This is a genomic window from Serratia sp. S4 (genome assembly GCF_000347995.1).
In the GTDB taxonomy this organism is placed as follows: domain Bacteria; phylum Pseudomonadota; class Gammaproteobacteria; order Enterobacterales; family Enterobacteriaceae; genus Serratia; species Serratia quinivorans.
Genome location: NZ_KB661120.1, coordinates 1,611,864 through 1,842,549, shown reverse-complemented (window position 1 = coordinate 1,842,549; position 230,686 = coordinate 1,611,864). Strand labels below are relative to the sequence as shown.

The following is a 230,686-nucleotide window of genomic DNA, read 5'->3' as shown; positions in this document are numbered from 1 at the left end:
TTGCATTTACTCATAAATCTGTCTTTTGCACAAGAGGTTTATTGTCCTGTTTTTACCATTTCGCCACATTTACTTTTATATCCATGATTGCTAATGAATTAATTTATCTTTTTTTACGTAAACCTCTTAGCGGCATTGCCTTCTGGATGGCCGTATTTTCCGTTATTCGCTGTTCAAATGAGAGCTAACGCATAAAAATCTAATATGCTTGGCCTGGCTATAACAAAACCTAATCGACCTAGCTAAACTTGAGGTGAAAACAAGGCGAATGGCCTCTCAACCAGCACGTTTGCCGCCAAGAATGATATTTTTCAGATAATACTGAATAAAGGAGCTATGCGCATGACCGCCCAGCAGTTCGTCTCACCGAATGAAATCCGCGCCAGATTCTCCCACGCCATGTCAGATATGTACCAGAAAGAGGTACCTCTGTATGGCGATTTGCTCGAACTGGTGGCGGAAACCAACCGACAGGTCCTGCGCGAAGATGCCGCATTGGCTCATCAATTACAAATTACCGGCGAAGTCGAACGACTGGCCATGGAGCGCCACGGGGCCATTCGGGTGGGCACCGCAGAGGAACTCTCCACTCTGCGACGGCTGTTTAACGTGATGGGTATGTCACCGGTAGGCTATTACGATCTGGCCGTGGCCGGGGTTCCGGTTCACTCTACCGCATTTCGGGCAGAACATGAGGATGCGCTGCAAATCAGTCCATTCCGAGTATTCACCTCTTTATTGCGGCTGGAACTGATTGAAAACCCTGAGCTGCGTGAGCTGGCGCAACGCCTGTTGGCTCGTCGCCACATCTTTACTGAGCGGGCACTTGAACTGATTGTACTGCAAGAAGCTCAGGGCGGACTGGACGACAGTCAGGCTGATGAATTTGTCGAACAGGCGCTGGAAACCTTCCGCTGGCACAGTCGGGCGACGGTTAGCGCAGCCGAATATCAGCAGTTGCACGATCAGCACCGTCTGATCGCCGACGTAGTGGCCTTTAAAGGCCCGCATATCAACCATCTGACGCCACGCACTCTCGATATCGACCGTGTCCAAAAGGCCATGCCCGGCCGGGGTATCACCCCCAAAGCCGTGATTGAAGGCCCGCCGCCACGCCGCCGCCCCATTCTGTTGCGCCAGACCAGTTTCAAGGCGCTGGAAGAAAACGTCGACTTTGTTGAGCATGACGGTAGCGCCGTTGCCGGGCACCACACTGCACGCTTCGGCGAAATTGAACAGCGCGGTGTCGCGCTGACAACCAAAGGCCGTGCACTGTACGATCGCCTGCTACAGGCTACCAACGACGCATTGCAGGCACCGCCGAGCGAAAAAAATGCTGAACGCTACAATCAGTTACTGGCGGAAAACTTCCAGGCGTTTCCAGATGACTATGCCACCCTGCGTGAGCAACAGCTGGCCTGGTTCCGCTATTTTCCGACCGAGTGTGGGCTGGCGGCTAAAGAAACCCTGGATCAACACAGCACGCTGGAACAGCTGATCGCCCAGGAATACATCCGCTTTCAGCCGCTGGTCTATGAGGATTTTCTGCCGGTCAGTGCCGCAGGCATTTTCCAATCGAATTTGGGCGACAGCGGTCACACGCAGTACAACGCTGCCTCAAGCAGGGCGGCATTTGAACTGGCGTTGGGGGCAGAAGTGATCGATGAATTGGCGTTGTATCAGCAAACGCAGCAGCGTTCGATAGACGCCTGCGCGCGAGCACTGGGGCTTCACGCGCTGGCAGTCTGAATTATTTTGTCAACAGCGCTTCAATATTGTGCAGCAACTGCTCAGCCTGATCGGGGGGAAGTACCGCATCAACGGGTAAATACCACCAGTTGGGCTGAGCAAAAGCGCGGCATTTAACCGCGTCTTTCTCGGTCATCAATAACGTTTGCTCTGAAGATACCAGCGCCGCCAATGGGCCATGCTGATATTCCTGATGGTCGGCAAACGCCACTTCCTTTTCGACCGCTACACCCAGTTTTTCCAATGTGGCGAAGAAGCGCGGGGGATGGCCTATTCCGGCCATTGCCACCACATGTGGCAGTTCAACTGCCGGCCGGCGCTCACCGCTGGCAACATTTACTGCGTCGCGCGCCTGCAACCGCATGGCGATTTCACCAGGCTGAGCCACACCCCCGTTGGCAATCAGGGCGTCAACGCTATTCAGCCGCGAAGCACGTTCGCGCATCGGCCCTGCCGGCAGCCACCAGCCATTGCCAAAGCGGCGAACGCCATCGATCACCACCAGTTCAAAATCACGCTGTAAAGCGTAATGCTGCAGGCCGTCATCGGTAATCACCACGTCAAGTGGCTGCTGCTTAAGCAGCGCTTGTACCGCTTCAGAACGCTTTGGTGAGATGGCCACTGGCGCAGCGGTACGCTGATAAATCAGCACCGGCTCATCACCTGCCTGCTGGGTGGTAGTGTCAGCGTTTAGTAACAGTGGATAAGCCTCTGCTTTACCACCATAACCGCGAGAAACCACGCCCACCCGGTATCCACGCTGCTGCAACTGTTCCACCAACCAGATCACCATCGGAGTTTTGCCGTTGCCGCCGGCAGTGAGGTTCCCCACCACCACGACCGGTACCGGTGCGCGCCAGCTTTTACGCAGGCCGCAACGGTAGCTGAGCCGAATCAGACCGCTGACCAGGCCATACAACCAGGACAGCGGCAACAACAGCAAATAAACCAGCGAACTGCCTGACCAGATGCGCTCGATCATTATTGACCAAACTGCATGCGATGAAGCTGGGCATAAGCCCCCTGCTTTTCGAGCAATGCAGCATGTTCGCCACGCTCAACGATACGACCATCCTCAACCACCAGGATTTCATCAGCCTTCTCAATGGTCGACAGACGGTGCGCAATCACCAGGGAAGTACGGTTTTTCTGTAATTCATCCAGCGCCGCCTGAATCGCACGTTCCGATTCGGTGTCCAGTGCCGAGGTGGCTTCATCGAGGATCAGTATCGGGCAGTCACGCAGCAAGGCGCGAGCAATAGCGATACGCTGGCGTTGACCACCGGACAGCATCACCCCGTTCTCACCGATCACCGTATCCAGGCCGTTCTCCATTTTTTCAATGAAGTCCATGGCATAGGCCATGCGCGCAGCCTTCTCTATCTCTTCGCGGCTATAGCGTTCTTCACGCGCGTAAGCGATGTTGTTGGCGATAGTGTCATTGAACAAATGCACGTTTTGTGAAACCAGGGCCACCTGATCACGCAGTGATGCCAGAGTGTATTCGCGCAGATCGTGACCATCCATCAGGATCTCGCCTTCCTGGACATCATAGAAACGGGTCAGCAGATTGGCGATGGTTGACTTGCCCGAGCCGGAACGGCCCACCAGCGCCACCGTTTTACCTTCTGAAATACTCAGATTGATATCACGCAGCGCAGGCGTTTCTTTCCCTGGGTAGTAGAAAGTGACGTTACGGAATTCGATATCGCCCTTGGCTCGTGCAACTTCACGGGTCCCGGTATCTTTTTCCTGCTCCATATCCAGGATCGAGAACAGAGTCTGGCACGCCGCCATCCCACGCTGGAACTGGGCATTAACGTTGGTCAGTGATTTCAGCGGACGCATCAGGGCGATCATCGAAGAGAACACCACGGTGATGGTACCGGCGGTGAGAGTAGCCATCACGCTTGGGAAACTGGCGGCATACAGCACGAAAGCCAGTGCCAGCGAAGCGATAAGCTGGATAATAGGGTCAGAGATCGAGGATGCGGAAACCAGTTTCATGCCCTGCTGGCGCATGCGGTTGCTGACTGAGTTGAAGCGATCGGTTTCAACCTGCTGGCCACCAAAAATCAGCACTTCCTTATGGCCTTTCAGCATCTGCTCTGCGCTGGTCGTCACCTGCCCCATGGTGTTCTGCATGTTTTTGCTGATATTACGGAAGCGTTTGGAAACGATGCGGATAGCAATAGAGACAATAGGTGCCAGAACGATCAGGATCACCGACAGTTGCCAGCTGTAGTAGAACATCATGGTGAACAGCGCGATTATCGACGCCCCTTCACGCACCACGGTCACCAGCGCGCTGGAAGACGATGACGCTACCTGTTCGGAATCATAGGTGATTCGCGACAGCAAGGTCCCGGTAGACTGCTGATCGAAGAACGATACCGGCATTCTCATCATATGGCCGAACAGCCGGCGACGCATATGCATCACCACCATGCCGGATACCCATGAAATGCAGTAGCTGGAGACAAAGCCAGTCGCGCCACGCACCACCATCAGGCCAATTACCGCCAATGGCATCCACAGCAGAATGCTGCTTTCCGTTTTCCCAAAACCGTCATCCAATAAAGGTTTAAGCAAAGACAACATAAAGGCGTCGCTGGCCGCGTTCAGTACCAACGCAATAGCCGCCACGATCAGCCCGGTCTTAAAAGGTGTGATCATCGGCCAGAGGCGACGGAAAGTCTGCCAGGTGGAGAGATCTTTATCATTCATCATGCAAATACCAGCATCGGAAGAAATAGCGGCCTATTTTACTCATTATCACCCTCTACGCCAAACCGCTGATGGTACCAACGGGGCATTAATTGTTCACGAAAGCCATTAATTTGCCAATCGTTGTCGAAAAAAAGTACAGATAACTGACCGGAACGCGAAGTATCGTGCCATAGGATGTCATTTTCCAGATATCTGGCGACCACTTTAACCGCAGGTAATCGCCATTTATTGTAACGTGATGCCGAAGCTATTGCCGCTTTCGGCGCTACCGCACGCAAAAAAGGCGGGGTAGACGAGGTTTTACTGCCATGATGCGGCACCTGTAACACAGTAGCGCTCAATGAAGGGCGTTGATATCTAACCAACTGTGCCTCCGTCCTTTTTTCTGCATCCCCCGTCAGCAACAAACTATATTTACCATCATCGATACGGATGACGCATGAATCATCATTCCCCGCCAATTTTACCGCCTTTGGTGGCCACAGCACTTGAAACTGAAGTGATTGCCATTGCCAACGCTCTCCCGCCACGCAGGGTAAGTGGCCGGCATTGAGACGTGGACTCCTTACCCTGGCTTGTGGGAATGCACGCTGTATCTCTTCAAGACCACCGATATGATCCAGATGATCGTGACTGAGAATAATTTCTTCCACAGGTAATCCTCGCCAGTTAAGAAATGGCAAAATATTCCGACCGGCAGCACTACCGGTACCCCAGCGTGGGCCGGTGTCATACAATATTGCCCGGCCGTTCTTTTCGATCACCATAGCCAGGCCATGCCCAACGTCCAGCATGTCTACACGCCAACGGTATTGGGCTTCTCTTTCACGCCACAGAACGCAACACAGTGCCAAAGTTGCCAGCGCCGTTGCATAACGCAGCCACCAGCGGAAACGCCAAAAAATCACCAGTAACCAACCGGCAAGACTGACAGCCAACGACGCGGCACCGAGAGCAACCCAACCTATTTGCAGATAATGTAATGGGGCAAAAACCCCTGCCAACGTAAAATCCGCCAACCGCCATAGTCCCGCACTCAACATTGGGAAAATACCAGCCACCACCGCCAGCAGGATTAACGGCACCGTTATCAGTGAAACCAGGGGTACCGCCCAAAGATTGGCCGGTATGGAGCCAAGTGTCAGGCCATGAAACAGTCCGGCCTGCATGGGCAGCAATAGCAGCGTAATGCCAAGCTGGATATGCAGCCAGCGCAATGGCGCCCAGTGCCATCCCGAACGAAAACGGGGATTTAACGGCACCCATTCAAACCAGAAAATCAGGCAGAATACTGCAGTGGCCGAGAGCCAGAAGCTGTCGGATAGTACCGCCAGGGGATCGCAAACCAGAATTAAGCCAACGCACCACAACCAGATTTGCCAGGAGGAGCAATGGATGCCGCGTATACGTAACAGCATCCACAATGTCAGCGCCAACCCCGTTCTTAGCGCCGGTGGATGAGCGCCAGCCAACCAAACGTACCCTAAGGCACCGAGCCAACTGACGATCAGCGGAAAGCGGTAGCCAATCAGCTTTGCCGGCAAAAAAAATTGCATAGCCCGCAGCACACCCCAAATCAAAATGGCCACCATCGCCACATGCAGCCCAGAAATAGCCATCAGGTGAGCAATACCGGTTTTCAACATCAAGGTTCTTAACGCCGGTTCCAGCGCGGCTCTCTCACCAAATGCCAACGCGAGCAGCACCGTTTTATATCGAAGAGTGCCAATATTGTTCTCGGCATGCGCGATCATCCTCTGCCGCCAACCACAGTTTTGTTCCAGGATTACAGCGCTCTTCACCTGCGCCGTTAGCGGTTGACGCTGCGACATGGCCCAACGCTGGCGGTCAAAACCCCCTTCATTAAGATTGCCGTGTATCGGCCTCAAGCGCAGTTGCAACTGCCAACGTTGCCCGGCACACAAGGAGCGATCTTTGGGCTTCCAGAGAGTCGAGAAAGCGATGGAAGGTACCAGCCATCGACCATTGAGCCGTTCGATACGCATAACCGTCTGCTTTCGTGTCGCGCCAGCCAGTGCAATACTGCTAACCTGAACCACGGCGCTCACCACCGGGCCCTGGCTCAGACGATTGATTTGATTCACCAGAGTCCCAGCAGAGAATACCGCCCAAAGAAAACCCAAAGCCCCCCATGCCATGAATCGGCCTGCGCAGCCCCTCCCCCACAGGCAGAGACAAACGGGTAAGGTCACCCACAGAGCGATGCGCACATCGGGTAAGTACGGCATGATGAGCAACGGGAAAATGCCGCAGATAACCGCACTTGCCGCCAAATCCAACGAGGTTTTGATAGGTGTTCTCCCGCTATAAGGCAGCAATCCAGGCTGCCAACTTAACGGGATTGTTTACGCATTGGCCAATACTCACCATCTGCAATCTGACAGTACGCGATCCTCTTCGCACAATAATAGCGGTCGTTACCGCGGCCAACCGCATGCTGCGGCGTAGCTCGCAAGAAGCGCCGAGACCGCGCCAGTAAATAACAGGCAAAAAAAACGGCGCCCTAAGGCACCGTTTTATATTTCTTTACAAGCAACAACTCTATGGGTAGTCAGTGACTAGCCATAGATATTGGCACGGTCACGCAGCTCTTTGCCTGGCTTGAAGTGAGGAACGTACTTGCCGTCCAACTCAACTTTATCACCAGTTTTCGGGTTGCGGCCCACACGCGGAGCACGGTAGTGAAGAGAAAAACTGCCGAATCCGCGGATCTCGATGCGTTCCCCATCGGCTAACGTAGCAGCCATATGTTCTAGCATCTCTTTCACTGCATCCTCAACGGCTTTCGCCGGTACATGAGATTGCTGGCCAGCAAGTCTTTCAATAAGTTCAGACTTGGTCATAGTTCCTCCAAGCTTTGCAGCTAAACTACCGTATCGGGGCGGTCAAAAACCGCCCCCCGTCATTACTCGCCTTTAGCCGCTTTGAAAGCTTCAGCCATTGCGTTAGAGAAGTTGCTTTCTTCTTGCTTGCTGCTGCTGTTAACAGTAGCGATTGCATCTTTCTCGTCAGCTTCGTCCTTAGCACGTACGGACAGGCTTACTACGCGGTTCTTACGGTCAACGCCGGTGAATTTAGCTTCAACGTCGTCACCCACATTCAGAACCAGAGTTGCATCTTCAATGCGGTCGCGAGAGGCTTCAGAAGCACGCAGGTAACCTTCTACGCCGCCTGCTAATTCAACTGTAGCACCTTTGGCGTCAACTGCAGTGACTTTACCAGTAACAATAGTACCTTTCTTGTTCATAGACAGGTAGTTATTGAACGGGTCTTCAGCCAGTTGCTTCACGCCCAGGGAGATACGCTCGCGCTCTGCGTCAACCTGCAGAACAACCGCTGCGATTTCGTCGCCTTTCTTGTATTCACGAACTGCTTCTTCGCCTGCAACGTTCCAGGAGATGTCAGACAGGTGAACCAGGCCGTCGATGCCGCCGTCCAGGCCGATGAAGATACCGAAGTCAGTGATAGACTTGATTTTACCTTCAACGCGGTCGCCCTTGTTGTGGGTTTCTGCAAACTGCTGCCATGGGTTGTTTTTGCACTGCTTCAGACCCAGGGAGATACGACGACGTTCTTCATCGATGTCCAGAACCATAACTTCCACTACATCGCCCACGTTAACAACTTTGGACGGATGGATGTTTTTGTTGGTCCAATCCATTTCAGAAACGTGTACCAGACCTTCAACGCCTTCTTCGATTTCCACGAAGCAGCCGTAATCAGTCAGGTTGGTTACACGACCAGTCAGCTTGGTGCCTTCTGGGTAACGTTTCGCGATAGCAACCCATGGATCTTCGCCCAGTTGCTTCAGGCCCAGGGAAACACGAGTACGCTCGCGGTCGAACTTCAGCACTTTAACAGTGATTTCGTCGCCAACGTTGACGATTTCGCTCGGATGCTTAACGCGTTTCCAAGCCATGTCAGTGATGTGCAGCAGGCCGTCTACGCCGCCCAGATCAACGAATGCACCGTAGTCAGTGAGGTTCTTAACGATACCTTTAACTTCCATGCCTTCCTGCAGGTTTTCCAGCAGTTGATCACGTTCTGCACTGTTCTCTGATTCGATAACCGCACGGCGAGAAACTACAACGTTGTTGCGTTTCTGGTCCAGCTTGATGACTTTGAACTCAAGCTCTTTGCCTTCCAGGTGCAGAGTGTCACGTACTGGACGCACGTCAACCAGGGAACCTGGCAGGAACGCACGAATACCATTCAGCTCTACAGTGAAGCCACCCTTAACTTTGCCGTTGATAACACCGACGACAGTTTCAGCTTCTTCGTAAGCTTTTTCCAGCGTGATCCAAGCTTCGTGACGCTTAGCTTTCTCACGGGACAGCAGAGTTTCACCGAAGCCATCTTCAACAGCGTCCAGCGCAACATCAACTTCGTCGCCTACCTGGATTTCCAGCTCGCCCTGTGCGTTTTTGAATTGCTCAGCCGGGATGGCAGACTCAGATTTCAGACCGGCGTCAACCAGTACTACGTCTTTGTCGATAGCAACTACAACGCCACGAACGATGGAACCCGGACGGGTTTCGATTGTTTTCAGGGATTCTTCAAAGAGTTGAGCGAAAGATTCAGTCATGTTTAATCTTCAGGGTTCTATAGTTTAACGTCCATTTAGCATCCCGCCGAATGGGGTTGTTTCACATACCCCGCCATTGGCTCCATGCCGACAGGGTTTAGGTTACAGGGGTAAAATTTTACCCGATATAGTTCGATACTACCATGACAAATATGACAAAAAGCCAATAACGCCGCCGCGCTTACTGCTGCGGCAACGCTAAAACTTCATGTGCATAAGTCAACGCACGCTGGATGACTTCGTCAATCGACATGCTGGTTGAATCCAGCACGAGGGCGTCAGAAGCAGGCACCAGTGGCGCGATAGGCCGATTACGGTCACGGTCATCCCGTTCCTTTATCTCGGCTAAAAGACGTTCAAAGTTAACATTAAAGCCCTTTTCCTGCAACTGTAGCATGCGGCGGTGCGCACGCTCCTCAGAACTGGCGTCCAGGAAAATCTTGACCGGCGCATCGGGGAACACCACAGTGCCCATGTCGCGGCCATCGGCAATCAGGCCAGGGGCCTCACGGAATGCCCGCTGGCGGCGCAACAGGGCTTCACGCACACGCGGGAAAGCCGCAGCCTGTGAAGCGGTATTGCCGACGGTTTCAGTGCGGATTTCATTGCTGACATCCTCACCTTCCAAAATAACCTGCAGTTTGCCATCCTGGGCAATAAAGCGAACATCGAGATGTGCGGCCAGTGGAACCAGCGCCTCCTCAGACGTGATATCAACCTGATGATGCAGCGCTGCCAACGCCAGTACGCGATAAATCGCGCCTGAGTCAAGCAAACGCCAACCAAGGGATTCGGCGAGCGCCTTGCACAAGGTACCTTTGCCTGCGCCACTTGGTCCATCAACGGTTATCACTGGGGCTGTAGCCGTCATTTCTCTCTCCTTCAGGTAGAAAACCTCACAGGGACATAACCTGCCGCCAGCACAATGCGAAAGCATAATTAAAACCGTCCCTGCCGCCCGCCCAATCGGGGCAGTCACGGTGGCGCATTATACGCTGCCAAACGACGAACTGTTACCCTGGAACTGTCTGGTTGTTGAAAATAAGCGTATGACCGCGCAAAAGTATAGCGGACGGATCCAGGCTACGGGCGTTAAAAACAATAAAGGCCCAATCAAGGGCCTTAAAAGAAAGTATCTGACTGCGGATCACGCCAATTGGCTGATGCGCGCCAACTGTTCGAAATAGTCCGGGAAGGTTTTCGCGGTACATTTAGGATCAAGAATGGTCACCGGCGTATCAGACAACGCCACCAGCGAGAAGCACATCGCCATACGGTGATCGTTGTAGGTGCCTATATCGGCAAACTTCAGCTTGGCCGGTGGGACTACGTGGATATAGTCCTCGCCTTCATCTACCTCAGCGCCCACTTTACGCAACTCTGTCGCCATCGCAGCCAGCCGATCGGTCTCTTTCACCCGCCAGTTATAAATGTTGCGAATGGTGGTTGGGCCTTCGGCAAACAGGGCCGCGGTCGCAATGGTCATCGCCGCATCAGGAATATGGTTCATATCCATGTCGATGCCGCGCAATTCACCGCGGCTGCATTCGATATAATCATCACCCCAGGTAATGCGCGCGCCCATTTTCTCCAGAACATCGGCGAACTTGGTATCGCCCTGAACACTTTTCTTGCCGATGCCGGTTACGCGTACGGTGCCGCCTTTAATCGCGGCTGCCGCCAGGAAGTAAGAGGCGGAAGAAGCATCGCCCTCGACCAGATAGTCACCCGGAGAACGGTAGGTCTGGCGACCATTAATGTGGAACACGCGGTAGTTGTCGTGGCTAACCTCGACGCCGAAAGTACGCATCAGGTGCAGCGTGATATCAATGTACGGCTTGGAAACCAGTTCGCCCTTGATATGGATATGGGTGTCCTGTTCTGCCAAAGGGGCCGTCATCAGCAATGCGGTCAGAAACTGGCTGGAAACGCTGCCATCGACGGTGACATCGCCGCCGCGGAAACCACCGCGCAGACGCAATGGCGGATAATCAGTCTGTTCCAGGTAATCAATCTGTGCGCCGCCCTGACGCAGAGCATCGACCAGATGACCGATCGGACGCTCTTTCATGCGCGGTTCGCCGGTCAGCACCACATCGTTGCTGCCCAGGCACAGAGCGGCTGCCAATGGGCGCATCGCGGTACCGGCATTGCCGAGGAACAGTTCAAGCGGCTTGCTGGCCACCAACGGGCCGCCCACACCGTCCACTTTACAGGTGGTGCGATCGTCTGACAGCTGATAGCTCACGCCCAGCGCCTGCAGCGCATTTAACATATGGCGCACATCGTCGCTGTCCAGCAGGTTAGTCAGCGTTGTCGTTCCCTCCGCCAGCGCAGCCAGCAACAGAGCACGGTTGGATACGCTCTTGGAGCCGGGTAAGTTGACGGTGCCATTGACCAGGGCAACCGGTTGTAACGTCAGGGAATCCACCATGTGAACAAAAATCTCCAAAATCTGATAAACGAAACGGCCCCGGGAAAATGCCGGAGCCGCTTTAATTCAAAAAGGACAACAGCGAAGGCGGCCCGCTCAAGGCAGGCTACCCGGCTTAACCGTGACGACGTTCGAAGTCGACCATAAAGTCGGTTAATGTCTTCACGCCAGCCAACGGCATGGCATTGTAAATAGAAGCGCGCATACCGCCAACCACTCGATGGCCTTTCAACGCCTGCAAGCCAATGGCTTCAGCTTCGCTGAGAAACACCTTGTCCAGCGCGGGATCCGCCAACTGGAAAGGCACGTTCATCCAGGAACGGTTGGCAAGCGCCACCCGGCTGCGGTAAAAATCAGACTTATCAATAGTCGCATACAGCAGTTCGGCCTTGGCCTGATTGCGTTTGTGCATCTCTACCAGACCACCCTGCTCTTTCAGCCATTTGAACACCAGCCCGGACAGATACCAGGCAAAGGTCGGCGGCGTGTTGAACATCGAGTCGTTTTCGGCCAGCACGGTGTAATCGAGGATCGACGGCACTTCGCGGCGCGCCTTACCCAGCAGATCTTCACGCACAATCACCAGCGTCAGGCCGGCCGGGCCAATGTTTTTCTGGGCGCCGGCATAAATCACGCCAAAACGACTGACGTCCAGCGGACCAGATAAAATGGTAGAAGAGTAATCGCCGATCACGACTTTATCGCCAAAATCAGGTAATTCATCGATAGCCACGCCGTCGATGGTTTCATTAGGGCAATAGTGCACGTAGGCCGCGTCGTCGCTCAACTGCCACTCTTTCATCGGTTTGATGCCGAGCAGGCCGTCGACGGAAGTTTTCACGTCGATGGCGTTTGGCGTGCAGTATTTTTGCGCTTCGGTGATAGCACTGTGCGCCCAATAACCGCCGTCGATATAGTCCGCGGTAGTTTTGTCACCCAGCAGGTTCAGCGGCAGCGCGGCAAACTGTGCGCGGGCACCGCCGTGGCAGAACAGGACTTTATAATTGGAGGGGATTTTCAGCAGATCGCGCAGGTCCTGTTCGGACTGCTGAGCAACTTCGATAAACTCTTTACTGCGATGGCTGATTTCCATCACCGAGGTGCCAAGACCGTGCCAGTTGCACAGCTCCTGTTCCGCACGACGCAAAACTTCAACCGGCAACATGGCCGGACCAGAGCTAAAATTATAAACCTGAGTCATTTCCCCTCACCACATTCACTATTCGCCAATGAAACTGGCCTACCGAAATACGCCCGAACTAACCCATCGGTTTTATCACTCGCGCCCCCTGCCTGCAATGGTTATTCGCCCGCCGCCGGGAAACGCGTTATCCCTGCAATAACAGGCTCTGCCAAATCACCGGTAATTTTTGCAATAAAACGCTGTGACAGCGGCCAATTCAGTGGGTTAACGCGGTTTTTTATGCTGTATTCAGCCGACATGGCTGGGGGCCGCGCAGGCCCCCGAATGAAGAAAAGGCACTCAGTATTGATTAAACATCTGCTGAATTTGTTTGGCGTCTTTGGTCTGCGTCAGCGCCAATTGCAGCAGGATCCGCGCTTTCTGCGGGTTTAACGTGCCTGCGGCAACAAAGCCAAATTTGGCGTCATCCACTTCGGCATCCTCGGTAGTCGCCCCGGTGGGCACTCTGGAAGAACGCACCACGGCGACGCCGTTATGGGCGGCCGTAGCCAGTGTGTCAAACACCGTTTTGTACAGGTTACCGTTTCCGACACCGGCACTGACGATGCCCTGATAACCTTCGGCAATCAATGCCTTGGCAGGCGCATCGGAGGCGTTGGCATAATTATAGATAATGCCGACTTTGGGCAACTCAGTCAGACCGGAGACGTCAAACGGCGTATCCGTGGTGTGCTTGCGCTGCGGTGAACGCTGATAGTCAACCTTGCCATTATGGATATAGCCAAGCGGGCCAAAGTTGGGCGACTGGAAAGTCTGTACCGATGTGGTGTTGGTTTTTGTCACATCACGCCCGTCCAGCACGCTGTCGTTCATCGCCACCAGCACCCCGCGTTTGGCCGATTGCGAATCTGCCGCCGTCACCACGGCGTTATACAGATTAAACGGACCGTCGGCGCTCATCGCCGTGGCCGGGCGCATGGCCCCGACAATCACCACCGGTTTGTCACATTTAACCGTCAGATCAAGAAAGTAGGCGGTTTCTTCCAGCGTGTCGGTGCCATGGGTGATAACAAAACCGTCGGTTTTAGCGCAGTCGGCGTTGATTTTCTTCGCCAGCTTCAGCCAAACCTCATCATTCATATCCTGCGAACCGATGTTTACCACCTGCTCACCCTGGATATTGGCGACGTTTTTCAGCTCCGGTACGGCATTCACCAGAGCATCAACGCCCAGTTTGCCCGCCGTATAGTTGGATTTTGTCGCCGACTCGCCGCCACCGGCAATGGTGCCGCCGGTCGCCAACAGGGTAATGGTGGGCAATGCCAACGCAGAACCGCTTGCCCCCGCCAGCAGTAACGCTACAACGCTGAGTTTCACTGATTTCATTAGGTTTCTCCATGATAGATAACCCGCTGAATTATGGCCCTTATCCTCAAAAAAACTGTGACTTTGCCACCGATTTAGGAATACGTGGAGCTTGGGCGTAAAACCCCGTATCATTGCGCGTTTTTAGTACGCTCAAAAAGTGAAGACAATGACGCAAACTTTTATCCCTGGCAAAGATGCCGCGCTGGAAGACTCTATCGCCCGTTTCCAACAGAAATTAAGCGATCTGGGTTTTAATATCGAAGAGGCCTCCTGGCTGAACCCGGTGCCGCACGTATGGTCGGTCCACATCCGCGATCGCGATTGCCCGCTGTGCTTCACCAACGGTAAAGGCGCCAGCAAGAAAGCTGCGCTGGCTTCCGCTTTGGGCGAATACTTCGAACGCCTTTCTACCAACTATTTCTTTGCCGACTTCTATCTGGGCAAGCAGATTGCCGAAGGCGATTTCGTGCATTACCCGAACGAGAAATGGTTCCCGATCCCGGCCGATGATTCGCTGCCGGCCGGTATTCTCGATGAACGTCTGCATGCATTCTACAATCCGGATCAGGATGTTAACGCCAGCGATCTGATCGATCTGCAGTCCGGTAATGGCGATCGTGGCATTTGCGCCCTGCCGTTTTCCCGTCAGTCAGACCAGCAGACGGTTTATATCCCGATGAACATCATCGGTAACCTTTATGTGTCCAATGGCATGTCTGCCGGCAACACCGCCAACGAAGCTCGCGTGCAGGGCTTGTCTGAGGTGTTCGAGCGCTATGTGAAAAACCGCATCATCGCCGAATCCATCAGCCTGCCGGAGATCCCGGCGGAAGTATTGAACCGCTATCCGGGCGTGGTGGAAGCCATCGCCAAGCTGGAAGAAGAAGGTTTCCCTATCCTGTCCTACGACGCCTCACTGGGCGGCAACTATCCGGTGATCTGCGTTGTGCTGTTCAACCCGGCTAACGGCACCTGTTTCGCCTCGTTTGGTGCCCACCCTGATTTTGGCGTGGCGCTTGAGCGTACCGTCACTGAACTGCTGCAGGGCCGCAGTCTGAAGGATCTGGACGTGTTCACCGCGCCAACCTTCGACGACGAAGAAGTGGCGGAACACACCAACCTGGAAACCCACTTTATCGATTCCAGCGGTTTGATCTCCTGGGATATGTTCAAGCAGGATGCGGATTACCCGTTTGTCGACTGGAGCTTCAGCGGCAGTACGCAGGAAGAGTTCGCCACGTTGATGAGCATCTTCGATAAAGAAGGCGCGGAAGTGTACATCGCCGACTACGAGCATCTGGACGTGTACGCCTGCCGTATCATAGTGCCGGGCATGTCAGACATCTATCCTGCAGAAGACCTGCTGCTGGCTAACAACAGCATGGGTGCACATCTGCGAGATCTTCTGCTGGCGCTGCCGGGCAGTGAGTGGGAGCCACAAGAATATCTGGCGCTGATTGAACGCTTTGACGACGAAGGCCTGGACGATTTCACCCGCGTGCGTGAGCTGTTGGGTATTGCCACCGGTAAAGACAACGCCTGGAATACCCTGCGCGTGGGCGAGCTGAAATCAATGCTGGCGCTGGCCGGCGGCGATATGGATCAGGCGCTGATCTGGGCCGAATGGACGCAGGACTTCAACGCTTCGGTGTTGAGCCCGGCACGCAGCAACTACTACCGTTGCCTGCAAACCCTGCTGTTGCTGACGCAAGAGCCAGAACGCGATCCGGCGCAGTACTACGCGGCCTTCGTGAAAATGTACGGTCAGGAAGCGGTGGATGCTGCCTCTGCGGCCATCAGCGGCGAAGAGCGCTTTAACGGCCTGTTCGCGGTCGATAGCAGTCTGAAAGCCTTGCCGGCTCATCAGGCTCTGTTAGCGGCCTACGAAAAACTGCAGAACGCCAAGCGCCGTTATTGGGCACAGGCATAATCTCAGTACCTTTTGCGCCGGTGGATCTCTGCCGGCGCTAAACCTCAAAGTCTCTGTTCAAAAATACCACCCTCTTATTTTGGCGGTTAAATAAGCGAGTTTTCTGTTTATTTTTTTCGACTCATTACGCACTTATCGGCAAACAAGACAAATAAAACGGCAATTGTTACTGACTGGTGAAATAATAATTAACCGATAATTAAACCCTACCACCTGAAAAGTGACAAAATGCGTTAAAATTTAACCTTATCGAGGCTGCCACAACCGTCTTTTCAAAATTATTTGCAAACATTAAAAAATAGTTTTATCATTAAATTCAATAACTTAACTCAATAAACCTTGCGATTTATCTGGTTTTTGGCTGCTTTAGTTTCTCGCCTTATGATCCAAATCAATTTTTACCCTATACTGCTTTGTTAGTATCTTATTGCGTTGTTTTAACCCTTAAAAGCGAGAGTTAGTGTGAAAGCTGACAACCCCTTCGATCTGATATTACCTGCAGCAACGGCGAAAATCGCTGAAGATGCAGGTGTGTATAAAGCCACCAAGCATCCGCTGAAAACGTTTTATTTGGCGATCACTGCCGGCGTCTTTATTTCAATCGCATTCGTGTTTTATATCACTGCGACTACCGGCACTGCCGGTGTGCCTTTCGGCCTGGCAAAACTGGTCGGCGGCATCTGTTTCTCTCTGGGGTTAATGCTGGTGGTAGTTTCGGGCGCCGACCTGTTCACCTCCACCGTGCTGATTGTCATTGCCAAGGCCAGCGGCCGCATCAGCTGGTGCCAACTGGGCGCCAACTGGCTGAATGTCTATATTGGCAACCTGATTGGCGCACTGTTCTTTGTGGCACTCATCTGGTTCTCTGGCGAGCACATGGTCGCCAACGGTCAGTGGGGCCTGAACGTCCTGCAAACCGCGGATCACAAGCTGCATCACACCTTTGTTGAGGCCGTCTGCCTCGGCATTTTGGCTAACCTGATGGTCTGCCTGGCGGTGTGGATGAGCTACTCCGGCCGCAGCCTGATGGACAAAATGTTCGCCATGATCCTGCCGGTCGGCATGTTTGTCGCCAGCGGTTTTGAACACAGCATCGCCAACATGTTTATGATCCCTATGGGTATCGTGGTTAAAAACTTCGCCACGCCAGAATTCTGGCAAGCCGTAGGGGCAACACCTGAGCAGTTTGCTCATCTGACCGTAAGCAACTTTATCATCGACAACCTGATCCCGGTCACCATTGGCAACATCATTGGTGGCGGCCTGCTGGTTGGGTTGACTTACTGGGTAATTTATCTGCGTGGTGGTGAACAACAGCACTAAGCTGTTAGTTACCGCGCGCCGAGTTAGAACTCCACAAATAAAGGTAGGTGTATAATGACCGAACTTAACGAGAAGTTAGCCAAAGCTTGGGAAGGTTTCAGTAAGGGTGACTGGCAGAATGAAGTCAACGTTCGTGACTTCATCCAGAAAAACTACACTCCTTACGAGGGTGACGAATCCTTCCTGGCCGGCGCAACTCAGGCCACTTCCACCCTGTGGGACAAGGTTATGGAAGGGATCAAACTGGAAAACCGCACCCATGCGCCAGTTGATTTCGACACCAACGTTGCAGCTACCATCACTTCGCACGACGCAGGCTACATTGCCAAAGAGCTGGAAACCATCGTTGGTTTGCAGACTGATGCACCACTGAAACGCGCGCTGATCCCATTCGGCGGCATCAAAATGGTGGAAGGTTCTTGTAAGGTCTATGGCCGCGAACTGGATCCACAGCTGAAAAAAGTGTTCACCGAATACCGCAAAACCCACAACCAGGGCGTATTCGATGTTTACACCAAAGACATTCTGAACTGCCGTAAATCCGGCGTGCTGACCGGTCTGCCAGATGCATACGGCCGTGGCCGCATCATCGGTGACTACCGTCGCGTAGCCCTGTACGGCATCGATTTCCTGATGGCCGACAAGCTGAACCAGTTCAAGTCACTGCAGACCAAGCTGGAAAACGGCGAAGATCTGGAAATGACCATCCAGCTGCGTGAAGAAATTGCTGAACAGCATCGCGCTCTGGGTCAAATCAAAGAAATGGCGGCCAAATACGGCTGCGATATCTCTGGCCCGGCTACCACCGCGCAAGAAGCCGTACAGTGGACCTACTTCGGCTACCTGGCTGCAGTGAAATCCCAGAACGGCGCAGCCATGTCCTTCGGCCGCGTGTCCACCTTCCTTGACGTGTTTATCCAACGCGACATCGAAGCGGGCAAACTGAACGAAGAACAGGCGCAGGAACTGATTGACCACCTGGTGATGAAACTGCGTATGGTTCGCTTCCTGCGTACCCCTGAGTATGATGAACTGTTCTCCGGTGACCCAATCTGGGCGACTGAGTCCCTGGCAGGTATGGGCGTTGACGGCCGTACCCTGGTCACCAAAAACAGCTTCCGTTTCCTGAACACCCTGTACACCATGGGGCCGTCTCCGGAACCGAACATGACCATCCTGTGGTCTGAAAAACTGCCGTTGAACTTCAAAAAATACGCTGCGAAAGTGTCTATCGACACCTCCTCCGTACAGTATGAAAACGACGATCTGATGCGTCCTGATTTCAACAACGATGACTATGCCATCGCCTGTTGCGTCAGTCCGATGATTGTCGGCAAACAAATGCAGTTCTTCGGTGCCCGTGCCAACCTGGCGAAAACCATGTTGTACGCCATCAACGGCGGCGTTGATGAAAAAATGAAAATCCAGGTTGGCCCGAAAGAAGCGCCAATGATGGATACCGTGCTGGACTATGACAAAGTCATGGAACGCATGGACCACTTTATGGATTGGCTGGCCAAGCAGTACGTGACCGCGCTGAACATCATTCACTACATGCACGACAAGTACAGCTATGAAGCTGCACTGATGGCGCTGCATGACCGTGACGTTTATCGCACCATGGCTTGCGGCATCGCCGGTCTGTCGGTGGCGGCTGACTCCCTGTCTGCTATCAAGTACGCTAAAGTGTCCACCATCCGTGACGAAGACGGCCTGGCCGTAGACTTCAAAATCGAAGGTGAATACCCGCAGTTCGGTAACAACGATGCTCGCGTAGATGACATCGCCTGCGACCTGGTAGAACGTTTCATGAAGAAAATTCAGAAACTGCGCACCTACCGTAATGCAGTAGCGACTCAGTCTGTACTGACCATCACCTCTAACGTGGTTTACGGCAAGAAAACCGGTAACACCCCAGATGGCCGCCGTGCAGGCGCTCCATTCGGTCCAGGTGCCAACCCAATGCACGGCCGTGACCAGAAAGGTGCCGTAGCGTCCCTGACCTCCGTAGCCAAACTGCCGTTTGCCTATGCGAAAGACGGGATCTCCTACACCTTCTCCATCGTGCCAAACGCGCTGGGTAAAGATGACGACGTGCGTAAAGCCAACCTGGCAGGTCTGATGGACGGTTACTTCCACCACGAAGCCTCTATCGAAGGTGGCCAGCACCTCAACGTTAACGTGATGAACCGTGAAATGCTGCTGGACGCGATGGAAAACCCTGAGAAATATCCTCAGCTGACCATCCGCGTATCCGGTTATGCCGTTCGCTTCAACTCGCTGACCAAAGAACAACAGCAAGACGTAATTACCCGTACTTTCACTCAGTCGATGTAAGTGCCCCATCCGGGCGGGGTTTCCCGCCCGGTGGTTAAGCTGAAACCCGGGGCCGGATCTTTCCGGCCTTTTTAATAAATGCACTCCCCTGACTCAGCGCGAGTCTGTTTTGCCAGATGGCTATACTCAATAGAATGGCTATCCGGCAAAACAGTTAACCGGCGTAATAACCGGCCAACAGGAATCGTTCCACCCCAGTCGCCGGGCCCTGCCCGCTTGCTGCATCGCTGATCCCTGTCTGGCGGTTACAAGCCTACTTTTAGACTGCGTTTGACAGTCAATATTGGAGAAAACCCCGCAATGTCAGTGAAAGGTCGCATCCACTCCTTCGAATCCTGTGGCACCGTAGACGGCCCAGGGATCCGCTTTATCGTTTTCTTCCAGGGCTGCCTGATGCGCTGCCTGTATTGCCACAACCGTGATACCTGGGATACCCACGGCGGGAAAGAAGTCACCGTGGAAGAGCTGATGAAAGACGCCGTCTCTTATCGCCACTTTATGAACGCTTCCGGCGGCGGCGTTACCGCTTCCGGCGGCGAAGCGATTCTGCAGGCCGAGTTCGTCCGCGACTGGTTCCGCGCCTGTCACGAAGAAGGTATCAACACCTGTCTGGACACCAACGGTTTTGTCCGCCGTTACGATCCGGTGATCGACGAACTGCTGGACGCCACCGATCTGGTCATGCTGGATCTCAAACAGATGAACGACGACATTCACCAAAATCTGGTCGGCGTTTCCAACCACCGCACGCTGGAGTTCGCTCGCTATTTGGCGAAACGCAATCAGCGCACCTGGATCCGTTACGTCGTGGTGCCGGGTTGGTCAGATGATGACAAGTCGACGCACCTGTTGGGCGAATTCACCAAGGATATGACCAACATCGAGAAAATCGAACTGCTGCCTTATCACGAACTGGGCAAGCATAAGTGGGTGGCGATGGGGGAAGAGTACAAGCTGGACGGCGTCCATCCGCCGAAAGCGGACACCATGGAACGCGTCAAAGGCATTCTGGAAAGCTACGGCCACAAAGTGATGTACTGAGGCCTTGGCTACAACAAAAAACCCGGCGCGCTATGGCCGGGTTTTTTATGCTCAGGCGGCAGCCAGCGGGGTGTGTTGCGGGTCCGGCTTTTTCAGCAGCATCATCAGATAGACCAGGGCTACTGCGGCGATCATCACAAACAGCGATTGGTCGGAATAATTTTGCATCAGCAGCGCCGTCATCGACGGGCCGAGCAAGCTGCCGATGGTGTAACTCATCAACAGTGCCTGATTCATCGCCACCAGCTCATGAGGCATCGCTTTCTCACAGGCCCAGGACATCGCAACCGGGTACAGGGTAAACCCGGCACAGCCGAGAATGAATAGCGCCGGTGCCATGGCAGAGTGACTGAGCATCGCCACGCTGGCGAGGATCACCACGAATACCTGAATACGCAACACCAGCAGGCGCCCATAGCGATCAGCCAGGCGCCCTACCGGCCACTGGCCGACAATGCCTGAACTGACCAGTAATGCCATCCAGTAACCGACGTTGGCATCGCTCATCCCCTGATGGGATAAATACAGCGGCATCAGGCCATACAACGAGCCGAGAACAATACCGGAGATAATACAGCCATTGATGCCCAACCGCGCACTGCGGCGTTTCAGCATCGGCCAAACCGCGGCGTGTTGAGGTTCATCGTGCTGGCTGTTAACCCGGGCAAACAACATCGGCAACATGGCGCTGATCACAATGGCCGTCACCCAGGGCACTACGTTCAACAGTTCGGTAGACACCATACTCAGCAACAGTTGGCCGACCACCGTTCCCAGGTAGTAAACCATCATATAGGCCGCCAGCAGTTGGCCACGGTTGGTAAGGTTTCCGCTGCGCAATAAGGCGCTCTCAACAATCACCCAAATCCAGGCGCAGCCGATACCGGCAAAGAAACGCCAGCCCATCCAACTCCAAAAATCGAGCGACAACGCCATACCGGCGGTCGCCACGGCGAACACCACGCAGGCAAGGTGATAACTGCGGGTAAACCCAATGCGCTGGATCAGTTTGCCCGCCATCAGCGTGCCAAACAGATTGCCGGTAAAGTAAGAGGAACTTACCATTCCCACCTGCCCGGTTGACAACTGAGCATGGGTTAACCAAAGAGGAACTAACGTATTCAATACGGCAATAGAAACCGTGAGCAACAACAGGCCACAGAGCAGCAGGAGCACTGGCCGGGAATATGCGGACATAGTGAGATTGAAACCGAACGCGCAATGAGAGTGCGCGCATCATGCCACTGGCGATAAAAAAGTCAATCAGCTCTTATCAGTGGATCGCACGATTTGTTTTTTGTCACCCTAGTGCAGGGTAACATCATCAGGAAAGTGCCCCCCAATGACCGCTTAAGGCATGCGCCAATCGGGTTCCGGCGTGCCCCCTTCCCTGAGGGCAACGCCGGCTTTTCTTAGCGCGACCGGTGATAAACCATAGCCAACTGACCCGCAATTTCGGCGGTGTTCACCAATACTGCCGCATTGGCCATGGCCGAACGCCCTTGGGTCGCCTGCTCAACCGCTTTCATAATGAATTTGGTTACCTGGCTGCCAGTTACGCCTTCGGCGGCCGCATTCTCGATGGCGGCCTGGATCGCTGCCTGAACGTCACGGCTGTCAATCGCATCCTCCGGTTTGGTCGGTGCTGCCACCACCATCGCCGCACTGCCCGGCAATGCGTGGTTAATATCAATCGCCTGGGCAATCTCCTCCAGGCTGTCCAGCCGTTGCGGACTGCGATAGCCGCTACTGCGACAATAGAAGGCCGGGAAATCGTCCGTCTGATAGGTCACCACGGGAACGCACTGGGTTTCCAGAAACTCCAGCGTACGCCCGATATCGAGGATATTTTTGGCTCCTGCGCACACCACCGTCACATTAGTGCGGGTAAATTGGATCAAATCGGAAGAGATATCCATGCTGTCTTCTCCCCCGCGATGCACACCACCAATGCCCGCAGAGGCAAAGAAACCAATACCGGCCAGTTCGGCCAACATCAGCGACGAAGCCACCGTAGTGGCCCCCATGCCTTTTTGCGCCAGCACAAAAGGCAAATTGTTGCTGGATACTTTCGCAATGCCAGGCGTGGTGGCGAAACGTTCGATCTGTTCGCGATGCATGCCCACCAAAATTTCGCCATCGCAGATACCAATGGTCGCAGGAACCGCGCCGCTGCGGCGGACTGCCGCCTCCACCGCCAGCGCAGTCTCCACATTGGCAGGATAGTTCAGCCCGTGGGTAATGACGTTTGATTCCAGCGCAACCACCGCGTGGCGACTTTCCAGGGCGGCTTTCACTTCAGGATGAATAACCAAAGGCAGTAAATTAGCTTGCATCATGACTCACTTATCACATTAACGGAAACAGAGGGAAACAGGGCCGCTTGCAGTTGCGCGACACCTTCAGGCAGCAGCAGTTGGTAATGGTCCACCGCCAGCGAGATCACCCGCGGCGGATTGGCCAGCAGGGCCGGTGAATTTTCAAGTTGGGAATAATGGTCACCGGCCGCTTTAATAACGGTCACCGGCGCCCGAACCTGGCGTTGCTGCAGTTCCTCGAAGTTATAGCCGAAGGCATAGGTTTGCTTGACGATCTCAATGATCCGCACCACCAGTTCCACCTGAAGCTGTGGGAAACAGCGGCAAATAAAACGCACAAAGTCCCCCTCTTCACGGCACTCTGCCAGACAGCGTTCAAGCAATGGCCCTTCCACCTGGCGGGCAAAAACGGAAAATAAAATCGCCACAAACACCGGATTGGTGAAGCTGACCTGCTGGTTACCCTCTTGCTCTCGGTCAAATTGCGTTTTCGGCGAACCGGGAGCAATCAGGTACAGCTCCTCCACCACCAGCCCTTCGGCCTCCAACTGGTAGGCAGCCTCGAAAGCCACGCGTGCGCCGAAGGAGTATCCCCACAACGTATAGGGCCCCTGGGGTTGCAAGCGTCGGATTTGCGCGATATCTGCCGCCGCCATCTGCTGAATGGACTCTAGTGGCAGCTCCCCTTCGTTAATGCCCAGCGCCTGCACGCCATAAAAGGCACGCGCCTGGCTCAGACTCTCTCCCAGCGCTTTCAGACTTAGCGGATAGCCTCCCAGACCTGGCCAGCAAAAAATCGCCGGTGCCTGCTGTCGATTAAAGGGCACCAAGCGCGACAGCTGTGGCGCGAGATAGGCATTGCGTTCTATCCAGTCGGCCAAAGCAACGATGTTCGGCGTTTGGAACAGGATCTGCATCGGCAATTTAATATCGAGTGCTTTGTTGACCTGGTTGATAAACATGACTGCGGTGAGTGAGTTACCCCCGCTCTCAAAGAAATCATCGTCCGCAGAGACCCTTTCCCACTTCATGACCCGGCACCAGATTTCGGCCAAACGCTGTTGTAATTCGCCCTCCGGCACCACAATTGGCTTTTCGGTATTCAGTTGGCAAGCATACATACGATTAAGCGTTTGTTGGTCGACCTTACCGTTGGCCATCAGCGGTAGCTTGTCCATGACCAGCACGCGGTTCGGGATCATGTATTGTGGTAACTGCGCGGCTAAATCGGCTTTCAGCATTTCAGTTGGCCCTTGCATATGCACCCGATCCTCATCCATGCCGTCATGACACAGCTGCGACTGGCTGAGCGGGCCGCCGATACAGAAATAACAGCTCTGCATCGGCAACCCGTGGCGGGTCAACAGCGTCCGCATCGCCTTTGCAGCAGGCAAGTCGTGCCCGCTTTTCGAGCTATAGCCGGCCGACATCATCCCCAGCCCCAGCGGATTGGCTTGCAGACGATGCAGCGCACGCCCCAGCATAATGTAATGCCCCTGAGCATCAGCATGGTTGTTCACCAGCATGATGCCAAAACCCGCACGCTGATAGACTTGCTGGTTGATAGCGATAACGTGATGACGTGCCAGGATCTCCTCATCCATAAAATGCAGCGAGCCCTGGCGATAGTGGTACAGCCCAGGTGACATATCGGCGACGCCCTGCGCATGAACCTGGACAAAAAACTCTGGGTGGTCGACAGCAGCCTCCATATTGGCGGGCTGAATGCGAAAGTCGCCAAAATAATAGTCAGTTGCGGCGCCGTCATACCACTGTGGCAACGCCCCCGGCTGGGCGCCGGAGGCTGCCTGCAGGCCATATTCTGGCAGCAGTTCATCGAACAGCCCCAACATATGACCGGCCTCCATCTCCAGAACCTCCTGAATATTGTTCTGATAAACCTGATCGATAGCCGCGCGTTTGCCGATAAAGTGGATTTCAAGGCTGCCCGTTGCCTGTTCAGGCAGTTCGCATACGCAATACAAACGGTGGTTTACAGGGTGGTAATAGTAGATCCCCGCCGGCCAGCCAAACATTCGGTGAAGCTCGAGATACATCTGAACCGAATACAGCGCCCCCGGCGATGCGTAGGCGTATTTGGGCAACAATCGTTTTTCACTGGCGAACTGGCCAAAGTTACGCAGCAGCGCGCCAAAATCCTCCACCGACAGCGCTTGCAGATCGCTCGCCAACATGGCACGCGGGCTGCGCCCCAGAATTGACAATAATTGCGCCTCGGTAACCCGCGTCGTCCCTTCAAAGAAACGGTAACTTTTGCGGCTGAAAGCCCGATAGTTTTGCTGCGCCGTAGCCTGTGCGCCGGCAAGCGCGATCGCGGGCAATGCCCGGCACTCGTCCTCGCTGCGGCACCCCGCATTGGACAGCTGCGCCTTGACCTGTTGCCTGCTGGCCTTCGACTGATGATGCTCGCCGTGGACTCCCTGATCCATCAGCGCCGCATGCTGTGAGTCCAACTCGACGCAGGCGATCAGGTTTTGATAATGCGTTCGCTCGTCTTCATTGACCATTACCGCCGCCCTTTTCACCCAGAGGTGACGCTCAATCGCCAGGCGAATTTCATCGAGCTCGATACGGTAACCGCGCAGTTTAATCTGGTTATCTGCCCGGCCGGCAAAGTGATAGCTGCCGAGGCTATCCCGGTAAACCACATCGCCAGTGCGATACATGCGCGCATGTTCCGCCGCAGAGTTAAATGGATTCGTCAGAAACCGTTCAGCCGTCAACTCGGGACGCAGCAAATAGCCATTGGCCACCTGCACACCGGAGATGTACAGCTCGCCTTTTTCACCCTCGGCCACCGGCTGACGGTGCGCATCAAGCACATAAAACGCGGTATCCTCCACCGGCCGCCCTATCGAAACGGCGTCCGGTGACTGTTCCAGACCCTCTTTCTCAACCTCATGCACCGACGCATTGATGGTACATTCCGTTGGGCCATACAGGTTGATCAGGCGAGCTTGCGGCAGGCACTGAAAGAATTGCTTTGCCAGATTGCGCGTCAATATTTCGCCACCGCAAAAGACCTGCGTTAACGCCTGGCAATCCTGCAACAGTGGCTGCTCGACCAGCGCTTGCAGCAGCGTCGGTACGCATTGCAGGCTGGTGATTTGATGACGCAGCAAGGTCGCCACCATCATATCCGGATCGCGGTAGCAATCCTTCGGTGCTATCACCAGCGAACATCCCATCGCCGGCGCCAGGATCTCCCACTGCGCCGCATCAAAGCTCATGGGCGTTTTCTGCAAAATCTTACTCTGTGCGCCAAAAGCAAAACGATGGGACAGGTAATGCATATGACGAGAAATATTAGGGTAACTGACCATTACGCCTTTCGGTTTGCCCGAACTGCCTGAGGTGTAAATCACATAAGCCAGTCGCGCGGCGTCGGAAGAATCAGCAATGTCAAAAACCGCTTTGGGCAAATCCGAAAGATAAGGGATATCATTGTCGGTAATAATCGTGACACCTGGCCCGATCAGCGTTTGCAATTTTTCTTTGAGATGATATTGGCAAAGAATAACTTTTACCTCTGAGTCGGCAATCATATAACGCAACCGCTCATCGGGATATTCTGGCGCCAACGGCAAATAAGCATAACCGCTGGCCAAAATACCCCAGGCACCGCTTACCAGAGTAGTAGAAGGCTCGCAGAATAAACCGATACAGACTCTGTCAGTGTTAATCCACTGCCGCAAACAGGAGGAAATACTAAAAACATGATGGCAGAAGTCGCGATAACTCAGTACGCTGTCCGCGTCTTGTACCGCAATGGCTTCGGGTTGCTGGCTGTAGTGTTGAGCCAACTGTTCAAATAGTCCCGCCGAAATATCCATTTTTACTCTATGAACGCCTCACATTTGCCAGGATCCCGGTAGGGTTGTAATGACGACGTGCTTTAGCAACACTCCCCATGCAGGGAAAATGCCGGCCTTATACAATTAGGGGATATCTGTCGTTGTCATTACTGTCGTTATCCATGCAGCTTTTCGGCATTCACCCTCTTTCAGAGTTAATAGTTGCCAGTTGGCAGATGACAACTGACGTCATTTTTTTCGCAGGCATGAGCCTGAGCGACTTTTGCCCATATCCTTTGGATCTATTTATTTGTCATGGCGCTAATGGCGTTATCGGCGTAAGCATGGCGATATTTATCGCCCGTAAACTTTCACCATTAAGAAATAGCGCTGTCTGCGGCCCTGAATAACCCGTATTTCTTTTGCTGTTGCTAGCCTGCTGCTGCGCGACTAACGTCTCTGTGACGGCACCAGTCAACCACGGCGGCAAAAGAGCTTACAATAATGCTGGGCTCGGCCGCGGCCAGTACCTGACGATTTTGAATACCATAATCCACCGCGATCACCTGACAGCCAACCTGATGAGCCATCAATATGTCGTGCGTAGTATCCCCCACCATCACCGCATCGATCGCCCTGACCTGATAGTGATCCAGGATTTTGTTGCCAGACTCCGGCGCCGGTTTTTTCTCCGTTACCTGGTCAGCGCAAACCACCACATCAAACAATGGGGCAATGCCCGCCGCCGCCAATAGCGAATTTGCACTGCGTGCGAACTTATTGGTGGTCACCGCCAGATGAAAACCCGCTCCTTTCAACTGTTGCAGGCCCGCAGCGACGCCAGGAAATAACAGCGATGCCGCCATGGGTAAAATCAGCGTCTGAAACTGCCGTTGATACTCCGCCACACAGTCGGTTACTGTCCGGCTATCGACCTCCTGAGACAGCAATTGGGCAAAGGCACGCTCCAACGGCAGGCCTATCGTTTCACGAATCAGCTCATCCTCGGCCGGCTGTGGTAATTGCAGTTGTTGAAAGGTGGCACGAAAGGCGGAGACTATCGCTCTCGCCGTATCAAACAGGGTGCCGTCAAGGTCAAACATAATGACTCTGAGTTCAGATTTCATAGATGTCACCTTCTTGAGGGTCAGTAATTAGGGACTTTAATTAAACAGTCTTTTTTATTTTCTATTTCCGGGCGATAAACCTGCGCCTGCCAGTCATCGGCAGATACCGGCTCTATTGCAATGGAGACGACGCCGGCATCGCACTGTAATGCTTGCGTAATAGCCCGCGTTATCTCCTCTGCCAGTGCATTCTTGGCAGTTTGGGAAAGTACCTGCGGAAAGTGCTGAATTTTCACGTGCGGCATGTCTTTTTCCTTTGTAGAGTTTAATTACCCGTGCCGGGTACCAAAATATCGGTCACCAAAGTCGCCGATCCCCGGTTTCATAAAGGCCTGATCCGAGAGTCCCTGTTCAATGGATGAGGTCACCAGTTGGATGTCAGGGAAACGGGCAAACAAACGTTCGACCCCCACCGGCGATGCCAATACATTAACAACATAGATATTTTCCAGCGGCACGCCTTGCTCCAACAGAGTTTCGATTGCCATGATCAGCGAACCGCCCGTGGCCAGCATAGGTTCAAATAACAACACGGCGCGTTCGGCAATATCGTCGGGGAAATGTGAGTAGAAGTATTTGGGTAGCTTGCTTTGCGGATTGCGTTGAATAAGTATTTTGCCTATCGGCTGGCCGCTAAACATTCTGCGATACTCGCCTTCAAAACTTTCCCCGGCACGGATAACCGAAACACCGCAAATACCACGGGCAAGTTTTAGCCCCGCATAGGTTTCGCCAATGGGCGTAATCACCTCATTTTTTTCATACGGCAGTAAGGCGGCAACCTGCACCAGCAGTTGTCGCAGCAGTTGATCGCTATAATATTCGAAGCAGGCGTGCTCCGCCTGCTTATTACGGATTTGGGTGTGCAAATAAGTAAGATAATGACTTGGGGCCAACAGATGAATATTAGAAAGTTTCATAACCTTGTTCTTTTAACAGAGTAATAGATGTATAAGCACCGCCCTTCACCGGGTTAGGTGAAAGGAAGGCTTATATCGATTAAAAATAAAAGTCAGTCTGTAACTTATCAATATCAACAGGGAATAATCAGTCGATAAGATGCCTTTCCTTTAACTCGCTCAATACTTTTACCGCCGCTTCGGAACAGAGATGGCAGTCCGCATGGGTCAACCAGGAAACTTCTTCTATTTCGGCACTGGCTTTGACTTCACCAATAAAGTCGGCAGTAAAACAATGTATTTTCACCATCACGTCAGCGGGTTTACCATCGGCCTGCCCATGGAATTCACCCAATGAAATAATACTGTCATTAATTAAATCAACGGAAAGTTCTTCTTTAATTTCTCGGGTAAGCGCCTCGCGATCGCTCTCTCCGATTTCCCGTTTGCCGCCAGGAATATAAAACGTCGTCTTGTTATACGAACGAGCCATCAGGACTTTTTTATCCTGAATATATACCCAGCCTAATTTATCAATAAATTTTGTAGCAGGACGGTTATTCACTCTGTTGACCTCTCACTCCAGGTTAGGTGCATGCTCAAACGACGGCGGCAATTGGGGAGTTGTGGTGAACTGGTGTGCAGTGGCGCGGTACAAGGTGCATTTGGTGCGCAACCATAGCAGTTTCATCACATAAACCAGTTTTGGGTTATGCTCCTCTTCCTCCTCCACGGCTCGCGCGGTGAGCTGCCGCCACTCGCGTTCCCATAGCGGATCGCGGATATCGTCATATTCATCGGCATAAAGATGCTGGAGAGATTGTAACTTATCGGGGTGAGCCAAACTATCGGTAGCAAACAACATGCACTGCATCCCGACCCAGTAGCTGCAAAGCACGTCGCGCGCCTCTTGCTCGGGTAAATGCCTGGCGATTTGTTCCATGGCCAACAAAGACGTCAACAGGTGCAGCAGCAGAAAATTCCCCGGTGTGGTCAGGTAGATTAATGTGACCGTCTGATAGAATTGCGCCCACACCTGCTCGAGGCTTTGTTGCATCAGCCACTCCGGCTGGCGATAAATCTCCTCATGGCCCTGTTCCAATACGCAGGCGATGCGATATTGCAGGCCGGAACGCTGTAATTCAGGATGGATACGCGCCTTGATTTCCTCAGCCGGCGTTTCAATAACCGCGCTCTGCCAGGCCAGCATCTCTTCCCGCCGTTGCTGCCAGCAGTTCGCCAAACGTAGCACAGAGTCAAAGACCCTTGACTCCCCAAGACGTGGGTCATATTGGGAGCGTCGATGATGGCAGGGTACGTACGAATAGGCCATATAGGCCAAGCCTTCGACGATCATCACCTCATGCTCGGCCAGCAACGCCCAACCCAGATGAATGGTGCCGTGCGTCAACGAGCCCACCCAACCGTCAATCAGTTCCGGCAGGTAGCTGGCAAGCACCTGTTCACGTCCCTGCTCACGTATCTGCTGCCGGAAAAAGTCGCAATAGGCGCTAAAGCTGCTTCGTTTGCCCCGCAGGCTACGCCAGTTCGCACTATCAATCTGGTACCTGGCTTTTCTTGGTGGCTCCAACCCCATGCCGTAAGGCGTCATGGCGGCATAGCGCCGGTAATACCAAGCGATACGCTCCTCAGGCACGCCCAACCCAGACAAGGCGATAACGGCATGTTTAACATGATTGGTGAGATGCCCGTTAAACTCTATGTCGTATCGCTGATCATCTAACAGTTCATTTATCATGATGATATTTCTCGAGTGTCGATAGGATGATCCCAATGGTGATCAATGCCACTCCCAATAGCTGAATGAGATGACTGCGTCCACCTTGATTAATCACATCAAACAGCACGGCCGAGAACATCTGACCGCCAATAATTAATACCGAAGTATTTAGCGCCCCCATTTTGGGGAACACGTAGCTGCTGGTTGCCACGAACAGTGCGCCACACCCGCCACCAACCCAGGCATAGGCCGGAACTTGAGCCCAATGGAACTGCCCTAGCTGTTGCCAGTAAAACGCCGCCACCAACAGGGTCAGAAATAAGAACCCCACCGAGTGATTCCATAAGGAGGTGCGAAATGCGCCAATAGAGGCACTCAGTTGGCCATTAATAACCCTGGCAGAGCTAATAATCATCCCGTTTAACAGGGCAATAAAAATAAGCGTATCCACGTCATCGCTCCCTAAAGGCTATAGATAATAAGAAAACAGCCGGAAATAATCAGAGCAGAGATATAAAGGCTACTGCGAGTCATTTTTCGTTTTTGTGAGCCGAATAAACCAAAGTGATCTGAGACAAACCCGAATAATAATTGCCCAACCAGGCCAAGAGAAATTGTGCTGGAAAGAGGAATGCCACCGTTAATTGCCATCGTAGCCAAAATGACGGTAAAGGCTCCGGGAATGCCGCCAAGATAGAGCCACCAGGATCGTTTCTGTGGTTTATTATTCGATTCCTGAGGATTTTTTTTAACAAATAATAGAATAAGCAGCAATGAACTCAACATGCCAATACCGTGAGCCACCCAAGAGGCGACGACAGAAGAGGTTTGTTCAGACAGAGCGCTGTTGGCTTGAAACATTAAGGTAAGAAAAAAACCGCTAAGTATAGCGATAAAAATATTTTTAAAATTGCCTATCATAATGTGTAACCTGCGCATTAAAAAACCACTAAGGTGATTTTACAATCCTTGTACAGCAAAGCCTAAGAACGATGCCAAGAAGCTTTTACTCATATAATCCGCAAAAAAAACTACACCCATCGATAAAGCATGTCAATGGAATGTTAAGATTGATTTAATAATTCATTAAACTTAAACATTCGGGGAATTGATGATGGAACAGAGGAGGTGAGGCACTGGCGATAACCAGCCCTTTTATGGCTCGACGTGGAGGGTAAACCAGGAACGGCCGCCAGCTTTGGCGGCCGTTCCTTTGTATCAGAAATGCAGTTCTAAAGATTCAACTTCAGCAGAGCATTCGGTAGCCCAGGCGCTCAGAGTGATCTGCGCCAATTGAGCCAGCCCCTGATAGAAAGGATGTTGCGCATTCGCCTGCAGCAATTCCAGATAGCGCGGTGCCCAAGGCAGCAAATGTTTGGTCAGCAATTGCTCCACCAACCCGCCCTGACGCTCTTCGGCCAACCATGCCACCATCATCAACAAAGTACCGATGTGATCTTCCGGCTCATTGCGATCGTGTTGCGCGTCGATACCATTGGAACGCAACCACCTGCGCAGACGCAAAGTGGAATTGCCAAACAGCACGTTCTCTTTGTCCAGATACACCGAACCCCATAACGGAGCCGGTAAGGTGTCAGGCCCGACAAACAGACGTTGGTAAGCCTCTGCCAACGACTCCTCTTGTTCATCTTCAATGCCGGTGGCAATCAGTGCTGCCGCCGTCTGCAACTGCTCGGCGTCGCCATACGGCCACTCTTTGACCCACTCAGATTCAGACAAGGTTGCCAACAATTGTTGACCGTCTTCACTTTCTGGCGGTGCATACAACAACACACCCAGCACCCGGCCCGTTAAAGCGATATTTTCAAGCGTCATAAATCAAGGATCCTATTAAGGGCACAGCGAACTGTGCCTGACTACAATATTAACCGGCTACCGCCATGCCAACGGTCATATGCAGGCCGTAGAACACACCACGGCCTACCAACTCACCGGCGATAACCAAAATCAAACCTAAAACCATCCCCATCACGCTCGCGTTACCCCGGCGCAACAGTGGGCAAATCCAACAGCCTAAACCTGACACCACCAACACCAGCCGCCCAACCATTAACTGGCCATATTGCGGGATCAGCATGGAGGCCTGCTGTACCGAGCTATTGATACTGGCCAACTCATAGCCTTGCATCATCACTGCACACAGGCTTGCCAACAGTGCCACCACGCTAAGAATAGCCAGTGAATAGCGGGCTGATACCGCTAATCCAGCCGCACGCAGCAATAAAACGCCCAGCAACGGCCCGCAGATCAGCGTCGTCAGGAAAAAGTTCAGCGTAGTGTAACCGTTATGCCAGGTTGGCACAGTATCGATTTGATACACCCGCGTCATGGCGTAAACAAAGACCACGCCCAGAACCATGGTCACCCACAGCCACACTTTACCCAACGCCGGTGGCATTCTGCCCAGTATCGCCAGCAGCCAATAAAAACCACCGACGGCAAAGAACAACGCGCCACTGGCAATTTCGTTGCTCAACGCCGAAGCGCCAACGCGGTTTAACGAGTTGAACGCGCGTAACGGTGACCCAAGGTGTAGCGTAGAAGCGACAAAAGCGATGCCCATCAGCAACCACAAACAGAACATTGAGCGATGAACTGCCCGGCCCTGCTGTTCGTTCAGATTGCCACCGATCACCGCCCCCGCCATGACCAAGGTCGCTCCCACCACTGATTGCCCCAATACGGTAAACAGCATCAGCGGCCATTCATGCCATCCCATGCCCATATTAAACCTCCTTCGGATTGGCCAAATAGCCCGTGGTATCGCCACATGGCCGGCTATTGGCATTGGGTTTCAGCACTATGCTCGGCCGGGTAAAATGCGCCGCCGGCAGCGGAGCCATCTGTGCCAGGGTGCCATGCTGCTGCCGTAATTGTTCGATTGGGCCAAAGTCCAGTGCCCGTAGCGGACAGGACTCCACGCAAATAGGCTTGTTGCCCTCCGCCACCCGTTCATGGCAACCATCGCACTTGGTCATGTGTCCTTTGGCTGCATTGTATTGTGGTGCGCCGTACGGGCAGGCCATATGGCAATAGCGGCATCCAATGCACACCTCTTCATTCACCACCACAAAACCGTCCTCCCGTTTGTGCATCGCACCGGTCGGGCACACTTTGGTGCAGGCAGGATCTTCACAATGGTTGCAGGCGATCGACAAGTAATAGGCAAACACGTTTTGTTGCCAGCCTTCGCCATCCTGTTGCCAATCACCTCCGGCATATTCATAGATGCGGCGGAAACTGACGTCAGGCGTCAGGTTTTTATAGTCTTTGCAGGCCAGTTCGCAGGTTTTGCAGCCGGTGCAACGACTTGAATCGATAAAGAATCCATATTGCTGAGTCATTGGCTACCCCTTATACCTTTTCGATTTGGATCAGATTGGTATGCTGCGGATTCCCCTTGGCCAACGGCGAAGGCCGGTGGGTGGTCAGGGTATTCATGCAGGCACCGTGGTCGACCCGATCGCCACTCATATTGGCCTGATGCCAGGCTCCCTGCCCCATAGCGACCACACCCGGCATGATGCGCGGCGTCACCTTGGCTTCGACACGGACCTCACCACGCCCATTGAATACCCGCACCTGGTCGCCGGCGATGATGCCCCGAGAGTGAGCATCCAATGGATTGATCCACACCTCCTGGCGGCAAGCCGCCTGCAGAACATCGATATTGCCGTACGAGGAATGGGTGCGGGCCTTGTAGTGGAAGCCAAACATTTGCAGCGGGTAGGTGTTACGCAGCGGATCGTCCCAACCTTCAAAGGTAGAGGCATAAACCGGTAACGGGCTTATGGTTTCGTCTTTCTCCAGTTGCCAGTCGTTGGCGATCTCGGCCAACCTGCTGGAATAGATCTCTATCTTGCCGGACGGTGTTTTTAATGGGTTCGCTTCGGGATCCTGACGGAAATTTTTGTAAGCCACGAAATGGTCATTGGGATCTTTACGCTTGTAGATCCCCATGCTGCGCAACGCTTCATAACCCGGCAGCAGCGGATCCCGCGCCTGCATTTTGGCGTATAAATGCTGCAGCCACTGCGCCTGGGTACGCCCTTCGGTGAATTTCTGATGTACTTCTGGCCCTAAACGGCGCGCCACTTCACTCAGCACTTCATAAATGCCCTTACGTTCAAATTTGGCGGCGGTGGCAGGTTGAATAAAGATCAGATACCCCATGTTGCCGGCATAGTCGTTGGGAATGATATCTTCCTGTTCAACCGTCATCAGGTCCGGCAGCAGAATATCGGCATATTTCGCCGACGAGGTCATAAAGTTCTCAATCACCACGATCATTTCGCACTGAGAATCGTCCTGCAAAATATCGTGCGTTTTATTGATGTCAGAGTGCTGATTGGTGATGGTGTTACCGGCATAGTTCCAGATGAACTTGATCGGCACGTTCAGTTTTTCCTGGCCACGCACCCCATCACGCCTGGCGGTCATCTCCGGGCCTCGTACAATGGCATCGGTCCAGCTAAAGCAGGAGATCTGCGCTTTGACCGGGTTGGTCAATACCGGCATACGCTCAATGGTAATGGTATAGGTTGATTCACGCGCGCCGCTGTTGCCGCCATTAATGCCGACATTGCCGGTCAGGATCGGCAGCATGGCGATGGCCCGCGAGGTCAGTTCACCATTGGCCTGCCGCTGAGGCCCCCAGCCCTGGCAGATATAGGCCGGTTTGGCGCTGCCGATTTCGCGCGCCAGTTTGATAATGCGCGCTGCCGGAATACCGGTAATTTTCGCCGCCCACTGCGGCGTTTTCTCGACGCCATCGTCACCCAACCCAAGAATGTAAGCTTTGTAGTGGCCATTTGTCGGGGCGTCGGCGGGTAAGGTTTTTTCGTCGTAGCCAACGCAATACCGATCCAGAAACGGCTGATCGACCAGGTTTTCGCTGATCAACACGTGCGCCAATCCAGCCACTAATGCCGCATCCGTACCTGGGCGAATCGGGATCCATTCATCCTCACGCCCGGCGGCGGTATCGGTATAACGTGGGTCGATAACAATCATCCGCGCATTGGAACGTTCACGCGCCTGCTCCAGATAATAAGTGATGCCGCCCCCGCTCATTCGCGTCTCGGCCGGGTTGTTACCAAACATCACCACCAGTTTGCTGTTTTCAATATCCGAAGTACTGTTGCCCAGATTGCTGCCATAGGTGTAAGGCATGGCGCAGGCGATTTGCGCGGTGCTGTAAGTACCATATTGGCTAAGGTAACCGCCATAGCAATTCATCAGACGGGCGACCAGCGAGGCATTTGGCGATGAGCGGGTAATATTGCCGCCGACAATACCCGAGGTGTAATTGATATATACCGCTTCGTTGCCGTACTGTTCGACAATACGCTTCAGATTGTTGGCGATGGCGTCATAAGCTTCGTCCCAACTGATACGTTTGAACTTACCCTCGCCGCGCTTACCGACGCGTTTCATGGGATAATTCAAGCGGTCAGGATGGTTCATACGGCGACGAATAGAGCGGCCGCGTAAACAGGCCCGAACCTGATGGTCGCCGTATTCATCCAGACCGGTGTTATCGGTTTCGACCCAATACACTTCGTCGTCGCGCACGTGTAAACGCAAGGGGCAACGACTGCCACAGTTAACCGAACAGGCACCCCAGACCCCTTTATCCTGCGAGGCTTGCAGCACACTTTCGCTAATTGAAACCGCTAACGCGCGGCGACTAAATGGCAATGCTATGCCACCGACGGCCAGCGCCAACCCGACGATACCGCTGGATTTTACCAACGTGCGACGACTGAATCCCCCAGACTCCTGACGGTTTGTTTTGTTTTCCGACATAACTCACTCCACGTTTTACCCTGGTATTGATAAACGTCATGCCCTTGACTCAAGGCGGCGAACAGAGGAGACAGATTCGGTGTCTGTTGATGAGCCTGAACAAAAACCCTCCTCTATGAAGGGATATTACTCAGAAGTGAGTAGTGAACTTTGTCTGCTATCAATAAAGCGGGGGAAGTATCTGAAAGAAAAAATGCTTTCGAACAGAGGGGTAATAATTTTCTTATAAAAAAAGCGCCCGCAGGCGCTTTTCGTAACATAACTAACTAGTTAACCGATATATTCCAGGCCACCCATATATGGGCGTAATACTTCAGGAACCTGAATACGGCCATCAGCCTGCTGGTAGTTTTCCAGCACTGCCACCAGCGTACGACCTACCGCCAGACCAGAACCGTTCAGCGTATGCACCAGGCGCGGCTTCTTCTCGGTTTTGCTGCGGCAACGGGCCTGCATGCGGCGTGCCTGGTAATCCCACATGTTGGAGCAGGATGAGATCTCACGGTAAGTGTCCTGCGCCGGCAGCCACACTTCCAGATCGTAGGTCTTGCACGAGCCTGCGCCCATGTCACCGGTACACAGCAACATTTTGCGGTATGGCAGGTTCAGCAACTGCAGCACTTTCTCTGCATGACCGGTCAGCTCTTCCAGCGTAGCCATCGAGTCTTCCGGACGGACGATCTGCACCATCTCAACTTTGTCGAACTGGTGCATGCGGATCAAACCACGGGTGTCACGGCCATAAGAACCGGCTTCGGCACGGAAACAAGGCGTATGCGCAGTCATCTTCAGCGGCAGAGATTCCTCTTCCAGGATCTCGTCGCGCACCAGGTTGGTCAATGGCACTTCTGCGGTTGGGATCAGTGCGTAGTTGCTGCTGTCGGATTCTTCTTCCAGCGGTTTGGTGTGGAACAGGTCCTCACCAAATTTCGGCAACTGGCCGGTACCGAACAGTGTGGCATGGTTAACCAGGTAAGGAACGTAAGTTTCCTGGTAGCCGTGTTGTTCGGTATGCAGATCCAGCATGAACTGGGACAACGCGCGGTGCATGCGGGCAATTTGCCCTTTCATCACCACAAAGCGTGAACCGGTCAGTTTTACCGCAGCGGCAAAATCCAGACCACCGGCCATTTCGCCCAGATCGACGTGATCGCGTACCGCGAAATCATACTGACGCGGCTCGCCCCAGCGGCTGACTTCCAGGTTATCGCTGTCGTCTTTACCGTCTGGTACTTCATCGTCAGGCAGGTTCGGGATCGCCAACGCATAGTCACGGATTTCAGCCTGCAGCTGATCCAGCGCGGCCTTGGCCGTGTCCAGCTTGTCACCCAGTTCGTTTACTTCGCGACGCAGCGGCTCAATGTCTTCCCCGCGCGCTTTAGCCGCGCCGATGGATTTCGATCGGGAGTTACGTTCTGCCTGCAGCGTTTCGGTTTCTACCTGCAGAACTTTGCGACGCTCTTCTTGAGAACGCAGCAGATCCAGATCGAGTTTAAAGCCTCGGCGAGCCAGTTTGACGGCGACTGCGTCTAGCTCATTACGCAGCAGATTGGGATCGAGCATGCTAATCCTGTGCTTATTGTTATTGAAAGAAAATTTGATGTTTTATTCGGCTGAATTTATAGCCGTATAAAGGAAGAGTGATACCCGCTAACCTTACCGCAACGGCAACGCTAGCGGTAGCGTTTTGTCTGGCTATTTTGATCCTGCTCAGCCAGCCATGCCAGCTTTTCGCCAATTTTACCTTCCAGCCCGCGCGTGGTTGGATGATAGTAACGCGTCCTGGCCATTTCGGGTGGGAAGTAATCCTCACCGGCGGCATAGGCATTGGGCTCATCGTGAGCGTAACGATATTCTGCACCCAGCCCCATTTCCTTCATCAGCTTGGTTGGCGCATTGCGCAGATGCTCGGGTACATCATAATCAGCCATCTCTTTGGCATCACGTATTGCCGCTTTGAAGGCCGTGTAAACCGCGTTGCTTTTTGGCGCGCAGGCCAAATAGACGATAGCCTGAGCAATCGCCCTTTCGCCTTCCGCCGGGCCGACGCGGGTAAAGCAGTCCCAGGCCGCAATGGCTACCTGCATGCCACGCGGATCGGCATTCCCCACATCTTCAGAAGCAATCGCAAGCAACCGGCGCGCCACATACAGTGGATCGCCCCCGGCGGTAATAATACGTGCATACCAGTACAACGCAGCATCCGGCGCTGAACCACGCACCGATTTATGCAGCGCCGAGATCAGATCGTAAAAGCGGTCGCCTTTATTATCGAAACGCGCACTGCGTTCGCCAGAGACCTCTTTCAGTAATTCCGGCGTCAACACGCGAATGCCTTTGGCGTTGATCTCCGCCATGTCCGCCATCATCTCCAGGCTGTTCAGCGCCCGACGAGCGTCGCCGCCAACCAGCTCCGACAACATGCGGCGCGTCTCTTCCGGCAGTTCGATATTCTGGCCGCCAAAGCCCCGGCTGCTGTCCTGCATCGCCTGATCCAGCACCTGGCTGATATCTTCGGCAGTCAGTGCCTTCAGCAAATAAACACGGGCCCGTGACAACAGCGCCGAGTTAAGCTCAAAAGACGGGTTTTCGGTGGTGGCGCCGATAAAGGTGATGGTGCCGTCTTCAATGTGCGGCAGGAAGGCATCCTGCTGGCTTTTGTTGAAGCGATGGACCTCATCGACAAACAGGATAGTGCGGCGACCGGCGTCACGGTTTTGGCGTGCACGCTCGATCGCCTCGCGGATCTCTTTGATCCCGGACGTGACGGCAGAAATACGCTCGACGTCCGCCTGACCATAACGACCGATCAATTCTGCCAGCGTCGTTTTCCCGGTGCCCGGTGGCCCCCACAGAATCATCGAATGCAGTTGCCCCGCCTCGATTGCACGCGGCAAAGGCTTGCCGGCGGCCAGCAGATGTTGCTGGCCGATATACTGTGCCAGCGTGGTCGGCCGCATCCGCGCGGCCAACGGCTGGAATTCATTCTGGGAAAAATCGAGCGACATATTACTCACGCGGACCTCACTGGCGCTGGTCGTCCAGCGTCACCCCCTTCGGCGGGGTAAATTTAAATTTGCCGGCATCGGCAGCAACATTCTGCTGGCTTTTCAGCGTGTAAGAGCTGCGCTGGCCGTCCTGCTCAACCGCGGCAAAACTGCGAATAGTGCCGCTGTTATCCACGCTAATGGCGAACTGTTTCAGGTTGCCGCTGCTGGATTTTGGCGTCAGCTCGAAATCATTACCCTTCTGTTTAACATTGTACTGTTTCCAGTCATTGGCGTTATTGCGGGTGATCAGCATAAACGGCGTATTGCCGGTGGCATTTTTCAGCCAGGTGGCGGTCACCTGCTCAACAAAGGGGTTGTAGAACCACAGGGTCTGACCGTCTGATACCAGCACGCTCTCATCCGGCGAGGTCATGTGCCAGTTAAACAGGTTGGGACGTTTCACCCAAAGTTCACCTTCACCCTGCTGTACCGCAGCGCCATCGCTGCTGGTCACGGTCTGGGAGAAGCTGGCGTGGAAACTGTTCACTTTCGCCAGGCGACTTTGCAAATCCTGCGCGGCGTCGGCCAGCACGGAGGTGGAAGCGAATCCCGAAAGCAGACAACAGGCAACTAACAGTTTTTTCATTATTCCAGATACCTTATGAAATGCGTTAACCGCAAGGCGGTGCCGTGCGGGTCAAATGAACCCCAACACCTTCACTCTACCCGAAGCCATTCGCCGGCAGATAGGCCAATGTTCCGAGAAGCCGATGGGTTTACGCTTCTTTGCACAAGGGCCGCTAAGCGGCCCTTTTATGATTATATAACAACGATTAAAACTTCATCAGTCATGCCGCGGCGGTGCCAGCACCTCGCGGTTGCCGTTGTGCCCTTGCTCACTGACGATGCCCTGCGCTTCCATCTGTTCGATGATACGCGCGGCGCGGTTATAACCGATGCGGAACTGGCGCTGTACGCCGGAGATAGAGGCACGGCGTTTATCCACCACAAACTCCACCGCCTGATCAAACAGCGGATCCAGCTCTTCGTCACCGTCCAGACCGCCGCCAGTTCCACCCTCACCGTCGTCACCGGCGCTGAGGATACCCTCTTTATATTGAGGTCGCTCACGCGCTTTCCAATCCTTAACCACCGCATGCACTTCCTGATCGCGCACAAATGCACCATGCACACGGACCGGAATCGAGGAGTTAGGGGCCAGATACAGCATGTCACCCATCCCCAACAGGGATTCAGCTCCGCCCTGATCGAGGATAGTACGGGAGTCAATCTTGCTGGACACGGTAAAGGCGATACGGGTCGGGATGTTGGCCTTGATCAGGCCAGTGATCACATCCACCGACGGACGCTGGGTTGCCAGCACCAGGTGGATCCCCGCCGCACGCGCTTTCTGCGCCAGACGAGCGATCAATTCCTCAACCTTTTTACCGACCGTCATGATGAGATCGGCAAACTCGTCGACCATCACCACGATATAAGGCTCTTTCTCCAGTACCGGCGGCGTCATGTCCATGCTGTCGGTCGGTTTCCAGAACGGATCCGGGATCGGACGCCCCATGGCTTCCGCCTGATCGACGCGCTCGTTATAACCGGCCAAATTACGCACGCCCAGTGCAGACATCAGCTTGTAGCGACGCTCCATCTCGGCAACACACCAACGCAGGGCGTTAGCGGCGTCTTTCATGTCGGTTACCACATCCGTCAACAGGTGCGGAATGCCTTCATATACCGACAGTTCCAGCATTTTCGGGTCGATCATGATAAAGCGCACCTCTTTCGGCGTGGCCTTATACAAGATGCTCAGGATCATGGCATTGACCCCAACCGATTTACCGGAACCGGTGGTACCCGCCACCAACAGATGCGGCATCTTCGCCAGGTCGGCCACCACCGGCTCGCCGGAAATGTCTTTACCCAGGACGATCGCCAGCGGCGACGGATTATCGCGGAACGCCGGGCAGTCCAGCACTTCACGCAGATACACCGTCTGACGTTTGACGTTAGGCAGTTCCAACCCGACGTAAGGCTTGCCGGGGATCACTTCAACCACACGTACCGCCGAGGTTGACAGTGAACGCGCCAGGTCGCGCGACAGGTTGGAAATACGCGCAGCCTTGACGCCCGGAGCCAAATCCAGCTCGAAGCGGGTGATGACCGGGCCAGGCAAAATATCTACCACGTCGGCTTTCACCCGGTAATCGGCCAGGCTGGCTTCCACCAAACGCGCCTTTTGTTCCAACGCGAAGGAATCCACCGGCTCCACCTCTTTCGGGGCTTCGGTCAGCAAATCCAGCGTCGGCAACGGCGTGGTCGGTTTTTGCAACGGCATTTCGTTACGCATCAGGAACGGGTGGATCAGGCTGTCCATCGCCGGCTGCTGCACAGCGGCAGGCTCCGGTTGCGCCACAGGTTGCTGATAGGCAGGCGGCTGTTGCTGCACGACCGGTTGCTGCTGCGGTGGTTGATAAGCAGGCTGATACGGCTGTACCGGCGGGGTCTGAGGCTGAGCCGGCGCGGCTGGCTCAAACTGACCGAACGGCACATCATCTTCACGCTCGCTTTGCAGCTCAATACGTTCTTCCATCTGCGGCGACAGGGTGAACAGTGGCTCAACCGGGCCATCATCAACCAAATCATCCATCGGTGAGAAGCCGAACGCATTGCGGGTATCTACCGGCGTAGTTGGCGCCACCGATGGCGCGGCGGTTGGCTGGCCATAGCGCTGGCTTTGCTGGTCGGCAAACGCCTGACGCAGCGCGGCCTCCTGCAGAGCAGCTTCATCATCCAGATTATCCGCCTCAGGCTCCCCGCCGTAACGCTGGTTTTGCTGCTCGGCAAACGCCTGGCGCAAGGCTGCTTCCTGCAGGGCTTCATCATCTTGATCTTGCGAAAGATTATCAGCCTGTTGCAATGGCTCGTCGTCCTCACGGGTGCGTTGTTCCTGTTCGGCCATACGCTGCGAAGGCAGCTTGATGCCGTAGGAAGCCAGTTCACGCCGGGTCGGAATACGTACCGGGTTCGGGCGCGGCAATTCAGGGCCGAGGCCTTGTTTCACCTGCGAGTTCGCGTCACTGGTGGCGGTAAAGGCCGGCATAAAGGTATTGGCGGCAACAGCACCGGCAATTGCCGTCGCTGCGGCGGGCGCCTGAGGTTTCGCGCTGCCAAACGGTGAAACGGCAGGCTCGGCGGCACTGAAACCGGCCGGAGCACTGACATCAACATGATCACGTTGTGCGGCAGAGAAATCAAATGGAGAGCGGTCGTGCGACGGCGATACGGCCGGAGCATCCCAATTCCCCATACGCGGCTCATCGTCATCCCGGTAAGGGTCGACCGGGCGCGTCGTCTTCGGCGTTGGCGTCTCTTCAGGGATTTCAAACGAGTACAGCGGCGGCGCGGTGTTTTCCGCTACCGCGCTCATCGGATGCTGGTTCACCGAGGCCGGAGCCGCCGGTGCCGCAGTAACCGACGGTGCCTGAGCGACAACAGGTGCCGCTGTGGCAGGTGCGCTGGCTGGCGCTGGCGCAACCGGTACGATATCCGCATCTTCGTCATCATGAGCCCGCAGGCCGCTGAGCAACGGATCTTCGTCCGCCATTTTCGCGGTTTCCGTGACCGAAGGCGCAGAGAACAATACGTCATCTTCCGCTGCATTGGCCGCCGTCGCCGTGGTAGCCGCAGCAAGCGCGGCTTCCTTGTCTGCAGATTCGGGTTGCTCTTCGACGTAGCGGTCGTCATCGTCGTGATAACGCTCTTCACGGCGTGAACGGTTGGTCATAAAGGTCGCCGTCCCCAGCACCACGCCGCCGATACGCTCGGCGATCACCAGCCAGGACCAGCCGGTAAACAGTGTCAGCCCCGCAGCCCAAACGCACAGCAGCCCCAGGGTGGCACCAATGCCGTTGAACCACGGCAACATGGCGTTGCTCAGCAAACTGCCGATCACACCGCCGGAGGCGAAGTAATAGAGATCGTCGACATTCAATGCCGCCAGGCCACACGAAGTGAGCACCAGCGCCAACGTGCCGATCAGGCGCAGTGAAAGCGCAAAATAGTCGATGTATTCGCCGCCGCCGCGCTGACGATAAGCCGCCCAGCACAACACCAGCATGATCGGCGGTATCGCATAGGCGAGTACCCCGAAGGTGAAGAACAATGTGTCGGCCATCCAGGCCCCGACGCCACCGCCCAGGTTATGAATTGGCTCATGCCACGCGGTCTGCGACCAGCTTGGGTCAGATGGATTAAAACTGGCCAAGGCAGCCATGAGGTAAATGGCAAAAATGGCTACCACAATCAACACAGCTTCGAGCAAACGGCGGCCGCTGCTGAGTTTTCTCAAGGTAACTTCTTTATCTTCTGTATATTCCTGGCTCAAGAAAGGCTCTCCAGGTTCCTGTTAGCTGACATAGCAACAGCGCCGAGAAGCTTCCCCGGCGCCGAAACTGTATGAATAAACAGGAGTGTAACCAATTTAATCAGGTTTTGCACCTGCACCCTACCGTGTTTTGATAACCAGACGGTTACTCTGTTTCACTTCTTCCATTACCACGTACGTACGGGTGTCGTTAACCCCCGGCAGACGCAGCAAGGTTTCACCGAGCAACTTACGGTAAGCCGACATATCCGGCACGCGGGTTTTCAACAGATAGTCGAAATCACCGGACACCAGATGACACTCCTGAATTTCTTCAAGTTTCTGTACTGCCGAGTTGAATTGCTCAAACACATCCGGCGCACCGCGGTTCAACGTGATTTCTACGAAGACCAGCAGGGACGCATCCAGATAATGCGGGTTGAGCAAAGCGGTATAACCATGAATAAAACCCTGGCGCTCGAGGCGGCGCACACGTTCTAAACATGGGGTTGGGGATAACCCCACGCGCTTGGAAAGCTCAACGTTCGAAATACGCCCATCCTTCTGCAGTTCGTTCAGGATGTTGCGGTCGATACGGTCGAGATCTTTACCCGGGCGTTTCTTATTGTCTGCCATTATTATTGTCTCTCTTATTTTCTTCCCTGCACTTGCCACACCCCAACCAACGTCAATGTGTAAGGGTTCGTTCCAAGCGAAGACCCAATGCCTGTCATATGCTTCACTACCATCATCACCCCTTGCGCAGCCTGTCTGTCATCCCTGCACCGGGTTTTTAAATGACGTTATCGCAAGAAGAATTACCCCCCGCATGCACGGTGTCCCCTCACCTGCCACACGCAGCTTCAGCAACGGCGCAAAATTCCGCACCAACGCTGTAAATACGTACGATTTACTGTAGGGACAGGGATAATTTCTTCTTCCTATGATGTTTTCGCAAATGCGCAGCGGATTGTCAAAGTAAAAGAAGCAAAATCAGAAGAACGTACCGTCATGAAAAGTTAGCACCCCGTTTTTAGTTATGAATCGCTGGCTTGAAAAGCCCGCAGTCAAGGCCCCCAAAGCCGCTTAATGGGCTGTTTCCAGTCAATGGCGCAGGGAGCGGCGGTGAGTGGCTTCCATAAGTTAAATTGCTGCATTTTACGCTCACTTTAGCAGCAATTTAATAATTAATAGGGAAAGGCTATCAAACAAATCGTTAACAACATCCCCTGACGCTTTTTTTAATGCTGCGTTTTCCCTACAATCGGATCCATTGTCCGCCATTGTGGGAAAAGAGGGTATTCATGGGCACGGCTAAACACAGCAAATTATTGATCCTGGGCTCCGGCCCGGCGGGTTATACCGCCGCAGTTTACGCAGCGCGCGCCAACCTGAGCCCGGTATTGATTACCGGTATGGAGCAAGGGGGTCAGTTGACCACCACCACCGAAGTGGAAAACTGGCCGGGTGATGCCGAAGGCCTGACCGGCCCGGCGCTGATGGAGCGTATGCGCGAGCATGCTGAAAAATTCCAGACAGAGATTGTGTTTGACCACATCAACAGCGTTGACCTGCAGAACCGTCCGTTCCGCCTGTTTGGTGACAGCGGCGAATACACCTGTGATGCACTGATTATCGCCACTGGCGCATCGGCCCGTTACCTTGGCCTGCCTAGCGAAGAAGCTTTCAAAGGCAAGGGCGTGTCTGCCTGTGCCACCTGTGACGGTTTCTTCTACCGTAATCAGAAAGTCGCGGTGGTCGGTGGTGGCAACACTGCCGTGGAAGAAGCGTTGTATTTGTCCAACATCGCGGCCGAAGTTCACCTGATTCACCGCCGTGACAGCTTCCGTTCAGAAAAGATCCTGATCAACCGGCTGATGGAGAAAGTGAAAAACGGCAACATCGTGCTGCACACCGACCACACTCTGGACGAAGTGCTGGGCGATCAAATGGGCGTTACCGGCGTACGTATCCGTAGTACCAAAGCGGAAGACCAAACGCAGGAACTTGAACTGGCCGGCGTGTTTATCGCCATAGGCCACAGCCCGAACACCAGCATTTTCGGTGGTCAGCTGGAACTGGAAAACGGCTACATCAAGGTGCAGTCCGGTATTCACGGTAATGCCACCCAGACCACCATTCCAGGCGTGTTCGCCGCCGGCGACGTGATGGACCACATCTACCGCCAGGCGATCACCTCTGCCGGGACCGGTTGTATGGCAGCGCTGGACGCTGAGCGTTATCTGGACGGCATTGCCGGCGCAGAAGTGCTGTAACCACACACTGTCATTTTGAAAAGCGGCTATCACAGCCGCTTTTTTTGTTCCTGTAAGTTAAGTCGGACGGTGATTCGATGCACAATCTTCTCCATTGGCGTTTATTGGTTGCGGTAGCCGACAGCGGTAAAATCACCCAGGCGGCAAGCCAATGCGGCATGACCCAATCCGCCGCCAGCCAGGCCATCGCTCAGTTGGAAGATGCGCTGAATACCTTGCTGTTGGTTCGCCTGCCGCACAGCGTTGTGCTTACCCAGAGTGGTGAACAAATTGTCGTTCACGCCCGCACCATGCTGGCCGAGCTGGAGGCAATCCAACACTACGCGCAGCGGGCACAAAGCGCGCACGCCGGAAAGATTCGCCTGGCCAGTTTCCCCTCCGCATTCTCCCTGTTACTGCCGCCGTTATTACGTAAATTCCGCCGTCGCTATCCTGCGATTGAACTGGTTCAATTGGAAGGTACCGACCAGGAAGTGGAAAACTGGTTGGCACTGGAAACCGCCGACGTCGGTGTGGTGTTGAACCCAAATAGAGAACGGCAAAGCTACCCATTGGGGCAAGACCTGTGGCTGGCCGTGACCGCCAGTCATCATCCACTGGCCAGGGGGCGGCAACCGGTGGAGTTCAGCACACTGGCCAAACAGCCGTTTGTGCTGGCTACCGGCGGCTGCAATCTCAATGCGCAACTGTTGGCACAGCAGGCCGGGTTGGTATTAACCGATGTACGTATCACCGTCAGTGACTGGAACACCGCCCTGACGCTGGTTCGGGAAGACGCCGGTGTATCGTTGATTCCAGCCTCGGTGATACCGACCGATCTCTCAGGTATTTGCGCATTGCCTTTGGCTACGCCGCTTTATCGTCATTTTGGCCTGGTCTGTTCGTTTGGCAGCGCGGCTTCAGCGCCGGTACAGACCCTGCTGCAATATCTACGGCAGCACCTGCCCGTCAGTAGCTGAGCTGATAACAGGTTTCTGATATTTTAATTATTCAGTGGGCAGCGCCGACGGCATTCTGACGTTCAAGCAATTTCGCTTCTTAGCGCAGGAACTGCCATGAAACTCTACTTTGCACCCGAGACCTGTTCGCTCTCCCCACACATTGTTTTACGCGAGCTGGGATTGCCGTTCGAACTGATCCGAGTCAATAACCGCACCAAACGCAGCGCCGACGGCCGGGACTTTTTTCAGGTGAATCCCAAAGGATACGTCGCCGCCCTGATGCTGGATGACGGGCGGGTGATTACCGAAGGTGCTGCCATCGTGCAATATTTGGCAGACCTGCGCCCCGACGCCGCACTGGCCCCACCTGGCGAGTCTTTCGAACGGGTGCGTTTACAGGAATGGCTGAACTTCATTACCAGCGAGATCCACTCGGGTTCCAGTCCGTTGTTCAACTCGGCACTGCCGGAAGCGACCAAAACGCTGTTTCGCGACAAACTGCGTCGCCGCCTCGATTACCTTGCCCAGGCGCTGAACGAACAACCTTTCCTGCTGGGTGATTGTTTTAGCGTAGCGGATGCCTATTTATTTACCGTGCTGCGTTGGATGTCCCAGTTTTCCATCGAACTAAAAGACTGGCCATCGTTAACCCGTTATATGGCGTTGATCGCCCGCCGCGGATCCGTACAAACCGCCCTGGCCGCGGAAGCAGCAAGTCAGGAGGTGGAATAACCCGGGAGCCCCCTTCTGTTATACCGCTATTTGACCGCTTTATTATTTTCAGTCTGCCGGGTGAAGAGGTAACATTGGCCTTCACTTGTTCGCTTCAGGTTGGGGCAAACACTTTTTTTAACAGTACGTTAACCTTACCTGTAACCACAGGCACCGGCGACGCAGACTAAAAACTGATGAAAAAAACCAGACAGCAACAGTTAACCCGTTGGCTCAAAACTCAGAGCACCCTGGCGCAGCGTTGGTTGCGCCTTTCCATGTTGTTGGGGCTGATAAGCGGCATTTTGATTGTCGCACAGGCATGGCTGTTGGCCGCCCTGCTCCACGCCCTGATTATCGAACACGCCCCGCGTGAACAACTGCTCCCCTCGTTTATCTGGTTGGCTGCCACCTTCGCACTGCGAGCGGTGTTGAGTTGGTTACGTGAGCGCGTCGGTTTTATCTGCGGGCAGGTGATCCGCCAGCGTATGCGCCAACAGGTGTTGGATAAACTGCAACAGCTCGGCCCGGCCTGGATCCAGGGCAAGCCGGCCGGCAGTTGGGCCAGCATCATCGTCGAACAAATCGAAGATATGCAGGATTACTACTCCCGCTATCTGCCGCAGATGTACCTGGCGGTGTTTATCCCGGTGCTGATCCTGATTACCGTCTTCCCGATAAACTGGGCTGCCGGTCTGATCCTGTTGACCACCGCCCCGCTGATCCCGATGTTTATGGCGCTGGTCGGTATGGGTGCCGCCGATGCCAACCGTCGTAACTTTGTGGCGTTGGCACGGCTGAGCGGTAATTTCCTCGACCGCCTGCGCGGGCTGGATACGCTGCGCCTGTTCAACCGGGCTGAAGCAGAAACCGCGCAGATCGCCAAATCGTCCGAGGACTTCCGCAGCCGCACCATGGAAGTGCTGCGGTTGGCGTTTCTATCATCGGCCGTATTGGAGTTCTTTGCCTCTATCTCCATCGCCGTGGTGGCGGTCTATTTTGGTTTCTCTTTCCTTGGCGAACTTAATTTTGGCAGTTACGGCACCGGCGTTACGCTGTTCGCCGGTTTTCTGGTGCTGATCCTGGCGCCGGAGTTCTTCCAGCCACTGCGTGACCTGGGGGCCTTCTACCACGCCAAGGCACAGGCGGTGGGCGCAGCTGAAGCGCTGGAAACCTTCCTCAGCGCCGAAGGCGAGCAAATGGGCAGCGGCACGCAACGGCTTGATACCGATGCGCCATTGGAACTACAGGCGCAGGATTTGGAGATCCTGTCACCGAATGGCGTGCTGCTGGCCGGCCCACTGAGTTTCACCCTGCCGGCGAACCAGCGTATTGCCCTGGTCGGGTTAAGCGGTGCCGGTAAAAGCTCGCTGCTGAATCTGCTGCTCGGCTTTCTGCCCTATCGCGGTTCATTAACCGTCAATGGAACCGAACTGCGCGAGTTGGCGGCCGAAGGCTGGCGTCAGCAGCTTGGCTGGGTAGGTCAGAACCCGCACCTGCCGGCTCAGACGCTGCGGGCCAACATTCTGCTGGGGAACCCGCAGGCCAGCGAAGATCAGTTGCAACAGGCGGTGGAGCAAGCCTACGTCGGCGAGATACTGCCGCATCTGCCGCAGGGATTAGAGACTGAGGTGGGCGATAACGCCGCCCGTTTATCCGTCGGCCAGGCTCAACGCGTGGCCGTAGCCCGGGCGCTGATCAGTCCGCGTCGTTTGCTGCTGCTGGATGAACCGGCCGCCAGTCTTGACGCCCACAGTGAACGGCGGGTGATGCAGGCGCTGAATGTCGCCTCGCACCAGCAAACCACCCTGCTGGTCACCCACCAGTTGGAAGATACCGAAAATTACGACCAGATTTGGGTGATGGAAGGCGGGCAGATCGTTCAGCAAGGCGATTACGCCACGCTGAGTGCTCAACCTGGCCTGTTTGCCAATCTGATCGCACACCGCAGCGGGGATCTCTAATTATGCGCGTTTTGCTGCCGTTTCTGGCGCTATACCGTCGTCACAGCCTGCTGATTTGTTTAGGCATCGTGCTGGCCATCGTCACGCTGCTGGCCAGCATCGGCCTGCTGGCGCTGTCCGGCTGGTTCCTTGCCGCCTCTGCCCTCGCCGGGCTGGCGGGTCTGTTTACCTTCAACTACATGCTGCCTGCTGCCGGTGTGCGGGGCGCCGCCATTTTCCGCACCGCCGGGCGCTACGCCGAACGCGTGGTCAGCCACGATGCCACTTTCCGCGTGCTGTCCCATCTGCGGGTATTTACCTTTAAAAAGATCCTGCCGCTGTCGCCGGGCGGCATTGCTCGCTTCCGCCAGGCCGATCTGCTTAATCGCCTGGTGGCGGATGTCGATACGCTGGATCATTTATACCTGCGGGTGATCTCGCCGCTGGTCAGCGCCGCCGCGGTGATTGTGGTGGTGACCTATGGCCTGAGCTGGCTGGACACAACGCTGGCCCTGACACTGGGCGGCATTCTGCTGTTGTTACTGCTGTTAGTGCCACCGGTGTTTTATCGTGCAGGTAAGCCGATTGGCGGTCAGTTGACCGCACTGCGCGGTCAGTACCGTACCGATTTGACCGCCTGGCTGCAGGGCCAGGCCGAACTGGTGGTGTTCGGTGCCGTTGAAAGCTTTCGTACCCGTCTGGATGCCACCGAGCAGCGCTGGCAGCGCCGTCAATGGCAACAGGCTTCTCTGGGTGGCATGGCACAGGCGCTGATGATTTTGGCCAGTGGCCTGACGGTCACTTTGATGCTGTGGCTCACCGCGGCCGGAATCGGCGGCGACAGCCAACCCGGTGCGCTGATTGCGCTGTTCGTGTTTGCCGCGCTGGCCTCATTTGAAGCGCTGATGCCGGTTGCCGGTGCTTTCCAGCATCTGGGTCAGGTGATCGCTTCCGCCACGCGGGTGAAGCAGGTCATCGACCGACAGCCGGAAGTGACCTTCCCGGCCCATGGTCCGGCGACCGAGAACCTTGCCACACTGAGCCTGCAGCAACTCACCTTCACTTACCCCGACCAGCCGCTGCCGGTATTGCAGGATGTCTCTCTGGAGATTGCTGCCGGTGAACACATTGCGCTGCTCGGGCGTACCGGCTGTGGCAAATCGACCCTGCTGCAGTTGCTAACCCGCGCCTGGAACGCCGACAGCGGCCAGGTGCTGCTCAATGGCCAGCCACTGAGTGCTTACGATGAAACCACGCTGCGCCAGATGACTACCGTGGTCAGCCAGCGGGTGCATATTTTCAGCGATACGCTGCGCGAAAACCTGCGCATCGCCGCGCCTGCAGCGACCGATGAACAATTGCGCGAAGTATTGCAGCAGGTCGGCCTGGACAAGCTGCTGGACAACGAAGGGCTGAACGCCTGGCTGGGAGATGGCGGTCGCCAGCTTTCCGGCGGTGAGCAGCGCCGTCTGGGCATTGCCCGTGCGCTGTTGCATCAGGCGCCGTTGTTGTTGCTCGATGAACCGACCGAAGGCCTGGACGCCGAAACCGAACAGCAGATCCTGGCGCTGCTGCGCCGGCACTGCCGGGGTAAAACGCTGATCCTGGTGACCCACCGTCTGTATGGGCTGGAACACCTGGACCGTATCTGCGTGATGGACGGCGGCCAAATTGTCGAGCAAGGCGATCATCTCACCCTGATGCGTCAACAGGGGCGTTATGCCCGGTTCCGCCAACGCATCAGTGGCATACCGCTGTAAAATGGCCTGTAGAGGACGCTGAGACCTTTTATGCGCATAGTTAAGCTGTCACCGCATTCACTGGCGTTCCCCTCACCTGAGGGCGCGCTGCGCGATCCTAACGGTCTGCTGGCGATTGGCGGTGATTTAACCGCGCCGCGCTTGCTGGCCGCCTATGAGCGCGGCATTTTCCCCTGGTTTTCACCAGGGGAAGCCATTCTGTGGTGGTCGCCGGACCCACGCGCGGTGCTGTTCCCGGCCGAGCGCCATATCAGCCGCAGTCTGAAACGCTTTCTGCGCAGTAACCCCTTTCGGGTGACGCTGAATCACGACTTTACGGCGGTGATCGCCGCCTGCGCCGATCGACCGGAAGAAGGCACCTGGATTGGCCCGGAAGTACAGCGCGCCTATTTGCATCTGCACCGCCTTGGCTTCGCCCATTCGATCGAGGTATGGCAGGACAACGAACTGGTCGGCGGCATGTACGGCGTGGCTCAGGGCGCGCTGTTTTGCGGCGAATCCATGTTTAGCCGTACCACCAACGCTTCCAAGTGCGCCCTGATGACTTTTTGCCGCCATTTTGCCGCTTATGGCGGAGAATTGATTGACTGTCAGGTGCTTAACGCTCACACTGCCACGCTGGGAGCGAAAGAGATCCCCCGAAGACAATTTTTGCAGCAGCTCAGCCAACTTCAGCGCAAGCCATTAGCGCCAGAATGCTGGGCACCGCAAGTGTTACCCCCACAGCAGGTTGAACCACCCTCCCCAACAAACTAATTTTGCGGAAACGGTGCAATGTTCACCGACACTTCTTTACATAATGTGGGTTTTTCGGCATTATCTTGCCGGTTAAAAACTAAGGTAGTTAGACCTAGAGGATTCGATGGCCAAAGAAGACAATATTGAAATGCAGGGCACCGTTCTTGATACGCTGCCGAACACCATGTTCCGCGTTGAATTAGAAAACGGGCACGTGGTAACCGCACATATCTCCGGTAAAATGCGCAAGAACTACATCCGCATCCTGACGGGCGACAAAGTCACTGTAGAGCTGACCCCGTACGACCTGAGCAAAGGCCGCATTGTCTTCCGTAGCCGTTAATCGGCTCACTCGTCGCCAGCCGATGGCGGCACCGAGGATGTAATGCCTCCGGAGCCCTTTCCGTTTACCCCCGTAGCAACGTTCAACATCGAGTTGCAGGTGCGCAGGTAAACTGAGAGGGCTCAATCATTTCTGTTGTGGTGATGATTTTCACCCATAAAAAAAGCGATGCCAAAGCATCGCTTTTTCTTTATCTGAATCTGACCCCAGACTTAGTGCACCGCACCTTCGTCCGCCTTGCGCATTGACGCGCTGATAAATTGATAAGTCAGTTTCTGGTTTTCCTTGTCCAACTCGACCTTCACCGAGCCGCCGTCCACCAGCGAGCCGAACAGCAGTTCGTTAGCCAGCGGTTTCTTCAGGTTTTCCTGCATCACACGCGCCATTGGACGAGCGCCCATCGCACGGTCGTAGCCTTTCACTGACAGCCAGTCACGCGCTTCGTCACTCACTTCCAGCGACACGCCCTTCGCATCCAGCTGCGCCTGCAGTTCGACGATAAACTTATCGACAACCTGCTGGATCACCTCGGTCGACAGATGGTTGAACCAAAGAATATTGTCCAGACGGTTACGGAATTCCGGCGTGAACACTTTTTTGATCTCTTCCATCGCGTCGGTGCTGTTGTCCTGCTGGACCAGGCCGATCGATTTACGTTCTGTCTCGCGCACCCCGGCGTTGGTGGTCATCACCAGGATCACGTTGCGGAAGTCCGCCTTACGGCCGTTGTTGTCGGTCAGGGTCCCGTTGTCCATCACCTGCAGCAGCAGGTTGAACACGTCCGGATGCGCCTTCTCGATTTCATCGAGCAGCACGACCGAGTGCGGATGCTTGAGCACCGCGTCGGTCAGCAGACCACCCTGGTCGTAACCGACATAGCCCGGAGGCGCGCCAATCAGACGGCTAACGGTATGACGTTCCATATATTCGGACATGTCAAAGCGCAGCAGTTTGATATCCATCGCCTTCGCCAACTGTACCGTAACCTCGGTTTTCCCGACCCCGGTTGGCCCGGCAAACAGGAAGGAACCGACAGGCTTGCGATCGTGGCCCAGACCCGCACGGCTCATCTTGATTGCCTCGGTCAGCGCTTCAATCGCCTGATCCTGGCCAAATACCAGCATTTTCAGACGGTCACCCAGGCTTCTCAACACATCGCGATCGCTCGCCGACACGGTTTTTTCCGGGATACGTGCGATACGCGCCACCACCGACTCAATGTCGGAAACGTTAACGGTTTTCTTGCGCTTGCTGACCGGCATCAATCGGCTGCGAGCCCCCGCCTCGTCGATCACGTCGATAGCCTTATCCGGCAGATGACGGTCGTTGATGTATTTCACCGACAGCTCAACCGCGGCACGCACCGCTTTCGCGGTATAACGCACATCGTGGTGCGCTTCGTACTTGGTTTTCAGGCCGTTGATGATCTGAATGGTCTCTTCCGGCGTCGGCTCGATAATGTCGATTTTCTGGAAGCGACGGGCCAAGGCGCGATCTTTTTCAAAGATGTTGCTGAATTCCTGATAGGTGGTCGAACCTATGACCCGGATCTTGCCGCTGGAAAGCAGCGGTTTGATCAGGTTGGCGGCATCTACCTGCCCACCGGAAGCCGCTCCGGCACCGATGATGGTGTGGATCTCATCGATAAACAGGATGCTGTTCTTGTCCTGCTCCAACTGTTTCAGCAGGGCCTTGAAGCGTTTCTCGAAATCGCCACGGTATTTGGTACCGGCCAGCAACGATCCTATATCCAGCGAATACAGCGTACAGTCCGCCATCACTTCCGGGACGTCGCCCTGCACGATGCGCCAGGCCAGCCCTTCGGCAATCGCGGTTTTACCCACGCCGGACTCACCCACTAACAGCGGGTTATTCTTGCGGCGACGGCACAACACCTGAATGGCACGCTCCAGCTCAGGACCACGGCCAATCAAGGGATCGATACCGCCCACCCGGGCCAGTTGGTTGAGGTTGGTGGTGAAGTTTTCCATACGGTCTTCCCCTCCGGACTGCTCTTCATTCACCGGGTTTTCCGCATTCGGCGTTTGGCCCGGCTCGTCTTTACGTGTGCCATGTGAAATGAAGTTCACTACGTCAAGACGACTGACGTCGTGTTTGCGCAGCAGGTAAGCCGCCTGCGACTCCTGCTCGCTGAAAATTGCCACCAGCACGTTGGCGCCGCTGACTTCGCTGCGGCCGGAAGATTGTACATGGAATACCGCACGCTGCAGTACGCGCTGGAAGCTGAGCGTCGGCTGAGTGTCGCGCTCTTCTTCGCTGGCGGGCAGCGTCGGCGTGGTTTGTTCGATAAAGGCTTCGAGTTCCTGGCGTAATGCGGCCAGGTCCACCGTACATGCCTCAAGCGCTTCCCGCGCGGCAGGGTTGCTGAGTAACGCCAGCAACAGGTGCTCCACGGTCATAAACTCGTGTCTGTGCTCACGCGCTCTGGCGAAAGCCATGTTGAGACTGAGTTCCAGTTCTTGATTGAGCATAAGCACCTCCCCAATAGATTGCCTTATTCAGGCTTTTTCCAGCGTACAAAGCAACGGATGCTCGTTCTCCCTGGCATAACGGTTCACATGCACGACTTTGGTTTCCGCCACCTCGGCGGTAAATACACCGCAGATCGCCTTGCCTTGATAGTGGACCGTGAGCATCAGTTGCGTTGCGCGTTCAATATCATAAGAAAAGAACTTTTGCAGAACGTCAATCACAAATTCCATCGGTGTGTAATCGTCGTTGTTAAGTATAACTTTATACATAGACGGCGGTTTTACCGCATCGATTTGTTTTTCTTCGGCCAAGTGTTCAAAATTTAGCCAATCGTTGTTATTGCCCATCGCTGCTCATCTTCTCTGCTCTGTCCTTTTATATGGGGACAGGTTCCGGTTATTCAAAGTGGGGTATCCATACTATTTTATCATCTTCGCCAGCATCCCGCCGCACTGGAACGTGCGCAAATATCTCTGACGAATTGTTACCAAACAATGTCAATAGCGTTACCTGCTTCAAACTTTGATGAACTGCTCGCTGCCGACAAAAGCCGATCCCTTGACGTGATAATCATTTGCTCTAGAGTGTAAATTCATGGGCTGGTGGTGTTTTAACCACTTTCAGGCTCATCTGCCGCCTGCCACTGGCGGGTGCGAATTCAGTTATTCATCTCACCTAAAAATTGCGTTGCGAGGGATGTAAAAGCATGGAGACGGGTACTGTTAAATGGTTCAACAACGCCAAAGGGTTTGGGTTTATTTGTCCTGAAGGCGGTGGCGAAGACATATTCGCCCACTATTCTACGATTAAGATGGATGGGTACCGGACGCTAAAAGCTGGCCAACAGGTCAGTTTTGACGTGCACCAGGGGCCAAAAGGGAATCATGCGAGTCTTATTGTGCCAGTGGAAAGCGAGGCGTTGGCCTAAACGCTTCCACCCAGTCAGTCTGAAACACCGAAAAAAAATGCCAGCCGCCGTATGACTGGCATTTTTTATTATGCCCTATGAATTTCAATAGGGCAGGCCAGGCTATTCGCGAGCCAGAGCGTCAATCGGGTTAAGCCGCGCTGCGCTGCGTGCCGGCAAATAGCCAAACACCACGCCAATGGCGGTAGAACAGACAAACGCACTCAACAACGCAGCCGGAGGGAAACTGATCTGCCAGCCCGGTAGCACCAGTTGCACCAGCAGGCCGATGGCAAACGACAGCGTAATGCCCAGGGCACCACCCACCAGGCACACCAGTACCGCTTCAATCAGAAACTGCTGCAGCACGTCCCCGGAGCGAGCGCCGACCGCCATACGAATGCCGATCTCGCGAGTGCGCTCCGTCACCGACACCAGCATGATGTTCATCACGCCAATGCCGCCAACCACCAGTGAAATCACCGCCACCAACGTCAGAAATAGCTGCAGCGTGCGCGTGGTTTTTTCTGCGGTCTGAACCAGGCTGTCCATGTTATAGGTGAAGATGTCTTTCTTGCCATGGCGCAGCGTCAGCAAACGCGTCAACTTCTGCTCCGCTTCCTGGCTATTGTAGCCCTCGCGAATACGTACCGTGATCGAATCAAAATAGACGTTACCCATCAGCCGGTTGGCCATGGTGCTGTAGGGTACCCAGACGTTCAGCGTCTTGCTGCTGCCGAACATCGACTGTTTCTCCTTCGCCACGCCAACCACCGTCGCCGGCATATTGCCCACCAGGATCACCTGACCGACCACGTCCTTTATATTGGGGAATAGCCGGCGCTGAGTATTGGCGTCGATGACCACCGTTTGCGACTGCGATTGCACCTGCAGTTGATCGATACCGACGCCCTGGGTAAAGGTCATGCCGTAGACGCGGAAAAACTGTTCGCTGACCCCGGTAACATTGGCCGCCACATCGACGTTACCCAAGCGCAACCGCATGCTGCTGGCAATCGTGGGTGACAGTGCATTGACATAAGGCTGCTCGCGCAGTGCCTCAAGATCGTCGTATTTCAGTGCCTGGCGGAAGGTCGGATCGTCGTCGCCGAAGTCCTTGCCGGGGTAAATGTCGACCGTATTGGTGCCGATGGACTTGATATCCGCCAGTACCATCTGTTTGGCGGCGTCGCCGATCACCAGGATCGACACCACCGAGGCAATGCCGATAATAATGCCCAACATGGTCAGCGCGGTGCGCATTTTACTTGCCGCCATCGCTCGCCAGGCCATCACCAATGCCTCACGAAAACGGCCGGTCGTTTGCTGCCAGGACGGCGCCGGTGCCACCATCTCCAGCGGTTTGGCGTTCGGGTTGCTCTGCCGTTCCGGGCGTGAATCGGCAATAATCTCTCCGTCGCGAATTTCAATGATCCGCTCAGCCTGCTGGGCCACCGCCGGATCGTGAGTGACGATAATCACCGTATGCCCCTGCTCACGCAGTTGCTTGAGGATGGTCATCACCTCCTCGCCAGAATGGCTATCGAGGGCACCGGTCGGCTCATCCGCCAGGATCACCTGCCCCCCGTTCATCAGCGCACGGGCAATACTGACCCGCTGCTGCTGGCCGCCGGAAAGCTGGCTTGGCCGGTAGCCAACGCGTTCACCCAGCCCCAAACGCTGTAACAGCGCAATCGCACGCTCGCGCCGCGCTGCCTTACCCAGTCCGGCATACACCGCCGGGACCTCAACGTTATGCGCCGCGCTCAGATGAGGCAGTAAATGATAACGCTGGAAGATGAAGCCGAAATGCTCACGCCGCAACCGGGCCAGCGCATCCCCATCCAGCGTCGCCACGTCCTGTCCGGCCACCCGATAAACGCCGGCGCTGGGCTTATCCAGACAGCCGAGAATATTCATCAGCGTCGACTTGCCGGAGCCGGAGGCTCCCATAATCGCCACCATTTCACCGGCATTGATGCTCAGGCTCACGTCCTTCAACACCGCTACGGTCTGGTCGCCCGACTGATAGCTGCGGCTGATGCCGCTCAGTTCCAACAGCGCGGCCATCAGAGAGCCTCCGCGCCGCCGCGGCTGACAATCACTTCATCGCCAATGTTCAATCCGCTGAGAATTTGCACGTCGATATTATTTCGCAGGCCAATGGCCACCTCGCGCTTTTCCTCCTTGCCCTGTTTCAATATCGAAACATGGTAGCGATTATCAGCAATTTGATCGCCCAACGCTGCCAGAGGAATGACCTGCACCTGATTGACGCCCGCCAGTTGAATATGCACCTGCGCCGTCATCTGCAGTCGCAATAATCCCTCGGGATTGGGCACTTCAAAACGCGCATAGTAAAAGATGGCGTTATTGACCTTTTCCGGCGTTGGCTGAATATCTTTCAGCACGCCGTCAAAGCGTCGGTTAGGATCGCCCAACACGGTAAACCAGGCTTTTTGGCCCGGCTTGAGGCTGATGACGTCCGCTTCCGACACCTGAGCCTTCACCAGCATGGTGCTGAGATCCGCCAGCGTCAAAATGTTCGGAGCCTGCTGCGCGGCTATCACCGTCTGGCCCTGCAGCGTGGTGATTTGCACCACGTCACCGTCCATCGGTGCTTCTATACGGGTAAACGCCAGATTGATCTTGGCGGTATCCAGGCTGGCCTGATTCCTGGCGATCTGCGCCTGAATGGTCCCCACCTGCGCCTTCTTCACCGCCAACTGTGTCGCCGCCTGATCCAGATCCTGGCGTGACACCGCCTGCAGTTTGGCCAACGCCTGATTACGCTGCAGCGTTACCGCCGCCAGCTGTTGCTCAGCCTGCGCCTGTTGCAACTGGGCGTGCAGCTCACGCAACGTCGCCTCACCCTCACGGATGCTGTTTTGCGCCTGTTGCGGATCAATTACCCCAAGCAACTGGCCTTTTTTAACCCGATCGCCGATCTCGACATACAGGCTTTCCAACTGCCCACTCACCTGCGCACCCACGTCAACCTTGCGTACCGCGTCAAGCTGGCCGGTTGCCAGTACGTTTTGCTGTAGATCGCCCTTGACCACCTTCACCGTTTTAAATGGAGTCGGGGCCGGGTGGCTGAAGTGCCAGGCCGCCATCGCCACGATCGCCACCAGTACGATTAGCGCCATGACCCAGCGTCGCTTATGTCCTTTAAACCACGTCAAAATAGGTTCCTGCCTGTTGCAATTCATGCTGCCAACAGCGGCAGCGGAGCTAAATTATCACGCACGATGATGAATAACTAAACCTTGGTTCAACACAATGTGGAGACACCCTTGGTTACATTCTGCATTGAACTCCCGTTTAGTGAAGGCTTGGTGAAATAGCGCCATTCAACACAGCCAAGGATTTCATCATGTCTCAGCTCAGCTATCCACTCGTATCTGCACGCCCGCTTAACGGCTGGCAATTGATGACGGCGCTGGCCAATGGCGACAAGGCACCCAGCAAAGCCTGGAAGAAAACATCATTTCGCCTGAAGTTTATCGGCCGTTCATTATTTCGCTGGCCGACCACCAGCGCTCTGCTCAATACGCTGGCATCCAACCCTTTGCTGGATGAGATCCTGAAGGCGCAGCCCAATCTGCCGTGCAAGCTGCATCGCCCGTATCTGGCGGCGAACATGAGCAAAATCGAGAGTCTGTTCGCCCTGCGCGATCATTACGATCTCAGCAAGCAACGCATGCCGATGAAAATGCTGCTCGGTCATCTGAACAAGCCCTTTTTGCTGACCCGCGCCTGCGGCAAGAGTGGTGCCGCCATTTCACTGGAGCTGGCAGCCATCGATCATCTGAATAAGGAAGGGGAAGCCACCCTACTGCTGCGTAATGGCAACGGGATTATGCTGGCGGAAATCACCTTTGCATTGATGCACTATCAGCAACAGCCCACGCTGTTTATCGGGGGGTTGCAGGGAGCCAATCACCAGGTGCCGCACGCCGAAATACAGCAGGCCACCAAAGAGTGTCACGGGTTGTTCCCAAAACGGCTGGTGCTGGAAGGGATTTGTACTCTGGCGCGCCATTTGGGCATCCAGCAAATTGTGGCGGTCGGCAACGCTACCCATATCTATCAAAACTGGCGCTATCACAGTAAAAAGAAAGACCAACTGCATGCCGATTACGATCAATTCTGGACATCAATGGGCGGCAAGATGCTGGAAAGCGGCTATTTCCTGTTGCCGGAGCAGATCGCCCGTAAACCGATCGATGAGGTGGCCAGCAAAAAACGTGCAGAATCTCGCCGCCGCTATCAACTGCTGGACGAGCTGGAACAGGGGATGGCCGAGCATTTCAGCAACCAACCCCGTTTTGCCGGGGCCTAGTCGGCCCGGCCGCGCGCCAGCCAGATCACGCGTGAGAACATTTTTTTCAGCAATGGCGGCACCGAGTCCGTGCCCCACTCGCCCGCTTGCATCGCCACCTCAATGGCCAGATCGGGCTTCGACGAGTGATGCACTGCCTTGAGGATCACCTTGCGTACCGGCATCTGAGCATTGCTCGGCACGGAGGCGACCCGGTAATAGACCGGGCTGAAACCTTCACGGAACATAAAGTGTTCCATATCCGGTGCTGGTAACGCGGTCAGCCGGTCACGCTCGTTATCCTCATGGTTATCCAGCATGCCGCGGACGGTGCCGGCGTATTTGCGCCCTGCCTCATCGCCATCCACCAACGCATGCCACTCAATGCCCATACGCCGGGCGAACCTCAGCAGCGGCTTCAGGCCGCACTGGGCGAATTCGATCACCCGTACCCCTTCCGCCTCAAAATGATAACCGCACTGGCGAGCCAGCTCGTTGAGCAGCCAGACTTCGGTTTCGCCTTCTACCAGCAGCCAACAACGGGCGAACAGCGACGACGGCCGGTTAAAACGAATATGAAAAGAAATGCGTCGCCCATCTTCCGGCCCCAGCCCGCGCGGCCCAAGACGATAAGTGGCCACCCGTCCCGACTCACGCACCAACCGACAAACGTGCTCAACCGGCACCAGGGAGACCAGTTCGCTGGAGTTAGTGGTGGTGATGCGCTGCAGCGGCAGTTGGTTAAGCAACCCCCAGGCTACCGAAAGCATGATCGGATGCAGGCGCGTTTCCGGATCCTCCACCAGCAGCAGCGGCCGGGCATGCGGATCCAATTTGACGCTGCCCTTGGCCTGTAACAGCGTAGAAAACATGCCCAGTAAAATAAGACGCATGCTGCGACTATTGGGTTCGGCCACCATACGGTTGATGCTGTCCAGGGAGCGCCATGCCTGCTGATCCTGATCTTGATCCAGGCGTTTTCGGCGTGGCCGCGTCACCTGTGACCCCTGCTCGGCAAAGTAGTGTTCCAACAGTTGCTGCATAGCCGCCAGCCCCTGTCGCAGCTCGGCGTTGGTCAACTTTTGCGGGTTGCGCACCAGCTCACGCATCAGTTGATCCAACTGCTGGGCCAGCGCCTTGTTATCGGCCGGATGTTCATCATTTAACGTGCTGGGCCGTAGGCGGCGGATAAAACGCGCGTCGCGCAGGCGCAGTACCGGGTGGATACGGATAATGGCGTGTGCCAGTTGCTCAATATGGTGCAACTGCATCGGATTACCGTCGGCATCCAGGAAACCGCGCCAGGTGCAAACCGTGCCGTCATCGGCCAGTTCACCTTCGCAGCGATAATAAATGCGGTTCAGGTTATCCCCGCCCTTGACCCATAACGGCGACAGGTGGCGGTAACGCGGTAGATGAGCATGGCCGATATCTTTCTCGCAGAAGGTAAATACCACCTGCAGGTGCCGATCTTTGGCCTCTTCCTCACCCGGCGGGAAATGGAAATCGTGCGCTTCAAAACGGTACAGCTTGGGTTCCGGTGCCAACAGCAGGGTCAGCGCGTCAAGCAGGCTGGATTTACCCCAGGCATTTTCGCCGAGCAGCAGCGTGTTGTCGTCCAGCATCAGTGACAGCCGGTTAATGCCGCGGAAACCTACAATCTCGATTCGCTCTAAGAACATCTGTCGCCTCCCGTGCGCGCGGTCACCGTCCTTAATGGGGTGGCCTCCTCAGAGCATGGTCAAAAAACCCCTTGCAGGTCAAGCGGACGACGTCAAATCTGCCGCTTTACTCCGGACGTGGTTTTGGTTAGCGTGTGGAGCCTCGCCGCTCATCCAGGCGCCGCCCTCAGAACAAAGGACGCAAGCTTCACCATGTATTCAGGACTGCTGATTATTCTGTTACCGCTGATTGCCGGTTACCTCATTGCGCTACGTAGCCGGACTTTACTGCAAACCATCAACCGCCTGCTGAGCTGGATGGTCTACGTGATCCTGTTTTTCATGGGTATCAGCCTGGCGTTTCTGGAGGACCTGAGCAGCAACCTGGTGTTGATATTCCAGTATGCTTCGGTGTTTTTCCTGTGCATTCTCGCCGCCAGTTTGCTGATGCTGGCACTGCTGGAACACAAAATGCCGTGGCACAACAGCCATAAACAGGAAAAACTGCCCTCCCGCCTGCATATGGCGCTCGAATCGCTCAAGCTTTGCGGCGTGGTGCTCGGCGGTTTCCTGCTCGGCCTGACGCAGTGGCAATGGCTGCAGTTTGCCAACAAAGGCAGCGAATACGCCTTGATCTTCCTGCTGCTGCTGGTGGGCATCCAGCTGCGCAACAGCGGCATGACGCTACGCCAAATAGTGCTTAACCGACGAGGCATGATAGTCGCCGTGGTGGTGGTGATAAGTTCACTGGCCGGCGGTGCGCTGGCAGCACAGCTGCTGGGGCTGCCGATTAAGGCCGGGCTGGCCATGGCGTCCGGTTTTGGCTGGTATTCGCTTTCCGGCATTTTAATCACCGACGCCTATGGCCCGGTATTAGGCAGCGCGGCCTTCTTTAACGATCTGGCGCGTGAACTGGTAGCCATAGTGCTAATCCCGACCCTGGTACGTCGTAGCCGCTCGTCAGCGCTGGGTCTGTGCGGCGCCACCTCCATGGACTTTACCCTGCCGGTGCTGCAACGCAGCGGGGGGATGGAGATAGTGCCACCGGCCATCGTGCATGGCTTTCTGCTCAGCCTGCTGGCACCGGTACTGATCGCCCTGTTCTCTTGACCCTTCTCCGGGGGTTCGCCCCCGGAGAAGCGTAATAATTCCCATCCGCACGGTAAAATTGCGCTAAATCAAACTTGCCCTTGGTAGCATCACAAAAGCCTTTTTAAGCCCCGGTTGCCGATCTATGCTCATAAACAAGCATTATAAATGCAACTTTAAAAAGGAAGCGATTATGTTTTGTGTGCAATGTGAACAAACTATCCGTACCCCGGCAGGCAACGGCTGCTCTTATGCTCAGGGTATGTGCGGCAAAACGGCGGAAACCTCCGACCTGCAGGACCTGTTAGTTGCGGCGTTACAGGGGCTTTCCGCCTGGGCGCTGCAAGCCAGGGCGCTCGGGATAGTCGATCATGATATCGACAGCTTCGCCCCGCGTGCTTTCTTCTCTACCCTGACCAACGTCAACTTCGATTCAGATCGTATTATCGGTTACGCACGCGAAACCATCGCCCTGCGCGAATCTCTGGCCACCCGTTGCCGTCTGCTGGACGCCAGCGTCCATGTCGAACACCCATTGGCCAGTCTGCAGCTGGCCGGCGATGATATGCCTTCGCTGCTACAGCAGGCCGCGCAGTTTGCCCTCAATACCGATAAAGCCGAGGTCGGCGACGACGTACACGGCCTGCGCATGCTGTGCCTGTACGGCCTGAAAGGCGCCGCGGCCTATATGGAGCACGCTCACGTACTGGGCCAGTCCGATGACCAGATCTACGCCGACTACCACGCCTTTATGGCCTGGCTCGGCACCCAGCCGCGCGACGTGGATACCCTGCTGAACAACGCCATGGGTATCGGCAAAATGAACTTCAACGTGATGGCGATCCTCGATCACGGTGAGACTCAGGCTTACGGCGATCCGGTGCCAAGTGCGGTGAACGTGCGTCCGGTGGCAGGCAAAGCCATTCTGATCTCCGGCCATGATCTGAAAGATCTGCGCATGTTGCTCGAGCAAACCGAAGGCCAGGACGTGAACGTTTACACCCACGGTGAAATGCTGCCGGCGCACGGCTACCCGGAACTGAAAAAATTCAAGCATCTGGTGGGCAACTACGGCAGCGGCTGGCAGAACCAGCAGACCGAGTTCGCCAAATTCCCCGGCCCGATCCTGATGACCTCTAACTGCATTATCGATCCCAATGTCGGTAACTATGGCGATCGTATCTGGACGCGCAGCATCGTCGGTTGGCCGGGCGTTAACCATCTGGAAGGGGACGATTTCAGCCAGGTGATCGCTCAGGCACAGGGCATGAGTGGTTTCCCCTATAGCGAAATCGAACATATGATCACCGTCGGCTTTGGCCGCCAGACGCTGCTCAACGCCGCCGATACGGTGATCGACCTGGTGTCACAAAAGAAACTGCGTCACGTCTTTTTGGTCGGCGGCTGTGACGGTAGCCGCGATGAGCGCAGCTATTTCACCGACTTCGCCCGCAGCGTTCCACAAGACTGCCTGATCATGACGCTGGCCTGCGGCAAATACCGCTTCAACAAGCTGGATTTCGGTACCCTGGAAGGCTTGCCACGCCTGTTGGACGTCGGTCAGTGTAACGACGCCTATTCCGCCATCATGCTGGCGGTCAAACTCGCCGACACCCTCGGTTGCTCGGTCAACGAACTGCCACTGAGCCTGGTGCTGTCGTGGTTTGAGCAAAAGGCGATTGTCATCCTGCTGACGCTGTTGTCATTGGGGGTTAAAAACATTGTTACCGGGCCAACCGCGCCGGGCTTCCTGACCGACAACCTGATGGCGATCCTGAACGAAAAATTCGGTATGCGCCCGATCACCACCGTAGATCAGGATCTGCAAGCCCTGCTCGGCTAATGCTGCTGTTTCTCGGGGCCGCAGATGTCGGCCCCTTTGCTTTTGAGGTGCCCAATGACCCAACCCAGCCCACTTTGCCCCAACCGCATGCAGGTGCATTCGATCCAGCAGGAAACCGCCGACGTCTGGACGCTCAACCTGATCTGCGATGTTTTTTACCCTTATCAACCCGGTCAGTTTGCGCTGGTCAGTATCCGTAATCGCGAAGACACTCTGCGCGCCTATACGCTCTCCTCTTCGCCCGGCCAGAGCCGTTTTCTCAGCATCAGTGTACGTTGCCTGCCGGACGGCGTGGGTTCGCGCTGGTTAACCGGCGAAGTCAAACCCGGCAACACGCTGTGGCTGTCCGATGCGCAAGGCGAGTTCAGCTGTGAACAACATCCGGCCGATCGTTACCTGATGCTGGCGGCCGGCTGCGGCGTAACGCCGATCATCTCCATGTGTCGCTGGCTGGTGGCCAATCGCCCGGCCTGTGATATCGCAGTGATCTTTAACGTACGCACTCCCGCCGATACCATTTTTGCCGAGCAATGGCGCGAGTTATGCGCCACGCACCCGAAACTGCGACTGACGCTGATGGCCGAACAGGACATTCAACCGGGCTATCTCAATGGGCGAATCAGTGCCGAAGTGCTGCGCCAGGCGGCGCCGGATATCACTGAGCGCACCGTGATGACCTGCGGCCCGGCCCCCTATATGGCTCAGGCAGAACGGCTTTGCCTGCAGCTGGGCGTAGCGGCCGACCGTTTCCATAAAGAGCAGTTCCATACCCCGGCAGCCACCGATGGCGAACAGGGCGAAGGATTAACCTTGCGCACCGCCCGCCCGCTGCGTGAGTTCCGCGTACCGGTCGGCAGCACATTGCTGGCGGCAATGGAAGCCCACGCGCTGCCGGTCAACGCCGCCTGCCGCGCTGGGGTGTGTGGCTCATGCAAAACCCGCATCCTCGAAGGTGACTACACCACCACCAGCAGCATGACTCTGACTGCGGCTGAAATCGCCCAGGGCTATGTGCTGGCCTGCAGTTGCCAACTGCAAGGTGACGTCACCCTCGCCTGATGCTTTCTGCCCCGTCGGCCACGATGGGGCATTTATCGGCAAGCAGGCTTTACCTTCCCCTTCTACACTTTCCCGGTTCCATGTTCGTTACTGCGTTTATTTGAGAAAGACTGATAAGTCATACCCAATAGATTTCAAGTCACGGCCAGGCGGCACACGCTGTGGTTTGAAAGATAAAGGGACCTTTACAACGCTTGGGGGAATTATGAAGCAAACTATAGCCACACTGATCGCCAAAACTCTGGAACAGGCCGGTGTGAAACGCATTTGGGGCGTCACCGGCGATTCGCTCAACGGCCTCAGCGACAGCCTGCACCGTATGGGCACCATCGAATGGCTGGGAACCCGCCATGAAGAGGTCGCCGCCTTTGCCGCCGGAGCAGAAGCCCAGTTGACCGGTCAGTTGGCGGTCTGTGCCGGCTCCTGCGGCCCCGGTAACCTGCATCTGATTAACGGTCTGTTCGACTGCCACCGCAATCATGTGCCGGTGTTGGCGATTGCCGCACACATTCCCTCCAGCGAGATCGGCAGTGGCTATTTCCAGGAAACCCACCCGCAAGAACTGTTCCGCGAATGCAGCCACTACTGTGAACTGGTCTCTAACCCGGAACAGTTGCCCCGGGTACTGGAAATCGCCATGCGCAAGGCGATCCTCAATCGCGGCGTGTCGGTGATCGTCCTGCCGGGCGACGTGGCGCTGCGGATGGCACCGGAAGACGCCAGCATGGTGTGGCACACCCCGGCACTGCCGCTGGTGCAACCGCCAATGAGCGAACTGAACAGGCTGGCGGAGACCCTGAACAAGGCGAAGAACATTACGCTGATGTGCGGCAGCGGTTGCGCCGGCTCCCATGACGAAGTGGTCAAGTTGGCCGAACTGTTGCAGGCTCCGGTGGTTCATGCACTGCGCGGTAAAGAGCATATCGAATGGGACAACCCCTACAGCGTCGGCATGACCGGCCTGATCGGTTTCTCTTCCGGCTACCACGCCATGATGAACGCCGACACCCTGGTATTGCTCGGTACCCAGTTCCCGTACCGTGCCTTCTATCCGACCAATGCCAATATCATTCAGATAGACATCAACCCCGGCAGCATCGGCGCACACTGCCCGGTCAATATGGCGCTGGTGGGGGATATCCATACCACCCTTACCGCCCTGTTGCCGCAGATAGAACCCAAAAGCGACCGTGCGTTCCTCGACAAGGCGCTGGAGCACTACCGCACTGCGCGCAAGGATCTCGACGGGCTGGCGACGGCCAATGACGATCAGCCGATTCACCCGCAGTACCTGGCGCAACAGCTCAGCCAATACGCCAGCGATGACGCCATCTTCACCTGCGACGTCGGTACGCCAACGGTGTGGGCCGCTCGTTATCTGAAGATGAACGGCAAACGCCGCCTGCTCGGGTCGTTCAATCATGGCTCGATGGCGAACGCCATGCCACAGGCGATTGGCGCACAGGCCACCGAACCGGGCAAACAGGTGATCGCCATGTGCGGCGACGGTGGCTTCACCATGCTGATGGGTGATTTCCTGTCGCTGGCCCAACTGAAACTGCCGGTCAAGATTGTGATTTTCAACAACAGCGTACTGGGCTTCGTGGCGATGGAAATGAAGGCCGGTGGCTACCTGACTGACGGCACCGATCTGCACAATCCTGATTTTGCGGCCATTGCCAACGCCGCCGGCATCAAAGGCATTCGCGTGGAGAAAGCTTCTGATTTGGATGGGGCGCTGCAGGAAATGCTGGCGCATCCCGGCCCGGCACTGCTGGACGTCGTCACCGCCAAACAGGAACTGGCGATGCCGCCGCAGATCAAATTCGAGCAGGCCAAGGGCTTTAGCCTGTATATGCTGCGCGCCATTATCAACGGCCGCGGTGACGAAGTGGTCGAGCTGGCAAAAACCAACTGGTTGCGTTAATAATCGTGTCCTCTTTCAGCTAAAACTATCTCCAACAAATTTCAAGTTGCAGCCAACAACGCTGCGGCTTGAAAGATGAAGGGGAAAAGGATTTTTATGCTTATCGATCTACGCAGTGACACCGTGACCCGCCCCAGCGCCGCGATGCGCGAGGCCATGGCCCAGGCAGAAGTGGGTGATGATGTTTACGGCGATGACCCCACGGTCAACGCTCTGGAGGCAGAAGCGGTCCGTCTGTCCGGTAAAGAGGCGGCGCTGTTCTTGCCAAGCGGCACTCAGGCCAACCTGGTGGCGTTGCTGAGCCATTGCCAGCGCGGTGACGAGTACATTGTCGGCCAGCAGGCGCATAACTATAAATACGAGGCCGGCGGCGCGGCGGTGCTCGGCAGCATCCAGCCACAGCCGATTGAAGCTAACCCGGACGGCACCCTGCCGCTCGATAAGGTCGCGGCGGCCATCAAACCCGACGATATCCACTTTGCCAAAACGCGCCTGCTGAGCCTGGAAAACACCATCAGCGGCCGTGTGCTGCCCTTGGCGTACCTGCAGCAGGCCTGGCAATTCAGCCGCGAGCATCAACTGGCGTTACACATCGACGGCGCACGTATCTTTAACGCCGCCGTCGCGCTAAATGTGCCGTTGAAAGAGATTGTGCAGTACTGCGACACCTTCACCATTTGCCTGTCGAAAGGGCTGGGCGCGCCGGTGGGTTCGTTGCTGTGCGGCAGCGAAGCCTTTATCCAGCAGGCCCTGCGCTGGCGTAAAATGACCGGCGGTGGCCTGCGGCAGGCCGGTATTCTGGCGGCGGCCGGTCTCTATGCGCTGGAGCACAATGTCGAACGCCTGCGTGAAGATCACGACAATGCCAAATGGCTGGAACAACAACTGCAACAGATTGGCGTTGAGATCGTTGAACCGGGCGCGCAAACCAACGTGCTGTACCTGCGCCAGTCACCAGAGCTGGCGGCCAGGCTGGGTCCCTGGATGCGTGAGCGCGGCGTGCTGATCAGCAGCGGGCCACTGACGCGCATTCTGACCCACCTTGACGTCAGCCGTCAGGATTTGCAGCAGGTGGTCGATTTATGGCAGCAGTTCCTCAGGCAGCACGCCTGAGTGCTTGTCTGTATGGGGCGTCAACGCGCCCCGCATTCAGAGTATCCAGCGGCCATAAACCCAGTACCAAATCGCCAGCGTCGCCACAATATTCAGCACCACGCTGACGATAAACCAGGTTTTGAACGGCTGTTTCTGGGTTTTATGGCGAAAGACCTGCTGCGCAACTATCGCTCCCATCCAACCGCCCACCAGCCCGAACACCAGCAGCGTGCTTTCCGGCACCCGCTGCCAGCTTCTGCGTGCAGCAAACTTATCCGCACCGTAGACCACCAGCGTCAGCAGGTTAGCCAACAACCACCACATCCAGATCGGATGCAAGAAAAACAAACTGGCGATCAGCGCCAGTCCCAACAGGGCATAACAAACAGCATTGAGTTTCATATCTTCCGGCTTAACGCAGACAAACGGCGGGTAGTGTGACGCCCCCCGTCAGCGGATGCAATGCCCGCATAACCACACAAAAAGTGCATTTAAACCACGAGTTTGGCATCCTGTGACTATGCTAAACAGACTTTCACCGCAAAGGCGGCGCTAATGACAGCTCAACGCGTACTGGTTCTTGGGGCCAGCGGCTATATCGGCCAAAACCTGATCCCCCACCTGATTGAACAGGGACATCACATTACCGCCGCCGCACGTCGTATCGAATGGCTGCAGGAACAGCACTGGCCGCAGGTTAACTGCCAATATGTCGACGTTTACCGGCCGGAAACCCTGGCCGCCGCGCTGTGGGAGATCGACGCGGTTTATTATCTGATCCACGGTATGGGCGACGGCGATGATTTTATTGAAAAGGAACGCCAGGCCGCTGAAAACCTGCGTGATGCGCTGCGTAGTTCCAGCGTCAAACAGGTCATTTTTCTCGGCGCATTACAACCCGAGGGCGACAGCTCGCCACATCTGGTGGCACGCAAGCTGACCGGGGAGATCCTGCGTCAGAGCGGTGTTCCCGTCACCGAGCTAAGAGCCAGTATTATTGTCGGCCCCGGCTCGGCCGCGTTCGAAATCATGCGCGATATGGTTTACAACCTGCCGGTGCTTACGCCGCCGCGCTGGGTACGTTCCAAATCTTCACCGGTGGCGTTGGAAAACCTGCTGGTGTATCTGGCCGATCTGCTGGCACATCCGGCGGAAGAAAACCGCATTTTTGACGTCGCCGGCCCGGAGTACATCAGCTACCAGACCATGTTTGAACGCTTTATCGCCATCAGCGGCAAGAAACGCTGGCTGATCCCGATCCCGCTGCCGACCCGCTTTATCTCGGTATGGTTTATCAGCATGATCACTTCGGTGCCCACGTCTATCGCCAACGCGCTGATCCAGGGGTTGAACCACGATCTGCCCGCCGACGGTAAACCGTTACAGGCGTTAATCCCGCAGACGCTGCAAACCTTCGATCAGGCGGTGACGGCCACCCTGCAACGCGAAGAAGAAGTGGTCGATTCCGCCGACTGGGGCTACGACCCGGAAGCGCGGGCGCGCTGGCGGCCGGGCTATGGTTTTTATCCGAAGCAGGCGGGTTGCTCGATAGAAACCCAGGCATCCAGCCAGGCCCTGTGGCATACGGTGCAGCAACTGGGGGGCAAAGAGGGCTATTTTTACGCCAATATCCTGTGGCAGATCCGCGCACGTATGGACGATATGATTGGCAATCGCGTGGTTTATGGCCGTCCGCAGCGCGACACGCTGGAGGTTGGCGACGTCGTCGACGGCTGGAAGGTGATCACCCTCAAACCACAGCGGCTATTGGCACTGCTGTTTGGCATGAAAGCCCCCGGCCTGGGCCGCCTCGCTTTCACCATCAAGGATCACGGCGACCATCGTACCCTGGACGTACGGGCCTGGTGGCACCCCGCCGGGTTTAGCGGGCTGCTGTATTGGTTCGCCATGATGCCCGCTCATCTGTTTATTTTTCGCGGTATGGCCCGGCGTATTGCCAGGCTGGCCGAAGAACACCCGCGCAATCAGCCGTAACAGGCGGCATCCAGATGCTCAATTGTCGATCAACCGCACACTTTGCTGCTGCGGTTAGGCCCTTTCCGATTGCATAGAGCACGAAATAACGGAAGAATGGCATCTTATTTGCTGGAGCGCCGCTGAAGGCCGTCAGCATTCTGATTTTTGGTGAGAATAGAGTTCGTTATGAAGGTATTGGTCACCGGTGCAACCAGTGGGTTAGGCCGTAACGCCGTTGAATATCTGCGCCGTCAGGGCATTAAAGTGCGCGCCACTGGTCGCAACCAGGCGATGGGCAGTCTGCTGGAAAAAATGGGTGCGGAATTCATTCATGCCGATCTCACCAATCTGATCTCATCGCAGGCCAAGGCCATGCTGGCCGATGTGGACGTGCTGTGGCACTGCTCCAGTTTCACTTCCCCCTGGGGCACCGAAGAAGCCTTTGAACTGGCCAACGTGCGCGCCACCCGTCGCCTGGGCGAATGGGCGGCGGCCTACGGCGTTTCGCAGTTTATCCATATCTCTTCGCCAGCGGTTTACTTCGACTATCATCACCATCGCAATGTTACCGAAGACTTCCGCCCTGTACGCTACGCCAACGAGTTTGCCCGCAGCAAGGCCGCCGGTGAACAGGTGATCCAACAGTTGGCGCTGTCCAACCCGCAGACCCACTTCACCATCCTGCGCCCTCAGGGGTTATTCGGTCCGCACGACAAGGTGATGCTGCCGCGTCTGTTACAGATGATCAAACGCTATGGCAACCTGCTGCTGCCACGCGGCGGTGCCGCGCTGGTGGACATGACCTATCTGGAAAACGCAGTGCATGCCATGTGGCTGGCGACCCAGAAAGAAAATACCCCGTCGGGCCGCGCCTATAACATCACCAACCAGCAGCCGCGTCAGCTACGCAGCGTGGTGCAGCAGTTGATTGACGAGTTGGGCATGAAGTGTCGGATCCGCTCGGTACCCTACCCAATGCTCGACATGATGGCGCGTGGCATGGAAAAGCTCGGCAGCAAAAGTGAAAAAGAGCCGGTACTGACGCACTATGGCGTCGCCAAGCTCAATTTTGATCTGACGCTGGACACCACACGCGCCCAGCAAGAACTGGACTACCGGCCAATTATTTCGCTGGATGAAGGTATCTCGCGTACCGCCCGCTGGCTGAAGGATCACGGCAAGCTGCACGGCCTGTAATTAACGGGCGGCTCCGTATTTCAGCAACAGCGCGTCGACAATCGCCTCACTCTCCGCATCCGGCTCACCGCGATAATCGCTGGGCCGGAAATGCATCTGAAACGCCGCCAATACATTTTTCTGCTGCCGAACATCCCAGCGCGCATCCATGCCATAACCGTAACTCGCCAGCTTGGCCATCAACGGTGCCAGCGGCACTTCGGCATGTTTATCCCGCCCGGCCAAGAATTTCTGCACCTGCCCCTCATCCGGCCAGGCACCTATGCCCGCCTGCGCCAGTTGCTGCCAGGGGAATAACGGACCGGGATCCTGCTTGCGCTGCGGTGCAATGTCGCTGTGCCCCACCACGTCCATCGGCTGAATGCCGTAGCGCTGAATAATATCGCGGCTCAGTGGGATCAACAGGGCAATTTGCTGTGGCGTATAGGGCTGCCAGTGGGTAAACAGCAGGGTTTGGTTGAACCCGCGATTGACGATCTCAATACCGATCGAGGTGTCATTGAGGTTGGTTCTGCCGCGCCAACTGCTGGCCCCCGCATGCCATGCTCGCAGAGCTTCCGGCACCAGTTGAAATGCCACCGGTTTGCCCTGAGCCAACGGCGGGTGCGCCGGTAACAGATAATGTGCACTAACGTGTTCATCCGTCAGGGTTTTCAATGAGGAGTGGAAGTCTTCGGCGGTGTAATGCATCACCAGAAAACGAATGCGCTGGTCTGCGCCCTGGGCCTGATGCAGCGTTTCTAGCTGATAGCCACCATGATCGACGATAGTGTTCTGCGGCATGCTTTGGCAGCCTGCGAGCAGCGCCACGGCAAATATCCCTGGCCAAATTTTCACGAATCCCTCCTGTGTTAGCTACGCCGAATTTGTAACCCGGATTGATTAATCTGTATCCAATAATCATTGTAATCAATAAATGATGACAGATCAGCCTGATGTGCAAGCGAGTATTGCGCTGGACTGGCAGATTGCACTTCAGCTGTTAGGCTAATCATATTACCTGCGCTGATATAAGTGAGTCACTCATGTTCAAGCCAAGCTACCTCTCATGGCTGATCTGTATCGCCGTGCTGCCGCTCAGCAGTTGTGACCAAAAAACAGTGGCCAACGCCATGGGGGCCGCGCCGCCTGCAGCGACATCTCCGGCGGTGGCCACATCCCCCGCGACAGCGCCGGCTTACACGCCGTTGAGCGCCGATCAACTGTACCAGTTGGTCAGCCCGGTGGCGCTTTTTCCTGACAAACTATTAGCGCAAGTATTGGCCGGCGCGGGTTATCCTGACCAAATTAGCACGGCGGATAACTGGCTGGCACAGAATCGTGGCCTGCAACCGGCGGCGCTCACCACGGCCGCCGACGCTCAGCCCTGGGACCCGAGCGTGCGTGGATTAGTGCAATTTCCTGACGTGCTGGACCAAATGGCTAAAAATATCCCCTGGACCACGGAACTGGGCAGTGCCTATCTCAACGATCCCACCGACGTGATGAATGCCATTCAGGTGATGCGTCAACGCGCCGCCACCCAAGGCACGCTGAAAACCTCGCCGCAGCAAAAGGTGATAGTCACCCCGGCCACGCAATACGTTGAACAGCAGCCCTACCCGCAAACCGTAGTGGCTGCCCCGGCCCAAACCATTGTGATTGAGCCCAGCCAGCCGAATGTGGTCTATGTACCGCGTTACGACCCCTGGGTAGCCTATGGCGCACCGGTACCGGCCTACCCGAGCTACCAATATCAAAGTGCTCCCGGCTATAGCAGCGGCGATATGGTGGCGGCAGGAGTGATCAGCTTTGGCGTCGGGATCGTGGTCGGTGCATTGATTAATGAAAACCATCATGACGACTGGCATAGCTGGGATGTGCACTGGAATAATCGGCGTCAACCGGTGGTCTACAACAATGCGCCCTATATCTCGCATTCCACCACGGTGATTAACCGCGTCACCAATATCAATCAATTTAATAATGTAAACCGTAGCAACACCGTGAATAACTACCGCAACACGCCGGTGGTTCAGGCGCCACGTATTGCCGCACCGACGGCCCGTCCGGCTCCGAACGTTAACACGATGCAGCAACCCCATTTTGCCCAACAGGCAGCCGCGATGAATACACGCCAGCCAATGACTACACCGAACTTTACCCATACGGGAACGGTAGCCGCCCCCCGTGCAGTGACACCCTCGGCCCATGCTCAGCCGCAAATGACCCTGCCGAAATTCACCTCTACGGCACCCGCAGCGGTACCGCCGCAAACGCGAAAATCAGCAACGCCGGTTCAGCAAACAGAAAAACGGCTAACGCAGCAGCCTCAACAACGCACAACCGCACCTTATGCCGTACAGCAAGTGGCTCGACCCGCAGCCACTAAACCGGTGGTTCGTAGCGCGCCCGTAGCCCCGGTTTCCCGCCCGCAGCCGGTTCAGCAGCGGTCTGATACCCCACGGAACCCTTTCCATCAGCAACGGATACAGACAGAGCATCGCCCGGCCCCCGCAGCCAGGCAGCAGGAACGCCGGCCATTAAGAATTGAATCCCGCAGGGCCGATTAATGATATGACGCCCCGGAGATTACCGGGGCGTGAGAGAAGGGATTAACGGCTGACTTTCACTGCAGTGCCGCTGACGGTCACCATCAGCATGCTGCTGTCTTTACCCACGGTTTCATAATCGATATCAATACCGACCACTGCGTTGGCGCCCAACTCTTTTGCCTGCTCTTCCAGTTCCTTGAAGGCGATCAGACGCGCTTTACGCAGCTCTTTCTCATAGGCCCCGGAACGGCCGCCGACGATGTCACGCACGCCGGCAAAGAAATCACGGAAAATATTGGCACCCAAAATAGCCTCGCCGGTGACAACGCCGCAGTACTCGGTAATGGTAAACCCTTCCAGGGTCGGGGTGGTTGAAAGCTGCATCAAAACTCCTTGCTGATTGATTCATGGCATTTATCTGACCATCGTTTTAGCATTATGTTCTGTATTGAAATGGCACGCACTACGAATGCAAGGCCAGAAATCGCATTTATACTGTAGGCTAGTGGTCTTCATGGTAGAGACTTTCACATAAGGTAATGAGATGAAAACAAAAACGATTGCGGCTGTTTTTCCCTTAGCGCTGTTACTGAGTGCCTGCACCACCGTTGAACCGGCATTCAAGGATATTGGCACCCGTACCGGCGGTTGTGTGGAAGGCGGCCCGGATGCGGTGGCCCAGAAATTTTACGATTTGCGCCTGCAACAAGGTGCCGGTACTACCCTGCCGGACAGCAACCGTCTGGCGCAATTGCAGCCTTACCTGAGTAAAGTGCTGTACCAGGATCTGGTTACTGCTAACCAGAATCCGGGCAAACATCAGGTCACCGGCGATCTGTTCACCGGCAATGCTAATGGGCCGACCAGCGCCACCGTCGCCAGCGCGTCGACCATTCCTAATACTGATGCCAAAAATATCCCGTTGCGCGTTCAACTCAGCTACCAGAAAGACGGTGGCAGCGCAGTCAACTGGCAGGATGAAGTGCTGATGGTGCGCGAAGGCACCTGTTGGGTCGTGGACGATATCCGCTATCTGAACGTGCCACCGCACGCTGCCAGCGGTACGCTGCGTCAGGTATTGGAAAACCAGTAAGCCAACCAACTACCGGTACCCCTGGGTACCGGTAGTTAGATAAATACCTTGATTACGCGCAATATTTGTTCAATTTGAGAAATTTCGCTACCTGCCTCACAGCATGCACGACAAATCCCCCCTTCGAACCTGACTCGCGGTATCTTGTGCTATTCTTTTACTATTCTGCCGCGCAGTAATAAATTTTAACGCACAAAGATTGCATAAGTATTCTGTGGAAGTTAACATTCGCGGCATCAATATCTATTCAATTCTGGCGCATGAGCATTCAACTTAACGGTATCAATTGCTATTACGGCGCACATCAGGCGCTGTTTGACATCACGCTGGATTGCCCAGCAGGGGAAACCTTAGTGCTGCTGGGTCCAAGCGGCGCGGGGAAAAGCTCGTTATTGCGGGTGTTGAACCTGTTGGAAATGCCGCGTTCGGGCCAGTTGCAGATCGCCGGTAATCAATTCGACTTTAAGCAGGCTCCGGGCGAAAAAGCCATTCGCGAGCTGCGGCAGAACGTCGGCATGGTATTCCAGCAATACAATCTCTGGCCTCACCTCACCGTGGTGCAAAACCTGATCGAAGCGCCTTGCCGCGTGCTGGGCCTGACCAAGGCTCAGGCGATGGAGCGTGCCGACAAGCTGCTCAAACGCCTGCGCCTGACCGACTTTGCCGATCGTTTCCCGCTGCACCTATCCGGTGGCCAGCAACAGCGTGTGGCCATTGCCCGTGCGCTGATGATGGAACCGCAGGTATTGCTGTTTGATGAACCGACCGCCGCATTGGATCCTGAGATCACCGCCCAAATCGTCAGCATCATTCGCGAATTGGCCGGCACCGGGATCACCCAGGTGATCGTGACCCACGAGGTGGAAGTGGCGCGTAAAACCGCCAGCCGCGTGGTGTACATGGAAAACGGCCACGTAGTGGAACAAGGCGATGCCAGCCACTTCAAGAGTCCACAGACCACCGAGTTTGCCAATTACTTATCACACTAACAATTTTACTTGCTGTAATTTGGGGAGTTTGCGATGAAAAAACTAATAATCGCCGCCGTTCTGGCCGGCATCAGCGTTTCCGCCTCTGCAGCCGAAACCATCCGTTTCGCTACCGAAGCTTCTTATCCTCCATTTGAATTTATTGACGCCGGCAACAAGATCCAGGGCTTTGATGTCGATCTGGCCAATGCGCTGTGTAAAGAGATCCAGGCCGAGTGTACCTTCACCAATCAGGCCTTTGACAGCCTGATCCCAAGCCTGAAGTTCAAGCGCTTCGACGCGGTGATGGCCGGTATGGACATCACGCCTGAGCGTGAAAAGCAGGTGCTGTTTACCAAGCCGTATTACGACAACTCCGCGCTGTTTGTTGCCCAGAAAGGCAAAGTGGCTGACGTCGCTGCGCTGAAAGGCAAGAAAGTGGGCGTGCAGAACGGCACCACCCATCAGAAATACCTGACCGATAAGCATCCGGAAATCACCACCGTGCCTTACGACAGCTATCAGAACGCCATTCTGGATCTGAAAAATGGCCGCGTTGATGCGGTATTCGGTGACACTGCGGTGGTCAACGAATGGCTGAAACAAAACGCGGCACTGGCCGCCGTGGGCGACAAAGTGACCGATAAAGACTACTTCGGTACCGGCCTGGGCATTGCCGTTCGCCAGAAAAATACCGATCTGCAGGGCAAATTCAATGCCGCTCTGGACAAGATCAAACAGGATGGGACTTACGAAACCATCTACAAAAAATGGTTCCAGCAGTAATCAACTCTGATGAATGAAATCCAACCTTTAGCAAGCGCCGCCGGGATGACCGTCGGCCTTGCCGTTTGTGCCCTTATCCTTGGGCTGATCCTGGCGATGCTGTTTGCCGTCTGGGAGTCATCACGCTGGAAAGTGGTTAGCTGGCTCGGCACCGCCTGGGTCACTCTGTTGCGCGGCCTGCCGGAAATTCTGGTGGTGCTGTTCATCTATTTCGGCTCATCGCAGCTGTTGTTGATGCTGTCTGATGGCTTCACCCTGAACCTTGGTCTGTTCCAACTGCCGATCCAACTGGCGATTGATAACTTTGAAGTCAGCCCGTTCCTGTGCGGCGTCATTGCTCTCGCCCTGCTCTATTCAGCCTATGCGTCGCAAACGCTGCGTGGCGCGCTGAAGGCCGTGCCGCAGGGGCAATGGGAATCCGGCCAGGCACTGGGGATGAGCACCGCGGCAATTTTCTTCCGCCTGATCATGCCGCAGATGTGGCGTCACGCGCTACCCGGTCTTGGCAACCAATGGTTGGTGTTACTGAAAGATACCGCGCTGGTGTCACTGATCAGCGTTAACGATCTGATGCTGCAAACCAAAAGCATTGCCACCCGCACCCAGGAGCCTTTTACCTGGTACGTGATAGCGGCGGCGATTTACCTGGTGGTCACCCTGATCAGTCAGTACATCATTAAACGCATCGAACTGCGCACCACGCGTTTTGAGCGGGGGCCAGCCTGATGTTTGAGTTCTTGCCGGAAATTATCAAAGGGCTGCACACCAGCCTGACGCTGACCATCACCGCGCTGATCGTGGCGCTGGTGCTGTCACTGGTGCTGACGGTGATCCTGACGCTGAAAACGCCGATCCTGACGCCGCTGGTAAAAATCTATATCACCCTGTTCACCGGTACGCCGCTGCTGGTGCAGATCTTCCTGATCTACTACGGCCCCGGTCAGTTCCCGGCGATCCGCGAGTATCCGTGGTTATGGAACTTGCTGTCGCAGCCGTGGCTGTGTGCGATGATCGCATTGGCGCTGAACAGTGCCGCCTATACCACCCAACTGTTTTACGGTGCGGTACGGGCGATACCGGCCGGTCAGTGGCAATCTTGTGAAGCACTCGGCATGTCGCGTTCGCAGTCGCTGCGTATCCTGCTGCCATTCGCCTTCAAGCGTGCGCTGTCGTCTTACTCCAACGAAGTGGTACTGGTGTTCAAAAGTACCTCGCTGGCCTATACCATCACCCTGATGGAAGTCATGGGCTACAGCCAGCTGATGTATGGCCGTACCTACGACGTGATGGTGTTTGGCGCTGCCGGACTGGTGTATCTGTGCGTCAACGGCTTGCTGACGCTGCTGATGCGTCTGGTCGAACGCCGTGCATTGGCGTTTGAACGTCGCAACTGAGTCAGTAGAGCGATACTCTCCAAGCCCTGCCATCGTGTGGGGCTTTTTTACATCCAGAACAAATTTTTAATCATTTATATTGCATATTAATTCATTAAATGGCAGGGTTTACACCGACCGACAGCCGCCAAAACCTCTGGGTTATTGTCAGTAAAATCAAGCGGTGACGAGATAAAAACACGCAGTCTTGCAGACAGGAGCTTTAAGCATGAAAAAACTATTGCTGGCCGCCACGGTATTAGCAGGCATCGCCTTTAACGCCAGCGCAGCCGAGACCATTCGTTTCGCCGCTTCCGCTACCTACCCGCCGTTTGAGTCGCTGGATGCCAACAACAAGATCGTGGGTTTTGATATCGATCTGGCTAACGCGCTGTGCAAACAAATGAAGGCCGAATGTACCTTCACCAACCAGGCGTTCGACAGCCTGATCGCCGCGCTTAAATTCAAGAAATACGACGCGGTGATCTCCGGTATGGACATCACGCCAGAGCGCAGCAAGCAAGTTGCCTTCACTCAGCCCTATTATGCCAACTCGGCAATTGTGATTGCCGAAAAAGGCAAATTCAGTTCGCTGGCGGATCTGAAAGGGAAAAAGGTTGGCATGGAGAACGGCACCACCCACCAGAAATATATGCAGGACAAGCACCCGGAGATTAACACCGTCTCTTACGACAGCTATCAGAACGCCATTCTCGAGTTGAAAAATGGCCGTATTGACGGCGTATTCGGTGATACCGCCGTGGTCAATGAGTGGCTGAAGAACAATCCTCAGTTGGCTCCGGTCGGTGAACACGTTACCGATGCACAATACTTCGGTACCGGTCTGGGTATTGCGGTACGGCCGGACAATCAGGCACTACTGGCCAAGCTCAACAGCGCGCTGGACGCCATTAAGGCCGACGGCACCTACAAAGCCATTAACGACAAGTGGTTCCCGCAGTAACAGCGGTTCAGGGCGTGGAGTACCACGCCCCACACTTATCTCTGTAGTCTATTCTGTTCATAAAGCAACCCACTTACAGGTGGCGATGATGATGAGCAAATACGATGTTTCAAACTCACAGGGGCAATTTGCCGACGGTGAACGCCAGGAAGTACTGCTCAATAAACTGGGTATAGTTCGCGTGGAAGATATCAACGATGTTGAATTGGTGCTGCTGGAGAAATTATATCACTCCGTTTTAGGCGCTGACTTCCCTCAGGGCAGGATTACCCTGGCCATGCTCAGGCAATGGCATCACCGCTGGTTGGGCAATGTCTATGACTGGGCTGGCCACGACCGCTCGGTCAATATCAGTAAGGACGGCTTTATGTTCACACCGGCGGCGCAAATCGTTAAGCTGATGGGTCAATTTCAGTCAAACTGCCTTGATCGCTATACCCCCTGCGCCGATTTGGATGAAGCCGCATTAATTGAAGCTATCGCCATTACCCATATCGAACTGATACTGATCCATCCTTTTCGCGAGGGAAATGGTCGGTTGGCGCGTTTATTATCGGACGTGATGGCGGTTCAAGCGGGGTTTGAACCTTTGGATTATGGCTGTTGGGAAAACAATCGGCCGCAGTATATCGCCGCCATTCATCATGGGATGCTGATGGATTACCAACCTATGCAGGAATGGGTTAAACAGGCACTGACAGCTGGCTAAAGTGCCAGATGAAGATAAGCGTATTTTTCGCGTTTTTCGGCCAATGTAGCCGCCACCTGTGTTGACGCCTGCCCGGTTTCAATGGCCGTGGAAGTGGCTACGGCACGTGCAATGCGCTCTGACGACGGCTTACCGGATTGTCTCTGCGGCTGGTGCTTTTTCATGTTTTCCCCTCGCTAGTGGGTTCAGTATAACTTTAATCCTTGGTTACTGCCGAACCAGCAGCGTCAGTACTTCGTAATGGGCGGTGTGCGGGAACATATCAAACAGCTGTACGCGCTCGATGCGGTAATCCGGCAACATCTCAATGTCTTTCGCCATGCTCTCGGCGTTGCAGCTCGAATAGAGAATATAGCCCGGTGCCATCTGGTTCAGATAGTCGCACAGTGCCTTGCCAATACCCCGTCGCGGCGGATTAACCAGCACCAGTTGCGGCACGCTGCCTTCGGCGGTAGCGAACCGGGTAGAATCCAGCGCCTGGAAATCGACGTGTTGCAAACCCAGAGTTTTCGCCGATTGGCGCGCGCAGGCAATCGCCTCGGCGCTAATTTCGATGCCGGTCAGGCGTGTTTCCGGTAGCGCGCAATGCAGGCCAAACCCACCCACACCGCAGAACAGATCCCACATACTGTCGATAGCCAGTGCCCGCACCCAGTCACGGGCGGTGGCGTAAAGCTCGGCGGCCACCTGCGGATTGGTCTGGAAGAAACTTTGCGGGCGGATATACAACGGCACCTGGTTAAATTGCTCTTCCAGCGCCTGTTGCTCGGTCAGCGGGATCTCGCGCTCCCCTTCCATAATCGCCATATGTACCGGCTGAATATTGGCGGAAATCACCCTGAGCTGCGGCAACTGCTGTTGCAGCCACGGCAGTGCGGCACGCAGCTGCGCCAGCTTGTTGTCTGAACGAAGTACAAAGCGCAGCATTACGCCACCACTGTGAGTACTTTCAGTCAGTAACAGGTACTTCAGTTCGCCACGTTTACGCGCCACGTTGTAGGGCGTCAGGCCGGCGCGGGCGATAAAACTTTTCAGCACATCAAACATCGGCGAGAAACTGGCGGGATACAGTGGACAGGCGCTCAGATCCACCGCCGTGCCATCACGATGCAGCATGCCCAGTAGCGGACGCTCTACGCTGCCGCTGACTACCATTTTGGCTTTATTGCGAAATGCGCTCTGCTCGCCGGCGATCGGCTCTAGCCACTGCGCAACGTCTCGGTCGCTCAGCAGTGATTGCAGATGATGCTGTTTGTCCGTCAGTTGCTGCGGGTACGGCTTTTCCAACCACTGACAGGAACGGCAGGTGCCCGCCGTATACAAAGCGCAATGCATGAAGATAACCCTGAGTTCGGGGTGAATAATTAAGGGCGCAGAGTTTATCACTCTACGCCGTTAAAATCTCAATTGCGCACAGCGAAATAACGGCGGCTGGTAGCGGGAACAAACAATAACGCCAGAATGACGACATCGGGGATTTTTTGCAGGATCAGCATGTGCAAGATTTGGCCGCTGGTTTCACCTTCAACGGTAAAGACCTCCGGCAGAAAACTGCCAATGGTGGCCAACAGCAGATAACCAACCACCAGGCATTGGCAGGCCACAAAACCCCAACGCCCCCAGTTGCGGCCACGCATCACCGCAAAACCGCAACTGATTTGCAGGCACAGTAATAACAGGCCAGCCAGAAAGATCAGGGTGGAATCCCAGGCCTGTGCGCTGGTGCTGACGAACTCCTGAGCGCCATCGACCCCCAGTTCCCCCAACAGCAACAGCACGCTGATGCACTTGATAGCCACCATCGCCGTTCCGGCTACCATCACCGGCACTGGCGCATCTGAATTCATTCTTATTCCCTGCCTGCTTTTCAGCATGTCTGACATGTCCATGTTCCGCAACAAAACGCCACCTGTTCAGGTTAAGGATGCACGACGCGTTTAAGTGGGCGTTTCCCTCTCCAGCGGGAGAGGGAACAATATCAACTTAAGTGACCAGCATTAACCTATTCAGGCGGCATATATAAAGTCAGGTAATCAATTGCAATACCAATAATTGCAAAAATAGCAGGTTTAATCAGACTCAGCTACGGGCAGCCTTTTGTAATTCGCGCGATCGCTGTTTTTCCGAGCGCGCCATAAACCACCATGCAATCAGGCCGATAACGCCGACCACCAGCAGGATCAAACTCGCCAGGGCGTTAATTTCCGGATTAACCCCCATACGTACGCTGGAGAACACCAACATCGGCAAGGTGGTCGCGCCCGGCCCGGCGACGAAACTGGCAATCACCAGGTCATCCAGCGACAGGGTAAAGGCCAGCATCCAACCGGCGATCAGCGCCGGTGCAATCATCGGCAGAGTGATCACGAAAAACACTTTCAACGGTGTCGCGCCCAGATCCATCGCCGCTTCTTCGATAGAGCGATCCAACTCACGCAGGCGCGAGCTGATCACCACCGAAACATAGGCAGTACAGAAAGTGACGTGCGCCAGCCAGATGGTAAACATCCCCCGTTCCGACGGCCAACCAAAGGCATGCCCCATCGCCACAAACAGCAGCAGCAACGACAGGCCGGTGATCACATCCGGCATAACCAGCGGTGCCGTCAGCATAAAGGCAAAACCGGTTGAACCACGAAAACGGCCAAAACGGACCATCACCACTGCCGCAATCGCCCCCAGCACCACCGCGGCGGTCGCCGAGGCGGCGGCGATAGTCAGGCTGAGCCCGACGGCGCTGATCATCGCCGAATCATGGAACAACTCGGTATACCAGCGCGTGGACCAACCGGCCCACACCGTCACCAGTTTGGAACTGTTGAACGAGTAGATCACCAGCATCAGCATCGGCGCATACAAGAAGGTGAAACCCACTACCAAAATAGCGATACGCCACGGCGAGCGCACTACCGGCAAGTTGTTCATCCCTGCCCCCCTATTTCCTTGTTCTGGTGCTTGTGGAACCAGAGAATCGGTACGATCAACAGCAGCAGCATGACGGTGGCCACTGCCGAGGCTACTGGCCAGTCACGGTTATTAAAGAACTCCTGCCACAGTACCCTGCCGATCATAATACTGTCCGGCCCGCCCAGCAGTTCCGGGATCACAAACTCGCCGACCGCCGGGATAAACACCAGCATCGAACCGGCAATAATCCCGCCGCGGGTCAGCGGCATAATCACGCTGAAAAAGGTTTTCAACGGTTTAGCCCCCAGATCCAGCGACGCCTCCACCAATGAATAGTCCAACCGCGTCAGCGCGGTATAAATCGGCAGCACCATAAACGGCAGGTAGGAGTACACCACGCCGATATACACCGCCAGATTGGTGTGCAGGATCACCAACGGCTGATCGATCACCCCGGTCCATAACAAGAAGTTATTGAGGATGCCGTTATTTTTCAGAATGCCCATCCAGGCGTAAACGCGGATCAGGAACGAGGTCCACGACGGCAGGATCACCAACAACAGCAAAATATTGCGGGTTGAGGATTTGCTGTGCGCCACCGCCCAGGCCAGCGGATAGCCGATGACCAGACAGCAAACCGTCGATACCGCCGCCACCTGCAGCGATTGCAGATAAGCGTCTATATACAGCGGATCGTCGGTCAGTTGCAGGTAGTTGGCAAAATTGAGCGCGATGTCCAGCTTACCCTCTGCCCAGCTCATCAGGTCAGTGTAGGGCGGGACCGCCAACGCCAGTTCCGCCAGGCTGATCTTGAACACGATCAGGAACGGCAGCAGGAACAGCAGCGTCAACCACAGCAGCGGTACCGCGATCACCAGCTTGCGGCCATGGGCCATCTGCAGGCGCTGGAAAAAGGCTTTTAACGGGCCGGGCCCTTTGGCCGGTGGTTCCGGCGGTGTGTGTTCAGCAAGCATTGTCATAATGATTATTCCTCACCTTCTCGACTCACACCGTCAACACGACACAGCTGTCGGCTTCCCAGCACAGGCGCACTTCGTCGCCCCAGGTCGGCATCCCTTTGCGGAAACGGTGACCGTTTTGCAATTGGGCGCTAATAATCTGGCCGCTGAGCAACTTCACATGGTAGATAGACAGGTCGCCGAGGTAGGCGATATGTGCCACTTCCCCAACCGCAAAGTTGCAACCGTCCTGCGGAACCTCTTCGCACAGCATGATTTTTTCCGGCCGCAGGGCGACCTGGATCGGCACGCCGTCCACTACCGAGGCGTCGGAGTCCACCTTAATCGCATGGCGCAAACCGGGACTTTGCAGGATCAAACCATCGTCATGGCGCTCTTGCAGCACACAATCAAAAACGTTCACCGAGCCGATAAATTCAGCGCTGAAACGGCTGTTCGGATGCTCGTAGATCTCTTCCGGTTCGCCGATCTGTACAAATTTGCCACGGTTCATGATGGCAATGCGCCCTGCCATGGTCATCGCCTCTTCCTGGTCATGGGTGACCATTACGCAGGTCACGCCAACCCGCTCAAGAATATCCGTCACTTCCAGTTGCATGCGGTCACGCAGTTTTTTATCCAATGCGCCCATCGGCTCATCCAGCAGCAGCAGTTTCGGCCGTTTGGCCAGGCTGCGTGCCAGTGCCACCCGCTGGCGTTGGCCACCGGATAGCTGATGCGGTTTACGCTTGGCGAATTCCTGCATGTGCACCAGCGACAGCATTTCCGCTACCCGATCGGCGATTTCCGCACGCGGCATTTTGTCCTGTTTCAGACCGAAGGCGATGTTTTGCTCTACCGTCATGTGCGGGAACAGCGCGTAGGACTGGAACATCATATTGATCGGCCGCTGGTAAGGCGGCACATGCGACATATCCTGCCCATCGAGCACAATCTGCCCTTCCGTCGGCTGTTCAAAACCGGCCAGCATGCGCAACAGCGTCGACTTCCCGCAGCCAGATGGCCCCAGCAAAGCGAATATTTCGCCCTTATAGATGGTCAGGCTGACGTCTTCGACCGCGTTTTGGCCGTCAAAGGTTTTGGTGAGGTTACGGATTTCCAGCAGAGGGGTGAAGACCTTCTGCGACTTGGCTTGAGGACGAGGGATGACGTCGTTCAATCGGGGTGCTCTCCGGTGCAAACAGTACAAAAAACCACGGCGATTGCCATGGCCCAAAATGGCAATGCAGGCGGGGAGCACCCGCCTGCCGGTCAAAACAACCCTGAAACCGGCCCAACGGCCGCCCTCTGAGTATTAGCGTCCGCTTTTAACTTTAGTCCAGGCGCGGGTAATCACACGATCCAGCTTCGGCGACTGCACGTTCAGCGTAAACAGCTTGGCGCGCAGATCGGCCGGTGGGTACACGTTCGGATTGTTGCGGACTTCGGCATTGACCAGCGGTGTAGAGTCCTTCACCGCGTTGGCGTAATACACAAAGTTACTGATCCCCGCCATGACATCAGGCTTCATCAGGAAGTTCAGGAACTGGTAGGCAGCGTCCTTGTTTTTGGCATCCGCCGGCATGGCGAACATGTCAAAATAAGTGAGCGCCCCCTCTTTCGGGATCGCATAGGCCACGTTCACACCGTTCTTCGCTTCTTTGGCGCGATTGGCCGCCTGCATCACGTCGCCGGACCAGCCGATCGCTACGCAGATATCACCGTTTGCCAAATCGTTGATGTACTGGGAAGAGTGGAAATAACGGATGTTCGGCCGCAGCTTGAGCAACAGATCGTTGGCCGCACCGGTGTAATCTGCCGCGTTGGTGCTGTTGGGATCCTTGCCCAGGTAGTGCAGCACGGTGGCATAGACCTCACTTGGCGCATCCAGGAAGGAAACACCGCAGCTTTTCAACTTCTCGAGATTTTCCGGTTTGAGGATCAGATCCCAGCTGTCAACCGGTGCGTCTTTGCCCAGTACCGCCTTCACCTTGTCGACGTTATAGCCGATGCCGGTGGTCACCATCAGATAAGGGATACCGTACTTGTTGTCCTTGTCATTGTGCGCCACCAGTTGCAGCATCTCGGGATCAAGGTTTTTGTAGTTCGGCATCTTGCTCTTGTCGAGCGGCTCGAAAATGCCGGCCTTCGACTGACGCTCAAGGAAATTGGATGAAGGAACGACCAAATCATAACCGGTGCTGCCCGCCATCAGTTTGCCTTCCAACACTTCGTTGGAGTCAAAAACGTCGTACACCACTTTAATGCCGGTTTCTTTCTGGAATTTGGCTAAGGTGTCCGGCGCAATATAGTCGGACCAGTTATAGATGTGCAGCGTTTTTTCCTCGGCTGACGCCGTGACGCTTGCTGCCATCAGCAGGCCGGCAACCACACCCGATAACCACTTTTTACGTAGGGTGACCATCCGTAACTTCCTCCAAAACAGGGGTGAATCATAGAATTGAACTTGTACCGCCAAACGATACAAAACCTTTCCTGATCGAGCGCAATCGTTGCAACCGCGGATTGAATGTCTATGCAGTTGATTGCATACACCTTTTTCAGTTGCCCAGCCCGCATGGTCACCAGGGGAATCGCAAGCCCTTAGCAGAATCAGCAGCATAACCGCTGTTGCCAAAACGCACCAGCCTCCGGGGATAAAACCGGCTTTTATCGATTTTTTATGCAGTTTGTCTGTATGTGATACGCCATTAATGGCAGAAACGAAGAGGAATATCTGGCAGCAAAGGGTAAAACACAGAATATATTATTGCGGAAGGGAATAACGGCAGCATGCCGCCAGAGGGACGGCACGCATCATGTACAGTGGGGATCAGTGCAGCATTGGCAGGCGGTCAGCGGCAGCCGTGTTATCTTCTTCGTCACCCATAAACAGCAGATCGTTCGCCCGCGCCTCGAGGATCACCATCGAGATTTGCTCTTCGCCCTGCTGCATAAAGTGGGTGAACTGCTCCAGCGTGATGCCAACGGCAATGCTCAGCGACTGGCAAACAATCAACTTCGGCAGATTGTCGTCCTGAATATCAACAAACGCCTTGATGGTCAGCGAACTGGCGTTGATCTGGCTAAGATCGGCCACCAGCGGGATCAGTGCGGTCGGCTTCACTTCGGCCAGGGCGGAGAACAGGATCACGTTGTCGACCAGATCGAGCTTGGCATCAAACACGCCATCAAAATTTTGCATGTGCGGCAGGTGCAGCGCCTGACAGGAATCGCACTCAAAGAATGAAATGCCCGATTGATCCAGCCAGCGTCGCAACAACGCCAAATCAGGGACAATGAGTGAATCCATAATACCAGCCTCACAATATTCAAAACGCGAAAAGGCGCATAGCTTACGGAATATTGCCCCACTACGCCACGATCAATGCGGCTTAATTCGCTATTAGGGTAAATATGGTCGATAAAAAGCCGCAACTCCAGCCACAGAAAGGCGAATTTTTTACGGCAAACTTATCCGCCAGATTTCAACCTGAAACCCGGCCTGCCGCGCTGCTCGATATACTCGATCATCCTGCCGGCGATATCCAACCCGGTGGTGCTTTCCACCCCTTCCAACCCCGGTGAAGCATTAACCTCCATCACCAGCGGGCCACGGGCCGCACGCAGGATATCCACCCCGGCGACATCCAGCCCCAGTGTGGTGGCGGCCTTGACCGCAATCGCCCGCTCTTTGGCAGTGATGCTTACCTTGCGGGCGGTACCACCCCGGTGCAGATTGGAACGAAACTCCCCGGGTTTGGCCTGGCGCTCAATGGCTGCGACTACCTTACTCCCCACCACCAGGCAGCGCACATCACTGCCCTGCGCCTCGCGAATATATTCTTGCACCAAAATATGAGCGTTCAGGCCACGAAAGGCATCAATCACGCTTTCTGCCGCCTGGCGAGTTTCCGCCAGTACTACGCCAATGCCCTGCGTGCCTTCCACCAGTTTGACCACCAGCGGCGCACCGCCAACCAGTTCGATCAAATCACCGGTGTCGTCGGGCGAATGGGCAAAACCGGTGATCGGCAAATCGATCCCCTGCCGTGCCAGCAACTGCAGCGAACGCAGCTTGTCGCGCGCACGAGTGATCGCCACCGACTCATTAAGCGGATAACTGCCCAACAGTTCAAACTGGCGCAGCACTGCAGTGCCATAAAAGGTCATGGCGGAGCCGATGCGCGGGATCACCGCGTCGTAACGCTCCAATTGGCGGCCGCGGTAGTGGATAGTCGGCGCGGCCGGGTTGATGTTCATATAGCAAGAGAGTGGATCGATAACCTCGATGCTGTGGCCGCGCTGTTCCGCCGCCTCCACCAAGCGTTTACATGAGTACAACGTTCCATCGCGCGAAAGAATGGCAATTTTCACTCGTCACCCCAAAAAGGCAAGCCCCTGTCTGGCAGGTATGTCTCCGGTGGCCATTATTCAGGCACGCGGCTCACTGTCGTTTTTATCTTCAGGCGTATCTGGCTTGCGCCGATCGTTCTGCGGCGGCTGACCACCGCGCATCAATGGGCCAAATCCCTGCACCACCCGCCAAACCAGAAATGCCGCCGCCGGCACCATCAGCGCCACGCCGAGGAAGATCATTCCCACCGCCGCCTGCTGTGATGCCAACCAGCCGGGTAATTGAACGTGGCTATGTATACTTAGATAAGCCAGCACCAACAACAGCATGCCCAGCCCTTCCAAAACCAGCACGGTACGCGGTAAGTCACCGAATGAACGCATATTTTCTTCTCCAGAAGCTCTGCCTCCAGTGTAGTGAATTCCCATCGGCGGCGACAGCCCCGGCGGCTTAATCGGTTACATGAATCAAATTAACAGGTAATTCCTGCTTTTTTTTCGCCGACCCAACGGGCATAGTAAGCGCCATCAATGCGGGTAATGTTCAGGCTTAAGTCTTTTTCGACCGACAGAATGTCATTGCAGTTGCGATTAAATTATTGAATATCAATCTAAGGAGTGTTGCATGTTTGCAGTTATCTTCGGGCGCCCAGGCTGTCCTTATTGTGTCCGTGCGAAAGAGTTGGCGGAAAAACTGACTGAAGAACGTGACGATTTCAACTTCCGTTATGTTGATATCCACGCTGAAGGCATCACCAAGGCCGACCTGGAAAAAACCGTCGGCAAGCCGGTAGAAACCGTACCGCAGATTTTCCTCGATGAGAAACACATCGGCGGCTGCACCGATTTCGAAGCTTATGCCAAAGAAAACCTGAATCTGTTCCAGTAAGACTCAGGCAGAACGAGAAAAAGGCGCTCATAGCGCCTTTTTTTATTTTCCGTTAGCCACGATGACACTGCCGGTAGGCCTGCAACAGGCCGCGCGCAAACAAAGCCAGCAACGCCCCGAACATGCACCAGAACACCGCGCTGGTGGCATAAGCCAATTCCTGCCACACCGAGGCAGACGGCGTTAGCCAGAAATGGCGGATGATCAGACACAGCGGCAACGCATACAACGCCCCCAGTAGCGGGCAGAGAATGCGTTTTTTGCTCGATAAGTAGCTCGCGACCACGCCGGGTATCACAAACAGCAACAGGCCGGTCTCCCCCCGGTGTTCATGATCCGTGCTGCCAAATGCCCCACTCTGCTGACCGAGATACACCAGGCTGAACAGCAGAAAACAGCTTAATATTCCCCACCAATACCGTTCACTCGCCATGCCTCCTCCCCCTTTAACCTCATTACCACACCGTAGAAATCAGCCATGCCACAATGCCGGTGACGCCTTGTCGTAAACCGACAACGCTAAACTGAACTTTTTCCTTGGCCTAAAGAGAGTTAAATGCTTTCGGCAGGGCATGAACCCAGCTTTATGCTGGCTGTCACGCGCCATAGCGACTAGAATAAACGCCGCCGATCGATGCTTCGAATCGCCTTTCGCTGGTTAGTTATTTATGAAGTCGCTTTTTGACTGAATTTATATCTTATATTTATCTATATCAAGCACTTACTGGTAAACAATAAGTTATCCTACGTGAACATAAACGTCGCTAGTTTGTTAAACGGTAACTACATCCTGTTACTGTTCGTGGTACTCGCGCTGGGGCTGTGCCTCGGTAAAGTCCGTCTGGGCTCCGTTCAACTCGGTAATTCCATTGGTGTTTTGGTGGTTTCGCTGTTGCTCGGCCAACAACACTTCGCCATTAACACAGAAGCGCTGAACCTCGGCTTTATGCTGTTTATTTTCTGCGTTGGCGTGGAAGCCGGACCGAACTTTTTCTCGATATTTTTCCGCGACGGCAAAAATTACCTGATGCTGGCGCTGGTGATGGTCGGTTCCGCGATGGTGATTGCCATCGGTCTGGGCAAACTGTTCCATTGGGATATCGGCCTGACCGCCGGTATGCTCGCGGGCTCAATGACCTCGACCCCGGTTCTGGTCGGCGCCGGTGATACGCTACGTAATACCATCACCAATGGCCCGGCACTGCTGGCAGCGCAGGATCATCTGAGCCTCGGCTACGCCCTGACCTACCTGATTGGTTTGGTGAGCCTGATTTTCGGCGCGCGCTACCTGCCCAAGCTGCAACACCAGGACCTCTCCACCTCCGCCCAACAGATTGCCCGCGAACGCGGCCTGGACACCGACAGCCAACGCAAGGTTTACCTGCCGGTCATCCGCGCCTATCGCGTTGGCCCCGAGCTGGTAGCCTGGGCCGATGGCAAAAATCTGCGTGAGCTGGGTATCTATCGCCAGACCGGTTGCTATATCGAACGTATCCGTCGTAACGGCATTTTGGCCAACCCGGACGGTGACGCGGTATTGCAGGTGGGCGATGAAATTTCCCTGGTCGGCTATCCCGATGCCCATGCACGACTGGACCCCAGCTTCCGCAACGGCAAAGAAGTCTTCGACCGCGACCTGCTGGATATGCGCATCGTCACCGAAGAGATCGTGGTTAAAAACAGCAATGCGGTGAATAAACGCCTGAGCCAGTTGAAGCTGACCGATCACGGCTGCTTCCTCAACCGGGTGATCCGCAGCCAGATTGAAATGCCTATCGACGACAGCATTGTGCTCAATAAAGGCGATGTGCTGCAGGTCAGCGGTGACGCCCGCCGGGTGAAAAGCGTGGCGGAGAAGATTGGCTTTATCTCGATCCACAGCCAGGTGACCGACCTGCTGGCATTCTGCGCCTTCTTTATTATCGGGTTATTGATAGGCCAGATCACCATTCAGTTCAGCAATTTCTCGTTCGGCATCGGTAACGCCGCCGGTTTGCTGATGGCCGGCATCATGCTCGGCTTCCTGCGCGCCAACCACCCGACCTTCGGTTACATTCCGCAGGGTGCGCTGAACATGGTCAAAGAGTTCGGCCTGATGGTGTTTATGGCCGGTGTCGGTCTGAGCGCCGGTGCCGGTATCGGTAACAGTCTGGGAGCCGTTGGCGGCCAGATGCTGATCGCCGGGTTAATCGTCAGCCTGGTGCCGGTAGTGATTTGCTTCCTGTTCGGTGCCTACGTGCTGCGCATGAACCGCGCCCTGCTGTTCGGCGCGATTATGGGGGCCCGAACCTGCGCGCCGGCAATGGAAATTATCAGCGATACTGCGCGCAGTAACATTCCTGCGCTGGGTTATGCCGGGACCTACGCCATAGCTAACGTATTGTTAACCCTGGCAGGCTCGTTGATAGTGGTGTTGTGGCCGGGGATCATCGGCTAACCGATAAGCAATAAAGATGAATCAGTGGCAAAAATATTTTGAAATTTTTATCCCCGGTGAGAACTTTCCTTTCGGGGGGTAGTCTTAATTAGTGCCACTGCTTTTCTTTGATGTCCCCATTTTGTGGAGCCCGTTAGTCCCGCCTATTTAGGTTCAAGACTAGCGGGTTTTTTATTGCCTGAATAAACTCCGCAGGAGAAAAATCACAGGGTTTGCGAGTAGCTAACCCATTTCGACATGTCCTGATGGGAGATATTTCCACCGCACACTACCATCCCAATGACGGCGTTAGCGGGAAGCTTGGGGGCAATGGCCATAGCCGCAGGTATCAGCGTCCCGGACGCCAGTTCAACCCATAATTTTGCATCTTCGCCAAAGGCCACCATTCCCTCTACCGCTGCCTTATCCGATACCACAACCACTTCCTCGATATAAGCTTGAGCATGGGCCAGCATCATTTCATCAATGACAGGCACGCCGAGGGTAGAGATAATTGAAGTCACCTCAATGTTCACCGGTTTGCCGGCGCACAATGCCTGGTGCATCGAACTTGCCCCAGAGGTTTCAACCCCCCAAACTCTCATCTCTGGCTTTATGGCTTTTAGCGCAGTAGCCACACCAGCCAGCATACCGCCGCCGCCCACCGCAACCAGGACGTCGGTAAGTTCCGGACAGTCGGCAATGAACTCCAGTGCCAGGGTTCCGTGTCCTTCGGCGATCAGCGAGTCGTTGCAATCATCAATGACTACGTATCCCTGGTCAGCCAAGGCCTTGGCCCGCTCAAACGCAGCGTGAACATCAGATTCCACGATAACAGAGCTGCCCAGTTCACCCACCCGGTCGATGGCGGTTGCCGGGGCACTTTGCGGCATAATAATAGTGACATCAGCCCCAAAGATCTTCGCCGCCTCGGCTATCGCAATGCCAAAATTACCGCCGCTCACCGCCACAAACCGGTTATCTTTAACATTATCCGCCAGGCTCAAAAATTTGTTAAGCACGCCCCTGGCTTTAAAAGAGCCCCCCAACTGAGTATTTTCAAGTTTCAGGAAAACCGGCCTCTGTAGTTTTTCAGTCAGTTTCGGTGCTGGAATAGTGGCGGTGCGAATAACTTTCCCATTGAGCCGTTCTGCTGCTTCAGTAATGGCGGTAAATTCAATTAATTTTGTCATTTTTGCCCAGTCAGGTGAATTTTATTGTTGCGCATATAAAGCTGAGATTTTAATCCTGCAGCCTTTATCGGAATACACGTCAAACTACAGACTTTTACTGCCGTTTTCTATTGCTTCACGCCAGGGTGCGATAAACAAAAAAACCCGTCCGAGGGGCAATGGCCAACGGCGCAATGCACTCTCCAGACGGGTTCATTTTCGGGTAATCACTTAGCCGTGCTAATGGTTAGCACGCATCGGTATTACTTCTGTTCTGCCTTGCTGACGGTGTCTTCGGCTTTCCACACGCGGTATTTCACTTCCACGTCTTTCGGTGCGTAGACCACGATTGGCAGGCGGCTGTTGTAACGTTGCATGGCAGCGTCACCCAGGTTGGCAGCGATAAATTTCTGCTGTTTGGTATTGTCCGGGCAAGCCATCATGGTGGAAGCCGGCTCAGACAGTTTTTCCACTACCAGGTAGTCGTAACCCCAACCGGAAAGGGTTTTGGTTTCCAGCGTGCCGCCAATCATGTGGCGGTTACAGTCCACTTCCAGCGTTTTGCCAATCAGCAATTCAACCTTGAAATTCTCTTCGTGTTCCTGCTTCGGCAGGTAAATCACCTGGCGGCTCATGCCCTTTTCGGCTTTCGGGTAAGGAGCGACCTTTTCCAGCGGCTGCTTGCTGATATCGGTGTCTTCGGACGAGGTAGCAGCAATGGCGCTGGCGGAAACGGCCATCAGCAGGCCGGAAAATACAACGGATGCCTTGTTCATGTTTATATCCCTACAATTTATTAAATGCTCCGGGCATAAGCTAATACACTACCGGCAAGCTCGCCAGTAGTTTAATCTTCTTTACAATATACAATGGCCAGTGGCAATAACCCACCAATGGCCATTAATTAGGATAAATCATTAACGAGTTGCGTTTTTGGCGATATAAGCTTTCACCACCTGATAGACATAATCCTGGCACGCCAGGCCAGTCTGCGGATCGTATTTACCCTGATTGGTAATATTGTTGGACAGCACGCGGATGCCGACAAAGGGAATATTGAAGGAAGCGGCGATCTGCGCGGCGGAGGCGGTCTCCATCTCTTCAACCGAGGTATGATAGTTTTCGTGGAAGTAACCAATACGGTCCAGTTCACTGTTCCACACATCGGCGGAACCAATAACCCCTTCAACCACCTTGCCCTGGGTATAGCCACTCTTCACACTTTCAGCTATCGCCAACAGTTTGGCGTCAGCCGGAAACTGACGGATGCTGTGGGCATTTTTATCTTCACCGGCACTGCCTTTCGAAGCCAGTAAATCCATCGGCTGCCATTGTCGCGAGTCACTGCCTTCCCCCGCCGCCTTCTTCGGTGTTTTAAACGCGCCTAGGCTGACCGAATACTTGCCCAATACGATGTCGTACACCTTCAGCGCCGGGTCGTGGCCACCGGCAGTTCCCTGATTGATAATTGCTACCGGATGAAATTGGGTTGCGGCAATAGCCGTCGCGGCCGCTGCATTCGACATGCCTTTCAGGGTTTCTGACACCACCACCGGATAGCCATCCACCGTGCCGCGCCAGAAACGCCAACCGCCAATCTGCTCTTCACGCGGGTTTTCCAGGCGTTGGGCAAAACGTTCTGCCTCTACCGGCATCGCGCCCTGCACCACAATCGGCCCGGTAACCTGCGCTGATACCAAAGGGGAAAAAACCGCACTACAGGCTGCCAACAGCGCCAAATTCAATTTTCTTGTCATCACCACATCATTCCAATAAAAAGCAAACGATTACCTTAGCCGAAAGCCAATAATCCGCCTATTGCTTTCTTAAGCTCGGTACTCTGGGCATTAAGGTTTTCTTAAGACAGAATTATTACAGTGGCAACATCCGTTAATGTCACCGAGCCTGCGCGTGAACCCAAAACCTTCATTAAATCAATCCTCAACAACACCCCAAATTAAGACTAACGCCCTTTACTCCCTGCCGGCATCCTTTTACCGTTGGCAGGTTTTGGGATTGGTAGTCAGTGGCTTGCTGTTCCTTTGGCTGTCGCGAAACGAACAATTGGACTGGGCTGTCAGCAATTACTGGTTCGATGCCACCAGCGGACATTTCCCCTGGCAGAACGATCGCTGGCTGGACCTGATTAACCATCGCCTGCTGAAAATTGGCGTTATTACCGGTGCGGTGCTGGCGCTGTTTTGGGGCATTTACCGCCGTAACCCGCGCATGATCGTCAGCATGTTGCTGATCGGCATTGGCCCATTGGTGGTCGGCATCCTTAAAGCCACCAGCGCACATTCCTGCCCATGGGATTTGATCGAATACGGCGGCAAGGCGATGTCCTACCCGCTGTTCGGCACCATTCCGACAGAGCCCGGGCCGGGCCGTTGCTTCCCTGGTGGTCATGCCTCCAGCGGTTTTGCGGTGATGGCGCTGTTTTTCCTGTTTTATCCGCAACGCCCGCGCCTGGCCTACTGGTGCTGGTTCGGCGGTATTGCGCTCGGCATGCTGATGGGTTTTGGTCAGGTGATGCGCGGCGCACATTTTTTTACCCATAACCTGTGGGCGGGTTGGTGGGTTTGGCTCAGCCAACTGGCTGTTTATTGGATGGTGAGCGGGTATCTCCGCCGCAAGACGAGGTAAATATTATGGAGCAATTGAATTATCTTCTTTTCGCCTGGATCAACGCGACCCCGGCGTCCCCCGAGTGGTTGATTGATACCGCCACCTTTTTGGCGCGCGATCTGATCGCTATCGTACCTATGCTGATCGTTGGGCTATGGCTGTGGGGGCCGCAGAATCAACTGGTGTCGCAGCGTCAAGTGGTGGCCAAGACGACAATTGCTCTGCTGTTCGCCATGCTTGCCTCCGCGACCATTGGCATGCTGCTGCCGCACGAACGGCCGTTTGTGGCCGGTGTCGGTTATACTTTCCTGGCCCATGCGCCGGACAGCTCCTTCCCCAGCGATCACGGTACCGCCATCTTCACTTTCGCTCTGGCCTTTTTGTTCTGGCACCGGGTCTGGTCAGGCATTTTATTGCTGGCTGTCGCGGCCGGCATTGCCTGGTCGCGCGTCTATCTGGGCGTACACTGGCCGCTGGATATGGTAGGTGGCTTCCTGCTCGGCCTGGTCGGTTGCCTGTTTGCTCAATTGGTCTGGAACCTGTTTGGCGATAGCTTCGCCGACAAGCTGACGCGCCTGTACCGCTTCCTGTTCGCCTTCCCGATCCGCAAGGGCTGGGTGAAAGAGTAAGCCTGTATTTTGGCCGGGGCGGCATCGCCCCGGCTATCACACCACCCCGGTAGTCACGCAGAACTCACGCGTTTTCCCCGCCCCGATCATCATTCTCGAGTGTTCACTTTGCCCTTGCGGACTACAGGTGGCTGGCTGAATGAACCTGAACAGGCGCTGATTTCCCTGCTGTGTAATGCGGCGCAGGCCATAATTGAACTGCTCGGTGGCGAAACGCGTAACATATCGCCTCCCCTTCGACGCCAACATATAGAACTCGGCCTGATCAACATACAGTGACAAATCGTCCGAGCACTGTAGCCTTTCTTCGGTGATGCTCCCCGGTGGCGTCAGCGCCGGCGTCGGCAGGTTCTGCCTGAACACCGCTGCGGGAATACAGCCGTAGTTAAGCTGGCAAACATAACTTAGCGGCAGGGGGCGGTCGGCAAGGTTGGTGATTTGCATATCAATGGAGAATTGAGCACTGTCCGCCGTCAAACGGACCGCCGGACGCAACCGACAATGTTGATGGGCAGATTCCCCACGGCCGTACAGCGCCAGCGTATCACCCTCAACCTGCAACCAGACAAGCTGCATGTCTAAGAATGAGCCACCCTGAGGTGACCAGGGGGAATGAAAGGCAACACTGCCGTCCGGCTTGCCCCCGAGAGTTTTGACACTGCGACGGCCCGACTTCAACGAGTAACCATCAAAATCGGCATCCCAAATCGTCAGCGCGCGGTAAGGCAATACTCGCAGTGAGCCACGGCGGTTTGCCAGCGTCAGCATCGGCCCTGCGGCTTCACAGTTAAAAGCGGTGACTACAAAATCCGCATTGCGGAAAACTTCATACGGTTGCGCTCCGAACTGTTCTGGCGCCAAATTTATTATCATATCCATACTTTTCCCCTGGGTGTTCACGCGAGTTATCCCGCGACCAACGCCTAAAATGTTACTTAAATAACATTTATCTCACCCCATGTTATACGTTAAACAGCCAAAAAACGATGATCTGGCATTCATTTTTAAACATCACTATGTTTGCCGCCAGTTAAATGTTATTATTCTAACATTACTCACATCCTGCTTTGATAAAACCTTAATAAGGAATCGAGATGACTACCGAAAACATTGATTACGCCCGCTATGTCGATCACACCCTGCTGGCGATGGATGCCACTGAAGAGCAAATCGCCAAACTGTGTGAAGAAGCGCAACAACACAACTTCTACGCCGTCTGCGTTAACTCTGGTTACGTGCCATTGGCTGCGCACCTGCTGCAAGAAAGCGAAGTGAAAATCTGCTCGGTGATTGGTTTCCCGCTGGGTGCCGGCCTGACGGTAACCAAAGCTTTCGAAGCTAAAGCGGCAATTGCTGCCGGCGCGCAGGAAATTGACATGGTGATCAACGTGGGTTGGCTGAAAAGCGGCCTGCTGGATGAAGTTAAAGCCGACATCGCCGCAGTGCGCGAGGTTTGCGCGGCGATCCCGTTGAAGGTAATATTGGAAACCTGCCTGCTCAGCGATGCGCAGATCGTTCAGGTTTGTGAAATGTGTCGCGAACTCGATGTGGCCTTCGTTAAAACCTCTACCGGCTTCAGCACCGGCGGTGCTCGTGAAGAGCACGTCAAACTGATGCGCGCGACGGTGGGCAGTGAGATGGGCGTTAAAGCATCCGGCGCCGTGCGCGATCGCGCAACCGCCGAGAAGATGATCAAAGCAGGTGCAACGCGTATCGGCACCAGCTCTGGCGTAGCAATCGTTTCCGGTGATCAGGCCGCTGCCGGCAGCTACTGATAACCTGAGGCGTCTGGGTACCGGGCGCACGCCGTGATAATCTGATGCGGGGTAATAAGTTCAGCCGATGGCTGGGCCGCTATTACCCCGCATTTGTGTGTTCAGCCCTGATGAAACTTTCTTAACCCTGTGGGAAGACAGACAGATGGAAACGCGGCGCGAAGAACGTCTCAATCGATTAGTCCAGGCGTTAAAGCGCTCTGACAAGATCCACTTAAAAGAAGCCGCCGTCCTGTTGGGCGTGTCAGAAATGACCATTCGCCGCGATCTTAGCGCAGAACCGGCGGCCGTGGTTCTGCTGGGCGGTTACGTGGTGGCCGATCCGCGCAGTAACGGCGTGACCCACTATTTTGTTTCCGACCAAAAAGCCAAGCAGGTCACGGAAAAACGCCGTATCGGCCTGCTCGCCGCGCAGCTTATCAGCGAAAACGACACCGTATTTTTCGACTGCGGCACCACTACGCCGGCGATCATCGACGCGATCGCTGACGATCTGGACTTCACTGCGGTCTGCCACTCACTTAATACCTTCCTGGCGTTACAGGACAAACCGAACTGCAAGGTGATCCTGTGCGGCGGCGAATTCAAGCCGAACAACTATATATTCACCGCCGTCGGCCGCCACAGCGAGCTGGATCATATCTGCCCCAATATCGCCTTTATCTCCGCCGCCGGTTTGAGCCTGCAGCATGGCGCAACCTGCTTTAACTTTGATGAACTGGAGATGAAGCACCGGGCGATAACGATGTCACAGCAAAAAATCCTGGTGGCCGATCACAGTAAATTCGGCAAAACCAAACCCGCCTGCATCGGGCCATTGACTCAATTCGACCGGGTGATCACCGATCGCCAGCCTGACCCCGAGTTTGCGGAGTTTTTCAGCGAAAACGCGATCGCCATTCGTTTTTAATCTGCTCCCCTGTCGTCGACCCCGGTCGGCGGTGCTCTTCCCCCCCCCTTCTATCCCGGCAAGACTTCGGACAAATAACGTGCAATTGATTCGATTATTTTATTATCCCTACCCGAAAGCAGGTTAATAAATTGAAACAGTTTTGCAGGCTTATTCCTTCTGCGCAGATAAATCTTACGCAATATTACTTTTTCACTCTGCATAACAACGCTTTTATATGATAAATCGCAGTAGCGTCCGCGCGATAAATATCAACAATTACGCAACTAACGCGCTTTAAATATAACCAACCCAGCTTATTTATATGATGAATGATTAAGCAATTCCATCCGCTATTCACTTAACTAGTTTACCCACGTTATTAGCTGGATATTCAAAATAAATAAAATAAAAACAATATTTTAAGACAAATTTCGCTTTAAATCGCAATGTGATCTGCGTCACTAAAACCGCTTAATCCGGGTTTTTAGCTAGATCCAAACTCTCGCTTAAAATATATTGCTCGACTTGCTGACAACGGCAGCGTTTTATCTGGTTACAGATTGCTCATACCAGATAAACCCTGAAACATTGATGAGAGCGTTTTCAGCATGAAATCTTACACAAGCGCGCAACATATGCATTAAAAACCAATATAAACGCATTTAGCCGCACACATTACGCATTTGAGAGCATGATCACGGTTGTTTCTACTGTAAATCGTTATCTTGCCGCCAACGAAAATCGGCAGGCAATGACCTTCCGGCAGCAGTCCCGATACGACGCCCTATATAGGCTAAATATCATTTGATTAGTTATCCGGCACAACTGCCAAGGGTAATTAGACGATTAAACAACCAGGGGGACGCCAACCATCCCCGCAAGCAACATCTGATTCTTACCGATGCCGCCATCTGATATTGCGTCATTCGGATTTAACCTTAAGTTTTGCCTTTAATTTTAAATTAGCGTGTTCACTTCGGAGATATTTATGGACACTACACAGACCGGCACTATAGCCTCTGCGGCTTCTGGCTCTACCAGTACCTGGCGTAAAACCGACACCATGTGGATGTTGGGCCTGTATGGCACCGCGATTGGCGCGGGCGTTTTGTTCCTGCCAATCAACGCCGGTATCGGTGGTTTGATCCCCCTGATCATCATGGCCATCATTGCGTTCCCGATGACCTTCTTTGCGCACCGTGGCCTGTGCCGCTTCGTTCTTTCCGGCAAAAACGCCGGTGAAGACATCACCGAAGTCGTTGAAGAACACTTTGGTATCAGCGCCGGTAAGCTGATCACCCTGCTCTACTTCTTTGCCATTTACCCCATTCTGTTGGTTTACAGCGTCGCCATCACCAACACTGTCGACAGCTTCATTACCCACCAACTGGGGATGGCTTCGCCGCCACGTGCCATTTTGTCGTTGATCCTGATTGTCGGCCTGATGACCATCGTGCGTTTCGGCGAGCAGGCTATCGTGAAGACCATGAGTATCCTGGTGTTCCCGTTTGTCGCCGTATTGATGCTGCTGGCTGTGTACCTGATCCCGAACTGGACCACCGCCATCTTCGATAACGTTTCTCTGTCCGGCGCAGGCACGGGTATGGGTCATGGTCTGGTTATCACCCTGTGGCTGGCGATCCCGGTGATGGTGTTCTCCTTCAACCACTCACCAATCATCTCTGCCTTTGCCGTAGCCAAGCGTGAAGAGTACGGTCAGGAAGAAGCCGAGAAGAAATGCTCCCGCATTCTGGGCTTCGCTCACATCATGATGGTGTTGACCGTAATGTTCTTCGTGTTCAGCTGCGTGCTGAGCCTGTCGCCGGAAAACCTGGCGGAAGCCAAGGCGCAGAACATCTCCATTCTGTCTTACCTGGCTAACCACTTTAATAACCCGATGATTGCCTACATCGCACCGGTTATCGCCTTTATCGCCATCACCAAATCGTTCCTCGGTCACTATCTGGGTGCACGTGAAGGCTTTAATGGTCTGATTGCCAAGTCGATGAAAAGCCGCGGTAAAACCATCAGCACCAACAAACTGAACCGTATCACCGCCCTGTTTATGCTGGTGACTACCTGGATTGTTGCGACCCTGAACCCAAGCATCCTCGGCATGATCGAGAATATGGGTGGCCCAATCATCGCCATGCTGCTGTTCCTGATGCCGATGTACGCTATCCGTAAAGTGCCGGCCATGCGCAAATACAGCGGCCACATCAGTAACGTGTTCGTGGTAGTGATGGGCCTGATCGCCATCTCCGCAATCCTGTACAGCTTCTAATCAAGCCCAGCCGGCGCTACCTTGCGCCGGCTTTTCAGCACGGCCCCCTTTCCTGCATTAACGCCTAACACCTGAAGAAGGAGGCGAGACCATGGTCAGCGTTTTCGATATTTTCAAAATTGGTATTGGCCCATCCAGCTCCCACACCGTCGGCCCGATGAAAGCCGGCAAGCTGTTTGTCGATGAATTGATTGCCAGCCAGCAGTTGATGGATACCACTCGCGTGGTGGTGGACGTCTACGGTTCGCTGTCGCTGACCGGCAAAGGTCACCACACCGATATTGCCATTATCATGGGCCTGGCGGGTAACCTACCGCACGATGTTGATATCGACGGTATCGCCGGTTTTATCCGCGACGTTGAACAACGCGGCCGCCTGTTGCTGGCCAAGGGCCACCACGAAGTGGATTTCCCGCTGCAAACCAGCATGAATTTCAACAGCGATAATTTACCGCTGCACGAAAACGGCATGCGCATCAGCGCCTTCGCCGGTGAACAACTGCTACACAGCAAAACCTATTACTCTACCGGCGGCGGTTTTATCGTCGATGAAGAAAACTTCGGCCTGGCTGCGGCCAATCCGGTTCAGGTCCCCTTCCCGTTCAACTCGGCGCGAGACTTGCAGCAACACTGTAAAGACGCCGGTTTGTCGCTATCCGGCCTGGTGATGCAAAACGAATTGGCGCTGCACAGCAAGGCCGAGATCGACGCGCACTTCGCCGACGTCTGGCAGGTGATGCGCGCCGGCATCGAACGCGGTATGAACACCGAAGGCCTGTTGCCCGGCCCGATGAAGGTTCAGCGTCGCGCTGCCGCCCTACGCCGCCTGTTGGTGACCGGTGACAAGAACAATATCGATCCGATGAACGTGGTCGACTGGATCAACATGTTCGCCTTTGCCGTTAACGAAGAAAATGCTGCCGGTGGCCGTGTGGTCACCGCCCCGACCAACGGCGCCTGCGGCATCATCCCGGCGGTGCTGGCCTATTACGACCAGTTTATTCGCCCGGTAAACCCCAATTCCTACAGCCGTTATTTCCTGACGTCCGGTGTGATCGGTGCGCTGTACAAAATGAACGCTTCAATCTCCGGTGCCGAAGTGGGCTGTCAGGGCGAGGTGGGCGTCGCCTGCTCAATGGCCGCAGCAGGGTTGGCAGAATTGATGGGCGGCAGCCCGGCACAGGTTTGTATCGCGGCGGAGATCGCCATGGAGCACCACCTGGGGCTAACCTGCGATCCGCTGGCCGGTCAGGTTCAGGTACCCTGTATCGAACGTAACGCAATTTCCGCGGTGAAGGCGGTCAATGCCGCACGTATGGCGCTGCGCCGCACCAGTGAGCCGCGCGTGTGCCTGGATAAGGTGATCGAAACCATGTATGAGACGGGCAAAGACATGAACGCCAAGTACCGCGAGACATCGCAAGGGGGATTGGCGATCAAGGTAGTGGCCTGTAACTGATAAAAAATGAGGGCGCAATCATCAATGACGGCGCCCTCTTCTTAAAGCTTATTGCTGTAACCCTTAACCAAACACGCTACCGAACCACTGGGTCAGCTTCATCATCACCATGTCCCAGATGCGGCTGAAGAAGTTACCTTCTTTCACTTCCTGCATCGCCACCAGCGGATACTGTTCAATGGTTTTACCGTCAAGCTGGAAATCAATGGTGCCGACCACCTGATTTTTTGCCAACGGGGCTTCCAGCGTCGGCTGGTTCAGCTTGTAACTGGCCTTCAGGTTTTTCATCTGCCCTTTCGGGATGGTGACGGCTGCGTCTTTCGCTACGCCCAATGGCACTTCGCCGACGTCGCCAAACCACACTTTCTGGGTCACAAACGGCTTGTCAGTTTTAATTGGTGTGGCGGTTTCGTAGAAGCGGAAACCCCAGGTCAGCAGTTTTTCACTTTCACTAAAGCGGATACGGTCGCTTGGCGCCCCCAGCACTACCGAAATCAAACGCATTGGCCCGTCGGTAGCGGAGGCCACCAGGTTATGCCCGGCGCCACCGGTATAACCGGTTTTGATGCCATCGACGCTCAGGTTGGTGCTCCACAACAGACGGTTGCGGTTAACCTGACGAATTTTATTGAAGGTGAACTCTTTTTCTTTGTGCAATGCGTACTCATCCGGCACATCGCGGATCAGTGCCTGGCCGAGCAGCGCCATATCGCGTGCGGTGCTGTACTGCCCTTCCGCATCCAGGCCGTGCACCGTCAGGAAATGGGTATTCTGCAGGCCCAGGGATTTGGCGTAGTTGTTCATCAAGCCAACAAACGAATCCTGACTGCCCGCGACATAATCAGCCAACGCGATGCTGGCATCATTACCCGACTGAATAACGATGCCCTTGTTCAGTTCCATTACCGGCACCTGATCGCCCGGCTTGATAAACATCAACGAGGAGCCGCGCAGCGCCGGGTTGCCGGTTGCCCAGGCGTCCTTACCCACGGTCACCATATCCTCAGGTTTAATCTTGCCGGCCTTGATCGCCTGGCCGATCACATAGCTGGACATGATCTTGGTCAGGCTGGCGGGGTCAAGACGGGTGTCGGCATTGCCTTCCGCCAGGATTTTTCCGCTGTTGTAATCCATCAGCACGTAGGCCTTGGCGTCAACCTGTGGCGCGGCCGGCGCTTCGGCCGCCTGAACAACAGGTACGGCCAGCAACAGTATGCTGACGCTAAAAGTTAATTTTTTCAGAGTGCTAGGTAAGTTTCTTTTCATCATGACGTCGCCAGAGTATCCATTCAAATCATTGAAATAGCGTTAACTTTCAAACATATTCACGTTTTCAGCCAACCAGCGAGAGTGGCCCGGCACGCATTTACCAACCGCAAACTCCCTGCGGCCCCATGACGGGTGAGCGGCGCACCGAAAATGCCCTTGCTGTGAGTTTATTAGATTCATCTTATTTTTGCAGGGTTTAGCATGAATTTTCATCATTTTTACATAACTGTACGCTGTTACGCGTAATTTGGATAAAAAGCCAGCCGTAAGTGTTTTTTTTATACTACTCACCGCTAAACGGCTGCACATCTAAACTGCTGAACATCTGCGCCTCCATACGTCCAAATAAGATTAATATATTCCAAAAATGCATATTGAACGGTTATTTGTTCTTTTTAATGCGCTTATTGGCAGAGCTATCATCCATATAACGGCTTTTAAACCGCATTATTTTGGAGACACCCCATGGCCATACCTCATTCCGTCATCGATATGATCGGCAACACTCCGATGCTGGAACTGACCGGGTTCGATACCGGCCCCTGTCGGCTGTTCGTCAAACTGGAGAATCAAAACCCCGGCGGTTCGATCAAGGACCGCGTGGCACTATCGATGATCGAACAGGCGGAGCGTGACGGCAGCCTGCAGCCCGGCGGCACCATCATTGAAGCCACCGCCGGCAATACCGGCCTGGGGCTGGCGCTGGTGGCCGCCCTGAAGGGATATAAACTGCTGCTGGTGGTACCGGACAAAATGAGCCGGGAGAAGATTTTCCATTTGCGTGCGCTGGGTGTGGAAGTTTTGCTGACCCGTTCCGACGTGGGCAAGGGCCACCCGGCTTACTATCAGGACTACGCCAAACGCCTGGCGAGCGAGACGCCCGGCGCGTTCTATATCGATCAGTTTAACAACCCTGCCAATCCGGCGGCCCATTCCCGCACCACCGCCCCGGAACTGTGGCAACAGATGGAGCATCAGGTGGATGCTATCGTGGTCGGTGTCGGCTCCGGTGGCACGCTGGGCGGTCTTAGCCACTATTTTGCCGAAGTATCGCCGCAGACCGAATTTGTGCTGGCTGACCCGGCCGGTTCGATCCTGGCGGATTATCTCGATAACGGCCAGATAGGCGAGGCCGGCAGTTGGCTGGTGGAAGGCATAGGTGAGGATTTCGTCCCGCCGTTAAGCGATTTCAACCAGGTGCGCAACGCCTACCGCATCGGTGATGCCGAGGCCTTTACCACCGCACGCGACCTGCTGCGTAAAGAGGGTGTGCTGGCCGGCTCGTCTACCGGCACCCTGTTGGCCGCCGCGCTGCGCTATTGCCAGGCGCAGACGGAACCGAAACGGGTGGTCACCTTCGTGTGCGACAGCGGCAACAAGTACCTGTCTAAAATGTATAACGATCACTGGATGCTGGAACAGGGCCTGTTGAGTAAACCGCAGCATGGCGATCTGCGCGATCTGATCGCCTACCGCCATGACGAGGGCGCGGCAGTGTCGGTGGCATCGGAAGATACTCTGGCGATCGTCCATGCCCGCATGCGGCTGTATGACATTTCGCAGTTGCCGGTGCTGGAGGGCGATCGGGTGATCGGTCTGATCGACGAGTGGGATCTGCTGAATGCCGTGCAGGCGGACGCCAAACATTTCAGCCTGCCGGCCTCCCGCGCCATGACCCCTTCGGTCAAAACCTTGCAAAAGGAAGCCAGCTATCAGGATTTGCTCGCCACCTTCAACCATGGCCACGTGGCGGTGGTGCTTGACGGTGAGCGTTTCCTCGGTCTGATTACCCGCACAGACGTACTTAACGCCTGGCGCCAAAAATTACGTTAATAAGGATGATTGTATGGCCAAGTTTGATACGTTGACCGTTCACGCCGGTTATACCCCGGACGCTACCGGCGCAGTGATGCCGGCCATTTATGCCACCTCCACCTATGCCCAACCGGCACCGGGGGAACATACCGGCTATGAATATTCGCGCAGCGCCAACCCAACACGTACCGCGTTGGAGAGTGCCATCGCCGAACTGGAAGGCGGCAGCCGCGGCTACGCTTTTGCTTCTGGCCTGGCGGCCTGCTCGACGGTGCTGGAGCTGCTCGATCAGGGCAGCCACCTGGTGGCGGTTGACGACCTGTACGGCGGGACCTATCGCCTGCTGGAAAAGGTGCGTAGCCGCACCGCCGGATTGCGTGTGACCTATGTTTCACCGGCGGACATTACCGCACTGGAGCAGGCGATCGAACCGGATACCAAAATGATCTGGGTGGAAACGCCGACCAATCCGCTGTTGAAGCTGGCGGACTTGAGTGCGATCGCGGCGATCGCCAAAAAACACGATTTAATCAGCGTGGCGGACAACACCTTCGCCTCACCTTATATTCAACGTCCGCTGGAACTCGGCTTTGACGTGGTGGTGCATTCCGCCACCAAATACCTCAATGGCCATTCCGACGTGGTGGCCGGTGTGGCCGCGGTAGGGAATAACCCGGAGTTGGCCGAACAGCTGGGCTTCCTGCAAAACGCGGTAGGTGGCATTCTCGATCCGTTCAGCAGTTTCCTGACGCTGCGCGGTATTCGCACGCTGGCGCTGCGCATGGAGCGTCACAGTAATAGCGCCTTGCGCATCGCCCAGTGGCTGGAAAGCCAACCGCAGGTTGAAGAAGTCTACTATCCGGGCCTGCCGAGCCATCCGCAACACGCGCTGGCGGCGAAGCAGATGAGCAGTTTCGGCGGCATGATTTCGGTACGCCTGAAAGGTGACGATGCCTTTGCCCGTCGGGTGATCAAACGTTCAAAACTGTTCACCCTGGCAGAAAGCCTGGGCGGCGTGGAAAGCCTGATTAGCCAACCGTTCAGCATGACTCATGCGTCGATCCCGCTGGAGCAGCGGCTAAAAACCGGCATCACGCCACAGTTACTGCGTCTGTCGGTAGGCATTGAGGATGCGGATGATCTGATCGCCGATTTGCAGCAGGCGCTGGCGGAGTAATCGCAGCCCTGATGTAAAACCGTAGGGGTCGAACATGTTCGACCCGATTTAACCCATTGGGCGCTGCATGCGGCGCCCCTACCATTAGGCGACAACGTCCTGGTAATAGCGCTGCGCCACGTCGGGATGAGAGCGGATGCGTCCTTTCAGGTAGTTAAAGCCCACGTCACGCAACAGTGGATTATGCGGATCGCTGGCTGGACCACGCGCCTCGGCCGCCAAATGCGCAGGGAGCTGATACAGCGGCACCACGGCGTCCAGCCGTGCCCCGAGGAAGAAGGCAATCGACAGGCGCTCGCTGCCTGCCGGCGGTGTCTCTACCCGGTGCACCGTGGCACGCAGATAGCCGTTGGTTGCCAACTCCAGCAGTTCACCGATGTTGACCACAAAGCTTTCTTCAAGCGGTTCGGCGTCAACCCAGCGCCCTTCGTCAACTTCAACCTGCAGACCTTTCTGCCGGTCCTGCAGCAAAAAACTGAGAAAACCGGAGTCTTTATGGGCGCCCACCCCTTGCCCGCTGTCGGTAGCATCACGCCCCGGGTAACGGATCAGTTTGATATGTTCATTGGGTTTATCGCCGTAGAGCGAGTCAAATGCCTGCTCCGGCAACGAAAGCGCCAGCGCGAAGGCGCGCAACAGTCGCAGCGACATGGCGGTCATCGCCTGCTGCCACTGCAACAGTAACGGTTTGAGTGCGGGCAACGCCTCAGGCCATTGGTTCGGCCCCTGCAAACGTGCCCAACGCGGAGTCTCATTGGCCAGTTGCAACGCAGGACGCTCCGCGCCGATATCGAACTGTTCACGCCAGTCCGGCTGTCCGCGCGTCAGTTCGGCCGCCGCTCGGTTATAACCGCGGAAATGCGGCGAATGCACCATCTGCACCGCCAGCTTGTCCGCTTCCGGCAGCGCAAAAAACTGCCTGGCATGCTGCTGCAGTTGTGCATTCAACCTGTTATCCACGCCGTGTCCGCGCAGATAGAAAAAACCTACATCACGGGCGGCCTCACGCAACCCATCAAGAAATGCCTGCCGCTGTCGCCGGTCGCCGTCAAGCTGCGAAAGACTCAGTTGCGGCAGCGTCTTCAACGTCAGTGGTGGCGTCATTATCCTGTTCCTCTTCATCTCCGATAAAAACCGGACCGCTATAAAGGCGAATGATCAGCATCGTTAACTCCTGGATGGCCAGTGCATTAGCCCTATAGTTACCACCCCGCCAGAGACGCCAGCCAATATTGTTGCGTTCTAAGTTATGCAAAGATTCAACAAAGCGTCGCAAAACTGTCATCAAGGTTTCTTATGCTCTGCGCAATTTGTTTGCCGCCACTGGCTGGCGGCTTACGCTATCCGCTATTCTGTATACACCCCCATTTAACTCCCTGCCTGCTGGAGAAATACTGATGGATTTAGCCTTATTCGACCTGGATGAAACCCTGATTGATGATGACAGCGCCAGCCTGTGGATGCGCTGGTTAGTCACCGAGGGGTTTGCGCCGGCGGAACTGGAACAGCAGGAACAGCAGCTGATGCAGCTCTATTATCAGGGCAAGCTGTCGATGGAGGATTACATGCAGGCCACGCTGGCCCCGTTGGCCGGCCTGAACACCCAGACGGTGGCCGGTTGGGTGCAGCGTTATATCCGCCGCGATATTCTGCCGCGTGTCTACCCCGCCGCCCGTGAACGACTGCTGTGGCACCGCGAGCGCGGTGACTGCATTTTGGTGATTTCCGCCACCGGCGAACATCTGGTCGCGCCGATTGCCGCACAGTTGGGTGCCGACGACGCACTGGCGATTGGCGTTGAGGTGCAAGACGGCCGCTTCACCGGTAACACTTACGGCACCATGACCTACCAACAGGGCAAGGTAACTCGCCTGAAGAAGTGGCTGGCTGAACACCCGGAGTTGAGCTTCGAGCACAGCCACGGTTACAGCGACTCACTCAACGACAAGGCGATGTTGGAATATGTCGACAGCGCCACGGTGATTAATCCGGACAGAGAGCTCAACGCGCTGGCGGTGGAGCACGGCTGGGAGATTTGCCGCTGGGAGCGCTGAATGTGCCGCCCGGTCGGCAAAAAATGCCTTCCGGTGTGACAACGGCTCAATTGTGGCGTACGAATAACAGCTTAGGTTAATTCACCCGTATAAAGAGGCGTTCTATGCTGACCATTTGGGGTCGTGAAAATTCGAACAACGTCAGAAAAGTGCTGTGGTGCGCCGCAGAACTGGAGCTGAACTACAGCCATATCAATGCCGGTGGCGCCTTTGGCAAAGTGAACGATGAGCTCTACCGTTCATTAAACCCGAACGGCCTGGTGCCGTTGCTGCAGGACGATGACTTCGTTCTGTGGGAATCCAACACCATAGTGCGCTATCTGGCGGCAAAATTTGGCAGCGAGCCGTTCTACCCGCAGGATCTGCAGGCACGCGCCAGCGCTGAGAAATGGATGGACTGGACCACCTCCACCATTGTCAGCCACTTTAGCGTAGTGTTCTGGGGCCTGGTGCGCACCAAGCCGGAACTGCGCGACATGGCCAAGATTGAAGCGGCGATCGCCGCGCTGGAAAAGCACTTCGACATCGTGGAAGAAACCCTGGGCCGCCAGCCTTATCTTTCCGGCGAGTCGTTCGGTATCGGTGACATCCCGCTCGGCAGCTTTGCTTACGCCTGGTTCTCTATGCCGATTGAGCGCCAACCCCGCCCGAACATGGAACGTTGGTATCAGCAACTAACCGAACGCCCGGCCTATCAGCGTGGCGTCATGAGTGAGTTAACCTGAGTTTTCTGCGCCCCTGCCGGGGCGCTATTATTTCTCCGCCAGTTGCCGGCACATCCCCCTGAAGTCATCTGGCCCGCCGCCCCTAACGCGCCCAGCGTGCTGACCCCATGTTTATATTAAATTTCAACATGTTGCCTTTTCCACGGACTGTGCTTAAGTTAAGGGTTCACCAAGGAGGAAACATGAACATCACCGTTACCGAGATACCTGACGAAGAAACCCTCAACGTGATCCGTTTGGGTTTGCGGGCCCATAATAGCCCGTATATTGACCCTACCCAACGCAAACCCCTTGCCGTCTATAGCCAGGATGAAGCCGGTCGGGTGGTCGCAGGCCTGACCGGTGAAACCTGGGGCAACTGGTTGAGCGTGGAATGGCTGTGGGTGGATGATTCGCAGCGCGGCAGCGGGTTAGGTCGCAAGGTGGTGCTGGCGGCGGAACAGGAAGCCAGGGCGCGGGGTTGTCGTTATGTTCGCCTGGATACCTTCAGCTTTCAGGCGCGCCCCTTCTACGAGAAACTCGGTTACCAACTACAGATGACGCTGCAGAATTATCCGGTAGAGCACGAATGTTACGTTCTCACCAAAACTCTTTTTGAATAGCAGGTGGCTTGATGGAAACCGCAACCATGGTTGTGAATTGCGTGGCGTACAAGGCCGGTCAACGGCTGGGTGAAGTGACCATTGATGATATCAGCGAGGTGGTCAAACAGCCGGACACCTTCGTCTGGCTCGGGTTGTGGCAGCCGGAAGACGCCTTTATGCGCAAGGTGCAGGAGGAGTTTGGCCTGCACGATCTGGCGATTGAGGATGCGCTTTGCGCCCACCAGCGGCCCAAGCTGGAAGCCTACGGCGATTCACTGTTTATCGTGGTCAAAACCGCGCAGTGGGGTCAGGGCGAAGTCGAATACGGCGAAACACACTTCTTCGTCGGCAAAAACTTCCTGGTTTCAGTGCGCCACGGCGCATCACCCAGCTATGCGCCGATCCGCGCCAAAGCCGAGGAAAACCACAGGCAAATGTGCCGTGGGCCGGGTTTTGCCTTGTATTCGGTGCTGGACTTTGTGGTGGATAACTACCGTACCGTGGTGGCGAAGTTCGAGCAGACCATCGAAGGCATCGAAGCCAACATGTTTAAATCGGAGTTTGATCAGGCCGCCATTGAGAACGTCTATACCCTGCGCCGTCACCTGCTGGCACTGCGCAATGCCGCGATGCCGATGGACGAAATCTGCAATCAACTGATTCGCCTGCATGAAGAGGTGATCCCGAAAGAGCTGCGCGCTTATGTACGCGACGTGCAGGACCATGCGCGCCAGGTGGTCAGCAACATCGACGATATGCGCGAAATGCTGACTAACGCCATGCACGTCAATCTGGCGCTGGTCACGGTTAAACAGAACGAAGTGGTAAAACGACTGGCGGGCTGGGGGGCGATCCTGGCGATCCCAACGGTAATATTCAGCCTGTACGGCATGAACTTCGCCAATATGCCGGAACTGAAATTCCCCTGGGCCTATCACACCATCCTCGGGGTGACCGGCGTCGGCTGCTTCTTCCTGTATCAAAAACTGAAGAGATCCGGCTGGCTGTAAGCGGCACTGGGGCTGCGCACGACAGCCCCGTTTTTACCCTTTACTCGGGCTGAACCTGCGGCAGCGGGCCTGGTCGGGTCAGCAGGCTGCCAATCAGAAAGGCCGCCCCGCCCGCCAACAGACCCCCGTAGATTGGGCTGTTGGCCTCAATGCCGTGATAATACATCAGCACCAATACGCTCAGACTGCCGGTCAGCATGCTGGCGATAGCACCGGTGCTGGTGGCGCGTTGCCAGAAAATCGCACCGATCAGCGGGATCAACATTCCGCCCACCAACAGGTTATAGGCCAGTGTTAGCGCCATCATCACGTCGCGCACCACGAACGCCAGCCCCAACATAATGCAACCCATGACAAACGTCGTGAATCTCCCGGCCGCCAGCCCACCGGAGGGTCGCTTGCGGATAGCCGGCAATACATCTTCCAGCGCGATGGTTGACGATGCCAACAAACAGGCACTGGCCGTCGACATCAGCGCCGCCAACGCCGCCGCAGCCACCAGCCCGCTAACGCCCGGCGGCAGCACCGCCTGAGCAATGGCGGCAAAGGCGCCGTCGGTATTGGTCAGTTGCGGCAGTACCAACTTGCCGGCCATGCCAATCAGAGCACCGGCCACCCCATACAGCACGCAGTACACCCCAGCCCCCAACCCGGCATAGCGAGCAATATTGGTGCTGCGGGCGGTAAATACCCGCTGCCAGATATCCTGACCAATCAGAATGCCGAAGAAGTAGATCAGGAAGAACACCAGGATGGTATCAAGCCCGATCGACGACAGCTGGTAGTAGCTGTCCGGCAACAGTTGACTGAACGCCGCCCAGCCACCCGCCTTGACGATGCTCATCGGCATCAACACCAGCATCATGCCGACGGTCATGATGATAAACTGGATGATGTCGGTTAGCGTCAACGACCACATGCCGCCCAGCGTGGAATAAAGCACTACCAAACCGCCGCCGAGCAGAATCGATGCGGTGAACGACAAATCAAACATCACCTGCATCACACTGCCGATAGCAATAATCGAGGTCACGGCCACCATCAGGTCATAAGCCAGCATAATGGCACCGCTGGTGACCCTGGCAGCCGGATGATAGCGCCGCGCCAGCACCTGGCTGACGGTGTAGAGCTTTAGCTTGAGCAAGGGTTTGGCCAACACCAGGCTCAACACCACAATCCCCGCCCCCAGCGCACCACACAGCCACACGCCCGAGATCCCGTAGGTGTAACCCAGCTTAACGCTGCCAATGGTCGACGCCCCGCCAAGCACCACGGCGGACAGCGTGCCCAGGTACAAACAGGGCCCCAGATTACGGCCGGCCACCAGATAATCTTCCTTGGTGGTGGCCCGGCGAACGCCAAGCCAACCCACCGCCCCTATCACCAAAAAGTAAAACACCACTACCAGCAGGTCGAGATTCATCGGTCACTCCGCATGCTTGTTATTATTCGGTATCAGGCGCAACGGCTCCGCCGATCGGGTTATCGGTCGCCTTATCGCGACGGCAGTACACACAGCATTTCAAACAACAGATTGGCCGCCAGTAGCGCGGTGTTGCCGGAACGATCGTAAGGCGGCGAAACCTCCACCACGTCGCTGCCGACCAGGTTCAGCCCCCGGCAGCCTCTGACAATTTCCAGGCCCTGCCAGACCGACAGCCCACCGACCTCCGGCGTGCCGGTGCCCGGTGCAAATGCCGGATCCAGGCCGTCGATGTCGAAACTGAGATAAACCGGCGCATTACCCATCTGCTCGCGCACTTCCTCCATCAGCGGTGCCAAAGAGCGGTACCAGCAGGCTTCTGCCGGTACCACGCGGAACCCCTGCTTACGCGACCAATCGAAATCATCAGCCTCATAGCCGCTGCCGCGCAGGCCAATCTGAATGACCCGTTGTGGCTGCAATAGCCCCTCTTCAAAGGCTCGCCGGAAAGTTGTTCCGTGTGCCAACTTTTCACCAAACATCTCTTCGTTGGTGTCTGAGTGAGCATCTACGTGAATCAAGCCGACCGGGCCATATCGGCTGGCCATGGCGCGCAGCACTGGTAACGTCAGCGTGTGATCGCCCCCCAGCGTCAGTGGAATGCAGCCGTGGGCCAGAATGCCGTTATAGGCCAACTCAATGCGACGAACGCTGTCTTCCAGGCTGTAAGGATTGATGGCGATATCCCCCAGGTCGGCCACCTGCAGCCGTTCAAAAGGTGCGGCAGCGGTGCCCATGTTGTATGGGCGGATCATCACCGATTCCTGGCGGATTTGCCGCGGCCCGTAGCGCGTGCCACTGCGGTTTGAGGTACCAATATCGAGGGGAATACCGACGAAGGCCGCATTCAGCCCCCGCGCATCGTCGGCAACGGGCAGACGCATCATGGTAGGGATACCGGCAAAACGCGGCATATCATTGCCACTCTGGGGTTGATTCAGCATGATCTTTCCTTATTCGGCTGTCAGATAATTTCAACATTTGGATAACAAACACAGGCTACCCGCCCCCTGACAGGGCTACCATTCCATCTTTGGGATGTAAGTATTGAAAACACCGATGTTTGTTAACACATTGAAGCATTGGATTTTATTTAACATTCATGCCATAAAAAGACAGTTTTACGGCCGCCAGCTTCACTTTGGGGATGTTATGAAATGGTTAATTTCGCGCTATTACTGCGGAGGAAAGGATGCTCACCAACCTAAGCGATATTGATCTGCGGCTGCTGCGGGTCTTCGTCGCCGTCGCCGAAGCCCATGGCGTCAGCGCCGCCCAGGAAACGTTGCTGATGAACCAGTCGACCATCAGCACCCATCTCGCCACCCTGGAAACCCGGCTGGGATTTCGCCTCTGTCAGCGAGGCCGATCCGGTTTTATGCTGACGCCGAAAGGCGAACGCATGCTGATCGCCTGCCGCACCCTGTTCAACGCCGCGCGTGATTTCACCCGCGTCAGTCAGTCGCTGAACGGGCTACTGACCGGTGATTTGCAGATTGGTCTGGTGGATAATCTGGTGTCGCTGCCGGGCAATCCCTTCAGCCATGCCATCAAACAATTTCAACGCCGACACCAGGATGTGCAGTTACAGTGCCGCATTTGCGCCCCCGGCGAAATAGAACAGGGGTTGCTGAATCAGCAACTCGATTTGGGCATCGGTTATTTCGGTCAGCAGTTGGACGAGTTGCAGTATCAGCCCTGGATAGCAGAGACGCAGGCGGTTTATTGCAGCAGCGATCATCCGCTGTTTTCGCTGGAGCAACCGGGGCGTGAACAGATTGAAAATGCACGCTGGGTTAAACGCGGCTATTTGTTGGCACAGCAACTTTGTCCGCTGGCACCGTTAAATCTCGGCGCCGTCGCCCATCATATGGAAGGAGTCGCCCATTTGGTGCTCAGCGGCGAGTATCTCGGTTACCTGCCCACCCATTACGCTGCGCGTTGGGTAGAGCAAGGCGTATTGAAACAGTTAGGGGGGCAAGCGCTGTCTTATCAGGCGGCATTGAGTCTGGTGACCCGGCCGGGGTTGCCGAAGGAGGCACTGAGCGCATTGCTGGAGGATTTGCAGCGCGCCGGAGAGATTTCAGCCGCTATGGTGTTGATGCAGTAACCAGCGTGCGAAAGCATAAAAAAATGCCCCACATTTGGCAGGGCATCTTCACTCGCTTAATTGACCGGCATACGCGCCGGATCCGGGTACTGATATTCAAACCCCAGTTCATTGCAGATACGGCTGCCGTCCACCAGACGACCGCCCTGCTCCGTTTCGGCGGCAAACTGCGGCGGCGACAGATTTAACTGTTCAGCCAGAGCCGGGTAGAACTCACGCTTGGTGGGATGGGCCGGGGCGCACAGGTTATAAACGTGGCCGCCTTTCGGCAGTTTCAGCAACAGTTGGATCGCGCCGATCACGTCGTCCTGATGCACCAGATTGACTCCTTGCGAACCGCCTTTGACATCGACTTTGCCCGCCAGGAAACGCCCGGGATGGCGATCGCCCCCCACCAGCCCCGCCAGACGCAAAATATCCACCGAGGTGTTCGGCAGTTCATGCAGCCAACGCTCCAGCTCTGCCAGCACCAGGCCGGAAGGTGAAACCGGCTTCAGCGGCGAATCTTCGCGTACCGTGCCAGTGGTTTCCCCGTACACCGAGGTTGAACTGGTAAACAGAATGCGCGGCACACCGAAGGCCATCGCGCTGTCCACCAGCATGCGCACCGCATTAAAATAGTTTTCGCTGCCTTCGACGGTGCGGCGGGCTGGGAGTGTTATCACCAGCGCATCGACGCGCAGCAGCGCCTCCAGATCCTCCGGCTCGCAAATCAGTTCCGGCGTCAGTTCCAGCTGATAGCATTCGATCCCGCTCATCCGTGCGGCCTCGACGCCATCCGGCGTGGTTTTACTGCCAACAACGTCAAACCCACGGCTCATCAGCGACAGAGCCAGCGGCATACCCAACCAACCCAGGCCAATAATGGCTACCTTTTTCATCAGCTTCCTCTCTTGAAGACTGCAACGCTTTGCCCATTAAGGCTACGCCAGTCGGCGTAGTGATTCAATCCACCGACCTTAAGCTTAGGTAAAGTCGCGTCTTGCTAATAATTCATCCTGTTTCAATAAATTAAATTTATGACGAGAAAAAAGAGTTGCGTGAAAGACAGTGGATAGTTTAGGTTAATTAGCAATTGAGTTTGTAGCGACTTTATACAGAGAAAACACCATGACACGCATTCAGTTCAGCCACCATCATCACCATCACCCTGACTAGTCTTTCAGGCGATGTGTGCTGGAAGACGGTTTTTTAATCTTCCAGTGGCGCGCAGAATGCAAGAGAGAGCCCTCGGAAGATTTCTTCCGAGGGTTTTTTTTTGGCTCCGGACAGACAGATAAAATAATTTTCATAATAAATTCATAAAATTACAGATTAAACAGAGGTTACCATGCTGGATAAAACACGTTTACGGATAGCAATGCAGAAATCGGGCCGCCTGAGTGATGAGTCTCAGGAATTGCTGGCGCGCTGCGGTATCAAAATCAACCTGCAGCAACAACGCCTGATCGCCTTCGCAGAGAATATGCCGATCGATATCCTGCGCGTCCGTGATGACGACATCCCGGGCCTGGTGATGGATGGCGTGGTCGACCTGGGTATTATCGGTGAGAACGTGCTGGAAGAAGAGCTGCTCACCCGCCGCGCTCAAGGCGAAGACCCACGTTATTTCACCCTGCGTCGCCTGGATTTCGGCGGTTGCCGCCTGTCGCTGGCCACCTCGCTCGACAGTGAATACACCGGCCCGCAAAGCCTGCAAGATGCCCGCATCGCCACCTCTTATCCACACCTGCTCAAGCAATATCTCGACAAACAGGGCGTGCGCTTCAAATCCTGTTTGCTGAACGGTTCGGTTGAAGTCGCTCCACGTGCCGGTTTGGCCGACGCCATCTGTGACCTGGTCTCCACCGGCGCCACGCTGGAAGCCAATGGGCTGCGTGAAGTTGAAGTGATTTACCGCTCGAAAGCCTGCCTTATCCAACGCGATGGCGAAATGCCGGAAGCCAAACAGCAATTAATCGACCGTCTGATGACCCGTATTCAGGGCGTGATCCAGGCGCGTGAATCCAAGTACATCATGCTGCACGCGCCGAGCGAGCGTCTGGACGAAATCGTCGCGCTGCTGCCGGGTGCCGAACGCCCGACCATTCTGCCATTGGCCGGGGCACAGAACCGCGTAGCCATGCACATGGTCAGTAGCGAAACCCTGTTCTGGGAAACCATGGAAAAACTGAAAGCGCTCGGTGCCAGCTCGATTCTGGTATTGCCTATTGAGAAGATGATGGAGTAAGGCCATGTCGAACTTTAATACTCTGGTCAACTGGGCAGACTGCAGCGCCGAACAGCGCACGGCACTGCTGATGCGTCCGGCGATCTCCGCCTCGGACAGCATCACCCGCACGGTGAGCGAAATCCTCGACAACGTGAAGGCCAATGGCGATCAGGCGCTGCGCGAATACAGCGCCAAATTTGATAAAACCGAAGTTGGCGCACTGCGCGTCACCGCAGAGCAAATAACGGCTGCCAGCGCGCGTCTGGGTGATGAGATCAAGCAGGCAATGGCAATTGCAGTCGCCAACGTGGAAACCTTCCACAATGCGCAAAAACTGCCGCCGGTTGATGTAGAAACCCAGCCGGGTGTGCGTTGCCAGCAGGTAACCCGCCCGATCGACTCGGTTGGGCTATATATTCCCGGCGGTTCTGCCCCGCTGTTTTCTACGGTGCTGATGCTGGCGACACCGGCACACATCGCCGGTTGCCGCCGCGTAGTGCTGTGTTCACCGCCGCCGATTGCCGATGAAATTCTGTATGCCGCGCAACTGTGCGGAGTGGAAGAGGTGTTTCAGGTTGGCGGTGCTCAGGCGATCGCCGCTATGGCATTCGGTACCGATTCCGTACCGCGCGTGGCAAAAATCTTCGGGCCGGGCAATGCCTTTGTCACCGAAGCCAAACGCCAGGTCAGCCAACGACTGGACGGCGCCGCCATCGATATGCCGGCCGGCCCTTCCGAAGTGCTGGTGATCGCCGACGCCGGTGCCACTCCGGCATTCGTCGCCTCGGACCTGCTGTCGCAGGCGGAGCACGGCCCGGATTCGCAGGTGATTTTGTTGACACCGGAAGCCGCGATGGCGCAGGCGGTACGTGATGCTGTAGAACAGCAACTGGCACAATTACCCCGCGCCGAGACTGCACGTCAGGCGCTGGCCAGTAGTCGACTGATTGTCACCAAAGATTTGGCCGAATGCGTGGCCATCAGCAATCAGTATGGCCCGGAACACCTGATCATTCAGACCCGCGACGCCCGCGCTCTGGTCGACAGCATCACCAGCGCCGGTTCGGTATTCCTTGGCGACTGGTCACCGGAGTCCGCCGGTGACTATGCGTCCGGCACCAACCACGTGCTGCCAACCTATGGTTACACCGCCACCTGCTCCAGTTTGGGGCTGGCGGACTTCCAAAAGCGCATGACGGTACAAGAGCTGACGCCGCAGGGCTTTATGAACCTGGCCGCCACCATTGAAACCCTGGCCGCCGCCGAGCAGTTGATTGCCCACAAAAACGCCGTGACCCTGCGCGTTGCCGCCCTGAAGGAGCAAGCATGAGCATTGAAAATCTGGCACGCACCAACGTTCGCGATCTGACCCCTTATCAGTCGGCACGCCGCCTGGGTGGCAACGGCGACGTGTGGTTGAACGCCAACGAATACCCGATCGCCCCAGAGTTCCAACTGACCGCTCAAACCTTTAACCGTTACCCGGAGTGCCAACCGGCACTGGTGATCGAACGCTACGCCGAGTACGCCGGGGTTAAAAAGGAACAGGTGCTGGTCAGTCGTGGGGCAGACGAAGGTATCGAACTGCTGATCCGCGCATTCTGCGAGCCGGGAAAAGACGCCATCCTGTTCTGCCCGCCGACCTACGGCATGTATGCCGTCAGCGCCGAAACCTTTGGCGTGGAGCGTCGTACCGTGGCGGCCAAACAGGACTGGCAGCTGGATTTGCCGGCCATCGCCGACAGCCTGGACAACGTAAAACTAATTTACGTCTGCAGCCCCAACAACCCGACGGGTAACCTGATCGATGCCAACGATCTACGCAGCCTGCTGGAAATGGCCAAGGGCAAGGCGATCGTTGCGGTCGACGAGGCCTATATTGAATTCTGCCCACAGGCCAGCGTCGCCGGCTGGCTAAATGACTATCCGCACCTGGCTATCTTGCGCACCCTGTCCAAGGCCTTTGCGCTGGCTGGGTTGCGCTGCGGTTTTACCCTCGGCAATGAAGATTTAATCGCTCTGCTGCTGAAGGTGATCGCCCCTTACCCGCTCTCCACTCCGGTCGCCGATATCGCCGCTCAGGCGCTCAGCACCGAGGGGATCCGCATCATGCGCCAACGGGTTACCGAGATTGCTGCCAACCGTAGTTGGCTGCTGCAGGCGCTGCAAAACTGCGCCTGCGTTGAACAGGTTTTCACCAGCGACAGCAATTACCTGCTGGCACGATTCACTGCCTCCAGTAATGTGTTTAAAACCTTGTGGGATCAGGGCATCATCTTAAGAGACCAAAATAAACAACCGGGGTTATCCGGCTGCCTGCGCATCACCATAGGCACCCGTGAAGAATGCCAGCGCGTGGTTGATGTGCTGTCTGCCCTGCCCGGTGCAACCAAGACTCGCCAGGAGCCAATGTGAGCCAGAAATTCCTCTTTATTGACCGTGACGGCACGCTGATTGCTGAACCACCAGAAGATTTCCAGGTCGACCGCCTGGATAAACTGGCGCTGGAGCCGGACGTGATCCCTTGCCTGCTGGAGCTGCAGCAGGCGGGTTATCAACTGGTGATGATCACCAACCAGGATGGCCTCGGCACCGCCAGTTTCCCACAGGAAACCTTCGATCCGCCGCATAACCTGATGATGCAGATCCTCAGCTCACAGGGTATTCATTTTGAAGATATTCTGATCTGCCCGCACCTGCCGGCGGACAACTGTGACTGCCGCAAGCCGAGGACCGCGCTGGTCAAAGGTTATCTGGAACCCGGCGTGATGGATACCGTTCACAGCTACGTGATAGGCGATCGTCCGACCGACGTGCAACTGGCTGAGAATATGGGTATTCAGGGGTTGCGCTATCAGCGTGGCTCTCTGGGTTGGAAAGAAATTACTCGCCAACTGACCCAGCGCGATCGCCATGCACAGGTTAACCGCGTGACCAAGGAAACGCAGATTGACGTCAACGTCTGGCTGGATCGCGAAGGCGGCAGCAAGATCAAGACCGGCGTGGGCTTCTTCGACCACATGCTGGATCAGATTGCCACCCACGGCGGTTTCCGCATGGATATCAACGTCAAAGGCGATCTGTATATCGACGATCACCACACGGTGGAAGACACCGGCCTGGCGCTCGGTGAAGCGCTGAACAAGGCGCTGGGCGATAAGCGCGGCATCGCACGTTTCGGCTTTGTGCTGCCGATGGACGAGTGCCTGGCACGCTGTGCGCTGGATATTTCCGGCCGCCCACACCTGGAATACAAAGCGGAATTCAACTATCAGCGCGTCGGCGATCTGAGCACCGAAATGGTCGAGCACTTCTTCCGTTCGCTGTCCTACACCATGGGCTGCACCCTGCACCTGAAAACCAAGGGCAAAAACGACCACCACCGTGTCGAAAGCCTGTTCAAAGTGTTTGGCCGCACGCTGCGCCAGGCGATCCGCGTTGAGGGCAACACCCTCCCGAGCTCGAAAGGAGTGCTGTGATGGACGTGGTGATTCTGGACACCGGCTGCGCTAACCTGGCCTCCGTCACCTACGCGGTGCAGCGTTTGGGCTACCGCCCGGAAGTGAGCCGTGACCCGGAGATCGTACTGCGCGCCGACAAGCTTTTTCTGCCAGGGGTTGGCACCGCGCAGGCGGCGATGGATCAACTGGAACAACGCGAGCTGATTGAGTTGATCAAGGCCTGTACCCAACCGGTGCTGGGGATTTGCCTCGGCATGCAGTTGCTGGCAAAAAGCAGCGAAGAGAACGGCGGCATCGACACGCTGGGCATTATCGATACTCCGGTAACCCAGATGACCGACTTCGGCCTGCCGTTGCCGCACATGGGCTGGAATCAGGTGTCTGCGCAGGCGGGTCATCACCTGTTCCGCGGCATCGAAGACGGTGCCTACTTCTACTTCGTTCACAGCTATGCGATGCCGATATGCCCAAGCACCATCGCCCAGGCGAATTACGGCGAGCCCTTTACCGCCGCCGTGCAAAAAGACAATTTCTTCGGCGTGCAGTTTCATCCAGAGCGATCTGGCGCGGCCGGTGCGCAACTGTTGAAAAACTTTCTGGAGATGTAGGCAGCATGATTATTCCGGCTTTGGATTTGATCGACGGCAACGTGGTGCGTCTGCATCAGGGCGATTACGGCCAGCAGCGCGACTACGGTAACGATCCATTGTTACGCCTGCAGGACTATCAGCAACAGGGCGCACAGGTGCTGCATCTGGTCGACCTGACCGGCGCGAAAGACCCGACCGCGCGCCAAATCCCCCTGCTGCGCAAGCTGCTGGCGGGAGTTAACGTACCGGTACAGGTTGGCGGCGGCATTCGCAATGAGCAGGACGTCGCTGCCCTGCTGGAGGCCGGCGCAACCCGCGTGGTGATCGGCTCCACCGCGGTAAAACAGCCGCAGCTGGTACAGGGCTGGTTCGAACGCTACGGCGCCGATGCCATGGTGCTGGCGCTGGACGTGCGCATTGACGCAGACGGCACCAAACGCGTGGCCATCAGCGGCTGGCAGGAAAACTCGGATGCCACGCTGGAACAGGTGGTTGAGCAGTTCTTGCCTTATGGCCTCAAACACGTGCTGTGCACCGATATTTCCCGTGACGGGACATTGGCCGGTTCCAACGTGGCGCTGTATCAGGAAATCAGCCAACGATACCCGCAGATCGCCTTCCAGGCCTCTGGCGGTATCGGTAATCTGGATGATATCGCCCAGTTGCGCGGCAGTGGCGTTGAGGGTGTGATTGTGGGGCGTGCCCTGCTGGAAGGTAAGTTTAGCGTTGAGGAGGCGATCGCATGCTGGCAAAACGGATAATCCCGTGCCTGGATGTTAAAGACGGGCAGGTAGTGAAAGGCGTGCAGTTCCGCAACCATGAAATTATCGGCGACATCGTGCCGCTGGCGCAGCGCTATGCGCAGGAAGGCGCAGATGAACTGGTGTTTTACGATATCACCGCGTCAAGCGATGGCCGGGTGGTAGATAAAAGCTGGGTATCACGCGTGGCTGAGGTGATTGATATCCCCTTCTGCGTCGCCGGTGGAATTAAAAGCCCGGAAGACGCCAGCCAGATCCTGTCTTTTGGCGCCGACAAGATTTCCATCAACTCCCCGGCGCTGGCCGACCCGACGCTGATTAGCCGCCTGGCGGATCGCTTTGGCGTACAGTGCATTGTGGTCGGTATTGATACCTGGTTCGAAGCCGAAACCGGCAAGTATCACGTTAACCAGTATACCGGAGACGAAAGCCGCACCCGCGTTACTGAGTGGGAAACCCTGGATTGGGTGAAAGAAGTGCAGAAGCGCGGCGCCGGCGAAATTGTGCTGAATATGATGAATCAGGACGGCGTGCGTAACGGTTACGATTTGGAACAGCTGCGCCTGGTGCGCGAAGTGTGCAAAGTGCCATTAATCGCCTCCGGCGGCGCTGGCACCATGGAGCACTTCCTGGAAGCCTTCCGCGATGCCGATGTCGATGGCGCACTGGCCGCTTCGGTGTTCCACAAACAAATCATTAATATCGGTGACCTGAAAAGGTTCTTGTCCGAACAAGGTGTGGAGATCCGCCTGTGTTAACAGAACAACAAAGAAACCAGCTGGACTGGGAAAAAACGGATCGCTTGCTGCCGGTGATCGTCCAGCATGCCGTATCCGGCGAAGTGCTGATGCTCGGCTATATGAATCAGGAAGCGCTGGCCGTGACCGAACAGAGCGGCAAGGTTACCTTTTTCTCACGCACCAAACAGCGCCTGTGGACCAAGGGCGAAAGCTCTGGCCACTTCCTTAACGTAGTCAGCATCACCCCGGACTGCGACAACGACACGCTGTTGATTCTGGCCAATCCAATAGGCCCCACCTGCCACCTGGGTAACACCAGTTGCTTCCACCCGGCCAGCAGCGATTGGGGTTTTCTGTATCAGCTGGAACAACTGCTGGCAGAACGCAAGACGGCCAGCCCTGACAGCTCTTACACTGCCAGCCTGTACGCCAGTGGCACCAAGCGTATCGCGCAGAAAGTCGGGGAAGAAGGCGTGGAGACCGCACTGGCCGCTACGGTGAATGACCGCGAAGAATTGACCAACGAAGCTTCTGATCTGATTTATCACCTGTTGGTGTTGCTGCAGGATCAGGATTTGGACTTGAGCAAAGTGATTGGCCGGTTGCGCGAGCGGCACCAGAAATAACCCTGTTTTTCAGGCAAAAAAAAGCCGCCGGGCGTTAACCTCGGCGGCTTTTTTATGCTTCAAACGTCGGGATTATTCCATCCATTCGGTATGGAACACGCCTTCTTTGTCGATACGTTTGTAGGTGTGAGCACCGAAGTAGTCGCGCTGCGCCTGGATCAGGTTGGCAGGCAGAACCGCTGAACGGTAGCTGTCGTAGTAGGCAATCGCCGCAGAGAAGGTCGGCGTAGGGATGCCGTTTTGCACCGCGTAGGACACCACGTCACGCAGCGCCTGCTGGTATTCATCAGCAATCTGCTTGAAGTATGGCGCCAGCAGCAGGTTAGCGATATCCGCGTCGTGTGCATAAGCGTCGGTGATTTTCTGCAGGAACTGTGCGCGGATGATACAACCGGCGCGGAAGATCTTGGCAATATCGCCGTAGTGCAGATCCCAGTTGTTTTCTTTGGAAGCGGCCTTCAATTGAGAGAAGCCCTGCGCATAAGAAACGATTTTGCCCAGGTACAGTGCACGGCGCACTTTCTCAATGAATTCAGCCTTGTCACCGCTCACTGGGGTCGCTTTAGGACCGGTCAGCACTTTAGATGCAGCCACACGCTGGTCTTTCAGTGAGGACAGGTAGCGAGCGAACACTGACTCAGTGATCAGTGACAGCGGCTCGCCCAGATCCAGAGAGCTCTGGCTGGTCCATTTGCCGGTGCCTTTGTTGGCAGCTTCGTCCAGGATCACATCAACCAGGTATTTACCTTCTTCATCTTTCTTGGTGAAGATATCTTTGGTGATGTCGATCAGGTAGCTGTTCAGTTCGCCCTTGTTCCACTCGGCAAAAGTTTCAGCCAGCTGTTCGTTGCTCAGATTCAACGCCTGTTTTAACAGGGAGTAAGCTTCTGCAATCAGCTGCATGTCGCCGTACTCGATACCGTTGTGTACCATCTTCACATAGTGACCGGCACCGTCAGCGCCGATATAGGTCACGCAAGGCTCGCCTTCCGCTACCGCAGCGATTTTCTTCAGGATTGGCGCCACCAGCTCGTAAGCTTCTTTCTGACCGCCAGGCATGATTGAAGGCCCTTTCAGCGCGCCCTCTTCACCACCGGAAACGCCGGTACCGATGAAGTTGAAGCCTTGATCAGACAGTTCGCGGTTACGACGGATGGTGTCCTGATAGTAGGTGTTGCCACCGTCGATCAGGATGTCACCTTTATCCAGGTGCGGAGTCAGGGAAGCAATGGTCTTGTCAGTCGCTTCACCCGCTTTCACCATCAGCAAGATGCGGCGCGGTTTTTCCAGCGATTCAACGAACTCTTCGACGGTATAGTGCGGCACCAGGTTTTTACCTGGATTCTCGGCAATAACTTCATCAGTTTTATCGCCTGAACGGTTAAAGATCGAAACGGTGTAACCACGGCTTTCGATGTTCAGTGCCAGATTGCGGCCCATTACCGCCATGCCGACAACGCCGATTTGTTGCTTGGACATTGAAGAACTCCTGTCTGAGGATGACCCTGTTAACAACTGTGGCCAACAGGTTTTGTGATGTGGCACACATGTTAACTCAGGAAGCTGCCGCGTGGGTAGTGATTGGTGCGATAGGTCACATATTGAGTTTCAAGAGATTGAATTGTAGCCTAAAACTTTCAGCTATCTGAGCTCATAAGAAAAAAACCGGCCAGTAAACTGGCCGGTCGATTTTTACCTATCGGCCTGATAAAAGCATATTTATGAGCCGGTAGTTTCGGCCTGTCGCGCCTTGAATATCTTGACCTTCTCAGCCAGCATGAGTTCACTGTTGCGTATCATGTCGGTGTATTGTGTATTAACAAAACCCCACAACGTTGAATATTGATCTTCAGCGTAACCAACCATAAATGGCAATGTCGTCACCACAGTCAATCCTGGAGCTGACTCAAGATAGCGATCGATAGTGTTGTTCTGGGAGTCGATGTTTTTCTCATCCCACTGACTGATAAGTTCAATGCCACGGCGGGAATAAATGTTCATTACCATGCTAGTCATGCGGTTGATGTAGACATATTCGATACCGTCGATTTCTTTTACCGCCAGAATTCTGGTGTCATCGTGCAAATGCGCAATAATGCCGGCAAACACATGCCAATCCCACTTGGTTGCCCGTAAATGCCCAACGACCTTCTCGAGCCGAATGTCAAAATCAGCCGGGAATAACACGTCATCTTCGCAAATTATCGCCATTTCAGTTTTGCGATCGGCTAATGTCGACAGCATATACTTATAGCTCATGCCGCAACCAATCCAGCCAATACGATGGCGGACACCTTCAACCACCTGGAAGCCATGTGTCGGTTTACTAAGAAATGCCTGTTTACGTACAGGAGTTTCAGTCAGTGACAAACACAGCTTAGGAATATCCACCTCATTGTGCGGAATAAAGTCGACACTATTTTTGTAAACCTGGAAGTCAATGAGATCGTTAGCCAGTAAATAACGTTTGAAGTAAGTGTCAAACTGCGTATCCAAACGAGTAAAATCAGCTATATCCTGACGGCGACGCGCATAGAAGTTGTCATCAGACAACAGACGCTCAATTTTATCAGCCATTGCATCAATGTCGCCCACCGGCGCAAAATCGATTACGTTCCCCAAGTTACTATGATACTGAATATCAGAACTTGTTTCGCTGACAATAGGTGTGCCGAGTGACAACGTTTCATACAGCCGCGTAGTCTCCAACAAGGCATCTTCATAATAATGAATATTGACGATCAATTTCGCACGCTGTACCAGTCGGGTCAAATCTTGGCCAAATACCTCTGAGGCAATATGGACATTGAAACGCTGACTTAGCTGGCGCAGATAATCTTGGCGGCGTTCACAGTTAGGATCGCCATAGAACAGAACATCAATCGGTTTTTCATCGTTAACCGGCTGCAATTTATAGCCAGTTTGGCTCAAATGCTCAGCATAATTCTCATAAGACGATACGGGCATATAGAACAGCTTTTGATACGGCACACCATGCTGAAGCAGGTATTCGATATTGGTCAACGAGTAATCAAAGACAGCAATTGCACGCTCCAGAATGGCAAAATACTCAGTCGTAAACCAACGAGGGTTAATTGACTGTTCCATTTGGAATGCCACGAAGTTCTTCGGTAACTCAGGGAACATTTGCGGACAAATAACGATATGCATTTGTCCGCTGTCGGACACTGAGGAATAAGCATGGATTATGGTTACCCCTAATCCGATATCGGTCAGTGACTTTTGCACTCGATGAGCGACATACAGAGTGTGTCTGGAGGCAAGAATTACCACATGCTGGGTATCAATATGCGTCAGTGGCATCGGTGCATCCGCAGTATTTTGCGCGGCCCGTCGCAGGCTGGATTTCAATTCGGAAAACTGTCCTTTACCCACCAGGCCGAAGGCTGTTTTTGCCTTGCGTCCCAATGCACGATAAGGCTGTGGGTGGCTTCGGAACGCGTGCCAGATCTTGGCGGTTAAGGAGCGATTGCCTGCAAACTGATGCGTAAAATAGTGGCGGGTAAAGTCGCGTATAACACCAAATTCACCACGTACTGCGCGGCCCACCATCCTTACCGGCATAGTTAGCTTCCATGACAAGCTATTGCGCATCCGGGCCATTACAGAATGTTGCTGCTCCAGAACACCTTCTTTTTGGCTTAGAGCAGAATGCAACTCATAAATTTCATGCGTTTTACTTCCAACTTCTGCCTGTAATGCCTCAAGCTCCTGTTCCAGTTCTTCAGCGCGTTTATCTTCTTCGACGACTTTCAACTGCAATAATGCATCTTCATGCTGTCGCTGCTTTTGCAGCAACGACTCTTGCAGGTGCAGGTTCTCCTCCAACTGCATCCGCAACTGTGTTTTTCTCTGCTGCAGTTGATGCTCCAAAGACTCAATCAACTGGTGTTTTTCTTCAATACTTTGTTTTTGCTGATCAATAACACGAAAAATCTCTGCACGAACGTCGTTATCACGCTTAACACGGTCAGAGATCAGCTCACCGATAGTCATCCCTTTCATGCTTGTCAATTCGTCAGCCCCAGCTGAATAATAATTTAAATGATAACGCACTATGTCTATTTCCGCTGGTTCAGACAGACGAAAATGTAGATAGTCCGTATCGAATATCAGATCAAATGGCACGAGATAAGCAAACAGATAGAATGCCATTCTGTTGGCGCGCTCAGATTCATCGACCACATCGTTGATAAAACTGTAAGAGCTATCACCCAGTATCTGAACCTCACTTCCCAGCAACAGGCCTTCCAACCCAACGCTTGAGTTTATTGTCACTACTCTCCGACAACGATGCAGAAACTCAAGGCTATTAGGTGAATGATCAATTTCAGATTGCACATTTTGCAGTTGAAAACGACTGCCGGGGTGAACTCGAATCAGCAGGTTGTCGCTAGGACACAAAGTTTGTGCATAGGACAACAATGATAAGTTATTAAAACCGTTACTATAGGCAATGATGTTCGAATCATCTTCGACCTGCATGACCAACCCAATATCAAATTCAGCATCGCCTTTCTGCGGCAGTAATACCTGAGCAAAAAATCGGTGCAACTCACCCATAGGTAGCTGAACTTTGCAATCTTGCGCCACCCTTAGGTAACGTGTCTGCGCCTCAGTATTCCCATTCACACCGCTGAAATCAATATAGCCGGTTCCCACATACATTGGTGCACGTAGAGGCCCCACTTCAAAGTGGATCACGGGGATCGACAATTCCTGTGCTACATTTTCCAGTGACGGGCAATTGCAGATACTGAGTATCGCCTTAATTCCAAGTTTTTTCTTATCCAGTAATACTCTACGCAGCTCAGCTTCCAACTCTGGTATGCTCTGCGTTAGAAATGCTTGGAATGCTGCCATTGGATTATGGTGATAATCATTCAATAAACGATTGAACAGTTCTTCATCAAGCAGGCTGAATTTATGCTGGTTGAACGTATCTTGGCTCGGCAGCGAATAACCCAAGTTGCGCATCGTGGGGTCGTCGAATTCCCAGCGCCCTTGTTCACGCCACTCAAGCGGATCTCGCAGGTAATCGCTACCAGTAATAAAGAGACTTTTTTCCTTTAAGGTACTAAGCAGGCGATAAAACACCCACAGGTAAGGCGCTTTGACACCTCGGAAAGAATAAGGCGGTAAAAAAACAGCCAGCATAGCGTTACTCCTCCTCCAGCGAAATTTGTACCGGAGCATGAATGACACCACCCAACTCGCGCGATGACCAAAACTTCAACCTCATCATCGGACGACGCTGGTCAAGCTCTTCCCGCTCCCCTTTGCCAACCCGAGCCAATCCACAGTGCACCAGGTAGTCACCGGAATTTATCGGCAACTTGACCTTATAAACGATATGCTGCTCACCGGGTTTCAGAGTGATCGGAACGCCGGCACCGATATTGCTGTCACCCCAAATATCGCCCCCTTGCGCTTTGGAAATTGATACACCAAGCGCTATGTCCTCAATAAGCTCTGATGACAACAAGGTATAGTCAAAAGTCAACTCTTCCCCAGCTCGTACCAATGGTTTTTCTGACAGTGGGGTGCCATCCGCTTTATAGATCTGCAGATTTTCGATAATGGCACGCGCAGTGCCAAAACGCTTCTCCCCGACTTCAATATTGGTCTGTTCTGACTGAATAGCCTGAAGCGTCGCCACATCCTTGACGGCAGAGCCATCGACATGTTGACGTTTTTCTTTTGGAGCGGCCTGAGTCAGCAACATGCCTTTTTCATAAGCGAGAACCGCTGCCAATACGTCATGCGTATCTCCGACCAGCTGCCCGTCGTTCATTACCAGACAGCGATCGGCATACTCAAGAATACTGCCGGTGGAATGGGTAACCATAATAATAGTTACCCCTTTGGCACGTAGCGCTTCCATACGTTTATAGCACTTATATTGGAATCCGATATCGCCTACGGCCAACGCCTCATCGACGATCAATATCTCTGGATCAACACAGGCCTGAACAGCAAATGCCAAACGGACATACATCCCACTGGAGTAGGTTTTTACGGGTTGATCAATAAACTCGCCAATATCTGCAAAATCAATAATTTCCTGAAATCGCGCGTCAATCTGCTCACGCGAAAATCCCAAAACAGAGCCATTGAGATAGACGTTGTCACGGCCGGTGAATTCCGGATTGAATCCAGCTCCCAGTTCCAGCAGAGCGGCAATCCGACCGTTAACCTGAATCTCACCTTCCGTCGGAGTTAAAGTGCCACAAATCATTTGCAGCAGGGTTGATTTTCCAGCGCCATTACGCCCGATAATTCCAACAGTTTCCCCTTTATTTATGCTGAAGGAGACATCTCTCAGTGCCCAAAACTCGCGAAAGTAACGTCGAGACTCGCGGCGGACAGCTCGCTGCAATTTAGGTGCAAAAAATTGCTTCAGGCGGTCACGTGGACGATCGTAAATCTGATAGCATTTGCTTAATCCTTTGACTTCAATTGCAATTTCATTAGAGGACATCGGCAAACCCCTTTCTGGTTTTCTGGAAGAATACATAACCCAGCCAAGCCACTATGGTTGCGGCCAACGTATATATCACCAACCCTTGCCAATCAGGAAAACGTCCCCAAATCAACACACTACGAGCTTGTTCGATAATAAAAGTCAGCGGATTGAGCATGATCCAGATACGGTATTTTTCCGGCAGTGCGGTAACCGGGAAGAAGACCGGAGACAAAAACATCATTACCGTGGTGATAATCACCGTCGTCTGGCTCACATCACGGATAAAGACGCCAAGGGAGGCCAGGATCCACCCCAACCCTAGGCAAAAAATCACTAACGGTAAAAATACCAGCGGTATAAATACCACCGTCCAATGCAGGAAACCGTTAAAAATGAAAAAGGCGCACAACAAAACTACCAGGCTAATCAACGTATGGAACAACGCAGCACAGAGACCAATCACCGGTAGCGTTTCCAATGGAAATACCACCTTTTTGACATAGTTCGTGTTACCCAAAATGATTTGCGGCGCGCGGTTGATCACTTCAGCAAAAAAACCATGAACGATCATACCGACAAACAAAATGACGGCAAACTGCGTACGGCTCTCATCGCCCCCCACTGACCAGCGGGCTTTAAAAACTACAGAAAATACAAAAGTGTAGACAACCAACATAAATAGAGGGTTTAAAAACGACCAAGCCAGCCCCATCGTTGATCCTTTGTATCGGCCAACGACTTCTCTCTTGGTCATTTGCAAAATTAGTGACTTGAATCCCCATAATGCGCGTACCAGCGCAAACGGAGTCAACGGCATTTTTTTATGGGGATTATTCATTTGCCAGCCTCCATAGTGCTATCAGCAACGCACACCCTGCGCCCATAATTAATATTAACAAACATAATCAATACCTTAGGTTCAACTTAATGTTTACAGCCAGGCCTTAGAGACCATCGTGCACAGAGGTCATTGGGATCGTTTTTAAGTACTTTTGGTTGTAATGGCAGCGTTCACGGTCAAAAAACCAACCCCACTTGTTAAAGTACAATATGGCTGAATGAATATGATATCTTAGTAAAATCAAACTTTTATATGACCCCTTACCGAACACATGTGTGATTGTCGTTCCCGAATAATAAATAATATCCGTCAACTTCAAAGCTCGGCGACAAAGATCCACATCCTCCAGATACATAAAATATCGCTCATCAAAACCACCTAGCTGGCTCAACAATTCGGATTTCAGCAACATAAAACAACCGGAAACCGAAGGAACCGCAAAAGTTTTGTTGTAGTCGGCTTTCTGTAATTCGTAGTCAACATCGATCCTCGCGCCCCATTTAGGCAGGAAGCGACGGAGGAAAAGATTTGCTGGAGATGGCAGCAGCCTACAACTGTATTGAAAGCGGCTATCGCTATAACGTATACGTGGGGAAACGAACTGGTGCCCGCCCTCGCAGGCAAAATGATGTAACTGCGCCAACGCACCTACGTCAAAACTGATATCTGGATTACAGATAAGAAAATAGTCGCAACTCTCGAGATACCTCTTCATGGACAAATTGTGACCATGACCAAAACCACCGTTTACCGCAGAATGAATATAACTTATTCGCTCATTACCCAGTGAAGCAGCCCAATCAGACCCGCCATTGTTGATTAAAACAATTTTGCCAACGCATTGCTCGTTGAGGAGCGAAGTCAGCGTGTCTTCCACTTGCTCATAGCTGTGGTTAAATAAAACGATAGACGCAACTATCTGAAATCTTTCTTGTTCTACAGACATGCTGTATCTAATTCCTCAACCCAGGTTTATTGCAGTAACAAAAAGTCATGCTATTAGGGTGGCTATAAGGCCCAGCACCGATCGGGACGAGGGGCACGAATGACCTATAAACAGAAACATTAAAGGGGATAGTATTATCCCCTTTAATCTCATCAAATTGAAGGATCATTACTGCGATAATATCTTATGGAGAACAGTTTTAAGCTGCTGTTTCCATGGGCTTGGCCTAAGATCCAAAGCGCAAATCTTATCGGTGCTTAGAATCGAGTAAGCAGGCCGGGATGCAGGCGTCGGGTATTCATTACTGGCAATAGGATTAACTTTCACCTGGTGCGGGTACAGTGAACTGGCTTGCGCTTCTTCGAAAATTGATTGTGCGAAATCGAACCAGGAAACCGCACTATCACCACAGAAATGATAGATACCATGAGGTACCTGCGCTTTTGATAGCATCGCGATAACTGCTGCCGCGATGTCACCAGCATAGGTAGGGCAACCATACTGATCGCTCACCACCCCAAGCTCACCACGCTGCGCACCTACGCGCAACATGGTTTTCACAAAGTTGTTACCATATTCGCTGAAGACCCAAGCTGTTCTTATCACCACAGTCTTAGGATTAGCATTCAAGGCAGCATGCTCACCATCAAGTTTAGTTTGACCATAGACACTTTTTGGCGAACAGGGGGTATTTTCACAGTACGGCTCTGACGCAGCACCATCAAAAACGTAATCGGTCGATATATGTACAAAATGGATGTTCAGTTTCGCCGCAGCAGCGGCCAAAAAACCAGGCCCGTCTGCATTAATCGCCCTAGCTCTTTCAGGTTCCGATTCCGCCTTATCCACCGCCGTATAAGCAGCAGCATTGACTATAGCATCGGGCTTAAACTGCTCAACCACAGTTGATACAGCGGCAGGATCGGTGATATCCAATTGCTGACTGTCGGTCGCCAACAGGGTCCAATCAGCAGGGAGACGGTCGATAAAACACCGGCCTAGTTGCCCCGCAGCACCGGTCAAAAGTACGCGCATTAAAAAAGCTCTCTGAAAAGTTTTCCCTGCAAATCCTTCGGCGACAGCAGTGGTTCGCTGACTGGCCATTCTACACCTACGTCAGGATCGTTCCAAAGCAGGCATCCCTCATTACTCGGATCATAATAATCGGTACATTTATATTCAAAATCAGCAGAGTCTGAAACTACTACAAAACCATGAGCCAAGCCCGGTGGTACCCAAAGCTGGTGCTTGTTGTCTTCAGACAGATAGACCCCGACCCATTTCTTGAAGCTCGGCGAGTCAGGACGGATGTCGACCACAACGTCATAAACTTCACCGCGCACAACCCTCACCAGTTTACCTTGTGGTTTTGCGGTTTGGAAATGCAAACCACGTAGTACACCACTCGATGAACGGGAATGGTTATCTTGGACAAACTCAGCATCGATTCCAAGTAACTCCCGATACCGATCTCGTTGAAATGTTTCCATAAAAAAGCCGCGGTGATCACCGAAAACTTTGGGTTCAATTAGCTTTACACCTGCAACCTGCGTCTCTATCACTTTCATTAGGAACCTACTCACAAAAACTTTTACCCAGAGACCACGAATTATTCTTATGAACACGCGATATCACTGAGTTTATACTTCCATTTTAAGGTTTTTATGAATGAACCTTAAACAAACTCACGTACGTATGATGCAAATAATATCTGGCCTGCGAAGGTTTGAGAGACTAGCACAATTTGCAAAAACATCCGACATTGTCACGTAAAAAAACACATTGAGCAACAGTATTTCGCCACGTACAACTTCACACAACATATTGTTTTAATGATAAAAAACAAAAAAAAAACTCCGTTCAATCCTTCACATGAAAAGAGGGTCGTTACAATTTATAATGAATTGTTTACCCACATTGCAAAAATTTCGGGGCCCAGTGCAACATGAAACCATGAACACTCTCGCAGGTTTAGCACTGGTATCCAGTAGGGTTCTTCTTCTGCCAATTCCAGGTATCGCGCATCATTTCATCGATACCGCGCCGCACTTCCCAACCCAGCTCCTCACGGGCAAGATTCGCGTCAGCCCAGAAGGCCGGTAGATCTCCGTCACGACGCGGTAAGATCTGATATGGTATCTTCACGCCAGAAGCCTTTTCAAAAGCCTGCACCATTGCCAAAACCGAATGCCCTACTCCTGCCCCCAGATTGTATGCTTTGAAGCCTTCGACTTTATTCAGATGATCCATCGCCATCAAATGCCCTTCGGCCAGATCCATCACATGGATGTAATCACGTTCACCGGTGCCATCTTCAGTTGGGTAATCGCCACCGAAAATGCCCAACTTATCCAGTTTGCCAATTGCTACCTGAGAGATATAGGGCAACAGATTGTTTGGGATACCATTTGGATCTTCACCAATCAAACCTGACTCATGCGCACCGACCGGATTGAAGTAACGCAGGGCAATAATGGAAAACTGGGGCTCAGCCTTGGCAAAATCCTGCAAAACCTGCTCTACCATCAATTTGGAGGTCCCATATGGGCTGGTTGTTCCACCGATAGGTGTAGTTTCCACATAGGGCACAGGAGAGTTAGCGCCATAAACCGTGGCGGAAGAGCTAAAGATAAATTGGTGAACACCTGCACGGCGCATTTCATTCAGTAACACCAGCGTACCGGCAACATTGTTTTGATAGTACTCAAGTGGCTTGCGTGTCGACTCCCCTACCGCTTTCAGGCCGGCAAAATGGATAACCGAATCTATCGCATGAGCGTCGAAAATGCGCTTCAGGCATTCACCATCCTGAATATCACCCTGGTAAAACACAGCCGCTTTGCCCGCTAACTTTTCTACACGATGCAAAGACTCTTCCGAAGAGTTCGACAGGTTATCCAATACCACCACATCCTCATCGCGCTCCAGTAAAGCCAGAACGGTATGAGAACCGATATAACCGGCTCCGCCGGTGACTAAAATCGCCATATCAACCCCTCTTCCCCAGCCTTACTGGAGGATCCTCACTGGTTAAAAATAATCTATTGGTTCAAAAAATCAGGAGAAAAATGCCAAACCAGATATCAATGCCGGCAGACATGATACAACTTACTCGACTTATCGCCAAAACGTCAGAGCAGTCAAAGCGGCTCTCAACCTTCATCCACAGCAATCCAATGGCGTTGCTGTCCGCAAACATAACGTATTGAGACAAAAAAGAGCAGCTCAAGGCTGCTCTTTCAGATAAATAGTCATGATGTGTGTAACTATCTGTTCAGCGGCTCATGGAAAAATACTGCGCCACGCGCTTAACATCACTTTCATCCAGCGTTCCCGAATCACTCAGCAACGTAATCCAGGATTTTATGTAGGTGTACTTGGCCGAGGCCAGATCACGTTGGGCACTGTACAACTGTTGCTCAGCATTGAGCACATCGACGTTGACACGCTGCCCCGCCAGCACGCTCTGGCGTGTTGCCGTTACCTGAGTGGTCGCCGACTTCACCGCCAGCTCGTAAGCCGCCAATTTGGCACGGCTGCTAATGCACAAATTATACTGTTTGCGCAGATCGTTAAGCGTAGTGCCCACCTGCGCATCCATTTCGTACATCGCCTGCCCGTATCGTGATGCCGCCTGGCGAGTCGATGCCGAAACCCCACCGCCGGCGTAGATCGGCATACTCACCTGCACGCCAATACTGTCAGTGCGATATTTTTGGTTAACCGTATTATCGCTGCTGGAGTCATTCTCAGAATGCGAGGCGTAGAGCTGCACCTGCGGCATAAAACCGGCACGATTTCTCTCCACTTCATATTTCGCCGCATCAACCCCGTGGCGAGAGGCCGCCAACATCGGATTATTCTCGAGGGCAATTTTTTGCCACTCTTCAAACTTTGATGGGATCAACGGCGCCACCTGGAATTTGCCAGGGCGTAGCAGCTGTACGTCATCGAGCTGATTGAGTGGCATACCAATAATGACTTCCAGCTCGCGCTGAGCCGCATCCAGCGCATCACGCGCCTCAATTTCCTGCGCCTCTGCCAGGCTGTAGCGCGCCTGAGTCTCGGAAACGTCGGTAATGGTGCCCTCACCCGCGCTCATTAAACGATCGTTCAGCGACAACTGTTCTTTATAGGCTGCTTTTTGCGCTGAGGCTAAAGCGATTTGGTCCTTGGAGTAAGCCACTTCCACATAGGCGGAGATCACCCGTACAGCCAAGTCGAGAAACTTACTGCGGTAGCGCTCATCAGACATCAGGGTCTGCGCCACGCCAGCCTTGTAGCGTGCATAAGCCTCGTAATCGAACAGCGGTTGCGTCAGCGTTACCGAGCTGGAATAGCTGCGGTACTGCTGCCGCTTGGTGGTTTCAGTGACGTTGCCAAAGAAATCGCTTTGTGGGTACTTTTGCGTTTGCCAGTTTCTCGGTGAGTTCTGGTAATTAAGCGATACCTTCGGCAGCAGCCCCGCCCTGCCGATGTTTTCGTTTTCGTCTCCCGCCTCTTTCTCTTTTATAGCCGCCCTAAAGGTCGGATCTTTTTCAAGTGCCAGCGAATATGCGTCTATAATCCCTATCGAATGAACCGGCGCAGCTATCGCAAACAAGAGGGTACTGATAGCAAGGCCAGCAACCTGTCGTTTAAATTGAATCAAAATTATTCCTCGGTTAATGAAGTATGAGCGCGATCCAAAATAGGTTTAAACAGATAACTCAACAGTGAGCGCGAGCCGGTCTTCACAAACACCTCAACAGGCATCCCCGGTTTGATGTCTTCGCCACTGAGCAATTTCATGCCCTCGGGCGAAACCGTGACCTGCATTTGGTAGTAGGGTTCGCCATTGGCCTTGTCGACCAGACGGTCGGCAGAAACCAAAGTCACCGTCCCCGGTATTTTCGGGGTCTTGTTTTGGTTGAAGGCGGTAAACATCAAATCCACCGGCAACCCGTTGTACACTTTATCAATCAGCTCTACCTTGAGGCGTGAATCCACCACCAATGTAGCCTGACTGGGTACAACGTCCATCAGGTGGTCACCCGCTCCCACGACGCCCCCCTGAGTAAAGATATTTAACCCAACGACAGTCCCATCCACCGGTGAGGTGATGGCGGTGTTGCCGAGGTCAAAATTCGCCATTTCCAGCTTGTTTCTAAACTCGCTGGCATCCATCTGCGTTTGTGCCAACTGAGTTCTGACTTCGCGTTGATAGTCGGCAAAGCGTTGGTCGATTCGCTGCTGAGACTCCTGCAACTGTTTTTGTACCTGGCCAATTCGCCCAACGGTTTCATCGATACTGCTGTTCACTTCCGCAAACTGACGCTGTACCTCCAGATAACGGTTACGCGGTAAATAACCGTCCGCCGCCAGTTGCTTCATGCTGTTCATCTGTTCGCGCAGGCTGGAAAGCTGGATTTGCTTGTTGACCCTTGAGTCCTGCAGGCCCTTCAGTTGGAAACGCATGCCGTCCATTGACTGTTTATAGCCGTCAACTTCGCTTTGTAGCCCTATGCGACGGGAAGAGAATAACTGCGTTTGCAATGCGATGATCTCAGCGACCCGCGGCTGAGCCTGGATGGTTTCAAAAACAGGAGAAAAAGTGACTTTGCTTAATCCATCACGTTCAGCCAGCAAACGCCCTTCGCTGGCAAGCGTGGTGTAATATTGGTCACGAAGCGAGTCAACCTGTGCCTGGGCCTGAACCTGGCTCAACTGCACCAGCACCTCGCCCGCTTTAACCTTGTCGCCTTCTTTAACCGTGATACTTTTGATGATGCCGCTGGCCGGGGCCTGTACGGTTTTACGATTACCGGAAACGGTCACCGAACCTGGTGACGCGACCCCTTTATCCAAAGGTGCAAACGCAGCCCAGGCGAAGAAGCCAAACAGGCCAATCCCAACCACTAACCATCCCATGCGGGTGAAACGCCGTTCATCCTGTGGGATCTGTTCTGAATACGAGTCTTGCGGCTCGCCAATGTGCGTAGACATACCAACTCCTTTGACTGCAGGCGGCATTTTGGCGCCGCCCGGCAAGTACACAGCTTAATTAATTTGAGTTTTTGGAATATTGCCTTCGTCCGGCTCGGAGTTGACTGCGCGCACCGCCTGCTGTGGCGTTTGCGCCTTCTGCGCATTGGCCAACGCTTGCAGCACCTGCTGAGTTGGGCCAAACGCATTGACGGTACCGTTCACTAACAGCAGCAGCTTGGTAGTCATTGACAACAGATTGGTTCGATGGGTAATCAGGATCACCGTTTTATTACGCTGTTTAAGGAACAGGATCGCCTGATTCAGCGCTTTTTCACCGGCATCATCCAGATTGGAATTGGGTTCATCCAATACGATCAGGGAAGGATCGCCATACAGCGCACGGGCCAGGCCAATACGCTGCTTCTGTCCGCCGGATAATCCCGCCCCACCATTGCCAATGATCGAATCATAGCCATTAGGAAAACGCAGGATCAGCTCATGGACTCCGGCCAACTTGGCGGCTTCAATCACTTTCTCAGAATCGATGTCGTTAAAACGAGCGATGTTCTCGGCAATGCTGCCGGCGAACAGTTCGATATCCTGCGGCAGATAACCGATGTAGGGCCCCAGTTCGTCTTTGTTCCATTGGTAAATGTCGGCATTATCAAGCCGCACAATACCTTCGCTGACCGGCCAGATACCTACCAACAAACGCGCCAACGTGGACTTGCCGGAAGCGCTTGGCCCGATAATCCCCAGTACGTCCCCCGGCTGGATCGCGAAGCTGACATTATGTAATACCGCATCGCCTTTGGAGCCCGGAGGCGTGGCAGTGACACCTTCAACAGAGATGACCCCTTCCGGCCGCGGCAAAGACATACCCATACCGCGTGGCGGATGTTTATCCAGTAATTTCACCAGGCGCTGATAGGAGAGCTTGGCAGAGCTCCAGCTCTTCCAAACGTTGATCACCTGTTCGATAGGTGCCAGTGTACGTCCCATCAGGATAGAACCGGCAATCATCATGCCGGGGGTAATATGGCCATCTATCGCCAACCAGCCACCCAGTCCCAGCACCAGGGATTGCAAAGAAAGACGAACAAACTTGGTTATGGAGGTAACGGTAGTGGCACGCTCGCTGGCGACACGTTGGCTATTCAGAAATCTCTGATGCAAACCGAACCAGCGGCGCTTTAGATTAGGTAGCATGCCCAATGCCTCGATCACTTCGGCATTACGCAAATTGGTACTCGCCAAACTGCTGGACATGATCGATAACTTGCTGGCTTCTCCCAAAGGTTTCTTGGAAACCATTTCGTTGACCACCGCCAACGCAACCAACAACAGTGAGCCAACCAGAGCGAATAATCCCAACCAGGGGTTAAACAGGAAAATCACCAGCAGGTAAATCGGGAACCAGGGCGCATCGAAGAACGCAAACAATGCGCTACCGGTCAGGAACTGCCGTACGGTGGTCAAATCACCCAGCATCTGCCCTGCGTCGGAAGAGCCATTTTTCAGATTGGATTCATAGGCCGCGGTGTAAACACGGGTGTTTAATCGCATATCCAACTGACTGCCGATACGGATTACAACCATGCTACGGACATACTCAAGAAGCGCCATCATGCCGAACATTCCCAGCATAATCAGCGTTAACATCAGCAAAGTGATTTCATTACGTGAAGGAAGTACCCTGTCGTAGACCTGCAACATATAGACAGAGGGAACTAACATTAATAAATTTATAAATGCGGTGAATATGCCAACGGTCCAGAAGATTTTACTGCGTGTCCGTATAACATCCGCAATTTCATTACGCGGTATAAATTGATTCACTTTCTGCCCTTACATCATGTGCACTGTCAGTCCAATCCGCATTGATTTCTTCTAAGGAAATTCTTAAAAAAAATTAAAAATAAAGAAAATCCTAAAGAAGCCCCCTCAAACATGCTCGAGACTGCAGATACTTTTTTTTAACTATAGGTAGAGAAAGCAGATATCGGCAAGGCGGCACACAAAAAAAACTTTGTAGCTCAAACCCAGCAAAACCAGCGAAAACAAAAAGATAAATGGCATAAAAAACGCAGGGGAATTATTGTTAGAAAGAATAAGTTAAAGACGATGACCCCGATCACAAAATAAAATACGGGGAGGTTAACCTCCCCGTATTATTTAATGACTAACAGTTTCCATGGAAACTATTTCTCTACTGAGTTTACAATCACGCGTAATGCAGAGTATCCAACAGTTGCTGATGGTTTTGCCCAGTCAGGTAAACCACGCTGTCGTTGGCATCCAATGTGTGGTTATCGTTGTTATCAATAATCACATAAGAGCTGGCGTTATCACCTGTACCGCCGAACACCACTGACGCCACACCCACTTTAGCCGTCAATGCGTTGCTGCTACCGAGACCGAGGATACCGCCCAACAGGCCGATAACGCCGTTGGTCAGGCCACCAACCAGAGTCCCCAGCAGCGCATCCAGAGTATCGGAAGCACGGGTGCCGTAATCCGCCACCGCGGTGCCGCTGGTGTCACCAGAGATGGTTAAAGCAGAGGCTGCGTCAACAATCTTGTCTTTGGTGCTGTCAAAGTCGGTAATGGTAACACCGGCCTGAGTGGTACTGGACTTCAGTTCATAAGTATTCACACCGTTGCCACCGGCCAAGGTGGTGTTACCCAGAACGTTGAAGCTATCCGTAGTCCCGGTACCCTCAACAGTCAGTTGATAACCGTTCAGACCCAAGGTGGTCAGTACTGGTGCCAACAGCGCCGTGGTGACCGCACTCAGTGGCAGAATGTTCAGCAACTGAACGATGATACCGTCACCGGTACCGGCATGGTTTGAGTTCAGATCCAAACCACCAGTATTAGCAGATGCGTTAATATCACGCACGTTGCTAAAACCACTGCCCACAGTCAGATCCAGTAAGTGATCGCCTGTAACAGCAATGTTCTGTACCTGAGCATTTGTGCCAGTCAGTGACAAGATATTGTCAAAACTACCGGTACCGCCAGACGCAATGTTCAGTGTGCTCAGTGCCGTTGGCAACAACAGGCTGCTGCTGCTGTTCAGTGCCAGAGAGCCGGCATTCACATCGGTTGAGCTAACGGCATCGAAAGTGACGTTAAAGTGGTTAGTGGCATTCTGCAGGAAAGTAATTTCCACGCTGCTTGCCGCCGTCGCATTACCGGTCACTTCCAACTGCGCGGAGTTACCGCCGGCAGCATTAATCACTTTCACTGCTTCGGCCAAGCCAGACAACACAAAACCTTGTGAGCCAATGTTGGAGGTGGCAGCCTGAACGACGTTGTTGGTCAAACCGGTAGTGCTGGATTCAGAAACTGCATTACCGGTTAACAAGCCAAAGTCAAAGGTGTGGTTTGCCGCGGTGGAGCCAGTGTTAACCGTTGCTTTGCCGATGTAGCCTGCCAGGTCAATTTTCTCAAAATTGGTGAACTGCGAAGCATTGCTGGTAATCGTCGCGGTGCGAACAATCGTGTTACCTGACATCACCACGTTTTTGGTAATGAAGTTGGCCGAAATGGTATCAATGCCATCGCCGCCGTTGCCAGAAATGCCAGCGCCCACGGTGTTAGCACCGCCAACCGCCGCATTACCCAACCATTTCAGTGAGTCATTACCTGCCCCCAGATTAAAATCACCAGTAGCGGTAGCAACAGCTGCCGTAGCGGTGACCAGGACATCATCTGCACCCGAACTGGCATTCAGAATAACGTTGCCGTTATTGACGGTAATATCGACACCCGGGTTAACACCGTTGTCAGACAGGTTAACCGTCGCCGCGCTGGTGCCGTTAATGGTCAGATTCGCCAGATGATCGGCGAACTTCAGGTTAACAACACTGGCTGCGTTAGCGGCAAGCTGAACATCAGTCAATACCGCAGTTTCGGCATTGCTAATCTGGTGTGAAGCTCCAGTATTAACGGTGCCGGTGGCATTACCGCCAGCCGCAGTGGTCGTCAGTGATGCCGCAGTTTTGTACAACAGGCTGGTACCGATATCAAATTCAAAACCGTGTTGCTGGGTTACGGTGGCAGCATCGGTCGCCGTCGACGTACGCAGATCGTTGATAATCGCTTGAGTAATTAATGATTTATCGCTTCCAAGAGCACTATATGTTGCCAATTGCCCAGCTGTCGCCGCGACACCATGCACAGCACTGAAAACATGCTGAATGAAGTCATCGCCAGTCAGTTGACCACCTTTGCGTTGGAATTCGGCAGAACCAACCAACTTGCCAATCAAAGTACTGTAGGAGGTACCGGCAGCCATTTGTTTGCTCCAGGTATCCAGACCCGATGCATCAACACCACGTTCGGCAACTCCCAGATAAACGGCGGCTACCTGCTCCTGGTACGACAATCCAGGAAGATGCCCTGCCTGGTAGACGGTTGTAGCGCTGTTAAAGTGTTGCTGAGCGGTTTGATCCCCAGCACCAACAGAACCTCTTAAGGCTTGAATAATATCTACCAACACATCAGCACGAGTAGCGCCACCCTGCAACAAAGAAAGATAGCTTGAAGCCTCAGCAGACGTAGGTGCACGCTCATAACCGAATTGGAAAAGACGCGCGATAAACGCGTCATCAGTCAGCGAAGTTAGATAAGTACGGCCGCTGATGTTCGCCGCTGCAGCCTGAGTCAGAGTCATGCCAGCATTGATTTTTGCCCCGAAATAGTTCACTGCATCAGCAGTGGCGGTAGAACCGACCACATACAAAATTGCCTGAATATCCGATGCCCCCTGCCCCAAAGCGCTAGTCGCCGTTGAAGGGTACAGTAGCGTATCGATTTTATTTTCAAATGCAGCTTGCTGAGACAGCAACGTCGAATCGCTGCCAGAATAATTAAGTAACTCATTGACTACATTAGAAACGGCAGAGCTCAAACCGTTAGCCGCCAGATAATCTGTCAGTTGCTGACCTGTAGCCGCAGCGCCATGCTCACGGGTATAAATAATTTGCAAAATTTCCGAATCAGTTTTCCCGCCGTACAGTGCTGCCCCTGACGAAGAGCTAATAAACGCTTGTGCTAGCTGTGCAGGCGTTTTGGCACCAGTTTGAAGTTGTTGCCCATAAGTATCGATCTCGGTCAAAGAAGGTGTACGTCCCAATACCGAGTAAAAGATAGCTGCTGCCTGATGCTGAGATACTAAAGAAGCCATAAAAAACTCCTAACCTAAGTAAAATTAAGGTAAAAAATAGATCCCATACAACTCTTGAATACCAGTAATGCTAACTTAGCCACTGACTTAAAAGAGGTTTGGGCTTGCACATAGACTCAACACTGAATTAATAGCAATGAAATTAAACCTATTTAAATAACTCCTTTAAGCGCCCATAGTTATAAAATTAGTAAAGTAGCTGAAAGCAGGTTCTGTCAAGATAAGACATGAGATTATTATTACTTCGAATAAAAAGATCGGTATAGACGTTAACATCATGGTAAGCAAGGATTTTTAACATTACTAAAAGTCGCAAATAAAAAACCACATATTCAAAATATGAATAGTTAGCGATAGGGTTAGCGACTCCAAGTAAACGCAAAAACCATACAAAAAGGGTGGGTATATTGACAAGGACAACACGAAGTCGTTGACGGCTTAAGATAGAGTGAATGGGCGAAGTGGCAAACTTTTCGACTCAACAAATTATTTAGCATGACAAAAAAGAAATAACGTATTGAAATAAAACATAAAAACCAGAAAGTTGGCAAAAAAAAAGCACCATCGCAAAGAAATACGACGGTGCTTTTTGATATTATCATCTACCCAACTATCCAGAATACTTCACAACGAATGGAATCAAAGTTGAGCTACTTTAATCATGCTAGACTTTACACGACGCCCAAGATTGATAGAGGGCAGCTCGATAAATCTATACACCAAATATGACGCAGGCAGCGTCAGAAGAACACCGATGCTTCCCAGCAGATATCGACTGAAGTTAGAAAAATCAGCAGTGAAATGTTCGTAAACTATCAATAAACTTGGATGAATAAGATAAACTGAGTAACTGATCACCCCCAGCCAAACCATAAACTTGTTATGGATCCTAAAACGAGTCGTCAAAGCGATAAAAATTAACATGCTAAGATAATATGTCACTGTATAACGCATTGTATGACCAGGTTCAGTTCCATAAGAAAAGAAACTCACTATTGGAATCACACAGACATAAACAGCGATATAGTACGTAGCCAGTTTTTTGGCAATTAAATCGCCATCAAGTAGATATGAGCGCCATAAACCACCAAACATCATCAATGAGAGAGCCAAAGGCAAGGCGACAGGAAACTCTTCATCCAACTTGCGTCGGGCAATGGCTAAAGCCAAGGCAACAACCAGCATTACAAGGGAAGATATGAAGTTAAACCTGACTTTATTAAGCAGGCCCAAAATGAATGAACATACGCACATGAAATAAAAAACCAGTTCGATAAAGAGAGTCCAATAAACACCCACAATATCTTTCACACGCAATGCTGTCTGGAACATCGTAATATTGGCAAAGATCTGCTGCCATGGGAAATGTATACCCAAAGCGTAAGACACAACCAAATACAATAATAATGAAAACCAATAACCGGGATAAAGCCTAAAAAATCGGGAGATAAAGAATGCCTGCACCCCACCATTTTCCCGTTTAAAACTAAAAGGTATGATAAATCCGCTGATAATAAAAAATAACACAACACCTATTTTCCCGATATCAAACACATGGGAAAAAATAAATTTATCGTACCCGTAGATAGGCACCAGAAAATGAGCAATAACAACACTAATTGCCGCGATTCCTCGTATCGAGTCAACATAATCCAGACGAGCGGGAGTTTTATTATCAGCGGCGGTTTGCAATTTTTCAATAACCTGCATAGAAACCACCTGATTGTGAGCAAAGTGCTTCTCGGTCATATTTAAAAAAACAATAAAATAGAATGAAGAACAAAATAGTAACACCTAATTAAAAAAATAAATGTCAACGTGTTGGCACAGCTATAGGCTTATCAGACAAGACTAATACAGGAGTATCACCCTGTAATGTCATTTTCTGGTTATTCATCTCAACGAGAGGATTTACATCAGGCTTTGCTGGTGACTGCCCTGTTACACTACTCATTAAAGATCTCAAACCACTTGGTTGCTCTGAAGATTGCGCGACCTTGGACTTCTGCCAAGACAGCATCGCATACTGATTACCTTGCCCTTTAAGTGCAATGCTAATCACTCCATCAGCAGATACCTTATAATCACTCACGCTATAATCGCGTGCAACTTTGGAGATCTTTTCATAAGCTAATGCCGCCGCTTTCGGTTTCTCCTTTCTGTCCAACAAACCAAATCGATGTTCATTTATTTTTGGATTATCGCCGTCGTCAATAAGATCGTACCACCACACCCCTTTGATATAGGGCCGAGATTTTGCCAACATAGTATATTTTACGATATATTGAGCGGCAGCGGCATTACTCAAACCACCAGGTCCATTATATGTTGGGACCCCCATCTCAGTAATATATAAAGGAACTGTTTTTTTGGAGAATGCTCTTACTCTGGCTTCAAACTTATCAATGCCGGCTAGATTATCCTCGGGGTTTCTTAACGCCATATCTTCATTACGATACGAATAAGGATGCAGTGATATAGCATCGATATCATTCAGTATCCCTAATTCCATTAACTTATCAAACCAGCTAATACCTCGTTGCCCCAAAGGATTAAGAGAACCCGCCATCACAATCGCATTGGGGTCAGCACGTTTAATAGCAGCCGATGTTTTCTTCACTAATTGTGCAAAAACCTCAGGAGGAGGAACCCCTGTTTTCTTCTTCAGCCCAGTCCCCACGGTCCACTCATTCCAAACCTCATAGTATTTTACTTTTCCCTTGTAGCGCTTGGCGGTCCAATAAGCATAGTTGGCAAACCCGTCGATGGCTTCAGGAGTGGTTGGATAATCAGGAACATTGTAAGCGGCATTACCATAGGCAAGAATAAGTAATGAATTCAATCCATATTTGGAAACGCCTTGCTGGAATGCATCATCTTCCTTGATAAGAGGTCCGACAACTTTGAAATCGCCAGATGTCCTTTCAACCATTCCCCACAGGAAACCAGTTCGAAATGACGTAAACCCATAATCTTTAATGAGGGTAAGATAATTATCTGTCGGCTTAGGGTAGTTCCGTAAATGAACATTCACCCCAATCTCAAAAGCATTAGCACCCTGGTAGGATCCCAACAGCATGATACCTGCTGCTGCCAATGCTTTAACCATCCTGGTATAACGGCCAGAAAGACAATGACCCGTGTTTGGCTGAAATATCAACTTAACCTCCTGAATAAAAAAGTACTACTCATGAGTTTTAAAAACTAAGGAGCCAGGCATTGATGTATACTCATCAGAAAACTAATAGGCTGTTTTACTGATAAATCCTTTAAATATTGTCAGGAAAACAATTTTCACGTCTAACCAAACACTCCAGTTACGGATATAATCAAGGTCAAATTCAACGCGTTTTTCCATTTTATCTAATGTATCCGTCTCGCCACGCCAACCATTTATCTGAGCCCAACCGGTAATACCAGGTTTCATTTTGTGACGGAGCATATAACCTTTAATTAACTTGCGATACTGTTCATTATGCGCAACGGCATGAGGACGAGGCCCAACAATTGACATGTCCCCTTTCAGTACGTTAATAAATTGAGGTAACTCATCTAAAGATGTACGGCGAAGGAAAGCACCGACAGGCGTAATCCTGACATCGCCTTTTGTTGCCTGAATGACCTTATCACCATTCTCCATAACTTTCATTGAACGGAACTTCCATACTTCTATTGCTTTCCCGTCCATGCCATATCGACGTTGTTTGAAAATCACGGGACCATGAGAAGTGAACTTCACCATGGCAGAAATAAGCAATAACACAGGAGAAATAAACAGAAGAATAAGTATTGAAAGGACAATATCCTCTACACGCTTAATGACCTGATTAACGCCGCTCATAGGTGTATCAAACAATGATACCACCGGCACACCATTGATTTCCTCTGAGCGTGACTGTAAAATATTAAAAGTGAAAATGTCAGGAATCAACATTACCGAGCATGTGGTATCTGAAAGCTCAGAAACCGTATCTTTTATTAATTTCTCTTGCTCCATCGACATAGCAATATAAATACGGTCAATACGACCGCATTTTGCATCTTCAATAAGTTGTGCCAAATTACCACGTCGTTCAACCAGAGCGTTTAATGGTTCTTTGCTATCATCATAAATTCCCAGAACGCGAAACCCCATCCAGTGTGCATCACGTAAAGTTTCCGCTAAACGAATACCAACCGGCATTGATCCCATAATAGCTACATTGCGAGTGTTAAACCCCAAATTACGCATATAGCTCAGCATCAAGCGGATAGTACTACGTGTGATCACCAATCCGCAGCAAACAAGCAGATACCACTGGATATAAACGATATATTCGTTACTAAAATCGTTAACAAAAGCAACAGCGCCAGAAGTCAACAATAAGCTTATCGTCCAGTTTTGCAAAATCAGCTGAATTTCTAATCCTGCACGAACACCGCGCCAAGAACGATAAAAATCAGTAATACCACCTATCATCTGGAAAATAACAATTGAAGTTAACACCATGACCCAGTGTTGCATTGAGAATCGGGTACCAGACATAAGGCAGGATAAGTAAAGCCCGCAGAAAACGATAAAAATATCTGAAAATCGTTGCAACATTGATGTCAGGGATGCATTGGTATGAAAACTCCCACGACGGAAACCATTCATAGATAACGGCCTATTCACTATCATAGTATAGATGCCTTTTGTTAGTTTTCTCTGCAAACTATATTCCTATAAAACCTGGGCAGTTCATGGCCCAGGCTTTCAATATAGCGTAATTACAGAGTTTAACTGCGTAGTAAGGCAAGGATCTCTTCTGTTTTCTGCTTCATCAATAATGGGTTTGCCCGCGATTCAACGTTGAGGCGCACCACTGGTTCTGTATTGGAACTGCGAAGGTTAAAACGCCAGTCTGCAAACTCAAGGCTGATACCATCGGTTTGATCGAACAATAAGGCATCAGGTTGATAACGATCCAATACCTTTTTGATCGCCGATTGAGGGTCTTGTAACTGGCTGTTGATCTCACCAGAAGCAGGATATGCAGACATACGATCTTTAACAAGTTGCCCAAGTGTCAAATTTTTGAGGCAAACCAGTTCTGCAACCAGTAACCACGGGATCATCCCACTGTCACAGTAAGAGAACTCACGGAAATAGTGATGGGCACTCATTTCCCCACCATAAACCGCATCTTCTTTACGCATGCGTTCCTTGATAAAGGCATGGCCAGTTTTTGACATTACTGGCACCCCACCACTAGCGGCAACTACGTCAATAGTGTTCCAACTCAAACGTGGATCGTGAATGATTTTAGCACCGGCTTCTTTTTCCAGGAACGCGGCAGCCAATAGACCTACAATATAATAGCCCTCAATGAAGCCCCCGTTCTCATCGAACAGAAAGCAGCGATCGAAATCACCATCGAACGCGATCCCCATATCTGCTTTATGCTTACGTACAGCTTGTGCTGTATCTTCCCGACATTCAGGCAGTAGAGGATTTGGGATACCATTTGGGAAGTTACCATCGGGCAGGTGATGTACCTTGATAAATTCGACAGGAACATTCAAGTTTTTAAACCGTGCCTCAATAGCATCAATCACATGCCCTGCAGCACCGTTGCCGGAATTGATAACAAGTTTTAGCGGTTTCAGATTCTTAATATCAACGTAGCCAAGCAAATGCTCGACATAAGCTTCTTCAATAGATATTTGTCGATAAGTACCGCGAGTGTCAGGGGCAACCGGAGTAAAACGGTTCTCTTCAGCCAGCTTTTGAATATCGCGTAATCCAGTATCACCACTGATGGGTTTCGCCTGGCTACTCACCAGTTTCATGCCATTGTAATCCATAGGATTATGGCTAGCAGTAACTTCGATTCCGCCATCAATACCTAAATGAAAAGTAGCGAAATAAATCTCTTCAGTACCGCTTAGTCCGATATCAAGCACATCAACACCAGCGTCACGCAGGCCATCGGCCAGTGCAAGTTTCAATTCCTCACTGGTTAAACGTACATCGCCGCCCACCACAACTTCTTTAGGCTTTAAAAATTCGCCATATGCACGACCGATACGATAGGCAATATCTGCGTTCAGCTCTTCGCCTAATCGACCACGAATGTCGTATGCTTTAAAACAGGTTAAAGTTTGAGCCATCTGAAAATCCTTACCAAAGATGTTACACATTTACGTTCTAATAATTGAGACGTAAAGCAGTTAATCGTACTTTCCATTATTATCAAATCGAACAATATCATCTTCGCTCAAATAGGAACCCGATTGGATTTCAATGAGGTCCAACGCAATTTTCCCTGGATTTTCCAAAGAGTGTTCGACGCCTAATGGAATGTAAATAGATTCGTTTTCACCCACGAATTGAACGGTACCGTTCTTGAACACTTTCGCCGTTCCAGAGACGACGACCCAGTGTTCGGAGCGATGATGATGCATTTGCAGAGATAACTTCTCACCAGGTTTGACCGTTATTTTCCGTACCTGGAAACGATCCCCCTGCGCAATTGCATCGTGTTTCCCCCAAGGGCGATACACTTCACGATGTTGTTTACTTTCAGAACGCTTGCTACGTTTCAGATGATTTACAATCTCCTTAACGTCCTGCACTTTATCCTTATTAGCGATCAAAACAGCATCTTTGGTCTCAACCACTACCAGGTTATCAACACCTACGGTCGCCACTAATTTGTGCTCAGCCCTGATATAGTTATTTGAGCAATCGTGCTGTATCACATCACCAAAAGTAGTGTTACCTGCCTGATCTTTTTCACTAATTTCCCATAGTGCTGACCATGAGCCAACATCGCTCCAACCAGCATCCAGGGGAACTACAACCGCATCTGCCGTTTGTTCCATAACTGCATAGTCAATAGACTCGTCCGGACAAGCGATAAACGCTTCGCGATCAACACGGACAAAATCCAGATCAGGAGAGGTATGTTGTAACGCCTGACGGCAAGCAGCAAGAATATCCGGACGATATTTATTTAACTCTTCAAGATAACGACTGGCTTTGAACAAGAACATGCCGCTATTCCACAAATAGTCTCCGCTTTTAATATATTCCTGCGCTGTAGCCAGATTCGGTTTTTCTACAAAGCGTGACACCTGGCAAGTTACCGAACCGTCAATGCTTTCACCCTTATGGATGTAACCATAGCCAGTTTCCGGGCCCGTAGGGACAATACCGAAAGTAGCCAGCATACCCTTGTCTGCATATGGAACCGCCTGAAGAACAGCATCACGGAACGTCTTCTCATCTTGAATAACATGATCTGCAGCCAGAACCAACAATAGAGGATCCTCTCCATTGCCAGTTGCTTGCAAAGCGGCTAACGCTATAGCAGGTGCAGTATTACGGCCTACTGGTTCCAAAATAATGTTGTGCGATAAGCGAGTAATCTGACGCAGTTGTTCAGCAACAATGAAACGGTGTTCTTCATTACAAATAACGAGAGGATTGGATATCTCTAAGCCATCCAGACGATTCACCGTAGTTTGCAGCATAGAAAACTCGCTACACAACGTTAAAAATTGTTTAGGGAATAACTCTCTGGAAAGAGGCCATAAACGGCTTCCGGTGCCGCCAGCCATAATAACAGGATAAATATTACTCATGATAAATCTCACCAATCAGTATTTTATGGTTTTGGCCGTATTAAACTCATGCCATTTGACATTTATATACTCAGCCAATTCGGCCCGAAAACGCTCTGCAGAAAATTTGCATGCCTGCGTACGGCAATCAACGGGGCTGATTTCGTCTTGAATTTTTTCAAACTGCTGCACTGCAGCCACCAAAGAAGGGACATTTTGTTCAAAGAAGAAAATACCGGTTGGATTATCCACCCCATATGGACGAACGGTTTCCAACGCCCCCCCTTTACCAAAAGTGATTACCGGTGTTCCACACGCCTGAGCCTCAACCGGCGTGATACCAAAGTCCTCTTCCGCGGCGAAAACAAAGGCCTTGGCTCGCGACATATGATCCTGCAACACTTCATTACTTTGATAACCCAGGATCTCAACATTTTTCCCAGCTTTAGACTTAATCTTGGCCATCTCAGAGCCATCACCAATCACGATGAGTTTCTTATCTGGCATAGCGCTAAACGCCTCAACGATAAGATCCATACGTTTATAGGGAACCATACGGGATGCTGTGAAATAAAAATCATCTTTATTTTCATTCAATAAAAATCGGTCAACATCAACTGGCGGGTAAATCACATCGGCTTCCCGCCCATAAACCTTTTTGATTCGGCGAGCGATAAAATGCGAATTTGCAATAAAGTGATCAACTCCATTAGCAGTGCGGTAATCCCACATCCGAATTTTGTGCAACAACCACTTTGCCAACTTACCTTTTATCCCCTTCATAAGATTTGCTTCACGAAGGTACTGATGTTGTAAATCCCAAGCATAACGAATCGGTGAATGTACGTAACTAATATGTAATTGATCTGGCCCTGTCAAGACACCTTTCGCAACAGCATGACTGCTCGACAAAACAACGTCATGGGAAGAAACATCCAGTTGCTCTATAGCCAAAGGCATCAGTGGCAAATATTTCTGATAACTGGTTTTAGCCTTAGGCAATTTTTGTATGAAAGTAGTTTTTGCATGCTTGTTGTGAATCTGCTGCCTGGCGGCATCAGATAAGAAATCGACTACAGAATAAAGAGTGGAGTCTGGGTATATATCAATAAATTCTTTTATTACGCGCTCTGCGCCAGCATAGGTTACTAGCCAATCAGCTACAACACCTACATTCAATTTCTGTTCAGGCATACCCTCTCCCAGCATATTCTAAAATAAAAAATCACAATACATATTAAATTAATGATTTAATTTTCTCAGTGATAACAACCTGCCCAAAATTATCTTTAATTAATTTAACAACATCATGATCAAACTCCTTCACTGGAGGCAATGAACTAATTTTATCACGTAGGTCATCGATATCTTTGAAACAAACAACCACATTATCACCGAAAATATTGTTTGCCCAACGGAGGAAATCAGTTTCCACACAAATGATCCGACTTTTTACAGACAATGCATAGAAAAAGCTTCCGCTGACAATCATGTCTGGGTCTGCATGACAAATAATTAATCCTTGTGATGATGAAATTAATTTCTCTGCAGTAACATCATCAATATAACCAGCAAGGATTGATATATTATCGGACGAAATACTTTTTAACTTCTCAACATAGCTTTCATCATCATAGCTACCAGCAATGATTAATTTTTTGTCCAAAGGGAATTTTGTAATTAGCTCTTCCAGCTTTTTATATTTGTTGATTCGCCCAAAGAATACAAAACTATCCTTCTTATCATCACTCAATAACTCTCCTTGTATAAATTCATTATCGGTTTTATACAAAGGATGAGGAATATAATGCATATCAACAGTAGCCGCGACTGGTGAATGGACTACGCCCATTCCAGATATTTTCATTAAGAAATCCGCATAACGCTTAGCCCGAGAGCTATCTTCAATTTGAGTTCCGTGAGGGTATAAATTATGACGAACATAAATAACTTTTTTCGCCACTATCTTGAAGAGTATTATTTTCAGGATTGCCTTTACCATCAAGGAATTTCTTACCTTACCTTGATTATCGATAATGCCAGAATCAAGCCAGTTGATAAAAATCACATCATATCTATGAAATTTAAATTTAGTGAAGCGCTTAACAATGCTTTTGAACGAAACGCCCTCTACTTCACCAAATTGAGAAAGGATATGTTTAAATCTGTTACTGTAATCATTGGTTCCAGTGTTTTCCGGATAATATGCTATCTTCATTTCACAACCAACTTTATTTAGCACCGCCAACATAAGCTATCGACGGATGCGAATTAATTACCAGAGATCGTATGGGAATGCTTTGAAGAGACGCTTAGAAACTGTCGGCATATCAATAGGCTTTGCTGGAGTCATTGACAAAGCCTCTTCAATCGTAGCAGCAATAGGATATTCTTTTCTTCCCGTACCAAAATAGTAATCATCATACTTGAACTTGGATTCGCCGCTGTTACCATCAAGGAAAATCGCAGGGATTCCGTACGCCTCAGCAATAATAACACCGTGCAAAGAGCTGGAAATTACAAATTTACTATTCACAATAGCCTGGGTGAAGGCCAATGCACCTTGCCGTGGTGAACAGAGAACATCTACGTACTTCTCATATTTTTTAAAATCTTCATTCATATGAGGAATAATGATCATCTCACGCTTTAAGGATTCATCAGTCAGAAGTTCTTTACTGAAAAAAGTAGGCAATAGCAATGCTGGATCGCCATACACTTCAGGAACCGAGATACCACGCTTTTGCAATAGTTCACGGGTTAGTGGTCCTCGTACAGCACGCACATCAAGATTGCTGAACTTCATTTGCTCATGACTGATCTTCCCATTAATTCCGGTCCCCCAAACACAATCCCCAGTGTTGGCAAAGTGCATAACTGAACCAATGGAAAGCAATTTGTTCTTTGCATTACTCTTATCAAGGATACCTTTGTCTTTAAGAGTCAACATTTGCTCAACAATGACTTTTGCCAAATGGTCACCAGCATTATGGATGCCGTCCTTCGGCTCCCACCAAAAAACTCGCGCTCTTAATTTGTCATTTTTTGAAAAGTTTAGCTTTAACATTAACAATTAATTCCTGATAAGTATTTAGTTTTAAAAGATCTATTAAGACCTTAAGCTTAATATTTGCATTTTTCCGTGTTTGAGGTGTAACCCATTCGATAATAAAGGCAACACAACTGTAGCTGATAATCACGGAAACTGCAGCGCCAGTAGCGCCATAGTTTTTTATAAAGAAATAGTTAAGACAGATACTCAAAAGCAGACCAAACGCGTTTCGTATAATAGCAAAACGTTCGAGTTTAAATATACTGTAATATAAGCCACTGAGGTTAACGATAACTAGCACTGGCAATGAAAGCATCAATACAGCAAAAACAGGAACTGATGCACTGAACTCTTTACCCAGTAAAAATGGAATTAACCACGGGGCGGAAAATGCCAGTAGCAAACTGATAGGAATGCTGGCAAGCAGACCGTACAGATAAAGGTTCTCAAGGTACTTTTCTTTGTCTAAGGACTGACTTTTACTGATGTAAGGAAGAAAAACTCCAGCCAACAACGAAGGTATGGTGAGAAGTTGCTCTACTAATTTATATGCGCCCGCATAAATACCCACACTAGCCGTACCAGCCAAAAGTGATAACATAAATTGGTCAGTTCGCATATTTAACTGAACAATAACTACTGATATCCAGAAAAACAGTGAGCGACTGAACAGATGCTTTCTGATAACTGAACGGTAAAGCCGACTTCTCACTCTGGTAATTTTCATTTTATGCTTGCGGGTAGCAAATACACAAAGCAAGTTAATTATGAGATTACTGAATGCATATGTCAGCATAATATAAATTAAGTTATTCTCACCTGTAAAACAGAGCAAAATTCTCAATAATGCCATAAGGAGAGAAACAGTAACTCTAATTTTCACCAGAGTTGCATTCTTTAAATTCGCTTCAAAATGATAGGTGAATATCTCAAATGGTGAAGCTACAAATGCCAATAAAAGTGCATAAAATTTTATATCATAATTACTGATATACAAATATAAGAAAGCAACAATAAAAAAGAAAAGAGAGCTCGCTAGCTTTATATTAAATGCTTGATTAAATATTAATGCTTCACGGCCTGGAGACTTTAGTGATGAATAGACCCTACGAATCCCAAACTCAGATACTGTAACCGCCAGTAAATAATAAAGTTGAAAAATTGCGAGCTTACCAAAATCCTCAACGCCCAGGTAACGTATAACAATAACATTAGAAAGCAAAAGAATAAATGTCGTCGCGAATTTTTCCGTAACCAAATAGAATATATTTTTAACAAGATTACTCATTTTTCACACAACCATTGAGAAAAATTTCGAATGCGTTAGGACAAATTAATTATTTCCAAGAACCTAATTAGTTTAAAACATCATCACAACTTATTGATAATATCGTCTAATCTTTTAGCCGATTCATGCCAAGAATAATTTTTGATATTATTGTATCCGGCGTTCTTTAATTCATCGCGTAATTGTTCATCATGAACAATCTTATCGAGAGCATTGACCATATCTTTATGGTTATAAGGATCAAAATATAATGCACTTTCCGCCAACACCTCAGGTAATGAAGCCTGGTTTGATGATACAACCGGACAACCACAAGCCTGCGCCTCAAGCGGAGGTATACCGAATCCTTCATATAATGAAGGGAATACAAATGCCAGAGCACTTTGATAAATACTAACTAACTCTTCATCAGTAACACGGCCTAAAAACTCAACATTAGTCATGTCAATTTCGCCGTTAGCAGAAAAGTCAATGCCTGAGAAATTCTTATTCTTGCCACCAATAATCTTCAGTTTGATGTCTGAGTTTTTTGATATGACAGAGAAAGCGGCTAATAGCCCATGAAAATTCTTATGATAATTTGGGGACGAAACCGATAATAAAAATGGTTCATCTACAAAATTACTTTCTGTTTCTCTGCGAGTAAATATTTCTGATACTGCATTAGATATCACAAATGTTTTTTGAGGATCATAATTATAAGCAGTTGTGATTTCTTTTTTGGAGAACTCGCTCACAGTCAATAATGCGCGACTATTCTTCAGCATTACTGGAATTAGCAAATTATACATTAGTCTGAATTTCCGAGAATAACTTTCTGGAAATTTTTTATAGGTGATATCATGATGAGTAACAATCTTGTTTTTATACCATAAAGGTGCTGTATTCCCAAGATTGACGAGCAAGGGGCTTCCATTTTTTTTTAAGAAGACGGGAAGATCTCGCTGCTCCCACTGGTGCCCTGCTCTATTACCGATGACTTTTACATTAAGTAGATCAGCAATTTTTTTATTTTTAATATCACCTGGAGAAATAAAGACAACATCATCTCTAATTTCTTGCAATGCTAAGCTGATTTGCTCTGCAAAACGTTGTACACCTGTAAGTTCCTGAGTAAGGAATCTTGCGTTAATAAAAACCATAAATACCTCAATGACGATACCATTTTACAATATAAACTTAACGTATTTTCTCGTGGAGTTGTTTGGCATCAGCCACTTTATAAAACTCATCCTTCCGGAAGGACAGAAGCAATGCAGAAATGATTATTGAGAAAATATAGCCCGGATAGTTTGTAATTGGATTATTATATACGAAATTAATCGAAATAGAGATCATCCAATAAAGAAACACGCCAGGGAAAAAGTATCCACGACAGACCTTCATGTATAATCTTAGTAAAATCATTGAAGATGCCAGCAAGAAAATAAATATTCCTATGCCACCATAATTCGATAACAAGAAAATATAAATACTATCAAGTGGTATTGCTGCAATATCTCCGGTTGCGGCGTTGCCATTAAGACCATAGCCTGCACCAGTCAATATAGAATATGTATCACTATGCCGGACGTCCTCTATTAAGAGAATCCTTGCCAATATACTTTGTTCTGCATAGTTATTATCGCTAGAATAAAGTGATTTATATACACCCAGATCCGTCATGGTGATATAAAAGAATGTCAGTAATACTATACAAACCATCGCCACACTCGCCAAACTTAATTTCAGCGGTAAAAAACGACGTATAAAAAGATAACCAAAATAGATAACAGCCATAATCATAGCCGTTTTAGATGTAGAACAAACAATGCCAGCAGTGACAATAATAATATATTTGAATCTATGCTTGTTACTCACAAACGGGCTTAATATCAGACCGAAGAACAAAAACTCAGCTAAAGTAAATGGCCCACTAAAGAGTCCAATGGCCCTAAAAAATCCACTGGCAGATCGTAAAATCAAACCATTGTCTTTGCCTACCTGTGTAAATTGTAGGCCTGGGTTTACCCCTGCAACAGCATAAAGTATCCCGGAAAAGAAACTTTCCAAAATAGCGAAGATAGAGTTGATAACTGTGACGACAATATAGACTTTAATTATTTTAAACAGCAACTGCATCCGGTGTTCGCGTTCTAAACAAACAAGAAAAGCAGCTACCAGTAATGAACTGTAGGTAAATAATTCAAAACGGAATTGAGTGACAATGTTACCAATTTTAAAGTTATTATTGAGTATAGATATCAATACATAACTCAAAGATAACATTACCATCCCAATAAATAACAACAGATAGTTGCGGAAACCAGGCCCCAATCTAGCTTTGTTAGCCACCAGGTATAGAAGTAAAAAAGCCGGTAATATCAGAGAGTAGATATCTTTATAGATTAATAAAAAACGCGTCGTATTATGGGCAATAATGTTCAACACACCACTGATAGAAAGAACCATCAGGTATGTAATTACAAAGTAGTCGACGATTTTTTTTGATGATAATCCCATTTTAGTTTTTATAAACCTCTTTATAATCAGCAGCCAACTGCCCTACATCAAAAGGGTTCACATCAAGTGCTTCAACATGGTGACTTTTTAGTGTTCTTAACTTCTCAAGCGTGAACTCATCCAGCTCATAAACATTTTCATAATATTCAGCCACTTCCGCTACACCACCAGCGTAAGAAGTAAAGACATGCTTTCCTGCAGAGGCGGTTTCAGCTACAACACGACCAAAGGGTTCATTCCACATCGTCGGTAAATAAATCATATCTACTGTTGCTAAAAATGATTCAACCGGTACGAAACCGAGTAAATGAACGCCAGCGCGTTCTGCCTTTGCTTTTAAGTGGTCACCCTCAATTGAGGAGGCTAAACGCCCGGCAGCAAAAAACTCAACTTCATTGGGTATCGTCATCTCCTGCGCTTTATCACAGAAGGCGCTGAAACCTTTATCTTCAGTTAAACGACCGATAAATCCAACACGAATTACTGTAGAAGGTTCATTGTCAATGTAAATATTTTTAATTGGATTATAAATATGCTGATGAACTGCGTTCTGTGCAAATCCATTATCACGGTGTAGCGCTGAAATATATTTACTGATACCTACAAAACTATCTATATTTTTACTTTTTGATTTTTTTATTATAGAGGCTAGTTTTATTTTTGTAGACTTTACATCCATATTCTTTCCAGATTGGAATAAAGTACAGTTGTGGTGCAACAAGTAATAATCGCGGGCAGTATGAACCAGTTTAATCTTCTTATTTTTTACAGCATCCCAAATTGCAACTGAAAAACCGCTAATATTATTGGTATGAACAATATCGGGGTTGAAATCATCCAACTCTTGTTCAAAAATTTTACCCATCATTGGATTAAAGTTGTCAATTAAGTGCCAGAGAATCTTTTGAACTTTCCCTTTTTGTACATTATTGAACGGCCAATACAAATTTTTTAGCGGGAGGTAAACTACTTCTACACCGTTCAATTCCGTCTGTTTTCTGTTTTTTTCATCATGGAGACAAACAACGCGAACTCTATCCCCTTTAGAAACCAGCGCCTCAGCCAAAAGTTGTACTGACACTTCCGCACCGCCAACTTTAAAAGGTGCATATAATGTATTAACAATTAATATATTCATAATAGCCGGTTTTTTTCAGGCATTGCTGCTCAGTAATATTAAGCAGTTCGGATAGAAGCGAGGTTATAAACTATTTATAACCTCTTTTAGATAGTTGTTACAGACTTATGCGTCTTTACTAGCAGACTTGTACTCGTACTGATAGTAACCGTAGCTACCGTAATAACTGCTGGCACGACGTTCAACGGCGTTGAGAATGATACCTTTGATTTCGATCCCATTCTGATCGAACCGGCGTACGCTGATCTCGATTTCTTTGACGGTATTCATACCAAAGCGTGCGATCATCAGTGCGGTACCTACATGATGACCGATAATCGCAGCATCTGTTACAGCAAGAATCGGTGGTGTATCAATTAGTACCAAATCATAGTTCTTGTTCGCCCACTCTACCAATTCAGTAAAACGACTGTGCATCAGCAGTTCTGATGGGTTAGGTGGGATCTGACCACGTGGAATAAAGTCCATTCCGCCAATCTGCGTCGGACGAACAGCATTACTGGCATCAATCTTGCCGGAAAGTATATCCGAGAGCCCATTTTGCCAACTGGTATCAAGCAAACTATGTGAATAGCCCTTACGCATATCAGCATCGATAACCAACACTCGCTGACCTGCCTGAGCGATCACTGCCGCCAGGTTGATACTAACAAACGTTTTACCGATATTTGGGCTGGCCCCAGAAATCATTAATACGTTGTTTTTTGCTTCCATCATCGCAAAATGCAAGCTTGTACGCAGGCTTCGTACAGCCTCAATTGCCAAGTCGGCCGGATTACCAACAGCAAGCAAAGAATTCGCTCGCGCATTAGATTTTCGGTGAGTACGTAATAATATTTCCCGGTCTTTCTTCTGTTGCCACTCGGACAACGGAATGCTGGCGTAAACGTTGATGCCACGTTGTTCCAGCTCATCTGGATTCTCGATGCCATGATGCAGCATAGTTTTAAGCATCACGATACCCACAGAAAGCATCCCGCCCAAGACTACACAAATAAGTACAATCAATGTCTTACGAGGTTGAACTGGTTTTGGCTGAGTGACTGCAGGATCGACAATGCGTACATTACCTACGGTACTGGCTTTGGTGATACTCAACTCCTGCTGTTTGTTCAGAAGCTGCATATAAATTTCTTTGCCAGCATCAACATCACGGGTCAGGCGCAAGATTTCTTGCTGAGTTTTTGGCATAACACTAATGCGTTTGTTGATCTTTTCACGCTCACCTTCCAGTGTTCCGCGCTTTTCCATCAACGCACGGTATGCTGGGTGCTCTTTGGTGTAAAGCTTCGAAATCTCAGCTTCTTTGAAGGTCAACTCATTTAATTGGGACTCGACGGAAACTACAGTATCCAGCATAGATTTAGCTTCAAGGGACAGATCGACAGAGTCATTATCCTGGCGGAACTTATTCAGCTTATCTTCAGCAACCTCCAATGAACCTTTGACCTGTGGCAATTGTTCTTTCAAGAAATCGAGGCTCTTGGCCGCTTCTTCCGACTTCCGCTCAACGTTCTGCAGCAAATAGTTCTTTGAGATACTATCGAGTGTTTTGCCTACTAATTCGGGGTCGTTACCAAGTAAGGTTAATGCCAGAACGCCGGTATCCTTCCCTTTGTCTTCAACGGTCAAAGCAGAAAGAATACTGTTGATGGTCATCAAATCACTACGTTGCGAAACGCTAAAAACTGTGCCCGGTTCAGCATCAATTTCACTGACCAGCATAGTGACGCCTTTCTGTTTGACCAACTCCCCCGTTTTTCCTTTAAAGAGTTCATCGCCATCCACAATCAAAACGAAGTTATTTTTGTCAATAACTTCTAATTCAATGTCTTTTTCATTCCAGCCATGTGGAATAGACAGGCGCGACAGTGCAATTCTACCAGGCTCATTCCCAATCAAACGATTCCAGCCTTGGCCGAAAAGAGGAAAATACTTTTGTTCAACTACCGTGTTCAAATTCAGATCTTTAACCGTCTTTCCCAGAACCATACGGGATTTGATTAGCTCTATTTCGGCAGCTGAACCAGGTTGGCCTGACGGTAGCATTTCGGAAAGGTTATTAAGGATTGAATTCCCAGAACTTTGTTCAACCTGAACTAATGCATCAGATTGATAAACCGGTGTTGCGAAAAGAGAATAGACAATGCCGATAACGGCAAATAATGTCGTAACCCCTATAATTAGCCAACGGTGATCTAATAAAGTCCCCAGTAGCCGACCCAAATCAATCTCATCATTACTTGCGCCCGCTGTGGGACCCAATTTGCTATTATCAATCATTGTCATCTCTGGTTAACGATTTAATGCTTTTGCCCATTTCTGCGCAGCTTCCGCCAGAAGGTTGTAAACGAACTCGAACGCTTCGTGGCTCTTCTTGTATGGATCTGGAACTTCGGTCTGACCTAACCAATGGGCAAAAAGCATCGTTTTCCCCCTAACTTCAGGAGCTAAGCGGCACACCGCTTCAATATGATTTTTTTCCATTACCAGTATCAATGAGTAATCACGACACATTTCCTTGGTTAATTGCTGCGCAACATGGTTGTCCAAAGAAAGACCATTTGCCTCTGCCACCGTCACAGCAGCGCCATCTGCAGCTTTACCAACCAGGGCGCCGATACCAGCAGAAGCAATTCTTTTGTGCGGCAATTGTTGTTTCAAAAGCCGCTCCCCCGTAGGAGAACGGCAAATATTGCCTACACATACGACCAAAACAGAATCAAACATGACGTATTCCTCTACGGCCAATTACGAATACGCAAAACACCTTCGGTCAGGTTGTTGAAACCGTCGATAGTTGGTACTAACTGAGATACCAAGCGATTCCAACGAGCAACCGGAGCGGCGGTTACATAAACAATGTCGTAGGGTTGCAGCTGGAACTCAGTGCCCATCACCATCGCCGTAGCATCCGACATGTCCAACTGATAGATACTAGCCAACTTCTTGCCCTGTGTGCCATGCAGAGGACGAATAACAAATATCCCCGTAGAGTCGGCGCTGGTTTGAGAAACACCTTGAGTAGTACCTAATGCCTCCGTCAATGTCATACCGCTGCGATCCATTTTGAGCGTCGCTGGGGTTTTGACTTCCCCCATCACAAACACTTTCAGATCGTCGTTACGTGGAATATAAAGAATGTCTCCAGGATAGAGCAGACGGTTTTGAGTGAGATCGCCATTTTGCATCAGTTTCTGCAGCGACAGACTCTGCTCTTTCCCATTGTGGGTAAGGACAATATTACGCCAATCTGCATTTTCCGTCAGACCACCAGCGGCATTGATAGCATCCATCACGGTCAAAGGTACGTTGGTGATGGCTTGCTGCCCCGATTTGGCGACTTCTCCGGTCACATAGGCTTTCTGAGAGCGGAAAGCAGCGATATTCACGTCAACCTGTGGACTTTCGATGTACTGGGCCAATCGGGAGGCTATTTGATCGCGAATTTGGGTAACTGTTTTACCCGCCACATTCACTTTCCCGATATAAGGATAGAAAATAGTACCATCAGAATGTACCCAGTTACCGGTGTCACTGGCGCTACGGTATTGGCCTGCTGGTGTGGTTAACTCTGGGTGATCCCAAACGGTGACGTTGAGCACATCACCCACTCCGATCCGATATTCATAAGTTAGCAGCGAGGCATCCAGCGGACCATTAGGCTGAGCAACCACTCTTGCCGGGCGGAGAGAATCTAACAATTTGGGTGTCATCGGATAGATATTGACTAACTGATCAATATCAAAATCAGCATCCTCTTGTTTTACAACATCTTTACCGCTTGTAGAAAGGTGGGTTCCTGGAAACACAGTACAACCACTGATTACGCTGATTGATATCAACAGCGGTATCATTTTCAATTGTCGTTTTGCCATCAAATTATCATCACTTTCAAAGTAAATGTATCTGCAAAGCTACAATGCTAGCCGACCATGGCTGCGTCTCTGTAACCTTACCAAAATGCCTCGGTTTATGTTCCCGTCCTGAAACGGAGGAAAACCTGTTGCAATAAATCTTTAACGTTTATCTGCTGTTGATGAATACAAAGATATTATTATTAACGAAGTAAAGTATTCAGCTTATGCTCGCACTGGCGACTTCCTACAAGCACCAACGGTAATTACCCTTACAAAACAGAAGGTTGCTAAGACTTCACAACCTGATTCACAAAGAAAAACCGTGCAGGCCAAACGGTAAGACAGCCTGTAATAGAATGTATACTAATATAAAAAATGAATCAGTGAAATTACCTAAGATTCAATGGGTGTGGCAAATTGCCATGGCAGCTACTGAACTTGCTGCCAGATACCAAAATATCGCATAGATCCTAGAATGACAATTTTTCTGCCCACTCGCGAAATGCCTTGCCTTGGGTGGGGTGACGCAGGCCATAAGTAACAAATGCACGCAGATAACCTAGTTTTTCACCGCAGTTAAACGACTCACCAACTAGCTCGGTAGCTTCCACCGGTTGCTGTTTCAATAGTTCAGCAATGGCATCAGTCAATTGTATGCGCCCCCACGCACCCGGCTCTATTTTTTCAAGAATAGGCCAGATATCAGCGGAGAGAACATAACGCCCTACCGCTGAGTAGTTGGACTTCAACTGAACTTCACGACCCGGCTTTTCGATAATAGAAGTCATACGCGAGCTTTCACCAGGCTGCAGCTTGTTAGCTTCACATTCAACTACCGAGTAGTCGTGTAAAACATGCTCATCCGCAGCCTGAACCAGCACCTGGCTCAAACCCGTCTGTTCAAAGCGACTAATCATATGCGGCAGGTTGTCTTTCTTCAGGTCGGCTTTGGCGTCGTCAAGCAAGACATCCGGCAACAGAACTACAAAAGGTGAGTCCCCTACCAGCGGCTTGGCACAAAGCACCGCATGCCCCAAGCCTTTTGGCTGCCCCTGACGAATATGCATTAGCGTTACGCCTTTCGGTGTAATAGATTGCACTTCATCGAGCAACTGGCGCTTAACGCGCGCTTCAAGCATCGCTTCCAACTCGAAGGAGGTATCAAAATGGTTTTCGATTGCATTCTTGGATGAATGCGTCACCAGGATGATCTCTTTGATCCCCGCAGCGACACACTCATTGACAATGTATTGAATCAGCGGCTTATCAACGATCGGCAACATTTCCTTTGGAATAGCCTTGGTTGCAGGCAGCATACGCATACCCAGACCTGCAACGGGAATGACAGCTTTTAACTTGGTCATGGTAATCCTCTTGATATCTTATGATCGTCTTCTCAGCCGTAACTCTTACTTGCTGTTCAGCGTTTGTTTTAGCCACTGGGTAAAATCTTCGCCTTCGGAGGCGTGGCGCAGTCCGTATTGTACGAATGCCTTCATATAACCCAACTTATCGCCGCAGTCATGCGATTTTCCGCTCATATGAAAAGCCTCTACGGTTTCCTGCCCCATCAAGGCAGCAATGGCATCGGTCAACTGGATTTCATCGCCGGCACCCGGTAAGGTTTTTTCCAGCAGCGGCCAAATATCCGCAGACAAAACATAACGGCCAACCACCGCCAGATTTGAAGGTGCATCTTCCAGGGCCGGTTTTTCCACCACGGCGGTCATCGGGGTACTCTCACCTGCTGATAACGCCGCACCACCACAATCAACGACGCCGTATTTCGAAACATCCTGTTCCGGTACCGGTTCCACCATGATCTGGCTAAAACCGGTATCAGTGAAACGTTGAATCATTTTAGCCAGGTTTTCTTTACGCAGATCGGCAGTTGAGTCATCCAGCAACACATCGGGTAACAACACAACAAAAGGATCATCGCCGACCATTGGTTTAGCGCACAGAACCGCGTGACCCAGACCTTTAGCTTGTCCCTGGCGTACTTGCATTACTGTCACATCTGAAGGACAAATACTCTGTACTTCTTCCAGCAACTGGCGTTTGACTCGTGATTCCAGTACCGCTTCAAGCTCAAAAGAGGTATCGAAGTGGTTCTCAATCGCATTTTTAGAAGAGTGAGTTACCAGAACAATATCTTTAATCCCAGCGGCAACACATTCATTAACGATGTATTGGATAAGTGGCTTATCGACCACAGGCAACATTTCTTTAGGGATGGCTTTTGTCGCCGGCAACATACGGGTTCCCAGACCTGCTACGGGAATGACAGCCTTTAATCTTTTTTGCATGTTTTTCATCCACATTCAATAATTATTACGTAGCGGAACCAAGTCGCTCATGAAGTCGGAAACGGGATAATTGAGACACGCTACCGCCCTTGGCTTTCAGCTACCAATGTACTGTCATCGTTCTCTATAGGCGACCAGGCTCAGTCACGTTTTAATGTATATCGAGGGACGTACTCTTTTGCTAAGCGATAGTTAGATCACAAATAAAACAAAATAAATACGTCCTTATAACCAAACGATGATACTTGTAAATGTTTATATGGCTAAGATTCTTATACTATTGCCCTATCGATACAAGCCTAAGATACCTATTGGGTACCCTTTTCAGAATAAGACTACCCACAGGGGTAGACTCAGCAAAGTGTAGCAGTCGATGAAATCCATAACGGTTTGATTTTTAGAAATTATATTTACGCTGCTTTTATCAACAAACGTCTACCCCCATATGCCGGAAACTGACTTCCTTTTCAGAAAATCCCCCATTTCTCCTGGTGTCACATTCTGATCCCCTCCTGCATGGATGAATTTTTATGCATTCCTTTTGCTTGGTTTTTTCCTTTCACAGGCAACTCCCCCAGTTTTAATGTTGAATTTTCCTGGCCCAGCACCCATCATTCGTGTGCGGCATAAGCCGTCGAACTTACAGGTGAAATTGGGCGTATGGAATGGATCGCAGATCCAACAATTTGGGCCGGCCTGGCCACTCTGGTCGTGCTGGAAATCGTTCTGGGTATAGACAACCTTATCTTTATCGCCATCCTGGCGGAAAAATTACCAAAGCATCAAAGAGATAAAGCCCGCATTGTAGGTTTAATGCTGGCATTGCTGATGCGCCTGGCGCTGTTGGCCTCCATCTCATGGTTGGCGACACTGACTCAACCGTTGTTTTTTGCCGGCGGACACCCCTTCAGCGGCCGCGATCTGATAATGCTGGTTGGGGGTATTTTCCTGCTGTTCAAAGCCACCATGGAGCTCAACGAGCGACTTGAGGGTAAAGATGAAGAGCAACAGGGCCAGCGCAAAGGCGCCCGCTTCTGGCCAGTGGTGGCACAAATCGTGGTGCTGGATGCGGTCTTCTCGCTCGACTCGGTGATCACCGCCGTCGGCATGGTCGATCACCTGGCAGTCATGATGCTCGCGGTGTGTATCGCTATCGGACTGATGTTACTGGCCAGCAAACCGCTAACGCGCTTCGTCAACGCCCACCCAACGATTGTCATCCTGTGTCTGAGCTTCCTGCTGATGATCGGTTTCAGTCTGGTTGCCGAAGGCTTTGGCTACCACATTCCGAAAGGTTATCTGTACGCTGCTATTGGTTTCTCAGTGATGATTGAAGCCTTGAACCAACTGTCGCAGTTCAACCGCCGCCGTTTCCTTTCGACAGCACGCCCCCTACGCGAACGTACCGCAGAAGCCGTGCTGCGCATGTTGAGTGGCAAGCACGAAGAAGCGGAAATCGACAACCAATCGGCCAACCTGTTGGCCGATAGCGGCAATGAAAACGGCGAGATTTTCAACCAGCAGGAACGCCATATGATAGAACGCGTGCTGGGCATGGCGCAGCGCACGGTGAGCAGCATCATGACCTCCCGCCATGACGTGGAATATCTCGAGTTGAATGATCCGCAGGAAAAGTTGACCCAATTGCTGGAGAAAAATCAGCATACGCGCATTGTGGTGGTGGAAGATAGCGCCAGCGATGAACCCCTCGGTGTCATTCATACCATTGACGTGCTGAAGCAGCAGTTAACCCAGGCACCACTCGATTTACGTGCGTTGGTACTGCAGCCACTGATTTTTCCCGAGCAGTTGACTCTGCTGAGCGCCCTGGAACAATTTCGCCAGGCGCAGACACATTTTGCCTTTGTCGTAGACGAATTCGGCTCGGTTGAAGGGATAGTCACGCTGACTGATGTGATGGAAACCATTGCAGGCAACCTGCCGGAAGCCGGAGAGGAAGTCGATGCCCGGCATGACATTATGCAAAATGATGACGGAAGCTGGACCGCCAACGGTTATATGCCGCTGGAGGATCTGGTGTTGTATCTGCCTTTACCGCTGGAAGACAAGCGTGAGTACCACACGTTGGCCGGCCTGCTGATGGAACACAGCCAGCGCATTCCCCAGGAAGGTGAACAGTTGCGGATCGGTGACTACCTGTTTGAACCGCTGGAAGTCAGTAGCCACCGCATTTTGAAGGTAAAAATCACCCCGTTGTTGGTACCAGAACCAGACTACGAGGTTTAAACCGGGGCCGGGCATCGCCCGGCCGCTATCACAAATGCTGGGGAACCAGTAACTCCGTCGCCACAATCACCACGATCAACCCAACAATCACCGGTACCGAAGTGCGTTTCACCACTTCAAAAGGCGAGATTTTTGCCATACCGGACACTGCCACCACCACCCCAGAAACCGGCGACAGAGTACGTCCCAGATTCGAAGCCTGCAGCATCGGGATCACCAGATACGCCGGATTAACCCCCATCTGCGCCGCCAGTTTGGGAATCAGCTCTACGAAAGCATAGAACGGAGCGTTGCCTGAACCGGTGGTCATCGCCGCCAGCATGGTAATCACCACCAGCACCAGCATCATGATGATACCGCCGGTACCGAATGACTGCGCCAGGCTGATCAGCCCGCTGATAAACCCGACGGTGCTCAGCCCCTGGGCGAACACGCCAGCAGCTACCAGCAGCATCACTACGCTGGCAAAAGCATCCGCCATACCACGATAAGCAACTTCCAGACCGCTAAATACCTGCTTGGCACTGAAGCTGCGCAGGAATTCAATTACCGCCGCCAGCAGCATACAGCCAACCAACACGGTGATGATATGCAGTTCCGGCCCCCATTTACCATCAAACACCAGCACGCCAAGGATAGGGGTAAACGGCAGCACCGCGTAGAACCCCGGCGCATGAGTGGTGATTTCACTCACATCCATAATGTGATGCTGTTCATTGGCCTTCTTGTCGAGGTAACGCTGCCAAAAGAAATGCGCAACCGCCATGCAGACAATCGCCGCAATCGAGATGGGTAACGTAGTTTTAAAGGCGAAATCAACCAATGGCATTTCCGCCGCCTTGGCGGCCAGCACCACGTCACCCGAGGTTGGTGCCAGAATAATCGCCGCGGGTGAAGCACAAATCGCCGCTGCCGCACCACGGCTGATACCCACGTTGACCATCAGCGGGAAGAGCGTAGCCATCAGCAATACGCCCAGGCCAGTAGCAGAGGAGACGGCCAGTGACATCAGACAGGCAACAAAATAGGCCGCTACCATCAAAAGGTAGGGGGAATTGATCATTTGCAGCGGACGGGATGCCAGCTTGACCACCACATCATTGGCGCCAATGTGCGTCATATAAGCCGCAAATCCGCACAGCATCATAATCATCATGCCAAGATCGCCACCACGGCTCATCAGCAGAATTTTGACGTATTCAATGATGTCGGTCGCGCGCCATCCGGTAGATGTGGCACTGGCAGGCAACAAACTTTTGCCCATCAGGGCACTGATGGCCAACAGTAACAGGCCGCCCACCATCAATACGCCAGTGGCGGAGTAACCTTTGATGATGTAACGGCCAACGCCTGCTGCGACGACGGCCCCGATCAGAAGCTCTATCATATTCCCTCAACTTATCATTTTCGTTTTTGACCGTACCAAAGCGTATAAATCGCTTAACTGCGCACACTCTGCACAAACTCAGGCACAGACGTCATGATATCCGTCAAAGTTACGGGAGGAAATTATTGGGAGAGGGAAATACTCTGGCGAGGTTTACTGAGAGTGCAGGCCACCGCCTGGCCTGCACTCTCAAAGATTAAAGCTTATCGAGCAGTTTTTTAAGATCCTGGCCTTCGCGCGAATCCTTGTTTTTATCGGCCCACTTGTTCAGCGCATCCTTTGCCCGGTTCTGCAGCGTTTTACGCAAGATCTGATCGACCTGCAATTGATAGTTGAGCTGGTTCCACGGGCCGTAAACCCGCAGTGGGATCGGCGTTTTCTGCAGTTGCTCAATCAGATCGTCACGCCCTTTCCAACCGCCAGTTACGCGAACGTTAAGTTGCATATCGCACTGTTTGCCCGGCATGTCCACCGTACCGCCGCCGTTCAGGTTCAGCAGTGAGGAATCGGCAGCCAGCTCGGTGATTTTTACCGTACCCTGGTTCAGGCTGGCTTTAGCCGACAGTTGTTTCACTTCGGTATAACGCTGGTAATCATCCTGTCCACGCACGCTACTGTCATTACGCGCTACGGCCTGCTGAATCAACTGCTGAATATTCAGACCGTGCAACTGCGCGTCCTGCATCGCCAACTGGGCAGTGCCCTGCCAACGGCGTTCAAAAGACTGTGACGTCAGACGATCGCCGGTTAAGTCCCCTTGCATGCTTAACTTTCCGGTCAATACTTGCGGCATATCGAACGCTTTCAGAACGGTACCAAGTTCAACCTGCTTCACTAGCGGCTGCACGGTAATCACCGGTCTGCGGCCACGCGCGTCCAGGGTGCCTGGTAAAGCGAAGTCACCACCGGCTACTTGCCCGGAGAACGAATGCAGCGTTAACAGACCCTGGCGGTTTTCTGCCTGGGTCGAAAGATGGGAAATATTCATGCCGCGGTAGGTGAGTTGATCCACGCTCAAATTGAGCTGTGCGTTAAACTCGCGCAGCACCTCAAGATTTTGCTGCGGGTCATCCATTTGACTGGCAATGACCGGCGAAGAGGTGACGTTCTGTACTTGCGATACTTGGGAACTACTGGACTGCCAGCCGCTAAACGCATCAAAATTCACCGCAGTAGACGTCAGGTTAAGCGTATAGGCCGGTATCTCACCGAACTGGATACTGGCATCACCGCTAAAGGTGCTGTCATTGACCCCCAGGCTCAGTTGGCTTAATGCGAGTTGCTGCGGCGTTTGTTGATATACCACGTTAGCGCTGCCGTCGCCTTTAATACCACCGGCCAGGATGTCTGCACCTTCCAGTTGGTAACTGAACTGGGTGACATTGGCAGCAATTCGTCGCGGATATTGCTGCAGATCGATATCCGCTGCCAGGTTGAAGGTCAAATCGCGCTGATTGCGGTTCACCCGACTGGAAAGCTCCATTTGCGCCTGACGTTTGGCATTTTGTTGCAGTGTAAGGTTGATATCGCGAACGTTGATCTGTTCGTTATTGGCACGTTGCCAGATCAACAGGCTGTCCACTACCCGCAGATTATCGATATCAAATTTCCACGGCGTATCTATCGACTCTTCGGCATGGCCCGCAGGGGCGATAGGCGCATCCGGTTGATTTTGTTCTTCACTGTCGGGGGTAAGGCGGATGACGGCGTTTTTCAGCATCACCTGTTTAACAAACAGCTGATGCGACAACAACGGCAGCAGTTTGACATCAAGGCGCATATTATCCGCACTCACCACCGGCGCTTTGGCCCCGGGTGCAGTCAGCGTCATACGACCGGCCAGAATGCTGAGCTGTGGCCAGATATGCCAACGCAGATCGCCATCCAGCGTCAGATGATAACCACTCTTTTGTTCGACCTTCGTGACCATATAGGCGCGAAAATCATTCGGATTAACCAACAGTACCAGCGCAGACATTCCCGCCACCAGCACCACCAGTAAAATCACCAAAGTCGTCAGTAATCTTCTCATGCCATCCTCTTGTCAGCGCCACACCGACCGTGCTTCCTGCGCTGTTAGTCCTTGTCGATTCGGCTGGCGACTGCGCCCTGCTGATCGCGGTATTTTGCATCCTGGCGGCTATTGTAAGGACGCGCTGCCGGCCCGGACAGCGGTTCAAAACTCAGTGCGCCGATCAGCATGCCTGGGCGTAATGCCAGCGGCAGCTTACCTGAATTATAGAACTCCAGGACAATTCGGCCCTGCCAACCTGGATCGATACGGTGTGCGGTAACATGAACCATCAATCCAAGACGCGCCAGAGAGGAACGGCCGTCCAGCCAACCGACCAGATCGTTTGGCAGCGTGACCGATTCGAGCGTAACCGCCAGCGCCAATTCCCCCGGATGCAGGAAGAAGGCCTCTCCTTCCGGCAGAACGATTTCATCACTCATCACGCGATCCAACGCGGCACTGACTTCATCTTTCGGCCCGCTAAGGTCGATAAAGGCTGCGGTATGGCCACGAAAAACGCGAAACTGATTGCCTAAACGGACATCCACTGTGGCCCCGTTAATACGCTCAATCGGCGGACGCGGTGAAATCACCAGTTTTTCACAATCCAGCCAGGCTTCTATATCACGGTCGCACAGTCTCATTTATTCATCTCCATCAAGGCGTGTCACTAAAACAAAAATTGCCACACAACGGGCGAAAGGTCTACGCCGCGGCGTAAATAGTTGCCCGCCGGCCGGAAACACGGGTTTTCCGGCCATTGAACGGCATTATTCAAAGAACTGGCTGATTTTGGCTTTCAGAATATCGATCGCAATGCGGTTTTTACCCCCGCGTGGGACGATAATGTCGGCGTATTGTTTGGAAGGATCGATAAACTGCAGGAACATCGGACGGACGGTTTTCTGATATTGCGCCATTACCGAATCCATCGAGCGGCCACGTTCATTCACATCACGCTTCATACGGCGCATCAGGCAAATATCCAGCGGCGTATCAACAAAGATCGAGAAATTCATTTCCTGACGCAGACGGATATCCGTTAACAGCAGGATCCCCTCAAGAATAATCACCTTTTTCGGTTCCAGGTGAATGGTCTCTTTCTTACGCGTGTGCTCGGTGTAACTGTACAAGGGTAACTCTATCGCCTTGCCCGATTTCAGCATCTGCAGATGCTGAAACAGCAGGTTGTGGTCCATGGCGCTTGGGTGGTCATAGTTTGTCTTGACCCTTTCTTCCATGGTCAAGTGAGTCTGGTCTTTGTAGTAACTGTCTTCAGGAATAACGCCGATATGTTCATCGCCAACCTGATCGCGAAGTTCACGATACAACGTACTGGCGATAAGGCTTTTTCCGGAGGCAGATGCGCCAGCTATACCAATAATGACGCACTGATGCGGCTTGTCAGTCATAAAATTGAAGACCTGATTTCGTAGTGTGAAGGGGGGGAACTAAAACGCGTCAATTATAGGGAGTTAGTGCCCTTAGCGCCAGACTATATTGTCACCGCCAGGCCGCTATATCGGGTTATTTCGTCGGATTGGTCTGCCACGATTTTCAGATGATTGCTTCTAGGGCTATCTGGCATGCCGGGGTAAACTCGGTGACTTGATGATAATCCTGACAATTGGGATGCCTTATTTCACCGGAGACCGACGTGCTGGACTGGTATTTTCTGACATTTTTTGGCGACAGTATGTTACTGCTGCCGTGCTCATTGATTCTCTTTGTCGTATTAGTCGTGCCACCAGCCACCCGAACTGCAGGTTGGCAATGGGCGCTAATTTTCGGCGGTGCCGGCGGCGTAGTATGTGCCTCCAAACTGGCCTTTATGGGCTGGGGCATTGGCATTGAAAGCTATGACTTTACCGGCTTTAGTGGCCACTCTGCGCTGGCGGCCAGTATCTGGCCGGTGTTCCTCTGGACGCTTACCGGGCGTTTTTCGCATGCGGTTCGCAGTATGGCGCTGGTGGCAGGTTTGGTGTTGCCCCTCACTATCGGGCTATCACGCCTGGCCATTCAGGTGCATTCGCCTTCGGAAGTGGTGAGTGGACTGGTGTTGGGTTATCTGGCCAGCACGCTGTTCCTGTGGTTACAACGAGGCAAGCCGCGCCCGCAGCTTTCCTGGTTACGGATCATCTGCGCACTGGCTTTACCGCTCGCTCTGATGGGCAACCGGCAACCGGCACCGACGCAGGGCCTGTTGGAACATATAGCCACCGCTCTGGCGCATATCGAACGCCCTTACACCCGCGCGGATCTGCACAAACATCTTACGACTCCATAAACAAAACCCCGGTATATGTCCGGGGTTATTTTCTGGCTGGCGTTAAATTACTTACAAGGCGCGGAAAGAGATTTCCGTTGGAATAGCTTCGCCCTGCCAATACATCTGCGCGGCAACGCGACCGGCAAGCTGGCGATACAGCTCGGCAAATTCACTGTCCGGGCGGCTTATCACCGTCGGCTCGCCACGATCCAAATCTTCGCGCAGTGAAATATGCAGCGGCAATTGCCCCAGCAGGCGGCTATGGTATTTCTTCACCAACTTCTCCGCCCCACCGGTACCGAAAATGGGTTCGTGGTGTCCGCAGTTGCTGCAAATATGCACACTCATATTCTCCACAATGCCCAGTACCGGCACATGAACCTTCTCAAACATCACAATGCCCTTGGCAGCATCAAGCAGCGCGATATCCTGCGGCGTGGTGACCACCAAAGCTCCGGTAACCGGAATGTTTTGCGACAGCGTCAACTGAATATCACCGGTGCCCGGTGGCATATCCAGCACCAGATAGTCCAGATCCGGCCACAACGTATCCTGCAACAATTGCATTAACGCCTTACTGGCCATCGGGCCACGCCACACCATGGCATTATCGTCGGTCACCAGATAACCAATAGAGTTGGTTGCCAGACCGTGCGCCAGGATCGGTGCCATGTGTTGCCCGTCCGGCGAGGTTGGACGCTCGTTCTCGGTGCCCAGCATATTCGGGATCGACGGGCCATAAATGTCGGCGTCCAAAATGCCAACCTTGGCCCCTTCCGCAGCCAGCGCCAACGCCAGGTTAACCGCCGTGGTGGATTTACCCACCCCGCCCTTGCCGGAACTGATGGCGATAATATTACGCACGCCTTTGATGCCGGCCTGATCGTTGGCGCGTTTCAAAGTGGTAATGTCATGCTTCAGTTTCCAGTCGATCGCCTCAGCGCCGGTCACGCGCAGTAATTCTGCACTGACGCTGTCTTTCAGCACCTCAAAACCGCTCTGCCAGGCGAATGGCATAATCAGTTCAATGTGCAACACATGATCCAACAACGCGCAGTGGTGAATGGCCTTCAGCGCGGTCAGATTATTTTTTAACGTCGGGTGTTCAAAGGCGGCCAGTACACCGGTCACCAGGGCACGCAGAACTTCGGGGTTGGTCTGCTCGGGGGATTTTGTGCTCATCCCGGCTCCTTGATTTTGAATGGATAGCTTCTCGCTAAGCATATCAGAACTGCAGGCCAGTCGGCGCATGTCTGTATAAAGAAACCACCCTAGCCGTGGCGAGCGCGATCGGGTAACATCAAAGACCCTTTTTATTCATTACAGAAACCAAGTTCTCACTATGCCTCAAGTCGCGAAAAAATTATTGGTGACGTGCGCGCTGCCGTACGCAAATGGTTCCATCCATCTCGGCCACATGCTCGAGCACATCCAGGCAGACATCTGGGTTCGTTACCAACGAATGCGCGGCAACGAGGTTCATTTCATCTGCGCGGACGACGCGCACGGCACGCCGATCATGCTGAAAGCTCAGCAGTTGGGCATCAAGCCGGAAGAAATGATCGCGGAAATGAGCCAGGAGCACCAACAGGATTTCGCCGGTTTTGGCATCAGCTATGATAACTATCATTCAACCCATAGCGATGAGAACCGTGAGCTGTCGAACCTGATTTACGGCCGCCTGAAAGAAAACGGTTTCATCAAGAACCGTACCATTTCTCAGCTGTACGACCCGGAAAAAGGCATGTTCCTGCCTGACCGCTTCGTCAAAGGCACCTGCCCGAAATGCAAATCACCGGATCAATACGGCGATAACTGCGAAGTCTGTGGCGCAACCTACAGCCCGACCGAGCTGATCGATCCGAAATCCGTGGTTTCCGGTGCGACGCCGGTATTGCGTGATTCCGAGCACTTCTTCTTTGATCTGCCGTCGTTCAGCGAAATGTTGCAGGCCTGGACACGTTCCGGCGCGCTGCAAGAGCAGGTCGCGAACAAGATGCAGGAGTGGTTTGAATCCGGTCTGCAACAGTGGGATATCTCTCGCGATGCGCCGTATTTCGGCTTTGAAATCCCGGATGCGCCAGGTAAATACTTCTATGTCTGGCTGGATGCGCCAATCGGCTACATGGGTTCATTCAAAAACCTGTGCGACAAGCGTGGCGATCTGGACTTTGACGAGTTCTGGCGCAAGGACTCCACCACCGAGCTGTATCACTTTATCGGCAAGGACATCGTTTATTTCCACAGCCTGTTCTGGCCGGCAATGCTGGAAGGCAGTAACTTCCGCAAACCGACCAACCTGTTCGTACATGGCTACGTAACGGTAAACGGCGCCAAGATGTCCAAATCTCGCGGCACCTTTATCAAGGCCGGTACCTATCTGCAACACCTGGATGCCGATTGCCTGCGTTACTACTACGCCGCCAAGTTGTCTTCACGCATCGACGATATCGACCTGAATCTGGAAGATTTCGTGCAGCGGGTAAACGCCGACATCGTGAACAAGGTAGTGAACCTGGCTTCGCGCAACGCCGGCTTTATCAGCAAGCGTTTTGGTGGTCAACTGGCCGACAAGCTGGCCGATCCGGCGCTGTACCAAACCTTCGTTGATGCAGCGCAAAGCATCGCCGAGGCCTATGCCAGCCGTGAGTCCGGCCGGGCAATTCGCGAAATCATGGCGCTGGCCGATCTGGCAAACCGCTATGTGGATGAACAAGCGCCGTGGGTAGTGGCCAAACAGGAAGGCCGCGATGCGGATTTACAAGCCATTTGCTCAATGGGCATCAACCTGTTCCGCGTCCTGATGACCTACCTGAAACCGGTAATGCCGTCGCTGACTGAACGCACCGAAGCCTTCCTTAATTGTGAACTGAGCTGGGACAGCATCCAGCAGCCGTTGCTGGGCCATCAGGTTAATCCATTCAAAGCCCTGTTCAACCGTATCGATCTGGACAAGGTCAATGAGATGGTCAGCGCCTCGAAAGAAGACATGGTGGCGGCTAAAGTGGTCACCGGCCCACTGGCTGAGGATCCGATTCAGGACACCATTACCTTTGACGATTTCGCCAAGGTTGATATGCGTATTGCCTTGATTAAGAGTGCCGATTTTGTCGAAGGTTCGGACAAGCTGTTGAAGCTGCAGTTGGAGCTGGGTGGCGAAACACGCCAGATCTTCTCCGGCATTCGTTCCGCTTATCCGGACCCGAAAGCGCTGGAAGGCCGCCTGACCATCATGGTTGCCAACCTTGCGCCTCGCAAAATGCGCTTCGGTATCTCCGAAGGCATGGTGATGGCAGCCGGCCCAGGCGGAAAAGAAATCTTCCTGCTTAGCCCGGACAGCGGCGCACAGCCAGGGATGCAGGTGAAATAACACCGGTTTTTACTGCCTCCAAGGGTCGAGCTTGCTCGGCCCTTTTTATTAAATTTCATTCCTTGCGACAACGACAAAATCGGCCAAAATAAGCTATCTTATCCATACGGGTTTAATTACTGTATGCATAAACAGGTCTGACATGAAGGGATTCCCACCGCTGATCAACACATTGCTGGCCAGCTCGCTGGTATTGACCATTGGGCGTGGCGTCACGCTACCGTTCATTACCATCTATCTCACCGGGCATTTCCACCTGCTGCCGAAAAGCGTCGGTATTATTTTGGGCATCAGCCTGATGATCGGTATTTTCGCCAGTCTGTATGGCGGTTACCTGGTCGACAAGTTCAACAAAAACACCTTGATCCTGACGGCCATTTTACTGTTCGCCCTAAGTTTTTTCGCTATTCCGTGGATCCCGCGTCCGGGTGGGATCATCGTGGTATTGGCTATCCTGCATACCGCCTATTCGGTCCTGGGCATCACCATCAAGGCCTGTTTTGCCGACTGGCTACCGGTTGCACAACGTATCAAAGCCTTTTCAATCAACTACACGCTGGTGAACGTTGGCTGGGCGGTGGGCTCATCACTGGGGGTGATGGTGGCAGGGCTGAACCCATTGTTACCCTTCTACCTTTCCGGCGGATTGGCTTTATTCACAGTGACGGCATTGAGTTTTAGCCTGCACCGACAACGCACTACGCCGCCGGCAGCGACTGAGGCCGTGCCCTCTGCGCCGCCCAATTTCCGCCAGACGCTGACCATTCTGCGCAACGACCACCGGCTGATTTACTTTACTCTCGGCAGTACGCTTGGCGCGGTGGTTTTTGGCCAGTTCACCGGGTATTTATCGCAATACCTGATTCTGGTTTCCAACGCCGAGTTTGCCTATCAGGTCATTGGGGCGGTGATGATTGTTAATGCCTGCATCGTCATCGCGCTGCAGTATTTACTGAGCCGGGGCATGCGGCAGGAAAACATGCTGCGCTGGCTGGCGCTGGGCACCGTGTTTTTCATTCTGGGGCTGATCGGTTTTAGCCTGGCCGGGCAATCACTCTGGTTGTGGGCCATAGCTATGGCGATATTTACCCTGGGGGAAATTATCGTGATCCCGGTGGAGTATATGTTTATCGACTTTATCGCCCCACAGCATCTGAAAGGCAGTTACTACGGTGTGCAAAACCTCAGCGCTTTGGGCGGTGCCATCAACCCGGTGCTGTGCGGTTTTATACTCAGCTATGCCGCACCGCAAATGATGTTTGTGATGCTGATTGCTGCCGCATTGTTCAGCCTGCTATTCTTTTTCCTCGGCCATCGCCTGGCACAAAAGCAGCAATACCGCGCAGGCATCATCAGTACAAAATAAAGGCGCACCGGGCTTAACTACGGCTGTCAACCTGCCTGACAGGCATGGCAGCCATAGAGAGAATTCATGGTGTGATTTGTGGCGGAGGTCACAGTTTAATTGTATGATGAATGCATCGGTTAAACGGGATTAAGTTATGGCCAAGCTATTCACTCTGTGCTGGAAATACCTGAGGGCAATTGTCCTTATCTACCTTTGCTTATTCGCCGGCAATGCAATTGCGGCGCTGCTGCCGATCGCCATTCCCGGCAGCATTATCGGCATGCTGCTGCTGTTCGCCCTGCTCTCCACGCAAATTATGCCGGCCAGGTGGGTAAAACCCGGCTGTCATCTGCTGATCCGCTATATGGTGCTGTTGTTTGTGCCCATCGGCGTTGGCGTAATGAAATACTATGACCAGATCCTTGATCACCTCGGCCCGCTGGTGGTTTCCTGCATTATCAGCACCCTGATGGTGCTGGTGGTGGTGGGTTACACTTCGCATTATTTCCACCGGGAGCGTCGCATCGTCGGCAAACCGGATGCCGCGGAAGGTGAAAAATGATCCATGAAATCTGGTGGTCATTGCCGTTAACGCTGGCAGTCTACTTTGCCGCACGCAAGCTGGCGCAGTGGTTGAACATGCCGCTGCTGAACCCGCTGCTGGTATCCATGGCGGTGATCATTCCCCTGCTGTTACTGACCGGCATCCCTTATGAACGCTATTTTCAGGGCAGCAAAATCCTCAATGACTTATTGCAGCCCGCCGTCGTCGCGCTGGCCTACCCGCTGTATGAACAGCTGCACCAGATCCGCGCCCGTTGGAAATCCATTATCGCCATCTGCTTTATCGGCAGTATGACGGCCATGATCAGCGGCGGTGCCATCGCTTTATTGATGGGGGCGACTCCGGAAATTGCCGCTTCCATTATGCCCAAATCGGTTACGACCCCTATCGCCATGGCAGTGGCGGAATCGCTCGGCGGCATCCCGGCAATCAGCGCCGTCTGCGTAATCTTCGTCGGTATTCTCGGCGCAGTATTCGGGCATACATTATTTAAACTATTGAAAATCACCACTCGCTCGGCGAGAGGTTTGGCCATGGGTACCGCATCTCATGCACTGGGCACGGCTCGTTGCGCGGAAATGGACTATCAGGAAGGGGCATTCGGCTCTTTGGCGTTGGTGATCTGCGGGATCATTACCTCGCTGCTGGCCCCTTTCCTGTTCCCGGTACTGCTGCATATGTTCAGTTAAAACGGTTAAAACCTGCGATACATCTCGCAATTATGCTTTTCATTGCATTGATTTCATCAATAAAGAGATTTACATCACACTTTATTCACGCAAGGCTGCCTAGAATGTTATCCCGTTAACCTGTAGAGAGAGTTTCTATGCACCCGCGTTTTCAAACCGCTTTTGGCGAACTGCCCGCCACCTTGCAATCCGCCCTGCAGTCTTATATTGATGCGCCTGATTTCCCGGCCATGCTCAAGGCGGAACAAGTGGACGCGATCAAGCAGCGCTGCGGGCTGGATGATGATGCTCTGGCATTCGCTCTGCTGCCACTGGCGGCGGCCTGCTCGTTAGCGCCAATCTCACAATTTTATGTCGGTGCCATTGCCCGTGGGCAGAGCGGCAATCTGTATTTTGGTGCCAATATGGAATTCAGCGGCGCTCCGATGCAACAAACCATTCATGCGGAACAGTGTGCGGTGACCCACGCCTGGCTGCGCGGTGAACCCGCCCTGGCCTCCATCACCGTTAACTACACGCCTTGCGGCCACTGCCGTCAGTTTATGAACGAACTGAACAGCGGCGTCAGCCTTAAAATTCGTCTGCCCGGCCGTGAACCGGCAACGCTTGGCGATTACCTGCCGGACTCCTTCGGCCCGAAAGACCTGGATATCACTACGCTGCTGATGGACCAGGTCGATCATGGTTTCCAACTGGCGCTGACTGACGAACTGGAAAAAGCAGCGCTGGCCGCTGCCAATCAGAGCCACGCGCCCTACAGCAACGCCCACAGCGGCGTCGCACTCGAGGCTGAAGACGGCACAGTCTACACTGGCCGTTATGCGGAAAACGCCGCCTTCAACCCAAGTCTGCCGCCCCTGCAGGCCGCGCTGATTCTGATGAATGTTTCCGGCGACGACTGTCAGAAAGTAAAACGCGCCGTGCTGGCTGAGCCAGAAAGTGCCATTCTCACCCAATGGGATGCTACCCGTGCCACGCTGGCTGCCCTGGGCTGCCAAAATGTCAGCCGCATTACTTTCTGATCCTGACCCTGGCGGTGCCGCCCGGCACCGCTGTTAACAGCCCCGCCAGCCAAATACAATGGCATTCACGTCTTAAAACACTTTCTTTAGTTAAATTAGGATTTGATCGTCGATAATTACGCCAATTTACCTCATGATCCGATAACAATTGCTGTACATATTTCGCCGATCTTTTAGGATCACCCTTATAAAGTTATCCGATACGTTGAAGAGCAAAAGTCATGGAACTTGAATACGAAAGCAAACGCCCTCTCTACATCCCTTATGCCGGCCCGATCCTGTTGGAATTCCCACTGCTGAATAAAGGCAGTGCCTTCACCGAAGAAGAGCGCAACCATTTCAACCTGCAAGGCTTGTTGCCCGACGCGGTGGAAACCATTGAAGAACAGGCTGAGCGCGCCTATCGCCAATATCAGGATTTCAAAAACGACAGCGATAAGCACATTTACCTGCGCAACATTCAGGACACCAACGAAACCCTGTTCTACCGCCTGCTGGACTCCCACCTGAGCGAAATGATGCCGATCATCTACACGCCAACGGTGGGTGAGGCCTGCGAGCACTTCTCCGATATTTACCGCCGGGCACGCGGGTTGTTTATCTCCTACCCGAACCGCGATCGCATTGACGACATGCTGCAAAACGCCACCAAACAAAACGTCAAAGTGATTGTCGTCACCGACGGCGAACGTATTCTCGGCCTGGGCGACCAGGGCATTGGCGGCATGGGCATTCCTATCGGCAAGCTTTCGCTGTATACCGCCTGCGGTGGTATCAGCCCGGCCTATACCCTGCCGGTAGTGCTGGACGTGGGTACCAACAACCCACAGCGCCTGAACGATCCGCTGTATATGGGGTGGCGTCATCCACGCATTTCCGGTGATGAATACCACGCTTTCGTTGAAGAGTTTATTCAGGCGGTGAAACGCCGCTGGCCTAACGTGCTGTTGCAGTTCGAGGATTTCGCTCAGAACAACGCGACTCCGCTGCTGAACCGCTATCGTGACGAAATCTGCTGCTTTAACGACGATATTCAGGGTACCGCAGCGGTTACGCTGGGTAGCCTGATTGCCGCCAGCCGCGCTGCGGGCAGCCAATTGCGTGACCAAACCGTGACCTTCCTGGGTGCCGGTTCCGCCGGCTGCGGCATTGCCGAGCAAATTATCGCCCAGATGAAATCCGAAGGTCTGAGCGAAGACGAAGCGCGCGCCCGCGTGTTCATGGTTGACCGTTTTGGTCTGCTGACCGACAAACTGCCTAACCTGCTCGATTTCCAAAGCAAGCTGGTGCAAAAAAGCGAAAACCTGACCGCATGGCAGACCCAAAGCGATGCCATCTCGCTGTTGGACGTAGTACGTAACGCCAAGCCCACCATTTTGATCGGCGTTTCCGGCCAGCCGGGTCTGTTCACCGAAGAACTGATCCGCGAAATGCACAAGCATTGCCCGCGGCCGATCGTAATGCCGCTGTCCAACCCGACTTCACGCGTGGAAGCCCGCCCGGAAGACATCATCAACTGGACCGAAGGCGCTGCGCTGGTCGCCACCGGCAGCCCGTTCGCACCGGTACACTATAAAGAGCAACAGATCCCGATTGCCCAATGCAACAACTCCTATATCTTCCCGGGGATTGGTCTGGGTGTGTTAGCCTCTGGCGCGACCCGTGTAACGGACGCGATGCTGATGGCCGCCAGCCGGGCACTGGCCGAGTGTTCGCCGCTGGCCACCGACGGGCATGGCGCACTGTTACCGGATATTGACGATATTCAGGGCGTGTCAAAATGCATCGCGATGGAAGTGGGTAAAGCGGCTCAACTGCAGGGAATGGCGGTAGTCACTTCTGAAGAAGCGCTGTCGAAAGCCATCGAACACAACTTCTGGCGCCCGCAATACCGCAGCTACAAGCGCACCTCTTTCTGATTTGCACAAGCAAGATGATAAAGTCCGGCTCGCCGGACTTTTTTTATGGCCGAAAACGCCTAAAAATGCGGCGCAATGCGTGCCAGAAGGGGGACAAGCTTGCTTCAAGTAGTCAGGTAAAGTAGCCTTGAACCATCTTTTTTGGCCACGGTGCGCGTAAGGCAATAACATGTGGAAACGCCTGATAATCGGCTTGTTTGTCATCGCTGCATTGCTGATGCTCTCGGCTATCGCGCTCGATCGTTGGATCAGCTGGAAAACGGCACCTTTCGTCTATGACGAACTGCAAGGGCTGCCCCATCGCCAGGTCGGCGTAGTACTGGGTACCGCCAAATATTACCGTACCGGCGTGATCAACCAATATTACCGCTACCGCATTCAGGGGGCGATCAACGCCTACAACAGCGGCAAAGTTAAATACCTGCTACTGAGCGGTGACAATGCCCAGCAAAGCTACAACGAACCCATGACCATGCGCCGCGATTTAATCGCCGCCGGCGTGGCGCCCAGCGATATCGTGCTGGATTACGCCGGGTTCCGCACCCTGGATTCGATCGTACGTACCCGCAAGGTGTTCGACACCAACGACTTTATCATCATCACCCAACGCTTCCACTGTGAACGTGCGCTGTTTATCGCGCTGCATATGGGGATCCAGGCGCAGTGCTACGCGGTACCCTCACCAAAAGATATGATGACAGTGCGTGTGCGCGAGATCTTCGCCCGCCTTGGCGCGCTGACCGATTTGTACATCCTCAAACGTGAACCGCGCTTCCTCGGCCCGCTGATCCCGATCTCCGCCATGCACACCATCCCGGAGGACGCCCAGGGGTATCCGGCGGTATCACCGGAACAATTGGTCGAGCTGGAACACAAGCTGGAAGCGGAAAAGCAAAAGGCCAAACAGCCTTAATTGCCCCTTAATAAAACAAAAGGCGGCCAGGGCAGTAATGCTTGTAAGTTAAGGTGATATTGTTCCCTCTCCTTTGGGAGAGGGTTAGGGTGAGGGGATACAAACCAACGCAAAAGCCCCTCACCCCGGCCCTCTCCCTTGGGAGAGGGAGACGCCCACTTAAACAACATCGTACATTCTTATTCAGAACTTTGCTTAACTGACCGGCATTACAGCATTTGCTGGCCGTTTTTTCGCAGAGACTTTTACTTCTTCTTGGCGTACTTCAGTGAATCCAGCGCTACCGCGAAGATAATGATGCCGCCCTTGATGATGTACTGCCAGTAAGGGTTAACACCAATGTAGGTCAGGCCGTAGTTGATGACGGTGAAGATGATCACCCCGGTCACCACTCCCAATACCGTACCGACCCCACCGGCAAAGGACACCCCACCGACCACGCAGGCAGCAATCGCATCCAACTCATACATAAAGCCGAGGTTGTTGGTAGCACTGCCGATACGGCCCGCTTCCAACAAGCCGCCAAACGCATAGAACACGCCAGACAGCGCATAAATCATGATCAGGTTCAACGGCACGTTCACGCCGGAAACCTTTGCCGCCTCAGGGTTGCCACCGATGGCGAAGATGTTTTTGCCGAAGCGGGTTTTATTCCACAGGATCCAGACAAAAATAATCGCAATAATGGCGTAGAAGGTAATGTACGACAGCTTAAAGTCGCCAAAGCGCAGGAACCCCTGAGCAAAGGTGGAGAACTTGGGATCAAACCCCGCCACTGGCGATGCACCAACAGAGTCGTAATACAGCGAGTTAATGCCGTACACGATAATCATGGTACCCAAAGTGGTAATAAACGGCGTCACGTTCAGATAGGCGATGATCAAACCGTTCACCAGACCAATCACCGCGCCCACGGCACACACCAGCAGGATCACCAACGGAATCGACCAGGTTTCCATATGCGGAAACACCTTGTTGACGTTATCCATCGACTGCAACAACGTCGCCGCGATCACCGCCGCCAACCCAACCTGACGCCCGGCGGACAGGTCCGTCCCCTGGGTAACAATCAGCCCTGCCACACCCAGTGCAATAATAATGCGCACCGAAGACTGCGTCAGAATGTTGCTCAGGTTCATTAAGCTGAGGAAAGTCGGATCCTGGATAATAATAATTGCCAGCAGCACCAGCAATACCACGTAAATGCCACCTTCCTTAAAATAGGTGAACAAAGTTTTCTTATTCAGCGCGTTCATAATTCTGATCCTTAAAGGTGCAGGGATGCGAGACGTAAAATTTCATTTTGCGAGGTCTGTTTGGTATTAACGATGCCCGCAACCTGACCATTACTCATCACCAGTATTCTGTCGGTAATTCCCAAAAGCTCCGGCATTTCAGACGAGACAATAATGATCCCCTTGCCCTTCTTCGCCAGTTCGGTCATCAACTGATAAATTTCGAATTTGGCGCCAACGTCAATACCGCGCGTCGGTTCATCCAGCATCAATATTTCCGGTTGGGTCAGCAGCCAACGGCCGATGATCACCTTCTGCTGGTTACCGCCGGACAGCGAGCCGATGTTGGTATGATGACCCGGGGTCTTGACCCGCATGGCATCGATCACCCATTGGGTGTCGCTTTTCATTCGGGCATTATCCAGCAGGCCGATTTTATTTTTATAGTTACGGATATTGGAGATCAGCGAGTTAAAACCGACATCCAGATAAGCGTAAATCCCGGTGGAACGGCGCTCTTCCGTCACCAGAGCAAAACCGTGGTTAATCGCTTCATTGGCGCTGTGGTTGTTGATGGCCTTGCCGTGCAGCTTGATGGTGCCCGCAATTTTTTCGCGGATGCCGAACAGCGTCTCCAGAATATCGGTACGCTTGGCCCCCACCAATCCGGCAATGCCGAGGATCTCACCCTGATGCAGATCGAAGGAGATATCGCGAATCGAAGGCTGGCGCATTGAGGTCAGGCCCTTCACCTCCAGGATCACCTCGCCCGGCGTATTTTGCCGATCGGGGAAACGCTGGCTGAGCGATCGCCCCACCATCATCGAAATGATCTTGTCCATATCCAGCCCTTCCAGCGGCTGGGTGGCGATCCACTGGCCATCGCGCAGGATGGTGATTTCGTCGCACAGTTGGAAAATCTCTTCCATTTTGTGCGAAATATAGACGATGCCGCAGCCGCGCTCTTTCAGCTTACGGATAATGGTGAACAGATGATTCACCTCTTTTTCCGTCAGCGAAGAGGTTGGCTCATCCATAATCACAATCTTGGCGTCGTAGGAGAAAGCCTTGGCAATTTCGATCATCTGCATCTGCGATACCGATAACGTGCCCACTTTATCCCGTGGGTTGATATCAATATCCAGCTCGTCGAATATCGCCTGGGTGTCCTTCAACATTTTGTCCTGATCGACAAACATGCCCTTGGTCGGGTAGCGTCCCAACCACATGTTATCCATCACGGTACGCTGCAACACCAGGTTCAACTCCTGATGCACCATTGAAACACCGTGTTCCAGCGCCTCTTTGGAGCTTTTGAAGTCAATTTCCTGGCCCTGAAAAATAATACTGCCGGCATCTTTTTTATAAATGCCGAACAGGCATTTTAATAATGTCGATTTCCCCGCGCCGTTCTCCCCCATTAATGCATGAATGGAGTGCGGACGAACGCGCAGATTCACATTATCCAATGCCTTGACGCCGGGAAATGACTTACTGATATCGGTCATTTCCAGCAGAAATTCGCGTGGGCTGTCGGCCATAAATACACCTGGCTATGTTACCCGTCGCCTTTCAAGACTCAGCATGGCTAGCTGCAACTTGAAATTCATCGGGTATAGGCTGTGATTTGAAGAATAAATTTCCCCGCCTGCGGCTTTCCTGGTGTTGGCGCTGGGCAGCGCACCTCAGGCGGGGTCATTCAGAACTTACTTAATAAACTGAGACAGGTTGTCTTTATCTACGCCAACGTAAGCAATGCGCACCACTTTATTTTCAATCTTATATTGGGTGCCATCGGCGGCCGGTTTGCCCGCAGCCAGGTTTTTCGCCAGTTCGAAAGTGGCTTTAGCCTGATTGTCGGCATCGTTCAGTACTGTCCCTGCCATAGCGCCGGATTTCACCATCGCCAGCGCTTCTGGCAACGCATCCACACCGAATACCGGAATGCTGGATTTGTTATGCGCTTTCAGCGCTTCTACCGCGCCCATTGCCATCGCATCGTTGTTGGCAATCACCACTTCTATTTTGTTGGCATTAGGGCCGGACAGCCAGGCATCCATCTTATCTTTGGCCTGGGCGGTGTCCCACATTGCGGTGTCCATCTGCAATGCTTGCGTCTTGATACCGTCGTCGTTCAGCGTTTTAGTCACGTAGGTGGTACGCGCTTCAGCATCCGGGTGGCCTGGCTCACCTTTGAGCAACACATACTGAATCTGACCATCTTTGTTCAGATCCCAGTTCGGGTTAGCCTTCCAGTGCTTCTCGATCAGTTTGCCCTGGATCACACCGGACTCTTTAGAGTCGGTCCCCACGTAATAAGCTTTGTCATAGCTGTCCAGCGCTTTACGGGAAGGCTCTTTGTTGTAGAACACGATAGGGATATCGTTTGCGCGCGCCTTATCAATCACCACCGGGGCGGCTGCCGGGTCAACCAGGTTGATGGCCAGTGCTTTAACGCCCTTGGCGATCAGCACGTCAATCTGATCGTTTTGTTTGGATTGGTCATTCTGCGAGTCATTCATCAGCAAGGTGACGTCCGGAGAGGCCTTGGCGTCTTTCTCGATAGCCTTGCGTACCACCGACATAAAGTTGTCGTCATATTTATAAATTGTGACGCCAATACGGGTATCTGCATGTGCTGCGGCGCCAAACATCATGGCTGCGGCCGTCGCGGCCAGGGTGAAAACCTTCTTATTCATTGTGTGTCTCCGGTTTATGTAGGGTCTTGCTCGGTGTTAGGCCAAAGGTAACCGGTGGCGAATGCACAACCGGGCCTGGCAGTTTCCCTGTCATCCGTGAATCATGTTATTCCTGAAAAGTGTGGTGCCAGCGCGAGGTAAAGAACAGCAGCGGCAAGTGCCTTTGCGCTGGAAAACGACTAGAGCATAGACGGCGTGATGTTAATAATCTGTGAATTTTCTCACAGATTGAAAACGGTTACACAAGATTAAATGTTCAGAGAGTGACCGCTGCCTCAATTTGCCACGGAGCCACAGAATGGCGGCGTACCAGAGTGGGCATAAACAAATGGCGGTCCTGCGGCTCCAGCCGCCCTGCCGCACCCAGCAGGGCCAACTCGGTGGCCAGCGTCGCCATGGTTACAATGGGATAACGCACCGTGGTGAGCTTGGGGCTGGTATAGCGTGCAATGGGGATATCATCGAACCCCACCAGCGAGAAATTTTGCGGTACTGTGATAGCGTTTTCTTTCAGCACCGCCATGGCACCGGCGGCCATGGCATCGTTGTAAGCAAACACCGCGCTCAAATGCAGGTTACGCCCGAGTAACTCGACCATTGCCGCTTCCCCACCCTGCAAATCCGGCGAACCATAGGCACGCCAATTGTCCGGCGTAACCAATCCAGCCGCAGCCATCGCCTGCGTATAGCCCTGCTGGCGCAGCGGCCCGTCTTCTATCGGGTGGTTGGAGCCCAGATAGCCAATGCGCTGATGCCCCTGCGACAGCAGCAAACGCATTGCCATCTCCGCGCCGCTGACGTTGTCCAGGCCAACGCAGCGATGCTCATAGCCGGTAATGATACGGTTGATCAACACCATGCCCGGCACCTGGTCGAGGAAAGTCATCAATTCGGCATCACACAGCGCTTTTGCATGCACAATCAAGGCATTACAGCGCTGGCGAATCAGCACTTCGATAGCGTGACGCTCTTTGTCTGCCTGATGATAACTGTTGCCGATCAGCAAATATTTGTGGTGTTGCTGCGCTACGGTGTCTACCGCTTTCACCAGCGCACCAAAGAAAGGATCGGAGACGTCCATCACCACCACCCCGAGGGTATCGCTGCTCTGGGTGGCCAGTGCCTGTGCATTGGCGTTGGGCCGATAACCCAGTTCAGCCACCGCCTTAAGCACCTGTTCACGCGTCTCTTTACTGGTCAGGGCGCTGTGGTTCAGCACGCGGGAAACGGTCGCCACGGACACGCCCGCACGCTTCGCCACGTCGCGAATGGTGGTTGGGTGAACAGAGGTCATGAAAAATCCTGAGGTCGGGGTAGTTGACAGTGGCGCTATCCTACCCCGTTTGTCATCCTCCTCTGCGTGAATCCCGTCACAGGAAAGAAAACGTTTACATACATTTTTTTAACCTACCTGCGCCAGATCTCAATTCACTCCCTTAGGCTCCGTGTTACCGGCGGCCAGAGAGGTCAGTTTGCGCCATAGCCATTCCACCGGCCCCTGGGCGAAGTAACGCAACCACAGGTTAGAAAACAACAGGTTAGCCAACCAGACCAGCGGCACAAACGCCAGCAGTTGCAGGCGGTCGAACTGTTGATACAGGCCAAAGCGATAGAACAGCGTGGTACAGATCAGCGTTTGCAGCAGGTAATTGCTCAGCGCCATGCGCCCAATCTGAGTCAACCAATGCCCAATGCGCAGCCGCGACAGCGTCGGCCAGAAACCGTAACACAGTGCCAGATAGCCCATGGCCTGCAGCGGAGCGCCCAGTTCGCGCGGTACCTGCAATAAAAAGCCGCTCCAGCGGTAGTCCCAGTGAAGATGCCATTGCAACGCCACCGCCGGCAGTTGGATCAGCAATGAAAGCGGTATCAGCCAGGCAGCCTGACGGCGATAGTAACCCGGCGAATAGGTGCCACGCAGCCAACCGCTGCGCATCAGTCCGGCACCAAACAGCATCAGCCCCGCCAACTCCCAGCCGTATTGCGCACCAATCGCCAACAGGCTGGACGAGAGCAGATCGGTACGGCTACGCCAAGCCTCCATACCGCCCTGCAGCTTCCAAAATTTTTCATACTGCAGTTCCGCCACGCCGGGCTGCCAGAAACCGCCCGGCTCACCGTGCGAGATAAAGCCCAGCAACAGCAGAACCCCGACGCCGATCAGGTAGAGCACTACGCCGGTTTTCAATAGCTGATAGGTTTCTTTGGCATCGCGGATCATCCGCCAGCACACCAGCCCGATCAGGCCATAGGCCAACAGGATATCGCCGCCCCAAAGGAAAATGGCATGCGCCAAACCAAACAGCACCAACCACGACAGTCGCGCACGTATCCAGCCCTTGCCGCGCCGCAGCAGCATCTGCAAGCCGGCACCAAACAATAAGGCAAACATCGCCAGAAACTTGGCCTGGGCGAAAATATCCAACAGCGCCCAGGTCCAGGCGTCACGCGATGATGGCAGCCCCAGATAGGCAGGATTCAGGTAGGCCGCCTTCGGCAGGCCAAAGGCGCTGATATTCAGCAGCAGAATGCCAAGGATGGCGATACCGCGCACACAGTCCAGAGTGGCGATGCGCGGCAGCGGTGTGGTCGAAGGGTTGCTCATTATTTTATCGCTGTATTCCGGCCATTAAAAAGGCGCCCGCAGGCGCCTGTTCTTATTCGTTAACCCCGTATCACCCCTGGTGATGTCGCACCGCACGCAGGAATTCCTGACGGGTGTTCTGGCTGGACTTGAACAGCCCACCCAGCGAGGTGGTGGTGGTGGCGCTGGTCGCGTCACGGATACCACGCGCCTTAACACAATAATGGACCGCATCAATCGATACTGCCACGTTATTGGTGCCCAGCAGGGTTTGCAATGCCACCAGGATCTGTTGAGTCAGACGCTCCTGCACCTGTGGGCGCTGGGAGAAAAATTGCACGATACGGTTGATTTTCGACAGGCCGATCACCGCATCTTTCGGAATGTAAGCCACGGTCGCTTTACCGTCGATTGTCACGAAATGGTGCTCACAGGTGCTGGTCAGGGTAATGTCGCGCACCGTCACCATTTCATCTACCTTCATCTTGTTTTCGATGACGGTAATTTTTGGGAAATTCGCGTAGTCCAGGCCGGAGAAAATTTCATCGACATACATCTTGGCAATGCGATGCGGGGTTTCCGCCAGGCTATCGTCGGACAGATCGAGATTAAGCAGCTGCATGATTTCCGTCATGTGCTCTTTAATACGGCGCTTGCGCGTCTCGCGATCCAGCACTTCACCACGCAACGGGGTTTCCAGGCCACGCTCTTCGAGCGCCGCATGAACCAGAACAGCTTCTTTACTTAATGATGTCATTTCATCTCTCCAACGGACCTGAACTCGCCAATCCGGCTGCTTTACCGAGCAGACTGGTGAATTGCATACTCTCCTGACGGCAGAGGTTTCCGTCATTGGTAACGTGAACCCGGTCAAGATTTTGACCCCACTCTAGATGAGAGTGAGGGGATTATCCAGCGATTGTGCTTCATCAGCAGGTGAAATATTCGCATTTAGCACAATCAGGCCCGCTGCGGCTATTCCACGTTTTTTGTACGGAATTTAATCACAGCGCCGTCGGTTTTCGTGCCAGCTCGCGCGTCGGGGTATTCACCACCAGCAGGCCGGCAACGATCAGCGCCACCACGGCGACATATAACGCCGGTTCCAACCGATGGGTCAAGGCAGTGGATAGCGCCGACAGCGTCGGGCCGACCAACTGACCAATCGCATAGCCGGTGGTCAACAGTCCCGCCATGTAACGCGCATGATTAGGTGCCAGTTCCCTGCCGTGCTGGATCGACAGCTGCACCACGCTGAGGAAACCACCACCGGTCAACAATGCCCCCAAAGCCAGTCCGGCCACCCCAGGCACGATTTCCGCACTCAAGACCCCCAATGCCTGTACCCACAGAGTCATGGCCAGACGCGTTTGGGTGGTCAGCTTGTGACGGGTCAGGATGCCAATGACAATCCCCAGCACCGCCGCACCGCCGAAGACAGGCCAGACAAATTGCGCGAACACGCTACCGGGAAAACGTGCGGCGGCCATTTGCGACAGAAAGGTGGCCGGCAGAATATAGCCAAAACCCGCCAGGCTGTAGCTCAATACCAGCCGCTTCAGCGCCGGAGTCAACAGCAGAGGCTCCGGTGCCACATCAGGACGATGCAATTCACCGGCCTTAGGCAGGTTAATGCTGATTGCGCCAATCAACACCAGCGCCAACACGCCATACACCAGCCAGGCCTGAGACGCCGTCAGCGCCAGGCTGTGAATGCCTACCGCCAGCATGCCGCTGATAAAAATCCCGGCACCCGGCCCGGCGAAGACCGCCGCACTGAGCGCCGGCCGGCCATAGTGAGCCAGCCGTTCGTTGGTCCAGGCCGCCACCAGCACCATCGCCCAGCCGCTGGCCCAACCAATCAGGAAACGCACGGCACCGTGCCACCATTCGCCCTGCACCCAGGCCGAAAGCAAGGTCAAGATTACCGCCCCCCACACCCCCAGCCACAGCCGACGTTCAACATGTCGGTTGGCACGCATCGCGTCATAGGCGCCACACAGATAACCCAGGTAGTTAATGGCCGCCACCAGTCCGGCCCCGGTCAGAGTGAACTGGTGCTCGGCAATCATCAGCGGTACCTGTGGGGTAAAGGCGAAGCGACCAATTCCCATGGCTACGATCAATGCAATAAAACCACTCAGGGCAATTCTTAAGGCCATGTAGAGTATCCAGACTGTTAAAAGAAAGTTGCCAGTATCATGCCGCAGTATTACACTCACAAAAACTGAATAATACTCATCAAGTTCATCACGAAAAGAGAAGACAATGGATCTCACCCAGCTCCGCATGTTCTGCAGCGTCGCCGAAACCGGCTCCGTCGCCCGTGCCGCCGAGCAGTTGCACCGCGTACCTTCGAATCTGACCACCCGCCTGCGTCAGCTCGAACAGGAACTGGGCACCGATCTGTTCATCCGCGAAAAACAGCGCCTGCGCCTTTCGCCGATGGGCCATAACTTTCTCTGCTACGCCAACCGCATTCTGGCCCTGAGTGAAGAAGCGATGAGCATCACCCATGCCGGCGAGCCGGCAGGTAACTTCGCCATAGGTTCGATGGAAAGCACCGCCGCCACCCGCTTGCCAACGTTACTGGCAGCCTATCACCAACGTTTCTCACAGGTGTCACTGTCGCTGACCACCGGTACCTCCGGCGAGATCACCGAACGGGTACGCGCCGGTACGCTGGCGGCGGCACTGGTCGATGGGCCGGTACAGTATGACGAACTCAATGGCTGTATCGCTTTCCCCGAACATATGGTGGTGATCTCATGCCTCGATCACCTGCCGATCCATAGCGCCAAAGACGCCAAGGGCGAAACGCTGTTTGCCTTCCGCGCCAGTTGCTCTTACCGCCTGCGGCTGGAGTCCTGGTTCAAGCGCGAAGGCGTATTGCCGGGCCAGGTGATGGAAATCCAGTCTTACCACGCCATGCTGGCCTGCGTCGCCAGCGGCGCCGGGCTGGCGATGATCCCGCATTCGGTGCTGAGCCTGCTGCCGGGCCATGAACGGGTAAAAGTGCATACTCTTCCGGACGACATCGCCCAAACCGCCACCTGGTTACTGTGGCGGCGTGATGCCTTCGGCCCGAACGTTCGCGCCCTGAAAGAATTAATTATTGAACAGGCAGAAACCCTCTCGGTTGAAAATACTGCCTGCGATTTACCCAATGCTATCGACATAGCCTGATTAAAAATAGACCACTGGAGACTATGATGGAAATGATCAAAACCCGTGCCGCCGTTGCCTGGGGCCCGAACCAGCCGCTGAAAATCGAAGAAGTGGATCTGATGCCGCCGCAAAAAGGCGAAGTGCTGGTGCGGATCGTCGCCACCGGCGTCTGCCATACCGACGCCTACACCCTGTCCGGTGCCGATCCTGAAGGCGTATTCCCGGCGATCCTCGGCCATGAAGGCGGCGGCGTGGTAGAAGCCATCGGTGAAGGCGTAACCAGCGTAGCGGTTGGCGATCACGTGATCCCGTTGTACACGCCGGAATGCGGCGAGTGCAAATTCTGTAAATCCGGCAAAACCAACCTGTGTCAGGCGATCCGTGCTACCCAGGGCAAAGGCCTGATGCCGGATGGCACCACCCGTTTCTTCAAAGACGGTAAGCCTATCTTCCACTACATGGGCACTTCCACCTTCTCCGAATACACCGTAGTGCCGGAAATCTCACTGGCAAAAATAAGTAAAGAAGCCCCGCTGGAAGAAGTCTGCCTGCTGGGCTGCGGCGTCACCACCGGCATGGGCGCGGTAATCAACACCGCCAAAGTGCAAAAAGGCGATACCGTGGCCATCTTCGGCCTCGGCGGCATCGGTCTGTCGGCAATCATCGGCGCACAGATGGCGGGTGCAGGCCGCATCATCGGCATCGATATCAACACCAGCAAGTTCGACCTGGCGCGCAAGCTGGGTGCCACCGACCTGATTAACCCGAAAGACTACGATAAACCTATTCAAGACGTGATCGTCGAACTGACCGACGGCGGCGTTGATTTCTCCTTCGAATGTATCGGCAACGTCAACGTGATGCGCTCGGCGCTGGAATGCTGCCACAAAGGCTGGGGCGAATCGGTGATTATCGGCGTTGCCGGTGCCGGTCAGGAAATTTCTACCCGTCCGTTCCAACTGGTGACCGGTCGCGTATGGCGCGGTTCCGCCTTTGGTGGCGTGAAGGGCCGTTCGCAACTGCCGGGCATCGTCCAGCGTTATATGGACGGCGAGTTCGCGCTAAATGACTTTATTACCCACACCATGGGGCTGGAGCAGATTAACGAAGCGTTCGATTTGATGCACGAAGGCAAATCCATCCGTTCCGTTATTCACTTCGACAAAAAATAAGCCAGGAGGCAGAGATGACCTTGTCATTAGAACTTCTCGAAGAGCACCGTATGTTCGGCGGCTGGCAACAGCGTTATCGCCATGCGGCGCAGAGCCTGAATTGCAACATGACTTTCAGCATCTATCTGCCGCCCCCGCGCGATGATAACCCGCCGCCAGTGCTGTACTGGCTGTCGGGGCTGACCTGCAATGATGAAAACTTCACGCTGAAGGCCGGCGCGCAGCGTATCGCCGCCGAGCTGGGGTTGGTGCTGGTGATGGCCGATACCAGCCCGCGTGGCGACGATGTGCCCAATGATGAAGGCTATGACCTGGGCCAGGGTGCCGGTTTTTATTTGAACGCCACCCAGGCGCCGTGGGACAAGCACTTTCGCATGTATGATTACATCAGCGACGAGTTACCGGCGCTGATTAATCAGCACTTCAGCGTCAGCGATCGCCAGTCGATCTTCGGTCACTCAATGGGCGGCCACGGCGCACTGGTAATGGCGTTTCGCAATCCGCAGCGTTTCCGCTCGGTGTCGGCCTTTGCGCCCATCGTTAACCCCTGTCAGGTTCCATGGGGACGTAAAGCCTTTGCCGCCTATTTGGGCAATGATGAAAGCCAGTGGCTGCAGTATGACAGTTGCCACCTGCTGGCCAACGGCGCGGAAAAAATGCCGGTGCTGGTGGATCAGGGTGATGACGATCAGTTCCTGGCGGATCAACTGCAACCGGCGAAGCTGGCCGAACTGGCGCGCCAGCGCGACTGGCCGCTAACCCTGCGCATCCAGCCAGGTTACGATCACAGCTACTTCACCATCGCCAGCTTTATCGAAGACCACCTGCGCTTCCACGCCGAACATCTGTTCCGCTGATCGATAAATCCGGGCGGTTACCCCGCCCGGATTTAATCAGATACCGTCGAGAAGAAAATCTATTGCGGCTTTAACCTCGGTCCAGTATTGGGTAGCATCGCAAAATTCAGCACCCAAGGCCCGAACGGGAATACTTGCCATCTCATGTGTCATAACGGCGTACTCCTTGTCATCCACCAGCCTGACCAAAGGGATCAAACGTTCCGGGCGAGTGCTACCCGGAAACTTTTCAATGGGCAATAACGGGATCACGACTCGACGATTTAATTGCCCGATGATATCGCTTGTACATCAAGCAACAGCGGGTAAACAACGCTTTTCCCTGTGTTGGCGTATACCGTAAATTGCATCGCTAAAACGTCCTGTACTCGTCACTGAAACAGCCATGTTCATCATGAAAACGGTTCAGCGCCTCAATGGCCTCTCGGTTATCTTCCTTCCATTTTCTCATCTCATGCTGACGCAATTCGGCATCCAAAGCAGCGTTCAGCGTAGCACTGAGGTTAATACCCGCCTCACGTGCACGGCTCAACAAGCTGCGTTCTACCGTCATGGTAACGCTTTGCGTCGTTCGTTGTTTTACTGGCATCAGTACCTCCCACAATAGCCTTCGTGCAAGCAACACGGCTTATTGAACGGATAACACACTCAGTTAACGCTCTCGTCCAGTGAACCAATAATAAACATCTTCAAACCAGGTTAATAAGGCTTTGGTGCCGATCACTGTAATCACCGCGATTGCAACATCCACATAACTATTACATGGTTTCATAATTAGCAGTGATGAATACTCGATTAAAGAGAATGAAATAAATATCCAAAGGGCTATAAAAATGCAGTCTTTCATTTGCACGTCCATGTGAAAATTATAATAACACCAAGAAAAACAAGGTAACATCACCCCATTGCAAATAAAATAAAAATAACCATTAATTATAGTGATAGACAAGAATAATAATTACATTAACGTATTCGGTTGATTTATCGAATACGTTAATATGTCACAGTTAATTAAACGATTAACACTCCGCATATTAACCGCTATTAATTTTACTTTATTCTATCCTTTTAATTTCGGATCCAGCGCGTCGCGCAGCCCATCGCCCAGCAGGTTGAACGCCAGTACGGTGATGAATATTGCCAGACTGGGGAAAATCGCCACGTGCGGCGCCATCACCATATCCGCTCGAGCCTCATTGAGCATCGCCCCCCACTCCGGCGTGGGTGGCTGTGCACCCAGCCCGAGGAATGACAGGCTGGCGGCGGTAATGATCGAGGTGCCGATACGCATGGTAAAATACACCACAATCGACGAAATCGTCCCCGGCAGTATATGTCGCAGGATGATGGTCCAGTCGGAAGCCCCGATGCTGCGCGCCGACTCGATATAGGTCAGGTGCTTCAATACCAGCGTATTGCCGCGCACCAGCCGGGCAAACGCCGGAATGCTGAAAATCGCCACCGCAATGATCACGTTGGACATACCGCTGCCCATAATCGCCACCACGCCAATCGCCAATAAAATACCGGGAAAGGCAAACAGCACGTCACAGATACGCATGGTGATACGGTCCCACCAGCCCTCATAATAACCGGCCAACAGGCCCAGCAGCGTGCCGATCAGCCCGCCGACCAGCACCGAGAACACCCCGGCGGCCAGCGAAATACGAGCGCCCATCAGAATGCGGCTGAAAATATCTCGCCCAAGGGAATCTACCCCCAACCAGTGCACCAGCGAAGGGCCTTCGTTCAGGCGGTCATAATCAAAGTAGTTTTCCGCATCAAACGGCACCAGGTAAGGTGCCAATAACGCGGCAACCACCAGCAACAGCACCAACAACCCGGCGACCAGCGCCACCCGTTGCTGGCGGAACCGCCGCCAGAACTCATGCCACGGTGTGCGCACCGCGTTAGGGTTAATCGTCGGCATCGCCTTCATTGCGGCGTTGCGTCGCCAATGCTTAATCATCCCGCGTCCTCATTTGTAGCGTATCGCCGGGTTAATTGCCGCATACAGCAGGTCCACCAACAGGTTAATCAGAATAAACTCCAGCGAGAACAGCAAAACCTCGGCCTGGATCACCGGATAGTCGCGCATCTCCACCGAGTCGACCAGCAGCCTGCCCAGCCCTGGCCAGTTGAAGACCTTTTCCACCACGATCGAGCCGCCGAGCAAAAAGCCGAACTGTAGCCCCATCATGGTGACCACCGGGATCATCGCATTGCGCAGGCCATGCTTCACCACCACCAGGGTTTCCGGCACGCCCTTGGCTCGCGCGGTGCGCATATAGTCTTCCTGCAGCACCTCAACGAACGAGGCACGGGTAAAACGCGCCATCACCGCTGCAACCGCCGCCCCCAGCGTGATGGAGGGCAAAATATAATGCCGCCAGCTGTCGGCGCCCACCGTCGGTAACCAGCCCAGATTGACCGAGAACACCTGCATCAGCAGCATACCCAGCGCAAAAGCGGGGAATGAAATGCCGGAGACCGCCAGCGCCATACCAATGCGGTCCGGCCAGCGGTTGCGCCAAACGGCAGACAACATGCCGATGCCCATACCGAAGAGCGTCGCCCACAGCATGCTGGTCAGCGTCAGCCACAGGGTCGGCAGAAAGCGCGAGCTAATCTCTTCGCTTACCGGCCGTTTGGAGACCATCGAGGTGCCAAAATCCCCCTGCAGCGCATTGACAAAAAAATGCACGAACTGCTGCGGTAGCGGCTTGTCGAGCCCCAGATCCTTACGCACCAGTTGCACTACCGCCTCGTCGGCCTCCGGCCCCGCCGCCAACCGTGCCGGATCGCCGGGCAGCAGATGGACAAACAAAAACACCAGCACCGCGACAATCAGCAGCGTCGGGATCAGGCCCAGCAGCCGTTTCAGAAAATAATTAAGCATCTCGGGTGAATCCCCTCACCCCGCCCTCAGTGAGAGCGGGGATTGGCGCCTTATTTAAGGTCAGCGTTATCAAAGTTGAACGAGGTATCCGGCATCACATAGAAACCGCTCAGCTGCTTGTTATTGGCCGACAGCAGGCGTTCGGTTGCCAGGAAGATCCATGGCGCATCGGCCCAGATGCGATCCTGCGCGTCCTTATACAACTTCTGCTTTTCGGCGCGATCGGTAGTCGCCAGCGCGCCGGTCAGATCCTTGTCCACCTGCGGGTTACTGTAGAACGCGGTGTTGAACTGCTTGGGAGGTGCCGCCTGAGTAGAGAACAGCGGTGACAGCGCCCAGTCCGCCTCGCCGGTCGACGCGGACCAACCGGTATAGAACATGCGCACACCGGTGTCTTTCACCCCAACGCTTTCAACCTGTGCCGCACGCTGACCGGCATCCATCGCGGTCAGTGTTACTTTCACCCCAACCTGCGCCAACTGCTGTTGGGCAAACTGCAGCACTTTCTGCGCGGTACTGTGGTTATGGGACGACCATAAAGTGGTAGTGAAACCGTTCGGATAACCGGCCTCTTTCAGCAGTTCGCGCGCTTTGGCCGGATCGTATGGCCAGGGCTTATAACTCGTGGCGAAGTCAATCGCCGGCGGCACCGGGCCTTCTGCCGGTACCGCGTAGCCGGCGAACGCTACCTTGATCAGCGCATCTTTGTTGATGGCGTAGTTCAGCGCCTGGCGTACTTTCAGGTTATCAAACGGCTTCTGGGTGACATTCAGGCTGATATAGCGTTGCAGAATCGACGGCGCAGCCACCAGATCAAGCTTGGCATTACCTTCCAGCACCTTGGCCTGCTCATAAGGGATCGGGAAGGCAAAAGTGGCCTCGCCGGTCTGCAGCATCGCCGCACGGGTATTGTTATCGACGATCGGGCGCCAGGTGATGCTGTCGAGCTTCGGTAATCCCGGCTTCCAATAGCCGTCAAACTTCTTCACCTTAACGAAATCGGTCTGGTTCCAGGTCACAAACTGATAAGGGCCGGTGCCCACCGGATGGAAACCAATCTCTTTGCCGTACTGCTTTAGCGCCGCCGGGGAAATGATCACCGCCGCCGGGTGCGCCAGGTTGTTGATAAACGCCGAGAATGGCGCTTTCAGCACGATTTTCACCGTGGTAGCATCCACCACCTCGGTTTTATCGATCATTTTGAACAGGTTGTAACGTTTGAGGTGGTTGTCCGGGTTGCTGGCGCGATCCAGGTTCACCTTCACCGCTTCGGCGTTAAACTCGGTACCGTCATGGAATTTCACCCCCGGATGCAGTTTGACGGTGTAAGTCAGGCCATCCGGACTCACCTCATAGCTGTCTGCCAGCACGTTCACCAGCTTCATGTCCTTGTCGAAACCGAACAGGCCCTGATAGAAAGATTTGGCCACGGCCTGCGACAGCGTGTCGTTGGCATCATAGGGGTCAAGCGTGGTGAAGTTGGATGCGACGGCGATCACCACATCTTTCGCCGCCCAGGCCGGGCCTGCGCCCACTGCCGCCAACAGCACGACGGCCGCCAATGCCTTACGTTTGAATGTGTGCTTCATGGTGCTTGCATCTCCTGAGGTCATTAAAAGGCACCGGCGATCGGATGACGGGCAACAAAGTGCCCGGGGCCAACCTGCACCAGCGGTGCGGTAACGGGTTCATCGCCCAGCGCACGGATCGGGCTGGGAATTTCATCGACCAGCAGCGGCTGGCGTTTATGCGCATGGGACGGATCGGCCACCGGCACGGCCGCCATCAGCTTGCGGGTGTAGGCATGCTGCGGGTTATCAAACACGGCGTGGCGCGGGCCAATTTCGACAATCTGCCCAAGGTACATCACCGCAACGCGATGACTGATGCGCTCCACCACCGCCATATCATGGGAAATAAACAGAAAGGCAATGCCAAGCTCCCGCTGTAAATCGAGCAGCAGATTAACGATTTGCGCCTGAATCGACACGTCGAGCGCCGACACCGATTCGTCGGCGATCACCACTTTAGGATTGAGTGCCAGGGCGCGCGCAATGCAGATACGCTGCCGCTGCCCGCCGGAAAACTCATGCGGGTAACGACGTGCGTGTTCGGGTTTCAGCCCGACGCGTTCCAGCAGCCAATCGACCCGCTCTTGCGCCGCCTTGCCGCGCGCCACGTTATGCACCAGCAAGGGCTCCATAATCGAAAAGCCGACGGTCAGACGCGGGTCGAGCGAAGCGTAAGGATCCTGAAAGATAAACTGGATATCCCGCCGCAGGTGCTGCAACGCCGGGCCTTTCAACTGATTAATCTGGCGGCCGTCAAAGGTAATGGTGCCGCGCTGGCTATCCACCAGCTTCAGCAAGGAACGACCAGTGGTGGACTTGCCGCAGCCGGATTCCCCCACCAGCCCCAAAGTTTCGCCGGGGTAGAGGTCAAAACTGACGTTTTCCACCGCGTGCACCCGGCGGGTAACCCGGTTGAGGATGCCGCTACGCAGATCAAAGCGCGTCACCAAATTCTCCACCCGCAGGATCGGCGCCGCACCGGGCGGGACGGTATCCTGCGGCCCGCCATTGTCCGCACCGTTCGGCAGCGGGAATTTGGCCGGAAAGTCCTGGGTCGCCATCGAACCGAGTTTTGGTACCGCGGCCAGCAGTGCCTGGGTATAGGCCTGTTGCGGGGAGGCAAACAGCTCGCGCACCGGCCCCTGCTCCACCCGTTCACCCTGACGCATCACCAATACCCGGTCGGCAATTTCTGCCACCACGCCCATGTCGTGGGTGATGAAAATCACCCCCATCTGCATTTCCTGCTGCAGCACGCGGATGAGCTGCAGGATCTGCGCCTGAATGGTGACGTCCAATGCGGTAGTAGGTTCGTCGGCAATCAATAGCGCCGGCTTGCAAGACAGTGCCATGGCGATCATCACTCGCTGGCGCATACCGCCAGACAGCTGATGCGGATAGCGGTTAAGCACGTCTTTGGCTTCAGGAATGCGCACCAGATCAAGCATCTGCAAGGCGGCCTGTTTGGCCGCCCGATGGTCCATCGCCTGGTGCAGGCGCAGAGATTCGGCGATCTGCTCGCCCACCGGAAACACCGGGTTCAGCGAGGTCATCGGCTCCTGAAAGATCATCGCCATATCGGCGCCGCGCACCCTGCGTAGCGTACCCTGATGGGCTCGAGCCAAATCGAGCACCTCGCCGTTACGCCGACGAAAAGACATGGTACCGCTGACGATGTTGCCACCGCCCTGTTCGACCAGCCGCATCAATGCCAGAGAAGTGACAGACTTGCCCGAACCGGATTCACCGACGATCGCCAGCGTCTCGCCGCGATCGAGATCGAATGACAGGTTGCGCACCGCATCCAGGGTCTCGCCCTGTTGTTGAAATTGGACGCTCAGATCGCGCACCGACAGCACGCGCTGCGGCGGCAATAATAGCCCGGCGTCGGCCGCAAGCGGCATTAAGGCATCGGTCATACACCCTCCTGGCGATCGGTTAGCGGTATACCCGTCATCTTTCAAGTTGCAGCGTTGTTATCTGCGCTCGCTGCAACTTGAAAGCTATAGGGTATAAATCCCTACGGACGGCGCATCGCCGACATAACCAAAACCGCGGTACATCCCCTCGCTGTTAAACGGCAGCGCCACGTTGCCCTGGCTGTCGATGGCAATCATGCCGCCGCTACCGCCCATCGCCAGCAGTTTTTCCATTACCACCCGGTCGCTGGCCTGCTGCAGGCTGAGGCCGGCGTATTCCATCAGCGCGGAAACGTCATAAGCCGATACGCCACGCATGAATATTTCGCCGGTACCGGTGCTGGACACCGCCACGGTGGCATTGTTGGCATAACAGCCGGCGCCGATGATCGGGGTATCGCCCACCCGACCGGCCTGTTTGTTGGTCATGCCACCGGTCGATGTCGCCGCCGCCAAATTGCCCAAAGCATCCAGAGCCACCGCGCCGACGGTACCAAACTTCCTGTCGGGATCGATCGGCTCAGCGCCATCGTGATCGAGCAATACTCGGCCCTGCTCCGCCTGGGCGCGGTGCAATTGGTCAAAACGTTGTTGGGTAAAGAAGAAATCGGGGGTCACCATTTCAAGACCGTGGGCCGCGGCGAACTTCTCCGCCCCCTCACCGGCAAACAACACATGCTGGCTGTTTTCCAGCACCGCGCGTGCGGCCAGTATCGGGTTGCGTATCCGGCTGACGCCCGCCACCGCACCGGCATCACAGGTGCGCCCGTCCATCACGCAGGCGTCCAGCTCATGGGTACCCTGATGAGTAAACACCGAGCCTTTGCCGGCATTAAACAACGGGCACTCCTCCAGCAAGCGCACGGCTTCGGTCACCGCATCCAATGCGTTGCCGCCCTGGGCCAGGATCTGCTGACCTGCGGCAACAATGCCGGATAACGCCTGGATATACTCCTGTTCCTTTTCCGCACTCAGCGCCGAGCGGGTAATTGCGCCCGCGCCGCCATGAATGGCAATCACTGGTTTGCTCATATGCCTGACACCCTGTGTTAATCCCGTACCCTTCCGGGCTGATAATTAATTATTTTTTCTTTTCCCGACTATATTTAGCCCTGCATTCTATGTAAAGCATTAAGTCAACGCTCAGCATTCAGCGTAGTTCGCTTAGATTATTTCGCACATTGAAATAGCTTAATGGAATAAAAACAGAGAGTTATAACAGCATAAAAAAGCCATAAATAACGATTGGGATTTTTGGTAAAAGCAGCGAGGGGATAGACAACTATTATCCTGAGAAATAACCGATAGCTCTGAACATTTAACTTTCACAGGTTCAACCTGCTGTTTTTTAGCAGGCTGAACGCAGATGATAATATTTAGAACCCGGAACCCGGCAGCAACAGAAATGCCTCTTCTTCCGCGGTTGAGACACGACCTAATATCGCATTACGGTGCGGGTAGCGGCCAAAACGGTCAATAATGGCCTTATGCCGCAATTCAAACTCCAACTGGTCGCCATTATCCAGCTCGGTATACAACGCCAGCGCCTGCTGATGGATCAACACCGATTCCGAATGCATAAACGGCAAATAGAGAAAGCCCCGTTGTTCCTTACTGAGTTGCTCACACTGCCCGCTGCGGATCGCTTCTTGCGCCAATACCAGCGCCATGCAATCGCTGGCAAATGAACGCGGCGTGCCACGGAACAGGTTGCGGCTGAACTGGTCGAGCACAATCACCTCCGCCAGTCGCCCCTCAATGGTTTCTCGCCAGTGCGCCAACTCCCCGGCGGCGGCGGCCTGCCAGATCTGGCCAAAGCGCGTATGCAGCAGGCGATCGAATTCATCATCCTTTTTGAACCACAAAGCCGGTTCGATCTCGTCAAACCAAAAGTCTAATACCTGTCTGTGCATCACTGCCTCCTGTTGTTTACATCAGCATAGCATCCTTCATAATACCCCCACATTGCCGCTATTTATCGCGCACCCTGATTACGGAGTTCCCCCGATGGATCATTGCCATACTTCCGATCTCATTTCCCTGGAGCAGGCGCTGGAGAAGATGCTCAGCCAGCTCTCCCCCCTGCAGCAGACCGAATCCATTGCCCTGACCGCCGCCGCAGGCCGCATTACCGCCGCATCGGTCATTTCGCCGATTGACGTGCCGCCGTTCGCCAATTCGGCTATGGACGGTTACGCCGTGCGCCTGGCAGATTTGCAAGCCAATGCGCCGTTGCCGGTGGCGGGCAAAGCCTTTGCCGGTGCGCCATTTGATGGCAACTGGCCGGCCAATACCTGCATACGCATTATGACCGGCGCCCCTGTCCCGGTTGGCGCCGAAGCGGTGATCATGCAGGAACAGGCCGAGCTGAGTGATGCAGGCGTGCGCTTTACGGCCGAAGTACAGGCCGGGCAAAATATTCGTCTGGCCGGGGAAGATATTCGCCAGGGCGCAGGCGTGTTAGCCGCAGGCATCAGGCTGGGTGCCGCGCAATTGCCGCTGCTGGCCTCGCTCGGCGTTGCCGAAGTCCAGGTGATGCGCAAACTGAAAGTCGCGGTGTTCTCTACCGGCGACGAATTACAACCGGTCGGCCAGCCGTTGCAGGCCGGGCAAATCTACGATACCAATCGCTTTGCGGTGCGCCTGATGCTGGAACAGCTGGGCTGCGAGGTGATCGATCTGGGCATTATCCGCGACAATCAAGAAGCGCTGCGCGCCGCTTTCGAGCAGGCGGACAGTCAGGCCGACGTGGTGATCAGCAGCGGTGGCGTTTCGGTCGGTGAAGCCGACTACACCAAGCAGATGCTGGATGAACTGGGCGAAGTCAGCTTCTGGAAGCTGGCGATCAAACCGGGTAAGCCTTTTGCCTTCGGCAAGCTGAAACACGCCTGGTTCTGCGGCCTGCCGGGCAACCCGGTTTCTGCCGCCCTGACCTTCTACCAACTGGTGCAACCGCTGCTGGCAAAACTGGCCGGCCACAGCGACTGGCAGTTGCCACCGCGTCTGCAAGCGCGCGCATTGACGCCGTTGAAGAAAGCACCGGGCCGTCTCGACTTCCAGCGCGGCGTATTCAGCAGTAACGCCCATGGCGAGTTGGAAGTCAGCAGCACCGGCCATCAAGGCTCGCACGTGTTCAGTTCATTCAGCCAGGGTAACTGTTTTATCGTACTGGAGCGCGATCGCGGTTCCGTAGCAGTGGGTGAAAAGGTGGAAATTCAGCCTTTCAACGCCCTGCTGAGGAGCTAAGCATGCTGCCGGAATTAACCGATGCCGAAACATTGCGCTATAACCGCCAGATTATCCTGCGCGGTTTCGACTTCGACGGTCAGGAAAAGTTGAAAGCCGCACGGGTAATGATTGTTGGCCTGGGCGGTTTGGGTTGCGCCGCCGCGCCCTATTTGGCTGCCGCAGGGGTGGGTCATCTGACGCTGGTTGATTTCGACACCGTTTCGCTCTCCAACCTGCAACGCCAGATCCTGCACCGCGACGCGCGCATTGGCATGGCGAAGGTTGATTCGGCGCGTATCGAACTGAGCGCCATCAATCCGCATATCCATATTGATGCCGTTGACAGGCAACTGGACGATGAACAGATGGCGGCACAGATTGCCGCCAACGATCTGGTGCTGGACTGTACCGACAACGTGGCAACGCGCGATCTGCTCAACCGCCTGTGCCATGCGCAGCGCAAACCGCTGGTGTCCGGCGCGGCGATCCGTATGGAAGGGCAACTCAGCGTCTTCACTTACCAGGCCAATGAACCTTGCTACCGCTGTCTGAGCCGGTTATTCGGTGATAACGCCCTGACCTGCGTCGAGGCCGGTGTGATGGCACCGCTGGTGGGTACCATCGGCACTCTGCAGGCTATCGAGGCCATCAAACTGCTGACGCAATACGGGCAGCCGCTCACCGGCAAACTGCTGATGTTTGACGCCATGACCATGCAGTTCCGTGAGATGAAGCTGCCGAAGGATCCGCAGTGCGAAGTGTGTGGCGGGGAATAGCAGACACAAAAAAGGCGGGAATATTCGCTCCCGCCTTTTTAATGCCGTAACAGAAGTTACACGATACCCTGGCTACGCAGATAGTCTTCGTAGTTGCCGGTAAAGTCGATAACCTTGGTCGGTGTCATTTCCAGTACGCGGGTCGCCAGCGAGCTAACGAACTCACGGTCGTGGGAAACGAAGATCAGGGTGCCTTCGTACATTTCCAACGCCATGTTCAGCGACTCGATGGATTCCATATCCAGGTGGTTAGTCGGTTCATCCATAATCAGGATGTTAGGGCGCTGCATCATCAGCTTGCCGAACAGCATACGGCCCTTTTCACCACCAGACAGCACCTTAACTTTCTTCTTGATGTCGTCCTGGCTGAACAGCAAACGACCCAGCACGCTGCGAACGGCCTGCTCGTCGTCTTTTTCCTGCTTCCACTGGCTCATCCAGTCGAATACCGTCAGGGTGTCATCGAACTCGTATTCGTGATCCTGCGCGTAGTAACCAATCTTGGCGTTTTCAGACCATTTCACGCTGCCGCTGTCCGGCTGTGCATCGCCAACCAGGGTTTTCAGCAAGGTAGACTTACCGACACCGTTCGGGCCCAGCACCGCCACTTTCTCGCCCACTTCAACCATCAGGTTGAGCTTGCTGAACAGTGGACCGTTGTCGAAACCTTTGGTCAGCGCTTCCACTTCCAGCGCGTTACGGAACAGTTTTTTGTCCTGATCGAAACGGATGAACGGGTTCTGACGGCTTGAAGCCTTCACTTCTTCCAGCTGGATCTTGTCTATCTGGCGGGCACGTGAAGTCGCCTGTTTGGATTTGGAGGCGTTAGCGCTGAAGCGGCTGACAAACGACTGCAATTCGTTAATCTGTGCCTTCTTCTTGGCGTTATCCGCCATCAGACGTTCACGCGATTGCGTGGCCGCCGTCATGTATTCGTCATAGTTGCCCGGATACACGCGCAGTTCGCCGTAGTCCAGATCCGCCATGTGAGTACACACCATGTTCAGGAAGTGACGGTCGTGCGAAATGATAACCATGGTGCTGTTACGCTCGTTAAGCACCTGCTCCAGCCAGCGAATGGTATCGATGTCCAGGTTGTTGGTTGGTTCGTCGAGCAGCAGGATTTCCGGATCGGAGAACAGGGCCTGCGCCAGCAACACACGCAGCTTGAAGCCCGGCGCGATTTCGCTCATCGGGCCATAATGCTGTTCGACCGGGATGCCAACACCGAGCAGCAGCTCGCCGGCACGCGCTTCGGCGGTGTAACCGTCCATTTCGCCGTAAGCCACTTCCAGATCGGCCACTTTATAGCCGTCTTCTTCGCTCATTTCGGCCATAGCGTAAATACGGTCACGCTCTTCTTTCACTGCCCACAGCTCATGGTGGCCCATGATAACGGTGTCCAGCACGCTGTATTGCTCAAAAGCAAACTGGTCCTGACGCAGTTTACCCAGACGCTCGTTCGGATCGAGGAACACGTTGCCGCCGCTCGGTACCAGATCGCCGCCCAGGATTTTCATAAAGGTGGATTTGCCGCAGCCGTTGGCCCCGATCAAACCATAGCGGTTACCGCCACCAAATTTTACAGAGATGTTTTCAAACAGCGGCTTACTGCCAAACTGCATAGTAATGTTGTTAGTGCTTAACACAGCGCTCGCTCTTCATATCATTAGGAATGTGATTTGGCGCGCATTATGCCATAACGGGGATAAGAGATCGCGGGAAGTTTTGGTGACAATTTGAGCAATGGTGCGGTGGCAGAAAAAGCCAGACGCTAAGTAAATCCCATCCTGCGGATTGAAGGGGAATTAATACATTCACCAGCAGCCATGTTTTAAGATATTGAAATAGACCTCTTTAAACTTTTCTGTCCTTAAAATATCCCCTTTCAATACCGAAACCGGTTTATCCCACTCTTGGGCGAAATCGGCTTCACCGTTATTGTTATTTAGCTTTTTTAAGCCACAGGCAGCATAAAGTTTGGCTTCTGGCGTTGCCTGCGGATTTTTGGCAATACGCAAGAAAATCTCCCCCGCATCCTGATAGGTTAGGATTCTTATTAGCTCGGTCTCGCCAACGCTGCCAATGCCAACAAACCCATTCATTCCCAAAGAGAAATCGCTGACTTTGGATAAAACATTTTCTGTCTGTTCGCGGCTTTGCTCAGCGGCGTAGCCAGAGAGGGAACAGAAAGAAACAACAAACAAAGTCACAACGCGCAAAATCATTTTCATAAAAATTTCTCTATTCAAGCGGTTTTATACCGGGTTGGCATCTGTCGACATAAAAGCCTGCTGATGTAAAACCGCAACAAACGCCTGCGATGCTGCGCTGCGGTAAGCGCTTTTGCGTTGCAGTAATACCGCCCGACGCGCTGGCAGGGCAACGGCAAGTTGTACCGACCGCAACTGCGGATCCGCCTGGGCGATCGCCGCCGGTAGAATGGTGGCAAGCTGACCACGGCGCACAATCTCGAGGATAGCACCAATCGCATTGGCTTCTACCGCCACCCATGGGCAGATACTCTGCTGGCGACAATAACCGTCGATGAACTGACGGGTAGCAAAATCTTCGCTCAGCAAAGCCAGGGGTTGCCGTTCAAGCTCCCCCGCCGTCAAAGGATGTTGCCGTTGGGCCAAAAGATGATCTGCGCCAACCACCATATTCAACGATTCACTAAACAGATCTTTCGCCTCGATATCTGGCGACTGCGCCTGGCCAAAAGCAATGCCTAAATCCAACTGATCCTCCGCCAGCAACGCCTCGATTCTGTCCTGAGTCATTTCTTGAATACTTAGCGATATCCCCGAATAACGCCGATAAAAGGCATCGATAACCGGGCCAACCAGATAGGCGCTAAAGGTCGGCGTCATTGCCAGCCTCAGATTGCCGCGCTCCAGCGTCGCCACGTCATGGATCGCGCGCGCACCTTCGTCCAGATCCTGCAATGCCAGGCGGGCATAGCGCATCCAGGCCGCACCGGCATCGGTCAGGCGCACGGTACGGCCACTGCGATCCAACAGCGGCGTACCCAGCGTCTCCTCCAGCTGTTTGATTTGCTGTGACAGCGTGGGCTGCGAAACGTGCAGCACTTCGGCAGCGCGGGTGAAGTTGCCCTGCTCGGCAACGGCCAGAAAATAACGAATATGTCGCAACAGCATAGCGCCCCTACTATTAGTAATTCCTATAGTGATCATTATAAATAGGTCTTAGACCCTATAGCCAGAGCGGCGCAAGATACGTCCATCGCTTAACAGCACCCAGATGGAGACAGTATGAAAGAGGTTATTGAAGGCTTTTTGAAGTTCCAGCGTGAGGCATTTGTCGAACGCACGGCACTGTTCCAGCGGCTGGCGACCCAGCAGAGCCCACGCACCCTGTTTATCTCCTGTTCCGACAGCCGCCTGGTACCGGAACTGATTACCCAGCGCGAACCGGGCGACCTGTTTGTGATCCGCAATGCCGGCAATATCGTGCCTTCGTTCGGCCCGGAGCCGGGTGGCGTCTCCGCATCAGTAGAATATGCCGTCTCTGCACTCGGCGTTGAAGATATCGTGATCTGCGGGCATTCCGACTGTGGCGCAATGACCGCCATCGCCACCTGCCAGTGTCTGCAACATATGCCGACCGTGGCTAACTGGCTGCGCTATGCCGACTCCGCCAAGGTGGTCAATCAGGCTTATCAGCATGCATCCGAAAGTGAGAAAGTCAGTTCGATGGTGCGTGAGAACGTCATCGCACAGCTGAACAATATCAAGACCCACCCGTCGGTGGCACTGGCGCTTGAACAAGGCCGGTTGAAGCTGCACGGTTGGGTGTATGACATCGCCAGCGGCGGCATTGAAGCGCTGGATGGCGAAACCCGCCGCTTTATTCCGCTGGCAACCAATCCTGAGGTCACGGCAACCCCTGCCGTATCTCGCTTTTAATTTCATTTATAAGGAAACAATATGACTCAGTCACTGCACTACTCATCCCCGCGCGAAACCCTGACTGACACCATTATGATGGCCAAGATCCGCAAAAACCTGACCTTCGAAGCGATTAACCAGGGTACTGGCCTGAGTCTGGCGTTCGTCACCGCCGCCCTGCTGGGCCAGCATCCGCTGCCGGAACAGGCCGCCCGCGTGGTGGCAGAGAAGCTGGATCTGGATGAAGATGCGATACGCCTGCTACAAACCATTCCGCTGCGCGGCAGCATCCCCGGCGGCGTGCCGACCGACCCGACCATTTATCGTTTCTACGAAATGGTGCAAATCTACGGCTCCACGCTGAAAGCCCTGGTGCATGAGCAGTTTGGCGACGGCATTATCAGCGCGATCAACTTCAAACTGGATATCAAAAAAGTGCCGGATCCAGACGGTGGCGAACGCGCGGTGATCACCCTCGACGGTAAGTACCTGCCGACCAAACCTTTCTGATAACCCGATTGCCGATGGCTTTACCGCCGTCGGCAAATTGACAACCTCATAATCCTTGGCTAAATTAACTGCGCTTTAACGCCTTTCTGGCGTTTATCACTACCCGAGGCCTGTATGTTGGAGATTGTAGCAACCCGATAGTCACTTCCTTGCCATTTTGGCTGGAGGTTCTGACGTATCCGACACGCATTTGCGTGGGGATGCGCGTATCTGGGTTTACTGCAGGATTTTCCAACATGAACATTTCCAAAGCGGAACAACGCGTGCTGCACGTGTTGGCCAAAGGCGGCTATATCGCATTCACCCGTGATGACGCGGGGCGTGTGACCCACGCTCAATGCTTGACCCGCGAAGGGTTAGGTCTGGCCGATTGCTCCCTGGCCGTCTTCACCAAGCTCAAAACCAAGCGCCTGATCCTTTCCCGGCAGGGACGCCCTTATCGCGTCACTATCGACGGACTTAAGGCCGTACGCGCGCAATTGGATAACCGCTAATCATTTTTGTCGGCCGGGTTTATGCTCGGCCTATTTCATCCTTATTTATTTGGATACCGCTTTTTCCAGGTGCTGCCATTCGGCGGCGGCAGGCTACCTCAGGGCACGGTCGCCTTCCACCCTGCATTTGACGCTACAGAATAAAGCTAACCAAGGCAGCGCCCAAATAAAGGCCTGCCTTATTACGGGATGCTCAGGAATAGCGGATAACGGCCAAACACTCTTCTTCTGAGGGGGGAACAAAATACTGAGTAAGCAGATCGAATGTCTCTTCGCTTAACGTAAAGGGATGGTCGCCCTGCTCATTTCTGATCTTTATCCGGCTCTTGCACTGCGCATCACTAACATCCAAAAAGTGCAGACAGTGCTCAACGCCAGCCAGCTCGGCTAATTGCCTTGCCCACAGCCGCCGATCGGGCGTATTCATCGGAAAATCCAACACCACCGACAGCCCATGACCCAACAGTTGTACAATATGCTCACTCAACGCTTGGCGCAGTCGGGCTGAATAACGCACGTAGTCTTGCAGAGTCGTCATCTGCTGTTCATACAATGTCGCCAGCCAACTGTCTTCAGCCAGTAACAATGTGTGGGATTGCTGCGAAAGGTTCTTCGCCAACGTCGACTTGCCGGAACCGGCTTTACCGCACATCAAGTGTAAAACGGCGGGGGGATGGTTCTTCATAAGTGCCTCCTGGGGATATTGCCAGTCGGAGGACCTTTTGCCCCGCCTGACTGGCGGGGTTTCGCTTAAAACAGACGCGCTATCCCACCACTCTGTGAATGGTGATAATAATCTGCGCGAATGCAAAACGGTTTCTGTTCATCTGTTATCAATAAGATAAACCCCAGGGGCTGTCAATCGGCGTGATAGCCGCGGCTGTCCTGCGGCACCTGATCCCGCTGATCCAGACCATAATCCCGTACCACCTCCGCGACCCGCAGGCGGTACTGTGCCAACACCCCATGGCGACCACGCTTTTGTGCGGCGCGGTGCTGTTCGATGTTCCGCCACTGCTGCACTGCGGCTTCATCACGCCAAAAAGACAGTGACAGCAGCCGCTGCGGATCGGCCAGGCTTTGGAAGCGTTCAATCGAAATAAACCCGTCAATTTCTGCCAACAGCGGCTTCAATTCGGCCGCCAATTCAAGATAGGTTTCGCGCTGGCCGTCGGCGGCCTGCAATTCAAAAATAACGGCAATCATAGGAAGCTCCTGTCAGAGGGATATCACCTATCCTAACGTTAACCCTGTTGCCATGCTTCGTCTAATTGCCGCCGGGAAGAAAGCGCTGAAAGCACATTTTGACCTCACGGTTTAACCTCACAACAGGTTAGTTTTGGTGCAATACTCAATACGCAAACCGTCAACCTGAGGACTCGTCATGCTCGACCAAACCCAATTTCCGATCGTCAAACGCTGGCCCGCTCAGCACCCGGAAAGACTACAACTTTACTCATTGCCAACGCCCAACGGTGTCAAGGTCTCCATCATGCTGGAAGAAATAGGTCTGGCTTATGAACCGCACCTGATCGATATCGGCAACAACGAAACCTGGACGCCGGAATTTCTGTCACTAAACCCGAACGGCAAGATCCCCTCGATCATCGATCCCAACGGCCCGGACGGTAAGCCGCTGGCGCTGTTTGAATCCGGCGCTATCCTGCTGTACCTGGCGGAAAAAAGCGGCAAATTCCTGCCGCAGGATCCTGCCCTGCGCTACGAAACCATCCAGTGGGTATTTTTCCAGATGGCGGCGGTGGGCCCGATGTTCGGTCAAGTCGGCTTCTTCCACAAATTCGCCGGTCGCGAATATGAGGATAAACGTCCGCTGGAACGCTATAAAAATGAATCCAAACGCCTGCTCGGCGTGCTGGAAACCCGGCTTGAAGGCCGTGACTGGATCATGGGGCAGGATTACAGCATCGCCGATATTTCATTGCTGGGCTGGGTACGTAACCTGATCGGCTTTTATGAAGCCCGTGAGTTGGTCGAGTTCGATAGTTTCCCGCGGGTAGGACAATGGCTGGAGCGCGGTCTGGCCCGTCCGGCAGTACAACGCGGCCTGAATATTCCCGCCCGCAGCGAATAATGGATAGCCTGGGATAGCCGCCCGGCTATCCTTTTACCCCCAATTACCGTCATAAAAGTGTCACACCTCTGCACTACTCTCCCTGCGTAACAAACTGATGCTATTTATATTTTTTTATTACGACAAGGAGCTTTCCCATGCTGCAGCCAGTTTCTTTGATCGCCGGCGCCGTGTTATCCGCCTTACTCTGTTCCGCCGCCTTCGCCGATGAAACCCCGGTCAATACCGCCAGCCTTTACGAACGAGCGGCACGCGGCAACATCGTGGAGCCCGGTGGCGCACGCCGGTTGAGTGGCGATCAAACGGCCGCGTTGAAGGCTTCTTTGTCTGACAAAACGGTCAAAAACGTGATTTTATTGATCGGCGATGGCATGGGTGATTCGGAAATCACCTCGGCGCGTAACTACGCCGAAGGGGCGGGCGGCTATTTTAAAGGCATTGATGCCCTGCCGCTGACCGGTCAATACACCCATTACTCACTGGACAAGAAAACCCACAAACCGGATTACGTCACCGACTCCGCCGCCTCGGCGACCGCATGGTCAACCGGTGTAAAAACCTATAACGGCGCACTGGGCGTTGACGTCAACGGCAAAGACCAGCCAACACTGCTGGAAATCGCCAAGGCCGCGGGTAAGGCCACCGGGAATGTGTCCACCGCCGAGCTGCAGGACGCCACGCCGGCGGCGCAAATTTCCCATGTCACCTCGCGCAAATGTTACGGCCCAGAAGAAACCAGCGAAAAATGTGCCACCAACGCGCTGGAAAACGGCGGCCGTGGCTCCATCAGTGAGCAGTTGCTGAAGGCTCGCGCCGACGTCACGCTGGGCGGTGGGGAAAAATCCTTTAATCAGCTGGCAAAAAGCGGCGAATGGCAGGGAAAATCGCTGAAAGAACAGGCAGCCGCTCTGGGTTATCAGTGGGTCGAAAACCTCGATGCCCTGAACGCCGTCAGCGTGGCCAATCAGCAAAAACCGCTGCTCGGGCTGTTTGCTGCCGGTAATATGCCAGTGCGCTGGCAAGGGCCGAAAGCCACTTATCACGGCAATATCGACCAGCCTGCGGTGACCTGTGAAAATAATCCGGCACGCACTGCGGATATCCCGACGCTGGCGGCGATGACTGAAAAAGCCATCGACCTGCTGAAAACCAACCAAAACGGCTTCTTCCTGCAGATTGAAGGCGCGTCGATCGACAAACAGGATCATGCTGCCAACCCGTGCGGCCAGTTTGGTGAAACTGTCGATCTGGATGAAGCGGTTCAGAAAGCCCTGGCATTCGCCCGCGCAGATGGCAACACCCTGGTGATAGTCACCGCCGACCATGCCCATTCCAGCCAGATTATCGCCGCCGACGCCAAGGCCCCAGGCCTGACGCAAACGCTGACCACCAAAGATGGCGCACCGATGACCATCAGCTACGGCAATTCAGAAGAAGATTCGCAGGGGCACACCGGGACTCAATTGCGGGTGGCAGCTTACGGCCCACATGCCGCCAACGTGGTTGGCCTGACCGATCAGACGGATCTGTTCTATACCATGCGTGATGCGATGGCGATTAAGTAAGTTAATAACCTGGTAACTGATTAAGCCGACCCTATTCGTCCCTGCTCTTGCAAGTGATGAATAGGGTTTTCACCGCTTAGCCCAAAACTGCTATCTTGAAGAGCTCGTACTTACCGCAATAATTCTCTGCCCCCCGTTGAGAAACCAATGTAAACCCAGCCAAAACAAGGATGAGCACTTGCATTTGATTAGCCTGCCCTTTACCACCGAACGTCTGCACCTACGCCGCTTTACGCCTGCCGATCTCGACGCTTACGCGGCTTATCACTACCTGCCTGAGGTCTATCGCTATCTGTACGCACCCACACCGGACGAAGCACAGTTGACCTCCCTGTTTTCCCAGGCGATAACCTCGCGCTTCACTGAGGACGGCGACATACTTTATTGTGCCGTTACCTTGAAAGACAGTGGAGAGTTGATCGGTGAAGTATTGCTAAAACTGGCCAACGGCGCAGCATTGCAGGGGGAGATTGGCTACATTTTCAACCCGGCGTACGCCGGAAAGGGCTATGCCGCGGAGGCCGTAAAATCGGTACTGGATCGCGGGTTTGCCGAATCGGGTTTTCATCGCATATTTGCCCGCCTTGATGCCGCCAACCAGGGTTCGATCGGCGTGGTCGAACGCCTGGGAATGCGTAAAGAGGCGCACCTGCGGCAAAACGATCGTTTCAACGGCGAATGGGGCGATGAATTGATTTATGCCCTGCTGCAAGAAGAGTGGTGTCAGACACGGGAGCAAGAGCGCCTCTAGGCTTCCGCCAGCATCCTGGCCGCCATTTGCTTATAGCTCGCGACCAGATCGCGGCCCTCATCCGGGCCGGTACTCACCGCCAGTCGCATGGTCGCTTCCCCCAAATGCATCAACAGGAAAGCGGCATTTTCCACCGCCGCCGGGTCCGACTGCGGCCGTAACCGGCGTATTGTCGCTGCCAGCAATGCACCGTTCAACCGGCTTTCCGCCACTTCTTCTTCACGCAGCGTTTTATTGGCCTGGGTCGCCGCCCAGATATCCCGCATCACCGGCTCAGCCATAAACAAGGCGTAATATTCGTCAATCAGGCAGTTAAAAGCCTCGATCAACTGCGGTAACGTCTGCACCTGAATCAAGCCTTGCTCGATGCATTCACGCGCCTCCTGGTTATAACGTTGCGCCAGCACACGCACGATAGCGGTTTTATCCGGGAAGTACTGGTACAGCGCTCCTATCGAAATACCGGCATTTTGCGCCACCTCACTCATACGCATCGCGTCACTGCCCTGCTGGGCTATCAGCGCAGTTGCGCAGTCCAGGATCAGCTTCACCTTCTCACGGCTACGCGTCTGGCTGGGTTTACGCCGCAGGGCGGCAATATTTTTTTGCTTATCATTCATCATGCATCGTCCTTTGAACAAAAACCGCCTTGACAATAATACGAGGGTTTATCATATTTACAAAACATGAGTAACACTCACATTTGGAGCGACGCTATGAGCAGCAACGAAAAGGGTTCACCCATTCTGGTTTTAGGCGCTACCGGAAAAACCGGTAGCCGTGTGGCAGCACGTTTACAACAGCAGGGCATGCCGGTACGCGCCGGACATCGTAGTGCCGCCATCCCTTTCGACTGGCAGGACAGCACCACCTGGCAACCTGCCTTGCAGGATGTGGAGAAACTTTATCTCAGCTTTCAACCCGACCTGGCCGTTCCGGGCGCCACCGAAATCGTTGAACGTTTTTGCCGACAGGCGGTAACTGGCGGCGTGCAAAAAATAGTGTTGCTCAGCGGACGCGGCGAAGACGAGGCCCGTCAGGCGGAAGAGGTGGTTGAACGCAGTGGGGCAGACTGGACGATATTGCGCGCCAGTTGGTTTATGCAAAACTTCAGCGAGAGTTTTATTCTTGATGAATTGCTAAACGGCGCAGTCTATTTGCCACCGGGCGAGATCCCAGAACCTTTTATTGATGCGGAAGATATTGCCGATGTTGCGGTTGCCGCCCTCACCCAGCCCGGCCACAGCAATACGCATTATGAATTGACCGGCCCGCGTCTGATGACCTTTGAACAGGCCATTGGCGAGATTGCCGCCGCCGCTGGGCGTGAGATCCACTATCAGCAGGTGCCGGTGGCAGATTACGTCGGATACCTGCGCGAGGCGCAACTGCCGGCGGAAATGGTCACGCTGCTGGAGTATCTATTCAGCACGGTGCTGGATGGACGCAACGCGTCATTGACCGATGATGTCCAGCGTAGTCTCGGACGTGCACCGCGCGATTTCAGCACTTACATCGCCGACACCCTCCCCAGCGGAGTTTGGCAAGCGCGTTAACCTGTTAATGGTCGCCCTGCGCGGCGGCCATTTTCTTTTTGTTACCGAGGACATTTGCAATTGTTCTATAAATATTGTGTGATAGCTGAATATCGTTTAAATCCGCGGCAATTAAACCCTTTAAATATAGCGGTTATATTTAGATAAAAATAACAAATGAATTATTCCTGCCTTTAATCCGCTTTTTTTAATTACAAAAGTAGTTTTTAACAATATTGCAAACAATAATATCCCCTCAGTAACCAGAGTTGAACAATCTGTCCCCAGGCAGCCTGTAATAATCCACTTTTCGTTAAAAAATGATTAACAAAAAGACATTATCACTGCAATCCGGTTTTGCCGGGCGGGTTGATTTCACTTTTTTCCAGGGTACCTCCCGATAAATTCTTTCACCTGCAATGAGTAGAATTTACATACAAGAGAATTGATTTAATGAGAAAAATACTCGTCCTTATTTTCTGTCTGAACCTGTTTGGCGTCACGCATCAGGCAGCAGCAGAAGAGAATAAGACCGTTGATGTGGTTCTGATCGGCGGCGGCATCATGAGCGCCACTTTGGGGACTTACCTGCATGAGCTGGAGCCAAACTGGTCCATCGACATGTATGAACGCATGAATGGCGTAGCGGAAGAAAGCTCCAACGGCTGGAATAACGCCGGCACCGGCCACTCCGCCTTCGCCGAAATGAACTACACCCCAGAAAAAAAAGACGGCAGCATTGATATCAGCAAAGCCGTGGTGGTGAACGAGTCTTTTGAAATCTCTCGTCAATTCTGGTCTTATCAGGTTAAAAATAACGTCCTGAAAGATCCAAAATCCTTTATCAACAGCGTGCCGCACATGAGTTTTGTTTGGGGTGACGATAACGTCAACTTCCTGCGCAAACGCTATGCGGCGCTGCAGCACAGCACCCTGTTCCGTGGTATGGAGTACTCAGAGGACGCCAACCAGATTAAACAGTGGGCACCGCTGGTCATGGACGGTCGCGATCCGAAGCAAAAAATTGCCGCTACCCGCATGCCGCTGGGCACCGACGTTAACTTTGGCGCGATCACCCACCAACTGGTGGATACGCTGACCAAAAATCCAAACTTCAAGCTGAACCTGAGCCATGAAGTGCGCGATATCAAACGCAACGACGACAATACCTGGCGTGTAACCGTGGCCGATCTGACCCGTGACGGTAAAGAAACCACCGTTAACGCCAAGTTCGTGTTTATCGGCGCGGGCGGTGCTTCACTGACGCTGCTGCAAAAAACCGGCATTCCTGAAGCCGAAGGTTACGGCGCCTTCCCGGTCGGCGGTCAGTTCCTGGTGACCACCAACCCGGAAATCGCCAACCAGCATCTGGCCAAGGTTTATGGCCTGGCCAGCGTAGGTTCACCACCGATGTCGGTTCCGCACCTGGATACCCGCATGCTGGATGGCAAACGCGTTCTGCTGTTCGGGCCGTTCGCTACCTTCTCCGGCAAGTTCCTGAAAAACGGTTCACTGTTTGATCTGCTGCATTCCCTGAGCACTTCCAACCTGATGCCAATGACCCACGTCGGCCTGGATAATTTCGACCTGGTGAAATACCTGGTGGGCCAGTTGATGATGAACGACGACGACCGTTTCGCCGCGCTGAAAGAGTATTTCCCTGAAGCCAAACAGGCTGACTGGAAGCTGTGGACTGCCGGCCAACGCGTGCAAATCATCAAGAAAGACGATGAAAAAGGTGGCCTGCTGCAGTTTGGTACCGAAGTGGTCAGCGCTAAAGATGGCAGCATTGCCGCCCTGCTGGGTGCATCCCCGGGCGCATCTACTGCCGCACCAATCATGCTGCACCTGATGGAAACCGTGTTCAAAGATAAAGTGGCGACGCCGGAATGGCAGAGCAAGCTGAAAGAGATCATTCCGTCTTACGGCCACAAGCTGAACGGCGATATTGAAATGACCAACAAGATCCGCGGCTACACCAGCAGCGTGTTGCAGTTGGACTATATCGAAGTGAAGCCGGAAACCAACTGATAGCCGTTTCCCTACTCGCTTTAAGGCCGCCTCGTGCGGCCTTTTTAATTTCTCCGCGACGGTAAGAGCACTTTTAGCCACCTTTAGCACCCTAGTTAACACTTGCGTAACCCGGTGTTGCGGCCTATTATCAAAGCACAAGCTTGGATAATTACTCTTACCTACACTGACCTGAATGTCGTACTGCGGGAGAACTCAAACATGGATCGCGTCAATATCATTCACGATTTGCTGGACTGGATTGAAAATCATCTGGATCAACCCTTGCTGTTAGACAACGTGGCAGCCAAGTCAGGCTACTCCAAATGGCACTTGCAAAGGATGTTCCGCAGCACCACCGGCCACGCGCTGGGTAGCTATATCCGCGAGCGTCGTCTTTCGCAGGCGGCACAGGCGCTGCGTTCAAGCCCTCGTCCTATTCTCGACATCGCCCTGCAGTTCCATTTTGATTCCCAACCGTCATTTTCACGCGCGTTCAAAAAACAGTTCGGCAAAACGCCGGCGGTGTATCGCCGCACTACCCGCTGGGATGTCGCAGAAATGCGCCCGCAGGCTATCGAACCGCTGAACGGACATCGCCATGAGTCGCCGGGCGTGCATCTGTGGTATGCGGGTAAATCTCTGGACGGGGTCTGCACCAACTGGGTTGGCCAGCACTGAGATAAATATGCATTAAAAAAAGGGGTTCAGCCTGCGCTGAACCCCTTTTTTTTAACTGCCAGCTCTTACTTAAAGGTGACGTCGATATTTGCCGATGCGGTGAATGGCCCAACCTGTGGATTGGTATTCAGCCATTTCAGACTAGCCAAAAAATTCTTTTCAACGATGGTACCGTTGACCAGGCCCAGATCAACCGGGGAGTTCATCATGATCGGCGTGTTTGGCGTTGCTGCCTGCGAAATCAAAATACCGAAACCGCTGTTGCTGGTTGGCATAATCAGACTGTTATCCTGCAATGGATAAGTCGTGCTGAAACTGGCCTGCAGGGTTTCGCCTTTACAGTCCTGCCCCGTGGTTGGATCCGACATATTTGCGCTAACCGAGAATGGCACCTGCTTTTCGATTTTGCCGGCCACCGCATTTTGACGCGGTATGGTGCCAAAGTTTACGGTAGAACCGTTGTTAGCCACCACGGTGATTTTCGGGTTACAGGAGATAAACTGGATATTGCCCAACCCGGAAATATAGGCGTTAAAGTTACTGTTAGGCGTGCCGTTCAGACCACCAACCCCATCCACCTGAAATACCGAATAAGCATTGTTGTCATTGATCTTGCCACCCGCCGGAGGTGCCTTGCCCGTCGCCTTAATGTAAATGGCATAGGAAACTGTCACCGTCAGCGACCTGGCCGGACGAAGGCAGGTATTACCTGAGCGACGACATTCAGTCCCTGGCCCCACGTCTTGTTTGGCGTTTTTCACCGGTTTTATATCAATGCTGTTGTAAGTCACGCCAACTTCAATCGAGTTATGGATCTGGCCCATGCGAGCCTGGGGATCCCAATACAGGTAAGCGTTTTCCCCGCGCGGGTTATTCCAGTCATCCACACATTGGAAAGTCGAAGTAAAGGTCTGTGAACGCCACAGCAATGCCCCAGGGGCAGTATTGGCCGTTGATACCTTAATCGCTTTATCCAGCACGATATCCTGACGAATGTTGCCATTCTGCTTACAAGACAGCGCAAAGCTGCTCTGCGAGAACGTCCCCAGTGTGACCAGCAGCCCTGCCGCCAGCCCGAGTTTTTTGTGTTTTAACAACAAAGAAGACATATCCATTCCTTTTACGGTTTTCCGCAGGTCAGCGAAAGTTCCTGATAGCCCATCAGCTGTTCGGTCGCCGATTTCAGTTCCGGCACCACTAACGAGCAACTGTCGCCGGCATCGCTGCCCCATTTAACCAACAGGCGATCCCCTGCGGATGCCCCGGAGATATAAATATCCCCATTGGTACCTACGGTACCGTTGTTCTTGCCGTCAGCGCTGAACACGTTGGCGCCGATTGGCGGTACGCCGCCGTCCAACATTTTGCTGTGTACCAGCAGGCTTTGACCGGTATGCGTTTCAAACTTCACGCGGGTAATTGCGCCGTATGTCGGTACCACATCACGGGCTGCCATCGGGATATCCAGGCCGTTGCCGATATCTTCGGTACGCAGCGCCACACGGTTGTGACGGTATGGCGACGCAGAAGTCATCACCGCGTAACCAAAGCGGTCAATAGCCACACCCGGTTGGTTTTCCAGACGAACGCCTTTGGCGTCTTTGGCTTCAACCAGCACGAAAGTGTTCTGTAATGGCTGAGTCAACGTCACACCACCGGAGTGCGCCACGATACCGCCCGATACGCCCAACGAAGACTGCTGGTAATCATTGCTGTAGCTGTAACCGGCATTCACCGTACCCATGCTGCCCTGATAACCCACGTTAGCCGAGGTGGTTTGCCCAGCGTAACGATCGTGACCGCTCTGCACCGCGTAGTTCAGACGGTTATCGTCCAATGCGGTACCGCTCAGGCCGGCGCTATAGGTATTACCGCTCTGCTTGCTGTGCCCGGCGTTGAAGCTGGCCGTCATATCAGAGGAGTCTCTGCTGAAGAAGCTGAACGGAATAGATACAGTCATGTTAATACTGCGATCTTTATAACCGTAGTTGCTGCGGCTGTCTTGATAGAACACGCCGTAGCTGATGTTTTTATAGCTGCTGTTAAAGCCGGTTTGAACCGTACGATCCTGGCCAGAGCCGCCCCAGTATGACTGGTTGCTGACGTTGGTATACAGCGTTGAGTTACCGGCGATGCGCTGATTGATCGACAATTCTACACGCTGGCGTTTATTGTTGAACTTGCTGGTGTAATAAGTCCGACGACGTGATTCAGCCCAGTCAGGTACACCCTGATTACGGTCATTTTCATCGTAGTAATCATTGCGGTAGTAGCCGTTTTCATAGCGATCGCGTTCCGCAACCGCATCTGAGAAATCATAGTAGCCGGAGGTCGAATAACGGTAGCCGGCGATCTGGAATTCAGTACCCCAGTCGTTGAGCGACTTGGAATACAGGAAGCGGAAGCTCTCACCCTGCTTGTCATCACCGTTGACCAGGTTGGTGTCGGAATAGGACATGTCAAAAGAAACCGCCCCCCAAACACCCATGTTTTTACCCATACCCAGCACCGCAGAACGGTAGTTTTCTGCCACCAGCACACCGCCGTAAGGCGTAATGTCATACCCCATACCGTGGGACAAGGTACCTTGCACAAATTTTGGCTGGTATTTGGTCGTGCCGTCATGATACTTACCGGCAGTCATCTGATAGTCCCAGATCCCTTCACGCAGCATGTTCGGCACGGAAGAGAATGGCACCACGAAAGTGGTTCTCGAACCGTTGGCCTCAATGACCGTTACGTTCAGGTTACCGCTCAGGGTACTTGGGAAAATATCCGTCAGCGCAAACGGGCCAGGCGGCACGTTGGTGCTGTATATGGTGTAGCCGTTTTGGCGGATCTCGACGCGGGCGTTGGTCGACGCCACGCCACGCACTACCGGCGCATAGCCGCGCTGGCTTTCCGGCAGCATGTCGTTGGCGCTGGAAATCTGCACGCCGCGGAACTGGATGCTGTCGAACACGTTGTTGTTGGTGTTGGTCTGGCCAATCACCATGCGGCTACGCAGGGAAACAATGTCAGTTTCTGCCCAGCTCGAAACGGTATTCCAATGAGTACCGGCACCCGACTGCTGGTTCAGCGTCGAGTTATTGCGCAAACGCCAATTACCAATGTTAAGACCGTTGTTCAGGCTCAGGAAGTAATAGTCTGATGTTTTATCGTTGGCGTTATTGCTGTAATTATTGTGGTTGCCGCTGAAGTTATAGTTAACGAAGCCGGCGTTAATCCCGCGATCGTAAACCTTCGGCGAAATAGCCCCTTGCGGACGCGGCTCCAGAAACACCTGCGGCACTTCCAGATCCATACGCTGTATAGCGGCGTCATAGCTCAGCTTGGCACCCGAGATTTGCTGTGACAGCGCATAACACTGCGCGGCACCTTCGGTTTTCATATCGCCTGGCAGTTTAACGCCGTAATCCTGGTAATCCTGCGCTGTCAGGCAAGGCATTACCGGCGTGTCTTTGGTATCTTTTTTGAATTCGATTTCGCGGTGATCGATACGCTGACCATTCAGGTAAATATCAAACGGATATTTGCCTGGCAAGATATCATCGCCGCTGGACAACGCTGCCACCTGGGCAATGTTGTCGTCGCCATGGATGAAGGAGGTGTTGAACTGCTCCTCCGCCATGGCCATATGAGAGAATGAAAATGGCACCGCAGAAAAATAAATTACACCATTAATCAGCCTGACCAAACGTTTTGGCGTGAGGGTTGTTATTCTTTTATGTGCCATTTCTTGTTCATTCCTTGAAGGGCTTAAATCAATTTAATGCAACGTTCTTAATCTCGGTGTGGCCGCCGTAATCGTTGATATAGGTAAACGACATACTGCCGGCCGACTGCGCGCCCTGTGGCAGAGCAATTTTCAGGCTATCTTGCGGTTTCACCATATCGGCATTCACTTTCCAGCTCTTGCCACCGCTTTTCAGCGTCAGAACGCCCAGCGTCACATACAGCGGACCGTTGTTGGTGACCACCAGATTGCCGCCCTGGCGCTGCCATTTCAGCGCTTCAGCCTGCTGTTGCAGGTTGGCCTTCAAGGCCTCAGGACGGTAGAACAGTTTGATTCGGGTACGGATCGCCACCTGCAGTACGTTATCTTGCTTAGGCGTTGGCGGTATTTCCTGTACGTTTACCCAGAGCAGACTTTCTCTGTCCTGCGGTAACCCGCTGCCGGAATAGATAAAACGCAGAATGGCGTCTTTCTTGGCAGCCAGTTTTAAAATAGGTGGAGTGACCACGATCGGTAAATTCTTCGGCATCTGGCTTGAGTCACCAGTATCCAGCCAGGTTTGCACCATATAGGTGTCGTCGCTGTCATTGCTGATTGAGAGCGATGCGGATTTACTTCCGCTGTTATAAATTACGCGCGTTGAATCAACTTGAATGCCGGCAAAAGCATTAACGGAAAACGCGAGTAAAATACAAGAAAGCACTTTTTTCATCGGAATATCTCAACTCTCAGAATTTAGCCGTCCATGGCCAATAGCTCTATCTATCCTGCCAGCGAATTAAATTATTTGTATTCGATGGTGAAGGTAGCGTTAGAGTTTGCCTGACCCGCAGTTACCAGATCCTGGTAAGATTTATAACGAGCGCGCAGGTTGAAAGTCGCAGAACCTGGGTTGTCGCCATCAGCAGCAACAGAAACGGTAGCTGGAGTAGCAACTTCCTGAGAGATTGGCAGAGTTGCGCCGTTGTTATCCAGGATTTCAACGCCAACGCCGTTAGCGCCGCCAGTTACAGCCAACAGCTCTGGGTGGCCAGCTGGGGTGTTACCGTCGAAACGCAGGGTGTAGTTACCTGCTTCACATTTCTCCAGGCTAATATCGAAAGCTTTAGCACCGCTGGTAGAACCAGAAGTTGGGAATGCGGTAGTAGGATATTTACCCAGGTAAACTTCTTTATTCTGGTCTTTATCAACTACTTTACAGGTAGACTGTACGATTTCACCGGTGAATTTAACGTTACCGCTTGCAGCAGTAGCGTTATAAGCAGTAGCAGACAATACCAGCGCGGCCAAAGGCAATAATACTTTTTTCATTTCCAGCTCCATAGAAAAACAATAAAATAATCGATTCAGTGACAGATAAATATATACCGACCCGGCACTGAGCATACACTCAGCGATAGCACTCCTTGCTTAAAAGGAATGTTGCCTCGATGAACCCATTGCCGGACGAAATATAGACTAAGCGCATTCTTATTGTTAAATCGTTTAAAACATTCATAAGCCCTCTCTTGATAGGAATAAACTATCAACAAATACCTATCGATCGATGTTGACGATTTAATCGAATAGGAATAATCTGTGTTTGGGAAAGCCCTGTAGTTGGACATTTTGACTTAAGGCCTGATTAACAGCACATTATTCTAAATATTTACACTTTGTTACCTTTTGAGTGATTTAGACTTCGCAACAAATTGCACGTTTAATGGTCTGTAAGCGGCATTGCTCTTCCTGACTGCATTAAATAAGATTCTTACCCATAAACAGACTGATTTTATTTTATTTTCGTTATAAAACAGCTATTTGTATATCAATCAAAGGATTGAGGAATGCACAGTTCTTTTAGAGAGCAAAATAACGGAATTAATTATGTTTTCCAGCCAATGTTCGCAAAATCCGGACAATTGCTGGCCGTTGAGTGCCTGTCACGATTCACTTTTAATAGTGAATATGCACATTTCTCTCCTGAACAGTTCTTTCGCTCTGCTGATAGCGCCACCCGGATTGAGATTCTGTTAGAGCAGGTCAGTCTGATAGAAAAATATAATCACTGGTTTCGTAAAAATCAGGTTATAGCCACATTAAATGTGGACGATCATTCGCTGAGGTCTTTGGCTAATAGCCATTTTTCAGAAAGAATTAACGCTACTCGCTGTATTCATTTTGAAATCAGCGAGAACTCAACCCGATTGGTAAAGGATCGCGTCCACGGCGATCCCTCTCTCAAGAGTTATTCATTTTGGCTCGATGATTTTGGTTCTGGCTATGCGGGTTTTTCCGCATTGTATAACAGTCAATTTCGCTTCGTTAAATTGGACCGTTTTTTACTATGGGACTTTATGAAAAAGTCCGGCGGTGAAGGTTTAATGCGCGCTTTATTGCGCTTTTTTCACCTTAATCATTACAAGGTGATTATCGAAGGAGTAGAAACTCCCGAACATAAAAAATGGCTGGACGAAATGCCATATTACGCACTGCAGGGAAAGCTGTGGAAGGAATCCGACATCAAGGATTTGAACTCGCTTCTTACAGCTGAATACTTTTAACTCATTATGGGTGTTTGCCATTATGTCTAAAAACAATGTCCTTGTTATTAGTGAGTGTAAGTACAGCTATGTCGGCCTTTCGGTATTACTGAAAAAACATTACGGCAAGTACGATATCAGACTGTTTTCGGATTTTATGCACGGTGGCGCCAAGGCGGAGAAAATAATCAAGCACGACATCGCGCTGATTTTCACCTCACAAAATCTGGAACAAAGCGTCAATGTCATTGAAAGCCTGGTGTCTTTGCATCAGCAATACAACTCAAAAACACGCCTGCTGGTGTTTTATGACGATGAGCGCGTAGTGAAACTGTTGTCGATTCTGGGCATTTCCGTTGAGCTGGTCTCTACCCGTATCCCTCTTTATTCACTACAGGAAAAGATACAAACCCTGTTGGAAAGCAAAGAGCCGGGCGGGATAAAAATGCAGAAAACCCGGGAGCTCAGCCCAGCGGAAAGTGACGTTATTTTCAATTTGCTGCGTGGCGATAGCCTGCTGCACATTGCCCAAAAACGCGGCACTCACCCCAAAACCATTTTTTCTCAGAAGTACAGTGCGATGAAAAAACTGCGTTTGCGCAGCATGAGCACCATCTTCGTCGCCAGTAAGTAACTCTTCAGGCCGCCGCCCGGTGGCCTGTATTTCGCTCGTTACGTTAAATAAATGTAACAATAAGCGATAAAGCAGTAACAGCCACATAACACTCCTGCCTATTGGTTAGGATCCAACCACGGAAATTTCCCGTGAGTCATGTCGTCTGGATCAAAATCAAAAAAACATCAGGAGATGTTATGAAGTCGTCCTTATTCAGCCGTTATACCTGCTTTGTGTTGAGTCTCTTGTTGACGCTGACATCATTGGTACTGTTGTCGCACCACCCCTGGTTTTGGCTGCCGGCGATCATTTTTGGCGGGCTGAGCGCACTGGGGATTTACGATTTGACCCAGCAGCGCCACGCCATCTGCCGCAACTACCCCATCATCGGCCGCCTGCGCTTCTTCTTCGAATTTATCCGCCCGGAAATACGCCAGTATTTATTGGAAGAAGATAACGCTCAGATCCCGTTTTCCCGTACTCAACGCACGCTGGTCTATCGCCGCGCCAAAAACGAAATGGGTGACAAACCCTTCGGCACTCAGTTGGACGTCTATCAAACCGGCTATGAATGCATCGGCCATTCCATGTGTCCGGTAGCGGTATCCGATCCGACCAGCTTCCGCGTGGCTATCGGCGGCCCCGGCTGCAGCCAGCCCTACTCCGCCTCTATCTTCAATATCTCCGCCATGAGTTTCGGCGCGCTGTCGGCCAATGCCATTCGTGCCCTCAATCTAGGCGCGGCCAAGGGCAATTTTTATCATGACACCGGTGAGGGCAGCATCAGCCGCTATCACCGTGAGAACGGCGGCGATCTGGTGTGGGAACTGGGAAGCGGCTATTTTGGTTGCCGCACCAGCGATGGCCATTTTGATCCGCAGCGCTTTGCCGAGCAGGCTAAAAACCCGCAGGTCAAAATGATTGAAATCAAACTCAGTCAGGGTGCCAAGCCGGGCCATGGCGGCATTCTGCCGGCGAAAAAAGTGGATGCGGAAATTGCCGCGACGCGTGGTGTACCAGAAGGGATCGACTGCATTTCACCAGCCTCACACAGTGCCTTTAGCACCCCAGTAGAAATGATGCACTTCATCCAGCAGTTGCGCGAGCTGTCTGGTGGCAAACCCGTGGGCTTCAAACTGTGTATCGGCCACCCCTGGGAGTTTGTCGCCATCGCCAAGGCCATGTTGCAGACCCAAATATTGCCGGATTTTATCGTGGTGGACGGCAAAGAAGGCGGCACCGGGGCGGCTCCGCTGGAGTTGTCCAACTATATGGGCATGCCACTGCGCGAAGGGCTGTTGTTCGTACATAACACTCTGGTTGGCTGTGGATTGCGTGACCAAATCAAAATAGGCGCCAGCGGCAAGATTATCAGCGCCTTCGACATCGCCAGCGTATTGGTACTGGGTGCCGACTGGGTGAATTCAGCGCGCGGCTTTATGTTCGCCGTAGGCTGCATTCAATCGCAGAGTTGCCACACCAACCACTGCCCGACCGGCGTCGCCACCCAGGATCCGCTGCGACAGAAAGCGCTGGTGGTGCCAAACAAGGCGGAGCGCGTCTACCATTTTCACCAGAACACGGTGAAAGCGCTGGCGGAAATGTTGGCAGCGGCCGGGGTCAGCCGCCCGGAACAGCTGACTTCACACCATATGCTGCGCCGCATTACCTCAACGGAAATCAAGGTCTATGCCGACATCTATTACTACCTGAAACCTGGGGCGCTGTTGCAAAAAGAGATTGAAAGCGATTTCTATGCGCGCATGTGGCGTATGGCGACACCAAACAGTTTCGATCAGGCGATCGCCCTGCCGGTTTAAGCGGTGGATTGTCCCCTCGCCTCAGGGAAGGACTTTGGAGAGGGGGTTGCTTGCTACAGCAGCCCTCCCCCTCGGTGGCGAGAGGACATGTTGGTTACTGTTTACGCGCCGGGGCGTTACCGGCCACGAAGTATTCTGCAGTGCTGCGCGGCAGCGCCGTGCGTTGGCGGATACGGTCGGCGATTTTCTCGGCGATCATGATAGTGGTGGCATTCAGATTACCGGTAATGATCAACGGCATAATTGACGCATCCACCACCCGCAGCCCTTCCAGGCCGTGCACCCGGCCCTGACCATCCACCACCGCCATTTCGTCTTCACCCATTTTGCATGAGCAGGAAGGATGGAAGGCGGTTTCGGCATGTTCACGAACAAAAGCGTCCAACTGCTCGTCGGTCTGCACTTCCGGCCCTGGGCTTATCTCACGACCACGGTATTCATCCAACGCCGGCTGCGCCATGATTTCACGCGTGATGCGGATGGCATCGCGGAACTCCTGCCAGTCCTGCTCGGTCGCCATATAGTTGAACAAGATGCTCGGGTGCTGGCGCGGATCTTTGGATTTGACCTGCACCCGGCCACGGCTCGGGGAGCGCATCGAACCGACGTGTGCCTGGAAACCGTGCTCTTTCACCGCATTACTGCCGTTGTAGTTAATTGCTACCGGCAGGAAATGATACTGAATGTTCGGCCAGGCAAACTCTTCACGGCTGCGGATAAAACCACCGGCTTCAAACTGGTTACTGGCACCAATACCGCTGCCATTGAATAGCCATTCCGCACCGATTTTAGGCTGGTTAAACCATTGCAGCGCCGGGTACAGCGATACCGGTTTTTTACAGGCGTACTGCAGGTACATTTCCAGATGGTCTTGCAGGTTTTCACCCACACCCGGCAGTTCGTGTACCAGATCAATATCCAGACGGTTCAACAAGGCGGCCGGCCCCACGCCGGAGCGCTGCAGGATCTGTGGCGAGGCGATCGCCCCGGCGCACAGCAGCACTTCCCGACGCGCACGGGCACTGGTGACATCCTTTGCTTCCCCCTGCAAGTAGTCAACGCCCACCGCCCGCTTGCCGTCGAAGCGGATGCGATCGGTCAGCGCGTGGGTCACAATCTTCAAATTAGGGCGAGAACGCGCCTGATCCAGATAACCGCGAGCGGTGCTGGCACGACGACCTTTCGGCGTGACGGTGCGATCCATCGGGCCGAAGCCTTCCTGCTGGTAGCCGTTCAGATCCTCGGTACGCGGGTAGCCTGCCTGAACGCCGGCCTCCACCATCGCGTGGAATAATTCGTTGTTACCGGCTTTCGGCGTGGTAACGCTGACCGGGCCATCACCGCCGTGAAAATCGTTCGGCCCGATATCGCGGGTTTCCGCCTTGCGGAAATACGGCAGACAATCCAGGTAGCTCCAGTCTTCCAGACCCGGTGCCTTCGCCCAGTTATCGAAATCCATCGCGTTGCCGCGGATGTAGCACATGCCGTTTATCAGCGACGAACCGCCCAGTCCCTTACCACGACCACATTCCATGCGGCGATTGTTCATGTGCGGCTCAGGGTCGGTTTCATAGGCCCAGTTGTAACGGCGCCCCTGCAGCGGGAAAGCCAACGCCGCCGGCATCTGAGTGCGAAAATCCATCCGATAGTCCGGGCCGCCGGCTTCCAGCAGCAGCACGCTGACGTCAGCGTCTTCGGTTAAACGGGTGGCTAATACGTTACCGGCCGAGCCGGCCCCGATAATGATGTAATCGTATTCCATCGATTATCCCCTTAATATTTGTATGCCTTAATAATGCAAATGGCCTGAAGGTCAGCATGCTGAATAAACCAAGGCAGTTTTGGATGCAAAAAAGGATATATCCCCTATGGATTTCGAGTTACAGCTAGGCGGCAAGGGCGCAGAGCCCCAGGAGCTTACTCAAGTAAGTGACTGGGGTCTGCGCTCGCAGCCAACAACGCTGTAGCTTGAAAGACGACGGGGATAATTAAAATATGGAGGCGTATTCGCCTAACTCGACCTGCACTGATTTGATCTGGGTGTAGTGCTCCAGCGTCATCAGGCCGTTTTCTCGGCCGACGCCAGACTGCTTGTAACCGCCAACCGGCATTTCCGCCGCCGATTCGCCCCAGGTATTAATCCAGCAAATGCCGGCTTCCAACTGGTGGATCACCCGATGGGCGCGGGTCAGATCATTGGTCACGACACCTGCGGCCAGGCCGAAGGTGGTGTCGTTGGCGCGGCGTACTACTTCCTCTTCACTTTGATAGCTGAGGATGCTCATGACCGGCCCGAAGATCTCTTCGCGCACAATTTCCATCTCGTCACGACAATCGGTAAACACCGTCGGCGCCACATAAGCGCCCTTGGCAAATTCACCTTCAGTGACACGCTCGCCACCGCACAGCAGACGCGCACCGCTGTTCTTGCCGCTTTCGATAAAGCGCAGCACCGATTCCATATGCGCGAAGCTAACCAGCGGACCAAAATTGGTTTGCGGATCGGTAGGGTCGCCCAGACGGATACGTTTTACACGCTCGAGGATTTTGGCTTCAAATTGTGCCTGCAACGCTGCGGGAACAAATACGCGGGTGCCGTTGGTGCACACCTGGCCGGAACTGTAGAAGTTGGCCATCATGGCGATATCAGCGGCGCGATCCAAATCGGCGTCGTCAAAGATAATCAGCGGCGATTTCCCACCCAGTTCCATGGTGACTTCTTTCAGCGTCGAGCCGGAGGCATTAGCCATCACTTTCTTGCCGGTTTTCACTCCGCCGGTGAACGACACCTTGGCGATACCTGGATGATCGGTCAGGTACTGGCCCACTTCTGCGCCGCTGCCGGTGACCACGTTGAATACGCCGTCCGGCAGGCCCGCTTCGGTGTAGATCTCTGCCAGTTTCAGCGCCGTCAAAGAAGTCACTTCACTGGGTTTGAAAATCATGGCGTTGCCTGCCGCCAATGCGGGCGCAGACTTCCATAAGGCGATTTGAATCGGGTAGTTCCAGGCGCCAATACCGGCCACCACACCCAAGGGTTCGCGGCGGGTATAAACAAAGGAGGTATCGCGCAGCGGGATCTGCTGCCCCTCGATGGACGGGATCAGGCCAGCGTAATACTCCAGCACGTCGGCACCGGTGACAATATCTACCGCCGTGGTTTCTGACATCGCCTTGCCGGTATCCAGCGTTTCCAGCGCGGCCAGTTCGTCGTTACGTTCGCGCAGGATATCTACTGCACGACGCAAAATGCGAGAACGCGCCATCGCCGTCATTGCCGCCCACACCTTCTGTCCGCTGGCTGCGCTGGCCACCGCACGGTTGACGTCTTCAGCGCTGGCGGACTGGATTTCGGCAAGGACTTCGCCGTTCGCCGGGTTCACTGCGTTGAAGGTTTTTCCATCGGTACTGTCTACATAGGCGCCATTAATATAGAGCTTCTGTAAGCCAAAACGGGACATAGGTTCTCCTTGGGTTGTCCTCAGGGTGGCGTGTGCCCCCGGAGTTGAAACGTAATGTAATCGGTAGTGAGCGCTATCGCCTGCGCCTGATTAAATGCCGCACCGCGCAACGCGCTGCGCAACCACAGGCCGTCGATCAACGCCGCCAGCCCTTTGGCTGCCAGCCGTGCCTCCGCCTGCGGTAACACCCGGCTAAATTCAGCGCACAGGTTGGAATACAGACGACGACCATTCACCTGCTGCAGCCGATTGAGCTGCGGCTGATGCAGACTGCTGGCCCAAAAGGCCAACCAGGTTTTCATCGCCGCGCTGTTGATCTGGCTGTCGTCGAAGTTGCCGGCGACGATCGCCTGCAGCCGCGATGCCGGGCTGTGGTCGCTCAGCGCCTGCAGCCTTAGCTTCACCGCTTCGCCCAGATGGCTAATCAAATAGCGCATCGTGGCCTCCAGCAGGCCGTTCTTGTCCTTGAAATAGTGGCTGATGATGCCGTTGGAAACCCCCGCCCGC

Annotated in this window: 198 protein-coding genes, 1 pseudogene and 1 other annotated feature (1 of these 200 running past the window's edge); of the genes and pseudogenes, 80 read left to right on the top strand and 119 right to left on the bottom strand. The window is 53.2% G+C overall.

Translation table 11 applies throughout. The features are described from left to right. The first annotated feature begins 342 nt into the window (after window positions 1-342). Window positions 343-1,749 carry a VOC family protein gene (locus SERS4_RS0109320; protein ID WP_017892280.1) on the top strand — a complete coding sequence of 469 codons (1,407 nt, stop codon included), beginning with the start codon at window positions 343-345 and terminating at the stop codon, window positions 1,747-1,749. A 1-nt stretch (window position 1,750) separates the two neighbouring features. On the opposite strand, the gene lpxK is transcribed toward SERS4_RS0109320, so the two are convergent. The 9 genes from lpxK to ansB form a co-directional block, all read right to left on the bottom strand. Further along, window positions 1,751-2,731 carry a tetraacyldisaccharide 4'-kinase gene (gene lpxK, locus SERS4_RS0109315; RefSeq protein WP_017892279.1) on the bottom strand — a complete coding sequence of 327 codons (981 nt, stop codon included), beginning with the start codon at window positions 2,729-2,731 and terminating at the stop codon, window positions 1,751-1,753. Continuing rightward, entirely contained in the window at window positions 2,731-4,479 is a 1,749-nt protein-coding gene (gene msbA / locus SERS4_RS0109310) for a lipid A ABC transporter ATP-binding protein/permease MsbA (protein WP_017892278.1), read from the bottom strand. The genes lpxK and msbA overlap by 1 nt, the downstream gene beginning before the upstream one ends. Before the next feature lie 35 nt (window positions 4,480-4,514). Beyond that, a complete protein-coding gene (locus SERS4_RS0109305; RefSeq protein WP_172641825.1) occupies window positions 4,515-6,779 on the bottom strand; it encodes a ComEC family protein in 2,265 nt (754 codons plus the stop codon). A 279-nt stretch (window positions 6,780-7,058) separates the two neighbouring features. Beyond that, the gene (gene ihfB, locus SERS4_RS0109300) at window positions 7,059-7,343 is read right to left on the bottom strand and encodes an integration host factor subunit beta (protein ID WP_004942652.1); all 285 of its coding nucleotides are present in this window, start codon (window positions 7,341-7,343) and stop codon (window positions 7,059-7,061) included. Window positions 7,344-7,405: 62 nt separating this feature from the next. Further along, window positions 7,406-9,085, bottom strand: coding sequence for a 30S ribosomal protein S1 (gene rpsA / locus SERS4_RS0109295; protein ID WP_012006139.1), 1,680 nt, complete (start codon window positions 9,083-9,085; stop codon window positions 7,406-7,408). Window positions 9,086-9,266: 181 nt separating this feature from the next. After that, window positions 9,267-9,956: a (d)CMP kinase gene (gene cmk / locus SERS4_RS0109290; RefSeq protein WP_012006138.1), complete on the bottom strand. Its 690-nt coding sequence runs from the start codon at window positions 9,954-9,956 to the stop codon at window positions 9,267-9,269. Between the two features lie 276 nt (window positions 9,957-10,232). Beyond that, a complete protein-coding gene (aroA, locus tag SERS4_RS0109285) occupies window positions 10,233-11,519 on the bottom strand; it encodes a 3-phosphoshikimate 1-carboxyvinyltransferase (RefSeq protein WP_012006137.1) in 1,287 nt (428 codons plus the stop codon). Window positions 11,520-11,634: 115 nt separating this feature from the next. Continuing rightward, on the bottom strand, window positions 11,635-12,720 hold the full coding sequence (serC, locus tag SERS4_RS0109280) for a 3-phosphoserine/phosphohydroxythreonine transaminase (RefSeq protein WP_017892275.1): 1,086 nt from the start codon (window positions 12,718-12,720) through the stop codon (window positions 11,635-11,637). A gap of 282 nt (window positions 12,721-13,002) precedes the next feature. Continuing rightward, window positions 13,003-14,049 (bottom strand): L-asparaginase 2, encoded by a 1,047-nt coding sequence (gene ansB, locus SERS4_RS0109270; RefSeq protein WP_012006135.1) that lies wholly within the window; start codon window positions 14,047-14,049, stop codon window positions 13,003-13,005. A 148-nt stretch (window positions 14,050-14,197) separates the two neighbouring features. On the opposite strand from ansB, the gene ycaO reads away from it, so the two are divergent. From ycaO to pflA, 4 genes are all read left to right on the top strand, one after another. Continuing rightward, entirely contained in the window at window positions 14,198-15,961 is a 1,764-nt protein-coding gene (ycaO, locus tag SERS4_RS0109265; RefSeq protein ID WP_017892273.1) for a 30S ribosomal protein S12 methylthiotransferase accessory factor YcaO, read from the top strand. Between the two features lie 462 nt (window positions 15,962-16,423). After that, entirely contained in the window at window positions 16,424-17,284 is an 861-nt protein-coding gene (focA, locus tag SERS4_RS0109260; protein WP_012006133.1) for a formate transporter FocA, read from the top strand. Between the two features lie 54 nt (window positions 17,285-17,338). Beyond that, window positions 17,339-19,621, top strand: a complete 2,283-nt coding sequence (pflB, locus tag SERS4_RS0109255) for a formate C-acetyltransferase (RefSeq protein ID WP_017892272.1) — start codon at window positions 17,339-17,341, stop codon at window positions 19,619-19,621. A 300-nt stretch (window positions 19,622-19,921) separates the two neighbouring features. Then, entirely contained in the window at window positions 19,922-20,662 is a 741-nt protein-coding gene (gene pflA, locus SERS4_RS0109250) for a pyruvate formate lyase 1-activating protein (protein ID WP_012006131.1), read from the top strand. Window positions 20,663-20,713: 51 nt separating this feature from the next. Here pflA and SERS4_RS0109245 read toward each other — a convergent pair whose 3' ends face one another. The 3 genes from SERS4_RS0109245 to SERS4_RS0109235 all read right to left on the bottom strand — a co-directional run bounded on the left by SERS4_RS0109245 (window position 20,714) and on the right by SERS4_RS0109235 (window position 26,834). Continuing rightward, window positions 20,714-21,859, bottom strand: coding sequence for an MFS transporter (locus SERS4_RS0109245; RefSeq protein ID WP_012006130.1), 1,146 nt, complete (start codon window positions 21,857-21,859; stop codon window positions 20,714-20,716). Between the two features lie 215 nt (window positions 21,860-22,074). Further along, window positions 22,075-23,001 (bottom strand): pseudouridine-5'-phosphate glycosidase, encoded by a 927-nt coding sequence (locus SERS4_RS0109240; protein WP_017892270.1) that lies wholly within the window; start codon window positions 22,999-23,001, stop codon window positions 22,075-22,077. Beyond that, entirely contained in the window at window positions 22,998-26,834 is a 3,837-nt protein-coding gene (locus SERS4_RS0109235) for an amino acid adenylation domain-containing protein (protein WP_017892269.1), read from the bottom strand. Before SERS4_RS0109235 ends, SERS4_RS0109240 begins: the two co-directional genes overlap by 4 nt. A gap of 122 nt (window positions 26,835-26,956) precedes the next feature. On the opposite strand from SERS4_RS0109235, the gene SERS4_RS26945 reads away from it, so the two are divergent. After that, entirely contained in the window at window positions 26,957-27,205 is a 249-nt protein-coding gene (locus SERS4_RS26945) for a hypothetical protein (RefSeq protein ID WP_156816645.1), read from the top strand. 21 nt (window positions 27,206-27,226) lie between these two features. Here SERS4_RS26945 and SERS4_RS0109230 read toward each other — a convergent pair whose 3' ends face one another. From SERS4_RS0109230 to lrp, 16 genes are all read right to left on the bottom strand, one after another. Further along, complete coding sequence (locus SERS4_RS0109230; RefSeq protein ID WP_017892268.1) at window positions 27,227-27,922, bottom strand: HAD family hydrolase; 696 nt, start codon at window positions 27,920-27,922, stop codon at window positions 27,227-27,229. 20 nt (window positions 27,923-27,942) lie between these two features. Continuing rightward, window positions 27,943-28,167 carry a tautomerase family protein gene (locus SERS4_RS0109225; RefSeq protein ID WP_017892267.1) on the bottom strand — a complete coding sequence of 75 codons (225 nt, stop codon included), beginning with the start codon at window positions 28,165-28,167 and terminating at the stop codon, window positions 27,943-27,945. Between the two features lie 24 nt (window positions 28,168-28,191). Further along, complete coding sequence (gene upp / locus SERS4_RS0109220; protein WP_012006125.1) at window positions 28,192-28,842, bottom strand: uracil phosphoribosyltransferase; 651 nt, start codon at window positions 28,840-28,842, stop codon at window positions 28,192-28,194. A gap of 127 nt (window positions 28,843-28,969) precedes the next feature. Beyond that, the gene (locus tag SERS4_RS0109215; protein WP_012006124.1) at window positions 28,970-29,386 is read right to left on the bottom strand and encodes an NUDIX domain-containing protein; all 417 of its coding nucleotides are present in this window, start codon (window positions 29,384-29,386) and stop codon (window positions 28,970-28,972) included. 12 nt (window positions 29,387-29,398) lie between these two features. After that, window positions 29,399-30,580 carry a questin oxidase family protein gene (locus SERS4_RS0109210; RefSeq protein WP_017892266.1) on the bottom strand — a complete coding sequence of 394 codons (1,182 nt, stop codon included), beginning with the start codon at window positions 30,578-30,580 and terminating at the stop codon, window positions 29,399-29,401. Further along, complete coding sequence (locus SERS4_RS0109205) at window positions 30,570-31,013, bottom strand: DMT family transporter (RefSeq protein ID WP_012006122.1); 444 nt, start codon at window positions 31,011-31,013, stop codon at window positions 30,570-30,572. Before SERS4_RS0109205 ends, SERS4_RS0109210 begins: the two co-directional genes overlap by 11 nt. Window positions 31,014-31,024: 11 nt before the next feature. Continuing rightward, the gene (locus SERS4_RS0109200) at window positions 31,025-31,483 is read right to left on the bottom strand and encodes a DMT family transporter (RefSeq protein ID WP_012006121.1); all 459 of its coding nucleotides are present in this window, start codon (window positions 31,481-31,483) and stop codon (window positions 31,025-31,027) included. A gap of 297 nt (window positions 31,484-31,780) precedes the next feature. After that, on the bottom strand, window positions 31,781-32,398 hold the full coding sequence (dmsD, locus tag SERS4_RS0109195; RefSeq protein WP_017892264.1) for a Tat proofreading chaperone DmsD: 618 nt from the start codon (window positions 32,396-32,398) through the stop codon (window positions 31,781-31,783). Window positions 32,399-32,447: 49 nt separating this feature from the next. Further along, a complete protein-coding gene (locus tag SERS4_RS0109190; RefSeq protein WP_017892263.1) occupies window positions 32,448-33,308 on the bottom strand; it encodes a dimethyl sulfoxide reductase anchor subunit family protein in 861 nt (286 codons plus the stop codon). Between the two features lies 1 nt (window position 33,309). Next, window positions 33,310-33,927, bottom strand: a complete 618-nt coding sequence (locus SERS4_RS0109185) for a DMSO/selenate family reductase complex B subunit (RefSeq protein WP_017892262.1) — start codon at window positions 33,925-33,927, stop codon at window positions 33,310-33,312. A 10-nt stretch (window positions 33,928-33,937) separates the two neighbouring features. Continuing rightward, window positions 33,938-36,391 (bottom strand): selenate/tellurate reductase subunit YnfE, encoded by a 2,454-nt coding sequence (gene ynfE / locus SERS4_RS0109180; protein WP_017892261.1) that lies wholly within the window; start codon window positions 36,389-36,391, stop codon window positions 33,938-33,940. A gap of 270 nt (window positions 36,392-36,661) precedes the next feature. Further along, the gene (gene serS, locus SERS4_RS0109175; RefSeq protein ID WP_017892260.1) at window positions 36,662-37,954 is read right to left on the bottom strand and encodes a serine--tRNA ligase; all 1,293 of its coding nucleotides are present in this window, start codon (window positions 37,952-37,954) and stop codon (window positions 36,662-36,664) included. Between the two features lie 110 nt (window positions 37,955-38,064). Next, window positions 38,065-39,408 carry a replication-associated recombination protein A gene (locus SERS4_RS0109170; protein ID WP_012006115.1) on the bottom strand — a complete coding sequence of 448 codons (1,344 nt, stop codon included), beginning with the start codon at window positions 39,406-39,408 and terminating at the stop codon, window positions 38,065-38,067. A 7-nt stretch (window positions 39,409-39,415) separates the two neighbouring features. Continuing rightward, window positions 39,416-40,027, bottom strand: coding sequence for an outer membrane lipoprotein chaperone LolA (gene lolA, locus SERS4_RS0109165; RefSeq protein ID WP_017892258.1), 612 nt, complete (start codon window positions 40,025-40,027; stop codon window positions 39,416-39,418). 198 nt (window positions 40,028-40,225) lie between these two features. After that, window positions 40,226-43,780, bottom strand: a complete 3,555-nt coding sequence (locus SERS4_RS0109160; protein ID WP_017892257.1) for a DNA translocase FtsK 4TM domain-containing protein — start codon at window positions 43,778-43,780, stop codon at window positions 40,226-40,228. A 120-nt stretch (window positions 43,781-43,900) separates the two neighbouring features. Continuing rightward, window positions 43,901-44,395, bottom strand: a complete 495-nt coding sequence (gene lrp / locus SERS4_RS0109155; protein ID WP_004928318.1) for a leucine-responsive transcriptional regulator Lrp — start codon at window positions 44,393-44,395, stop codon at window positions 43,901-43,903. Between the two features lie 668 nt (window positions 44,396-45,063). On the opposite strand from lrp, the gene trxB reads away from it, so the two are divergent. From trxB to infA, 7 genes are all read left to right on the top strand, one after another. Next, window positions 45,064-46,035 carry a thioredoxin-disulfide reductase gene (gene trxB / locus SERS4_RS0109150; RefSeq protein ID WP_017892256.1) on the top strand — a complete coding sequence of 324 codons (972 nt, stop codon included), beginning with the start codon at window positions 45,064-45,066 and terminating at the stop codon, window positions 46,033-46,035. A gap of 77 nt (window positions 46,036-46,112) precedes the next feature. Continuing rightward, complete coding sequence (locus SERS4_RS0109145; protein WP_017892255.1) at window positions 46,113-46,994, top strand: LysR family transcriptional regulator; 882 nt, start codon at window positions 46,113-46,115, stop codon at window positions 46,992-46,994. A gap of 96 nt (window positions 46,995-47,090) precedes the next feature. Then, on the top strand, window positions 47,091-47,708 hold the full coding sequence (gene gstA, locus SERS4_RS0109140; RefSeq protein ID WP_017892254.1) for a glutathione transferase GstA: 618 nt from the start codon (window positions 47,091-47,093) through the stop codon (window positions 47,706-47,708). Between the two features lie 176 nt (window positions 47,709-47,884). Continuing rightward, window positions 47,885-49,651, top strand: a complete 1,767-nt coding sequence (gene cydD / locus SERS4_RS0109135; RefSeq protein WP_017892253.1) for a cysteine/glutathione ABC transporter permease/ATP-binding protein CydD — start codon at window positions 47,885-47,887, stop codon at window positions 49,649-49,651. Window positions 49,652-49,653: 2 nt separating this feature from the next. Next, window positions 49,654-51,390, top strand: coding sequence for a cysteine/glutathione ABC transporter ATP-binding protein/permease CydC (gene cydC / locus SERS4_RS0109130; RefSeq protein WP_017892252.1), 1,737 nt, complete (start codon window positions 49,654-49,656; stop codon window positions 51,388-51,390). Window positions 51,391-51,420: 30 nt separating this feature from the next. After that, complete coding sequence (gene aat, locus SERS4_RS0109125; RefSeq protein WP_017892251.1) at window positions 51,421-52,146, top strand: leucyl/phenylalanyl-tRNA--protein transferase; 726 nt, start codon at window positions 51,421-51,423, stop codon at window positions 52,144-52,146. Between the two features lie 106 nt (window positions 52,147-52,252). Next, window positions 52,253-52,471, top strand: a complete 219-nt coding sequence (infA, locus tag SERS4_RS0109120) for a translation initiation factor IF-1 (protein ID WP_002211347.1) — start codon at window positions 52,253-52,255, stop codon at window positions 52,469-52,471. 212 nt (window positions 52,472-52,683) lie between these two features. Here infA and clpA read toward each other — a convergent pair whose 3' ends face one another. Continuing rightward, on the bottom strand, window positions 52,684-54,963 hold the full coding sequence (gene clpA / locus SERS4_RS0109115; protein WP_017892250.1) for an ATP-dependent Clp protease ATP-binding subunit ClpA: 2,280 nt from the start codon (window positions 54,961-54,963) through the stop codon (window positions 52,684-52,686). Window positions 54,964-54,990: 27 nt separating this feature from the next. Beyond that, the gene (gene clpS / locus SERS4_RS0109110) at window positions 54,991-55,311 is read right to left on the bottom strand and encodes an ATP-dependent Clp protease adapter ClpS (RefSeq protein ID WP_004928347.1); all 321 of its coding nucleotides are present in this window, start codon (window positions 55,309-55,311) and stop codon (window positions 54,991-54,993) included. Window positions 55,312-55,670: 359 nt separating this feature from the next. On the opposite strand from clpS, the gene cspD reads away from it, so the two are divergent. Beyond that, window positions 55,671-55,892: a cold shock-like protein CspD gene (gene cspD, locus SERS4_RS0109105; protein ID WP_012006105.1), complete on the top strand. Its 222-nt coding sequence runs from the start codon at window positions 55,671-55,673 to the stop codon at window positions 55,890-55,892. Window positions 55,893-55,994: 102 nt separating this feature from the next. Here cspD and macB read toward each other — a convergent pair whose 3' ends face one another. Together macB and macA are read right to left on the bottom strand one after the other, a co-directional pair. Further along, window positions 55,995-57,941: a macrolide ABC transporter ATP-binding protein/permease MacB gene (gene macB / locus SERS4_RS0109100; RefSeq protein WP_017892249.1), complete on the bottom strand. Its 1,947-nt coding sequence runs from the start codon at window positions 57,939-57,941 to the stop codon at window positions 55,995-55,997. Further along, window positions 57,941-59,056 (bottom strand): macrolide transporter subunit MacA, encoded by a 1,116-nt coding sequence (gene macA, locus SERS4_RS0109095; protein ID WP_026142292.1) that lies wholly within the window; start codon window positions 59,054-59,056, stop codon window positions 57,941-57,943. The genes macB and macA overlap by 1 nt, the downstream gene beginning before the upstream one ends. 191 nt (window positions 59,057-59,247) lie before the next feature. Between macA and SERS4_RS0109090 the strand changes: the two genes are divergently transcribed. Further along, the gene (locus SERS4_RS0109090) at window positions 59,248-60,216 is read left to right on the top strand and encodes a VirK/YbjX family protein (protein ID WP_017892247.1); all 969 of its coding nucleotides are present in this window, start codon (window positions 59,248-59,250) and stop codon (window positions 60,214-60,216) included. Here SERS4_RS0109090 and SERS4_RS0109085 read toward each other — a convergent pair. Continuing rightward, on the bottom strand, window positions 60,213-61,877 hold the full coding sequence (locus SERS4_RS0109085) for an ATP-dependent endonuclease (RefSeq protein WP_012006101.1): 1,665 nt from the start codon (window positions 61,875-61,877) through the stop codon (window positions 60,213-60,215). The genes SERS4_RS0109090 and SERS4_RS0109085 overlap by 4 nt on opposite strands. A gap of 192 nt (window positions 61,878-62,069) precedes the next feature. On the opposite strand from SERS4_RS0109085, the gene SERS4_RS0109080 reads away from it, so the two are divergent. From SERS4_RS0109080 to ltaE, 5 genes are all read left to right on the top strand, one after another. Beyond that, on the top strand, window positions 62,070-62,966 hold the full coding sequence (locus SERS4_RS0109080) for a lysine exporter LysO family protein (RefSeq protein ID WP_017892246.1): 897 nt from the start codon (window positions 62,070-62,072) through the stop codon (window positions 62,964-62,966). Window positions 62,967-63,138: 172 nt separating this feature from the next. After that, window positions 63,139-64,788, top strand: coding sequence for a hydroxylamine reductase (hcp, locus tag SERS4_RS0109075; RefSeq protein WP_017892245.1), 1,650 nt, complete (start codon window positions 63,139-63,141; stop codon window positions 64,786-64,788). 54 nt (window positions 64,789-64,842) lie between these two features. Next, window positions 64,843-65,847: an NADH oxidoreductase gene (hcr, locus tag SERS4_RS0109070; protein WP_017892244.1), complete on the top strand. Its 1,005-nt coding sequence runs from the start codon at window positions 64,843-64,845 to the stop codon at window positions 65,845-65,847. A 205-nt stretch (window positions 65,848-66,052) separates the two neighbouring features. Further along, window positions 66,053-67,774, top strand: coding sequence for a ubiquinone-dependent pyruvate dehydrogenase (gene poxB, locus SERS4_RS0109065; RefSeq protein WP_017892243.1), 1,722 nt, complete (start codon window positions 66,053-66,055; stop codon window positions 67,772-67,774). A gap of 96 nt (window positions 67,775-67,870) precedes the next feature. Beyond that, the gene (ltaE, locus tag SERS4_RS0109060; RefSeq protein ID WP_017892242.1) at window positions 67,871-68,887 is read left to right on the top strand and encodes a low-specificity L-threonine aldolase; all 1,017 of its coding nucleotides are present in this window, start codon (window positions 67,871-67,873) and stop codon (window positions 68,885-68,887) included. A 36-nt stretch (window positions 68,888-68,923) separates the two neighbouring features. On the opposite strand, the gene SERS4_RS0109055 is transcribed toward ltaE, so the two are convergent. Beyond that, window positions 68,924-69,271 (bottom strand): DUF1294 domain-containing protein, encoded by a 348-nt coding sequence (locus tag SERS4_RS0109055; RefSeq protein WP_017892241.1) that lies wholly within the window; start codon window positions 69,269-69,271, stop codon window positions 68,924-68,926. Window positions 69,272-69,424: 153 nt separating this feature from the next. On the opposite strand from SERS4_RS0109055, the gene SERS4_RS0109050 reads away from it, so the two are divergent. Together SERS4_RS0109050 and SERS4_RS0109045 are read left to right on the top strand one after the other, a co-directional pair. Further along, a complete protein-coding gene (locus SERS4_RS0109050) occupies window positions 69,425-70,864 on the top strand; it encodes a DUF2867 domain-containing protein (RefSeq protein WP_017892240.1) in 1,440 nt (479 codons plus the stop codon). 168 nt (window positions 70,865-71,032) lie between these two features. After that, on the top strand, window positions 71,033-72,043 hold the full coding sequence (locus SERS4_RS0109045; RefSeq protein ID WP_012006093.1) for an NAD(P)-dependent oxidoreductase: 1,011 nt from the start codon (window positions 71,033-71,035) through the stop codon (window positions 72,041-72,043). Here the strand turns inward: SERS4_RS0109045 and SERS4_RS0109040 are convergent, their stop codons facing one another. Then, a complete protein-coding gene (locus SERS4_RS0109040; protein WP_017892239.1) occupies window positions 72,044-72,880 on the bottom strand; it encodes an N-acetylmuramoyl-L-alanine amidase in 837 nt (278 codons plus the stop codon). Between the two features lie 188 nt (window positions 72,881-73,068). Here SERS4_RS0109040 and SERS4_RS0109035 point away from each other — a divergent pair, with 188 nt between their 5' ends. Beyond that, window positions 73,069-74,595 carry a DUF3300 domain-containing protein gene (locus tag SERS4_RS0109035; protein ID WP_017892238.1) on the top strand — a complete coding sequence of 509 codons (1,527 nt, stop codon included), beginning with the start codon at window positions 73,069-73,071 and terminating at the stop codon, window positions 74,593-74,595. 42 nt (window positions 74,596-74,637) lie between these two features. On the opposite strand, the gene SERS4_RS0109030 is transcribed toward SERS4_RS0109035, so the two are convergent. Further along, on the bottom strand, window positions 74,638-74,961 hold the full coding sequence (locus tag SERS4_RS0109030; protein ID WP_012006091.1) for a heavy metal-binding domain-containing protein: 324 nt from the start codon (window positions 74,959-74,961) through the stop codon (window positions 74,638-74,640). A gap of 160 nt (window positions 74,962-75,121) precedes the next feature. On the opposite strand from SERS4_RS0109030, the gene SERS4_RS0109025 reads away from it, so the two are divergent. The 7 genes from SERS4_RS0109025 to SERS4_RS0108995 all read left to right on the top strand — a co-directional run bounded on the left by SERS4_RS0109025 (window position 75,122) and on the right by SERS4_RS0108995 (window position 80,470). Further along, entirely contained in the window at window positions 75,122-75,670 is a 549-nt protein-coding gene (locus SERS4_RS0109025; protein WP_017892237.1) for a lipoprotein, read from the top strand. Between the two features lie 260 nt (window positions 75,671-75,930). Continuing rightward, window positions 75,931-76,659: an arginine ABC transporter ATP-binding protein ArtP gene (artP, locus tag SERS4_RS0109020; RefSeq protein ID WP_017892236.1), complete on the top strand. Its 729-nt coding sequence runs from the start codon at window positions 75,931-75,933 to the stop codon at window positions 76,657-76,659. Between the two features lie 33 nt (window positions 76,660-76,692). After that, complete coding sequence (gene artJ, locus SERS4_RS0109015) at window positions 76,693-77,424, top strand: arginine ABC transporter substrate-binding protein (protein ID WP_017892235.1); 732 nt, start codon at window positions 76,693-76,695, stop codon at window positions 77,422-77,424. A gap of 9 nt (window positions 77,425-77,433) precedes the next feature. Next, window positions 77,434-78,150, top strand: coding sequence for an arginine ABC transporter permease ArtQ (gene artQ / locus SERS4_RS0109010; protein WP_017892234.1), 717 nt, complete (start codon window positions 77,434-77,436; stop codon window positions 78,148-78,150). Then, a complete protein-coding gene (artM, locus tag SERS4_RS0109005) occupies window positions 78,150-78,818 on the top strand; it encodes an arginine ABC transporter permease ArtM (protein ID WP_012006086.1) in 669 nt (222 codons plus the stop codon). Before artQ ends, artM begins: the two co-directional genes overlap by 1 nt. Window positions 78,819-79,026: 208 nt before the next feature. Continuing rightward, on the top strand, window positions 79,027-79,761 hold the full coding sequence (artJ, locus tag SERS4_RS0109000) for an arginine ABC transporter substrate-binding protein (protein WP_012006085.1): 735 nt from the start codon (window positions 79,027-79,029) through the stop codon (window positions 79,759-79,761). A 91-nt stretch (window positions 79,762-79,852) separates the two neighbouring features. Continuing rightward, window positions 79,853-80,470 (top strand): Fic family protein, encoded by a 618-nt coding sequence (locus SERS4_RS0108995; protein ID WP_026142290.1) that lies wholly within the window; start codon window positions 79,853-79,855, stop codon window positions 80,468-80,470. On the opposite strand, the gene SERS4_RS27150 is transcribed toward SERS4_RS0108995, so the two are convergent. The 10 genes from SERS4_RS27150 to SERS4_RS0108945 form a co-directional block, all read right to left on the bottom strand. Next, window positions 80,467-80,634, bottom strand: coding sequence for a hypothetical protein (locus SERS4_RS27150; protein WP_017892232.1), 168 nt, complete (start codon window positions 80,632-80,634; stop codon window positions 80,467-80,469). The genes SERS4_RS0108995 and SERS4_RS27150 overlap by 4 nt on opposite strands. 43 nt (window positions 80,635-80,677) lie before the next feature. Further along, a complete protein-coding gene (gene rlmC / locus SERS4_RS0108985) occupies window positions 80,678-81,805 on the bottom strand; it encodes a 23S rRNA (uracil(747)-C(5))-methyltransferase RlmC (protein WP_017892231.1) in 1,128 nt (375 codons plus the stop codon). Window positions 81,806-81,873: 68 nt separating this feature from the next. Beyond that, window positions 81,874-82,353: a YbjO family protein gene (locus SERS4_RS0108980; protein ID WP_026142289.1), complete on the bottom strand. Its 480-nt coding sequence runs from the start codon at window positions 82,351-82,353 to the stop codon at window positions 81,874-81,876. 196 nt (window positions 82,354-82,549) lie between these two features. Further along, a complete protein-coding gene (gene potI, locus SERS4_RS0108975) occupies window positions 82,550-83,395 on the bottom strand; it encodes a putrescine ABC transporter permease PotI (RefSeq protein WP_012006081.1) in 846 nt (281 codons plus the stop codon). Next, entirely contained in the window at window positions 83,392-84,357 is a 966-nt protein-coding gene (potH, locus tag SERS4_RS0108970; RefSeq protein WP_017892230.1) for a putrescine ABC transporter permease PotH, read from the bottom strand. Before potH ends, potI begins: the two co-directional genes overlap by 4 nt. Window positions 84,358-84,382: 25 nt before the next feature. Then, window positions 84,383-85,516 carry a putrescine ABC transporter ATP-binding subunit PotG gene (gene potG / locus SERS4_RS0108965; RefSeq protein WP_012006079.1) on the bottom strand — a complete coding sequence of 378 codons (1,134 nt, stop codon included), beginning with the start codon at window positions 85,514-85,516 and terminating at the stop codon, window positions 84,383-84,385. A gap of 135 nt (window positions 85,517-85,651) precedes the next feature. After that, on the bottom strand, window positions 85,652-86,761 hold the full coding sequence (gene potF, locus SERS4_RS0108960) for a spermidine/putrescine ABC transporter substrate-binding protein PotF (protein ID WP_012006078.1): 1,110 nt from the start codon (window positions 86,759-86,761) through the stop codon (window positions 85,652-85,654). A gap of 408 nt (window positions 86,762-87,169) precedes the next feature. Then, complete coding sequence (locus tag SERS4_RS0108955) at window positions 87,170-87,649, bottom strand: YbjN domain-containing protein (protein ID WP_017892229.1); 480 nt, start codon at window positions 87,647-87,649, stop codon at window positions 87,170-87,172. Window positions 87,650-87,810: 161 nt separating this feature from the next. Beyond that, window positions 87,811-88,713, bottom strand: coding sequence for a 30S ribosomal protein S6--L-glutamate ligase (gene rimK, locus SERS4_RS0108950; RefSeq protein WP_012006076.1), 903 nt, complete (start codon window positions 88,711-88,713; stop codon window positions 87,811-87,813). Between the two features lie 57 nt (window positions 88,714-88,770). Then, complete coding sequence (locus SERS4_RS0108945; protein ID WP_017892227.1) at window positions 88,771-89,076, bottom strand: YbjC family protein; 306 nt, start codon at window positions 89,074-89,076, stop codon at window positions 88,771-88,773. A 241-nt stretch (window positions 89,077-89,317) separates the two neighbouring features. Here SERS4_RS0108945 and SERS4_RS0108940 point away from each other — a divergent pair, with 241 nt between their 5' ends. Next, window positions 89,318-89,581 (top strand): GrxA family glutaredoxin, encoded by a 264-nt coding sequence (locus SERS4_RS0108940; RefSeq protein ID WP_012006074.1) that lies wholly within the window; start codon window positions 89,318-89,320, stop codon window positions 89,579-89,581. A gap of 52 nt (window positions 89,582-89,633) precedes the next feature. Here the strand turns inward: SERS4_RS0108940 and SERS4_RS0108935 are convergent, their stop codons facing one another. Then, window positions 89,634-90,014: an inner membrane protein YbjM gene (locus tag SERS4_RS0108935; RefSeq protein ID WP_012006073.1), complete on the bottom strand. Its 381-nt coding sequence runs from the start codon at window positions 90,012-90,014 to the stop codon at window positions 89,634-89,636. 315 nt (window positions 90,015-90,329) lie between these two features. On the opposite strand from SERS4_RS0108935, the gene SERS4_RS0108930 reads away from it, so the two are divergent. Then, window positions 90,330-92,018: an aspartate:alanine antiporter gene (locus SERS4_RS0108930; protein ID WP_026142287.1), complete on the top strand. Its 1,689-nt coding sequence runs from the start codon at window positions 90,330-90,332 to the stop codon at window positions 92,016-92,018. 203 nt (window positions 92,019-92,221) lie between these two features. Here the strand turns inward: SERS4_RS0108930 and SERS4_RS0108925 are convergent, their stop codons facing one another. The 3 genes from SERS4_RS0108925 to SERS4_RS0108915 form a co-directional block, all read right to left on the bottom strand. Continuing rightward, a complete protein-coding gene (locus SERS4_RS0108925) occupies window positions 92,222-93,190 on the bottom strand; it encodes a threonine/serine dehydratase (protein WP_017892225.1) in 969 nt (322 codons plus the stop codon). 242 nt (window positions 93,191-93,432) lie between these two features. After that, entirely contained in the window at window positions 93,433-93,945 is a 513-nt protein-coding gene (gene eco, locus SERS4_RS0108920; RefSeq protein WP_012006070.1) for a serine protease inhibitor ecotin, read from the bottom strand. Between the two features lie 141 nt (window positions 93,946-94,086). Beyond that, window positions 94,087-94,926 carry a 5'-methylthioadenosine/S-adenosylhomocysteine nucleosidase gene (locus SERS4_RS0108915; protein WP_026142286.1) on the bottom strand — a complete coding sequence of 280 codons (840 nt, stop codon included), beginning with the start codon at window positions 94,924-94,926 and terminating at the stop codon, window positions 94,087-94,089. Between the two features lie 136 nt (window positions 94,927-95,062). Between SERS4_RS0108915 and SERS4_RS0108910 the strand changes: the two genes are divergently transcribed. Both SERS4_RS0108910 and ybjG read left to right on the top strand, forming a co-directional pair. Next, window positions 95,063-95,815: a phosphatase PAP2 family protein gene (locus SERS4_RS0108910; RefSeq protein ID WP_371257884.1), complete on the top strand. Its 753-nt coding sequence runs from the start codon at window positions 95,063-95,065 to the stop codon at window positions 95,813-95,815. A gap of 5 nt (window positions 95,816-95,820) precedes the next feature. Continuing rightward, window positions 95,821-96,426, top strand: coding sequence for an undecaprenyl-diphosphate phosphatase (gene ybjG, locus SERS4_RS0108905; protein WP_017892222.1), 606 nt, complete (start codon window positions 95,821-95,823; stop codon window positions 96,424-96,426). A 36-nt stretch (window positions 96,427-96,462) separates the two neighbouring features. On the opposite strand, the gene SERS4_RS0108900 is transcribed toward ybjG, so the two are convergent. Then, the gene (locus SERS4_RS0108900) at window positions 96,463-97,305 is read right to left on the bottom strand and encodes a hypothetical protein (RefSeq protein ID WP_017892221.1); all 843 of its coding nucleotides are present in this window, start codon (window positions 97,303-97,305) and stop codon (window positions 96,463-96,465) included. Between the two features lie 215 nt (window positions 97,306-97,520). On the opposite strand from SERS4_RS0108900, the gene deoC reads away from it, so the two are divergent. The 4 genes from deoC to SERS4_RS0108880 all read left to right on the top strand — a co-directional run bounded on the left by deoC (window position 97,521) and on the right by SERS4_RS0108880 (window position 102,836). Continuing rightward, window positions 97,521-98,201, top strand: a complete 681-nt coding sequence (gene deoC, locus SERS4_RS0108895; RefSeq protein ID WP_012006065.1) for a deoxyribose-phosphate aldolase — start codon at window positions 97,521-97,523, stop codon at window positions 98,199-98,201. A gap of 145 nt (window positions 98,202-98,346) precedes the next feature. Next, the gene (deoR, locus tag SERS4_RS0108890; protein WP_017892220.1) at window positions 98,347-99,111 is read left to right on the top strand and encodes a DNA-binding transcriptional repressor DeoR; all 765 of its coding nucleotides are present in this window, start codon (window positions 98,347-98,349) and stop codon (window positions 99,109-99,111) included. 970 nt (window positions 99,112-100,081) lie between these two features. Then, a complete protein-coding gene (locus tag SERS4_RS0108885) occupies window positions 100,082-101,377 on the top strand; it encodes an HAAAP family serine/threonine permease (RefSeq protein ID WP_012006063.1) in 1,296 nt (431 codons plus the stop codon). Window positions 101,378-101,468: 91 nt separating this feature from the next. Then, window positions 101,469-102,836, top strand: coding sequence for an L-serine ammonia-lyase (locus tag SERS4_RS0108880; RefSeq protein ID WP_012006062.1), 1,368 nt, complete (start codon window positions 101,469-101,471; stop codon window positions 102,834-102,836). Window positions 102,837-102,899: 63 nt separating this feature from the next. On the opposite strand, the gene SERS4_RS0108875 is transcribed toward SERS4_RS0108880, so the two are convergent. Further along, window positions 102,900-104,105, bottom strand: a complete 1,206-nt coding sequence (locus SERS4_RS0108875; protein ID WP_012006061.1) for a serine hydrolase — start codon at window positions 104,103-104,105, stop codon at window positions 102,900-102,902. A 465-nt stretch (window positions 104,106-104,570) separates the two neighbouring features. Here SERS4_RS0108875 and SERS4_RS0108870 point away from each other — a divergent pair, with 465 nt between their 5' ends. Continuing rightward, window positions 104,571-105,938 (top strand): cystathionine beta-synthase, encoded by a 1,368-nt coding sequence (locus SERS4_RS0108870; protein WP_012006060.1) that lies wholly within the window; start codon window positions 104,571-104,573, stop codon window positions 105,936-105,938. A gap of 13 nt (window positions 105,939-105,951) precedes the next feature. Then, complete coding sequence (locus SERS4_RS0108865; protein WP_017892219.1) at window positions 105,952-107,097, top strand: PLP-dependent aspartate aminotransferase family protein; 1,146 nt, start codon at window positions 105,952-105,954, stop codon at window positions 107,095-107,097. Between the two features lie 84 nt (window positions 107,098-107,181). Here the strand turns inward: SERS4_RS0108865 and SERS4_RS0108860 are convergent, their stop codons facing one another. Further along, window positions 107,182-108,201 carry an isopenicillin N synthase family oxygenase gene (locus SERS4_RS0108860; RefSeq protein ID WP_017892218.1) on the bottom strand — a complete coding sequence of 340 codons (1,020 nt, stop codon included), beginning with the start codon at window positions 108,199-108,201 and terminating at the stop codon, window positions 107,182-107,184. Further along, window positions 108,146-108,382 (bottom strand): hypothetical protein, encoded by a 237-nt coding sequence (locus SERS4_RS26210; protein WP_071592999.1) that lies wholly within the window; start codon window positions 108,380-108,382, stop codon window positions 108,146-108,148. The genes SERS4_RS0108860 and SERS4_RS26210 overlap by 56 nt, the downstream gene beginning before the upstream one ends. A gap of 112 nt (window positions 108,383-108,494) precedes the next feature. Between SERS4_RS26210 and SERS4_RS0108855 the strand changes: the two genes are divergently transcribed. The 4 genes from SERS4_RS0108855 (at window position 108,495) to SERS4_RS0108840 (ending at window position 111,470) form a co-directional block, all read left to right on the top strand. Next, entirely contained in the window at window positions 108,495-109,151 is a 657-nt protein-coding gene (locus tag SERS4_RS0108855) for an HAD family phosphatase (RefSeq protein WP_012006057.1), read from the top strand. 104 nt (window positions 109,152-109,255) lie between these two features. Further along, complete coding sequence (locus tag SERS4_RS0108850; protein WP_017892217.1) at window positions 109,256-109,876, top strand: glutathione S-transferase family protein; 621 nt, start codon at window positions 109,256-109,258, stop codon at window positions 109,874-109,876. A 182-nt stretch (window positions 109,877-110,058) separates the two neighbouring features. After that, window positions 110,059-110,478, top strand: coding sequence for an N-acetyltransferase (locus tag SERS4_RS0108845; protein WP_017892216.1), 420 nt, complete (start codon window positions 110,059-110,061; stop codon window positions 110,476-110,478). An 11-nt stretch (window positions 110,479-110,489) separates the two neighbouring features. Next, window positions 110,490-111,470 carry a magnesium and cobalt transport protein CorA gene (locus tag SERS4_RS0108840; RefSeq protein WP_012006054.1) on the top strand — a complete coding sequence of 327 codons (981 nt, stop codon included), beginning with the start codon at window positions 110,490-110,492 and terminating at the stop codon, window positions 111,468-111,470. A gap of 40 nt (window positions 111,471-111,510) precedes the next feature. Here the strand turns inward: SERS4_RS0108840 and SERS4_RS0108835 are convergent, their stop codons facing one another. Next, the gene (locus tag SERS4_RS0108835; RefSeq protein ID WP_017892215.1) at window positions 111,511-112,893 is read right to left on the bottom strand and encodes a sodium:solute symporter; all 1,383 of its coding nucleotides are present in this window, start codon (window positions 112,891-112,893) and stop codon (window positions 111,511-111,513) included. 71 nt (window positions 112,894-112,964) lie between these two features. After that, a complete protein-coding gene (speB, locus tag SERS4_RS0108830; protein WP_017892214.1) occupies window positions 112,965-113,897 on the bottom strand; it encodes an agmatinase in 933 nt (310 codons plus the stop codon). Window positions 113,898-114,145: 248 nt separating this feature from the next. On the opposite strand from speB, the gene SERS4_RS0108825 reads away from it, so the two are divergent. After that, window positions 114,146-115,063 (top strand): LysR family transcriptional regulator, encoded by a 918-nt coding sequence (locus SERS4_RS0108825; protein ID WP_017892213.1) that lies wholly within the window; start codon window positions 114,146-114,148, stop codon window positions 115,061-115,063. Window positions 115,064-115,119: 56 nt separating this feature from the next. Here SERS4_RS0108825 and SERS4_RS0108820 read toward each other — a convergent pair whose 3' ends face one another. Beyond that, complete coding sequence (locus SERS4_RS0108820) at window positions 115,120-115,944, bottom strand: SDR family oxidoreductase (RefSeq protein WP_012006050.1); 825 nt, start codon at window positions 115,942-115,944, stop codon at window positions 115,120-115,122. A 229-nt stretch (window positions 115,945-116,173) separates the two neighbouring features. On the opposite strand from SERS4_RS0108820, the gene hisL reads away from it, so the two are divergent. From hisL to hisIE, 9 genes are all read left to right on the top strand, one after another. After that, the gene (hisL, locus tag SERS4_RS26940; RefSeq protein ID WP_101495319.1) at window positions 116,174-116,221 is read left to right on the top strand and encodes a his operon leader peptide; all 48 of its coding nucleotides are present in this window, start codon (window positions 116,174-116,176) and stop codon (window positions 116,219-116,221) included. After that, window positions 116,197-116,323 (top strand) — a sequence feature (His leader region). Its footprint overlaps the gene before it by 25 nt. Before the next feature lie 70 nt (window positions 116,324-116,393). Next, window positions 116,394-117,293, top strand: coding sequence for an ATP phosphoribosyltransferase (gene hisG, locus SERS4_RS0108815; RefSeq protein ID WP_012006049.1), 900 nt, complete (start codon window positions 116,394-116,396; stop codon window positions 117,291-117,293). A gap of 4 nt (window positions 117,294-117,297) precedes the next feature. Then, window positions 117,298-118,605: a histidinol dehydrogenase gene (gene hisD / locus SERS4_RS0108810; RefSeq protein ID WP_017892211.1), complete on the top strand. Its 1,308-nt coding sequence runs from the start codon at window positions 117,298-117,300 to the stop codon at window positions 118,603-118,605. Next, a complete protein-coding gene (gene hisC, locus SERS4_RS0108805; RefSeq protein ID WP_017892210.1) occupies window positions 118,602-119,690 on the top strand; it encodes a histidinol-phosphate transaminase in 1,089 nt (362 codons plus the stop codon). The genes hisD and hisC overlap by 4 nt, the downstream gene beginning before the upstream one ends. Then, complete coding sequence (hisB, locus tag SERS4_RS0108800) at window positions 119,687-120,754, top strand: bifunctional histidinol-phosphatase/imidazoleglycerol-phosphate dehydratase HisB (protein ID WP_017892209.1); 1,068 nt, start codon at window positions 119,687-119,689, stop codon at window positions 120,752-120,754. The genes hisC and hisB overlap by 4 nt, the downstream gene beginning before the upstream one ends. After that, entirely contained in the window at window positions 120,754-121,344 is a 591-nt protein-coding gene (gene hisH, locus SERS4_RS0108795; protein WP_012006045.1) for an imidazole glycerol phosphate synthase subunit HisH, read from the top strand. Before hisB ends, hisH begins: the two co-directional genes overlap by 1 nt. Before the next feature lie 5 nt (window positions 121,345-121,349). Further along, complete coding sequence (gene hisA, locus SERS4_RS0108790; RefSeq protein ID WP_012006044.1) at window positions 121,350-122,087, top strand: 1-(5-phosphoribosyl)-5-[(5-phosphoribosylamino)methylideneamino]imidazole-4-carboxamide isomerase; 738 nt, start codon at window positions 121,350-121,352, stop codon at window positions 122,085-122,087. Beyond that, window positions 122,069-122,845 carry an imidazole glycerol phosphate synthase subunit HisF gene (gene hisF, locus SERS4_RS0108785; protein WP_017892208.1) on the top strand — a complete coding sequence of 259 codons (777 nt, stop codon included), beginning with the start codon at window positions 122,069-122,071 and terminating at the stop codon, window positions 122,843-122,845. The genes hisA and hisF overlap by 19 nt, the downstream gene beginning before the upstream one ends. After that, entirely contained in the window at window positions 122,839-123,453 is a 615-nt protein-coding gene (hisIE, locus tag SERS4_RS0108780; RefSeq protein ID WP_017892207.1) for a bifunctional phosphoribosyl-AMP cyclohydrolase/phosphoribosyl-ATP diphosphatase HisIE, read from the top strand. The genes hisF and hisIE overlap by 7 nt, the downstream gene beginning before the upstream one ends. Before the next feature lie 72 nt (window positions 123,454-123,525). Here hisIE and gndA read toward each other — a convergent pair whose 3' ends face one another. From gndA to galU, 29 genes are all read right to left on the bottom strand, one after another. Continuing rightward, window positions 123,526-124,932 carry an NADP-dependent phosphogluconate dehydrogenase gene (gene gndA / locus SERS4_RS0108775; RefSeq protein ID WP_012006041.1) on the bottom strand — a complete coding sequence of 469 codons (1,407 nt, stop codon included), beginning with the start codon at window positions 124,930-124,932 and terminating at the stop codon, window positions 123,526-123,528. 240 nt (window positions 124,933-125,172) lie between these two features. After that, window positions 125,173-128,631: a hypothetical protein gene (locus tag SERS4_RS0108770; RefSeq protein ID WP_017892206.1), complete on the bottom strand. Its 3,459-nt coding sequence runs from the start codon at window positions 128,629-128,631 to the stop codon at window positions 125,173-125,175. 4 nt (window positions 128,632-128,635) lie between these two features. Next, window positions 128,636-129,955: an ABC transporter ATP-binding protein gene (locus tag SERS4_RS0108765; RefSeq protein ID WP_017892205.1), complete on the bottom strand. Its 1,320-nt coding sequence runs from the start codon at window positions 129,953-129,955 to the stop codon at window positions 128,636-128,638. After that, window positions 129,945-130,778 (bottom strand): ABC transporter permease, encoded by an 834-nt coding sequence (locus SERS4_RS0108760; protein WP_026142284.1) that lies wholly within the window; start codon window positions 130,776-130,778, stop codon window positions 129,945-129,947. Before SERS4_RS0108760 ends, SERS4_RS0108765 begins: the two co-directional genes overlap by 11 nt. Before the next feature lie 106 nt (window positions 130,779-130,884). Next, window positions 130,885-131,727 (bottom strand): glycosyltransferase family 2 protein, encoded by an 843-nt coding sequence (locus SERS4_RS0108755; protein ID WP_017892203.1) that lies wholly within the window; start codon window positions 131,725-131,727, stop codon window positions 130,885-130,887. A 168-nt stretch (window positions 131,728-131,895) separates the two neighbouring features. Beyond that, window positions 131,896-132,762, bottom strand: coding sequence for a dTDP-4-dehydrorhamnose reductase (gene rfbD, locus SERS4_RS0108750; RefSeq protein WP_017892202.1), 867 nt, complete (start codon window positions 132,760-132,762; stop codon window positions 131,896-131,898). Further along, window positions 132,762-133,295 (bottom strand): dTDP-4-dehydrorhamnose 3,5-epimerase, encoded by a 534-nt coding sequence (gene rfbC, locus SERS4_RS0108745; RefSeq protein ID WP_026142283.1) that lies wholly within the window; start codon window positions 133,293-133,295, stop codon window positions 132,762-132,764. The genes rfbD and rfbC overlap by 1 nt, the downstream gene beginning before the upstream one ends. 403 nt (window positions 133,296-133,698) lie before the next feature. After that, entirely contained in the window at window positions 133,699-134,715 is a 1,017-nt protein-coding gene (gene galE / locus SERS4_RS0108740) for a UDP-glucose 4-epimerase GalE (protein WP_017892200.1), read from the bottom strand. Between the two features lie 286 nt (window positions 134,716-135,001). Next, window positions 135,002-136,378, bottom strand: coding sequence for a TolC family outer membrane protein (locus SERS4_RS0108730; protein ID WP_017892198.1), 1,377 nt, complete (start codon window positions 136,376-136,378; stop codon window positions 135,002-135,004). Window positions 136,379-136,380: 2 nt separating this feature from the next. Continuing rightward, window positions 136,381-137,712 (bottom strand): HlyD family type I secretion periplasmic adaptor subunit, encoded by a 1,332-nt coding sequence (locus SERS4_RS0108725; RefSeq protein WP_017892197.1) that lies wholly within the window; start codon window positions 137,710-137,712, stop codon window positions 136,381-136,383. A 54-nt stretch (window positions 137,713-137,766) separates the two neighbouring features. Further along, the gene (locus tag SERS4_RS0108720) at window positions 137,767-139,533 is read right to left on the bottom strand and encodes a type I secretion system permease/ATPase (protein WP_026142282.1); all 1,767 of its coding nucleotides are present in this window, start codon (window positions 139,531-139,533) and stop codon (window positions 137,767-137,769) included. 385 nt (window positions 139,534-139,918) lie between these two features. Further along, entirely contained in the window at window positions 139,919-142,888 is a 2,970-nt protein-coding gene (locus SERS4_RS0108715; RefSeq protein WP_017892195.1) for a DUF4214 domain-containing protein, read from the bottom strand. Between the two features lie 639 nt (window positions 142,889-143,527). Beyond that, window positions 143,528-144,598, bottom strand: coding sequence for an acyltransferase (locus tag SERS4_RS0108710; protein ID WP_017892194.1), 1,071 nt, complete (start codon window positions 144,596-144,598; stop codon window positions 143,528-143,530). Between the two features lie 103 nt (window positions 144,599-144,701). Next, window positions 144,702-146,048: a cellulase family glycosylhydrolase gene (locus SERS4_RS0108705; RefSeq protein WP_026142280.1), complete on the bottom strand. Its 1,347-nt coding sequence runs from the start codon at window positions 146,046-146,048 to the stop codon at window positions 144,702-144,704. 81 nt (window positions 146,049-146,129) lie between these two features. Beyond that, entirely contained in the window at window positions 146,130-147,524 is a 1,395-nt protein-coding gene (wcaJ, locus tag SERS4_RS0108700) for an undecaprenyl-phosphate glucose phosphotransferase (RefSeq protein WP_026142279.1), read from the bottom strand. 122 nt (window positions 147,525-147,646) lie between these two features. Continuing rightward, the gene (gene cpsG, locus SERS4_RS0108695) at window positions 147,647-149,020 is read right to left on the bottom strand and encodes a phosphomannomutase CpsG (RefSeq protein ID WP_017892191.1); all 1,374 of its coding nucleotides are present in this window, start codon (window positions 149,018-149,020) and stop codon (window positions 147,647-147,649) included. 60 nt (window positions 149,021-149,080) lie between these two features. After that, complete coding sequence (locus SERS4_RS0108690) at window positions 149,081-150,496, bottom strand: mannose-1-phosphate guanylyltransferase/mannose-6-phosphate isomerase (protein ID WP_026142278.1); 1,416 nt, start codon at window positions 150,494-150,496, stop codon at window positions 149,081-149,083. Between the two features lie 15 nt (window positions 150,497-150,511). Beyond that, a complete protein-coding gene (locus SERS4_RS0108685) occupies window positions 150,512-151,669 on the bottom strand; it encodes a glycosyltransferase family 4 protein (RefSeq protein ID WP_017892189.1) in 1,158 nt (385 codons plus the stop codon). 43 nt (window positions 151,670-151,712) lie between these two features. Beyond that, on the bottom strand, window positions 151,713-152,726 hold the full coding sequence (locus tag SERS4_RS0108680) for a hypothetical protein (RefSeq protein ID WP_017892188.1): 1,014 nt from the start codon (window positions 152,724-152,726) through the stop codon (window positions 151,713-151,715). A gap of 24 nt (window positions 152,727-152,750) precedes the next feature. After that, a complete protein-coding gene (locus SERS4_RS0108675) occupies window positions 152,751-153,542 on the bottom strand; it encodes a polysaccharide pyruvyl transferase family protein (RefSeq protein ID WP_017892187.1) in 792 nt (263 codons plus the stop codon). Further along, window positions 153,514-154,815, bottom strand: a complete 1,302-nt coding sequence (locus tag SERS4_RS0108670; RefSeq protein ID WP_017892186.1) for a flippase — start codon at window positions 154,813-154,815, stop codon at window positions 153,514-153,516. Before SERS4_RS0108670 ends, SERS4_RS0108675 begins: the two co-directional genes overlap by 29 nt. An 83-nt stretch (window positions 154,816-154,898) precedes the next feature. Continuing rightward, window positions 154,899-155,957, bottom strand: a complete 1,059-nt coding sequence (locus tag SERS4_RS0108665) for a glycosyltransferase family 1 protein (protein WP_017892185.1) — start codon at window positions 155,955-155,957, stop codon at window positions 154,899-154,901. A gap of 37 nt (window positions 155,958-155,994) precedes the next feature. Next, a complete protein-coding gene (locus SERS4_RS0108660) occupies window positions 155,995-157,317 on the bottom strand; it encodes a hypothetical protein (RefSeq protein WP_017892184.1) in 1,323 nt (440 codons plus the stop codon). A 1-nt stretch (window position 157,318) separates the two neighbouring features. Then, window positions 157,319-158,455, bottom strand: a complete 1,137-nt coding sequence (locus SERS4_RS0108655; RefSeq protein ID WP_017892183.1) for a glycosyltransferase family 4 protein — start codon at window positions 158,453-158,455, stop codon at window positions 157,319-157,321. A gap of 105 nt (window positions 158,456-158,560) precedes the next feature. After that, a complete protein-coding gene (gene wzc / locus SERS4_RS0108650) occupies window positions 158,561-160,738 on the bottom strand; it encodes a tyrosine-protein kinase Wzc (RefSeq protein ID WP_026142277.1) in 2,178 nt (725 codons plus the stop codon). 12 nt (window positions 160,739-160,750) lie between these two features. After that, the gene (locus SERS4_RS0108645; RefSeq protein ID WP_017892181.1) at window positions 160,751-161,185 is read right to left on the bottom strand and encodes a protein-tyrosine-phosphatase; all 435 of its coding nucleotides are present in this window, start codon (window positions 161,183-161,185) and stop codon (window positions 160,751-160,753) included. 11 nt (window positions 161,186-161,196) lie between these two features. Further along, window positions 161,197-162,333 (bottom strand): polysaccharide export protein, encoded by a 1,137-nt coding sequence (locus SERS4_RS0108640; RefSeq protein WP_017892180.1) that lies wholly within the window; start codon window positions 162,331-162,333, stop codon window positions 161,197-161,199. 452 nt (window positions 162,334-162,785) lie between these two features. Continuing rightward, a complete protein-coding gene (locus tag SERS4_RS0108635; protein ID WP_017892179.1) occupies window positions 162,786-163,679 on the bottom strand; it encodes a UTP--glucose-1-phosphate uridylyltransferase in 894 nt (297 codons plus the stop codon). A gap of 45 nt (window positions 163,680-163,724) precedes the next feature. Next, complete coding sequence (gene galU, locus SERS4_RS0108630) at window positions 163,725-164,624, bottom strand: UTP--glucose-1-phosphate uridylyltransferase GalU (RefSeq protein ID WP_026142276.1); 900 nt, start codon at window positions 164,622-164,624, stop codon at window positions 163,725-163,727. Between the two features lie 660 nt (window positions 164,625-165,284). Here galU and SERS4_RS0108625 point away from each other — a divergent pair. Further along, a complete protein-coding gene (locus SERS4_RS0108625) occupies window positions 165,285-166,871 on the top strand; it encodes a TerC family protein (protein ID WP_017892177.1) in 1,587 nt (528 codons plus the stop codon). Between the two features lie 28 nt (window positions 166,872-166,899). Here SERS4_RS0108625 and dcuC read toward each other — a convergent pair whose 3' ends face one another. From dcuC to udk, 4 genes are all read right to left on the bottom strand, one after another. Beyond that, complete coding sequence (gene dcuC / locus SERS4_RS0108620) at window positions 166,900-168,258, bottom strand: anaerobic C4-dicarboxylate transporter DcuC (RefSeq protein WP_017892176.1); 1,359 nt, start codon at window positions 168,256-168,258, stop codon at window positions 166,900-166,902. A 196-nt stretch (window positions 168,259-168,454) separates the two neighbouring features. Then, the gene (gene asmA, locus SERS4_RS0108615) at window positions 168,455-170,290 is read right to left on the bottom strand and encodes an outer membrane assembly protein AsmA (RefSeq protein ID WP_017892175.1); all 1,836 of its coding nucleotides are present in this window, start codon (window positions 170,288-170,290) and stop codon (window positions 168,455-168,457) included. A gap of 44 nt (window positions 170,291-170,334) precedes the next feature. Next, entirely contained in the window at window positions 170,335-170,916 is a 582-nt protein-coding gene (gene dcd, locus SERS4_RS0108610; protein ID WP_012006010.1) for a dCTP deaminase, read from the bottom strand. Between the two features lie 126 nt (window positions 170,917-171,042). Next, complete coding sequence (udk, locus tag SERS4_RS0108605; RefSeq protein ID WP_012006009.1) at window positions 171,043-171,684, bottom strand: uridine kinase; 642 nt, start codon at window positions 171,682-171,684, stop codon at window positions 171,043-171,045. Window positions 171,685-171,929: 245 nt separating this feature from the next. On the opposite strand from udk, the gene SERS4_RS0108600 reads away from it, so the two are divergent. Next, complete coding sequence (locus SERS4_RS0108600) at window positions 171,930-172,559, top strand: phosphatase PAP2 family protein (protein WP_017892172.1); 630 nt, start codon at window positions 171,930-171,932, stop codon at window positions 172,557-172,559. A gap of 51 nt (window positions 172,560-172,610) precedes the next feature. Here SERS4_RS0108600 and apbC read toward each other — a convergent pair whose 3' ends face one another. Further along, window positions 172,611-173,723 carry an iron-sulfur cluster carrier protein ApbC gene (apbC, locus tag SERS4_RS0108595; RefSeq protein ID WP_017892171.1) on the bottom strand — a complete coding sequence of 371 codons (1,113 nt, stop codon included), beginning with the start codon at window positions 173,721-173,723 and terminating at the stop codon, window positions 172,611-172,613. 160 nt (window positions 173,724-173,883) lie between these two features. Here apbC and metG point away from each other — a divergent pair, with 160 nt between their 5' ends. From metG to sanA, 7 genes are all read left to right on the top strand, one after another. Next, window positions 173,884-175,911 (top strand): methionine--tRNA ligase, encoded by a 2,028-nt coding sequence (metG, locus tag SERS4_RS0108590; RefSeq protein ID WP_017892170.1) that lies wholly within the window; start codon window positions 173,884-173,886, stop codon window positions 175,909-175,911. Between the two features lie 142 nt (window positions 175,912-176,053). Further along, window positions 176,054-177,277, top strand: coding sequence for an MFS transporter (locus SERS4_RS0108585; protein ID WP_017892169.1), 1,224 nt, complete (start codon window positions 176,054-176,056; stop codon window positions 177,275-177,277). 136 nt (window positions 177,278-177,413) lie between these two features. Continuing rightward, window positions 177,414-177,821: a CidA/LrgA family protein gene (locus SERS4_RS0108580; protein WP_012006003.1), complete on the top strand. Its 408-nt coding sequence runs from the start codon at window positions 177,414-177,416 to the stop codon at window positions 177,819-177,821. Continuing rightward, the gene (locus SERS4_RS0108575) at window positions 177,818-178,513 is read left to right on the top strand and encodes a CidB/LrgB family autolysis modulator (RefSeq protein WP_017892168.1); all 696 of its coding nucleotides are present in this window, start codon (window positions 177,818-177,820) and stop codon (window positions 178,511-178,513) included. The genes SERS4_RS0108580 and SERS4_RS0108575 overlap by 4 nt, the downstream gene beginning before the upstream one ends. Before the next feature lie 137 nt (window positions 178,514-178,650). Continuing rightward, complete coding sequence (gene cdd, locus SERS4_RS0108570; protein WP_017892167.1) at window positions 178,651-179,535, top strand: cytidine deaminase; 885 nt, start codon at window positions 178,651-178,653, stop codon at window positions 179,533-179,535. Window positions 179,536-179,756: 221 nt separating this feature from the next. Next, window positions 179,757-181,454, top strand: a complete 1,698-nt coding sequence (locus SERS4_RS0108565) for an NAD-dependent malic enzyme (RefSeq protein ID WP_012006000.1) — start codon at window positions 179,757-179,759, stop codon at window positions 181,452-181,454. A 169-nt stretch (window positions 181,455-181,623) separates the two neighbouring features. Beyond that, window positions 181,624-182,367, top strand: coding sequence for an outer membrane permeability protein SanA (gene sanA, locus SERS4_RS0108560; RefSeq protein WP_017892166.1), 744 nt, complete (start codon window positions 181,624-181,626; stop codon window positions 182,365-182,367). Between the two features lie 245 nt (window positions 182,368-182,612). On the opposite strand, the gene mglC is transcribed toward sanA, so the two are convergent. The 7 genes from mglC to SERS4_RS0108525 all read right to left on the bottom strand — a co-directional run bounded on the left by mglC (window position 182,613) and on the right by SERS4_RS0108525 (window position 191,047). Further along, window positions 182,613-183,623: a galactose/methyl galactoside ABC transporter permease MglC gene (gene mglC / locus SERS4_RS0108555; RefSeq protein ID WP_012005998.1), complete on the bottom strand. Its 1,011-nt coding sequence runs from the start codon at window positions 183,621-183,623 to the stop codon at window positions 182,613-182,615. A gap of 11 nt (window positions 183,624-183,634) precedes the next feature. Then, on the bottom strand, window positions 183,635-185,143 hold the full coding sequence (gene mglA / locus SERS4_RS0108550; RefSeq protein WP_012005997.1) for a galactose/methyl galactoside ABC transporter ATP-binding protein MglA: 1,509 nt from the start codon (window positions 185,141-185,143) through the stop codon (window positions 183,635-183,637). Between the two features lie 165 nt (window positions 185,144-185,308). Next, complete coding sequence (gene mglB, locus SERS4_RS0108545) at window positions 185,309-186,301, bottom strand: galactose/glucose ABC transporter substrate-binding protein MglB (protein WP_012005996.1); 993 nt, start codon at window positions 186,299-186,301, stop codon at window positions 185,309-185,311. A 256-nt stretch (window positions 186,302-186,557) separates the two neighbouring features. Continuing rightward, window positions 186,558-187,595: an HTH-type transcriptional regulator GalS gene (galS, locus tag SERS4_RS0108540; RefSeq protein ID WP_017892165.1), complete on the bottom strand. Its 1,038-nt coding sequence runs from the start codon at window positions 187,593-187,595 to the stop codon at window positions 186,558-186,560. A 129-nt stretch (window positions 187,596-187,724) separates the two neighbouring features. Then, window positions 187,725-188,906, bottom strand: a complete 1,182-nt coding sequence (yeiB, locus tag SERS4_RS0108535; RefSeq protein ID WP_017892164.1) for a DUF418 domain-containing protein YeiB — start codon at window positions 188,904-188,906, stop codon at window positions 187,725-187,727. Window positions 188,907-188,976: 70 nt separating this feature from the next. After that, window positions 188,977-189,642 carry a GTP cyclohydrolase I FolE gene (gene folE, locus SERS4_RS0108530; protein ID WP_012005993.1) on the bottom strand — a complete coding sequence of 222 codons (666 nt, stop codon included), beginning with the start codon at window positions 189,640-189,642 and terminating at the stop codon, window positions 188,977-188,979. A gap of 247 nt (window positions 189,643-189,889) precedes the next feature. Beyond that, complete coding sequence (locus SERS4_RS0108525; protein WP_017892163.1) at window positions 189,890-191,047, bottom strand: YbfB/YjiJ family MFS transporter; 1,158 nt, start codon at window positions 191,045-191,047, stop codon at window positions 189,890-189,892. Window positions 191,048-191,153: 106 nt separating this feature from the next. On the opposite strand from SERS4_RS0108525, the gene SERS4_RS0108520 reads away from it, so the two are divergent. From SERS4_RS0108520 to fghA, 3 genes are read left to right on the top strand one after another with little or no spacing between them, the layout of a single operon-like run. Then, window positions 191,154-192,071, top strand: coding sequence for a LysR family transcriptional regulator (locus SERS4_RS0108520; RefSeq protein WP_017892162.1), 918 nt, complete (start codon window positions 191,154-191,156; stop codon window positions 192,069-192,071). A 26-nt stretch (window positions 192,072-192,097) separates the two neighbouring features. Next, the gene (locus SERS4_RS0108515; RefSeq protein WP_012005990.1) at window positions 192,098-193,225 is read left to right on the top strand and encodes an S-(hydroxymethyl)glutathione dehydrogenase/class III alcohol dehydrogenase; all 1,128 of its coding nucleotides are present in this window, start codon (window positions 192,098-192,100) and stop codon (window positions 193,223-193,225) included. A gap of 14 nt (window positions 193,226-193,239) precedes the next feature. Further along, the gene (gene fghA, locus SERS4_RS0108510) at window positions 193,240-194,082 is read left to right on the top strand and encodes an S-formylglutathione hydrolase (protein WP_017892161.1); all 843 of its coding nucleotides are present in this window, start codon (window positions 193,240-193,242) and stop codon (window positions 194,080-194,082) included. A 36-nt stretch (window positions 194,083-194,118) separates the two neighbouring features. On the opposite strand, the pseudogene SERS4_RS25700 reads toward fghA, so the two are convergent. The 8 genes and pseudogenes from SERS4_RS25700 to SERS4_RS0108470 all read right to left on the bottom strand — a co-directional run bounded on the left by SERS4_RS25700 (window position 194,119) and on the right by SERS4_RS0108470 (window position 202,384). Next, window positions 194,119-194,432: pseudogene (locus tag SERS4_RS25700) on the bottom strand (CcdB family protein). 2 nt (window positions 194,433-194,434) lie between these two features. Beyond that, the gene (locus SERS4_RS0108500) at window positions 194,435-194,671 is read right to left on the bottom strand and encodes a type II toxin-antitoxin system CcdA family antitoxin (protein WP_012005987.1); all 237 of its coding nucleotides are present in this window, start codon (window positions 194,669-194,671) and stop codon (window positions 194,435-194,437) included. A 471-nt stretch (window positions 194,672-195,142) separates the two neighbouring features. After that, a complete protein-coding gene (gsiD, locus tag SERS4_RS0108495) occupies window positions 195,143-196,051 on the bottom strand; it encodes a glutathione ABC transporter permease GsiD (RefSeq protein ID WP_012005986.1) in 909 nt (302 codons plus the stop codon). Window positions 196,052-196,060: 9 nt separating this feature from the next. After that, window positions 196,061-196,981: a glutathione ABC transporter permease GsiC gene (gene gsiC / locus SERS4_RS0108490; RefSeq protein ID WP_017892158.1), complete on the bottom strand. Its 921-nt coding sequence runs from the start codon at window positions 196,979-196,981 to the stop codon at window positions 196,061-196,063. 50 nt (window positions 196,982-197,031) lie between these two features. Further along, window positions 197,032-198,570 carry a glutathione ABC transporter substrate-binding protein GsiB gene (gene gsiB / locus SERS4_RS0108485; protein WP_017892157.1) on the bottom strand — a complete coding sequence of 513 codons (1,539 nt, stop codon included), beginning with the start codon at window positions 198,568-198,570 and terminating at the stop codon, window positions 197,032-197,034. 23 nt (window positions 198,571-198,593) lie between these two features. After that, complete coding sequence (locus SERS4_RS0108480) at window positions 198,594-200,471, bottom strand: dipeptide ABC transporter ATP-binding protein (protein ID WP_017892156.1); 1,878 nt, start codon at window positions 200,469-200,471, stop codon at window positions 198,594-198,596. 84 nt (window positions 200,472-200,555) lie between these two features. Further along, complete coding sequence (locus tag SERS4_RS0108475) at window positions 200,556-201,503, bottom strand: isoaspartyl peptidase/L-asparaginase family protein (protein ID WP_012005982.1); 948 nt, start codon at window positions 201,501-201,503, stop codon at window positions 200,556-200,558. A gap of 344 nt (window positions 201,504-201,847) precedes the next feature. Next, a complete protein-coding gene (locus tag SERS4_RS0108470) occupies window positions 201,848-202,384 on the bottom strand; it encodes a DUF924 family protein (RefSeq protein WP_017892155.1) in 537 nt (178 codons plus the stop codon). A gap of 94 nt (window positions 202,385-202,478) precedes the next feature. Between SERS4_RS0108470 and moeA the strand changes: the two genes are divergently transcribed. Further along, window positions 202,479-203,717, top strand: a complete 1,239-nt coding sequence (moeA, locus tag SERS4_RS0108465; protein WP_017892154.1) for a molybdopterin molybdotransferase MoeA — start codon at window positions 202,479-202,481, stop codon at window positions 203,715-203,717. A gap of 2 nt (window positions 203,718-203,719) precedes the next feature. After that, window positions 203,720-204,475 carry a molybdopterin-synthase adenylyltransferase MoeB gene (gene moeB, locus SERS4_RS0108460; RefSeq protein ID WP_012005979.1) on the top strand — a complete coding sequence of 252 codons (756 nt, stop codon included), beginning with the start codon at window positions 203,720-203,722 and terminating at the stop codon, window positions 204,473-204,475. A gap of 56 nt (window positions 204,476-204,531) precedes the next feature. Here moeB and SERS4_RS0108455 read toward each other — a convergent pair whose 3' ends face one another. From SERS4_RS0108455 to cynR, 3 genes are all read right to left on the bottom strand, one after another. After that, window positions 204,532-206,124: an ABC-F family ATPase gene (locus tag SERS4_RS0108455; RefSeq protein ID WP_026142274.1), complete on the bottom strand. Its 1,593-nt coding sequence runs from the start codon at window positions 206,122-206,124 to the stop codon at window positions 204,532-204,534. A gap of 168 nt (window positions 206,125-206,292) precedes the next feature. Further along, on the bottom strand, window positions 206,293-206,709 hold the full coding sequence (gene mchS3, locus SERS4_RS0108450; protein ID WP_017892153.1) for an MchS3 family protein: 417 nt from the start codon (window positions 206,707-206,709) through the stop codon (window positions 206,293-206,295). A 24-nt stretch (window positions 206,710-206,733) separates the two neighbouring features. Further along, complete coding sequence (gene cynR, locus SERS4_RS0108445) at window positions 206,734-207,636, bottom strand: transcriptional regulator CynR (RefSeq protein WP_017892152.1); 903 nt, start codon at window positions 207,634-207,636, stop codon at window positions 206,734-206,736. A gap of 114 nt (window positions 207,637-207,750) precedes the next feature. On the opposite strand from cynR, the gene SERS4_RS0108440 reads away from it, so the two are divergent. The 3 genes from SERS4_RS0108440 to SERS4_RS0108430 all read left to right on the top strand — a co-directional run bounded on the left by SERS4_RS0108440 (window position 207,751) and on the right by SERS4_RS0108430 (window position 209,390). Continuing rightward, a complete protein-coding gene (locus SERS4_RS0108440) occupies window positions 207,751-208,404 on the top strand; it encodes a carbonic anhydrase (RefSeq protein ID WP_017892151.1) in 654 nt (217 codons plus the stop codon). A 21-nt stretch (window positions 208,405-208,425) separates the two neighbouring features. Beyond that, on the top strand, window positions 208,426-208,896 hold the full coding sequence (gene cynS, locus SERS4_RS0108435; RefSeq protein ID WP_012005966.1) for a cyanase: 471 nt from the start codon (window positions 208,426-208,428) through the stop codon (window positions 208,894-208,896). A 236-nt stretch (window positions 208,897-209,132) separates the two neighbouring features. Then, the gene (locus tag SERS4_RS0108430) at window positions 209,133-209,390 is read left to right on the top strand and encodes a YjhX family toxin (protein WP_017892150.1); all 258 of its coding nucleotides are present in this window, start codon (window positions 209,133-209,135) and stop codon (window positions 209,388-209,390) included. 193 nt (window positions 209,391-209,583) lie between these two features. Here SERS4_RS0108430 and SERS4_RS0108425 read toward each other — a convergent pair whose 3' ends face one another. Further along, window positions 209,584-210,075 carry an ATP-binding protein gene (locus SERS4_RS0108425; protein WP_017892149.1) on the bottom strand — a complete coding sequence of 164 codons (492 nt, stop codon included), beginning with the start codon at window positions 210,073-210,075 and terminating at the stop codon, window positions 209,584-209,586. A 173-nt stretch (window positions 210,076-210,248) separates the two neighbouring features. Continuing rightward, the gene (locus SERS4_RS0108420; RefSeq protein WP_017892148.1) at window positions 210,249-210,596 is read right to left on the bottom strand and encodes an antibiotic biosynthesis monooxygenase; all 348 of its coding nucleotides are present in this window, start codon (window positions 210,594-210,596) and stop codon (window positions 210,249-210,251) included. A gap of 178 nt (window positions 210,597-210,774) precedes the next feature. On the opposite strand from SERS4_RS0108420, the gene SERS4_RS0108415 reads away from it, so the two are divergent. From SERS4_RS0108415 to SERS4_RS0108400, 3 genes are all read left to right on the top strand, one after another. Further along, window positions 210,775-211,482 (top strand): glutathione S-transferase N-terminal domain-containing protein, encoded by a 708-nt coding sequence (locus tag SERS4_RS0108415; protein ID WP_012005962.1) that lies wholly within the window; start codon window positions 210,775-210,777, stop codon window positions 211,480-211,482. A gap of 137 nt (window positions 211,483-211,619) precedes the next feature. Beyond that, entirely contained in the window at window positions 211,620-213,047 is a 1,428-nt protein-coding gene (phoA, locus tag SERS4_RS0108410) for an alkaline phosphatase (protein WP_017892146.1), read from the top strand. Between the two features lie 178 nt (window positions 213,048-213,225). Then, the gene (locus tag SERS4_RS0108400; protein WP_017892144.1) at window positions 213,226-213,798 is read left to right on the top strand and encodes a GNAT family N-acetyltransferase; all 573 of its coding nucleotides are present in this window, start codon (window positions 213,226-213,228) and stop codon (window positions 213,796-213,798) included. Here the strand turns inward: SERS4_RS0108400 and SERS4_RS0108395 are convergent. Next, window positions 213,795-214,421 carry a TetR/AcrR family transcriptional regulator gene (locus tag SERS4_RS0108395; protein WP_017892143.1) on the bottom strand — a complete coding sequence of 209 codons (627 nt, stop codon included), beginning with the start codon at window positions 214,419-214,421 and terminating at the stop codon, window positions 213,795-213,797. The two genes, SERS4_RS0108400 and SERS4_RS0108395, sit on opposite strands and share 4 nt — an antisense overlap. Before the next feature lie 93 nt (window positions 214,422-214,514). Between SERS4_RS0108395 and SERS4_RS0108390 the strand changes: the two genes are divergently transcribed. From SERS4_RS0108390 to SERS4_RS0108380, 3 genes are all read left to right on the top strand, one after another. Beyond that, window positions 214,515-215,354, top strand: a complete 840-nt coding sequence (locus SERS4_RS0108390) for an NAD(P)H-binding protein (RefSeq protein WP_017892142.1) — start codon at window positions 214,515-214,517, stop codon at window positions 215,352-215,354. Window positions 215,355-215,786: 432 nt separating this feature from the next. Beyond that, a complete protein-coding gene (gene mqo / locus SERS4_RS0108385; protein WP_017892141.1) occupies window positions 215,787-217,364 on the top strand; it encodes a malate dehydrogenase (quinone) in 1,578 nt (525 codons plus the stop codon). A 201-nt stretch (window positions 217,365-217,565) separates the two neighbouring features. Continuing rightward, window positions 217,566-218,024, top strand: coding sequence for a helix-turn-helix domain-containing protein (locus tag SERS4_RS0108380; protein ID WP_012005956.1), 459 nt, complete (start codon window positions 217,566-217,568; stop codon window positions 218,022-218,024). A gap of 65 nt (window positions 218,025-218,089) precedes the next feature. On the opposite strand, the gene SERS4_RS0108375 is transcribed toward SERS4_RS0108380, so the two are convergent. The 4 genes from SERS4_RS0108375 to SERS4_RS0108360 all read right to left on the bottom strand — a co-directional run bounded on the left by SERS4_RS0108375 (window position 218,090) and on the right by SERS4_RS0108360 (window position 223,071). Beyond that, window positions 218,090-219,133 (bottom strand): fimbrial protein, encoded by a 1,044-nt coding sequence (locus SERS4_RS0108375; protein WP_017892140.1) that lies wholly within the window; start codon window positions 219,131-219,133, stop codon window positions 218,090-218,092. Window positions 219,134-219,144: 11 nt separating this feature from the next. Then, window positions 219,145-221,760, bottom strand: coding sequence for a fimbria/pilus outer membrane usher protein (locus SERS4_RS0108370; protein ID WP_012005954.1), 2,616 nt, complete (start codon window positions 221,758-221,760; stop codon window positions 219,145-219,147). Window positions 221,761-221,788: 28 nt separating this feature from the next. Next, window positions 221,789-222,472 (bottom strand): molecular chaperone, encoded by a 684-nt coding sequence (locus tag SERS4_RS0108365; RefSeq protein ID WP_012005953.1) that lies wholly within the window; start codon window positions 222,470-222,472, stop codon window positions 221,789-221,791. Between the two features lie 71 nt (window positions 222,473-222,543). After that, window positions 222,544-223,071 carry a fimbrial protein gene (locus SERS4_RS0108360; RefSeq protein ID WP_012005952.1) on the bottom strand — a complete coding sequence of 176 codons (528 nt, stop codon included), beginning with the start codon at window positions 223,069-223,071 and terminating at the stop codon, window positions 222,544-222,546. A gap of 515 nt (window positions 223,072-223,586) precedes the next feature. Between SERS4_RS0108360 and SERS4_RS0108355 the strand changes: the two genes are divergently transcribed. The 3 genes from SERS4_RS0108355 (at window position 223,587) to SERS4_RS0108345 (ending at window position 226,718) form a co-directional block, all read left to right on the top strand. Beyond that, the gene (locus tag SERS4_RS0108355) at window positions 223,587-224,303 is read left to right on the top strand and encodes an EAL domain-containing protein (RefSeq protein ID WP_017892138.1); all 717 of its coding nucleotides are present in this window, start codon (window positions 223,587-223,589) and stop codon (window positions 224,301-224,303) included. 22 nt (window positions 224,304-224,325) lie between these two features. Beyond that, entirely contained in the window at window positions 224,326-224,916 is a 591-nt protein-coding gene (locus SERS4_RS0108350; RefSeq protein WP_012005950.1) for a LuxR family transcriptional regulator, read from the top strand. Between the two features lie 179 nt (window positions 224,917-225,095). Continuing rightward, entirely contained in the window at window positions 225,096-226,718 is a 1,623-nt protein-coding gene (locus SERS4_RS0108345; RefSeq protein ID WP_017892137.1) for an FMN-binding glutamate synthase family protein, read from the top strand. 94 nt (window positions 226,719-226,812) lie between these two features. Here the strand turns inward: SERS4_RS0108345 and betA are convergent, their stop codons facing one another. The 3 genes from betA to betI form a co-directional block, all read right to left on the bottom strand. Next, window positions 226,813-228,480, bottom strand: coding sequence for a choline dehydrogenase (gene betA, locus SERS4_RS0108340; RefSeq protein ID WP_017892136.1), 1,668 nt, complete (start codon window positions 228,478-228,480; stop codon window positions 226,813-226,815). 226 nt (window positions 228,481-228,706) lie between these two features. Continuing rightward, window positions 228,707-230,179 (bottom strand): betaine-aldehyde dehydrogenase, encoded by a 1,473-nt coding sequence (gene betB, locus SERS4_RS0108330; protein ID WP_017892134.1) that lies wholly within the window; start codon window positions 230,177-230,179, stop codon window positions 228,707-228,709. A gap of 20 nt (window positions 230,180-230,199) precedes the next feature. Further along, window positions 230,200-230,686: the 3' portion of a transcriptional regulator BetI gene (betI, locus tag SERS4_RS0108325; protein WP_012005946.1), read on the bottom strand. 110 nt of this gene lie beyond the right edge of the window; only the last 487 of its 597 coding nucleotides appear in the window; the start codon falls outside the window, past its right edge; its stop codon occupies window positions 230,200-230,202.

Bases quoted from the DNA above. Each gene is read 5' to 3' on its own strand.
- SERS4_RS0108835 (WP_017892215.1), bottom strand. From the start codon at position 112,893: ATGAATCTCGACCTGCTGGTAGTGGTGTTTTACTTTTTGGTGATAGGG.
- betA (WP_017892136.1), bottom strand. From the start codon at position 228,480: ATGGAATACGATTACATCATTATCGGGGCCGGCTCGGCCGGTAACGTA.
- upp (WP_012006125.1), bottom strand. From the start codon at position 28,842: ATGAAACTTTCTAATATTCATCTGTTGGCCCCAAGTCATTATCTTACT.
- artJ (WP_012006085.1), top strand. From the start codon at position 79,027: ATGAAAAAACTATTGCTGGCCGCCACGGTATTAGCAGGCATCGCCTTT.
- ynfE (WP_017892261.1), bottom strand. From the start codon at position 36,391: ATGTCGGAAAACAAAACAAACCGTCAGGAGTCTGGGGGATTCAGTCGT.
- SERS4_RS0108910 (WP_371257884.1), top strand. From the start codon at position 95,063: ATGTCACCGAGCCTGCGCGTGAACCCAAAACCTTCATTAAATCAATCC.
- SERS4_RS0108395 (WP_017892143.1), bottom strand. From the start codon at position 214,421: ATGATGAATGATAAGCAAAAAAATATTGCCGCCCTGCGGCGTAAACCC.
- serS (WP_017892260.1), bottom strand. From the start codon at position 37,954: ATGCTCGATCCCAATCTGCTGCGTAATGAGCTAGACGCAGTCGCCGTC.
- potH (WP_017892230.1), bottom strand. From the start codon at position 84,357: ATGACAATGCTTGCTGAACACACACCGCCGGAACCACCGGCCAAAGGG.
- mglB (WP_012005996.1), bottom strand. From the start codon at position 186,301: ATGAATAAGAAGGTTTTCACCCTGGCCGCGACGGCCGCAGCCATGATG.
- SERS4_RS0108575 (WP_017892168.1), top strand. From the start codon at position 177,818: ATGATCCATGAAATCTGGTGGTCATTGCCGTTAACGCTGGCAGTCTAC.
- SERS4_RS0108370 (WP_012005954.1), bottom strand. From the start codon at position 221,760: ATGGCACATAAAAGAATAACAACCCTCACGCCAAAACGTTTGGTCAGG.
- SERS4_RS0108670 (WP_017892186.1), bottom strand. From the start codon at position 154,815: ATGAGTAATCTTGTTAAAAATATATTCTATTTGGTTACGGAAAAATTC.
- sanA (WP_017892166.1), top strand. From the start codon at position 181,624: ATGTGGAAACGCCTGATAATCGGCTTGTTTGTCATCGCTGCATTGCTG.
- SERS4_RS0108345 (WP_017892137.1), top strand. From the start codon at position 225,096: ATGAAGTCGTCCTTATTCAGCCGTTATACCTGCTTTGTGTTGAGTCTC.
- SERS4_RS0108475 (WP_012005982.1), bottom strand. From the start codon at position 201,503: ATGAGCAAACCAGTGATTGCCATTCATGGCGGCGCGGGCGCAATTACC.
- aroA (WP_012006137.1), bottom strand. From the start codon at position 11,519: ATGGTGGATTCCCTGACGTTACAACCGGTTGCCCTGGTCAATGGCACC.
- folE (WP_012005993.1), bottom strand. From the start codon at position 189,642: ATGACATCATTAAGTAAAGAAGCTGTTCTGGTTCATGCGGCGCTCGAA.
- SERS4_RS0109235 (WP_017892269.1), bottom strand. From the start codon at position 26,834: ATGGATATTTCGGCGGGACTATTTGAACAGTTGGCTCAACACTACAGC.
- SERS4_RS0108820 (WP_012006050.1), bottom strand. From the start codon at position 115,944: ATGAAAAAGGTAGCCATTATTGGCCTGGGTTGGTTGGGTATGCCGCTG.
- SERS4_RS0109210 (WP_017892266.1), bottom strand. From the start codon at position 30,580: ATGATAAATGAACTGTTAGATGATCAGCGATACGACATAGAGTTTAAC.
- SERS4_RS0109080 (WP_017892246.1), top strand. From the start codon at position 62,070: ATGTATTCAGGACTGCTGATTATTCTGTTACCGCTGATTGCCGGTTAC.
- SERS4_RS0108660 (WP_017892184.1), bottom strand. From the start codon at position 157,317: ATGGGATTATCATCAAAAAAAATCGTCGACTACTTTGTAATTACATAC.
- hisF (WP_017892208.1), top strand. From the start codon at position 122,069: ATGCTGGCAAAACGGATAATCCCGTGCCTGGATGTTAAAGACGGGCAG.
- artJ (WP_017892235.1), top strand. From the start codon at position 76,693: ATGAAAAAACTAATAATCGCCGCCGTTCTGGCCGGCATCAGCGTTTCC.
- speB (WP_017892214.1), bottom strand. From the start codon at position 113,897: ATGCTGAATCAACCCCAGAGTGGCAATGATATGCCGCGTTTTGCCGGT.
- SERS4_RS0109225 (WP_017892267.1), bottom strand. From the start codon at position 28,167: ATGCCGCACGTGAAAATTCAGCACTTTCCGCAGGTACTTTCCCAAACT.
- SERS4_RS0108925 (WP_017892225.1), bottom strand. From the start codon at position 93,190: ATGACAAAATTAATTGAATTTACCGCCATTACTGAAGCAGCAGAACGG.
- SERS4_RS0109245 (WP_012006130.1), bottom strand. From the start codon at position 21,859: ATGTCCGCATATTCCCGGCCAGTGCTCCTGCTGCTCTGTGGCCTGTTG.
- betB (WP_017892134.1), bottom strand. From the start codon at position 230,179: ATGTCCCGTTTTGGCTTACAGAAGCTCTATATTAATGGCGCCTATGTA.
- infA (WP_002211347.1), top strand. From the start codon at position 52,253: ATGGCCAAAGAAGACAATATTGAAATGCAGGGCACCGTTCTTGATACG.
- SERS4_RS0108375 (WP_017892140.1), bottom strand. From the start codon at position 219,133: ATGTCTTCTTTGTTGTTAAAACACAAAAAACTCGGGCTGGCGGCAGGG.
- SERS4_RS0108885 (WP_012006063.1), top strand. From the start codon at position 100,082: ATGGACACTACACAGACCGGCACTATAGCCTCTGCGGCTTCTGGCTCT.
- SERS4_RS0109025 (WP_017892237.1), top strand. From the start codon at position 75,122: ATGAAAACAAAAACGATTGCGGCTGTTTTTCCCTTAGCGCTGTTACTG.
- gsiD (WP_012005986.1), bottom strand. From the start codon at position 196,051: ATGATTAAGCATTGGCGACGCAACGCCGCAATGAAGGCGATGCCGACG.
- yeiB (WP_017892164.1), bottom strand. From the start codon at position 188,906: ATGAGCAACCCTTCGACCACACCGCTGCCGCGCATCGCCACTCTGGAC.
- SERS4_RS0109320 (WP_017892280.1), top strand. From the start codon at position 343: ATGACCGCCCAGCAGTTCGTCTCACCGAATGAAATCCGCGCCAGATTC.
- pflA (WP_012006131.1), top strand. From the start codon at position 19,922: ATGTCAGTGAAAGGTCGCATCCACTCCTTCGAATCCTGTGGCACCGTA.
- SERS4_RS0108715 (WP_017892195.1), bottom strand. From the start codon at position 142,888: ATGGCTTCTTTAGTATCTCAGCATCAGGCAGCAGCTATCTTTTACTCG.
- SERS4_RS0108360 (WP_012005952.1), bottom strand. From the start codon at position 223,071: ATGAAAAAAGTATTATTGCCTTTGGCCGCGCTGGTATTGTCTGCTACT.
- udk (WP_012006009.1), bottom strand. From the start codon at position 171,684: ATGACTGACAAGCCGCATCAGTGCGTCATTATTGGTATAGCTGGCGCA.
- SERS4_RS0109050 (WP_017892240.1), top strand. From the start codon at position 69,425: ATGACAGCTCAACGCGTACTGGTTCTTGGGGCCAGCGGCTATATCGGC.
- SERS4_RS0108860 (WP_017892218.1), bottom strand. From the start codon at position 108,201: ATGACGCCACCACTGACGTTGAAGACGCTGCCGCAACTGAGTCTTTCG.
- SERS4_RS0108425 (WP_017892149.1), bottom strand. From the start codon at position 210,075: ATGAAGAACCATCCCCCCGCCGTTTTACACTTGATGTGCGGTAAAGCC.
- cspD (WP_012006105.1), top strand. From the start codon at position 55,671: ATGGAGACGGGTACTGTTAAATGGTTCAACAACGCCAAAGGGTTTGGG.
- SERS4_RS0109200 (WP_012006121.1), bottom strand. From the start codon at position 31,483: ATGATAGGCAATTTTAAAAATATTTTTATCGCTATACTTAGCGGTTTT.
- SERS4_RS0108765 (WP_017892205.1), bottom strand. From the start codon at position 129,955: ATGTCCTCTAATGAAATTGCAATTGAAGTCAAAGGATTAAGCAAATGC.
- phoA (WP_017892146.1), top strand. From the start codon at position 211,620: ATGCTGCAGCCAGTTTCTTTGATCGCCGGCGCCGTGTTATCCGCCTTA.
- artP (WP_017892236.1), top strand. From the start codon at position 75,931: ATGAGCATTCAACTTAACGGTATCAATTGCTATTACGGCGCACATCAG.
- SERS4_RS0108665 (WP_017892185.1), bottom strand. From the start codon at position 155,957: ATGGTTTTTATTAACGCAAGATTCCTTACTCAGGAACTTACAGGTGTA.
- gstA (WP_017892254.1), top strand. From the start codon at position 47,091: ATGAAACTCTACTTTGCACCCGAGACCTGTTCGCTCTCCCCACACATT.
- mglA (WP_012005997.1), bottom strand. From the start codon at position 185,143: ATGGCCGACAGCCCACGCGAATTTCTGCTGGAAATGACCGATATCAGT.
- wzc (WP_026142277.1), bottom strand. From the start codon at position 160,738: ATGATTGATAATAGCAAATTGGGTCCCACAGCGGGCGCAAGTAATGAT.
- apbC (WP_017892171.1), bottom strand. From the start codon at position 173,723: ATGAGCACAAAATCCCCCGAGCAGACCAACCCCGAAGTTCTGCGTGCC.
- SERS4_RS0108825 (WP_017892213.1), top strand. From the start codon at position 114,146: ATGCTCACCAACCTAAGCGATATTGATCTGCGGCTGCTGCGGGTCTTC.
- SERS4_RS0108995 (WP_026142290.1), top strand. From the start codon at position 79,853: ATGAGCAAATACGATGTTTCAAACTCACAGGGGCAATTTGCCGACGGT.
- SERS4_RS0108440 (WP_017892151.1), top strand. From the start codon at position 207,751: ATGAAAGAGGTTATTGAAGGCTTTTTGAAGTTCCAGCGTGAGGCATTT.
- cmk (WP_012006138.1), bottom strand. From the start codon at position 9,956: ATGACGGCTACAGCCCCAGTGATAACCGTTGATGGACCAAGTGGCGCA.
- mglC (WP_012005998.1), bottom strand. From the start codon at position 183,623: ATGAACGCGCTGAATAAGAAAACTTTGTTCACCTATTTTAAGGAAGGT.
- cynR (WP_017892152.1), bottom strand. From the start codon at position 207,636: ATGCTGTTGCGACATATTCGTTATTTTCTGGCCGTTGCCGAGCAGGGC.
- SERS4_RS0108865 (WP_017892219.1), top strand. From the start codon at position 105,952: ATGGCCAAGTTTGATACGTTGACCGTTCACGCCGGTTATACCCCGGAC.
- hisC (WP_017892210.1), top strand. From the start codon at position 118,602: ATGAGCATTGAAAATCTGGCACGCACCAACGTTCGCGATCTGACCCCT.
- SERS4_RS0109190 (WP_017892263.1), bottom strand. From the start codon at position 33,308: ATGGGCATGGGATGGCATGAATGGCCGCTGATGCTGTTTACCGTATTG.
- SERS4_RS0109230 (WP_017892268.1), bottom strand. From the start codon at position 27,922: ATGAAATCTGAACTCAGAGTCATTATGTTTGACCTTGACGGCACCCTG.
- SERS4_RS0109090 (WP_017892247.1), top strand. From the start codon at position 59,248: ATGTCTCAGCTCAGCTATCCACTCGTATCTGCACGCCCGCTTAACGGC.
- SERS4_RS0108390 (WP_017892142.1), top strand. From the start codon at position 214,515: ATGAGCAGCAACGAAAAGGGTTCACCCATTCTGGTTTTAGGCGCTACC.
- SERS4_RS0108880 (WP_012006062.1), top strand. From the start codon at position 101,469: ATGGTCAGCGTTTTCGATATTTTCAAAATTGGTATTGGCCCATCCAGC.
- SERS4_RS0108655 (WP_017892183.1), bottom strand. From the start codon at position 158,455: ATGAATATATTAATTGTTAATACATTATATGCACCTTTTAAAGTTGGC.
- SERS4_RS0108770 (WP_017892206.1), bottom strand. From the start codon at position 128,631: ATGCTGGCTGTTTTTTTACCGCCTTATTCTTTCCGAGGTGTCAAAGCG.
- SERS4_RS0108640 (WP_017892180.1), bottom strand. From the start codon at position 162,333: ATGGCAAAACGACAATTGAAAATGATACCGCTGTTGATATCAATCAGC.
- SERS4_RS0108845 (WP_017892216.1), top strand. From the start codon at position 110,059: ATGAACATCACCGTTACCGAGATACCTGACGAAGAAACCCTCAACGTG.
- SERS4_RS0108760 (WP_026142284.1), bottom strand. From the start codon at position 130,778: ATGAATAATCCCCATAAAAAAATGCCGTTGACTCCGTTTGCGCTGGTA.
- hcp (WP_017892245.1), top strand. From the start codon at position 63,139: ATGTTTTGTGTGCAATGTGAACAAACTATCCGTACCCCGGCAGGCAAC.
- SERS4_RS0108945 (WP_017892227.1), bottom strand. From the start codon at position 89,076: ATGCGTTCATTCGGTGACTTACCGCGTACCGTGCTGGTTTTGGAAGGG.
- SERS4_RS0108365 (WP_012005953.1), bottom strand. From the start codon at position 222,472: ATGAAAAAAGTGCTTTCTTGTATTTTACTCGCGTTTTCCGTTAATGCT.
- galU (WP_026142276.1), bottom strand. From the start codon at position 164,624: ATGCAAAAAAGATTAAAGGCTGTCATTCCCGTAGCAGGTCTGGGAACC.
- SERS4_RS0109240 (WP_017892270.1), bottom strand. From the start codon at position 23,001: ATGATGCAAGCTAATTTACTGCCTTTGGTTATTCATCCTGAAGTGAAA.
- cydC (WP_017892252.1), top strand. From the start codon at position 49,654: ATGCGCGTTTTGCTGCCGTTTCTGGCGCTATACCGTCGTCACAGCCTG.
- dmsD (WP_017892264.1), bottom strand. From the start codon at position 32,398: ATGACGCTTGAAAATATCGCTTTAACGGGCCGGGTGCTGGGTGTGTTG.
- deoR (WP_017892220.1), top strand. From the start codon at position 98,347: ATGGAAACGCGGCGCGAAGAACGTCTCAATCGATTAGTCCAGGCGTTA.
- mqo (WP_017892141.1), top strand. From the start codon at position 215,787: ATGAGAAAAATACTCGTCCTTATTTTCTGTCTGAACCTGTTTGGCGTC.
- SERS4_RS0108380 (WP_012005956.1), top strand. From the start codon at position 217,566: ATGGATCGCGTCAATATCATTCACGATTTGCTGGACTGGATTGAAAAT.
- hisD (WP_017892211.1), top strand. From the start codon at position 117,298: ATGTCGAACTTTAATACTCTGGTCAACTGGGCAGACTGCAGCGCCGAA.
- macB (WP_017892249.1), bottom strand. From the start codon at position 57,941: ATGGCCGCGCTGTTGGAACTGAGCGGCATCAGCCGCAGCTATCAGTCG.
- lrp (WP_004928318.1), bottom strand. From the start codon at position 44,395: ATGGCAGACAATAAGAAACGCCCGGGTAAAGATCTCGACCGTATCGAC.
- SERS4_RS0108350 (WP_012005950.1), top strand. From the start codon at position 224,326: ATGTCTAAAAACAATGTCCTTGTTATTAGTGAGTGTAAGTACAGCTAT.
- hisG (WP_012006049.1), top strand. From the start codon at position 116,394: ATGCTGGATAAAACACGTTTACGGATAGCAATGCAGAAATCGGGCCGC.
- msbA (WP_017892278.1), bottom strand. From the start codon at position 4,479: ATGATGAATGATAAAGATCTCTCCACCTGGCAGACTTTCCGTCGCCTC.
- metG (WP_017892170.1), top strand. From the start codon at position 173,884: ATGCCTCAAGTCGCGAAAAAATTATTGGTGACGTGCGCGCTGCCGTAC.
- clpA (WP_017892250.1), bottom strand. From the start codon at position 54,963: ATGCTCAATCAAGAACTGGAACTCAGTCTCAACATGGCTTTCGCCAGA.
- ihfB (WP_004942652.1), bottom strand. From the start codon at position 7,343: ATGACCAAGTCTGAACTTATTGAAAGACTTGCTGGCCAGCAATCTCAT.
- gndA (WP_012006041.1), bottom strand. From the start codon at position 124,932: ATGTCCAAGCAACAAATCGGCGTTGTCGGCATGGCGGTAATGGGCCGC.
- eco (WP_012006070.1), bottom strand. From the start codon at position 93,945: ATGAACAAGGCATCCGTTGTATTTTCCGGCCTGCTGATGGCCGTTTCC.
- SERS4_RS27150 (WP_017892232.1), bottom strand. From the start codon at position 80,634: ATGAAAAAGCACCAGCCGCAGAGACAATCCGGTAAGCCGTCGTCAGAG.
- artQ (WP_017892234.1), top strand. From the start codon at position 77,434: ATGAATGAAATCCAACCTTTAGCAAGCGCCGCCGGGATGACCGTCGGC.
- SERS4_RS0108840 (WP_012006054.1), top strand. From the start codon at position 110,490: ATGGAAACCGCAACCATGGTTGTGAATTGCGTGGCGTACAAGGCCGGT.
- gsiB (WP_017892157.1), bottom strand. From the start codon at position 198,570: ATGAAGCACACATTCAAACGTAAGGCATTGGCGGCCGTCGTGCTGTTG.
- hisH (WP_012006045.1), top strand. From the start codon at position 120,754: ATGGACGTGGTGATTCTGGACACCGGCTGCGCTAACCTGGCCTCCGTC.
- gsiC (WP_017892158.1), bottom strand. From the start codon at position 196,981: ATGCTTAATTATTTTCTGAAACGGCTGCTGGGCCTGATCCCGACGCTG.
- pflB (WP_017892272.1), top strand. From the start codon at position 17,339: ATGACCGAACTTAACGAGAAGTTAGCCAAAGCTTGGGAAGGTTTCAGT.
- cydD (WP_017892253.1), top strand. From the start codon at position 47,885: ATGAAAAAAACCAGACAGCAACAGTTAACCCGTTGGCTCAAAACTCAG.
- SERS4_RS0109030 (WP_012006091.1), bottom strand. From the start codon at position 74,961: ATGCAGCTTTCAACCACCCCGACCCTGGAAGGGTTTACCATTACCGAG.
- cdd (WP_017892167.1), top strand. From the start codon at position 178,651: ATGCACCCGCGTTTTCAAACCGCTTTTGGCGAACTGCCCGCCACCTTG.
- SERS4_RS0108940 (WP_012006074.1), top strand. From the start codon at position 89,318: ATGTTTGCAGTTATCTTCGGGCGCCCAGGCTGTCCTTATTGTGTCCGT.
- SERS4_RS0108420 (WP_017892148.1), bottom strand. From the start codon at position 210,596: ATGATTGCCGTTATTTTTGAATTGCAGGCCGCCGACGGCCAGCGCGAA.
- SERS4_RS0108710 (WP_017892194.1), bottom strand. From the start codon at position 144,598: ATGCAGGTTATTGAAAAATTGCAAACCGCCGCTGATAATAAAACTCCC.
- rpsA (WP_012006139.1), bottom strand. From the start codon at position 9,085: ATGACTGAATCTTTCGCTCAACTCTTTGAAGAATCCCTGAAAACAATC.
- SERS4_RS0108980 (WP_026142289.1), bottom strand. From the start codon at position 82,353: ATGTCAGACATGCTGAAAAGCAGGCAGGGAATAAGAATGAATTCAGAT.
- moeA (WP_017892154.1), top strand. From the start codon at position 202,479: ATGGATCATTGCCATACTTCCGATCTCATTTCCCTGGAGCAGGCGCTG.
- lolA (WP_017892258.1), bottom strand. From the start codon at position 40,027: ATGAAAAAACTGTTAGTTGCCTGTTGTCTGCTTTCGGGATTCGCTTCC.
- rfbD (WP_017892202.1), bottom strand. From the start codon at position 132,762: ATGCGCGTACTTTTGACCGGTGCTGCGGGGCAACTAGGCCGGTGTTTT.
- hcr (WP_017892244.1), top strand. From the start codon at position 64,843: ATGACCCAACCCAGCCCACTTTGCCCCAACCGCATGCAGGTGCATTCG.
- ybjG (WP_017892222.1), top strand. From the start codon at position 95,821: ATGGAGCAATTGAATTATCTTCTTTTCGCCTGGATCAACGCGACCCCG.
- clpS (WP_004928347.1), bottom strand. From the start codon at position 55,311: ATGGGCAATAACAACGATTGGCTAAATTTTGAACACTTGGCCGAAGAA.
- SERS4_RS0108675 (WP_017892187.1), bottom strand. From the start codon at position 153,542: ATGTTAAAGCTAAACTTTTCAAAAAATGACAAATTAAGAGCGCGAGTT.
- SERS4_RS0108355 (WP_017892138.1), top strand. From the start codon at position 223,587: ATGCACAGTTCTTTTAGAGAGCAAAATAACGGAATTAATTATGTTTTC.
- SERS4_RS0108625 (WP_017892177.1), top strand. From the start codon at position 165,285: ATGGAATGGATCGCAGATCCAACAATTTGGGCCGGCCTGGCCACTCTG.
- SERS4_RS0108755 (WP_017892203.1), bottom strand. From the start codon at position 131,727: ATGTCTGTAGAACAAGAAAGATTTCAGATAGTTGCGTCTATCGTTTTA.
- moeB (WP_012005979.1), top strand. From the start codon at position 203,720: ATGCTGCCGGAATTAACCGATGCCGAAACATTGCGCTATAACCGCCAG.
- SERS4_RS0108870 (WP_012006060.1), top strand. From the start codon at position 104,571: ATGGCCATACCTCATTCCGTCATCGATATGATCGGCAACACTCCGATG.
- SERS4_RS0109045 (WP_012006093.1), top strand. From the start codon at position 71,033: ATGAAGGTATTGGTCACCGGTGCAACCAGTGGGTTAGGCCGTAACGCC.
- asmA (WP_017892175.1), bottom strand. From the start codon at position 170,290: ATGAGAAGATTACTGACGACTTTGGTGATTTTACTGGTGGTGCTGGTG.
- cynS (WP_012005966.1), top strand. From the start codon at position 208,426: ATGACTCAGTCACTGCACTACTCATCCCCGCGCGAAACCCTGACTGAC.
- deoC (WP_012006065.1), top strand. From the start codon at position 97,521: ATGACTACCGAAAACATTGATTACGCCCGCTATGTCGATCACACCCTG.
- fghA (WP_017892161.1), top strand. From the start codon at position 193,240: ATGACCTTGTCATTAGAACTTCTCGAAGAGCACCGTATGTTCGGCGGC.
- poxB (WP_017892243.1), top strand. From the start codon at position 66,053: ATGAAGCAAACTATAGCCACACTGATCGCCAAAACTCTGGAACAGGCC.
- SERS4_RS0108520 (WP_017892162.1), top strand. From the start codon at position 191,154: ATGGATCTCACCCAGCTCCGCATGTTCTGCAGCGTCGCCGAAACCGGC.
- aat (WP_017892251.1), top strand. From the start codon at position 51,421: ATGCGCATAGTTAAGCTGTCACCGCATTCACTGGCGTTCCCCTCACCT.
- lpxK (WP_017892279.1), bottom strand. From the start codon at position 2,731: ATGATCGAGCGCATCTGGTCAGGCAGTTCGCTGGTTTATTTGCTGTTG.
- SERS4_RS0108900 (WP_017892221.1), bottom strand. From the start codon at position 97,305: ATGGATATGATAATAAATTTGGCGCCAGAACAGTTCGGAGCGCAACCG.
- SERS4_RS0108690 (WP_026142278.1), bottom strand. From the start codon at position 150,496: ATGAGTAATATTTATCCTGTTATTATGGCTGGCGGCACCGGAAGCCGT.
- SERS4_RS0108500 (WP_012005987.1), bottom strand. From the start codon at position 194,671: ATGCCAGTAAAACAACGAACGACGCAAAGCGTTACCATGACGGTAGAA.
- cpsG (WP_017892191.1), bottom strand. From the start codon at position 149,020: ATGGCTCAAACTTTAACCTGTTTTAAAGCATACGACATTCGTGGTCGA.
- artM (WP_012006086.1), top strand. From the start codon at position 78,150: ATGTTTGAGTTCTTGCCGGAAATTATCAAAGGGCTGCACACCAGCCTG.
- ycaO (WP_017892273.1), top strand. From the start codon at position 14,198: ATGACGCAAACTTTTATCCCTGGCAAAGATGCCGCGCTGGAAGACTCT.
- potI (WP_012006081.1), bottom strand. From the start codon at position 83,395: ATGAACAACTTGCCGGTAGTGCGCTCGCCGTGGCGTATCGCTATTTTG.
- mchS3 (WP_017892153.1), bottom strand. From the start codon at position 206,709: ATGAAAATGATTTTGCGCGTTGTGACTTTGTTTGTTGTTTCTTTCTGT.
- SERS4_RS0108515 (WP_012005990.1), top strand. From the start codon at position 192,098: ATGGAAATGATCAAAACCCGTGCCGCCGTTGCCTGGGGCCCGAACCAG.
- dcd (WP_012006010.1), bottom strand. From the start codon at position 170,916: ATGAGACTGTGCGACCGTGATATAGAAGCCTGGCTGGATTGTGAAAAA.
- SERS4_RS0108580 (WP_012006003.1), top strand. From the start codon at position 177,414: ATGGCCAAGCTATTCACTCTGTGCTGGAAATACCTGAGGGCAATTGTC.
- SERS4_RS0108585 (WP_017892169.1), top strand. From the start codon at position 176,054: ATGAAGGGATTCCCACCGCTGATCAACACATTGCTGGCCAGCTCGCTG.
- wcaJ (WP_026142279.1), bottom strand. From the start codon at position 147,524: ATGAATGGTTTCCGTCGTGGGAGTTTTCATACCAATGCATCCCTGACA.
- serC (WP_017892275.1), bottom strand. From the start codon at position 12,720: ATGACTCAGGTTTATAATTTTAGCTCTGGTCCGGCCATGTTGCCGGTT.
- SERS4_RS0109055 (WP_017892241.1), bottom strand. From the start codon at position 69,271: ATGAAACTCAATGCTGTTTGTTATGCCCTGTTGGGACTGGCGCTGATC.
- SERS4_RS0108645 (WP_017892181.1), bottom strand. From the start codon at position 161,185: ATGTTTGATTCTGTTTTGGTCGTATGTGTAGGCAATATTTGCCGTTCT.
- ansB (WP_012006135.1), bottom strand. From the start codon at position 14,049: ATGAAATCAGTGAAACTCAGCGTTGTAGCGTTACTGCTGGCGGGGGCA.
- SERS4_RS0108415 (WP_012005962.1), top strand. From the start codon at position 210,775: ATGCTCGACCAAACCCAATTTCCGATCGTCAAACGCTGGCCCGCTCAG.
- galE (WP_017892200.1), bottom strand. From the start codon at position 134,715: ATGGCGATTTTAGTCACCGGCGGAGCCGGTTATATCGGTTCTCATACC.
- SERS4_RS0108680 (WP_017892188.1), bottom strand. From the start codon at position 152,726: ATGTTGGCGGTGCTAAATAAAGTTGGTTGTGAAATGAAGATAGCATAT.
- SERS4_RS0108685 (WP_017892189.1), bottom strand. From the start codon at position 151,669: ATGCCTGAACAGAAATTGAATGTAGGTGTTGTAGCTGATTGGCTAGTA.
- rfbC (WP_026142283.1), bottom strand. From the start codon at position 133,295: ATGAAAGTGATAGAGACGCAGGTTGCAGGTGTAAAGCTAATTGAACCC.
- SERS4_RS0108635 (WP_017892179.1), bottom strand. From the start codon at position 163,679: ATGACCAAGTTAAAAGCTGTCATTCCCGTTGCAGGTCTGGGTATGCGT.
- potF (WP_012006078.1), bottom strand. From the start codon at position 86,761: ATGGTCACCCTACGTAAAAAGTGGTTATCGGGTGTGGTTGCCGGCCTG.
- SERS4_RS0108565 (WP_012006000.1), top strand. From the start codon at position 179,757: ATGGAACTTGAATACGAAAGCAAACGCCCTCTCTACATCCCTTATGCC.
- SERS4_RS0108470 (WP_017892155.1), bottom strand. From the start codon at position 202,384: ATGCACAGACAGGTATTAGACTTTTGGTTTGACGAGATCGAACCGGCT.
- SERS4_RS0109185 (WP_017892262.1), bottom strand. From the start codon at position 33,927: ATGACTCAGCAATATGGATTCTTTATCGATTCAAGTCGTTGCACCGGC.
- SERS4_RS0109145 (WP_017892255.1), top strand. From the start codon at position 46,113: ATGCACAATCTTCTCCATTGGCGTTTATTGGTTGCGGTAGCCGACAGC.
- SERS4_RS0108850 (WP_017892217.1), top strand. From the start codon at position 109,256: ATGCTGACCATTTGGGGTCGTGAAAATTCGAACAACGTCAGAAAAGTG.
- SERS4_RS0108855 (WP_012006057.1), top strand. From the start codon at position 108,495: ATGGATTTAGCCTTATTCGACCTGGATGAAACCCTGATTGATGATGAC.
- SERS4_RS0109035 (WP_017892238.1), top strand. From the start codon at position 73,069: ATGTTCAAGCCAAGCTACCTCTCATGGCTGATCTGTATCGCCGTGCTG.
- SERS4_RS0108525 (WP_017892163.1), bottom strand. From the start codon at position 191,047: ATGGCCTTAAGAATTGCCCTGAGTGGTTTTATTGCATTGATCGTAGCC.
- SERS4_RS26210 (WP_071592999.1), bottom strand. From the start codon at position 108,382: ATGACAGTTTTGCGACGCTTTGTTGAATCTTTGCATAACTTAGAACGC.
- ltaE (WP_017892242.1), top strand. From the start codon at position 67,871: ATGCTTATCGATCTACGCAGTGACACCGTGACCCGCCCCAGCGCCGCG.
- SERS4_RS0108480 (WP_017892156.1), bottom strand. From the start codon at position 200,471: ATGACCGATGCCTTAATGCCGCTTGCGGCCGACGCCGGGCTATTATTG.
- SERS4_RS0109085 (WP_012006101.1), bottom strand. From the start codon at position 61,877: ATGTTCTTAGAGCGAATCGAGATTGTAGGTTTCCGCGGCATTAACCGG.
- rlmC (WP_017892231.1), bottom strand. From the start codon at position 81,805: ATGCATTGCGCTTTGTATACGGCGGGCACCTGCCGTTCCTGTCAGTGG.
- galS (WP_017892165.1), bottom strand. From the start codon at position 187,595: ATGACCTCTGTTCACCCAACCACCATTCGCGACGTGGCGAAGCGTGCG.
- hisA (WP_012006044.1), top strand. From the start codon at position 121,350: ATGATTATTCCGGCTTTGGATTTGATCGACGGCAACGTGGTGCGTCTG.
- SERS4_RS0108935 (WP_012006073.1), bottom strand. From the start codon at position 90,014: ATGGCGAGTGAACGGTATTGGTGGGGAATATTAAGCTGTTTTCTGCTG.
- SERS4_RS0108725 (WP_017892197.1), bottom strand. From the start codon at position 137,712: ATGTCTACGCACATTGGCGAGCCGCAAGACTCGTATTCAGAACAGATC.
- dcuC (WP_017892176.1), bottom strand. From the start codon at position 168,258: ATGATAGAGCTTCTGATCGGGGCCGTCGTCGCAGCAGGCGTTGGCCGT.
- SERS4_RS0108915 (WP_026142286.1), bottom strand. From the start codon at position 94,926: ATGACAAGAAAATTGAATTTGGCGCTGTTGGCAGCCTGTAGTGCGGTT.
- SERS4_RS0108955 (WP_017892229.1), bottom strand. From the start codon at position 87,649: ATGGATTCACTCATTGTCCCTGATTTGGCGTTGTTGCGACGCTGGCTG.
- SERS4_RS0108430 (WP_017892150.1), top strand. From the start codon at position 209,133: ATGAACATTTCCAAAGCGGAACAACGCGTGCTGCACGTGTTGGCCAAA.
- SERS4_RS0108875 (WP_012006061.1), bottom strand. From the start codon at position 104,105: ATGATGAAAAGAAACTTACCTAGCACTCTGAAAAAATTAACTTTTAGC.
- trxB (WP_017892256.1), top strand. From the start codon at position 45,064: ATGGGCACGGCTAAACACAGCAAATTATTGATCCTGGGCTCCGGCCCG.